Here is a 230686-nt window from a genome sequence, read left to right on the forward strand (position 1 = left end):
CCTTATCCACAGGATTGGCAATCCGATGGTGACATTCAAGCCCTTGAAACTATTTCGATAAATCGAATTTTCCAGAATTAGTGCGAAAAAGCGTTCTGTTTGATCCACATCGGATGGGGTGATGGGCGAGCTGCGGCATATCAGCTTAAGAGTTTTTAATCCTTGCTACTCACCGACTCTAAGAAATAGAAAATCTTTTAAATCTCTTTGTTTTTATTTTTAGAAAGTTGGGCGAGATGATCGACCGCAGTGTCATGAGGGTTTTGAACGGCGAGACGTTGAACCCTCCTCCGATTTGGCTTATGAGACAGGCTGGTCGATACCTCCCGGAGTACAGAGAAACGCGCAAGGTCGCAGGAAGTTTCTTGGATCTTTGTTACAATCCGGATCTTGCAACGGAAGTCACGCTTCAGCCAATCCGTCGTTTCGGTCTGGATGCCGCAATCCTCTTTTCCGATATTCTGGTGATCCCGGATGCTTTGAAACGGAATGTCTTCTTCTCCGAAGGCAAGGGACCGCAGATGGAGCCGATCAATGCTTCCGAGATTGACGCGCTTGATCCGTCGAATGTCATCGCTCATCTCGATCCTGTGTTCCAAACCGTGAGCAAGCTTCGCGCCGAATTGCCGCAACAGACGACGCTTCTCGGTTTCTGTGGAGCGCCATGGACGGTTGCAACCTACATGATTGCTGGCCACGGCACCCCGGACCAGGCACCTGCGCGCCTCTTCGGTTACCAACATCCGCAGGCGATGGAAAAGCTCTTGTCGTTCTTGGCGGAGGTCTCTGCGGATTATCTCGTCGCGCAGTTGGATGCCGGCGCGAACGCTGTGCAGATCTTCGATTCCTGGGCTGGGGTTCTAGGCGAGAAAGAGTTCGAAGAATACGCGGTGAAGCCGGTGGCTCGGATCATCCAGTCAGTGCGTGCGCGCCGTCCCGATGCCCGCATCATCGCGTTTGCCAAGGGCGCCGGCATTTTGCTGAAGGATTACCGCCAGAAGACCGGCGCCGATGCGATCGGTCTTGACTGGAGCGTGCCGCTCTCCTTTGCCCGCGATTTGCAGAAGGAAGGCCCGGTCCAAGGTAATCTCGACCCGATGCTGATGATTGCCGGCGGCAAACCCCTGGAAGACGGCATCGATGCGATCCTGCAGGCGCTCGGGAACGGCCCTTTGATTTTCAATCTCGGCCACGGCATCACGCCACAGGCCGATCCTGAGAATGTCACGCGGCTGGTGGCACATGTGCGCTCCCATGGAGCTGCAAGATGAGCGAAGAGAGGCAGACGTCAACCACAGCCGGCCGCAAGACCTATCTTCGCGCAGGCGTGGCGCTCGCCGTCTTCGTCGGCTTCATCGCGCTGGTCCTGCATGTCGATCCTGCGGATGCCTATCTCTGGATCAAGGCGCTGCACATCATCGCGGTCATTTCCTGGATGGCGGGTCTGCTCTATCTGCCTCGGCTGTTCATCTACCACACGGATGCGCCGGTCGGCTCCGTACAGTCGGAAACCTTCAAGGTCATGGAGCAGCGGCTCATACGCTTGATCATGAACCCGGCAATGATGATCACCTGGGTGCTTGGGCTTTATCTTGCCTGGTCCGTTTACGGTTTCAGTGGCGGCTGGCTGCATGCCAAGATCGCGCTGGTTATTGCGCTGACTGTGACGCATGTCTATTTCAGCCGCAGCGCAAAAGCCTTCGGTCGCGACGAGAACAGGCGCCCTGCCCGTCACTGGCGGTTGATGAACGAGGTGCCCACGGTATTGATGATCGTAATAGTCATACTTGTGGTTGTGAAACCGTTCGGATAACTTATGATCACGATAAATTTCCCGGAATTGGTGCTTTGCTCTTGCGGCGGCGGGCATGAAACGCTATTTTCAGCCCACTCATCTCTCGGCATGTGAATTATTCAGATGGCTGCGGTTGCACCTCAGAAGCTGATTCGCGAACACGCCACTCCCCCACATATTTTTAAAGACGGTCTTTCTCTTCATGGCTGAAATGAAGCTACAGGAACTCAAAAGCAAATCTCCGACCGATTTGCTGACGTTTGCCGAATCCCTGGAAGTTGAAAATGCGAGCACCATGCGTAAGCAGGAGCTCATGTTCGCGATTCTCAAGATGCTGGCAAGCCAGGATGTCGAGATCATCGGGGAAGGCGTTGTCGAAGTTCTTCAGGATGGCTTCGGTTTCCTGCGCTCTGCAAACGCAAACTACCTACCAGGCCCGGATGATATCTACATCTCGCCCTCCCAGATCCGCCGGTTCTCGCTGAAGACCGGGGACACGGTTGAAGGGCCCATTCGTGGACCGAAGGAAGGCGAGCGCTACTTTGCTCTGCTGAAGGTCAACACGATCAATTTCGACGATCCGGAAAAGATTCGTCACAAGGTTCACTTCGATAACCTGACGCCGCTTTATCCGAATGAGCGTTTCAAGATGGAACTTGATGTTCCAACATCGAAGGACCTCTCCGCGCGCGTCATCGATCTCGTCGCTCCGCTCGGCAAGGGCCAGCGCGGATTGATCGTTGCGCCGCCGAGAACCGGTAAGACGGTCCTTCTGCAGAACATTGCTCATTCGATCACGGCCAACCATCCGGAATGCTACCTCATCGTTCTTCTGATCGATGAGCGCCCGGAAGAAGTGACCGACATGCAGCGCTCGGTGAAGGGCGAAGTCGTATCCTCGACCTTTGACGAGCCCGCGGTTCGTCACGTTCAGGTGGCCGAAATGGTCATCGAGAAGGCCAAACGCCTTGTCGAGCATGGTCGTGACGTCGTCATTCTGCTCGATTCGATTACGCGCCTCGGCCGCGCGTACAACACGGTCGTCCCCTCCTCCGGTAAGGTTTTGACCGGTGGTGTCGACGCCAACGCTTTGCAGCGCCCGAAGCGCTTCTTCGGCGCCGCTCGTAACATCGAAGAAGGTGGTTCGCTGACGATCATCGCAACGGCTCTGATCGATACCGGCAGCCGCATGGATGAAGTCATCTTCGAAGAGTTCAAGGGCACCGGTAACTCTGAAATTGTGCTGGACCGCAAGGTCGCCGATAAGCGCATCTTCCCTGCCATGGATATCCTTAAATCCGGTACGCGTAAGGAAGACTTGCTGGTTCCGCGTCAGGATCTCCAGAAGATTTTCGTGCTGCGACGCATCCTGGCACCGATGGGAACCACCGATGCCATCGAGTTCCTCATCGACAAGCTCAAGCAGACGAAGACCAATGGCGACTTCTTCGAGTCGATGAATACGTAATCCGTTTAGCCGGATTCCGACTTGAAGCGTTTTGCAAGGTTTCCAATCCGCTCATACGCTTCAGGTTCTTGCGTTATCGCAAAACCTCTGCACAGCTTTGTGCGGACCATGCTTAGACCTCGGCTGCGCTCCTTAAACAGAGCGCGGCCATTTTCATTAAAGCGAGTTCGATCACCTCGATTGCCGCCTCGCTTCAGGCCTTCGTTTGTAGCGTGCGCCCTTAAACCGCTAAACAGGTCGCATGACGAGCTTTGGAAGAGTTTCATGCCGCAGTCCAGCGATACGATCTATGCCCTCTCCAGTGGCTCTCTACCGGCCGGCGTCTCCGTCATCCGGATCAGCGGACCCAACGCGATTGAGGCGCTGCGAGGTCTCATAGGCGATCACGTTCCAGCACCCCGTCACTCATCCCTCAAAACGATTCGTGACCGAAACAGCGACGTTATTGATCAGGCCCTCGTGCTTTTATTTCCAGCGCCGAACTCTTTCACGGGCGAAGATTGCGTCGAGCTCCAGGTCCATGGAAGTCGAGCGGTGGTGTCGGCGATCTTCAATCTCCTTGACCAACGGCAGGGTGTGCGTCCGGCAGAAGCAGGAGAGTTCTCCCGCCGGGCATTCGACAATGGCAAGATGGATCTCGTGGAAGTCGAAGGCCTTGCGGACCTCTTGCAGTCTGAAACAGAAATGCAGCGGCGCTTGGCCGTGGAGCAGAGCAGCGGTCATCTTTCCGGCCTCTATGACGGCTGGGCCTCGCAGCTGACCCGCTGCCGGGCATTGATCGAAGCGGAACTGGACTTCGCCGATGAGGACGATGTGCCGGATTCCGTGGCAGCCCAGGTGTGGGCGAAGGTTGGCGAACTCGAGAAAGACCTCTCAAGCCACTTGGCACATGGATCAGGCTCCGAAATCATCCGCGATGGTTTTAAAGTTGCCTTGGTGGGTGCGCCGAATGTTGGCAAATCCAGTCTGATGAATGCGCTGAGCGGGCGTGATGTGGCGATTGTCACCGATGTCGCGGGTACCACACGAGACGTTCTGAGCGTCGATCTCGATCTCAATGGGTATCTTGTGACGCTCTTTGACACCGCGGGTCTGCGTGATGCGACGGATGTGGTCGAGAGGGAAGGAATTCGACGGGCACAGATGACGGCGCAGTCCGCTGATTTGGTTCTTCACCTCCGCGATATCGATTCGTCCCCGCAACAATTGGATATTCAGAATAATTTCGAGGCGATTTCGCTTGTCACCAAGGCCGACCTTCTTCCGCAATCGGCCAACATAGAAGACGGTATTCTCATCTCTGCGAAGACGGGCTACGGGCTGGAGTTGCTGAAGGCCGCCATCTGCGACCGTATCAAGCAGCGAGTTGGAGCCGCTACCACCCTCATGCCCGCACGCTCGCGACACAAAAAACGACTTGAAGAGACGCTGGAGTATGTTAGGGAAGCGCTGAAATCAGAAGGTATGGAATTGGCGATCCGTTCCGAATATCTTCGTCTTGCCGCTACGTCGCTAGGACGGATCACCGGTAGGGTTGACGTTGAAGATTTGCTCGGCGTCATATTTTCCGAATTTTGCATCGGTAAATGATTCACGTGAAACAATGGGTGTGACACACCCGGTTCAAGGCTGGAAGTTCGATGGTTTATGATGTCGTCGTCATCGGTGGTGGCCATGCAGGCAGCGAGGCAGCTGCGTCAGCTGCGCGTTACGGCGCACGCACTGCGCTCCTTACTCATAAGCGTGAGACGATCGGCGTTATGTCCTGTAATCCTGCAATCGGCGGATTGGGCAAAGGCCATCTTGTCCGAGAGATCGACGCACTTGATGGTTTGATGGGCCGCGTGGCCGACGCTGGCGGCATCCAGTTCCGCATGCTGAACCGCAAGAAAGGGCCTGCTGTCCGCGGGCCAAGAACGCAAGCCGATCGCCGTCTCTACCGCGAGGCGATGCAGAGAGAAATTTCCAGGATTGTAAACCTCGACATTGTAGAAGGCGATGCCTTCGATATCGACATCACAAATGGCGAGATCACAGCGGTTGTTCTGGCGGACGGTCGTCGTGTCGCTTGCCGTGCTGTCGTGCTTACCACCGGTACATTCCTCCGCGGTCTCATTCATATCGGTTCCGAAAAGATTCCTGCAGGTCGTGTTGGCGAAAACCCCTCGATGGGACTTTCCGAAACTCTCTTACGCGCGGGTCTTACGCTCGGAAGGCTGAAGACTGGTACCCCTGCTCGCCTCGACGGTCGAACGATCGATTGGGCTGGTTTGGACAAGCAAGGACCGGATGAAGATCCCGTCCCCTTTTCGTTCATGACGGATCGGATCACCAATCCTCAGATCGATTGTGGCGTAACGCGCACGACGCCTGAGAGCCATAAGATCATTCAGGATAATATTCATCTCTCGGCCATGTACTCAGGTCAGATCGAGGGCGTGGGTCCGCGGTATTGTCCGTCCATTGAAGATAAGATCGTTCGCTTCGGAGAGCGCGACGGACATCAAATCTTCTTGGAGCCGGAAGGTCTTGACGATCACACCGTCTACCCGAATGGCATATCCACCTCGCTGCCAGCGCATGTGCAGGACGCTTTCATTCATTCCATTCCGGGGCTTGAGACCGTAAATATTCTCCAGCCTGGTTACGCGATAGAATATGATTATGTCGACCCAAGAGAACTCAAGCCCTCTCTCGAGTGCCGGAAGATCCCTGGCCTCTTTCTAGCCGGTCAGATCAATGGAACGACAGGCTATGAGGAAGCTGGCGCTCAGGGACTTGTTGCAGGTCTCAACGCAGCGCGGCTTACTGGTGATGTCGATGCGCACATTTTCAGTCGGACCGACTCCTATATCGGGGTTATGATCGATGACCTGACGTCCAAGGGCGTGACCGAGCCTTATCGCATGTTCACCTCGCGCGCTGAGTATCGACTCTCGCTGCGTGTCGATAATGCCGATCTTAGATTGACGCCTCTTGGTCTGAAGACTGGGATTGTCGGATCGGAGCGTGGGAAAAAGTTCTCGGAGTATCTCGATGCACTCGATCAGGGCAGGTCGTTGCTTAAAGACTTGGCGATCACCCCAACTCAAGCTGCTAAGCAGGGCCTCAAGCTCAATCAGGATGGCCAGCGTCGCAGTGCTTACGAGTTGCTTGCCTATCCCGACATGTCGCTTGAGGCGTTAAAACCAATCTGGCCGGTTCTGGGTGAACTTGCTCCGCGCGTTGCCGACGTTCTGGAAATTGAGGCGAGTTACGCGGTTTATATGCAGCGCCAAAGCGCCGATATTATTGACATCAAGCGTGACGAAGACCGACAGATACCAGAAGATTTCGATTTCGGCAGCTTGTCCGGCCTTTCAAACGAACTGAAGCAGAAGCTGCTTGCAGCGAAGCCAATCAACATCGCCCAGGCGGGACGAGTCGAAGGAATGACGCCTGCGGCGATCTCGCTGATCCTTGCTTTGGTGAAAAAAAGGGACTTATACGCGAACAGAGAAAACCCGCATACATCCCTGACGAGTCCCATTATGACGTTAAACGGCCAAAGTGTTTCACGTGAAACACAGGAGCGGCTCGAACATTTCGTTGAGCTTTTCAAAAAATGGAACGCAACGACGAATCTCGTTGCTCCTTCAACGTTGAAAGACCTGTGGTCCCGGCACGTTGCTGATAGTGCCCAAATTTTCCAACTGGCGCCCAAGCCTCAAACCTGGGTCGATCTTGGCAGCGGCGGCGGATTTCCAGGTGTGATCACCGCAATTTTTCTTGCGGAGCATCAAGATGGCTGGGTGCATCTTGTCGAAAGCAATCACAAGAAGGCTGCCTTTCTGCGTGTCGCTTTGTCTGAAACGGGTGCTCGCGGGACAGTTCACCCCCTCCGGATTGAATCAGCACCGGAGGCCATTGGTCGATGTGATGCCGTATCGGCACGCGCTTTGGCAGACTTGGACCATCTCCTTTCCTATATCCATCCTTGGGCTCAGAAAAACGATCTTCTCAAAGCCTATCTCAATAAAGGCCGGGATTATGAGGCGGAGGTGACGAAAGCCCGTGGTCGATGGTCATTTGATCTGCTAAAACATCGAAGTGCAGTCGATGAAGACTCGGTCGTTCTCGAGATTCACAACTTGTCGACAAAGCGCTGATTTTTGAAAGCCAGGTGCTTCACCATGTCTGATAAGAACCGGATCATTACGATAGCAAACCAGAAAGGTGGTGTGGGTAAGACCACCACCGCGATCAATCTGGCAACCGCACTGGCCGCCATTGGCGAGCGTGTTCTGGTGGTGGATCTTGATCCGCAGGGCAATGCCAGCACAGGCCTTGGTATTGACCGCAGAGAGAGAAAGCTATCCTCCTACGACCTGCTGATCGGCGCAAACAGCGTCGCTGAAGTGGCGGTACCCACAGCCGTTCCAAACCTTGATATTATTCCGTCAACGATGGATCTTCTTGGCTTCGAAATGGAAGTCGCGAATGCGGCGAACCGCGTTTTCTTGCTTCGTAATGCGTTGCGTAGCCCGGAAGCGGTGGCCTATTCCTACATTTTGCTGGACTGCCCGCCGTCTTTCAATCTGCTGACCATGAACGCCATGGCGACCGCCCATTCGGTGCTTGTGCCGCTGCAATGCGAGTTTTTTGCACTCGAAGGCCTTAGCCAGCTGCTTGATACGGTCAATCAGATCCGCGGTACTGTGAACCCTGGTCTCGATATACAGGGTATCGTGTTGACGATGTTCGATGCGCGCAACAATCTTGCGCAGCAGGTCGTCAACGATGTTCGCACCCATCTTGGTGACAAGGTTTACCATACGCTCATTCCGCGAAATGTACGTGTGTCGGAAGCGCCATCCTATGGTAAGCCAGCCATTCTGTATGATTTGAAGTGCGCCGGCAGCCAAGCCTATTTGCAGCTCGCCTCAGAGGTTATCCAGAGAGAACGGCTGCGCAGGGCTGCCTGAGGCGCTGCTGAACTGCAAGATTGATATGGAGTATAGTATGAGTGATGATCTCTCCAAGCGCCGCCTTGGTCGCGGTCTTGCAGCCTTGATCGGCGAGATGGATCAGCCCTTGCCGGTGGGCGAGCCTCAGAGGGCAATCAGTGCCGACCGAACGGTGCCGATCGAGTTTATCGCTCGCAGTCCACGCAATCCGCGTCGTCATTTTGATGAAAGCGAATTGCAGGATCTCGCAGCCTCCATTCGGCAGCACGGGATCGTGCAGCCTGTCGTGGTGCGCACGGTCGAGCAGAACCGCTTTGAAATTATTGCCGGGGAGCGTCGCTGGCGCGCAGCGCAGCTCGCCGGCTTTACCGAAGTTCCGGTTATCGTCCGCGATGTCGATGATCGTACGGCGCTTGAACTCGCGATTGTCGAGAACGTTCAGCGGTCCGATCTTAATCCACTCGAAGAAGCGCTGGGCTACGAGCAGCTGATTGCCGAGCATGGCTACACGCAAAACGATCTTGGCGAGATCATCGGCAAAAGCCGTAGCCATGTAGCCAACAGCCTGCGCCTGTTAAAGCTGCCTGATCCCGTCCGCGACATGCTGTCGGAAGGTTCTCTTTCAGCCGGCCACGCAAGGGCTCTTGTCTCCACGTCTGATCCGACCACGCTGGCAAAGACGATCGTGTCAAAAGGCCTTTCGGTGCGCGATGCCGAGCGCATTGCGCAGAACGATATCCGATCCCAGCTCGATCCTGTACATGCGCGCAAGCCGGAGAAAGATTCTGACACGGTCGCGCTGGAGCGGACGCTGTCGGACGCCCTTGGCCTCGACGTAGCGATCAGCCACAAGGGTAATGGTGGACAGGTGCGGATCAACTACAAGACGCTCGAGCAGCTCGAAGCCGTTTGCCGTCTTCTGGAGCAGCGCGGTTAACGACGCGGCGCGACTTCCTAAGCTATTGATATTTATTATTTTTTTCATAGGTCGCCTTCATTGGGCGACTACTTATACGCCAATGAGGGGTGGCTGAGGGTATCAGCACGCCAGATCCAACCTCTAGGCCAGCGATCAGCGTCAATTCCAATCGTCCCCGGTGCTATTGAGCCGATACGAGGTGGCTTGGATGCCCTGGCAGAAGACACCGCCTCCCAAGCAATATGCGTCGGACTTCTCTTTCGCGTTTCAAAGGAGGGGATCCAGGGGACCGGATGCTTATGAGGAGGAGTGACGCTTCAGCCTGAAATAGGTCGCTCAGAGCTGCGTCTTGAGATTGCACAGCCGCATCACTCAACGATTGCGAGGCCGCGCCTCCCGTTACGGCGGTATCTGACGAAAGGCGGCTCTCGCGAGAAGAACGTCTCAAAAGTCGATCGCGCGGCCGTTGATCTCGTAATCGCCAAAGCGGACCGGTTCGGCGCCACCGCGGCCACCAGTCTCGGGTGGAAGCTTCAGCTGCTCTGCGTTGCGGCGCCGTTCTTCCGCTTCCTTCAATGCGCGTTCGGCTGCAGGCGAGAGGACTTTGCTGTCCGCGTTCGCATTATCGTTATCGGCGTTCTGCATGGGCTTCACCCTCGTCACGGCATATTGAAAAGCAATTCCTCATAACCAGATTATAGAAAACTGTCCGCTTTGATAAGTCTTTGCGGGTCTTTTCATCGCTTTTGACGGAGATGCTGGATGAATCTGATGCGCACGGCCATGCTATTGGCCTTCATGACGGCCCTGTTCATGGGTGTCGGATTTTTGATCGGCGGCAAGGGCGGCATGATGATCGCCCTGGTGATTGCGGCGGGTATGAACCTGTTCTCCTACTGGAACTCCGACAAGATGGTCCTCTCCGCCTATCGCGCTCAGGAAGTGGATGAGCGCAACGCGCCGGAACTTTTTCACATGATCCGGGATCTGTCCCAAAATGCCGGACTTCCAATGCCGAGGGTCTATGTCTATGACAACCCCCAGCCGAATGCATTTGCGACGGGTCGCAACCCGGAGAATGCAGCGGTGGCAGCGTCCACCGGACTTATGGAAATGCTGACGCCGCAGGAAGTCGCAGGCGTCATGGCACATGAGCTGGCGCATATCCAGAACCGCGACACATTGACGATGACGATCACCGCAACGCTTGCTGGTGCCATCTCCATGCTTGGCAACTTTGCCTTCTTCTTCGGCGGCAATCGGGAGAACAACCATCCTCTCGGCTTCATCGGCGTTCTGCTTGCGATGATCGTTGCGCCTCTCGCCGCCATGCTGGTGCAAATGGCCATCAGCCGCACACGAGAATACTCTGCCGACCGTCGTGGCGCGGAGATCTGCGGCAATCCGCTGTGGCTTGCCTCCGCACTGCAGAAGATTGCCGGGGCTGCTCAGCACATTCATAACAATGATGCAGAGCGCAATCCGGCGACGGCGCACATGTTCATCATCAACCCCTTGTCTGGGGAGCGGATGGACAATCTGTTCTCCACGCATCCGAATACGGAAAACCGTATCGCGGCGCTCCATGAGATGTCGCAAGGCTTCGGCCAAGCATCGACGTATCAGCCAACAAGTGCTAAGGCCGTGCGCAAATCACGCTCTGTCCCGACGACTGGTCCCGGGCGTGGCACTGACACGTCTCGCAAAGGTCCCTGGTCTTGACATCACCCAACGCCCCTGCCCGGCCAAAATTCAAAAAGACAAAGCCAGCATCTTCGGACGCTGGAGGGCCAGATGGGGACTGGAAACCGGGCCTTTCCGCCCGCATGGCGGCGGCCAAGATCATCTCCGCCGTTATCGACAAGAAGACGTCTCTCGATGGAATGATGGATGCCGAGCACGGAAACCCGGCCTATCGTTCTCTCAATCTTGCTGATCGGGCGCTGGTGCGGGCCATCGTCAACAGTGCGCTCCGCCACCTGCCAAGGATTGAAACCGCCATCTCGATGATGTTGGACGGACCGCTGCCACAAGGCGCGAGATCCCTGCATCATGTTCTGGTCGTTGCGGTCGCGCAGATGCTCTATCTTGACGTCCCTGATCACTCCGCTGTCGATCTGGCCGTGGAACAGGCGCACCGCGATCCGCGCAACAAGCGCTTCGTCAAGCTGGTGAATGCTGTCTTGCGCCGGCTCGGCCGCGAGAAGGATGCGGTTATGGCGGCTATCGACGCCGTGCCGGTTCTTCCAAACTGGTTCTACAACAGGCTGGTGAAGTCCTATGGTGAGGAGGCGGCGTCACGCATTGCCGCCTCGCAGCTTCTTCCCTCTTCGATCGACGTGACGGTGAAGTCTGATCCGGACCATTGGGCCAAGGAACTGAATGGAACCGTGTTGCCCAATGGAAGTGTGCGTCTGGGTTCTTTCGAGGGACAAGTTTCAGGGCTTCCCGGTTTCGCCGAAGGGGAATGGTGGGTTCAGGACTTTTCGGCCAGCATGCCCGTGCGCCTTATGGGAGACTTGAAGGGCAAGCGCGTTGCCGATCTCTGCGCGGCACCCGGCGGCAAGACTGCCCAGCTTATTTTAGCTGGCGCAAAGGTGACGGCGCTCGATCAGTCCGGCAACCGCCTGAAGCGGCTGCGCTCAAACCTCGATCGCCTTGGATTCGAGGCCGAAACGATCGAAGCCAACATGCTCAAGTATCAGCCGGACGAGCTGTTTGATACCGTCCTTCTGGATGCGCCCTGTTCCTCCACCGGCACCATGCGCAAGCATCCCGATGTCAGCTGGACGAAGGACGAGAAGGACATCGCCAAACTGGCCACTCTCCAGGAGCAGATGCTGCGTCAGGCGGTGACCCTGGTCAAAGATGGCGGGATGATCGTCTTCTCCAACTGCTCCCTCGATCCTTCAGAGGGAGAGGAGATGGTGGCGCGTGTCCTGGCATCCGATAGCAACCTCGAACGTGTTACCGTCGAAGCGAAAGATCTGCCGGGTATGGAGATTGCCATCAACGCCGACGGCGATATGCGCACGACGCCGGACATGTTCGGCGGTGTGGATGGCTTCTACGCGACGGTTCTGCGTAAACGTTCGCCCGCTTGAGGCACTAACGCATGTCGCGCAAAGTGCGCTGCGGTCTTGCTATAACGACAGGCGACAAGGCCTTAAAGCCCAAGTGCGCATCTGAAAGATCGCGACGGGCTTTCGAAGCGCATCATCAGCCCCCTCTGATGTTTTTTCAGCCTCCTGATGAAGGAATGGGCATGCGATCTACGCTTCGGGCTCCATTCGTTCACAAAATATGAAGTTTTTTGTGAAACTTTATCGCTCTTCTTCAATAACGCTTTATATGCGTCGTCCCTAAAGCTAACTCCGCGAGGCAGGATTACAGACGTTTGGCGAGCTCCCTGAACAATCGCGTCAGCCTTGCGGGTTACTTCTTCCGCACGGTCAAGCGCCACGTCATGATTGCGGTCGCACCCTTGCGCCTGCAATTGTGGCGGCTCTCCAGCAGAGCTCCAAGCGCGCTTGTGGCAGCGCCAACGGATCTGCGCGCGGTCGATCCTTATGTCGCGCAGGAGCTTGTGCAGGGGCGGCTGTTCCTGGCGGGAAAGATTTTGGAAACCGGGGGCGTTTCCCCCTTTTTGCTGGACCCACCCTCTTCTGCATTTGAAGAGCGGCTGCACGCTTTCGGCTGGCTGCGCCATGTCCGCGCTAGCAGATCGGAAGAGGCTGGAAACCGCGCCCGCTTGCATGTTGCCGAGTGGATGAGCCTGCATGGGCGGACGATCCGTGGCACAGCATGGTCGCCTGAACTTTCAGCACAGAGATTGACCTCCTGGCTGTCCCACTCGCCGGTCATCCTGCAGAAGGCGGATGCCAATTTCTACCGGCGTTTTTTAAGATGTATCGGCCTGCATGTCGGCTATCTCAGTCTCATTGCCAAATATGTGCCGGATGGTGAGGTTCGTCTGAAAGTACGCATCGCGCTTGCCATGGCGTCCATCTCCATGCCGAACAGCGCGCCACAGATCGCCCGGCAGGGGAGAAAGCTCGACCAGGAGATGGAGCGGCAAATCCTGCCCGATGGTGGGCATGTCTCGCGCAATCCGCGCGTCATGCTGGAGCTGTTGCTGGATCTCCTGCCGCTTCGTCAAAGTTACATCAATCTCGGTCATGACGTGCCGGCGGGGCTTGTGCCTGCCATCGACCGCATGTTCCCTGCGATCCGCTTCTTTCGTCACCAGGATGGCGATCTGGCCTTGTTCAACGGCACCACGGCAACGCTTGCCAACGAGCTTGCATCCGTTCTGCGCTATGATGAGACGTCCGGACGTCCGTCGCGATCGCTTCCCGATATTTCCTATCACCGGCTTTCGGTCGGCGATACGATCGTCATCGTCGATACGGGCAAGCCTGCCTCCATAGAATTGTCGCGCAGCGCCCATTGTGGCTGCTTATCCTTTGAGCTCTCTTCGGGCCGTTACCGCTTCATCGTCAATTCCGGCTTCCCGCAATATGCCTCAGCCGCCTTCAAGCGGGTGAGCCGCACCACTGCCGCCCATTCCACGGTCACCATTGCCGATCGCTCATCGGCCCGGATTTCGCATTCCCGTTTCCTCGGCCCCGTTATCGTCTCCGGCATCAGCGAGACAGAGGTAGACCGCCGGATTGATGAGAAGCGCGCGGATATCCTGACCGCCTCTCACGATGGTTATGGAAGCCTCGGTTACGTGCACCAGCGCGAATTGGAGTTGAATGAGGCGGGTACCAAGATCAGAGGGCGTGACTGGATCAGGATCGATGAGAAGCGTCAACCAGAGCCAGCCGAGGCCGTTTGCCGTTTTCATGTTCATCCCTTGATCGAGCTGTCGCAGGAAGACGAGGAAACGGTGCTGATGCAGGCACCGGATGGCACCGCCTGGGCCTTTTCAGCGCCCGCGCGCCAGGTCACGATTGCCGAAGACGTGTTCATGGCAGATGTATCCGGCATCCGGCCTTCGCTGCAGATCGAAGTCGCGTTTGAGCTTCCGGCGACCACGGAAATCCGCTGGCTTCTCGAACAGAGAAGCTGATCGCTCTTTGAAGGTTGTGCTGCCGATAAAGCGGCACGCTCTGTTTATTAATCTGCCAAGCTGTGCTAACGCGGCGGCAACCGCCGGGGTGCGCTTTCTCCGGCTCATCCTCCACCGTTTACGGAGTTGCCACGATGGCCGTCGTTTCCAAGAAAATCCCCGCACCCGACAAAGTTCGTATCCGCACCGCGCTTCTGTCCGTCTCCGACAAGACTGACATTATCGAGCTTGCGGGCGCGCTGGTGAAGCTCGGCGTAAAGCTTCTGTCGACCGGCGGCACATCCAAGGCGATTGCCGACGCGGGACTTCCGGTGACGGACGTCTCCGACATCACCAAGTTTCCGGAAATCATGGATGGCCGGGTAAAAACCCTGCACCCCAATGTTCACGGTGGGCTTCTTGCCATTCGTGACGATGCCGAACACCAGGAGGCGATGCGCGCTCACGGCATCGAAGCCATCGATCTTTCGGTCATCAATCTTTACCCGTTCGAAGAGGTTCGCGCCAAGGGCGGTGACTATCCGACGACGGTCGAGAACATCGATATTGGCGGTCCGGCGATGATCCGCGCTTCGGCCAAGAACCATGCCTATGTCACCGCGGTCACCGATCCGACCGACTATCCGGAACTGCTGGAAGCGTTGCAGGCCGATGACGGACAGACATCCTATGCTCTGCGCCAGCGCTTTGCCGCCAAGGCCTATGCACGTACCGCCGCTTACGATGCCGTCATCTCCAATTGGTTCGCAGAAGCTCTCGCAATCGAGACGCCGCATTACCGCGCCATCGGCGGCACGCTAAAGGAAAAGATGCGCTATGGCGAAAACCCGCACCAGAGCGCCGGCTTCTATCTGACAGGCGAGAAGCGCCCCGGCGTTGCGACGGCAACGCTGCTGCAGGGCAAGCAGCTTTCCTACAACAACATCAACGACACGGATGCGGCCTATGAACTGGTCGCCGAGTTCCTGCCTGAGAATGCACCGGCCGTTGCCATCATCAAGCATGCCAACCCATGCGGTGTAGCAACGGGTTCCACATTGCTGGAGGCTTACAAGCGCGCCCTTGCCTGCGATCCCGTCTCGGCCTTTGGCGGCGTCATCGCCTTGAACCAGACGTTGGATGCCGAAACGGCGGAAGAGATCATCCAGCTTTTCACCGAAGTCATCATCGCGCCGGACGTGACCGAAGAGGCAAAGGCGATTGTTGCGCGCAAGCCCAATCTCCGTCTTCTCTCCGCCGGTGGTCTTCCAGACCCACGCGCGGCTGGCATCACTGCCAAGACTGTATCGGGTGGCCTACTGGTCCAGAGCCGTGACAACGGCATGGTGGAAGACCTCGATCTGAAAGTCGTCACCAAGCGTGCACCGACGGCGCAGGAACTGGAAGACATGAAGTTTGCCTTCAAGATCGCCAAGCACGTCAAGTCGAATGCCGTGATCTATGCCAAGGACGGACAGACAGCCGGTATCGGCGCTGGTCAGATGAGCCGTGTGGACTCGGCCCGCATTGCTGCGCAGAAGGCGGAAGATGCTGCCAAGGCCATGGGCCTTGTCGAGCCACTGACCAAGGGTTCGGCGGTTGCTTCGGAAGCCTTCTATCCTTTCGCGGACGGCCTTCTGGCCGCGATCGCCGCTGGTGCTACGGCTGTCATCCAGCCGGGTGGCTCGATGCGCGACCAAGAGGTGATCGACGCAGCCGACGCCCATAATGTGACGATGGTCTTCACCGGTATGCGCCACTTCCGCCACTGATATCCAAGTCCTAGAAAATCGGAAGGCCCGGAGAGCGATCCCCGGGCCTATTTTCATGTCTGATGTTTCATGTGAAACGTCAGGTCACGGCACCGACCTGCCATGGCACGAATTCGTTGTCGCCGTAGTCGTAGATTTCACTGACGGTCTGCTCGCCGGAGGCGACGGCAAGGATGTGGTCGAAGATGCGCTGTCCCGCCTCCTCGATGGTCTCTTTGCCGGTGACGATGTCGCCACAGTTGATATCCATGTCCTCCTTCATGTGTTCGTACATTTCGGAGTTGGTTGCGATCTTGATGCAGGGTGCTGGCTTGAAGCCCGACACCGAGCCGCGTCCGGTGGTAAAACAGATGACGTTGCAGCCTCCCGCCACCTGGCCCGTGACCGCGACCGGGTCATAGCCGGGTGTGTCCATGAAGACGAAGCCGGGTTCGGTTACCGTTTCGGCAAATTCATAGACGGCCTTCAGCGGCATGGAGCCGCCCTTGGCAACGGCGCCGAGTGATTTTTCCAGAATGGTGGTCAGGCCACCCAGCTTGTTGCCGTGGGACGGGTTGTTGTTTAGCTCGTCGCCATTGCGGGCGGTGTAGTCGCGCCACCAATCTATCCGCTGCAGCAGCTTCTCTGCCACGGCCGGCGTGACGGCACGGCGGGTCAGGAGGTGTTCTGCACCATAGATTTCCGGTGTTTCAGCCAGAACCGTGGTGCCGCCATTGCGAACGATGAGGTCCGAAGCGTAGCCAAGTGCCGGATTTGCCGAAATCCCCGAATAGCCATCCGAACCACCGCATTCGAGCGCCAGCTTCAGTTTCGACAGCGGCTGTTCGGTGCGCTTTGCCGCATTGACGATGGGCAGCATCTCTTTAATGTTGGCGATGGCCGCTTCGATCGTCTTGCGCGTGCCGCCATGCTGCTGGATCGTCATGGTCCGCAGCCTGTCGCCCTCTTCCATCTTGTAGTGTTCGAGGATCGGCGCGATCTGGTTCGTCTCACAGCCAAGGCCGATCAGCAGGATGCCGCCGAAATTCGGATGGCGGGCATAGCCCTGGATGGTGCGGATCAGCAGGCGGTAGCCTTCGGACTTGGTGTTGAGCGCGCAGCCCGTTCCATGGGTCAGCGCCACGACGCCATCGACATTGTCGAAACCGGCAAGGCCGCCTTCCTTGTTGAAGTAGTCGGCTATGTAACGCGACACGGTCGCCGAACAGTTCACCGAGGCAATGACGCCGATATAGTTGCGCGTGCCAGCACCGCCCGTGCCACGATCGTACCCCATGAAGGTCCGGCGTTCAGCCTCCGGCAGCATGCCCTTTTCTTCAATGTCGACGCTGAACTGGTGTGCGTGCTCGGATGGCACCATGGCAAGATTGTGCAGGTGGACGTGGCTTCCTGCCTCGATGTCCTGCGTGGCAACGCCAATCACCTGACCATATTTGATCACTTCTTCGCCGGACTTGATCGGCTTCAGGGCCACCTTGTGCCCGCGCCCGATCAGATCGAGTGCCCTCAGGTCTCCGCGCCCGATATCGGTGTCTTTGGGAATGGGCCGACGGGCAACTGCAACATTGTCTTTGGTGTTCAGCAGAATGGTAGCTTCGGTATTCTCAGTCACTCTTTTCCTCCTCCCGACAGATTGTCTGCCGAGGCATGTCTTGAATTAGGTATCGATCCAGCGCCGTCGTGAGCTTTCCAGGTGAATGCGCATGGCAGCCTGTGCCAGCAGCGGATCGCGGCTTTCCAGTGCAGCCAGAATGGCCTCGTGTTCCTGCAGCGCAAAGGTCCACGTGCCGCGGTCCTCGAACCTCACCCGCAACTGGGTCGAGATCGGGCTGTGCCTGTCATCGAAAAGATCTCCGACCAAGCGCGCGAGGACCGTGTTTCCTGATTGTTCGGCGATGGTCGCGTGAAACTTTCTGTCCTGATCGAGAGGTTTGCGACCTGCTTCGATCTCCTTCCTCATTTCATCGAGCGTTCCTCGCAGCGTCACGAGAGCGGCTTCGTCGATGCGGCTCGCCGCCAGAACGATGGTCGCACCTTCCAGTGTCGAGCGCGCCTGCATGAGTTCCGAAGGGCTATCGCCAAGAGACCGTGTGCTTGCCTGTCGGGCCGCTGTCTCCGTAGACACATAAACGCCGGAGCCCATGCGGATTTCGACGCTTCCGTCGATTTCGAGCGCGATCAGCGCTTCACGCAGGGACGGGCGGGAGACACCGAGCTTCTGGGCCAGATCCCGCTCGGAAGGCAGTCGTGTTCCAGGCTGAAACTCTCCACCGTCGATCAGGTCGCGGATCTGATCGGCGACTTGCTGGTAAAGGCGTCTCGGCTCCAGGATTTTGGCCTGACCATTCATCTGCGGTCCACGGGTGTTCTGAGAAAGGTTGAGATTTGGCCTTACCGTATCCCTTACGGGAGGCATTGGCAAAGATATAATTTATCTCATTGAAAATATTGAATATTATTTGAATCTAGCAGTTTCCGTTTCTCCGAGGTTGCTATACCTGCGAACAAAAAATCACAAATTGGCTTGACCACCAAAAAAATGCGGCCTAACCATTGCCGCCATTGAAGCGCTCTGCGGGAGAACGGAGCGGCTATTGGGAGGTAGCGGATGTCGCAAGGCGCATCGTCCATTTCGAGCCATGATGACACACGGCATGACGCACTTCAGGCGTCCGGTGCGCTTTTGCGCCTCGAGGACATCTGCAAGGAGTTCCCCGGCGTCAAGGCTCTGAGCGATGTGCGTTTCGACTTGCGCTCCGGCGAAGTTCACGCCGTCTGCGGCGAGAACGGTGCCGGTAAGTCCACGCTGATGAAGATCATCAGCGGCGTCTATCAGCCGACCAGCGGCACGATCCTGCATAAGGGTCAGAAGGTCCAGTACGCCTCTCCGCTCGAATCGGAAGCCGCTGGCATCGCCATCATCCACCAGGAACTGAATCTCGTTCCGCATTTGAGCGTTGCCGAAAACATCTATCTTGCGCGCGAACCGAGAAAAGGCTTCCTGGTCGACCGCAAGAAGCTGCGTGCCGATGCCAAACGCTGTCTCGATCGCCTCGGTGTCGATATCCATCCGGATACGCTGGTGCGCGGCCTTTCCGTGGCGCAGTGCCAGATGGTGGAAATCGCCAAGGCGCTTTCGCTCGATGCCGAAGTGCTGATCATGGATGAGCCGACCTCGTCGCTGACCGAGCAGGAAACGAGGCTGCTGTTCAAGGTCATCCGAGACCTGAAGGCATCCGGTGTCGGTATCGTTTATATTTCCCACCGTCTGGATGAGATGGCCGAGATCGTCGACCGCGTCACCGTGCTTCGCGATGGACGCTATATCTCGACCGACGATTTCAAGTCGATCACGGTGGATGACATCGTCACCCGCATGGTGGGCCGCTCGCTGGAGGAAAAGTTCCCCGAGCGCACGTCGAAGCCGACGGATGAGGTCATCTTCTCCGTCAAGGGGTTGACGCGGACCGGCGTCTTCCACGACGTCAATTTCGAATTGCGGCGCGGCGAAATCCTCGGATTTGCCGGCCTGATGGGCGCCGGCCGGACTGAAGTGGCCCGCGCGATTTTCGGTGCGGATGCCTTTGATGCGGGTACCATCACCTTCGGAGGCCGCGAGCTGACGATCAAGTCGCCGCAGGATGCCATCGAGCAGGGGCTTGCCTACCTTTCCGAAGACCGAAAGAGCGACGGCCTGGCGATCAAGATGTCGGTTGCTGCCAACACCTCGCTTGCCAATATGGACGAGGTCTCCAACCGCTTCGGTCTGATCGACTTCAAGAAGCACGACGAGGTCGCAAAGCATTATGTCGATCTCTTGAATGTTCGCACGCCCTCGATCAAGCAGACGGTTCGCCTTCTGTCCGGCGGCAACCAGCAGAAGATCATCATCGGCAAGTGGCTGTTTCGCCAGTCGCGCATCCTGTTCTTCGATGAGCCCACCCGCGGCATCGATGTCGGTGCGAAATTCGCCATCTACAAGATCATGGATGAGCTTGCTGCCCGCGGCATCGGCGTCATCCTCATCAGCTCGGAACTGCCCGAAGTGTTGGGGCTGACGGATCGTATCGCGGTGTTCCACGAGGGAACCATCACCGGCGTGCTGGAAACGGCCAAGACCAATCAAGAAGAAATCATGCGCTATGCCTCCGGCTATAGCCGCAAGGCGCAATGAGGTAAGACATGTCGAAATCACCAGAACCCGTTAAGACCCCCTCGCTCAGCGACAGACAGAAGGACATCATCCAGAAGTTTGCCGCACTCGGCAGCCTCGTGGTGCTGGCCATTGTGTTTTCGGCCACCAGCAGCGCCTTCTTCAGCGTTAACAACGCCATGACGATCGCACTGCAGGTCACGTCGATCGCGCTTTTGGGTATTGGTGCAACCTGCGTCATCATCACCGGCGGCATCGACTTGTCCGTTGGTTCGGTTCTGGCTCTTGCCGGCGTTGTCGCAGCACTGGCGGTGAAGGAACTCGGCATGCCGGTTCCGGTCGGCATGTTCCTCGGCATCCTCACGGGTTCGCTTTGCGGTCTGATCAATGGTTTCTTGGTCACGCGCTTCAAGCTGCCGCCTTTCATCGCAACGCTTGGCATGATGTTGATTGCCCGTGGCGTGGCGCTGCAGATCACCGGTGCTCGTGCCGTCTCGGGTCTGGGTGAATCCTTTGGCGAACTTGGCAACGGCGCGCTCTTCCGCATCGTCAATATCGGAGACGATGGGTTCCCGAATGTGGTCTTCCCGGGCATTCCCTACCCCGTCATCCTGATGGTCGTCATTGCTCTTGCCGTGGCCTTCATGCTGAACCGCTCGGTTCTCGGACGCCACATCTATGCGGTCGGCTCCAATGCCGAAGCGGCTCGCCTCTCCGGCGTCAATGTCGCCCGCGTCACCAATTTCACCTACGTTCTTTCCGGCACGCTTGCTGGTCTGACGGGCTGCGTATTGATGTCGCGCCTTGTCACCGCACAGCCGAACGAAGGTGTCATGTACGAGCTTGATGCCATCGCCAGCGCCGTCATCGGCGGTACCTCACTCATCGGCGGCGTCGGAACGATTTCAGGGACAGCAATCGGTGCGTTCGTCATCGGTATCTTGCGCAACGGTCTCAATATGAACGGGGTCTCTGCCTTTACACAGCAGATCATCATCGGCCTCGTCATCTTGATGACAGTCTGGATCGACCAGTTGCGCAATCGCCGCTGATTTGCACTGCTAAGCGTCTGAAAAGGGTGCGGACCCTATCCGCGGGACAGCCGGTGTCGAGAAGAGGAGCTCTCCCTTCGCCGGTACAATGGAGGAAGACATGAAGAAACTGACCACTGTTCTTTTGACATCCGTGATCGCGCTTTGGAGCGTCTCCGCGGTTCAGGCCGGCGAAATCGCCGTCATCGTCAAGACCGTCAACTCGACATTCTGGCAGAACGTCCAGAAGGGCGCCGACGCTGCGATGAAGAACGCCAAGGGCGAAACGATGACCTTCCAGGGTCCCGCGTCCGAATCCGCCATTGCCGACCAGGTGAACATGGTGGAAAACGCCGTCAACCGTAAGGTCGACGGCATCGTGCTCGCACCGTCCGATCCGGACGCTCTTCTGCCAGCCGTCAAGAAGGCATGGGAAGCGCGCATTCCGGTCGTTCTGATCGACTCGCAGCTGGCCAAGGGTGGCGAGCAGTACTACCAGTCGTTCCTTGCGACCGACAACAAGAAGGCCGGTGAGCTTGCCGCCGAAGAAATGATCAAGAAGGTCGGCAAGGAAGGCAAGATTGCCGTCATGTCGTACGTTGCCGGTGCCGGTTCTGAAATCGGTCGCGTCGGTGGCTTCGTCGACTACATCAAGGCCAATTCCAAGCTTCAGATCGTTGGGCCTTACTACTCTCAGTCCCAGATGGCGACCGCTCTGAACCAGACCACCGACGTTCTGGCCGCCAACCCTGATCTGAAGGGCATCTTTGGCGCCAACGAGCCGACCGCAATCGGTGTTGGCCGCGCGCTTGCTCAGTCCGGCAAGGCTGGCAAGGTCGTTGCCATCGGCTTCGACGGTAACGAAGATCTCCAGAACTTCGTCAAGGACGGCACGCTGTCTGCGATCGTCGTTCAAGGATCCTACCAGATGGGCGAAAAGGGCGTTGAAACCGTCGAAAAGCTCATCAAGAAGGAAAAAGTCGAGAAGTTCGTCGATACCGGTGTCGTCGTGGTCACCAAGGAAAACATCGACAAGCCGGAAGCCAAGAACGTTCTGTACTAAGAACGTCTTCTGCCGCGCCTGAGCTGGTCTCGGGCGTGACAGGAACGCCCTTTGAGAAGACAAAAGCAGATGGTCGCATCGTGTGCGGCCATCTCCACCAAACGACAAATGTGAAAGTGCCCGCCATGAAGGTCTCCGATAAACGCAAACTGCCCCATAGAGATGTCGAAGTGACCATCATGGGCCTCGGCTGTGCGCAGATGGGCAACCTCTATCGCCTCACGCCTTATGAGGAATCCAAGGGCGCTTTCGACAAGGCCTGGGACAGCGGCATGCGTTATTTCGATACCGCGCCCTTCTACGGCTATACCCGCTCCGAGCGTCGTCTTGGCACGATGGTAACCGAGCATGACCGCAGTGAATATACGCTCAGCACCAAGGTCGGCCGCGTCATGGTGCCGGATGAAACCGTCGGACCGGAAGAAGATACCTATGTCGCACCGCTCCCCTTCCGGCCGGTCTACGACTATTCCTACGACGCCATCATGCGCTCCTTCGAGGCAAGCCAACAGCGTCTCGGCGTCCTCAAGCCCGACATTCTCTATATCCACGACATCGGCCCTTACACCCACGGCGATAAGCACCAGCACTATTGGGATCAGCTGACGACGGGTGATGGCTTCAAGGCGCTCGGCAAGCTGCGCGACGAAGGCTCGACGAAAGCCGTCGGTCTTGGCGTCAACGAGTGGGAAGTGGTTCGTGATGCCATGGAGGTGTTCGACATCGATGCCGCCATGCTCGCCGGTCGTTACACGCTGCTGGAACAGCAGAGCCTGAGCTTCATGAATGCCTGCGCCGAAAAGGGTGTCGGCATTGTCGTTGCTGGTGCCTTCAACTCCGGCATTCTGGCCGGTAATCGCAAGTTCAATTACAAGGATGCACCGGCCGAGCTTCTGGCACGGGTAGATGCACTGCATGATGTCTGCGAGGAGATGGGTGTCTCGCTTCAGGCGGCCGCACTGCAGTTCCCGCTTGCCCATCCTGCCTCGGTGACAGTCGTCTCCGGCGCGCGCAATGCTGAGCAGCTGACCTCCAACATCGCCTGGTTCGAGCAGGACATTCCGGATGCGTTCTGGACCGAGTTGCACCGCCGCGGTCTGATCGCCGAAGGCTCACCCGTTCCAGGAGCAAAGGGCTGACGCCATGCTCATCGATGCACATCAGCATTTCTGGCTGCTGAAAGACCGGCAGGGCCAGTGGCCGCCAGCGTCGCTTGAGGCGATCTATCGGGACTTCCTGCCCACTGATCTCCAGCCCTTGCTGGAAAAGGCGGGTGTGTCCGGCACGGTGCTGGTGCAGACGATGGAAAGCGCTGCCGACACGGATTTCATGCTGGCGCTTGCTGACGACAACAGCTTCATCAAGGGTGTTGTCGGTTGGGTGGATATGAAGGCGGCGGATGCGCCGCAGGACATCGCCCGACTTGCCTTTCATCCTGCGCTGAAGGGCGTGCGGCCGATGTTGCAGGATATTGCCGACGTTCAGTGGATCGACGATGCGGCACTTGACCCCGCTGTCGAAGCGCTGATCGAGAATGGCCTCGTTTTCGATGCTCTGGTCCTGCCGCCGCATCTGCCCTGTCTGCTACGTTTTGCCAGCCGTCACCCGGCATTGAAAATCGTCATCGATCACGGCGCAAAGCCCAAGATTGCGACAGGTCATTATGTCGAATGGCGCAAGGACATGGCCGCTCTTGCCGCCCTACCCAACGTTCACTGCAAGCTCTCCGGTCTTCTGGTGGAGCGCGGCGATCAGAAGCCAGAAGCGGTTCGGCCCTATGCTGAAACGATCCTGGAACTGTTCGGTCCGGAGCGGGTGATTTTTGGCAGCGACTGGCCGGTGATCCGACTGGCTGGCGATTATCAGGGATGGCTGGATTTTTGCCGCGATGTGGTTCCGCAAGAGCACCACGCCAGGGTTTTCGGCGGAAACGCCATCGATTTTTATTCTCTTTCGGACAGGTGATTCATGCTGGCGATCTTTTGCGACAAACCCGGTCTCCTCGTTTCCAAGGAACTGCCGAAGCCGCCGCGCGCGGAGAACGAAGTTCTGGTCCGCGTTCGTCGTATCGGCGTGTGCGGCACGGATTTGCACATCTTCACCGGCAACCAGCCCTACCTCTCCTATCCGCGTATCATGGGACACGAACTCTCCGGTACGGTCGAGGAAGCGCCGCAGGGCAGCAGCCTCTCGGCTGGCGATATCGTCACCATCATACCCTATATGTCCTGCGGCCATTGCAGTGCCTGCCTGAAGGGCAAAAGCAATTGCTGCCGTAACATCGGCGTGCTCGGCGTGCATCGCGATGGCGGTATGGTGGAGTATCTGAGCGTGCCGCAGCAATTCGTGCTGAAGGCGGAAGGTCTCTCCCTCGATCAGGCTGCCATGACGGAGTTTCTGGCAATCGGCGCGCATGCGGTGCGTCGCGGTGCGGTTGAACGGGACCAGCATGTGCTGATCGTCGGTGCCGGTCCGATCGGTATGGCCGTTGCCGTCTTTGCAGTGATGAATGGTGCGACGGTAACGATGATAGACAGCCGCGAAGACCGGCTGTCCTTCTGCCGTGATCATCTCGGCGTCGCTAATATCGTGCAGCTCGGCGAAGGCGACAAGGATCGTCTGAGCGAGATTACCGAAGGCAACTTCTTCGATGTCGTCTTCGATGCCACGGGCAATCCGAAGGCCATGGAGCGCGGCTTCTCCTTCGTTGGCCATGGCGGGGCCTATGTTCTCGTCTCCATCGTTGCCAGCGATATCAGCTTCAATGACCCGGAATTCCACAAGCGCGAGACGACATTGCTCGGCAGCCGTAACGCCACGCCGGAAGATTTCGAGCGGGTGCTGCAAGCCCTGCGTGCCGGTCGCGTGCCGGACGCTCTCATCACCCACCGCATGACGCTCGCCGAAGTGCCAGCCAACTTCGCCGGCTTGACCGACCCGCGCGCCGGCGTCATCAAAGGCATGGTGGAAGTGGCCTGAACGACCGACGAGCCTCTCATATTCAATGACCCCTGACCGCGAGTAAACGGCCATGACCAAGATTACCGACCTGCGCGTTTTCGATCTGCGCTTCCCCACCTCACAGAGCCTTGACGGCTCGGATGCGATGAATCCGGATCCGGATTACTCCGCGGCTTACGTCATTCTCGATACGGACGAGCCTTCGCTGAAGGGGCACGGACTGACTTTCACCATCGGCCGCGGTAATGACATCTGCTGCATGGCGATCAAGGCGATGCGTCATCTGGTTGTTGGAACCGATCTCGCCACCGTCATCGAGAACCCCGGCAAATATTGGCGCCACCTGACGAGCGACAGCCAGCTGCGCTGGATCGGTCCGGACAAGGGTGCGATGCACCTGGCAACCGGTGCCGTCGTCAACGCCGTCTGGGATCTGCTCGCCAAGCAGGCTGGCAAGCCGGTGTGGCAGTTCGTTGCCGATATGAGCGCCGAAGAGATCGCCGATATCGTCGACTATCGCTATCTGACCGATGTTCTGACGCGCGAGGATGCGCTCGCCATCCTGAAGAAGGCGGAAGCTGGCAAGAAGGAGCGTGTCGATATCCTGAAAGCCGAGGGTTACGCCTGCTACACGACTTCGGCCGGTTGGCTCGGTTACAGCGATGAGAAGCTTCGCCGCCTCTGCCATGAGGCGATCGATGCCGGCTTCAACCACGTGAAGATGAAGGTCGGCCGTGATCTGGAGGACGATATTCGTCGCCTCACCATTGCACGTGAGGTCATCGGTCCCGATCGTTATCTGATGATCGATGCCAACCAGGTCTGGGAAGTCGATCAGGCCATCGAGTGGGTCAACAAGCTCGCCTTCTGCAAGCCCTTCTTCATCGAAGAGCCGACAAGCCCGGACGATGTTGCCGGTCACCGCAAGATCCGCCAGGCCATCGGCTCGGTGAAGGTCGCGACCGGCGAAATGTGCCAGAACCGCATCATGTTCAAGCAGTTCATCGCCGAAGGTGCGATCGACGTCGTGCAGATCGACAGCTGCCGCATGGGCGGTCTGAACGAAGTTCTGGCCGTTCTGCTGATCGCCGCGAAATACAATCTGCCCGTTTGGCCGCACGCCGGTGGTGTGGGTCTGTGCGAATATGTGCAGCATCTGTCGATGATCGATTATCTGGTCGTGTCGGGCACCAAGGAAGGCCGCGTGATCGAGTATGTCGATCACCTGCACGAGCACTTCTTCGAGCCATGCGATATCCAAAACGCCGCTTACATGCCGCCGAAGATGGCTGGCTTCTCCATCGAAATGAAGCCGGAATCGATCGATGCTTATACCTTCAAAGGCTGAGGTTCCGATTTCTCCTCCTGGACACTTTTATGCTCGGGCTTGTCCCGAGCATTTTTTTGTAAGCCGATACAGGAACGATCTAAAGCTCTGAAAGAGCAGCTTCAAGCCTGCCCCATTCCGCTTCCGTGCCGGGAAGACCGAAGCGCATATCGTTCGGACGCTCATCGAAGATGCGAACAAGAATGCCGCGATTGGCAAGCTGGGCGAATAGTGCGGCTGCCCGTGCATCATGCACGAGACGAAAAAGACTGGTACCACCCACGACGGTGAGACCTGCGCTCGTCAACATTGCGTCGAGACGCGCAACGTCTGTCCTTAGCCGGAGTCGCATGGCGTCACGCCAGCCATTGTCCGCCAGCGCTTCAGTTGCCACATGCAGCGCCGGGCCTGAGACGGCCCACGGCCCCAGGCGCTGCTCCAGCCTTGTGGCGATCTCCGGATGCGCAACGGCAAAGCCGAGGCGCAACCCCGCCATTCCGTAGAATTTTCCAAAGGATCGCAGGACGATCAGCCCATCGATCTCAGTGGCATCGGCCAAGCTCTCACCATAGCCGGTTTCGATAAAGGCCTCGTCGATCACCAGCAGGCCGACTTTGCGGCTCATCTTGGCTGCGAGAAACATAAGCTCATCCCGCGTCATCACCCGACCATCCGGGTTGTTCGGATTGATCACGACGGCATAGTCGAAGTCGGAGAGGTCCGAGAACGTCGACACCTCCGCAACGTCTACGCCAGCCATTCGAGCCGTTCTGGCATGTTCCGCATAAGCGGGTGTAAGGACCGCCGCTCGTTTTGCACCTCGTTGCAGGGCGAGTTCTGCCAGCAACGGCATCAGCATTTGCGTTCCAGGTGCAGCGACAATATGCGCCGCAGAGCGCGCGCCGAAGGCTGCGGCTGCAATCTCCTTCAAGCGGTTCAAGGCAGAAGGCTCGGGCAGGCGGGCAAAGGCGCTGGCAGGAATGGGAGAATGCGGATAGGAATGCGGATTGATCCCCGTGGAAAGATCGATCCAGGGTTCTGGTGCCAGCGGAAAAGACGCCCGCGCCCGCCCCAGATCGCCACCATGACGGATCGCAGCCTGCATAGTCACCGGTCCCGTATCGCCCATGTTCTTTGCTCTCGCTTTCCTGTCGCTTCTGATCGAACGCCTTGTCGGCTATCCCGACTGGCTGTTTCGCCGCATCGGTCATCCGGTCACATGGATCGGTTCGCTTATCGCGCTGCTCGACAGAAAATGGAACCGGGAACAGGGATCATTTTCCAATCGTGAAGCCAAAGGCGTGTTGGCGCTTGTGGTGTTTCTCGCCGTCACCGTCTCCATCGCGCTCGCCTTGCAGAATGTCCTTCTGGTTCTTCCGCTGGGATTGTTGCTGGTCGCGGTCGTCGGTGCTTCGCTTCCAGCACAAAAAAGCCTGGAGCAACATGTCGAGGCGGTGGCCGCCGCGCTGGAAAGCGAAGGCCTCGAGGGCGGCAGAAGAGCGGTGTCGATGATCGTTGGCCGCGACCCTGATCAGCTGGATGAGGCGGCGGTGTGCCGGGCGGCCATCGAAAGCCTGGCGGAGAATTTTTCCGATGGCATTGTGGCACCCTCCTTCTGGCTCGGTCTGCTCGGGCTACCGGGTGGTGCCGGCTACAAGGCGATTAACACGGCTGACAGCATGATCGGTCACCGCACGCCGCGCTATGAGGCTTTTGGTTGGGCATCGGCTCGAGTAGACGATCTGGTAAATCTCCCTGCCTCGCGCCTGACGGCTTGTTTGTTCATCGTCGCTGCTGTCTTCGTCAAGGGGGCTTCGCCGCAAGGTGCCCTGCGTGCGGTCACGCGCGATGCGAAGCACCATCGTTCGCCCAATGCCGGCTGGCCGGAATCGGCGCTGGCGGGTGCGCTTGGCTTTGCGCTTGCCGGGCCACGTTCCTATGGCGGACAGATGATCCAGGCGCGCTTCATGGGCGAAGGGGGACGACGGAATTTGACCGCTGCCGATATTCGCCAGGCGCTGAAACTTGCGCGGGTCGCCGATGCGCTGTTGATCGGGCTCTTCGGCTTTTTGGCCTTGGTTACCGTGCTATAGACAGCAGCGCGTCGAGATCGAGGTGGCGCTCCATATGGTCCGCCAACCGATCCAGAACGGCATCCACCTGCGCTTCGTAATTCAGGGCAGACGATTGCCCGCCAAGCCTTTGCAGCCAGGCGCTGCGCTGTCCGTCATCAGCAAACAACCCATGGACATAGGTGCCGAAGATGCGACCGTCCGCTGAGATTGCACCATCGACGTGATTGCCGATCATGGCGAAAGGACGATTGCAGTCATCACCCTTCGTCACGCCCACATGCATCTCGTAGCCGGAAAAGGCCTGACCATCGAAGCTGCGCCCTTCGACCGAGACCAGCCTCTTGTCTCCCGTCAGCACCGTCTCGACATTCAATAAGCCAAGCCCATCAACGGTAGAAGGCGGACCTTCCATGCCGTCCGGGTCCGATAAGAGACGTCCAAGCATCTGATAGCCGCCGCAGAGACCAAGCACAAAGCCACCGCGGCGAAGATGCGCCTTGATGTCGATATCGAAACCGGCCTGCTTCAGGACAGAGAGATCGGCGATGGTCGATTTCGATCCGCACAGCAGGATGAGGGCGCAATCGCCGGGAATGGCTGTCCCGGGACGCACGCGAACCAGTTCGACATCCGGCTCCATATCGAGCGGATCAAGGTCGTCGAAGTTGGAGATATGTGGGAGGATCGGCACGGCGATGCGGATTTTCGCACTGGGCTTCGATTGGCCGTTGCCGGTTAAACCCAGTGCATCTTCGGCAGGCAGACGGGCCGCCTCGGCAAAATGCGGCAGGAGGCCGATGGAGCTCCAGCCAGTATGCTCGGCAATCATGCGCATGCCTTCATCGAACAGCGAAGGATCGCCGCGAAAACGGTTGACGATGAAGCCCTCGATCATCGAGGCGTCGTCCACGTCCACCACTGTCTTTGTGCCGACGAGGCTGGCAATGACCCCTCCCCGGTCGATATCGCCGATCAGGATCACGGGAACATCGGCTGCCCGGGCAAAGCCCATATTGGCAATGTCGTTGGCGCGAAGATTGACTTCCGACGCGCTGCCGGCGCCTTCGACGAGCACCAGATCAGCGCGGGTCTTCAGGTGCTCGAAGCTCTCCAGCACCCGGGACATCAACCCGGCCTTCATCTGTTGATAGTCGGCTGCTTTCGCATTGCCGAGAATTTTTCCCTGAACCACGACCTGCGCACCTGTTTCGCTCTGAGGCTTCAACAGAACCGGGTTCATGTGCACTGACAGCGGCACGCCAGCCGCGCGCGCCTGTAGAGCTTGCGCCCTGCCGATCTCGCCGCCATCGGCTGTGACTGCCGCGTTGTTGGACATGTTCTGCGGCTTGAAGGGCAACACCGAAAGTCCGCGCCGGGTAAAGGCGCGCGCCAGACCGGCCACCATCAGCGACTTGCCGACATCCGAGCCGGTTCCCTGGAACATGATGGATCGGGCGGCCATGGATCAGTACTCGATGCCGGATTGCGCTTTGACGCCCGCCTTGAAGTGATGCTTGACCAGCGTCATCTCCGTCACCATGTCGGCCGCTTCGATCAAGGGCGGCTTGGCATTACGGCCGGTGACGATGATGTGGAGATCGGGACGGCGGCTCTGCAAGGTGGCGACGACCTCCGTCAGATCGAGATAGTCATAGCGCAGCGCAATGTTCAGCTCGTCCAGCACCAGAAGACCAATCGTTTCGTCGGCCATCAGCATTTTGGCTTCATCCCAGGCTTTCGTGGCTGCCGCGAGGTCGCGCTTCAGATCCTGCGTGTCCCACGTGAAACCTTCGCCCATGGTGCGCCATTCAACCCGGTCGCCGAAAATCGTCAGCGCCTGCTGCTCGCCGGTCGACCACGCACCCTTGATGAACTGAACGATGCCAACCCGTCTGCCCGTGCCGAGCATCCGAAGCGCAAGGCCGAAAGCGGCCGTCGACTTGCCCTTGCCGGGACCGGTATTGACCATCAGCAGACCCTTCTCGATGGTCTTTTCGGCCACTTCGGCATCCTGCACGCTCTTGCGGTTCACCATCTTTTCGCGGTGGCGGGCGGCCTCGCTGTCGCTGATCTCGCGTGTCATGATGTCCCATGTCCTTCCGAGCCGTTTTTAGAAGCGGCGACTATAGTCAAAACGCCCTCCTCCGCAATGGAGCCTATGAGAGGCGTGCCAACGCCTGCATTGACCAAGCCGCGGCTTGCCCGTAAAGGTAGGGCACTGACGGTCTTTTTCCGGCAACGGGAAAAGCTAAGAGGGAACACGGTTCCGCCCACTTCTCGGGTCAATCCGTGGCTGCCCCCGCAACTGTAAGCGGCGAGCCCACACCGTAAAGCCACTGGATTTCGATCCGGGAAGGCGGTGCAAGGGCGCTCGTTCAAGCCGCAAGCCAGGAGACCTGCCGTTTCAGAACAAAACGTCTGCCGGGCGGGGTGCTCCGGTCAGTCGGTCTCGCCGAATTTCGGTTTGCGCTGTCTCGCATTCCGTCTTCGGCATCCGCACCCCTTGCATGTTTGAATGGCGGAAGCGGATACGTTTTGGATATCACCTCAACATCGTCACGGACTGAAGGATCAACCGACACTCGCGAAGCGTCTGGCCTGGTCGTTTATGTCTGTCGCAGCTGCCGCGACGAGGCGGAGCCGAATGCGGAGCCCCGTCCTGGTGCGCTTCTGGCAAAAGCGGCGATCGCACTTGGCACTGACGCAAATGTCGAGGTGCGCAGCGTCAATTGCCTTGCTAATTGCAAGCGTGGCGCCAGCGCCGCAATGCGCACAGCCGACGGCTGGTCCTATGTGTTTGGCGGTCTGACGCCTGAAAACGCCGAGGATCTGATCACCGGTGCGCGCCTGCTTTCCACGTCCACCGATGGCCTGATGCCCTGGCGCGGCCGTCCCGATAGTTTGAAGCGCGGCATGGTCGCGCGTATTCCCCCTTTGAATTTCGTCGAGGAGACATCATGACCACGCTAGAGCGCGTTCCCTGCACCATCGTCACCGGCTTTCTGGGCGCCGGCAAAACCACGCTGCTGCGCGGCCTTCTGGAAAAGCTCGATGGCAAGCGACTGGCGATCATCGTCAACGAGTTCGGCGATGTCGGCATCGATGGCGAAATCCTCAAAGGCTGCGGCATCGAAAGCTGCCCGGAAGAAAATATCGTCGAGCTTGCCAATGGCTGCATCTGCTGCACGGTCGCCGATGATTTTCAGCCGGCCATCGAACAGATCCTGAGCCGCCAGCCCAGGGTCGAACATATCCTGATCGAAACCTCCGGCCTCGCACTGCCCAAGCCGCTCGTCCAGGCCTTCCAGTGGCCGGCGATCAAAAGCCGCGTCACTGTCGATGCCGTCATCGCCGTGGCCGATGGCGCAGCGCTTTCGGAAGGCATGGTGTCGCATGACATGGATGCGCTCGCCGCCCAGCGCGCGAATGACGAAGCGCTGGATCACGACGATCCTGTCGAGGAAGTCTTCGAAGACCAGATCGCCTGCGCCGACCTGATCGTGCTGACCAAGGGCGATCTTCTCGATGCGGATGGCCTGGAGCGCGCCAAGGCACACATCGCGGAGCACCTCCCGAAGGCCGCGAAGATCGTTGTCGCATCGCATGGCCAGATCGATCCTGCGGTTCTGATCGGTCTTGGGCTTGCGGTGGAGAACGATATCGAAAACCGCCATACCCACCATGACGACGAAGAAGACCACGATCACGACGAGTTCGACAGCTTCGTTGTCGAGCTTGGCGCGGTTTCCGATCCTGAGGCGCTGGCTCAGCGTATCGCCCAGACGGCGGCCTCCGAGAACGTCCTGCGCATCAAGGGCTTCGTAGAGATCTCCTCCAAGCCGATGCGTTTGCAGGTTCAGGCCGTCGGCTCGCGCGTCAACCATTATTTTGATCGCCCCTGGGCTGCGGGCGAAGTGCGCCGTTCGGCGCTTGTGGTGATTGGCGAAAAGGGCCTCAACCGCGAGAAGATCGAACAGATGCTGGCTGCCTGACGCATCATGCATATTCTCGCCACCACATCCTCGTCGCTGGACGACCTGATCGAGCCGGTTGATCTCAACCAGCCCCAGGCGGATGTGGTGGTGCTGTCTTTCTCGTCCAGCGACCTTGCAGGTCTGCAGCGCGCCTGGCCAGAAGACTCAGGCGTTTCGCTCAGCGTCGCCAATCTTTCCGAACTGCGCCATCCCATGTCCGTCGACCTCTGGATGGAGAAGACGGCGGAGCATGCCAAGCTGATCCTTATCCGGATCCTCGGTGGGGCGGATCGCTGGCGCTACGGCGTCGATCAGTTGGCGATGATGGCGCGCAGGCGCGGCATCAAGCTCCTGCTTCTGCCCGGTGAGTGTAGCGAGCGGGACCAAAAGCTCGAGGCGCAATCCACAATCGACCAGACGTGGCTCGCTTCGATCCTCTCCTTCTTCCGCGAAGGCGGCCCGCAGAATATGCGCTGCCTTTCGGAAGGTCTTGCCGCTTTTGCTAAAACCGATGTCTGGCCTGGCTTCACGCCGGAACCGCTGCCGAAATCCGGCTTCTATCTCCCGCGTCTTGGCGCCGTCCACGTGGATGAGGCGCTCGCGGCTTTTGTCCCCGAAGCTCCAAGACTTCCCATCCTTTTCTATCGCTCCATGCTTCTGGCTGCCGATGGTGCGCCGATTGATGCGCTCGTCGAAGCGCTGAAATCCCTTGGTTTCGCGCCTCTGCCGATCTTCGTCAGCGGCCTGAAGGATGGCGAAGCGATCCGATTTCTCGAAGATGCGCTCGTACCGCTGAAACCCGCCGCCATCATTGCAGCCACCGCCTTTGCCAGCCAGACGGATCAGGACGGCAAAAGCCTGTTCGACCGGCTGGGCGTGCCGGTGTTCCAGGTGATCATGGCCACGACACGGCTTGATGGCTGGGCCGAAAACATGCGGGGCCTCAATCCATCCGACCTCGCCATGCATGTGGTCTTGCCGGAACTCGATGGACGTATTCTGGCAGGTGCGATCTCCTTCAAACAGGCCGATCCTGCCGGGCGCCAGGGGATGATCAATGCTCCCGAGCCAAACCGGGTCGAGCAGGTCGCTCGTCGTATTGCCGCCTTCCTTCGGTTGACGCAGACTGCGACCGAGGAAAGACGTCTTGTCATCCTGATGCCGGATTATCCCGGTGCCGCACCCGGTCGCACGGGCTATGCCGTGGGTCTCGATGTACCGCAAAGTGTGCTGGAAATGCTGCGCGATCTGCAGGATTCGGGTTATGCGGTCGGCGATATTCCGGCCACCGCACGCGAGCTTCTGGATCGGATCGAGACTGAGAACGCCGCTCTTCCTCTCACCCGATACCGAACCTATTTCGACGCGCTTCCAGAACAGGCGCGCGCTGGGATGGCTTCGGCTTGGGGCGATGCCGCTGACGACGAAGCTGTCGTCGATCAGGCCTTCCACTTCCGCGCCGCCCGCTTCGGTTCCGTCGTCGTCGCGCTTGCTCCGGACCGGGGGCGCCAGGCCGACAGGCGGGTGGACTATCACGATCCAGCCTTGCCGCCGCGCCATGCGCTTGCGGCTTTCGGTGCGTGGATACAGCAGGTTGTCGATGCGCATGCGATTATTCATGTCGGCGCTCACGGCACCCTGGAGTGGCTGCCGGGAAAGACGGTCGCGCTGTCGGAAACCTGTTTCCCGGAAATCGTCACCGGATCGCTGCCGGTCATCTACCCCTTCATCGTATCCAATCCGGGTGAGGCTGCTGTCGCCAAACGACGGATCGCTGCCGTGACGATCGGGCACATTCCGCCCGTACTCGTTGCCGCCGGTCTATCGACGGAGCAGGCGGCGCTCGAACAGCTGGTCGATGAATATGCCCAGGCCGATGGGCTTGATCGCCGTCGCCGCGACCGTCTGGCAAAGCTGATTGTCGAGAAGGCCTTCGAGACGGGGCTCGCCGCCGATGCCGGTATCGGCGCGGAAGAGGACGCGGATTCGGCACTCACCCGGATCGATGCCTTTCTTTGCGACCTGAAGGATTTTGCCATCAAGGACGGCCAGCACGTCTTCGGACGCTGCTCAGATGATGAGCCGGATTCCTTGAGGCGTGAAAGTGCTGCTCAAGAAAGGGCGGCGCTGCTGGCGGCGCTGGACGGTCATCATATCGTGCCAGGCCCCTCGGGTGCACCGGCGCGCGGACGACTGGATGTGCTGCCGACCGGGCGCAATCTTTATGCCGCCGATCCGCGCACCATGCCGACACCGACGGCCTTCGAGCTTGGGAAAGCAGCGGGCGAAGAGGTGCTGCGTCATCATCTGCAAAGCCATGGTGACTGGCCGCAACATCTGGTTTTCGATCTCTGGGGCTCCGCATCGCTGCGCAATGGCGGCGAAGATGTCGGTCAGGCACTGCATCTGATGGGTGCGCGTCCGATTTACGATCAGGCGACCGGTCGGGTCAACGGCATCGAAGTTTTGCCACCAGCCACGCTCGGACGCCCGCGGGTGGACGTGACCTTCCGCATTTCCGGGATGTTCCGCGACATGTTCCCGCCGCTGATTGCCCTTCTCGATGCGGCGGCAAGAACGATTGCGTCGCGCGAAGAATCCCCCGGTGACAATCCACTGGCGGAGGAAGCGGCCTCTCTCGGTCATGTCCCGGCACGCATTTTCGGCTCTGCTCCCGGTACCTATGGCGCTGGCATCGAAGAGGCCCTGGCAAGCGGCGATTGGGACGAGCGGGAAGAACTCGGCCAAGCCTATCTGGATGCGGCCAGCCACGCCTTTGGCGGGGCAGATGGCCTGTCTATCCTTTCCGATTCTGGCTTTGCTGCCCAAGTCGAACGTGCCGAACTTCTGGTTCATACCGGCGACGATCCGGGCCGCGATCTTCTGGACGGTTCGTCCGACGTCGCCTTCATCGGTGGCTTTGCCGCCGCCAAGGCAAAGCTTGGACAGGCCGCGGACGTGGTGGCGCTGGATACGACGGATCCCGCACGGCCACGAGCCCGCTCCATCGCCCAGGCGCTCACCCGCGTAGTGCGTGCGCGTGCCGTCAATCCGCGCTTCATCGCCGGACAGATGCGCCATGGCCCGCGCGGTGCTGCGGAATTTGCAGAGACTGTCGACCGGCTGATCGGCTTTGCCGAAACTACGCAAGCTGTGTCCTCGTCGTTGATCGAAGCGCTCTATGATGCCTATTTCGGCAATGAAGAGGTGCGCGACTTCATTTTGCGGGAAAGCCCCAAGGCTGCGGAATTGATGGCGCAACGCTTCCTCTCTGCACGCCGCCGCAACCTTTGGCACAGCCGTCGCAACGCCGTGGATGCGGAACTGGAAATGCTGATCGCTCCGCGGTCCTCCGAGGCCTCGTCCGAGAGGGTCTCTGCATGAACCCGCTCTCCCAGGTTCAACCCTTTTCTCGCAGAGGCGTTTGCCCTGCCCTCTCCGCCCCCATGCAGACGGGCGATGGACTGTTGTCGCGCGTGGCCTTTACCGCTTCACTTTCGCCAGGCGATCTCGACCGTCTCGGCGATCTCGCCCGCCGCCACGGCAACGGGCTTCTGGATGTGACCGCTCGCGGCAGCCTTCAATTTCGCGGATTGACGGCCGACAGCGCTGTTGAACTGGAGCATGATGTGCTGGCGCTGCAGCTGCCATTGCGGCAGGGGCTTGCTGTGGAGGGCTCACCGCTTGCAGGGATAGACGACAGCGAAGTCGCCAATCCTGCACCGATTCTTGAACTGATCAGCCACAAGGCCACGGCGCTCGGTCTCGATACGAAGCTCGCCGCGAAGATGTCGGTCATCGTCGATGGCGGCGGTCTGGCTCCGATGGGTGGGCTGCTTGCCGATATCAGGCTCAAAGCGGTCCAACGGGACGGAGACGTCCTCTGGCTGTTGATGCTGGGTGGCACGGAAGAGAAGGCCCTGCTCGCAGGCGCCCTGCGAACGGAAGATGCCGCGGATTGCGTCATCGATCTCCTCAGTCATCTGGCGGAGCGAGGACCGGATGCGCGTGGGCGCGATCTGGATCTTGCGGCTGCGCGTGGTGTCTGCGGCGATCATCTCATGCCGATCGCATCAGGCATCCGCGCGCCAACGCGTGACGTCGGGGTGCCGAAGCGAACCGATCAGCGCAGACTGTGGGCGCTCAATGATCGCCTCTGCGTCTCCGTTATCGCCCCGGCTTTCGGGCAGATAAGTTCGGAAGCGCTGTCTGCGCTGTGCAAGATTGCAGTCGGTCTCGGCGTTCACTCCATCCGGCCGGGTCCGTCGCACGGTCTTTACGCGCTTGGGCGTCACCACGCGTGCGCGGCCCTTATGGATTACGCCGAGACGGCGGGTCTCATTATCAGCGACAATGACCCTCGGACCGCAATAGCAGTTTGCGCCGGCGCGCCATCCTGCGCATCGGCTTATGCTCCCGTTCGAGCGCTCGCCGAATTTGCAGCCAAAGAGTGCGGCACGATGCTCGACGGCTCCTTTACCTTACATCTTTCCGGTTGCGGTAAGGGCTGTGCCCATCCCGCGCCTGCGCTCCTTGCCTTTTCCGGCACGTCGGAAGGTTTTTCCTTCGGCTATCAGGCCAAGGCTTCAGCCCTTCCCGATGCGCAGCTCACCATCGATCAGCAGAAGGCCGGGCTTTCCAGGCTTGCCCGTCTTTATGAAAAAGAACATAAGCCCGGAGAAAATAGCCGCAGCTTGCTTGTCCGATTGGGCAGGGACAGGATTGTCGCGGCGCTCCGACAGGACGAGACATGACGACTTACGACTATATCCGCAGTGGCGATGCGATCTATGAGCGCTCCTTTGCCATCATCCGTGAGGAAGCGGATCTTACCGCCTTCACGCCCGAACAGGCGGATATTGCCATTCGCATGATCCATGCCTGCGGCCAGGTGGAGGCAGCGCGGCACTTTCGCTTTTCCGACGATTTCGTCTCCGCTGCGCGTGGCGCGCTCGCAGCGGGAAAGCCGATTTTGTGTGATGCGGAAATGGTGGCGCATGGCGTCACGCGGGCGCGTCTGGCGTCTGGCAATGCCGTGATCTGCACGCTGCGCGATCCGCGTACGCCGGAGCTGGCGAAATCCATCGGCAACACCCGGTCCGCGGCTGCCCTCGATCTCTGGGCCGATCATCTCGATGGCGCTTTGGTTGCCATCGGCAATGCGCCGACGGCGCTGTTCTATCTTTTGGAAATGCTGGAAAGAGGCGCACCGCGACCGGCTGCCATCATCGGCATGCCGGTCGGTTTTGTCGGCGCGATGGAATCGAAGGACGCGCTGGAAGAAAGCACGCTCGGCATTCCCTACGCCATCGTCAAAGGCCGCATGGGCGGCTCTGCGATGACGGCGGCTGCCGTCAACGCCGTTGCGAGGGCCGGTCTATGAGCGCTGCCCTTTACGATCCGGCACCTGAAAAGGCATTGAAGGGCAAGGTGATCGGCGTCGGCACCGGCCCCGGCGATCCCGATCTTCTGACGCTGAAGGCCGTGCGCGCCATCGAAACGGCAGACGTGCTTGCCTTTTTCTGCAAGCGCGGCAGCAAGGGCAATGGCCGCGGCATTGTCGAAAGCTTCATCCGGCCCGGCACGCTGGAAATGCCCCTCGTCTACCCGGTCACGGTGGAAAGCGACAAGAACGGCGACGACTATCGCGGCGCGATCGCCGCCTTCTTCGACCAGTCGGCACGCGACATCGCCGTCCACCTGGATGCGGGTCGCACGGTTGCGGTTCTGTCGGAAGGCGATCCGCTCTTTTACGGTTCCTATATGCATCTGCATCTGCGGCTTGCGCCCAACTATCCGGCGGAAGTCGTTGCGGGCATTACCGCCATGTCCGGCTGCTGGTCGATGACCGGACTGCCGCTCGTGCAGGGTGACGACATCCTGAGCGTCCTTCCCGGTACGCTTGGCGAGGATGCGCTTTTCGAGCGGCTTTCCGGCACGGATGGCGCTGTCATCATGAAGGTCGGTCGCAACCTGCCGAAGATTCGCCGGGCGCTCGAAAAGGCTGGCAAGCTCGAAGGGGCGCTCTACGTCGAACGTGGCACCATGGCCAATGGCCACGCTATTCGATTGATCGAGCGCGATGAATCGCCTGCCCCCTATTTCTCCCTGGTTCTGGTGCCTGGCTGGAAGGATCGCCCGGCGGGAGAGATTGCGTGAGCCCGTCCTCCACCGGACGTCTGACGGTCGTCGGCCTCGGGCCCGGGAATCTGGCGCAGATCACGCCGGAGGCTCTGGCAGCTGTAAACGCGGCAGAGGATTTCTTTGGCTATATTCCCTATCTCGACAGACTGTCTCTGCGTCCAGACCAACGGCGTCACGCGTCTGATAATCGCGAGGAAATTTCACGCGCGGAGGCAGCGCTGACATTGGCCGCTTCTGGCGGAAAGGTCTGCGTCGTCTCAGGCGGCGATCCAGGCGTCTTCGCCATGGCGGCTGCGGTCTGCGAGGCGATTGAGAACGGTCCTGCCGAATGGCGCGACATCGATTTTTCGGTCGTGCCCGGCGTCACCGCCATGCTGGCTGTCGCGGCAAGGGCAGGCGCACCCCTCGGTCACGATTTCTGTGCCATTTCGCTTTCCGACAATCTGAAACCATGGTCGGTGATCGAGAAGCGGTTGGTGGCCGCGGCTGAAGCCGGGTTCGTCATGGCCTTCTACAATCCCGTCAGCAAGGCAAGACCGCATCAATTGGCGACGGCCTTCGATGTGCTGCGGGCGCACCTGCCGGGCTCCGTGCCCGTCATCTTCGGTCGCGCGGCCGGTCGTGCGGATGAGCGCATGCGGGTCGTGCCTTTGGCCGAAGCGCAGAGCGATATGGCCGACATGTCGACCTGTATCATCGTTGGATCGGTCGAAACGCGCATCATCCAGCGCGAAGACCAGCCGTCGCTGGTCTACTCGCCGCGCTTTTCCAAGAGGGAAAGCTGATGGCGGATTGCGGACAGCGCAGTCTCGATATCCGGTGCCACGACGCTCACCGCATTAGCCTCTTCGCGAGCGGGGCGGTCGATCATGATCACAGGAATGCCAAGCGCGCGGGCAGCTTGGATCTTCGCATAGGCCGCCGTACCGCCGGAGTTTTTCGAGACGATCACCTCTATCCCGTTGCCCTTCAACATGTCGATTTCATCGGCAAGCGCAAAGGGTCCACGCGCCGTGATGTAGCGCGCATTCGGTACGGCGAGTGGCGGTTCTACCGGATCGACGCTGCGGATCAGATAGCGGTGCTGCGGCGCGGTTTCAAAGGGCAGGAGTTCCTGGCGGCCAAGCGCCAGAAAAGCGTTTTTGCTGACGGCACCCAGGGTGGTGACCGCTTCCTCGACGCTTCCAACGTTCAGCCAATGGTCGCCCTCCCGCGCAACCCAGGCCGGGCGCGACAGTCTGACCAGGGCGATGCCTGCCATGCCAGCAGCCCTCACGGCATTGGCAGAAATGCGCGCCGCATAAGGGTGCGTCGCATCGACAAGCAGATCGAAACCTTCCTCGGCAATATAGCTCGCCAAGCCCTCAGCGCCGCCGAAGCCGCCGACGCGCATCGGGACGGGCTGCTTGACCGGGTCCTTCGTGCGGCCCGCCATGGACAGCAGAATTCGGTAGCCGGATTCATCGGCAAGCTTTCCGGCCAGAATGCGGGCATCCGCCGTGCCGCCGAGAATGAGGATGGAGCGTGTCATGGTTCGTGAATATGCCGGAACACCCGCCACTGCCAGCAAAAAACCTACGCCATGGCTCTCAATCGTCGGTATCGGGGAGGATGGTCTTGCCGGGCTGGCTGAAAATGCTCGTCGCGCGATCGCGTCGGCCGAGGTCGTCTTCGGCGGCAAGCGCCATCTCGAGCTTGCCTGCGATGCCATTACCGGCGAAGCGCGGCCCTGGCCCGTGCCCTTCGATGTCGGCATGGCTGAGGTCGTCGCCCTCTCTGGCCGGAAGGTCTGCGTCCTGGCGTCCGGTGATCCTTTCTTACATGGTGTCGGCGTCACCCTGTTGCGGCTCGTCGATCCGATAGAGGTGATCACCTACCCTGCTCCCTCCTCTATCTCGCTTGCCGCATCGCGTCTGGGCTGGGCCTTGCAGGATACCGCCTGCATCTCCCTGCATGGACGTTCCAACGACCTCATCCGGCCGCATCTTCATGCCGGTGCGAAGATCATCGCGCTGACATCCGATGCCAGCGCACCGGCGCTGATTGCCAGCCTTCTCAAGGAGGCAGGTTTTGGCAGGTCGATCTTCCATCTGCTCGAAGCACTTGGCGGCACCCGCGAAAACACTCGGACGACGACAGCCCGGGACTTTGCCTTTACGGATGTCGATCCGCTCAATGTGGTCGCAATCGAAGTCGTGGCGGAGGAAGCGGCACGAATCCTTCCCTTCGCCAGCGGGCTGGACGACGCGCTATTCGAACATGACGGGCAGATGACCAAGCGTGAAATCCGGGCCGTCACGCTGTCGTCGCTTACTCCTCGCCATGGTGAGCTTCTGTGGGATATCGGCGCTGGATCGGGCTCGATCGGCATCGAATGGATGCTGTCGCACCCGTCACTGCGGGCCATCGGAATCGAGCAAAATACGGAGCGGGCAGAGCGCGCCATGCGCAATGCCGAAGCCTTTGGTGTGCCTGGTCTGGATGTGGTGATTGGCACGGCACCTGACGCTTTCGAAGGCCTGCCAACCCCCGACGCCATCTTCATCGGCGGCGGCGGCAGCGAGGCCGGAGTTTTAGAGGGCGCAATCAACGCCTTGAAGCCAGGCGGGCGGCTGGTTGCCAACGCCGTGACGCTGGAAATGGAGGCCATGCTGCTCTCCGCTCAGGCGCGATTAGGCGGGTCTCTGATCCGGCTTGAGGTGGCGCGTGCATCGCCTGTCGGGCAGATGCAGGGCTGGCGTGCGGCAATGCCCGTCACACAGTGGGCCTGGGTCAAACCGAAGGATGTGCCGTGATCGTCGCTGGCGTCGGGTGCCGCAAGGGTGTGAGCCCCGAGGCGGTGATGGCTGCGCTTGCGCAGGCATCCGCCGAGCACCAGGTATCATTTGCCTTCATGGCCACAGCACCCATCAAGGCCGATGAACCAGCCTTGCTGGAGGCGGCGACACGGCTTGGCATGGCTTTCATCGTGGTGGCGCAGGCCGATTTCGACGCCGCCGCCGCTCGGACGCTGACCCGATCCGCATTGAGTTCGAAACATGCCGGCTCACCCAGCGTCAGCGAGGCATCGGCGCTGGCCGCGCTTGGTGAAGCGTCGAGACTGATCGCGCCGCGTATGGTGGTCGGCGATATTACCGTGGCCTTCGCCACGTCAGGAGACAAGACATGACGGTTCACTTCATTGGCGCTGGCCCCGGTGCCGCAGATCTCATCACCGTGCGCGGACGCGATCTGATCGCTGCTTCACCCATCTGTCTCTATGCCGGTTCGCTGGTGCCAAAAGCGCTGCTCGACTACTGCCCGGACGGTGCGCGCATTGTCGATACGGCGGCTTTGTCGCTGGACGAAATCGAGGCGGAGTTCGTTGCCGCCGCGCGAGACGGCAAAGACGTGGCGCGGTTGCATTCCGGCGATCTTTCCGTCTGGAGTGCCATGGGCGAACAGATCCGCCGACTGGAACGGCAGGGGCTCGACTACACCGTTACGCCTGGCGTGCCATCCTTCGCCGCCGCGGCCGCCACCTTGAAGAGAGAGTTGACGGTGCCGGAAGTGACGCAAAGCCTGGTGCTAACGCGCATTTCCGGTCGGGCGTCGAAAATGCCGGAGAGCGAAAACCTCAAGGCCTTCGGCGCAACGGGTGCGACGCTTGCCATTCATCTCGCCATCCACGCCATCGGTCAGGTGGTCGAGGAATTGACGCCGCTCTACGGTGCCGATTGCCCGGTCGCCATCGTCGTGCGCGCCTCCTGGCCGGAAGAGCGCGTCATCTCCGGGACGCTGTCCGATATCGAAGCTCGCCTCGCGGAAGAGCCGGTCGAGCGCACTGCGATGATCTTTGTCGGCAAGGGCCTTACCTCATCCGATTTTCGCGAAAGCGCGCTCTACAGCACCGACTATGTTCGACGGTTTAGAACACCCACGGCCGAGTAGTCTCAGCGCGCCTTCAGAAAATCTTCTGCAAGCTCGACCCAGAAGGCGGTGCCGATCGGGATGATGTCGTCGTTGAAGTCGAATTTCGGGTGGTGCAGCGGCGGGTCGTTGTCGGTGCGCTTGGTGCCAAGGAAGAAATAGGAGCCAGGGCGCTTCTCGAGCATATAGGCGAAGTCTTCTGCCCCCATGGTCGGGCGCTCCATTTCCAGAACCTTGTCGGCACCGGCAAAGCGCGTTGCGAGCGCTCGAACGTAATCGGTTTCCGTCTTGTGGTTGACTGTCGGGCTGTAGCCGCGCTCATACTCCAGTGTCACTCTCATGCCGTAGCTGGAAACCTGCCCTTCGGCGATCATGCGAATGCGCTTTTCCAATTCGTCGCGGGCTTCCGGATCGAAGGAACGGATGGTGAGCAGCATTTCCGCCGTCTCGGGGATGACATTGCTCGCCTTGCCGCCGTGAAAGGCACCGACGGTGACCACCGCCGGCATCAGCGGATGCACGTTGCGCGACACAACCGTTTGCAACGCCATGATGATGCTGGCGCCGGCAACGATCGGGTCCGAGGCGCTTTGCGGCTCCGCCCCATGGCCGCCATAGCCATTGACGGTGATCTTGCACTCATCCACTGCCGCCATGACGGGGCCGTCGCGCAGGACGAAATGGCCGAAGGGCTGGCTCGGATCGTTGTGCAAGGCAAAGACCGCATCACAGGGGAAGCGGTCGAAGAGGCCATCCTCGATCATGATACGCGCCCCGCCAAAATTCTCTTCCGCCGGCTGGAAGATCAGATGGATCGTGCCGTCGAAGTTGCGGCGCTCGGCGATGATCTTTGCGGCACCCAGCAGCATCGCCGTGTGGCCGTCATGGCCGCAGGCATGCATCATGCCGGGGGTTTCGCTTGCGTAGTCCGCGCCGGTTTCCTCGTCAATCGGTAGGGCATCGATATCGGCGCGAATGCCAACGCTGCGGTTGCTTGTGCCGTTGCGCAAGGTCGCGACGACACCAGTGCCGGCCAAGCCCCGTATTACCTCATAACCCATCTCCGCCAGGCGTCCTGCAACGAAGTCGGATGTCTTGAATTCAGACAGGCCGATCTCCGGATTGCGATGCAGATAGCGGCGGATTTCAACCACCTCTTCCATGACGTTCGACGAAGAGGACAAGGTGACGGGGTGTAGGGTCATGCTGTGCTGTTCCGTAGCTTTGTCGCAGCAGACGAGCTGCCGGAGACGTTCTTCAAGCAGCATGGATAGCAATATCGCGCGCTCTTGATAAGGCCACGTCGTCGTCCGTCAGGATTTGTCGTCTTGCGCAGCGATGAAACAGATGGCATGGAACTGAAAATGCCTTGAAACATTCAAAACCTTCTGGTCACATCAGTTCAGGAAGACGAATGCCAAGCAGGTATGGGGAGATTTCAGGGAAGGCAGGGACGATTTCGCGCGGAGGAGTTTGCGAAATGTCCGGCACCGGCGCGAGGCGCCCTCGCGTGACGATCCATTCTCGAGAAACTATTGATATTATATACTGAAATACGCACCCCCCGATTTCACCATGTCGGGCGGTAAGATTTGTCCTCGCTACCGTGTGCTGGTTCGCGGTGGTTCAGCAAAGGTTCAGGATCAGCGCGAAATAAAGCTTGCCACATTGTTTCACTCTCGATGAGAACTCTGAAACAGTTAAGGGTTAAAGACTAGCCTAAAGCACTTCACTCAGGGTCCAGAATACGAGCCGATGTCATTTCATATAACGCCGCCCGCCGCCGCCCGTGATTCCGAAACCAAGCAGATCGATCACAACGACTCGATCCGGTCCGTCTATTTCAATATAGACGAGCTGAAGGCTTGCGGATCGGACCTGTCTCAATCGGGCTCCCCTGCCCTCCCAGGCTTTATGGAATTCGACTTCTTCGCGCGCCACCGCGAAAACGAGAAGGAGATTCTGCGCGTCTATCGCACCACAGCGGTGGATTCGGAAAATGGCCTGACGATTACGCCGGCTGCGGAATGGCTGCTCGACAACCATTATGTGATTGAAGAGGCGATCCAGGAAGTCCGCCGCGACTTTCCGAAGAAATTCTATCGCCAGCTACCGACGATGCGGGTCGGCAATGCCGAGGTCCCGCGCGCGCTGGCGCTGGCCTGGCTCTACGTCGCCCATACGCACAGCACGGTGTCGCGCGAAAGCCTGACTGCGCTTGTCGAAGGTTTCCAGACCCACAAGACATTGCAGATCGGTGAAATCTGGGCGCTGCCGTCCTTCCTGCGCTTCGTGCTGATCGAGAACCTGCGCCGCATCTCCATTCGTGTAGAGCGCTCGCGTCGCATGCGTCACAAGGCCAATGAGGTGGTGGACGAGATTATCCGCCTCAACGATGCCGAGCCATCGGCGGAATTCCTCAAGCAGATCGACCCTCTGGTGGACGATCCGACATTCGCGACCCAATTCCTCTATCGCCTGAAGAACGGTTCGCAGACCTCGAACTTCGCCCTGAACTGGCTCGAGGAACGCCTCCACAGCGTCGGCACCGACGCCGAAAACGTGATGATGGCGGAGCATAATCGCCTGGCATCCGGCAATGTGACGATGGGCAACATCGTCAGGAGCCTGCGCGAGATCGACGATACCGAATGGTCCGTCTGGTTCGAAGATGTCAGCCATATCGACAAGGTTCTGCGTGAGCAGACCGACTACGAAACGCTCGATTTCGGCTCGCGCAATACCTACCGCAACAATGTCGAACTCCTGGCGCGCCGCTCTCCGAAAACCGAAGTCGAGGTGGCCCAGCTTGCCGTCGACATGGTGGCGGAAGCTGCCAATTCCAAGGATGCCTATCCGCATCAGCCGAATGTCGGCGCCTTCCTCGTCGGTCAGCGCCGCAAGGAGCTGGAGCAGCGCATCGGCTATAACCCGTTGTTTGCCCAGCGTGTGGTGCGCACCATGCGCCGTTTCAACTGGCTTGCTGTCGCCGTCCCGGTTCTGGTCCTGACGGCGATTGCCATGCTGGCGGTCGGCTGGTTCCTGGCTGAGGCTGGCATGCCCTGGTATGTGGTCAGCGCATTCCTGCTGATGTTCGCGCTTCCGGCGTCCGAAGGTGCCACGGGCCTCTTCAATACGCTTGTGACCTTCTTCGTCAAACCGTTCCGCCTTGTCGGTTACGAATTCAAGAACGGCATTCCCGAAGATGCCCGCACGCTGGTTGCCGTGCCCTGCATGATCACCAGCCGCGATGCGGTTGACGAAATGATCCGCAATCTCGAAGTCCACTATCTCGCCAACCCGCACGGCGAAATTTACTTCTCGCTGATCAGCGACTGGCGCGACGCGCAGCAGGAGCAGACCACCGAGGATGTCGAGCTTCTGGAATACGCCAAGCGCGAAGTGGCGACGCTGTCTGCGCGCTACGCCTTCGACGGCAAGACCCGCTTCTTCCTGCTTCACCGCCGCCGCATCTACAATCCGTCCGAAGGTTGCTGGATGGGCTGGGAGCGCAAGCGCGGCAAGCTGCACGAGCTGAACCTGCTGCTTCGCGGCGACAAGGACACGACCTTCCTCAATGGCGCCAATACGGTGCCGAAGGACGTCAAATACGTCATGACGCTCGATGCCGATACGCGCCTGATGCGCGACGCGGTCACCAAGCTCGTCGGCAAGATGCATCACCCGATCAACCGTCCGGTCCACGATCCGGAAACCGGTCGCGTGATCCACGGATATGGCCTGTTGCAGCCGCGCGTAACCCCGTCGCTGACGACCGGCAAGGACGCGTCGGTGTTCCAGCGCGTCTTTTCGATCAGCCGTGGTATCGATCCTTACGTCTTCACCGTGTCGGATGTCTATCAGGACCTGACCGCAGAAGGTTCGTTCACCGGTAAGGGCCTTTACGACGTCGACGCTTTCGAAAAGGCTCTCAAGGGGCGGATCGATGAAAATGCCGTTCTGTCGCACGACCTTCTCGAAGGTTCGTTCGCGCGTTGCGCCCTGGTGACCGACGTCGAACTCGTCGAAGACTTCCCGACCCGTTACGAGGTGGAAGTCTCGCGTCAGCATCGCTGGGCGCGTGGCGACTGGCAGCTGCTTCCCTACATTCTCGATCCGGCGCGCGGCGTTACCGCGCTTGGTCGCTGGAAGATGATCGACAACCTGCGTCGCTCGTTGACGCCGATTGCATGGTTCGTTGCCTCCGTTCTCGGCTGGTACTTCATGGACCCGTTCGGCGCGTTGATCTGGCAGATCCTGCTGATCTTCTCGCTCTTCGTTGCGCCAACGATCTCGCTGCTCTCCGGCCTCGTTCCGCGTTCGACCGATATCGTGCCACAGGCGCATTTCCATACGATCTGGTCGGAAATCCGCGCCACCAATGCGCAGGTCGCGCTTCGCATCGTCTTCATTGCCGATGGCGCCTGCATGATGGCGGATGCCATCGCACGTTCGCTCTACCGCCTCTTCGTCAGCCGCAAGCTGATGCTGGAATGGCGCACGGCTGCCAGCATTCAGTCCAGCGCGCAGGGCAGCGTCTTCGATTATTACAAGCAGATGTGGCATGCTCCTGTCGTAGCCCTGCTTGGCCTGCTCTTTGCAGCGCTTCCCGGCGATAACGCCTTCCTCGTCGGCATTCCGTTCGCGCTTCTGTGGGTCTTCTCGCCTGTGGTTGCCTGGTATGTCAGCCAGTCGGCGGAAACCGAAGACCGGATGTTCGTCTCCGAGCATGTGTCGAGCGAGTTCAGAAAGATCGCGCGTCGCACGTGGCGTTACTACGAGATGTTCGTCAACAAGGACGAAAACTATCTGCCGCCGGACAATTTCCAGGAAACACCGACGCCGGTCGTTGCCAGCCGTACGTCGCCGACCAATATCGGCGTCTATCTGCTGTCGACGATTTCTGCCCGACAGTTCGGCTGGATCAGCTTCTCCGACACCATCGAGCGTCTGGAAAAGACCATCGAGACGGTCGAGAAGATGGAGAAGTATCGCGGTCACCTTTACAACTGGTACCACACCGATACGCTTCAGACGCTTGGCCCCCGCTACGTCTCTGCGGTGGATAGCGGTAACCTTGCCGGTCATCTGATCGCGATTTCGTCTGCCTGCCGCCAATGGGCGGAGGCACCGTCTGCACATCTTCAGGGCAATCTCGACGGTATCGGCGATGTCGCCGGCATCGTCCGCGAAAGCCTGAAGGAGCTGCCGGACGATCGCAAGAACCTGCGTCCGCTGCATCGTCGTCTGGAAGAGCGCATCATCGGCTTCTCCAACGCGCTCGCCTCCGTCAAGCGCGAGCATGAGTTTGCCTCTATCCGCGTCATCAATCTTGCCGTGTTGGCGCGCGACATTCAGAAGCTTGCCGCCAATCTCGATCTGGAAGTGAAGTCCGAGCAGAGCGCGGAAATGACGCGCTGGGCTCAGATGCTGGTGGATTGCTGCGAGGCGCATATTTCCGATAGCGCCTTCGATCACTCGACCATCGATTCGCTTCGCGAACGGCTGGCTTCGCTTCGTGATCGCAGCCGCGATCTTGCCTTCTCCATGGATTTCGGCTTCCTCTACCGCAAGGACCGCCGCCTGCTTTCCATCGGCTACCGCGTGGAAAGCCAGGAACTGGACGAAGCCTGCTACGACTTGCTGGCTTCCGAATGCCGTCTGACCTCGCTCTTTGCCATTGCCAAGGGCGATCTGCCGACGGAGCACTGGTATCGTCTCGGCCGTCAGGTCGTGCCGATCGGCGCACAGGGCGCGCTGGTCTCCTGGTCCGGCTCGATGTTCGAATATCTGATGCCGCCGCTCGTCATGCAGGAGCGTCAGGGCGGGATTCTCAACCAGACCAACAATCTGATCGTTCGCGAACAGATCAATCACGGTCGTCGCCTTGGCACACCGTGGGGTATCTCGGAAGCGGCCTTCAATGCCCGCGACCATAATATGAACTACCAGTACACCAACTTCGGTGTGCCGACGCTTGGCCTCAAGCGTGGTCTTGGTCAGAACGCGGTCATTGCGCCCTACGCCTCGATTTTGGCGGCGCAGTACGACCCGGATGCAGCCCTCGAAAACCTGGAAAAGCTGCGCAAACTCGGCGCGCTTGGTCGCTACGGCTTCCATGATGCTGTCGACTTCACGCCAACCCGCGTGCCGGATGGCAAGGTCTGCGCTGTCGTCTATAACTACTATGCTCACCACCATGGCATGTCGATTGCGGCTGTCGCCAACGTCGCCTTCGACGGTTTCCTGCGTGAACTCTTCCACGCAGATCCGGTGATCGAAGCGGCCGAACTTCTGCTGCAGGAAAAGGCACCGCGCGAAGTGCCGGTGATGAGCGCCAAGTACGAGCCGGAAACACCCGGCAAGGAACAGGCCGATCTGCTGCGGGCTGAAATCCGCACCGTCACCGATCCCGCCATCCGCGACCGCGACGTGGTGTTCCTGTCGAATGGTCACTACTCGACGATGCTGACGGCAACCGGTGCCGGTTATTCCAAGTGGAACGGCCAGGCGGTGTCCCGCTGGAAGGCCGATCCGACGGAAGACCGTTGGGGCACGTTCCTGTTCCTGCGCGATACCACGACCGGACAATGGTGGAGTGCGACAGCCGAACCCCGTGTCGCCGAAGGCGAGACGACCAAGACTGTCTTCATGGACGACCGCGCGGAATTCCACAAAACCGTGGGCGATCTGCAGAGCGTCGTTGAGTGCATTGTCGCCACCGAGCATGATGCCGAAGGCCGTCGCATCACGCTTCTGAACGTTGGTACGGAAGATCGCTTCATCGAAGTGACCTCCTATCTCGAGCCGGTCATCGGCAAGGAAGATGACGACAACGCCCATCCGCTCTTCTCGCGCATGTTCGTGCAGACGGAGATCGGCAAGCGTGGTGACGTCATCCGCGCATGGCGCAACAAGCGCTCGCCAAGCGAACCCGGCACCATCATCGCCCATCTGGCGGCAGACAATGCCGGCTCGTCGCGTGCGACCGAATACGAGACCGATCGTGCCAAGTTCATCGGTCGCGGCCGCACCCTTGCTGAAGCGGCAGCCTTCGATCAGGGTGCCTCGCTCTCCAATTCGGATGGCTTTACGCTTGATCCAATTCTGTCGCTGCGCCGGGTCGTTCGCGTGCCGGCCGGCAAGAAGGTCAGCGTGATCTTCTGGACGATCGCGGCCCCTGGCCGTGAGGATGTCGACAAGGCGATCGATCGTTACCGCCATCCGGATGCCTTTGCCCATGAACTCGTTCATGCGTGGACGCGCACCCAGGTGCAGATGCGCCATGTGGGCGTCACCTCTCAGCAGGCAGCAGCCTTCCAGCATCTCGGTCGCTATCTCGTCTATCCGGACATGCATCTGCGTGCCGATGCCGAGACGCTCAAGACCGGGCTTGCCTCGCAGCGTTCGCTCTGGTCGCTGGCCATCTCCGGCGACTTCCCGATCTTTGCGCTGCGCATCAATGACGACATGGACATGGATATCGTCCGTGAGGCGTTGAGCGCGCATGAATATCTGCGCTCGCGTGGCGTGATCTTCGATCTTGTCATCGTCAATGAACGCGCAGCCTCCTATGCGCAGGACATGCAGCATGCTCTAGATCATATTTCCGAAGCGCAGCGCCGCATCAACCCGGCAGATGGCGGTCGCCCGCACGTCTTCTCGGTGCGCCGCGACCTGATGGATGAGGAAACCTGGGCAGCCCTTCTTGCCGCCTCGCGCGTCGTGCTGCACGTCCGCAACGGCAAGATCGTCGACCAGGTCAATCGGGCCGTGTCGCTGTTTGCCGCCAATCGCGGACCGGACAGCGCCAATACGGCTCTTGCTCGCGTGCCCGCGCCGGCCTATCCGGTTGCCGATCCCGTCGAGGACACCAACGATCTCGATTTCTGGAACGGCTTTGGTGGCTTCACCAAGGATGGCCGCGAATATGTCGTCCGGCTCAATCGTGGCCAGGCGACGCCGCATCCGTGGATCAATGTCATCTCCAACGAGAAATTCGGCTTCCATATCTCGGCAGAAGGCGCCGGCTTTACCTGGAGCCGTAATTCGCGCGACTACCAGTTGACGCCATGGACGAATGACCCGGTCACCAACCGCCCAGGCGAAGCGATCTATGTCGCCGATGCCGAAAGCGGAAAGATCCATTCGCCATTCGCTGCCATCGGTCGCAATTCGGAAGCCGTCTTTGAAGCCCGCCACGGCCTTGGGTACTCCACCTTCCGCAGCGTGGATGATGGTCTCGACATCGAGGTGACGCAGACGGTGGACCGTGAGAAGCCGGTGAAGCTCTCGCGCCTGACGATTCGCAACGTCGGTACGCAGAACCGCCGCCTGAAGACCTATGGATATGTCGAATGGGTGCTGGGCAACAATGCCCAGAAGTCTGCGCCGTTCATTCTCAGCAGTCTTGATGAGGAGACGGGCGCGCTCTTTGCCTCCAATCCGTATAGCATCGACTATAATGAGAGAACGTCGTTCCTGTCGCTTGATGGGCCATCGACCAGCTTCACCACCAGCAAACGGGAATTCATCGGCCGCTTCGGCACGATCCATGCCCCGCAGGCGGTGGTCACGGGCGCTGCTCTTTCCGGCGGCACGGAACTCGATGGCGCGCCATGTGCGGCATTGATGCAGGAAGTTCATCTGAAGCCCGGTGAAGAACGCCATGTGCTCTTCTATCTCGGCGACGCCGATACGGTGGATGAAGCGCGCGCACTGGTGAAGGATATCCGCAGCGCGGATTTCGACACGGTGCTTCAGGCCAACAAGGATTTCTGGAAGGGCTTTACCGGCCAGTTGCAGGTATCGACGCCGGATGCCGGCTTCAACCACCTCGTCAACACCTGGCTGCCTTACCAAGCCTTCTCCTGCCGCATCCTGGCGCGTACGGCTTTCTACCAGTCGAGCGGTGCCTTCGGTTTCCGCGACCAGTTGCAGGATACGCTTGCCTTCCTGCTCTACCAGCCGGATCTTGCCCGAGCGCAGATCATTCGCGCTGCTGGTCGTCAGTTCGTCGAAGGCGACGTCCAGCATTGGTGGTTGCCGCTGACCGGTGCCGGTGTTCGCACCACGATCTCAGACGACGTGGTATGGCTTGCCTATGCCACCTATCAGTACCTCGTCACCACCGGCGACAAGGCGATCCTCGAGGAGGATATTCCGTTCCTCAAGGGTGCGGCCCTGATGCCGGGCCAGCATGACGCCTTCTTCCAACCGGAAACGAGCGAGAAGACGGGAAGCCTCTACGAGCATGTGGCGCTGGCGCTTGATCTTGCCATCCATCGCACCGGCGAAAACGGTCTTCCGTTGATGCTCGGCGGTGACTGGAACGACGGCATGAACCTCGTCGGTATCGGCGGTAAGGGCACCAGCGTATGGCTTGGCTGGTTCCTGGCCGGTACGCTGCGCGACTTCATCGCCATCGCCGAGGAACGCCGCGATCTCGACCGCGTCGAAAGGTGGAAGTCGCACCGCGACAAGCTGCGTGCGGCACTCGAAACAGCGGGCTGGGACGGCGACTATTACCGTCGTGGCTATTTCGACGACGGTACGCCGCTCGGCTCCTCCTCTAGCGAGGAGTGCCAGATCGATTCGCTCGGCCAGAGCTGGAGCGTGCTTTCCGGCGAAGGCGAGGCCGATCGTTCGCAGCAGGCCATGAATGCGGTGATGAGCAAGCTGGTGGACGAGGATCTCGGCATCATCCGTCTCTTCACCCCGGCTTTCAGCCGCACGCCGCACAATCCCGGCTACATCAAAGGATATCCGCCGGGCGTTCGTGAAAATGGCGGTCAGTATACCCATGCCGCAACTTGGGTGGTGCTGGCGCTTGCCAAGCTCGGACGCAGCGAGGATGCATGGAAGTGCTTCTCGATGCTGAGCCCTGTCAATCATGCGCTCAATCGTGAGGCATCCGAGACCTACCGTGTCGAGCCCTATGTGGTTACGGCGGATGTCTATGGCGAAAACGCCTATGCCGGCCGCGGCGGCTGGAGCTGGTACACGGGCTCCGCCGGCCTGCTTTACCGTGCCGCAGTCGAAGGCATTCTCGGTATCACCCGTCACGGCGGCAAGCTCCATATCGCGCCTTCGCTCCCGGAAGCCTGGGATGGTTTCTCCGTCCAGGTAACGATCGACGGAACTGCCCGTGATGTTTCGGTCAAGCGCACCGCGGGCTCTTCGGACATCGCCGTTACGATCGACGGCAAACCGGTGAAAAGCACAGATCGCGCCATCCCGTTCGACTGAACGGGATAAGGCTCGAAGGGCTCTTCAAATAAAAAGCCACGGCGCTGCAAACGCCGTGGCTTTCTCGTTCTTGGAGAGCGTTGTCGGTGTCAGCGTGTGCCAAACAGAGCCGAGCCGACGCGCACGCTGGTGGCACCGAATTCGATTGCCGTCTCGAAATCGCCGGACATGCCCATGGAGAGCTTTTCCACGTCGCATTCCCTGGCGAGCTTTGCCAGCAGCGCGAAATGCGGACCGGGATTTTCGTCTGCTGGCGGAATGCACATCAGGCCTTCAACGGTGAGCTTCAGCTCATCGCGGCAGAGCTTGACGAAGGCTGCGGTCTCGCGCGGATCGAGCCCTGCCTTTTGCGGCTCCAGCCCGGTATTGACCTGCACGTAAAAGCGAAGCGCCTTGCCCTGCTTGCCGCATTCGTCTGCAAGCACGCGAGCGATCTTCTCGCGATCGACGCTTTCGATCACGTCGAACAGCGCCACGGCGTCGGCTGCCTTGTTGGATTGCAGCGGGCCGATGAGATGAAGCTCGATATCCGGCGTCTTCCCCTTCAGCGCCGGCCATTTGCCCTGCGCTTCCTGGACGCGGTTTTCGCCGAAGACGCGCTGGCCGCAATCGATGACCGGCTGAATGGCGTCACCATCGAAGGTTTTCGAGACGGCAACCAGAGTGACATCGGCGGCCTTTCGGCCTGCCTTTTCGGCTGTGGTGGCAATCCGCTCCTTGATGTCGGCAAGACGGGCTTCGATGTCCATGGGAGGCCTCTGTTCTATCTCAAACGATGATCTGCTCGTCCTACAGCATCGGCCCGAAAATCGGAATCGATTTTCGGAAAGCACGATGCGTAGATAAAAGAAGATAGAGCGTCCTTTGTGCGTCCAATAGGACGCACGGCGCTCTAAAGCGGGTGGCGCTTGATGCCAAGCATGATTGTCACCATTTAAGCGCTGTATTCCAAGTTTGCGCCCCCTAACGCCCTGCAAAACTTGACGCATCGGTCGTTTCATGGTGAAGGTCACCGCGCATTACCCCCTCGATACCCGGATTTCAGAAGTATGGCCATCGAACGTTATAATCCTCGCGACGCCGAGCCGCGCTGGCAGCAGCAATGGAACGAAGACAAGGTCTTCGTCACAGATAATAGCGACAGCCGCGAGAAATATTACGTCCTTGAGATGTTCCCGTACCCATCCGGTCGCATCCATATGGGCCATGTGCGCAACTATGCGATGGGCGATGTGGTCGCCCGCTACAAGCGCGCGCGCGGCTATAACGTGCTGCATCCCATGGGTTGGGATGCCTTCGGCATGCCGGCGGAAAACGCCGCCATGCAGAACAAGGTTCATCCAAAGGACTGGACCTACCAGAACATTGCCACCATGCGTGGCCAGTTGAAGTCCATGGGACTGTCGCTGGACTGGAGCCGCGAATTTGCGACCTGCGACGTGGATTATTACCACCGTCAGCAGTCGCTGTTCATCGACTTCATGCAGAAGGGCCTGGTCTATCGCAAGCAGTCCAAGGTCAACTGGGACCCGGTCGATCATACGGTTCTGGCCAATGAGCAGGTGATCGACGGTCGCGGCTGGCGCTCCGGCGCGCTGGTCGAGCAGCGCGAGCTGACGCAATGGTTCTTCCGGATCACCGATTTCAGCCAGGATCTGCTGGACTCTCTGGACGAGTTGGATCAGTGGCCGGAAAAGGTCCGGCTGATGCAGAAGAACTGGATCGGCAAATCGGAAGGCCTGTCGCTGCGCTGGCAGACAGTGGCCGCAACGGCGCCGGAAGGTTTCGACGACATCACCGTTTACACGACGCGTCCGGACACGCTGTTTGGCGCTTCCTTCCTGGCGATTGCCGCCGATCATCCGCTGGCGAAAGCTTTGGCTGAAAAGAATGCCGAGATTGCCGAGTTCTGCGACGAGTGCCGTCGTCAGGGCACGTCTCTGGCTGCGCTGGAAACGGCTGAGAAGCGCGGCATGGATACCGGCGTCAAGGTCGTCCACCCGCTGGATCCCTCCTGGGAGCTGCCAGTCTACATCGCCAACTTCGTGCTGATGGATTATGGCACCGGCGCGATCTTCGGTTGCCCTTCGGGCGACCAGCGCGACCTGGATTTTGCCCACAAATACGGCCTGCCGGTTGTTCCCGTCGTCATGCCTGAAGATGGCGATGCGGCAAGCTTCACGGTTGGCGATACGGCCTATGTCGATGACGGGGTGATGATCAATTCCCGCTTCCTCGACGGCATGAAGACCACGGACGCTTTCGAGGCCGTCGTAACGAAGCTGTCGCAGCAGGTTCTGGGCAATGCCCCGCAGGCGGAGCGCAAGGTGAATTTCCGCCTGCGTGACTGGGGCATTTCGCGCCAGCGCTATTGGGGCTGCCCGATCCCGGTCATCCATTGCGAAGTCTGCGGCGTCGTGCCCGTTCCGAAGAAGGACCTGCCGGTCAAGCTGCCCGATGACGTCACTTTCGATGTGCCTGGCAACCCGCTCGATCGTCATCCGACATGGCGTCATGTCGCCTGCCCGCAATGCGGTCACGATGCGCGGCGCGAAACAGACACGATGGATACGTTCGTCGATTCCAGCTGGTACTTCACCCGCTTTACCGCACCCTGGGAAGATCAGCCGACCGATCCAAAGGTCGCCAATCGTTGGCTGCCGGTCGATCAGTATATTGGCGGCATCGAGCACGCGATCCTGCATCTTCTCTATTCGCGCTTCTTCACCCGCGCGATGAAGGAAACCGGCCATGTGGACGTGAAGGAGCCCTTCAAGGGATTGTTCACCCAGGGCATGGTGGTGCATGAGACCTATCGCCTGGGCGAAGGTCAGAACGGCCAGTGGATCGTGCCATCAGATATCCGCATCGAGGAAGTGGACGGCAAGCGCCGCGCCTACATGCTGGAAAGCGGCGAAGAGGTTGCCATCGGCTCCATCGAGAAGATGTCGAAGTCGAAGAAGAACGTGGTCGATCCCGACGATATCATCGCCTCTTATGGCGCCGATACCGCGCGTTTCTTCGTGCTGTCCGATAGTCCACCGGACCGCGATGTGATCTGGTCGGAAGCCGGTGTCGAAGGCGCGCATCGGTTCGTCCAGCGCGTCTGGCGCATCGTCGGCGAAGCCGCCGAGGAACTGAGGGCTATCAATGCAGCACCGGCGACGGCAGGCGAGGGCCTGGCGATGTCCAAGGCCGCTCACAAGACGCTGAAGGCTGTCCAGGACGATCTGGACAAGCTTGCCTTCAACAAGGCAATTGCCCGTATCTACGAACTGGTCAACACGCTGGCCGGCCCCCTGTCTGAGGTTGCCAACGGCAACAAGGACAATCAGGTAAAGGCTGCGGCGCGCGATGCGGTGGAAATCCTCATCCGCATGATTGCGCCGATGACGCCGCATCTGGCGGAGGAATGCTGGAAGGTGCTTGGCAATTCCGGACTGGTTGCGCAGGCGGCATGGCCGGTTTTCGTGCCGATGCTGGTCGAAGAGAACGAGGTCGTTCTGCCGATCCAGATCAACGGCAAGAAGCGTGGCGAATTGACAATCGCCCGCGATGCGGATCAAGATACCGTCCGCGCCGCCGTGCTGGAACTGGATGCCGTCAAAGCGGCACTCGCCGGTTCAGAGCCGAAGAAGATCATCGTGGTTCCACAAAGGATCGTGAACATTGTTGTTTGATGCCTATTCCAGATGGGGCCGCATAGCAGCCGCAGTGTCTGTCGTCGTTTTGTCCGGTGCGCTTGCAGGCTGCCAGGTTCGCCCGCTCTACAGCGTGGAATCCGGGACGCGTGAGAAGCTCGCCTCCGTCAGCTTTTCGTCCGCCGGCGACCGTATCACGCAAGAGGTCCGCAACCACCTGATCTTCCTCGCCTATGGTGGTGAAGGGGCGCCCGTGAAGACCGATTACCAGGTCAAGCTGGTGGTCACGTCCAGTGCAAGCTCCACCGAGGTGACGAACGATACGAGCCTGTCGGTCGGCAAAAGCAACTATGACGGTCCTTATCCGGGCCGCGTGACGATGACCGGACAATATGTGCTGACGCGCATGTCCGATGGTCAGGTGTTGCGGTCGGCCAAGCGCACCGTCACCGCCATGCTCGACCTACCGCAGCAGGAATTCGCCAAGATCCGTGCGGTCCGGGATGGTGAAAACCGCGCGGCGCGTGAATTGGCAGAGATCATCCGCACGGACATTGCCGCCACGCTCAGCCGATAAGCTGCGATCATGACGGAAATCAAGTCCCATGAATTCGAGCGCTTCGCCGACAATCCGGCGGAGCGTTTTCGCATTTTCGTTCTCTACGGACCGGATCGCGGACTGGTGTCGGAACGTGCAGCGGTGATTGCCGCAAAGACCGGTATCGATCCCAATGATGCCTTTGCTTCCCTGAAACTTGCCGTTACCGACCTTCAGGGCGACCCTGGACGGCTTCTGGACGAGGTGAATGCCATCGGTCTCTTCGGTGGCGAAAAGCTCGTCTGGGTCAAGGGTGCGGCCAATGAGAAGCCGCTGGTCGATGCGCTTCAGGTGCTGGCCGACAATCCGCCGGAAACGAGCTTTCTCATCATCGAGGCAGGGGATCTCAAAAAGGGCACAGGCCTGCGCAAGATCGCCGAGCCATCGCGCTCTATCGCCGCCATCCCCTGCTATGCGGATGATGCGAGATCGCTAAACACGCTGATCGACCATGAGCTTGCCGATGAAAACTTGAGAATCACGCCGGCGGCACGTCAGCGTCTGATCGAATCGCTTGGTGGCGATCGTATTGCCTCGCGCAACGAGGTGAAGAAGCTGGCACTCTATTGCCGCGGCCGGGATGTGATCGAGGAAGACGATGTCGCCGCGATTATCGGTGATGCCAGTGCCGTGTCTGCCGACGACGCCGTCGATGCGATCCTGAAGGGCGACCGCAACGGCTTCTTCCATGCCACGCAGAAGATCATCTCATCCAAGACGCCGATCTTCCTGGTACTGCAAGGGTGCCTCCGCCAGTTCCAAATGCTCGACCAGATGCGGGCCGAAATGGATGAGAAGAAGCTGCAGGCCGGCCAGGTGATGCAGACGCTTGGGCGCGGCATCCATTTTCGTCGTAAGCCGGTGATTGAGCGCGCGCTGCGCACATGGCAGCCAGCGGCGATTGCCAGAGAGATGAACCGCTTGCAGTCTGCCATCCTGCAGAGCCGCCAGCGCCAAAGCCTGGAGGAAAGCGTGGCGCTTCTGACACTGCTTGCCACCACACTCCAGGCGGGCAGGGGCAGCTGAGTCATTCCATCGATCGATAGGCATGAAAAAGCCTCCGCGGCGGATGCCGGGAGGCTTTTTAAAATCTCGAAGCGGCGAGCTGTTCAGTCGCCCTTGCCGGGTTCGGCGGAGAAATAGAGGTCGAGCTTGCCTTCGACGCCGTCCATCTCCTTGGCTTCCGGAAGCGGATCGCGCTTGACGGTGATGTTCGGCCAGATGGCAGCGTATTCAGCATTGATCTTCAGCCACTTGTCGAGGCCCGGCTCGGTATCCGGCTTGATCGCCTCGGCGGGACATTCCGGCTCGCATACGCCGCAATCGATGCATTCGTCGGGATTGATGGCGAGGAAGTTTTCGCCTTCGTAGAAGCAATCCACGGGGCAGACTTCGACACAGTCGGTGTATTTGCAGCGAATGCAATTGTCGGTCACGACATACGTCATGAAGAACTCCAGAATATGCAGGCCGGGTTGGTGGCTTTCAAACACAAGCCTTCGCCCGGAATTCAGACAGGGCATTTTCGCAAGTGAGGTAATGCCTTTATGACAAGATGGCAAGGACAAAGGATGCTGAAAAAAGGTAGCGACGTAGTCGTTTATTCTAATCCTCTGGGTTCTCGGCATCGGAGATGAACCTGTCCAGCGCCCGGCGTTCCTTCTTGGTCGGGCGGCCGCTGCCTGGCAGGCGCACCGCCTGCTCAAGCAAGGTCATGCGATCCTTGGGTTCGCGGGGCGGGGTCTGATCGTCATAGAGGAGCTTGGCCTCTTCGTAAGGCCCGCGGCGCTCGCCGGGTGCCTTGACGATGAGAACACGGTCCATTCGCTCGATTGCGATGTCCAGCCTGTCACCGGTTTTCACCATGTGGCTGGATTGGCGCACGGGCGCGCCGTTGACCTTGATATTGCCCGACTGGATGTAGCTCTGGGCTATCGAGCGGGACTTTGCCATACGGGCGAAGAACAGCCACTTGTCGAGGCGCTGACGCCCGGCTTCCAGTGGCTGTTCCTTAGCACCCATAGGCTTACTTCTTCAGCTGCTCCTTGAGAGCAGCGAGCTTGGCGAAAGGCGAATCCGGATCCATCGGCTTTTCCTTGCGCGGTGGCTTGGCCTCGAAACGCTGCTGACCCTGCGGCTTGCCGCCGCGATCATTGCGCTCCGGACGGTCCTTGCGCTCGCCACGATCGGGACGATCGCCACGGTTATTGTTGCCGCGTGCCTTGTTGTCAGGACGTCCGCCTTCTCGCTTGCGATCACCCTCACGGTTGCCGTCGCGATTGGCGTTCTGGCGATTGCCGGGACGACCTTCACCGCCTTCGCGACGCTCGCCTTCACCACGGTTGCCAGCATTGCGATTGCCCGGACGACGGTTGTCGCTGCGCTGGTTGTCGTTGCGGCCACCGGGGCGCCACAAGAGAACCGGCTTCGGCTCGGCATTTTCAGCCGCTGCCTCTTCAGGCTTTGCTTCTTGAGCCGTAGCTTCCTCGGACTTCGGCTCTTCAGCCTTCACCTCTGCTGGCGTTTCGGTCGCAGCTTCGGCAGACGCTTCCTGTTCGGATGCATCGGAAGCGTCGGCATCGTCACTTGTAGCCTCTTCGGCTGGTGCCGCTTCCGTCGCGCCTGCCTTCGCAGCATCACCGCTCTGGGCGGCGAGGAAGGTTGCTGCCTCCTCCGCGGAGACCTGGTCGGCGCGGTAGCCGAGACCCTTGAGGATCTCTTCCATGTCATCCAGCGTAGCACCCAGGATCGACAGCATCGCCGTCGTGGTGGTGAAGCGACGACCGTCATAGGCGCCCTCAGGGCGCGGCTGCTGGCCTGGCTTCCACTGCAGCAGCGGACGGATGAGGTCGGCCAGACGCTCGAGAATATCGATGCGCACAGCGCGTTTGCCAAGGAAACGGAAGCCGGCAAGCTTGTAGAACATGCGCTCGAAACCGGGATCGGTGACGACCGAGGTACGGCCGGCAGCCAGAACCGGGATGAGATCGCCATAGCCCGGCTTGCCGAGACCGTCATTCTTCAACGCCCAGAGCAGCGTCACGAGCTCGGCAGGCGCCGGCTTGAGAAGCGCTGGGAGAAAGACGTGGTAGGCGCCAAAGCGGATGCCGTAACGACGCATGGAGGCGCGCGCGTCCTGATCCAGCGTCTTGACCTCATCGGCCACATCGCGGCGGAACAGGATACCGAGATTTTCAACCAGCTGGAAGGCCAGACCCTTGGCGAGACCCTGCAGATCTTCGGCGCGAGAAATATCGTCGAGCGGCTTCAGAACCGTTGCGATCTGGTGATTGACGAAGCGCTCGATGCGGGCGAGCGCGTGGTCACGCGCATTGCCGCTCAATTGCTCGTCGGCCAGAAGGATGACACGCGGCTTCATGATGTTGTCACCGGCTGCCAGACGCGCCACGGGCTCACCGAGCCAGCGGACGAGACCGTCCGAGCTCATCGCCAAGTCGCCATTACCACTGGCATGGAGACGGGCGGCGCGCGCCTCATACTCCAATGCGAGCGCCTTTTGCGCTGCCGCCTGGACGGCCTTGGCATCTGGACCTTCGGTTCCCGAAACCGGGGTAAACCGGAATCCCGCCAATTGACCGATATGATGTCCTTCTACGAAGACATCACCATTCACACTGATTTCAGCTTCAAGCATCGCATTCTCTCTTAGGCGCCTCATGAGCACAGATGTCCTGCGATCAACAAAGCGTTTCGTCAACCTTTCATGTAGAGCATCGGACAATCGATCTTCGATTTCCCGTGTCTTTTCTTGCCAGTGTGTCGGATCGGCAAGCCATCCTGGGCGGTTGGATACATACGTCCATGTTCTGATCTGCGCAATCCTGGCGGAGAGCGTGTCGATTTCACCATCCGTCCGGTCGGCTCGGCGTACCTGTTCGGCCATGAAATTCTCGTTGACCGTACCGCGTTTGACGAGATCGAAATAGAGAGTAGAGATCAGATCGGCATGTTGTGCAGGCGCGATGCGGCGATAATCCGGCAAAGCGCAGGCTTCCCACAATCTTTCGACGCGCTCCGCAGTGGTCGTGACGTCGATGATCTCCGGGTAGCGCCCGAGATATTCGAGTGCCTGCTGATCGATGGCAGGCAAGGCGCGCGACAGACCCTGCACCGTGGGTGCCGCATCGAGGCTTGCCTGGAGATTTCTGATGGACGAGAAATCGAAGTTCTTAGTGCGCCATTGCAGCACTTTGACCGGATCGAACTCGTGTGATTCGATCCTTTCCACCAACTCGTCGTCCAGCGGATCGACGCGGCCTGTCACGCCAAAGGTACCATCACGCAGATGCCGTCCGGCACGACCGGCGATCTGGCCCATTTCAGCCGGATTGAGATTGCGGAACTGATAGCCGTCGAACTTGCGATCCTGGGCGAATGCCACATGGTCGACATCGAGGTTCAGACCCATTCCGATGGCATCGGTCGCCACCAGATATTCCACGTCGCCGTTCTGGTAGAGGCCAACCTGCGCGTTGCGGGTACGGGGCGACAGCGCACCGAGAACCACCGCAGCGCCACCACGCTGACGGCGTACCAGTTCGGCAATCGCGTAGACCTCATCGGCCGAGAAGGCGACGATCGCCGTGCGCTGGGGCAGGCGGGTGATCTTCTTCGATCCGGCATAGAAGAGTTGCGACAGGCGAGGGCGCTCCACCATGACGATGCCGGGCAGCAGCTTTTCGAGGATCGGCCGCATCGTGCCGGCACCCAGAAGCAGCGTTTCTTCCTTGCCGCGCAGATTCAGAATGCGGTCGGTGAAGATATGGCCGCGTTCCAGATCGCCCGCGAGCTGGACTTCGTCGATGGCGACAAAGGCGGCATTGGTTTCGCGCGGCATCGCCTCCACGGTGCAGACGGAATATTTGGCACGCGGTGGGGAAATCTTCTCTTCGCCGGTGATCAGCGCAACATTGTTGGCGCCCACCTTTTCCACCAGCCGCGTATAGACCTCGCGTGCCAGAAGGCGCAGCGGCAGGCCGATGACGCCACTTCCATGCGCCACCATTCTCTCGATGGCATAATGGGTCTTGCCGGTATTTGTCGGTCCAAGAACGGCCGTTACACCGCGGCCGCTCAAGATCATGGGGCGAAAATTCAACGTACTATCCGCGAAAACGACGATGCTGCTACTCTTCGGACACGGCGTGAGGGCGCCCGCATTTCAGTCTTCCCACACATGGCAATCGGCAAGGCCAAACGCAAGGACGAAAGCAGTTATCATCGGCGTCGCCCTTGAATTGACCGCTAATTTGGCACGCCAAAACCGCTTTTTGCTAAGAAACGCCAAAGGCGCAAGATTCGGAACAGGTTGAGAACGAATCAGAGACGAATCGCTGACTCTGCCAGATTCAGTCTTTGTTCACGGCAAGATGTGGCTTCCGCTTTACCGAAAGCCACCAGATGCTGAATCAGATGATGCTAAAAGACGATGCCGGCTACAAAGGTTGTCCCGCCAGCAATCTCGGTCCATTGCGGTCCGCCGTTCCGGCGGCCTGGCCGATGAAGTAGGACTTTAATGCGGGAATCCGATCAACGAGGCCCAGCCCGAAATCGCGCGCAACGCGGATCGGCCCGACATCATTGGAGAAAAGACGGTTCAACACGTCAGTGGTGACACCCATGCGCACCGTGTCGAAGCGGCGCCAGGACTGGTAGCGCTCCAGCACGTTGAGTGAGCCGATATCAAGCCCGATGCGATCGGCCTCGACAACGGTCTCGGCCAGTGCCGCAACATCCTTGAAGCCAAGATTGAGGCCCTGTCCCGAGATGGGGTGAATGCCGTGGGCGGCGTCGCCGGCAAGGGCGATGCGTGGCGCGACAAAAGCGCGGGCAAGCGTGAGGCCAAGCGGGAAGGCTCGGCGCGGACCGACGGGGCGAATGGGCCCGAGTTTGTGACCGAAGCGACGCTCGAGCTCTTCTTCGAAGATAAGATCGTCGGACGCGACGAGGCTGTCGGCATCTGCCGTGCGCTCCGTCCACACGAGTGACGAGCGGTTGCCCTTGAGTGGCAGGATGGCAAAGGGACCGGAAGGCAGAAAATGTTCTTCCGCGCAGCCATTGTGCGGCCGCTCGTGCTCCACAGTCGTGACGATGCCCGACTGATCGTAAGCCCAATGAACAGTCTTGATGCCGGCCATGTCGCGCAGCGCCGATTTCACGCCATCGCAGGCGACCAGCAGACGCGTTTCCAGCGAGGAGCCGTCGGAGAGCGAAATCTGATTGCTTTGCGGACCGGCGGAAAAACCGGTGACGCTGAGCCCATGGCGGATCTCGATGCCGAGCCGCTCGCACACTCCCCGCAAAGCACCGACCATGGCGACATTCGGGACCATATGCGCAAAGGGCTGGCCTTCCGCCACGTCGCCGTCGAAGGTGAGGAAGACCGGGCGAACAGGATCGGCCGTGCGCGAATCCGTCACGATCATCTTGTTGATCGGCTGGGCTTCCGGCTCCAGCTCCTGCCAGATGCCGAAGACATCCAGCATGCGGCTTGCGGCGGCGATGATCGCGGAGGCTCGGACGTCCTTCTTCCAGACGTCTTCCGGTGCGGCTTCGATGACCTGCACGCCAAGATGCGGCGCTGCCTGCTTGATGGCGACGGCAACGCTTAAGCCCACATATCCGCCCCCGGCAATCACGACATCAAGCATTGCGTCTTCTCCTGCGCCTTGCGTTCTTGTGCATATTCTTCTGCCATTATAGACCATCCCATCACGTCTTCATACAGCCGGAGCATGCCGAAATGTCGCATCCTTCTCATTCATCAAGCCCGATGGAAAATCTTCTCGCCACGCTTGATCTTGAAAAGCTTGAAGAAAATCTCTTCCGCGGCACCAGCCCACAGGTTGGATGGCAGCGCGTCTTCGGTGGTCAGGTCATCGCGCAGGCACTGATGGCGGCACAGCGAACGGTGGATGCGGACCGTTTTATCCACTCGCTCCACGCCTATTTCATGCGGCCGGGCGATCCCCTCGTGCCGATCATCTATCAGGTCGATCGCATTCGCGACGGTGCAAGCTTCGCCACCCGGCGCATTGTTGCCATCCAGCACGGTCATGCGATCTTTGCCATGTCGGCATCGTTCCAGATCGAGGAGGGCGGCTTTGATCACCAGAGCCCGATCCCGAACGTGCCGCAGCCGGAAAGCCTGATGAGCGAGGCGCAGTTGCAGGAGGCGTTTCTTGCCAATGCGCCACCTGCGATCCGCAAATACTGGGAGAACAAGCGGCCGATCGAAATCCGCCCCGTCTCGCTCACGCATTATATCTCGCGCGAAAAGCTGGAACCGAAGCAGGATATCTGGGTGCGCGCCGTCGGTGCCGTGCCGGATGACAGGCACTATCAGGCAGCGGTTCTCGCCTATCTTTCCGACATGACGCTGCTCGATACATCACTCTATGCCCACGGAACGACCATCTTCGATCCGACCATCCAGGTGGCGAGCCTCGATCACGCCATGTGGTTTCATCGCCCGTGCAAGTTGGAAGACTGGCTGCTCTACACGCAGGACAGCCCCAGTGCGTCCGGTGCCCGCGGATTGACCAGAGGCAACCTCTTTACCCGCGATGGCGTGCTTATCGCCTCGATGGCGCAAGAGGGCCTGATTCGCAAACGGGCAAATGACTAAAAAACGATCATTTTTTAAAAATCGCCTATAAATTGCTCGCCTAAAGCGCGAACAATTGCCCGTTTTGCCGCCTTATCTTTTATAGTCGTTACTTTTCAATAACTTATTCCTTGCCTGCCGAAACTGGCACGCCCTTTGAATATAGAGTGTCAGTCGCTGTTACTGATCTGCCAGCGGCAAGGAGAGTCGGCTCCATGCCGAGCACAAACAAAGGATGGGAAACCAGATGAAAATTGTGATGGCCATTATCAAGCCGTTCAAGCTGGATGAGGTGCGCGAGGCTCTCACCGCGCTCGGCATTCAGGGCCTGACCGTAACCGAAGTGAAGGGTTACGGACGTCAGAAAGGACATACCGAGATTTATCGCGGTACCGAATATGCGGTCAGCTTTCTTCCGAAGCTGAAGATCGAGATCGCGGTGGCGTCCGACGTGGTAGAAAAGGCAGTCGATGCAATCGCATCCGCGGCCAAGACGGGGCAGATCGGCGACGGCAAGATTTTCGTCTACTCGATTGAACAGGCAGTGCGCATCCGCACCGGCGAAACGAACACAGAAGCGCTTTGAGCTCGGCTGACAGGGGAGTCCTCAGATTATGAACTTCAAGAAAATTTCCACACTCAGCGCCTTGGGCGCCGGTGCGGCAGCCCTCCTGGCGCCGGTCATATCCTTTGCGCAGGACGCTGCTGCCCCCGCAGCAGCAGCAGCCGTTGCCGCCGTTCCGGACAAGGGCGACACCGCCTTCATGTTCCTGTCCACCATCCTGGTCCTCTTCATGGCCGTTCCGGGTCTTGGCCTGTTCTACGGCGGTCTCGTTCGCGCCAAGAACATGCTGTCGGTTCTGATGCAGTGCACGGTCATTGCCGCCACCGTCATGATTGCCTGGGTCGTCTACGGTTACTCCTTCGCCTTCGGTGGTTCTGAAAGCCCGTTCTTCGGCGGTTTCGCCAAGCTCTTCCTCGCGGGTGTGACCAAGGACACGACCGCTGCGACCTTCTCGCAGGGCGTCGTCATTCCGGAATATATCTTCGTGATGTTCCAGATGACCTTCGCGGCCATCACGCCGGCACTGATCATCGGCGCCTTCGCGGAACGCATCAAGTTCTCGGCTTCGGTTCTCTTCTGCCTGCTTTGGGTTACCTTCGTCTACTTCCCGATTGCCCACATGGTCTGGGATGCCAAGGGTTACCTCTTCGGTCTCGGCGCCCTTGACTTCGCTGGCGGCACGGTCGTTCACATCAATGCCGGTGTCGCCGGTCTTATTGGTGCGATCATGGTCGGCAAGCGTACGGGCTACGGCAAGGACATGATGGCTCCGCACTCCATGACGCTGACCTATGTCGGCGCTGCCATGCTGTGGGTCGGCTGGTTCGGCTTCAACGCCGGTTCCAACCTGGAAGCCTCCGGTGGTGCAATGCTTGCAACCGTCAACACCTTCATCGCCACCGCTGCCGCCATTCTCTCCTGGTGCGTGGTTGAAAGCTTCACGCGTGGCAAGGCTTCCATGCTGGGTGCTGCTTCGGGCATGATCGCTGGTCTCGTTGCCATCACGCCTGCTGCTGGTATCGTCGGCCCGATGGGCGCGATCGTCATGGGTGTGATCGTTTCGCCGCTCTGCTACTTCTTCGTCTCCGTGGTGAAGAACAAGTTCGGTTACGACGACACCGCGGACGTCTTCGGCGTTCACGGCATTGGCGGCATGTTCGGCGCTCTGGCGACCGGCATCTTCGCAAGCGCCTCGCTTGGCGGCGTCGGCTATGCCGGCGAGCAGACCATGGGTGGTCAGTTGATGGTTCAGATTCAGGCCGTCGTCATCACCATCCTGTGGACGGGTATCGGCTCTGCGATCCTCTACAAGATCGTCGACATCATCGTCGGTCTGCGTGTGCCGGTCGAAGCCGAACGCGAAGGTCTCGACCTCGCATCTCACGGCGAAGCTGCCTACCACAACTAAGATCGGTCGGTGCCGTTTACGCACTCGAACCTCATCATCGAAGCCCGGCGATCGTCTCGCCGGGCTTCTTTGTTTTCGGTGGGCCAGGCTTGGTAAACGAGTTTTTCCGTGGTTAATGCCACATTAACCACCATGTCGCTATTTTGCCCTGTCATCCCTGCTTCGGTCACGAAGCTCCGGAAAAACTAAGGACGACAGGTTCAACATATGGGCAGAGTGAATTCTCCGACATTCGAGGGCCGCGACAATCGCTTCGTGCTGACGGCATTCGTCGTGCGACAGATCATGGCGCTGTGTGGTTTTGCCGTTCTGGCAGCGTTGGCGCTGGGCGTGACCGCACTGGCGACCTGGAACGTGGCCGATCCAAGTCTCTCCTACGCGACCTCCAACGAGCCTACCAATCTGCTCGGGCATAGCGGCGCGATCTTCGCCGATATCATGATGCAGTTTCTCGGGCTGTCGTCGCTGATTGCCATGTTGCCCATCCTGTCCTGGGCCTTCGTCTTGATTTCCGGCCGCAAACTAACCCGCATGCCGACCCGCCTGATGGCCTGGATTGGTGGCGCCTTCATTGCCTCTGCCTCGCTTGGATGTTTCCCGGCACCGCAGACTTGGCCGCTGCCCAACGGCATTGGCGGCGTGATCGGCGACATGATCCTGCGCTTTCCCGCGCTCTTCCTCGGCGCCTATCCGACCGGGACTGCTGCGACCGTTCTGGGCGCAATCCTGGCTGTGCCTGCGGCCTGGCTGATGCTGGTCGCTTCAGGTCTTCTCGGCGCATTCGACCAGGATGCGGAGGAGCCCTTCGCGCCACAGGCTGCCGTCAACAGCAAGGCCCGCAAGGTTCAGGAGATCGAAGAGGATGATGAGGATGACGGCGAGGGATTCCTTGCCAACTTCCTCGCTTTCGGCGCGCTGACCCATTACTGGTACACGACCCAGGCCCGGCTTCGGCGTATCTTCGGTTTGAAGCCCAAGTCGCTCGCCAATGAGTTCGAGCAGCCCTACGACTTCAACGATTACGAATTTGGCACACTGAACGAGCCGTCACGACTGAAGACTGCGATCAACCGTCTGGAAAGGGCAGAGCCTTCCTTCGAGGAACGGGCAGAAGCGCGTGCACGCAGGCAGGCACCTTCCGTCAACGACGATCTCGACGAGCCGCCATTCGATGACGAGGACAGCTTGCCCGATGGTGTTCTCTCCGGCGACGCCCCCTTTGCTCCACGCCCGGCACCAGGAAGCCCGACGCGTATTACCGCACCACCGTCGCGGCCGAAGCCGAGCGAGCGGGTTGCACGCGAAGCGCAAACCTCGTTCATTTCGCCAGATGGTTTCCAGGTCCCGTCGATCCATCTGCTGGCCGAGCCCAAGAATGTCGTCAAGGACAACACGCTGAACGCGGACGTTCTGGAGCAGAATGCCCGGCGGCTTGAGGGCGTGCTGGAAGACTTCGGCGTCAAGGGCGAGATCATCCATGTGCGTCCTGGCCCCGTCGTGACGCTTTATGAACTTGAACCGGCGCCCGGCATCAAGTCGTCGCGCGTTATCGGTCTGGCGGACGATATCGCCCGCTCGATGAGCGCGATTGCCGCGCGCGTCGCCGTCGTTCCTGGCCGCAATGCCATCGGTATCGAGCTTCCCAACCGCACGCGCGAAACGGTGTTCCTGCGCGAGCTCGTCGGATCTCGTGATTTTGAAAGCAGCAAGGCCAAGCTCCCGATGGCACTCGGCAAGACAATCGGTGGTGAAGCCGTCATCGCCGATCTTGCCAAGATGCCGCATCTTCTCGTGGCCGGTACCACCGGCTCTGGTAAGTCGGTCGCGATCAACACCATGATCCTGTCGCTCGTCTATCGCATGACGCCAGAACAGTGCCGTCTGATCATGATCGATCCGAAGATGCTCGAACTGTCGATCTATGACGGCATTCCGCATCTGCTCTCGCCTGTCGTCACCGATCCCAAGAAGGCCGTCGTCGCGCTGAAATGGACCGTGCGGGAGATGGAAGAGCGCTACAAGAAGATGTCGAAGATCGGTGTTCGTAACATCGATGGCTTCAACACCCGCGTTCAGCAGGCGCTCGACAAGGGCGAAGTCCTGACGAGAACCGTGCAGACCGGCTTTGACCGCCAGACCGGCGAAGCCATGTATGAGACGGAAGAATTCGATCTGAAGCCGCTGCCCTATATCGTCGTCATCATCGACGAAATGGCCGACCTGATGATGGTCGCCGGCAAGGATATCGAAGGCGCGGTGCAGCGTCTGGCGCAGATGGCACGTGCCGCCGGCATTCATGTCATCATGGCCACCCAGCGCCCGTCCGTCGACGTCATCACCGGCACGATCAAGGCAAACTTCCCGACGCGCATTTCCTTTCAGGTCACCTCCAAGATCGACAGCCGCACCATCCTTGGCGAGCAGGGCGCAGAGCAGCTGCTCGGCATGGGCGACATGCTCTATATGGCAGGTGGCGGGCGCATCCAGCGCGTCCACGGTCCCTTCGTTTCGGACAATGAAGTGGAAGAGATCGTCTCCTACCTCAAGACCCAAGGTTCGCCCGATTATCTCGAAGCGGTCACCGAAGAGGATGAGGACGAGGATGGCGGCGGCCCTGCCGGCACCGGCAACATGGCAGAGTCCGACGACCCTTATGACCAGGCCGTCGCCGTCGTTCTGCGCGATGGCAAGGCCTCGACCTCCTACGTTCAGCGCAGGCTCGGCATCGGTTACAACCGCGCTGCGTCGCTGATCGAACGGATGGAACAGGAAGGCATTATCGGCCCTGCAAACCATGCCGGAAAGCGCGAAATTCTCGTGCCGACGGAGAATGATTAAGCCACAATCGTCTAACGCTCGACCGCCAGTTGGTCTTTGATACCAATTGCTTGCGTGCAGGTTCGATAGCCGCAACCAGGCGTGTGCTTTCAGCGTTATAGCCGTCGCTCCATGTCATGAAGCCGCCGTGTTTTTTCGGCACATGGGATGCGATGAAGGAGAACAGAATGAAGAATACCCGCTCGGTCGTTTCCGCTCAGCATCCCGGCCTTGAGAGCAGCATGACGCGGCGAGGCGTGATGACGCTGTTTTCGGCAGCGGCCGCATCTGTAGCGCTCTCGCCCATTGCCGCTTTCGCGCAAGGGGCAGGAGACGGCGTGACGGCGCAGAAGATCGCCAACCACTTCTCGTCGGTCAAGACGATGATGGGCGAGTTCGTTCAGTTCGGTCCGCGCGGTGAACAGACAGGCGGCAAGTTCTATATTTCGCGTCCGGGCAAGCTTCGCTTCAACTATGAAGACCCGTCGCCCATGCGTGTGATCGCGGATGGCCGCAACGTCGTCATCGGCAACATGAAGCTGAAGACCTGGGACATCTATCCGCTGTCCAAGACACCACTCAGCCTGCTTCTTGCCGACAAGATCGACCTCAGCAATCAGAAGGTTCGCAGCGTCAAGGAAGAGTCCGACCTGATCACCATCGTTCTCGGTGACAAGAGCATCTTCGGCGATTCGACAATCACACTGATGTTCGATCCGAAAACCTTCGATCTTCGCCAGTGGACGACGACGGATGCGCAGAACAAGGACACGACCGTGATGATCTTCAACGTCCAGACGGGCGTGAACCTCGACGACAAGGTCTTCAACATCAACTACGAAGAGGTCCGCAAGCGCGGTTGACCGCGAGACAGCAGAAAGCGTTTCCAGTTTTCTGCCCTCTTGTTATAAGCCTGCTCCTACAGCATCGGCCCGGAACTCGGAATCGATTTTCGGGCCGATGCATAGTTCAAGGTAAAGTGCCCTTTGTGCGTCCCATAGGACGCACGGCGCTTTAGCTGCATAAGACGGAGCGTGAGGCATGACTTTCTCGATAACCACCTGGAACATCAACTCGGTGCGGCTGCGCATGCCGATCGTCGAGCAGTTTCTGGTGCGTTACAAGCCAGACGTTCTCTGCCTGCAGGAGACCAAGTGCCCGAATGGCGAGTTTCCTCTGAAGCCCCTGCGGGCGCTCGGCTATGAGCACATCATCATTCATGGACAGAAGGGCTATCACGGCGTTGCCATCGCCTCGAAGCTGCCGCTGACTGAAGATCACCGTCAGGATTACTGCAAGGTCGGGGACGCCCGCCATATCTCCGCTCTGGTTCAGGTCGGTAGCCGCCGCATCCGCCTTCATAACTTCTACGTGCCGGCAGGTGGCGACGAGCCGGACCGGTCGATCAATCCGAAATTCGGCCACAAGCTCGATTTCGTCGAGGAGATGAAGGTGCTGAGCGCCGACGCGACACCTGGAGCATCGTCGATCCTGGTTGGCGACCTCAACATAGCGCCGCTCGAAAACGACGTCTGGTCGCACAAGCAACTGTTGAAGATCGTCAGCCATACGCCTGTCGAGACAGAAGGTCTGCTGGAGGTGATGAAGCGCGGCAACTGGCTCGACCTGATGCGGCTCAACGTGCCGGAAACGGAAAAGATCTACACCTGGTGGAGCTACCGCGCCAAGGATTGGGAAGCTGCCAATCGCGGCCGCCGTCTGGACCATATCTGGTCATCGCAGGATCTCGGTCCCTCGCTCGATCGGATCGAAATCCTGAAGGAAGCGCGCGGTTGGAACAGGCCGTCCGATCACGTTCCGGTGACGGCCCACTTCAAGTTCTAAGCATGTCGCGCAAAAGTGTGGAGCGGTTTTGCGATAACGACATGCGACAAAACAAGGACTTAAAGCGTAGGGAGCGAATCTGAAAGATCGCGACACGCTTTGATAGCAAAGCGGTTACAGAAACCGGTTCTGCATCGCAGCCGCACTTGTGGCAAGTGCGGCGATGTTGCCACGGATGCGCTCGGACACGACCGCGGCAACATCCGGGAATTCCTCGATCATGCGATGGAAGAGGATACGGGTGATGCGGATGACTTCGGAATCCTCGCGCGCGACCGCGGTGAACTTGCGTTCGCAGAGCGTGAAAAGCGCCAGTTCCGAGAGAAGACAGCCGCTACCGACGGTGGCCTTGACCTCTCTTTTGCCGTCACGCTCTTCGGTCCAGAGATCGAAGCGTCCATTGCATATGACAAAGGCGCATTCGGCGGGAGAGTACTGGCGAAACAGCATATGCCCCGCGGCAATGCGCCGCCGCTCGGCACCGAAGGCGATCAGGCGAAGCTGGTCTTCGCTGAAGCCCTGGAACAGCGGCACCTGCGCGAAAAGCTTGATATCGTCGTTCAACGCCATGGGCTGATCCACCTGGGAAATGCAAGTCGGATGCCGCGCCGCTCAGATTTGAGGTAGCGCGGTTCAACCCGTTTTCGACCAATGCGGACTCCAAGACAAGAGCGGATCAAGAAAATCGCCCGTTAAGCGCCTCGCGTCCAATAGGACGTAGCAAACAGCGCCCTTATGGGACGATCTTGTAGCCGCCGTTTTCGGTCACGAGAATTTCGGCATTGGAGGGGTCGCGCTCGATTTTCTGGCGAAGACGATAGACGTGGGTTTCCAGCGTGTGGGTGGTCACGCCGGAATTGTAGCCCCAGACCTCCTCCAGCAGCACGTCACGGGTGACGACGGCGCTGCCGGCGCGGTAAAGGTAACGGATGATGGCCGCTTCCTTTTCCGTCAGACGGATCTTCTTTCCATCTTCTGTCGTCAACAGCTTCTGGCTCGGCTTGAACTGGTAGGGACCGACGGTAAAGACCGCGTCTTCGCTCTGCTCATATTGGCGCAGTTGCGCGCGGACGCGGGCAAGCAGCACGGCAAAGCGAAAGGGTTTCGTCACATAGTCGTTCGCGCCGGCCTCAAGACCAAGGATCGTGTCGGAATCCGTGTCGTGACCGGTGAGCATGATGATGGGAGACTTGAAGCCGTTCTTGCGCATCAGCTTCACCGCTTCGCGCCCGTCCATGTCCGGCAGACCCACATCCATGATCAAGAGATCGACCTGAGTGGATTTGACCGTCTGGATAGCAGCATTGGCGTTCGCCCCCGTCAGAAGCGAAAACTCTTCATAGGGGGAAAGTTGTTCGGCAAGGGTGTCGCGCAGATCGTCGTCGTCATCAACAAGAAGCAATGTACGGGCCGTCATAGAGTACCTTCGCCTTTCTCTTTTAATTTTCAAACCAATTCAGCGGTTTGCGCGCTTCGCGTCAACCCTTGTGCAGCAATAACGGCGTGCTATGACGTTCGGGTGAAGCATCTTCAAAGCAAAATCTCGTGAAAAAGAGTGATGACCAGAAAGATTGAATTCCGAACGTTACCACCCAAGCTTCTCGTCCGCCCGTCACCATTGAACCCAAGTCGAGCGATCGTTCAGCTTGGTCATTTAACGTTTCAGGCTGCGATTGGTCGCAATGGACGTTCCGTTTTCAAGCGAGAAGGTGACGGCAAAACGCCGATCGCTCAGATGCCGCTGCTGTATGGCTTCATCCGTGGTGAACGCATACGCGCCGTGCAGACGCGTCTCTCGTTGCGCCGCGCGGTGAAGTCGATGTTGTGGTGCGATGCGCCAGGTGACCCAAACTACAATCGGCTGGTCAGAGCGCCATTCAAGCCAAGCCACGAAGAGATCTGCCGGGAAGACCGGCTCTATAATGTCTGTCTGGTGCTCGACTGGAATGTCAGATCCAGGCAGCGCAATCGCGGCTCGGCCATCTTCATGCACATGATCCGCCCGGGCTACGAGCCGACCGCCGGCTGCGTTGCGCTGCACCCCAGAGACATGCGCCGTCTTCTGCCCCATCTTCGTCCGGGACAGATTATCCAGGTTCTATAAGCACTTGCGTGAAGAATGATTTGTCGAGAGGCCCTCAACACAGAATGGCCATCTTTGCGAAAGAAACAAAAAACCCGCCACGAGGCGGGCGGGTTTTTTGACATTCTGTAGGTGAAAAGCCTTATGCGGCTTCTTCTTCCGGCGCATCGTCTTCTTCGACGGCCTTGCCGCGCTTGGGGCCCTTGTTGAGATTGACTTCAACGAGGCGAACAGCTTCGGTTTCGGACATCTTGTTCACGGCTGCGATTTCGCGAGCCATGCGATCGAGAGCTGCTTCGTAAAGCTGACGCTCGGAGTAAGACTGCTCAGGCTGGTTCTCTGCGCGATAGAGATCGCGAACCACTTCTGCGATGGCGATCAGATCGCCGGAATTGATCTTTGCGTCATATTCCTGCGCGCGACGCGACCACATGGTCCGCTTGACGCGCGCCTTGCCCTGAACAACCTTCAGCGCACGCTCGACGAAATCCCCTTCGGACAGCTTGCGCATGCCGATGCTGACAGCCTTGGCGACAGGCACCTTGAGGCGCATCTTGTCTTTCTCGAAATCGATGACGAAAAGTTCGAGCTTCATGCCCGCGACTTCCTGTTCTTCGATTGCCGAAATGGTACCGACACCGTGAGCGGGATAAACGATCGCTTCTCCGGTTTTAAAACCGTGGCGCGCTGGAGATTTCTTTTGCTGGGTCGTCATTCGTTTTTTAAACTCCCTGTTACATACACCCGGGGGTTTCCGGGGTCGGGTCGGTCAGGCCCGGATGAGACGGGGGCAAGCCGTCAGGTGACTCCGCACTGGTCCAGCCGAGCACGCAAAAAGAAACCATCTTGCAATCCGGGGATCGACAACACAAAAGTAGGATATGTCACGGAAACCGCGTGCAATTGATGACTTGCTTTCGAGGTGTTTTAGGGCACGATAGTGCCGCGCTGTGGATCAGTTTTTCCTGTCTACCACAAAAATAGGTGGAAATCAATAATTTGCTTGCACCGTGGCGACGGAGTCACAACCTGCTTTACCGAGGCGTTAACAGAATCACCCCGGTAAACGCCTGATTACCAGCGCTGATCCATCCCGAATCGATTAAATTCTTCGCGCCCCGCCAATTTGTCGATTGCCACTTAAACTATTCATAATTCCGCGCCAATATCCGATTCGAATTTGGGAAAAATCACGATTTTTCTCCCTTTTATCGCCGAAACGCGGATATTTTTGGAAGAAAGAAGGCAAAATGGGCTACCGGAACAACCCAAAACGCGACAAACAGCTCGAAAAAGCCAAAAAACTGGCAGAGGCCACCGGCAAGCCATTCCTCGATCCCAATACACTTTTTAGTCGTGCCAGCACGGACGACGTGGAGCACTATTCGCCTGAGATGTTGGCGCTGGCTGCAAGACATGCTTTGAGCGAACTTTCCCATTGGAAAGCTGATCGCCCCTATATCGGCATCGCCCAGGTTGATGGGGTCGCGCCGCGTAACGTGCCGGTCTCCATCCTGACGATCGTCGGGCGCAACATGCCCTTCCTCTACGACTCCGTCATGGGCGAGGTGACCAGCAGCTATCGCAGCCTCTACCTTGCGGTTCACCCCATCATGGTGGCGGATGCCAAGGCGACCGGCGGCTACAGGCTGGCCGATCCGGAAACAGACGCGCCGCAAGACAATATCAGCCTGATACAGCTGCACATCGCGCCTGTCGCGCCGCAAGCAGCCGAGGCTCTGAAGGAGCGGCTTCGCTTCGTTCTCGCTCAGGTCCAGTCCGCCTATAGCGACTGGAAGCCGATGCTTGCCAAGCTTGATGAGGCGCTGAACGAATTGAAAGAGCGCGGATCGTCGCGCCGCAAGGCCGACCGCACCGAGGCCGCCGAGTTTCTCGAATGGCTGCGCAAGGACAATTTCACCTTCCTCGGCATGCGCGACTACAGCTATTCCGGCAAGGGAAGCTCCGCCAAGATCGAGCGCGGCGATGGCGTCGGTCTGGGCATCTTGAGCGATCCGGATGTGCGCGTGTTGCGGCTCGGCAAGGATGCGGTGATGACGACGCCGGAAATTCTGGCGTTTCTGGATGGTCCGGACTTCCTCATCGTCACCAAGGCCAACGTCAAATCGCTTGTCCATCGCCGCGCCTATATGGATTATATCGGCATCAAGCGCTTCGATGCAGATGGTAACGTGATCGGCGAGTTGCGCATCGTCGGTCTCTTCACCGCCACGGCCTATACCCGCTCGGTCCATGAAATCCCGCTTCTGCGCGCCAAGGCCTTGGAGGTCGAAGAGCATTTCGGCTTTGACCCCAACAGCCACTCGGGACGCATTCTGCACAATACGCTCGAAGCCTATCCGCGCGACGATCTCTTCCAGATCGAAACCGATCTTCTGGTCCGCTACACCGAACAGATCATGGAGCTTGCCGACCGCCCGCGGGTGAGGGTGCTTGCCCGTATCGATCGTTTCGACCGCTTCGTCTCCGTCATCATCTATGTGCCGCGCGAGGAGTATAATTCCTATGTGCGCGAGAAGATCGGCGACTATCTCGCCCGCGTCTATGACGGCCACATCTCGGCCTATTACCCCGCCTTCCCGGAAGGCGCTCTTGCCCGCGTCCACTTCATCGTCGGGCGCAGCAACGGCAAGACGCCGCGCATCGCGCAGGACCGGCTGGAAGATGCCGTCAGCGATATCGCTGCGCGCTGGATCGATCATTTCACCGCGCTTTCAGAGCCCGGCGCTCCGCTTCTCGATGTCGACCAGGCTTATCAGGAGGCCTTTACGCCGGAAGAGGCGATCGGCGACATGCCCGATATCGTCGCGACCGCCAAGGGCGAGCCGGTCCGCATCGAGTTTTACCGGACAGCTGAGCAGGCGGAGAATATTCTCTCGTTGAAGATCTTCCACCGCGACGGCCATCTGCCGCTGTCGCGCCGCGTGCCGCTTCTGGAAAATCTCGGCTTCAGCGTCATCAGCGAACGGACGTTCGACATCGGTGTTGTCTCCGGTGAAAACACCGATCTCATTGTCCTTCACGACATGGAGCTTCGGGTCCAACCAGGCGTCACGCTCGATCTCGCCATCATTGGGCCAAGGCTTGAAGAGGCGTTTCTCTCCGCCTTCAATGGCACCGTCGACAATGACAATTTCAACCGCCTGATCGTTGCCGCCGGACTGACGGTGCGCGAGGTTTCCGTGCTTCGCGCCTATGCGCGCTATCTGCGCCAGACGGGCATCGTCTACTCGCAAGAGCATATTTCCGAAACACTGTTCAAATATCCGGTCATTGCACGCAGAATTTTCGATCTTTTCGCCCATGGCTTCGATCCGAAGCTTGGCGAAAAACCGCGCCTGCGCAAGCTCTCCGATCTGCACAAGGCGATCGAGGCCGATCTTTCCGGCGTACCCAATCTCGATGAGGACCGTACACTTCGCCGTTACGTCAACGCCGTCGATTCCACGCTGCGCACCAACTATTTCCAGCGCAACGAGGACGGTTCGCCAAAGGCGATGCTGGCCTTCAAGTTCGATCCCAAGCTTCTTGATGGCCTTCCCGATCCGCGTCCCTTCCGCGAAATATTCGTCTACGGAACGGAAGTGGAAGGCGTCCATCTGCGCTTCGGAAAGGTGGCGCGCGGCGGGCTTCGCTGGTCGGATCGCGGCCAGGATTATCGCACCGAAGTGCTCGGCCTCGTCAAAGCTCAGCAGGTGAAGAACGCCGTCATCGTACCGGTCGGTGCCAAGGGTGGCTTCTATCCGAAGATGCTGCCCGTCGGTGGCAACCGCGATGAGATCTTCAATGCCGGCAAGGAGGCTTACAAGACCTATATCCGCACGCTGCTCTCCATCACCGACAATATCGTTGGCGATGATCTTATTGCGCCCGCGGATACCATGCGTCTCGATGGCGACGATCCCTATTTCGTCGTCGCGGCCGATAAGGGAACGGCAACCTTCTCCGATACCGCCAACGGACTTGCGCGTGAGGCGGGCTTCTGGCTCGACGATGCTTTTGCCTCTGGTGGCTCTGCCGGTTACGACCACAAGAAAATGGGCATTACCGCCCGAGGCGCCTGGGAAACCGTCAAGCGCCACTTCCGGGAAATGGATACCGATATACAGACGACGCCATTCAAGGTCGTCGGTGTGGGCGATATGTCCGGCGACGTCTTCGGCAATGGCATGCTGCTCTCGGAAAAGATCGAACTGATCGCAGCCTTCGATCACCGCGATATCTTCATCGATCCGACGCCGGACACCACCCTTTCTTTCGCGGAGAGAAAGCGGCTCTTTGAACTGCCGCGTTCCAGCTGGCAGGATTACGACCGCTCGACCCTCTCCAAGGGCGCGATGATCATTTCGCGTGCGGAGAAATCCGTGACCCTGACGGCGGAAGCTGTTGCCGCAATCGGCATCGACAAGACGGTGGCAACGCCCTTCGAGATCATGACGGCGATCCTCAAAGCCCCCGCCGATCTCCTGTGGTTCGGCGGGATCGGCACCTATGTGAAGGCTGCGGTGGAAACCAATGCCGAGGTGGGGGACCGTGCCAACGATCCGATCCGGATCAATGCAACGGAAGTGCGCGCCAAGGTTATCGGCGAGGGGGCCAATCTCGGCATCACCCAGAAGGGCCGTATTGCCTATGCGCTGTCCGGTGGGCGCTGCAACTCGGATGCCATCGACAATTCCGCCGGCGTCAATTCCTCAGACGTCGAGGTCAATATCAAGATTGCGCTGGCATCCGCTGTGAATGACGGCCGTCTGACATTGCCGAAGCGCAATCAGTTGCTCGCCTCGATGACGTGGGAAGTGGCGCAACTGGTGCTGCGCAACAACTACCTCCAGTCTTTGGCCATCTCGCTTGTCGAGCGCAAGGGGACCGGCAACCGCGAAGAGTTGGGCCGCCTGATGGCAGCACTGGAATCCTCCGGCCAGTTGAACCGCAAGGTAGAGACCCTGCCGAACGATGCGGAGTTCAACGAACGCTATGCCGCCGGCAAGGCGCTGACCCGGCCTGAAATTGGCGTCCTGTTGTCCTATGCGAAGCTGACGCTGTTCGACACGCTGGTGGCCAGCACCCTGCCGGATGAGCCTTATCTGCAGCATCTGCTGACGGATTACTTCCCGAGCAAGATGCAGAAGACCTATGCGGGGGATATTGCAAGCCACCGCCTGCACCGCGAAATCGTCGCCACGGCGCTGGCCAACCAGGTCGTCAATCGTGGCGGTCCGGGCTTCGTGCAGAAGCTGGTGGATGCAAGCGGCCTGCTTGCTCCAGCCGTCGTCAAGGCAGCGATGATCGTCGAGGATGGTTTCGGCCTGAAGCGGCTTTGGAGCGAGATCGATGCGCTCGACGGGCAGATTTCGGGCGAGGTGCAGAACGATCTCTATGCCAGGGTCATGCAGATCTTCGGCGATGCGACGCGGCTCTATCTTCAGACGGCCGGTACCATCACCGGCGCCATGCAGGATGAGATCGAGCGCTTGAAAAGCGCAATCAAGACGCTTTCTCCGGCAGCGGCGAAGTATCAGGAGGAGATCGGTCTTCCCGAGACCGACGGCGTTTCTCACGCGCTGATCAAGGAACTGGAGACGTTGCGCCTGCTCGTCTACGTGCCGGAAATCATGCTGATTGCCGATCAGGCCGGCACGACATTGGCGCGTGCGGCGGAAAGCTACGCGGCCGTCTCCACCACCTTCCGCGTCGCACGGCTTCTCGATGCCAGCCAGCGGGTCAGCCCGGCTGATCATTATGAGAGCCTCGCTCTGCTGCGCAGCCAGGACCAGATCGCCTCGTCCCGCCGCCGCATCGTGGTTTCGGCGCTGACGGATTACGCGAAAGAGAAGAACCCGGTGCAGGCCTGGTATGCAGCCGATCGTGTGCGCGTCAATCGCATCGTCTCCGAACTTGCCGCACTCAGCGATAGTGGCGAGACAAATCTGGCGCGCCTCACCGTTGCCGCCGGTCTGCTTTCGGATATAGTCCAGACCAGAAGCGTCTAAGGTTCAACAGCGAAATGACCCGGCTGTAAAAGCCGGGTCGCCTGCATGCGGAAAGGCAATCCATTGAGTTCTTCTTTCCGTGCGACAGAATCGGTCGAGCCCACGGCCGATGCGCCAAAAACGGACGCCAAGGGCATCTGGGGTTGGATGCTGTTCGATTGGGCAGCGCAACCCTTCTTCACCGTCGTCACCACCTTCATCTTCGGGCCTTACTTCGTCGCCCGGCTGACGGATGATCCGGTCTCGGCGCAAACGCTCTGGAGCAATGTCGCGACCATCTCGTCCGTTGTCATCGCGATCTTCTCGCCGATCCTTGGATCGATTGCCGATCAGTCCGGGTCGCGAAAACCCTGGATCGCGTTTTTTGCCGTCATCAAGATCGCCTGTCTTGCGATGTTATGGTTTGCCGCGCCCGGATCACCGGTGCTATGGCCGGCCCTCTTCATGATCTTCGCCTCGATTGCGGCCGAGTTCTCCATCGTCTTCAACGATTCCATGATGCCGCGTCTGACGACACCTGAAAATGTCGGGCGGATTTCCAACACCGCCTGGGGGCTGGGCTATCTTGGCGGCATGATCGTGCTGATCTTCATCGTGCTGTTCATGGCGGCCAGCCCACAGACGGGCCTTACCATCATCGGTCTGCCACCGCTTTTCGGTCTGGATCCGGCAACGGGAGAGGACGCCCGCGTCACCGGACCGATCGCCGCGATCTGGTACTTCATCTTTATCCTGCCGATGTTCTTCTTCACGCCGGATGTGAAGAAGGGGCTGCCGCTTGCGCGGGCCGTGCGCTCGGGCCTGTCGGAGTTGAAATCGACGCTCAGGGAGTTGCGCCACCGCCCGCTCATCACGCGTTTCCTGATCGCGCGCATGCTCTATCAGGATGGCGTCAACGGGCTGCTCATCCTGGGCGGAGCCTTCGCCGCCGGCATGTTCGGCTGGGCGACGATGGAGATCGGCATTTACGGCATCATTCTCAACATCGTTGCCATTGGCGGCTGCTTTGCTGCCGGCCGGCTCGATCAGCGGCTCGGCTCGCGCACGATGATCATCATCAGTCTCGTGTTTTTGCTTCTCGCGACGCTCGGCATCATCTCGACGGAAAAGACATCGACGCTCTTCGGGTTGCTGCAATTCTCGACCGAGGAAACCCACGGTCTCTTCAGCAGCGGGGCGGAAAAGGCCTATATCGTCTACGGCGTGCTGATCGGTCTTGCCTTCGGCCCGGTGCAGGCCTCGTCACGCTCCTATCTGGCGCGCAACGTCACGATTGCCGAAGCGGGCCGCTATTTCGGCATCTATGCCCTCTCCGGTCGCGCCACCAGCTTCATGGCAACGCTGATGTTCTCCATCGCGACCTATGCGACCGGCTCCGCCCATATCGGTATGGCGACACTGATCCTCTTTCTGGGAGCCGGATTGGTCCTGCTGCTCCGAGTCCCGAAGACCCTATAGCTGATCGAGCTTTGTCTGAAGGTTGCGCAGCTGCGCCTTCAGCTCGTCGATCTCCGAGGCGTCGGGCTTGCGCTGCTCCTTCGGCGTCGATGCGGGTGCGGCAAAGGGCGTGAACATCTGCATCGTCTGCTTGAAGAGTTCGGTGTTGCGCTTGATCTGCTCTTCCATCAGCTGGAAGGGAGCCGAGAAGTTCTTGGTCAGCGACGGGTCGCCGAAGGACTTGCTCATATGTTCCTGCATATGGCTCTGCTGCTCGGAGAAGGTCTTCATCGAGTGCTCGAGAAAGGTCGGCACGACCATCTGCATTTGATCGCCATAATAGGAGATCAACTGTCGAAGGAAGGCGGTCGGCAGAAGCGTATTGCCGGTCTTGGCTTCCTGCTCGACGATGATCTGCGTCAGAACGGCATGGGTGATATCTTCCGATGTCTTGGCGTCCTGAACCTTGAATTCTTCGCCGCGCTTGACCATCTTCGCCAGGTCTTCCAGCGTCACATAGGTGCTGGTCCCGGTGTTATAAAGCCGCCTGTTGGCGTATTTCTTGATAATGGTCTCGCCGCCATGTCTTCCCATCCTCGCCTCCTCGCGATGCCGGTCTTTCTTGTTTTCTTGGTGTTTTTGCTCTTCCCATTCAAAAGAGTATGCTGAAACAAAGGCGTCTGACAAATGGTTTGTGCGATGCAGCAGTCACTTTCTTGCGCAGCAATCTTGCAGCATGCGGGTGCTGCGGTGCAGGGCTCTTTCAAATCCTTTTGGCCAAATTGACTTGCGCCCCAAGCTTTGACAGTCTCGCGCCAAAATTCGGGAGAAACATCCATGCCTTCATCCTCCATCGTGATCGCGAGCGGTGCACGCACGCCGGTCGGTTCGTTCAACGGTAGCTTTGCCAATACGCCGGCGCACGAACTTGGCGCATCCGTCATCACTGCGGTTCTGGAACGGGCAGGCGTTGCTGCCGCCGATGTCGATGAGGCGATCCTGGGACAAGTGCTGACTGCTGGCGAGGGGCAGAACCCGGCGCGTCAGGCCGCAATGAAGGCCGGCGTTCCGCAGGAAGCAACCGCCTTCGGCATCAACCAGCTTTGCGGTTCCGGCCTGCGCGCTGTTGCACTCGGCGCGCAGCAGATCGCGCTTGGCGATGCATCCATCATCGTGGCCGGCGGGCAGGAATCCATGTCGATGGCTCCCCACGCGGCGCATTTGCGCGGCGGTGTAAAGATGGGGGATTTCAAGATGGTCGATACCATGTTGAAGGACGGCTTGATCGATGCCTTCCATGGCTATCACATGGGCATCACCGCAGAGAATATCGCCCGCCAGTGGCAGTTGTCCCGTGAAGAGCAGGACGAATATGCGGTGCGTTCGCAAAATCGCGCCGAAGCGGCACAGGCGGCCGGGCGCTTTGAGGATGAGATCGCGCCCTTCGTCATCAAGGGCCGCAAGGGCGATGTGACGATCGCCGCCGACGAATATATCCGGGCAGGCGCCTCGCTGGAGGCGCTGACCAAGCTTCGCCCCGCCTTCGACAAGGAGGGCAGCGTCACGGCCGGCAACGCCTCCGGCCTCAACGACGGTGCCGCCGCCGTGTTGCTGATGACGGAAGAAGAGGCCGCCAGGCGCAATATCCAGCCTCTGGCGCGCATCGCCTCCTGGGCGACGGCCGGTGTCGATCCACAGATCATGGGAACCGGTCCGATCCCTGCCTCGCGCAAGGCGCTGGCAAAGGCCGGCTGGTCGGTCGGCGATCTCGATCTGGTCGAGGCCAATGAGGCCTTTGCCGCTCAATCCTGCGCCGTGGTTCGCGATCTCGGTCTCGATCCGGACATCGTCAACGTCAATGGCGGTGCGATTGCGATCGGCCACCCGATCGGCGCATCCGGTGCACGTGTGCTGAACACGCTGGTTTTCGAGATGAGACGGCGACAGGCCCGCAAGGGTCTGGTGACGCTTTGCATCGGCGGCGGCATGGGCATTGCCATGTGCCTCGAAGGGGTGTGATCGGCCCAAATCATTGAAATGCCACGTTGGCCCCTCTAAAGGGCTAAGCTTTGAAACTGAGGGCCTTGAAGATGAGCCGGGTGGCATTGGTAACAGGTGGGACAAGCGGCATCGGCGCTGCGATCGCAAAAGCGTTTCATGCAGCCGGTTATAAGGTCGCGGTCAACTACGTCTTCACAGAGGACCGCGCCGAGGCTTTTCGGCAGACAACTGGGATACCCGCCTATCAATGGGATGTACGGGATTACGATGCCTGCGTGGCCGGTGTCGCCGAGGTGGAACGAACGCTCGGACCGATCGACATCCTCGTCAACAATGCCGGCATTACCCGTGATGCCATGTTCCACAAGATGACGCCGCAGCAGTGGCGTGATGTGGTCGATACCAATCTCAACGGCGTCTTCAATATGACGCATCCGGTCTGGCCCGGCATGCGTGAGCGGGGCTTCGGTCGCATCATCACCATCTCGTCGATCAACGGCCAGAAGGGCCAGGCGGGTCAGGCTAATTATTCTGCGTCCAAGGCCGGCGATATCGGCCTGACGAAGGCGCTGGCGCAGGAGGGTGCCTCGCGCAACATCACCGTCAACGCCATATGCCCCGGCTATATCGGCACGGAGATGGTCCGCGCCATCCCCGAAACCGTTTTAAATGAGCGCATCCTGCCGCATATTCCAGTTGGTCGATTGGGTGAGCCGGAAGAGATTGCCCGATGCGCATTGTTTCTGGCGTCGGATGAGGCAGGCTTCATTACCGGCTCGACGCTGACGGCCAATGGCGGGCAATATTTCGCCTGATCGCATCGCCTTTACCATTACGAATCCGTGATCGACGGCGTGGTGACGCGCTCTGTCTAAAGACGCTCATCCGCGATGCTCTGTTAAAGATTCTGCTAAATCAATGAAAATACGAAGCTTTTCGTCCAGTTTAGAAGCTATCTAAACATATCACATGTCAAAAGCAGGCGGTTGTTTTTCTTGACATCGAATGTCCTGTTTTGGTTTAACAGAAAAAACAACGTGTTGCGTCACGCAGGCAATGGATCATGCTGGTTTGTAGCTGCAATTACATCACCGACAACGACATTCGCGATGTCATCAACGAGCTTCTTGATGAAGACTGTTGGCAGCTCATCGTCCCAGCGAAAGTCTATCACGCCATGCAGAAGCGTGGCCGTTGCTGTGGCTGTTTCCCGACTGTCGTCGACCTGATCATCAAAACGACGGAAGAATATCATGCACGTCGGCACTCGACTGAGGCCGAAGTTTTTGATTTTATGTCCCGCCTAAAACAATTACATGAAGACCACAGGAGAGCGGACATTGAAAGGCGACAAAAGAGTCATCGAGCAGCTTAACGAGGCACTGTTCCTCGAACTCGGTGCAGTGAACCAGTACTGGCTTCACTACCGGCTGTTGAACGACTGGGGCTACACAAAGCTCGCCAAGAAAGAGCGCGCCGAATCGATCGAAGAGATGCAGCACGCTGACAAGATCATCGATCGCATCATTTTCCTCGAAGGCCATCCGAACCTCCAGACCGTTGCACCTTTGCGCATCGGCCAGAACGTCAAGGAAGTGCTGGAAGCCGATCTCGCCGGCGAATACGACGCCCGCACGGCCTACAAGAAGTCGCGCGACATCTGTCACGATGCTGGCGATTACGTTTCGATGAAGCTGTTCGAACAGCTTCTCATCGACGAAGAAGGCCATATCGACTTCCTCGAAACGCAGCTCGATCTTCTCAACAAGATCGGCGAAGCCAAGTACGGTCAACTCAATGCCGACTCGGCCGATTCTGCGGAATCCGAGTGATACTTTTGGCAATGAATTGAAAAAGGCGGCAGAGATGCCGCCTTTTTTGTTCTTACGGTTTCATTGCTCTTATGGGACCAGATGGCGGAATTGCTCGACCACCTGTTCGTAGACCGATCGTTTGAAGGGTACGATCAGCTCGGGGAGGCTTTCCATCGGCTTCCAGTCCCAGGCGTCGAACTCCGCCTCGTTGCTGCCGGGCGGCGGATTGATCTGGATTTCGCTCTCATCGCCATCGAAGCGGAAGGCAAACCATTTCTGCGCCTGACCGCGATATTTGCCGCGTAGTCCGATGCCGATCAGCTGCGGCGGCAGATCGTAATGGATCCAGTCGCGTGCTTCGGCCAGCAGCGTGACCGTCTTCATGCCCGTTTCTTCATAAAGCTCGCGAATGGCGGCAGCGAGCGGCGCCTCGCCGTCATCAATACCACCTTGCGGCATTTGCCAGAGCTGTGGTGAGCCATCGAACTCCGAATTGCCTTGAGAGATACGGCGCCCGGCCCAGACGAGGCCCTTATCGTTCAGAACCATGATACCGGCGCAGGGGCGGTAGGGCAGATCGTCTGCTTTGATCGACATTCTTGAACCTGGATGTTGATTGTTGGTGGAGCAGACTTACTGTTTGCCGTGTTGCGAGACAAGCGCGGAAACGCCGACGATCTCGATGCCGCGCGCTGCCGCTTCGACCGACCATTTGGAGATGGCGGCAACGCTCTCATCGAAGGCAGAGGCAACACCGATGGCGGAACCGTTGCGCCGCGCAATCCGCTCCAGATCGTCCAGCTTGCGCAGGATGGCGGCGTCGTTGACCTGATCGTCCAGTTGCAGATCGGCAAAGCCTATCGGCGTGGACACGGCCTTGGCGATGATGCCGGTGCGTGATTGCGCGGACGATCCGTCATCCAGAAACAGCAGGCCACGCTGGCCGACATCGCGCAGCACCGGCTCAAGTGCCTTGTCATCGGCCATGAAGCGCGCGCCGAGATAGTTCATCACGCCGGTATAGTTGGTGATCTTGGCCATGGAGCGGTGAAGCCGTTCCAGATTGATCTTGGCTGGATCGGAGACCAGAAGCGTGTCGGGACCTGGATCGGTGCCGGGATAGCCGAAGGGCTCGAAGGGGATCTGCAGCAGGACCTCATGGCCCTCACGACGGCCCTCCTGCATCCAGCGCTGCAAGCTGTTGCCAGTCGCGGCAAAGCCAAGGGTCACTTCAGCCGGAAGCTCTTTGATCGCCTTCTGCGTGCCCGTCTGGCTAAGCCCCAGCCCGCCGACCACGATGGCGATGCGGGTGCCGCGTGCCCCGGACCAGGGCCTTGCATATTGATCCATCGGCTTCAGCCCGTCGGCGCTGATAATGGGAAGCCTGCCGAAAGGGCTGTCCTCGAGCAGTTCGTCATTCGGTCGCATCGCGACGCGCGGATCTTGGCCAACCGTCTGGCCGGTCATCAGCACGGGTGCATTGTCAGTGCGGTCTTTCGGCGAAAAGACGGAGACGACATTGCCGTCCGACATGGTGTTGCGCTGGACATTGGCGCCGGAACGTCCGCTTTGGAGGTCGACGGCACTATCCCCGTTTGGCGATGCTGCCTGATCCGGCGGTGCTCCCGCCGGTCCCAACGCCACGTCCGGTGCGGTGGAGTTTTTCGCCAGATTGCCTGGAGAGAGGGCCGTATAGAGGGATAGCCCGGCCACACTGCCGCCTGCGAGAATTGCAAGCAGCGTCAACACAGAAAAGCGCCGGACGAACCCGACGCTCTGTTTACGCTTCCGACCCATGAGCGGTTTACGCAGGTCTGATGACAATGGTGTTTCCGTGGCTGATGCGTGATTGACGTCTGACCGGACAGGAAAAGGCACCGGCCTTGGACCGGTGCCTTTGATATCTTACTGCTTGTTGACGACTGCCTTTTCCGGGTTTGGGGGGAAGGACGCGTCGGTCTTGGTGCCATGCAGCAGGTCAAGCGCATAGTTCAGCTGGATATCGTCCTTGGCTTCCGGCGGAACGTAAGCCGCAGAGCCCGAACCTTCTTCGGTTTCGCTCTGGCCCTGGATGTGACCGCGCAGGCTGGATTCGCCTTCGGCGCGAACACGACCCTGAAGCTCCGGCGGAAGAGGCTGTTCCACCTTGATATCCGGCGTAATGCCGGTGCCCTGGATGGATTTGCCGGACGGCGTGTAATAGAGCGCCGTTGTCAGGCGCAGAGCGCCGGTTTCGCCAAGCGGAATGATCGTCTGAACTGAGCCCTTGCCGAAGGAACGCGTGCCGACAACCGTCGCACGACGCAGATCCTGCAAGGCGCCTGCGACAATCTCGGACGCCGAGGCGGAGCCACCGTTGATCAGAACGATGACGGGCTTGCCGTCGGTCAGATCGCCAGCTGTGGCGTTGAATCTCCGGGTTTCATCCGGATTACGGCCACGGGTGGAGACCACTTCGCCGCGCTCGAGGAAGGCGTCTGACACGTTGATCGCCTGGTCGAGCAGACCGCCCGGGTTCAAGCGCAGATCGAGCACATAGCCCTTGAGCTTGTCGGCCGGAACGTCCTGCTTGATCTTCTTGATCGCCTTTTCGAGATCGTCATAGGTCTTCTCGGTAAAGGAGATGACGCGCAGATAGCCGACATCGCCACCTTCGACACGCGACTTGACGGCGCGGACCGCGATGATGTCACGCATGACGGTGATGTCGAGCGGCTTGTCGGCGCCCTGGCGGATGATGGTGAGCTTGATCGGCGTCTTGACGGCGCCGCGCATCTTCTCGACCGCGTCTTCCAGCTTCAGGCCGCGCACCGGCTGGCCGTCGATTTCGGAAATGAAGTCGCCTGCAAGAATGCCAGCCTTGGCAGCGGGCGTATCGTCCATCGGCGAGATGACCTTGACCAGCTCGTTTTCCATGGTCACTTCGATGCCGAGGCCGCCGAACTCGCCCTTGGTCTGGGTGCGCATGTCGTTGGCATCTTCGGCATTCATGAAGCTCGAATGCGGATCGAGCGAGCTCAGCATACCGTTGATGGCGTTTTCAACCAGCTTCTTGTCATCCGGTGGCGTTACATATTGCGCACGCACCCGCTCGAAGACATCGCCGAAAATCGAGAGCTCCTTATAGGTGGAAGGGCCTGCTGCCTGCGCCGGCAGGCTGGCAGAATAGATAACGCTCATCGCTGTGGCGCCCATGAGCCCACCGATGAGAAGAAGCGAAGCCTTACGAATCATTACGCGCCCTTCCGGTATTTTTTGCGGACCACCAGGGTTGAGAATCAACCGGCACTCCGTCTTTTCTGAATTCAATGTAAAGCGTTGGCTTGTCAGTTTCCAGCGCCAAAGCCGCCGCACTCGCCACTCTTTTTACGCCCATGGAGGCAATCGGTTCACCGGAGAAAACGAACATGCCCTGCCGCGTTCTCACATTGTCCATGCCCGTCAGTACCAAATGATAACCGTCGCCAGCGTTGAGGATGATCATGCGGCCGTAGCTGCGAAATTCTCCAGCAAAAACCACAAAGCCATCGGCTGGCGCTGTTACCAGTGCTTCCGGGCCGGTCGCCACGACGATTCCTTTGGAGAAATGGCCTGTTCCGTCGGCATCGCCGAAGCGTCTCAGCACCTCTCCGGAAACCGGCATTGCCAGCTTACCCTTCAAGCTCGAAAACGGATATGCTGGCGCAATGCGGTTTTTATCGGGCACCCCGGCCTCGGTTTGCGCCTCCAATTTGTCCCGCTCGGCAGGCGGAAGACGGGCGATCCGCTCCTCTTCCAGACGTGCCTTTTCCTTGGCGTCGCGTACCGAGGAAATTTCGTTTTCGAGCGATGAGACAAGGCCCTCCAGGCTGGTCGCCTTGCTTGCAAGTTCTTCTGATCGCTTGCGTTCTGCCTCAAGATCGGCGGTCGTCTGGCTGCTCTTCTTGTCGTTTTCGGCACGCAGCAGATCGAGCCGCTTTTCCTCTTCCAGGCTGGCCGTCATCATGCCGGTCAACTGCTCGCGCTCTGCAGCAATCGCCTGCCGCAGGTCAGTCAATTCTTTGAGAGCGGAGACAAGCTTGTCGGTCTCGGCGCGAATACCGGGAACGACGGCGCCGAGCAGGATCGCACTTCTAACGGAGGCGAGCGCATCTTCGGGAGAGACGAGAAGGGCAGGTGGCGGATTGCGGCCCATGCGCTGCAGCGCTGCCAACACTTCCGCCAGGACACCGCGGCGCTCGCGAAGCGAGGCTTTCACATCGTCCTCGCGCACGCTCAGTTTCGCCAGACGATCTTCGCCATCGCTGATCTTGGCTTCCAGATCCTTGCGGCGCTGTGCCGAGGCGATCAGTTCTTCCTTGATCCGGGCCGTGTCCTGGTTCAGCGCTGCAATGCTCTCTTCAAGCTGCCTCGCCTTGTCTTCCGACAGTCCAATGCTGTCCACCAGTTCCTGCAGATCCTGGCGGTTCTGGTCACGGCGTGTTTCCAGTTCCTGCAATTCGCTCGGTGATTCTGCCGGTGGAGTGGCAGTGGCAGTGGTCGCGGTCGGTGCGGCATCCTGAGCTGAGGCGCGCGACATGGTCAAACACGCCAGTCCGATGGAAAGCGCGACGCTTACCTTCAGCGCAAGCCGACCCGCTGGGGACACAAGCCGGAATGTGTCGCGTGCTGGACCCATGATGTTGTCTTTTACCTGCTCGATAAGATTGGCGACCATACGCTGCTTCGCCGCTTTGCGCCAATAGGTCTTGATGAAGGTGCGAGATAGACCTGCATTTGCGACGAAAGCGTGTCGGGTTCAGACCCGGTGGTAGGGGTGGCCGGACAGGATGGTGACGGCGCGGTAAAGCTGTTCGGAAATCAGGAAGCGGACGATCTGGTGCGGCCAGGTCAGCTTGCCGAGGCAGAGTGTGGCGGTTGCCTTCTCGCTCAGCGAAGGGTCGAGCCCGTCCGCGCCGCCGATCGCAATCACCACATCACGCTTGCCGTTGTCACGCATGGTGGCGAAAAGCTCGGCGAAAGCGGGACTGTCCAGCGCCTTGCCGCGCTCGTCCAGAAGGATCAGTGCAGCGCCGTCGGCGAGATGCTTTTCCAGCATCGCCGCTTCTTCGCGTTTGCGCGTCTCGGGGTTGGAGGCACGGCTTTCCTGCACCTCGATCATTTTGGCAAATTCCAGCCCAATCGCCGGGCCGGCCTTGGCGAAGCGATCCAGATAGCGAGACGCAAGTTCTTTCTCAGGGCCGGATTTCAGCCGTCCCACCGCAAAAATTGAAATCCGCATTCACATGTCAGCCTGTTCGCAACCCTGTTGGGCTGCGCTTGTAGCAGGATTGGCTGCGGACTTCCATGCGACCGAAAAAGTCTTCGGCCTAAAGCGTGTCGCGATCTCTCAGATTCGCGCTTACGCTTTATTCCCTTGCTTCATCGCATGGCGTTATCGCAAAACCGCTGCACACGTTGGCGCGGCATGCTTCAACCCGCGATCAATGCAGTGTTTCTTCCTCGATGTCCGGGGTCGCCCACATCTTTTCGATGTTATAGAACGCCCGCACTTCAGGACGGAACACGTGGATGATGACATCGCCTGCGTCGATCAGCACCCAGTCGCCGGCCTCAAGGCCTTCGACACGCGCGCCGCCGAAACCCTCATCCTTCATATCGGTGATGAGATGTTCGCAGATCGCCGTCACATGCCTGTTCGACCGCCCGGACACGACCACCATGTAGTCTGCCAGCGCCGACTTTCCGGCAATGTTCAGGGAAACGATATCTTCTGCTTTGGAGTCCTCGACACTCGCAAGGACGGTTTCCAGGGCACGACGGGCGGCATCGACGCCACTCTCCTGGCCCTTTGGGATAGCGCTGTAAGCTCTTCCCTTAGCGTGTACTGTTGTCAGAGGTTTTCCTTTCCGAAATGACAAAACAGATACTGCGCGCCGCGATTCTCGACGACGCATCATAAAAGTGGCACCATTGGATTCACTTTTCAAGATGTGGGAAGTGACGCCAGCGCTCACACTTCATTTATGGTGCGGGCTGTTGCCGTTGCGCAAAGCCGTCGAGCTCAGCGTCGAGCGCGGTCCATGGATGAAGACCCAGGCAGGTGCCTGCTTCTTCCACAAGACACCGGCATCGTCCTCATCAATGCGGGCATGGCTGAAGGCCTGCGCCATGGTGGAGGAAAGATAGGCAAGCGTTGCACCTGGGCGATCAATGACGGCAATCGGAAAGGTCTCGGCGATCAGCCGCCATTTTTGCCAGTGATGAAAGGTTCTGAGATTATCCGCCCCCATGACCCAGATGAAATGGGCATGTGGGTTGCGCGCCTTTACCTTTGCCAGCGTATTGGCCGTATAGCTGACACCGAGTGTCTGCTCAAAGGCGGTGATCTTGATGCGTGGGTCGGTGACGAGACTCTCGCAGGCGGCGATACGTTCGGCAAGCGGGGCGAGTTCTGTTCGGTTCTTCAACGGATTGCCAGGCGTCACCATCCACCAGAGTTGATCGAGCCCGAGTCGCCGCATGGCAATTTCCGCCACCAGCGCATGGCCGTCATGGGGCGGATTGAAGGACCCGCCGAACAGACCGATCACCATGCCGCGCTCGGTGTGCGGCATGGTCAGGTAACGTTGGTCAAGTGCCCGATCAGCCGCCAATATCAGATCCGCGTCTGGCCGGTGCCATGCACGCGGTATTTGAAGGACGTCAGCTGTTCGACGCCGACAGGCCCACGCGCATGCATCTTGCCGGTGGCAATGCCGATTTCCGCGCCCATGCCGAACTCGCCACCATCGGCAAATTGTGTGGAGGCATTGTGCAGCAGAATGGCGCTGTCGATCTCGTTGAAGAAGCGGGCAACGACCTCCGGATCTTCGGCGATCACCGCTTCTGTGTGGTTTGAGGAATAGGTACCGATATGCTGTATCGCGCCGTCGATCCCATCCACCAGGGCCACCGAGATGATGGCGTCGAGATATTCCGTGCGCCAGTCCTCCTCATTCGCCAGCGTCACGCCTGCAACGGCGTTTTGCACCTCATCCGAACCGCGTACTTCGCAGCCCGCCTCCAGCAGGATTTTCACCAGGGGTTCCAGATGGGTCGCAGCAACTGCGCGATCGACCAGCAAGGTTTCGGCAGAGCCGCAAATACCAGTGCGGCGCATCTTGGCGTTCAGAACGATCTTCTTTGCCATCTCAAGGTCGGCGGATTTGTCGACATAGACGTGGCAGATGCCTTCCAGGTGCGCAAAGACGGGCACACGGGCTTCTGTCTGCACACGCCCGACCAGGCTTTTTCCGCCACGCGGCACGATGACATCGACGGTGCCACCCAAGCCGCCAAGCAGCAGGCCGACGGCGGCGCGATCGGTCACCGGCACGAGTTGGATCGCATGCTCTGGAAGCCCCGCGATCTTTAGCCCTTCCACTAGGCAGGCATGGATAGCGCGCGATGAATATTGCGAATCCGATCCGCCCCGCAGGATCACGGCGTTACCGGCCTTGAGGCACAGCGCACCGGCATCTGCCGTCACATTCGGGCGGCTCTCATAGATGACGCCGATGACGCCGAGAGGTGTGCGAACACGCTCGATCTTCAAGCCGTTCGGACGATCCCAGGCGGCGATCACCTCACCGACAGGATCGGCAAGATTGGCAATCGCCCGAATGCCTTCGGAAATGCCGGCGATGCGCGAGGGGTCGAGTTTCAGTCGATCGATGAAGGAGCCGGCCACGCCCGCCTGTTCCGCTGCCGCGACATCCTGTCTGTTGGCATCGAGAATGCGGTCTACGGATGCATCGATGGCCGATGCCATGGCGAGAAGCGCGCGGTTCTTTTTTGCGGTTGAAGCGATGGACAACGGTCGTGAAGCAGCTTTCGCCTGAGCGCCGATATTCATCATCAGCGCATCGACAGATTGGCTTTGCTTCACGGCCTGGTCAGGCATCGACTTCATCCTTCTTTGCTTTTTTGATTTTCACGGCAGCGCCGGTCATCACCAGATCGTCGCGGTGGATCATGGCGGAGCGTCCGACATAACCGAGGATCGCTTCGATCTCGTTGGACTTGTGACCGTTGATGCGGCGTGCCTCGTCGGCATCGTAGCCGGCAAGCCCGCGCGCGATCTCGCGGCCTTGCGCGCCGATAATGGCAACGGCATCGCCGCGGCCGAAATTGCCCTTTACCAGTTTGACACCGGCAGGCAGCAGGCTCTTGCCCTGATGAAGCGCCTTTTCGGCACCCTCATCCACATGCATTTCGCCGGCCGGCTGAAGCTGACCTGCGATCCAGGTCTTGCGGGCTGTCACGGGCGTGCCCGAAGGCGCAAACCAGGAGGAGCGCGCGCCATTCTCGATGGCTTTCAGCGGATTCAGCGTCTTGCCCGACGCAATGATCATGGCGCAACCGGCAGCAGTGGCGATCTTGCCCGCATCGATCTTGGTGCGCATGCCGCCACGCGACAGTTCCGACGCGGCACCTCCGGCCATGGCCTCAATCTCGGGCGTGATGTCCGCGATGGTTTCAAGAAACCTGGCATCCGGGTCGAGATGCGGAGGGGCTGTGTAGAGGCCGTCAATGTCGGAGAGCAGAACGAGCAGATCCGCACCGGTCATGGTCGCAACTCGAGCGGCCAGCCGATCATTGTCGCCGTAGCGGATTTCGGTCGTCGCCACCGTGTCGTTTTCATTGATGATCGGCGTTGCACCGATCTTCAGCAACTGGTTGATCGTCGCACGCGCATTGAGATAACGGCGGCGTTCTTCCGTGTCGGAAAGCGTCAGCAGGATCTGTCCCGCGACGATGTCATGCTTGGAAAGGCTTTCCGACCACGCGCGTGCCAGTGCGATCTGCCCGACGGCTGCTGCCGCCTGGCTTTCCTCCAGCTTCAGCGCGCCGGCTGGAAACTTAAGAACCGTTCGGCCAAGCGCGATCGCCCCGGAAGAAACGACCTGCACATCGGCGCCGTTCTTCTTCAACGCCGCGATATCATCGCAGATCGCATCAAGCCAATCCTTCTTCAGCCCCGTCTTGCGGTCCACCAGAAGCGCGGAGCCGATCTTGATGACGATGCGATGATGGCTGCCAAGCGGTTTTCTGGCAGATGTCATAGACGGTCGTCTCCGTCCTCTAGCTCTTCGATCGGCATGGAGCGGTCGGGAAGGGCGGTCTCGCCGCCTTCGCTGGCATCGACGATCACATCGCGCAGCGCGCGCAGCGCCTCCGTCATGCCGATATGGGCGGCGGCCGAAAGAAGGAGCGGAGGACGGCCACAGGCCTTTTCCAGTTCCTTGGCCTTCTTCTTCAGTTCCTTCTCGTCCAGCACGTCGATCTGCGACAGGGCGACGATCTCGCGCTTGTCGGTCAGACCGCCGCCATAGGCGTTCAGTTCCGCCTTGACGGTCTTGTAGGCTTGGCCAACCTTTTCTTCCTGCGCCGAGACCAGATGAAGCAGAACGCGGGTGCGCTCCACATGGCCGAGGAAGCGGTCGCCGATACCCACGCCTTCATGCGCGCCTTCGATCAAGCCCGGAATATCGGCCAGAATGAATTCGCGGCCGTCAATCGTGGCAACGCCGAGATTGGGGTGGAGCGTGGTGAAGGGATAGTTGGCGATCTTAGGGCGCGCGCGCGTCACCGTTGCCAGGAAGGTGGACTTGCCGGCATTGGGCAGACCGACGAGACCGGCATCGGCAATCAGCTTCAGGCGAAGCCAGATGGTCTTTTCTTCACCTGCAAGGCCCGGATTGGCATGCGTCGGCGCCTGATTGGTGGAGGATTTGAAATAGGCATTGCCAAAGCCGCCGTTGCCGCCGGCGGCCAGACGAAAGCGCTGGCCTTCCTTGGTCAGGTCGATGATCAGCGTCTCGTTGTCTTCTTCGAAGATCTGGGTTCCGACGGGTACTTTCAGCACCACATCCGATCCCTTGGCGCCAGTGCGGGTCTTGCCCATGCCGTGCTGGCCGATCGAGGCCTTGAAATGCTGCTGGAAACGGAAGTCGATCAGCGTGTTGAGGCCATTGACGACCTCCACCCACACGTCACCGCCGCGTCCGCCATCGCCACCATCCGGGCCGCCGAACTCGATGAACTTTTCACGCCGGAAGGAGACGGCGCCTGCGCCGCCATCGCCGGACTTGATATAGACTTTTGCTTCATCGAGAAATTTCATCGGACTGCCGTTCTGTCAGCTTGCATGCGGTCATGGCCTTGCCATCCGCATCAAAAAGGTTCTGTCGCCTGGAATATAGCCGCTTGCCCTGAAGGTCAAAGATTATCATGGGCAAGCGCTTATGGAACAAGGCCGGTTTGCGACAAAACCGGCCTTGTCCATCGCGTTGTGCGTTACGGTCGGACGAAGCCTTCCGCCGTCAGCTCGGTGTCGATATGCGCCACCATGGTGGCACGCGCGACCGCATAGACCTCACTGCATCCGGTAATGCGGAAGCCGAGCTTCTCCTGCACGTTGAGCGACGCCGGGTTATCGGCAAAGACGCCCGAATGCAGAACCTCGTTCGGCATACGCCGGAAGAAGCGCTCGACGACGGCGCCAACGGCCTCCGTCATGTAGCCCTTGCCCCAGTAGAAGCGGTTCAGCCAGTAGCCGAGGTGCCATTGACCGTGACGCCGCTCTACCGATACCACGCCGATCAGGGTGTCATCACCGGTGGTGATGGCGAAATCCCAATCGGGCAGGGTGCCCGAGGTTCGCAGGATCAGCCATTCCAGTGCATCCTGCTTGTAGTAGGGCGCTGGAACACGGGCCAACATGCGGGTGACCTGGAAGTCGGCAAGCGTATCCGCAATCGAGCCCGCATCGGTGAGCCGCTGGGGCCGGAGCACCAGCCGTTCGGTTTCGATCGTCGGGCAAGGGCCGGGCGGTGGGGTCGTTTCGACGCTGCGGGGACGCATCAGCTGAGCCGTACTCATCGCATGTCTCCCCAGCTTCTCAATGATACCCATGTCTTGCGATCCAGCCTGTACCATTCAACCGGGACCATGGCGCCCAGCGCCAGCGATCCGACCATGCCGGAACCCTGCAGCTGAAACCCGCACTTTTGTATGACACGGCGAGAGCCGATATTGGTCACCCGGCACCGCGCATCGATCTGGTCGATCTCGCGGGTACGGAAGGCCATGTCGATCAGCGCGTGGGCCGCTTCGGTGGTATAACCCCTGTTCCAATAGGGCTCGCCCAGCCAGTAGCCCATTTCAAGGGTCTTTTCGTCTTCCTGCGGCTCCAGTCCGCAGCACCCCATGAACTCGCCATTGTCCATGCGCGTAATCGCATAGACGCACTTGCCAATCTCGCCATTTGCTGCACGGCGCACAAAATCCGCGGCGTCTTTCGCCGTGTAAGGGTGCGGCATGCGCGACACCATGGTCGCGATGTTGGCGTTGTTGGCAAGATGGGCAAGGGCGTCGATGTCTTCTTCGTGGGGTTTGCGCAAGACAAGTCTTTGCGACAACAAGACGGGGCAATCGCTCCTTGACCGTTCAGGTCTTATCCGTTCTTCGGGTGACCGTGATTGGTCGACCCTCAACAATTCAGCTTGCATGGTTCAGTCCTCCGTGGAGTTAAAGAAAAAAGGGGAGTTGGGTGGTGCCCCAACTCCCCTTTTTTGTGACTGAACCTGTTACGTCTCAGCCGGGTCATTGGGACACCGGCTGCATATGACGCTTACCGGCTTATTCTGCGGCTTCCGCTTTCGGCGCTACGGACACGAATACGCGACCATTGGCCTTCGTGCGGAAGTTAACGTTGCCTGCCGTGAGTGCAAAAAGCGTATGATCTTTGCCCATGCCGACATTGGCGTCGGGATGCCACTGCGTGCCACGCTGACGAACGATAATGTTGCCTGGAATGACGGCTTCGCCGCCGAACTTCTTCACGCCAAGGCGCTTGGAGTTGGAATCGCGACCGTTACGCGAAGAACCGCCAGCTTTTTTGTGTGCCATTGGATTGCTCCTTTAAACTTAGTTTCCCGTGTCGCGCCGATTAGGCAGCAACGATGTCCGTGATACGGACGACAGTGTGATGCTGACGATGGCCGCGCGTACGCTTCGAGTTCTGACGACGACGCTTCTTGAAGGCGATGACCTTCTTGCCGCGGTTGTGCTCGACAACTTCAGCCTTGACCGTTGCGCCTGCAACGAAAGGTGCGCCGAACTTTGCATCAGCGCCAACGCCGACAACGAGAACTTCAGTGAATTCTACAGTTGCGCCTGCGTCTGCTTCCAGCTTTTCGATGGTCAGCACGTCGTTGGCGCTTACGCGGTACTGCTTACCGCCGGTCTTGATGACTGCGAACATTTTTTATCCTTTCATGTTCGTTCCGGCTCTGCGCTTTTGGCGCTGGCCGTCTTTTTATCAGTCGGAGTAGCGGAAATTCGTCGAGGCAAATGCCCTTGGAAACTCTGCCGGTGGACCGCTTTTTTCAAAGCGGAGTAAACGGAAGGCGCAATACGCCATCAATTTGGCTGCGAATTACGCGAGCGAGGCCTTTATGTCAAGGTTCAAAACGGCCTAAAAACGACGGCTGCGCCTAGAAAATCAGGCCTTTTGCGCCGTTGTTGCAAACAGGTCTCGAATTTTATGTCGCAAGGGTTTATATCAGCCCCACAGCAAGGAGCAGAAATGGCCCGCATAGACAGTACCGACGATTGGCGGGATCGCCACGCGCCGACAATATCAGCGTTTGAATCGCTTGCCATTGAGGCATATGGCCACCTGCCGGAAGAATTTCGTGCGCTGACGAAAGATCTGATCATCGAGATCTCGGAGTTCCCGACCGACGATGTGTTCGAGGACATGGCGCTCGAAACGCCGTTCGACCTGCTCGGCCTTTTCGAAGGCCGCGGCATTTCGGAGCGTTTCACCATGGAAACCGGCGAGATGGTTAACCGCATCACGCTCTATCGCCGCCCGATCCTGGATTACTGGGCCGAGAACGAAGAGACGCTTGGCGACATCATCACACACGTCCTCATCCACGAAATCGGCCATCACTTCGGCCTGTCGGACGACGACATGGAGCGGATCGAGGAAAGCGCGGACGACGCGGCTGCAGATCGCGGGTGAGTGACTTAGCTTGCGTGCGCGTGTGCGACAAAGCCGCAACGCCCGCTTTTAGTCGTCCTCGCCCTTCAGGCGAGGATCCATAAGCCATTGACGCTATTGGTAAAGGTGGATCCTCAGGTCAAGCCCGAGGATGACGGTAGAGGAGACCTCGACCGTCACAACCGCTCTTACTGCTCACCCAGCTTCATATCGGGATGATAGTCCTTGCCCTCGACGGTCTTCGTCACCGCCTGGCCGCAATGCATGATGCCGGCTGCGGCGTTGAAGGCGTAGCTTGGTGAGCCTGCAAGTTCCCAGCCCTTGTTGAGAGCGTCGGTGACGCGGTGACAGAATTTCGCGTCGTCCGGGCCCGTGATGAAACGATAGACCTTCATGTGTTTCCTGCCTTTCTTGCGGCGATGATCTCGGCGATGGCGACGAGGCGTTCTGCGCCGGTCACATGCAGCCGTTCGATCATCCGTCCGTTGATGTTGATGACGTTCAATCCCACAGATTCGGGTCTTGCGAAAGCCGCGATCGTCTCGCGCGCCTCTACAAGTGCAGCCTCATCGGGAGTGAAGGCGGTGTTTGCCGCCTCGATCTGCGCCGGGTGGATCAGCATCTTGCCATCAAAGCCCATGTCGCGACCCTGCTCGCATTCCATGGCGAAGGCATCCAGATCGCGGAAATCGTTGGAAACGCTGTCGATCACATCGAGGCCATAAGCCCGGGCCGCAAGCACCACCTGCATCAGCCAGGGGACGAGATAGGTGCGCCCCGGTCTTGCCGGAACGCGGGTATCCTTGCGCAGATCGTTCAGTCCCACCACGAAGGCGCTAAGTCTCGCGGCTTTGGTGTGCGCGGCTTCGGCAATCGCTGCGGCATTCAGGACGCCGCGCGGTGTCTCGATCATCGCCCAGATCTGCATCTCTTCCGGAGCGTCGGCTTCGTCCAGAAGGTCGGCAAGTTCGTGAATGTCGGAGGGCTGCTCGACCTTTGGCAAGAGTACGGCTTGGGGGCCGCAGGTCAGCGCAGCCTCCACATCCTTGAGCCCGGCCTGCGTGGACAGCGGATTGATGCGGATGATCGCTTCGCGGTTTGCCAGCGGCGTCTCGCGGAAGAAGGACAGGAGGTTGCTGCGCGCCTCATCCTTCATGTCGGGAGCAACCGAATCTTCCAGGTCAAAGATCGCGCCATCGCAGTCAAGAGAGCTTAGCTTTTGGAGGGCGCGCAGGTTGATTGCAGGCACAGACAGCAGCGAACGGCGCGGGCGTGCAGTATTATCGACAAAAAATTCGGCCATGCCCCACTTGTGTCAATCTTTTGTTACATCTGCAAGGTCGATGACGGTGTGAAACCTCTTGCAAGCGTCAAGAAGAAGGCCCACATTCGTCTGGACAGAAAGGTTTGGACCATGCAGGGCATTCGTACATTCTTCATCGCAGCCTCCAGCGTCGCAGTTCTGGCTCTCGCCGCGCTCTTCACCGCATCTCTGACGATCGCATTCGTCGGAACGCTTGCGGTTCTCAGCATCGCCAAGATGTTCTCCTCCCGCCTCAAGCCTGAGCCCATCCGCGTGAAGACGCAGGATCGCCGCCAGCAGAACATGCGCGTGTGGAATGATGGCCGCGGCACGATTATCGATCTCTGATCGGTTCAACTGACGCTTTGGCATTGTAATTCAATTATTGGCGGCGTACCGCAATGGCGTGCTTTGATCTTCAAAAGCGCGCCTTTTTGCTTTAATGGCCTTGGTTGAACGGCTGAGTGCCGGCCAGAATTTCGGAGTGAGAGATGGATAAGTTCACCAAGCTGACGGGTGTTGCCGCCCCCATGCCCGTCGTCAATGTCGACACGGACATGATCATTCCCAAGGACTACCTGAAGACCATCAAGCGCACCGGTCTTGGCAAGGGCCTGTTTGCCGAATCGCGCTACCTCGAAGACGGCTCGCCAAACCCGGATTTCGTGCTGAACAAGCCTGCCTATCAGAATGCGCAAATCCTGGTGGCTGGCGACAACTTCGGTTGCGGCTCGTCGCGCGAGCATGCACCCTGGGCGCTTCTCGATTTCGGCATTCGCTGCGTCATTTCCACCAGCTTCGCCGACATCTTCTACAGCAACTGTTTCAAGAACGGCATTCTGCCCATCGTCGTCAGCCCTGAAAACCTCGAAAAGCTCCTCGACGATGCTTCGCGCGGCTCCAACGCCGTGTTGACGATCGACCTGGAAAACCAGGAAATCAGCGGCCCTGATGGCGGGCGGATCACCTTCGAGATCGATGCCTTCAAGCGTCACTGCCTGCTGAACGGTCTGGATGATATCGGCCTGACGCTGGAACATGCCGGCGCGATCGATAGCTTCGAAAAGACCAACGCCTCCGTCCGGCCCTGGGCCTGACAACGATCACATAATTGCAGCCGGCCAACGACAATTCTTGAACAGACTGTGAAACGAAACGACGACGTCTCGAAAGCCGGTTTGGTGCGTCACCCGTACCGAATCGGCTTTTGCTTTGCTTGAAATGCTTCAGGTCGAGCGTTAAGAAGCCCGCATCTTGCAGCCTTTCGGCGTTGCAACCCATGTTTTGACGTGCGCTTTCTTTCCAAGCGCCCAAGGAGGATTTCATGACTGTGCGCTCGCTCTTCCTGTTGCCTGGCGACGGTATCGGCCCGGAGGCGATGACCGAGGTCCGCAAGCTGATCGATTACATGAACAGCGAGAAGAATGCCGGCTTCACGGTCGAGGAAGGCCTTGTTGGCGGTTGCGCTTACGATGCGCATGGCGCGGCAATTTCCGATGCCGATATGGAAAAGGCGTTGGCAGCTGACGCCATTCTGTTCGGCGCGGTCGGCGGACCGAAGTGGGATGGCGTGCCTTATGAAGTTCGCCCGGAAGCGGGCCTGCTGCGCCTGCGCAAAGATCTTGAGCTTTTCGCCAATCTCCGCCCAGCCATCTGCTACCCGGCGCTGGCCTCTGCCTCGTCGCTGAAGCCGGAGCTGGTGGAAGGCCTCGACATTCTCATCGTTCGCGAGTTGACGGGTGGCGTCTATTTCGGCGAGCCGAAGCAGATCATCGATCTCGGTAACGGCCAGAAGCGCGGGATCGACACGCAGATCTACGACACTTTCGAAATCGAGCGTATCGCCAGCGTCGCCTTTGAACTGGCGCGCACGCGCGGCAACCGCGTCTGCTCCATGGAAAAGCGTAACGTCATGAAGTCCGGCGTCCTGTGGAACCAGGTCGTTACCGAAACCCATGCGGCGAAGTACAAGGATGTGCAGCTGGAGCATATGCTGGCCGATGCCGGTGGCATGCAGCTGGTGCGCAAGCCCAAGCAGTTCGACGTCATTGTCACCGACAATCTCTTCGGCGACATGCTCTCCGACGTCGCCGCCATGTTGACGGGCTCGCTCGGCATGCTGCCATCTGCGTCTCTCGGTGCGCCGGATGCCAAGACCGGCAAGCGCAAGGCCATGTATGAGCCGGTTCACGGTTCTGCTCCCGATATCGCCGGCCAGGGTATTGCCAACCCGATCGCAATGATCGCCTCCTTCGCCATGTGCCTGCGCTACTCCTTCAACATGGTCGATGACGCTACCAAGCTGGAAACGGCGATCGCCAATGTGCTGGAAAAGGGCATCCGCACCGCCGACATCATGGCCGCCGGCGCACGACAGGTCAGCACGTCGGAAATGGGCGATGCGGTTCTGGCGGAATTCAAGGCTCTATAAGAGCGTCCTTATGGTTCTGTCGCGCCCGAGCTTTGCTTGGGCGCCACGACAGCATCGGCCCGAAATCGATATCGATTTTCGGACAAGCACGATGCGTCTATTCAAAAAGGTAAAGCGTCCTTTGTGCGTCCACTCGGTCGCACGGCGCTTTATTGCAAGCACGGGCGAACCTTGCGCTAACCGATCCGGTACGCGCATCGTCTCGCACCCTGTAGCAGGTGCTCGGTCCTTTCCACCGGTGCGCCCAGCACGGCTCTGAAAATATCGATCTCCGAACGGCAAAAGCCACGGCAGGCGGTTGCGGCGGCGCATATCGGACAGTGGTTTTCGACGAGGATGAAGTGTCCATCCTCTTCCTGCCACCAGCTTGCCATATAGCCCTCGGCCACCCGCAAGGCTGAGAGCCGCGCGACACGCTCGTCCAGCGTAAAGGCGCCGAGAAGTGCCGCGCCGTACATCGCCGCTGTCTTGCGCTCCCGGGCTGTAATGATCATTTCCAGCGCATCCGCGCCAAGCTCGCTGCCGATCGCTTCTATGAGTGACACCGCGATGTCCGCATGACCATCTGGAAATTCGCGATGGCCGGCGCTGGTCAGGCGCCAGCTTTGACGCGGCCGCCCCCGCCCGATTGCGGGCTCCGCAATGCTTTCCACCAAACCTTCATCGGCGAGTTTGGCAAGCTGCTGGCGTGCTGCTTCGCCCGTCAGGCCAAGAACTTCGCTGAGCGCTGACGTGGCTTTGGGGCCTTCGGTCTTCAACAGATAGAGGAGCCTGTCACGGGGAGAAGGGCGCATTTTGTCTGTCCTGCCGCTTGCTTAATTTGTCTGCGGGTGTAATTTCCAAGATATAACTTGGATAATTCTAAGCCGTTGACTTTGCAACGGCCTTTTATCGGAAATTCGATCATGTCTTATTCCGACGCCCCTTCGTCAACCAGCCTTTGGACCCTGTTTTCCGCCCGGCATCTGGGAGCAAGCCTGATGCTCTCAGGTGGCATCGCGCTCTATGCGATCGAGACCTACGTGACGGCCACGATCATGCCGTCTGTCGTGCGTGATATTGGTGGCCTGCCCCTCTTCGCCTGGGTGACGACGCTCTACGTCACGGCCTCTGTGATGGGCTCGGTATTTATCGCCATTCGTCCACGTGGCCTTAGCCTCAATCGGACCTATAGTGTCGGTGCAGTCCTCTTTCTCCTTGGTTCGGCGATCTGCGCTGTGGCGCCCACCATGGAGATCGTCCTTGCCGGGCGCGCCGTGCAAGGCTTCGGGGCAGGGACCTTGGCAACTCTGGGCTATGCTTTCATCCGCTATGTCTATCCGGAGTCTCTATGGAACAAGGCGACGACGCTTTATGCCGCGATCTGGGGCATCTCGACCTTCATCGGACCGACGCTCGGTGGCTTCTTCGCCGATGGCAGCGCATGGCGACATGCTTTCACGATCATCGTCCCCTTCGCACTCGTCATGGGACTTCTGGCGCCGTGGCTGCTGCCGGCGGGCGTGGATGACCGGACCGAGACCAAGGCACCGCTAAAGCAGATGATCCTGCTGTCCGCTTCGCTTCTGCTTGTCAGCTTTGCGAGCACCGCCGAAGAGATTGGCGCTCGCACCTGGCTTGTGGTTTGCGCCCTCACCGCCATTGCAGCACTTCTGCTTGTCGAACGGCGGGCGACATTGCGCATTCTGCCGCGTGGCGGCACGCTTCTCTCGATGCCGATCGCACGTGTTTATGCTGCGATGTTCATGCTGCTGGCGGCCCTGACCTGCGACATTTACATCCCGTATTTCCTCCAGAACCTGCACAATGTGCCGCCATTGATCTCGGGCTATATCGTCGCCCTTGTGGCACTCGGCTGGACGGCAGCCGCCTTCATATGCAGCGATTTCACCGGCAAGGCGATGCGCCGCTCCATCCTTGTCGGCGCCATTCTGGAAGCTGTCTGCATCGGCATGCTGGCAGTGACGCTGGCACGGCTCAATCCCAGTGGGGACGTGCTTCTGGTCAGCGCAGCCGCTTTTCTGATCTTCGGCATGGGCTTCGGCGTTGGGCTCGGTTGGGCGCATCTCGTGACCCATATTCTGCATCTCGCCGAGCCTGATGAGAAAGACAAGGCATCGGCTGGCATTACCACCGTACAGTCTCTTGGCAGCGCTTTTGGTGCGGCTCTTTCCGGTGTGATCGTCAACAGCACCGGGCTTGTGAGCCCCGGCGGCGTCGAGGGGGCAGCATCTGCCGCGACGTGGCTCTTCATGCTCTTTGCCCTGCCAGCGGTTCTGGCGGCGTTCGTGGCCTTCTCATTGCCAGAGCCACGTTACGGAGCGCATGTGGGTGACAATGATTGATCGATGCCGGGCCTAAGTCCTCGAAGTGATTGAGGCGGCTTAATTTTTCGCGGCTTCTCCGGGCTTCGCGGAGATTGCATGGACGGTCGGATCTTCCGGGCGTCCGATATTCTCGCCCTTGGCAAGCAGCGGTTCGTAGCGCTTGTCGGTCAGCGTCTTGAGGAAGGCGACGATGGCATCGACGCGCTTGTCGTCGAGTGCCGGGGCGGACGTCAGTTCTTCCATGGCGATGTTGTCCGGAACCTCCGGCGCATCCCATTTCTCGCCGGTTTCCGGGTTGATCTGGCGGCTTGGCTTCTTGCTCTTGTACTTCACATAGAACAGCACGACGGTGCGCAGGTCCTTGAACACGCCGTTGTGCATGTAAGGGCCGGTGACCGCGATATTGCGGAGCGACGGCACCTTGAACTTGCCGCGCTGTGCCGGATCGTCGCCGACGGCTGGATTTTGCGCCAGGCCGAGATCGACAGCATCCGGCTTCGACCCATTGGCTGCGCGGGCTAGTCTGTTGGCCGGGACGCCGATGTTGAAGTATTTGTGGTTGGTGAAAACGCCGTCCGAGAGGCCATGCTCACCCTTGATCGTGTGGCAGGTGTTGCAGTTGGTGAACTGCGTGGACGACATCAGCACGCGGCCAAGTTCTTCCTGATCCGTCAGCTTTTCCTCGCCGCGCAGGAAGCGATCATATTTCGAATCGAAGGTGGAAAGCGCATCGGAGCGCTCATAAGCCGCCAGCGCCTTGCCCATGGCGGCGAAGGCTTGCTCATCGTTCTCGAATACGTTTGGTCCGAAGTGGCTTGCAAAGGCGGTGACGTAATCGGGGTTTTCCTTCAGCCGCTTCACGACGCTCGACTTGTCGGCCATCCCCATTTCGATTGGGTTCAGCGGCGGGCCGCCGGCCTGATCTTCTAGGGTGGCGGCGCGTCCATCCCAGAACTGGCCGCCAATATAGTTTCCTTCGGCGTCCTTGCCGAAGGGCGGGGAGAATTTGGCGTAAGTTGCCGTCGGCGCGTTGCGATCTCCCAGCGACTTGCCATCATCGCCAAGCGAGACCGCATGGCCTGCCTTTTCCGTATCGCGAATGTCGGTGAAGCCATTGGCAGAGGTGTGGCAGGTGGAACAGGACATCGTCCGGTTCATCGACAGATTGACTTCGTGAAACAGCGCCTCGCCGAGTTTTTCGACGGTTGGGTAGTCGGTGCCGCCATGGGCAGTTCCGCCAAGACCCATCGCCACGGGAAGGAGGATGAGTGCCGAAGCGGCAAGAAAATGAGAGAATTGCCTGACCATGTCAGAGCCGCCGAAAATGATGAAACCGGTGGCTCTATACCATCTTCTTGACGCCGCGCACAGAAACTTTCTTCAAGGTCTCCACTTTGACGCAGGCGCCTGTTTGGGCCTCAGACGTCGAAGTAATCCTCGAAGGATTCCGGGAAGCTCTGGCGCGCCACGCGCTCGTCGATCACGAGCATCGCCTCATAGGAAAGCGGATCGAAATTCTTCTCGGCGGGGAGAACTTCACGCCCGAAGAGCAGGCTGAGGCGGGCGGCATCGAGATTGCCGCGCTCGAAGGGTTCAGCGCCGAAATGGTGCCAAAGCGCATGCAGGAAGGCCGCATCGATACGATGTTCCGGCGTGCCGGGACGCGCCTTGCGCGGCAGTTGCTTGATGGGGGTGACGCCGCGCGGATTGGCGCGGCGTATGGTAAACTGGACGCCTGTGCCCGGCATGCCGGATGGAAAACCACGGTGTTTGGTCATGTCGGGCAGGTTCGCCATTTCGTCTATCCTTCAGCTCTTGCCGATCTTGTCCTGCGTCTTGGTGTCGAAATCGGACGCATCGTGACGTTCATGTAGCTGTTCTGAGGGATCACCGGAAGCCTTGTTGACCATGCGACCGCGTTTGACGGCAGGACGCTCGGCAATTTCATCGGCCCAGCGCTTCACATTCTTGTAGCTTGCTGCTTCCAGGAACACTTCCGCCTTCGGATAGGATTGTCCGCGCGCCAGGTTGCCATACCAGGGCCAGATGGCGATATCGGCAATCGAATATTCATCGCCTGCCATGTAACGGTTTTCGGCGAGATGACGATCGAGCACGTCCATCTGGCGCTTTGCCTCCATGGCAAAACGGTCGATAGCGTATTTGATGTGGATTGGCGCATAGGCGTAGAAGTGGCCGAAGCCGCCGCCGAGGAAGGGGGCAGAACCCATCTGCCAGAACAGCCAGTTCAGCGCCTCGGTGCGGGCCTTGTGCTCCTTCGGCAGGAAGGCGCCGAATTTTTCCGCGAGATAAAGCAGGATCGAGCCGCTTTCGAAAACGCGCGTCGGCTCCGGTGTGGAATGATCGACCATGACCGGGATCTTCGAATTCGGATTGGCGGCAACGAAGCCGGAACCGAACTGGTCGCCATCGCCGATCTTGATCAGCCAAGCATCATATTCCGCGCCGGAATGGCCGGCGGCCAGAAGCTCTTCCAGAAGAATGCCGACCTTTTGACCATTCGGTGTCGCCAGCGAGTAGAGTTGCAGTGGATGCTTTCCGACCGGAAGTTCCTTCTCATGGGTCGGGCCGGCAATCGGTCGGTTGATATTGGCAAACGCGCCGCCATTGCCCTTTTCCCACTGCCAGACCTCTGGCGGCTGATAGCCTGCGGGAAAGTTGTTTTCGGGAGACTTTTCGGTCATGAAGATCCGTCCTTATTCCAGATGTGGTTCCAGGTGGGGGATGCTGTGTTTCAGCAATATAGGAAATGCAAAGCCGTTCCTCCACTCCCGCCACAGACGGAACACCAGCCTCACGAAAAAGAACCTGCTAAGCCTTTGCGATCGCGTGGAAAAATGTTCCGCTGACAAGGCGGCGCCTGCCGCCGGATGGCCCAAGCGGCTTGCCGAGACCATCGGCAATTTCGGCGAAGGGCTGATCGGTGCCGACGTCGATGACGCTGGCATAATGGAACTCGTGTCCGCGTAGAACATCGCCGGCCTGGCCGAACGGGCCGGTCTCGGCAATCTTGGCCTGACGGTAACCGAGGTTCATCTTCCGCTTGGCGAAGCTGGTTACGTGGGAGAGTAGCCCGGTCATGGCGTGCGTCACCCCGTTCGCGTCTTCCAGCGCTTCCCCCAGTACCATGTAGCCTCCGCATTCCCCGTGCACTGGCTTCGTCTGCGAAAATTGGGCAAGCGACGCCTTGAAGCGCGATGCGACGGCCAACTGTCCGGCGAAAAGCTCTGGATAACCACCGGGCAACCAGCAGATATCGCAGGACGCGTCCGGAGCTTCATCGGCAAGCGGCGAGAAGGGCAGGATCTCGGCGCCGGCCTCCCGCCATTGCCGTTTTAGATGCGGGTATAGGAAGGTGAAGGCGGCGTCTTCGGCCAAGGCAATGCGCTGGCCGGGCGGGGCAATTCCCGCGTCGAGAGAACCTTCGGCCAAATCGATGGGCGTTGCCAGAGCCAGCAGCGCATCGAGATCGATGGCGCGCTCCATCGTATCGGCCAGTCTTTCGATATGGGCGTCGATTTCCGGGTGTTCGCTCGCCTGCACCAGGCCGAGATGCCGTTCGGGCAGGGTCAGCGATGGATCGCGCATGACGCAGCCCGCTACAGGAAGGCCGATCTTTTCGATCGCGTCGGTGCAAAGCGTGCGATGGCGTTCGCTGCCCGCGCGGTTCAAAACGACGGCGGCCATCTTCACCGCCGGATCGTAATGGGCAAAGCCATGGGCCATGGCTGCCGCCGTTTGCGACTGGCCCGAGACATCGAGGACCAGGAGGACGGGGATGTGAAAGAGCCGCGCCAGATCAGCGGCCGAGCCGGTGCGGTTGTCGGAGACGGCAATGCCATCGAAGAGGCCCATGGCGCTTTCGATCAGCAGAAGATCCGCACCGTCTGCCTGTTGGGTCAGAAGATGATGCAGCAGATCCGGCTGCATCGCCCAGCTGTCAAGGTTGAGACCGGGCGTACCGGTTGCGACCGCATGAAAGCCGGGATCGATGTAATCTGGTCCGGTCTTGATGCCGCGCACCTTGATGCCGCGGCGGGCAAAGGCGCGCAGCAGCCCGATGGTGACGCTGGTCTTGCCGGAGCCGGAGCGGGGCGCGCCGATAATGATGGCTTTTGCGGTCATGGCAGAATTCTAAACTCCGGGCGCGCTTTTGATCGTGCAGTTGGTCTGTTGTTTACCGATGACGGCTCACGCTGCAAGGTCTATAGGACATTCATGGAAACGGATGGCAAAAACCTTCGGCGTGGCTGGACCACCGGCACATGCGCTGCCGCAGCGACGAAGGCCGCCTGTCAGGCGCTTTTGACCGGGTCCTTCCCCGATCTTGTCGATGTCGAACTTCCAAACGGGTCTCGACCAGCCTTCGTTCTCGCAACGGAGGAGAAGGGCGACGGGTTCGCCCGCGCGGGCATCGTCAAGGATGCCGGCGACGATCCGGATGTAACCCATGGCGCGCTGATCGAGAGCACGCTGCGCAGAACGGAGACGGGAAGCGGCATCAGCTTCAAGGCGGGCAAGGGCGTGGGGATTGTCACCCGCCCCGGTCTGCCGCTTTCGGTGGGGGAGCCCGCGATCAACCCCGTCCCGCGTCAGATGATCCTTGCTGCGATCCATGAGGTGGCGGGGACCGAGTCCGATTTCGAGGTGGAAATCTCCGTGCGCGACGGGGAGACGCTGGCGGAAAAGACCTTGAATGGCCGTCTCGGCATTGTTGGCGGTCTCTCCATCCTCGGCACGACCGGGATCGTCATTCCCTTTTCCTGTTCGGCCTGGATCCACTCGATCTGGCGCGGAATCGATGTGGCACGGGCAGAGGGGCTTCCCCATCTCCTGGGCGCTACTGGGAATGCGTCGGAAAAGGCGGGGCAGGCGTTTTACGGACTGCCCGAGACTGCGCTGATCGACATGGGCGACTTCATTGGCGGCATGCTCAAATATCTGAAGACCCATCCGGTCCCACGAGTGACGGTCGCGGGCGGGGTCGCCAAGATGACCAAGCTGGCGCAGGGCATGCTGGACGTGCACTCCAAGCGCGGGCTGGCGGATTTGGAAGCGTTGGCAAAACTTGCCGAAGAAGCGGGCGCGACAAGCGAACTTCTCACCGCCATCCGCAATGCAAATATGGTGGCACATGCCTTTCAGCTGGCTGAGGCGGCCGGGATCGATTTTGGGAATATTGTGGCGCAGAAGGCCTGGGTCACGGCTGCGGCGGCGCTTGGCCGGGACGATATCGCGCTCGATATCCTGGTCTTCGATCGCGATGGCAATCTCAAAGGGCGCACAGCGCCGACGCCATCAAATCGAGCGGCCCCCATTTCCGAGGGGCCGATCGGCTAAGTCTCGTTAAGGAACGAGACCGAAGATGACCGCTGCGACGAAGGCAAAGCAGATGCCGACGAGCGCTGTATGGATCGATGCCTGCCAGCCGCGATGCGGCGCGGTTGACGGCGTGAAATCTCTTGCTTTTCCTGCTTTGGAATAAGACATCGCACCCTCCTGTTCGTCCAAAAATCGGTACCGCCGATCTGCGGGATAGTGACACTCAGAATATCGCTATTCTCTAGTGTTCCAGTAGAGATAAATTTCCATAAGATTGGGCTTGCGGGGAAAATACTGGTCGTGACTTGCCTCCCAACAAGGTCCGATCTACCGCATTCACGATTCCTTAACGTCCGAGCGGTGTTTCGGTTCAATGGGTAAAAGGTTGGAAAGACGCGTGGCGGATATCGATGCGATCATCATAGGGGCGGGTGTCATCGGCCTTGCGGTCGGGAGGGCGCTCGCGCTTCAAGGCCAGTCCGTTATCGTACTGGAAAAGGAAGCCGAATTCGGCAGTGCGACCTCCTCTCGTAATAGCGAGGTCATTCATGCCGGGCTCTATTATCCGCAAGGCAGCCTGAAGGCGCGGCTTTGCGTGGAGGGGCGCCAGCGGCTCTATGACTATTGCGAAAGTCATGGCGTCGCGCATCGCCGCTGCGGCAAGCTGATCGTGGCGACCACCGAAAGCGAAATTCCTCTTATCGAAGACCTGCAGCGGCGAGGCCGCTACAATGGTTGCGAGGCGCTGGATCTGATCAGCGCGTCCGAGGCCCGGCGTCTGGAACCGGCGCTCTCCTGCAAGGCGGCGTTGTCGTCACCCATGACCGGCATTATCGATAGCCATGGCTACATGCTGGCGCTACTCGGCGATATGGAAGATGCGGGCGGCAGCCTGGCCTACAGGGCGCCGTTCCTGCGCGCGGTCGTGGAGGAGGAAGGCTTCCGGGTCTTCGTCGGCGGGAGCGAGCCGGTCGAATTGACCTGCCGAACGCTCATCAATGCGGGAGGGCTGGTTGCGCCGCAGATTGCCAGCGCCATCGAAGGACTGCCTTCGGCACATATTCCTGGAGCCTATTATGCCAAGGGCTCCTATTTCTCGCTGAAAGGCAGAGCGCCTTTTTCGCGGCTGATCTATCCGGCACCTCATGCCCATGGGCTTGGCGTCCATCTGACGCTCGACATTGCCGGACAGGCGCGCTTCGGTCCGGATATTGAGTGGATCGACCGCATCGATTACGCCGTCGATCCGAAACGGTCGGCGGGCTTTGACGAGGCGATCCGTCGCTACTGGCCGGGCTTGCCGGATGACGCACTCCAGCCAGCCTATTCCGGCATCAGGCCCAAGATTTCCGGACCTTCAGAGCCTGCGATGGATTTCAGGATCGACGGACCGGAGCGGCATGGCGTTGCGGGTCTCGTCAATCTTTTCGGTATCGAGAGCCCGGGGCTGACGGCATCGCTGGCAATTGCGGATGAGGTGTTTTCGAGACTGGCCGAATAGCGCGTCTCAAACCGCCACGTCAGAGCGTCGTGGGTCCGTTCGGCCGACGCTTTAGTCGCCCGTGTACTGAGCGTCGGTCACTTGCTCCATCCAGTCCACGACCTTGCCGTCCTTCACTTCCTGGATGGCGATATGGGTCATGGCGGTTTGTGGCGATGCGCCGTGCCAGTGCTTTTCACCGGGTGAGAACCAGACGACATCGCCCGGTGCGATCTTTTCGACCGGGCCACCTTCGCGCTGGACCAGGCCCGATCCGGATGTGACGATCAGTGTCTGACCAAGCGGATGGGTATGCCAAGCTGTGCGGGCACCGGGCTCAAAAGTTACCTGCGCGCCCTGCACGCGCTCTGCATCATGCGGATTGAACAGTGGATCGATGCGGACCGTTCCGGTGAAATAGTCGGCAGGGCCTTTGCCCGATGGTCTCGTGCCAGCGCGGGTGATTTCCATGATCATGTTCCTCGTCTCGTTGAACGCTTGAAGATCAGGCGTATTTCGACAGCGCGTCCGCCATGATGGCGCTATCGACGTTGCCGCCGGATGCCACGGCGATCACGGAATCGGTTTCAAGCTCATTGCCGTGGAAAAGGGCGGCTGCCAGTGCCACGGCACCGCCCGGTTCCACCACGATTTTCAGGCGCTGGAAGGCGAGCACCATGGCCCGCAGCGCCTCTTCTTCGGTCACGGCTATACCAGCACCACAAAGGCGCTTGAGGATCGGAAAGGTAATGTTGCCTGGCTGCGGCGTGATGATCGCGTCGCAGATGGAGCCGCTGAGGGCTGCGTTTCTCTCGATCTTCCCTGAGGCGAGCGAACGCGCCACGTCGTCAAAATGTTCGGGTTCTGCGGTACGAACCTTCAGGCCCGGGGCCTTGGCTTCCAAGGCAAGCGCGACACCCGATGTCAGCCCGCCGCCACCACAGCAAACCAGCACCTCTGCTTTCTCGATGCCAGCCTCCTGCGCCTGTTCGGCAATCTCCAGTCCCACCGTTCCCTGGCCTGCGATTACCAGCGGTTCGTCATAGGGGCGGATCAAGGTCAGGCCGCGTTCCTCGGACAGCGTCGCGCCGATCGCGTCACGGTCTTCATTGGCGCGATCGTAGAGCACGACCTCCGCGCCATAGGCTCTGGTGTTTTCGATTTTGATCTTCGGTGCATCGCGCGGCATGATGATGACGGCGGGCACGCCGTGCAAGCTTGCCGCCAGTGCGACGCCCTGGGCGTGATTGCCGGAGGAAAAGGCGATGACGCCGCGCTTTCGCACCTCTGGTTCCAATGCCGAGACCGCCGACCAGCCCCCACGAAACTTGAAGGAGCCGGTCCGCTGCAGGCATTCCGGCTTGATCAGGACCTTGCGGCCGGCAATCTCGTCAAGAAAGGGAGAAGACATCAAGGGGGTGCGGATTGCCTCGCCGTTCATACGCTGGCGGGCGGCTTCGATCATCGCAATATCGGTCATCATCGTCTCACGTCATTCCAGATGGTGCCTACCATAGGGCCAAATGCAGCGACGTGAAGCCAAAAAAATCCCCGGTCGAAGCCGGGGATTTCGTCTCTGCCTGTTGATTTAGGCCAGCGTGTAGGCCGTCTTCACCGTGGTGAAGAATTCGTTGGCATACTTGCCCTGCTCACGCGGGCCGAAGGAGGATGCCTTGCGGCCACCAAATGGCACGTGGAAGTCGACGCCAGCGGTCGGCAGATTGACCATGACCATGCCGGCTTCGGCGTTGCGCTTGAAGTGCGTTGCGTGCTTCAGGCTGGTGGTGGCGATGCCGGAGGACAGGCCGAAGGGCGTGTCGTTGGCAACGGCCAAAGCCTCGTCGTAATCCTTGACCCGGATGACGGAGGCAACCGGTCCGAAGATTTCCTCGCGCGAGATGCGCATGTCATTGGTGGCTTCGGTAAACAGCGTCGGCTGCAGGAAGAAGCCGGGGGTTTCGCGCTTCAGCACTTCGCCACCGAAGGCGAGCTTGGCGCCTTCCTTCTTTCCGATTTCGATATAGTCGCAATCCTGCTTCAACTGCTTTTCATCGACCACCGGTCCGACATGGGTGTCTTTCGACATCGCATTGCCGACATTGATCTTGGCCAGACGCTCGGAAAGCGCTGCCACGAACTTGTCGTGGATGCCTTCGGTGACGATGATGCGCGAAGAGGCGGTGCAACGCTGTCCGGTGGAGTAGAAGCCGGAATTTGCGGCCGCTTCGACGGCAACGCCAAGGTCTGCGTCATCGAGAACGACGAACGGGTTCTTGCCGCCCATTTCCAGCTGGAACTTGCGGTTGAATGGCAGCGAGGAAGCGGCAACGCGCTGGCCGGTGCCGGTGGAGCCGGTAAACGTGATGCCAGCGAGATCCGGGCTGTCGAGCATTGCCTGACCGACGACGGAACCGCGACCCATGACGAGGTTCAGGACGCCCTTCGGCAGGCCTGCGCGATGCAGGATATCGACGATCGCCCAGGCGCAACCGGGAACGAGGTCTGCCGGCTTGAAGACGATGGTGTTGCCGTAGCAAAGCGCTGGTGCAATCTTCCAGGCCGGAATGGCAATTGGGAAGTTCCAGGGCGTGATGATGCCGATGACGCCAAGCGGTTCGCGGGTGACTTCAACGCCGATGTTCGGGCGAGCCGACGGAATGACTTCGCCTGCCAGGCGCAGTGCTTCGCCGGCAAAGAAATCGAAAATCTGGGCGGCGCGGATGGTCTCGCCGATGCCTTCGGCCAGAACCTTGCCTTCTTCGCGGGCGAGAAGCGCGCCAAGCTCTTCCTTGCGGGCGAGGATTTCATCGGCGGTCTTCTTCAGGATAGCGTGACGCTCGAGAATGCCGGAGCGCGACCAGGCCGGGAAAGCGGCCTTCGCAGCGGCAATCGCCTGCTTGGCGTCTTCGGCGGAAGCCTGTGCGTATAGGCCGACGACTTCGTTGGTGTCAGAAGGATTGATGTTCTTCGACGTTTCGGATCCGATCCATTCGCCGCCGATAAGGTTTTGGTGAATTGTCATTGGTGCACTCCCTGTAATCGCTTTAATTTTCAGTGCTCGGGCAGCGTGGGCGCACAGCCTTGCTCCTTCGCGTTGTCCGCCGCGGCAGAGCGCGCGACGAGGTCGGCGGTGACCCTATGTCATGTCATGCCATCGCGAAAGACATTCGGGCGTCTAATTGTATGATTTTTTAAGTCAGTCTTGGTGCTCGCGTTTGTTCAGTCTTTCCAGATGCAGCAACAGGCCGCTATGGTCGATATCGGCGCCGCCATTGCCGACGAAGGCGTCGAAAGCGCGGGTCACTTCTTCCGTCAGCGGCAGCGCCAGATCAAGATCCTTGGCGGTGGCAAGAACGCCGTTCAGATCCTTCAACTGGAATTTGGAGGGACCGCCGGGCACGAAGTTGCGCTTGACCATGCGCTCGCCATGCAACTCGAGAATACGGCTTTCGGCAAAGCCGCCACGGATGGCGTTGCGGAACCCTTCGCGTGACGCGCCACCGGCTTCGACCAGCATCATGGCTTCCGCCACCGCGCCGATGGTGATGGCGACAATCTGCTGGTTGGCGAGCTTGCACAGCTGACCCGCACCGGATGGTCCCACATAGGTCAGGCGACCCATGGCGGAAAAGACATCGCCGAGACTTGTCACCGTTGCCTCATCGCCACCGGCCATGATTGCCAGCGTCCCGGCGGTTGCGCCCGGCACGCCGCCTGAGACCGGTGCGTCCACATGGGCAATGCCGAGCACTTTCAGCTTTTGCGAATGGTCGCGGGCGATCGGCGGGGCAATGGAGCTGCTATCGATGACGATGGCGCCTTTTTCCAGCGCTTCGGCAACACCCATGTCAAACAGCACATTGCCAACGGCATTGCCATCGCTCAGCATGGTGATGACGACATCGGCACCTTTCGCCGCGTCAGCAGGGGAGCCGGCGAGGATCGCCCCATGCTCCATCAGCGCCTGCGCTTTCTCCACACTGCGGTTCCAGACGCGCACCGTGAAGCCGGCTTTCAACAGGTTGCGGGCCATGGGCCCGCCCATCAGGCCGGTGCCGATAAAGGCGATGGTGCGCGCTTGTTTGCCCGACTCCATCATTTCAGCAAACCTCCCAGCTCGTCTTCGATATGGACCTTGATGATCTCTTCAAAATTCGTCTCGGCTGTAAAGCCCAATTCGCGGGCGCGGGTGGCCTCGAAGCCGGGTGCCCAGCCTTCGCACATGCGCATGATCATCTCATTCGGCTCGCGGCGGATGAGGCTGACGGCCTTTTCGCCCGCGATCTTGCGCAGCGCCTCGATCTGCTCGCCCACCGTGGCGCTGAGGCCTGGCATGGAAAGATTGCGGCGTGGACCGACTTTGTTCGTATCGATCGTTGCGCCATGCAGCAGGAAGCCGACAGCCGAACGGGGCGAAGCATGCCAGTGGCGGATGGTCTCCGGCACCGGCAACACGGCTTCCAGTCCAACCAGAGGTTCACGCAAAATGTTGGAGAAGAAGCCGGAGGCGGCGGCATTCGGCTTTCCGGGGCGGATGCAGATCGTCGGCAGGCGAATGCCGATGCCTTCGAAGAAACCACGTCTCGTATAATCGGACAGCAGCAGCTCCGAGATTGCCTTCTGCGTGCCGTAGCTGGTCAGCGGTGTGGTGTGGAAATCATCCGGGATCGGGTAAGGAAGCGGTGCGCCGAAGACGGCGATGGACGAGGTGAATACCACCCGCGGCTTGTAGCCATCCTGACCATTGGCGATGCGGATCGCATCGAAGAGATAACGCGTGCCGTCCAGATTGATGCGATAGCCCTTGTCGAAATCGAGCTCTGCTTCGCCGGAAACGATGGCCGCGAGATGGAAGATCACGTCCGGTCTTGTGGAGACCAGCTTTTCGGCCTCGCCGGGGCCGGAAAGATCGGCGGCGCGTGCATCGACCTTACCTTTGAAGCCGGCTGGCGATTCGGGCTGGAATACATCGATCAGGGTGAATGTCTCGATGTCCTTGCCGTTCAGCCTTCCTTCGCGAACGAGCCTTTCGGTCAGCTTGCGTCCTACCATTCCGGCTGCGCCGATAATCGCTACATGCATCTGGTTTCTCCTCCACCGCATCACAAAATTTGACTTGTAAGGTTGTCTGATAACCTTATATGACTGGCTTGAAAACAGTATTTTGAAAAACCGAAAAATTTAAGAGCGGAGACGCCAAAGAAGCGTCACCGCCTGGGTGGAGGCGAGGGGGCATATGCTCAAGGTTCATGCGCAATCACGCGAGGAGCTGCAGGCTTCTTTGAAGGCCGGTCTTGGCGAGGGGCTGGTTCTGACGGACGCGGCAGAAATGGTCCGCTACTGCCGCGACTGGCATGGCGATGTCTCAAGCAGTGCCGTTGCCGTCATTCGCCCACGCAATGTGGAAGACGTTGCCGCGACCGTGCGGCTCTGCGCAGAGCTTGGCCTCGCCATTGTCCCCCAGGGCGGCAATACCGGTCTCGTTCTTGGTGGCGTGCCCGATGCGCCGGATCACCAGATCGTTCTCAGCCTTGAGCGCATGAATGCGATCCGCGCCATCGATACGGATGATTTTTCCGCCGTGGTGGAGGCTGGCTGCATCCTGTCGGAATTCAAGGATGCGGTGCAGGAAAAGGGCATGTTCTTTCCGCTGTCTCTCGGCGCGCAAGGATCCTGCCGCATCGGCGGCAACGTTTCGACCAATGCGGGCGGCATCAATGTGCTGCGCTATGGCATGACGCGCGAATTGGTGCTCGGTCTCGAAGTTGTTCTTGCGGATGGGACGATCTGGAACGGGCTGTCGACGCTTCGCAAGGACAATCGCGGCATCGATCTCAAGCAGCTTTTCATCGGCGCGGAAGGAACGCTTGGCATCATCACCGCCGTCTCGGTCAAGCTCTATCCCAACCCCGAGCATGTCGAAACCGCGCTTCTCGGATTGAACTCGCTCGATGATGCGATCAAGCTCTATCGCCGCGCGCGGCGTGAGTGCTGCGATCTGATGTCGGCTTTCGAATTCATGCCGCCGGTCGCCTTCACGCTTGCCATGGAAGCCATTCCGGATCTGAAAATGCCGATCGCCGGCGATTATGCCGCCTATGTGCTGATGGAAATTTCAGGCTCCGGTCTGGTCGATACAAGCGATCTGATGAGCCGCTTTCTCGAAGGCGTGATGGAAGACGGGCTGGTGCTCGATGGCGTGATTGCCTCTTCGCGTGCGCAGGCGCAATCACTCTGGATGTTCCGCGAGGGCATGAATGAGGGCCAGGCGCTGCGCGGCGCCCATATGCGCACCGACATTTCCGTGCCGCTGTCGCGTCTTGCGGAATTCGTTGCAGAAGCGGAGGCGGAACTGGCCAAGGATCTGCCGGAATGCCTCGCGGTATCCTACGGTCATGTGGGAGATGGCAATGTGCATCTCAACGTGCTTCCGCCCAACGGCAGCACGCGTGAGGAGCGGGATCACTACATTTACAAGGCGAAGGTCATCGTCAATGCGGTCCTGGACCGTTACGCCGGCAGCATCAGTGCCGAGCACGGGATCGGCCGCTTGAAGCGCGGGGATTTCGAAAGCCGTCTCGGCCCCGTCCAGCGGGAGATGATCGAGCGGCTGAAAGCCGCCTTCGATCCGGAGCTTCGCATGAATCCCGGTTGCCAGCTTGCCCTACAAGCGGCTAGCTAGAAGAATGAAAGTGCGCCGTCCTCCGGCGTTCATGTCCACCAGGAGCCATCATGACGCTGGAGTTCAGCCAGATTCACCGCACCGATCATCTTCCTGGCCGGATCGCCGCGGAGATCGCGCGTGAGATCAATGATGGAAAGCTGAAAGCCGGCGACAAGTTGCCGACCGAGCATGCGCTGTCCAAGACGTTCGGCGTCAGCCGTTCGGTCGTGCGAGAGGCCATCGCCCAGCTTCGCAATGAGGGCGCGGTCGAAACACGTCAGGGCGTCGGGGCCTTCGTCAGCGATCCGCGTCATCGCGTATCGATCCGTATCGAGCGCTCCAAGCTGACCGATCCCGACAAATTCCGCGATCTCTTCCAGTTGCGTCTGCCGTTGGAAATCGAGGCCGCCGGTCTTGCCGCCGTCAACCGCACGCCGGAGCAGTTGAGCCGGCTGGAAGCGGCGCTCAACAATATGCGCAATGCGCCGGATTGGGACAAGGACGGTATTCCTGCCGATCTCGATTTTCATCGCACCTTGGCAGAGGCGACGCAGAACGATTATTTCTCGATGTTTCTCGGCTTCATTGCCGAGCGGATCAGCTCGGCGATAAAGGTCGCCTTTTCACGCGCGGTCTTCGGCGAAATCCTGGAAACCACCATCCAGGAGCATGTGCCAATCTATGAGGCCATTGCTGCGTCCGATGCGGCAGCCGCGCGCGCCGCCATGCGCGCCCATCTGGTGGGTGCCGCAAAACGCTTGAATCTCGAGATGGAAATCTACGAATAGGCCTTTCGCGTCGACGCGATTGGCCCTGCCCGCCACGGGCAGTAAATTTCCTCGAAAATTCGGCGTCTGGCAGGCTGGACTAAGGACTTTTCTCATACTAAGAAGATTGACGTATTCAGGTTGTCAGACATCCAGACAATATAATTGCTGTGGAGGCAGTGGTCGGATGGGCTGAAAGTGGGAGGGATCAAGCTTGGTCGAAATCAGGACTGTCGATGCTGCTGCAATTTTGCCGGAAGATCATCGGGATGCGATCCTGATCGGTCGCGTCTGGTCCAAGAGCGAAGACGGCCCATGTCCGGTCCTGTTGAAGGATGGCGTTCTCTACGATCTCTCCAGGCTTGCGCCGACCGTCTCTGAACTGCTCGAAAAGCACGATCTCGTCGATCGTCTTTCCGACACGCTGCAGTTTGCAGCGCTCGGTGCCTTTGAAGCCTTTCTTGATGGTTCCGCCGGACAGTTGCTTTCGCCAAACGATATTCAGGCGGTGAAGGCGGCCGGCGTCACCTTCGCCGACAGCATGCTGGAGCGCGTCATCGAAGAACAGGCCAAGGGCGATCCGCAGCGCGCGCAGGACATCCGCGGCCGTCTGGCTCCGGTGCTTGGCGATAGCCTCAAGGGTGTTGAGGCGGGCTCCGAAAAGGCTGCGGAGGTCAAGCGCCTGCTGCAGGAAATGGGCCTCTGGTCGCAATATCTGGAAGTCGGCATCGGCCCGGATGCGGAGATTTTCTCCAAGGCGCAACCCATGTCGTCCGTCGGCTGCGGCTCGCTGATCGGCGTTCATCCCAAGTCGCAGTGGAACAATCCCGAGCCGGAAGTGGTGCTGGCCGTCACCTCCGATGGTCGCATCGTCGGCGCGGCCCTTGGCAACGACGTCAACCTGCGCGATTTCGAAGGGCGCTCCGCCCTGCTGCTGAGCAAGGCGAAGGATAACAATGCGTCCTGCTCCATCGGCCCGTTCATCCGTCTGTTCGACGGCAATTTTACACTGGACGACGTGAAGCAGGCACAGATTTCGCTGCTCGTCGAAGGCGAAGACGGGTTCTCCATGACGGGTGTCAGCCCGATGCAGGCAATCAGCCGCACGCCGGAAAATCTGGTGTCGCAGCTTTTGAACCGCGATCACCAGTATCCGGATGGTGCGGTCTTCTTCCTCGGCACCATGTTCGCTCCGGTCAAGGATCGTCATGGTCCAGGTCTCGGCTTCACCCATGCCAAGGGTGACCGCGTCGAGATATCAAGCCCGCGATTGGGCAAGCTGATCAACTGGGTGGCCAGCACATCCGATTGTCCGGAATGGACCTTCGGCACGACGGCATTGATGCGCAATCTCGCAAAGCGCGGGCTTCTATAACGTCCGTTGCGAGGCGAGCGATCTCGCTTGACGCGACACGCATATCCACAGGCTTAAAACGTTGCGCGCGCGCCTCTATCCGTGTTCGCGCCGCTTCGTATCATTCTCGGGAGGGGAAGATGCAGAAAGTCATCAATCTTTTTTACCGCATCCTCGAGACCATTCTCGTCGCGCTTCTTGCAGGCATGGCAATCATGGTCTTCATCAATGTGGTCATGCGCTACACCATGAATTCGGGCATCAATGTCTCGGAAGAACTGGCGCGCTATTTCTTCGTCTGGATCACCTTCATCGGTGCGGTCGTGACCTTCCGCGAAAACAGCCATATGGGCATCGAAACGCTGGTGATGTTCCTGTCGCGGCGCATGCGCATTGTCTGCATGATCCTGTCCAACATCATCATCCTTCTCTGCTCGGCGATCTTCTTCTGGGGAACGTGGAAGCAGTCCGCCATCAATGCCAGCATGCATGCGCCCGTAACCGGCCTGTCGATGATCTGGGTCTATGGCGTTGGCATGTTCACCGGCGGAATCATGTTCATCATCGCGCTCGAACGCCTGTACCGCTTTCTGACCGGCAAGGTCCGCGAAGACGAGATTGCCGCCTTTGCCGGTGAAAATCTCACCATCGAACAGCTTTCGGAGCGCTGACACATGACACTTCTGGTTTTTGTCGGCTCGCTTCTCGGCGCCATGGCAATCGGCGTCCCCGTTGCCTTTTCGCTGATGTTCTGCGGCGTCGTGCTGATGTGGTACATGGGCATGTTCAATACGGCGATCATCGCCCAGAACATGATCTCCGGCGCCGATACCTTCACGCTGCTCGCCATTCCCTTCTTCATCCTGGCCGGTGAATTGATGAATTCCGGCGGTCTGTCGCGCCGCATCATCGACTTTGCGATTGCGCTGGTCGGCCATATTCGCGGCGGTCTCGGCATCGTTGCCATCGTTGCCGCCATCATCATGGCGTCGATCTCCGGTTCGGCGGCGGCAGATACCGCCGCACTCGCGGCGATCCTCATCCCGATGATGGCGAAGGCCGGCTACAATATTCCGCGTTCCGGCGGTCTGATCGCTGCCGGCGGCATCATCGCCCCCGTCATTCCGCCATCGATGGCCTTCATCGTCTTCGGTGTTGCGGCAAACGTGTCGATCACCCAACTCTTCCTCGCCGGTATCGTGCCCGGCATCCTGATGGGCGCATCCTTGATCATTGCCTGGCTGATTGTCGTGCGCAAGGATAACGTCCAGCCGCTGCCGAAGACGACGGCAAAGGAACGCCTGGTCGCAACGGGCCGTGCGGGATGGGCGCTCGGCATGCCGGTCATCATTCTCGGCGGCATCAAGGCCGGTATCATGACGCCGACGGAAGCCGCCGTCATTGCTGCGGCTTACGCACTCTTCGTCGGCATGGTCATCTACCGCGAGTTGAAGCCTGCCGATCTGTGGCATGTGCTGCTTCGGGCTGCCAAGAGCACATCGATCATCATGTTCCTGGTTGCCGCAGCACTTGTTTCTGCCTGGCTGATCACCGCTGCCAATATTCCGGCGGAGGTTGCAGGCTTCATCGAACCGCTGATCGACCGTCCGATGCTCTTGATGGCCGTGATCATGGTGCTGGTCTTCATCGTCGGCACTGCGCTCGACCTGACACCCACCATCCTGATCCTGACGCCTGTCCTGATGCCGATCGTCAAGCAGGCGGGTATCGATCCGGTCTATTTCGGCGTGCTCTTCATCATCAACAATGCCATCGGCCTCATCACGCCGCCGGTCGGTGTTGTCCTCAATGTGGTTTCGGGTGTCGGGCGCATTCCGCTCGGCAAGGTCACGGTCGGCGTCTGGCCGTTCCTCGTCGCCGAAACCATCGTGCTGGCCCTTCTGGTGATCTTTCCGCAGATCGTCATGGTGCCGCTGCAATATCTGCGGTGAGGGTTACCCCTTCACCCAATCACTTTTGCGGTCGTAAAGCCGCATACATCTTGACTGGAAATGCTCAATTCCAAGGGAGGAAACCATGAGAAAGCTACTTCTACTCACGACAGCCATCGCCTTCACCGCCGGTGCTTCCGCACCCGCTTTTGCTGAATACAACAGCCGGATGATCCGCGTGTCGAACGGCATCAACCAGGATCACCCGGTCGGCAACGGCATCAAGGCCATGCAGGCCTGCCTCGACGAGAAGACCGGCGGCAAGCTGAAGATGACCGCATTCTGGGGCGGCGCTCTCGGCGGCGACTTGCAGGCAACCCAGGCATTGCGTTCCGGTGTTCAGGAAGCCGTTGTCACCTCGTCCTCGCCACTCGTCGGCCTGATTCCGGCACTCGGCGTGTTCGATCTGCCCTTCCTGTTTTCAAACACGAAGGAAGTCGATGCCGTTCTGGATGGCGAGTTCGGCGACATGATGAACAAGAAGCTGGAAGAGCAGGGCCTCGTAAACCTCGCCTACTGGGAAAACGGCTTCCGCAATCTCTCCAACTCCAAGCGCGCGGTCGACAAGTGGGAAGACTTCTCGGGCCTCAAGGTCCGGGTGATGCAGAACAACATCTTCCTCGACACCTTCCAGAACCTCGGCGCCAATGCCACGCCGATGGCGTTTGGCGAAGTGTTCTCCGCACTTGAGACCAATGCGATCGACGCACAGGAAAACCCCTATGTGACGATCGACACTTCGAAGTTCTACGAAGTGCAGAAATTCGTCACCGAGACGAACCACGCTTACACGCCGTTCCTCTTCCTCTTCTCCAAGCCGATCTTCGACAGCTACACGCCCGAAGAGCAGACCGCCCTTCGTGAATGCGCGATTGTCGGTCGCGATGAAGAGCGCAAGGTCATCCGCGCGCTGAACCAGAAGTCGCTCGACAAGATCAAGGAAGCTGGTCTCAAGGTGAACGTTCTGTCTGCCGAAGAGCAGGCGCGTATCCGCGAAAAGTCCGCGGTCGTCTACGAAAAGCATAAGGCTGAAATTGGTGCGGATGTCGTTGACGGCATTCAGGCTAAGCTCAAGGAAGTTCGCGCTCAGTAACAGTCTATCCCATAATCGCCGTTGGCCGACTGCAAATGGCAATTTCTGCGCTTCCGGTGCTCACGTACTTTAGTACGCTGCGCTCCGGTTCTCGAAATAACCATTTTCGGCAGGCCAACGGCAATTCTTGAACAGACTGTGAGACGCGCAGCCTCATATGAAAACGCCCGGTGACAGATCGTCGCCGGGCGTTTTTGTTTCTCAGGACATGTGAGGCGCCCATAAAGGCCTCAAGCCGCCGCAGGCTTGTTCTGGCGGTTTTCGATCAGATCATCGACGACCGCGGGATCGGCGAGCGTCGAGGTGTCACCCAGCGCGCCGAAATCGTCTTCAGCAATCTTTCGCAGGATTCGACGCATGATCTTGCCGGAGCGGGTTTTCGGCAGGCCGGGAGCGAACTGGATCTTGTCCGGCGTTGCCACCGGGCCGATCTCATCGCGCACATGCTTGACGAGTTCGGCGCGCAGCGCTTCGTCGCCGGTCTTGCCCGCCATCAGTGTGACATAGCAATAGATGCCCTGTCCCTTGATATGGTGCGGATAGCCGACCACGGCCGCCTCCGAAACGGCGCTGTGCGAGACGAGCGCCGATTCCACCTCTGCGGTTCCAAGACGGTGGCCGGAGACGTTCAGCACGTCATCGACGCGGCCGGTGATCCAGTAATAGCCATCTTCGTCGCGCCGGCAGCCATCGCCAGTGAAGTACTTTCCCTTATAGGTGGAGAAGTAGGTCTCGATGAAGCGCTGGTGATCGCCATAGACGGTGCGCGCCTGGCCTGGCCAGCTGTCGGTGATGCAAAGATTGCCGTCGGCCGGACCTTCCAGCACCTTGCCCTCGGCATCGACCAGTTCCGGCTTGACGCCGAAGAAGGGGCGGGTGGCCGAACCGGGCTTCAGGTCAGTGGCACCGGGCAGCGGTGAAATCAGAATGCCGCCGGTTTCCGTCTGCCACCATGTGTCGACGATCGGGCTCTTGTCTTCGCCGACGACGTGATAATACCATTCCCAGGCTTCCGGGTTGATCGGCTCGCCGACCGTGCCGAGAAGGCGGATGCTGGAGCGCTGCGAGCGTTTGACGAACTCGTCGCCGGCGCCCATCAACGACCGAAGCGCGGTGGGTGCGGTATAGAAGATATTGACCTTGTGCTTGTCGATGACTTCCCAGAAACGTCCCTGGTCGGGGAAGTTCGGCACGCCTTCGAACATCAGCGTCGTGGCGCAGTTGGCAAGCGGTCCGTAGACGATATAGGAGTGGCCCGTTACCCAGCCGACATCGGCCGTACACCAGTAGATGTCGCCATCCTTGTAGTCGAAGACATATTCATGCGTCATCGACACATAGACGAGATAGCCGCCGGTCGTGTGCAGTACACCCTTCGGCTTGCCGGTGGAGCCCGATGTATAGAGAATGAAGAGCGGGTCTTCCGCCTTCATCTTCACCGGCTCGCAATGGGGTTTTACGTTTGCGGTTTCCTGGTGGTACCAGAGGTCGCGACCGGGCGCCCAGTTGGTCTTGCCGCCCGTGCGGCGCACGACCAGGACCTTGTTGACGATGACGTGCTGGCGCGCGGCGATGTGGATCGCCTTGTCGGTGTTCTCCTTGAGCGGAATGGGCTTGCCGCCACGAACGCCTTCATCGCAGGTGATGACGAAGGTGGACTGGCAGTCGACGATGCGGCCGGCCAGCGCTTCGGGAGAGAAGCCGCCGAAGACGACGGAATGGATGGCACCGATGCGGGCGCAGGCGAGCATCGCATAGGCCGCTTCCGGGATCATCGGCATATAGATGGTGACGCGGTCGCCCTTCTTGACGCCGTGCTTTTTCAGCACATTGGCGAGGCGGCAGACGGCATCATACAGCTGGTTGTAGGTGATCTTCTTGTCGATATAGGGATTGTCACCTTCCCAGATGATCGCGGTGCGTTCGCCATGCGTCTTCAGATGGCGGTCGATACAGTTGTAGGAGACGTTGGTGAGGCCGTCCTCGAACCATTTGATTGGCACCTTGCCCTTGAAGGAGGTGTTCTTGACCTTGGTGTATGGCTTGAACCAGTCGATCCGCTTGCCGTGCTTGCCCCAGAATTTCTCCGGGTCTTCCACGCTGTCCTGATACCATTTCAGATAGCGGTCATTGTCGATCAGAGTGCCGGTTTTGGCCGATTTGAGAACCGGGTAGATCTTCGCAGACATGAACTCCTCCTCATGCAGATTGTCTTTTTAAGTCTGGAGACTCCTGTCCTCCAGTCATGTGTCCAATTCATAACAGGTTGGTGACATCCGGCAATTAGACAAAGGTCATTTGTTTCTCGAACAATTGCAATTCTGATGCAATCCGGTTATAGAGCGGTCATATTCCCGGAAATCAGTGGTTTCATTCCACGCCCGCGACACCGGCGCGGACGCTCAGAAGGATTGTATCTATGGCTCAAACACTGCTCATGCCGAAAGCGACGGCCGTCTGGCTGGTCGACAACACGGCGCTGTCGTTCGATCAGATTGCCACGTTCTGCAAGCTTCATCCGCTTGAGGTCAAGGCAATCGCCGATGGTGAAGCAGCGCAGGGCATCAAAGGTCTCGATCCGATCGCAACAGGTCAGCTTTCCCGCGACGAAATCCAACGCGCCGAAGGCAACCCGAACCACAAGCTGAAGCTTTCCGAGCCGAAGGTTCGCGTTCCAGAATCCAAGCGCCGTGGCCCGCGTTACACGCCGGTCTCCAAGCGTCAGGACCGTCCGAATGCCATTCTCTGGCTGGTGCGCAACCATCCGGAGCTGAAGGACGCGCAGATTTCGCGTCTCGTCGGCACCACCAAGTCGACCATCGAGCAGATCCGTGACCGCACCCACTGGAACGCCGCCAACCTGACTCCGATGGACCCGGTCACGCTTGGCCTCTGCAGCCAGATCGATCTCGACCTCGAAGTCGAACGTGCATCGCGTGGTCGCCCGCTTCCCACCCAGGAAGAACTGGATGCGACCTTGCAGCCTGCAAGCACCACCGAAAAGCTCGGCTTCAACTATGAGCGCGAAGAAGAAAAAGAAATCGACGCCAACGCCGTTTTCGCCAAGCTCTCCTCGCTCAAGTCTACCCGCAAGGATGAAGACGAGGACGACAACTACTAACAGTCTATCCAATAATCGCCGTTGGCCGCCTGCAAATGGCAATTTCTGTGCTTCCGGTGCTCACGTACTTTAAGTACGCTGCGCTCCGGTTCTCGAAATCACCATTTTCGTCAGACCAACAGCAATTATTGAACAGACTGTAAGGCGTTTGGTCGGCCCTGATACTGCTCGCATCCAGAATGCACCTGTTGAAGCCCCGGTTCGCGCCGGGGCTTTTTGCTTTCTGCCGTTTCAGCAAACTGCACAAAGAAAAACCTCCGCAGCGCAGGGCTGCGGAGGTCAATCTGAAATCATCACGTCTTTTTTGTCTTATGCGTGGTTCATCTGTCGCTGCGGCATGTTGATAGATGGCACACCGGTCTTTTCGTCATCGTTGACAAGGCCGCTTGCTCTGAGCAGCGAAGTGAAGCGGCCACCGCGAAGGCTGAGTTCATCGAAGGTCCCCTTCTCGATGATCCGGCCATTGTCCATGAACAGCACCAGATCGGCGTCGCGAACCGTCGATAGACGGTGCGCGATGATGAAGGTGGTGCGATCCTTGCGCAGCGCATCGACGGCGTCCTTCACACGCGCTTCGGTTTCCACGTCGAGCGCACTCGTCGCTTCGTCCAGAACCAGGATCGGCGCATTCTTCAAAACCGCACGGGCAATGGCGATACGCTGGCGCTCACCACCGGAGAGACGGTTGCCGCGCTCACCCACCTGCGTCATGTAGCCATTCAGTCTGCTGTCGATGAAGTCGGTCGCAGCCGCCGCAGTTGCGGCTTGGACGATTTCATCGTCGGTTGCCGAATCGCGACCCAGACGGATGTTGTCGCGGATCGAGCGGTTCAGAAGACCGGCATCCTGGAACACGGTTGCGATCGAGCTTCTGAGCGACTGGCGCGTCACCGTCGAGATGTCGATGCCGTCCACAAGGATCTGGCCGGAGCTTGGGTCATAAACACGCTGCAACAGATTGATGAGCGTGGTCTTGCCGGCACCGGTCGGACCGACGATGGCGACCGTCTCGCCGGCATTGGCGACGAAGGAGACGTCGTGCACGCCCTGCTTGGTGTTGGCAAAGCCGAAATTGACGTTGCGGAATTCGACCGTGCCTTCGACGTGACCGAGTTCGCGAGCCGAATTCGGTTCTTCACGCTCCTGCACGGAATCTTCCAGCTTGAAGAAGTCCTCGAGCTTGGCGCGGGCTTCGAAAATCTGGCTGACGAAGGCGCGCATCTGGTCGAGGCGGCCGATCAGCAGGTTGGCGAAGCCGATAAAGGCAATGACGTCACCAACGCGAAGCTCGCCATTCTTCACCAGGATCGTACCGATAACGAGGATGATCATCATCGACAGCGTCGAGGCCGTGCGGTTCAGCGCGCTGGCGAAAGCCCACCAGTCGAGAACCGGGTACTGGGCGCTCAGCAGGCGCTCGGTGAAGGACTTCAGAGCCTTGGTTTCCGCTTCGATGCGGTTGTAGCTGTGCAGCACCGAGACGTTGCTGATCGAGTCGCTCACATGGGCAAAAACGGTGTGATAGTGCTCCTCGACGGAGGCCTGGCCTTCCTTCGTGCGGTTCATCACCCACTTGCCGATGAACCAGTAGAAAATACCAAGGCCCACCAGCACGAAGCTCAGGCGAACATCCATCGAGAAGGCAGTCGGGATCAAGAGCGCGACGGCAACGAAGGTTGCCAGATGCGTGCGCATGAATTCGAGCCAGAGGCCGAATAGCGTCTCGCTGGCGCGCAACAGCGTATGCAGCGCGTTGGAGGTGCCGCGCTGATGATGCCACGACAGCGGCATGGAAATGATGCGGCCGAAGGCTTCGGTCAGAAGCGAGGCGCGGCGCCCATGGGCAAGCCGGTCCGCCTCACGCGCCACGGCAACGTAAGCCACTGTATTGAAGAGGCCGAACGCACCCCAAAGGATGAGGATGTTGGTTGGAACGGACCCTGTCGACAGCGCATCGATGATCTTGCCGAACAAAACCGGCTCAGCGATGGTGATTGCCGCAAGAATGACGTTTGCAACAACGACGATCGTGACCCGCCATTTGTTGGTTGCAAGGTAGCGCAGGGCGCGCGTGTAAACTTGAAACAGTGTCAATTTCCAAATCCCGTCTTCATGTCAGTCCTGCCCTTTGGGGCGAAACCCTTACCTTCAGCGACAAGGGCGATTGCGGGCTATGCAAGCAGTTGTTTTATCGCTCTTTCTACATGAATGGGCGCTTAACGCCGGGGCTTTTGAAGCGAGACTCAAAAAAAATCGCGTTCTGCACCATCTGAATATTTTGGATTGTCAAATCGATCCATTTCGCGGAAAAGTTTCAATGCATGACACGTTTCTTTATTAGATATTTGCCGCGTTTGAACCTGGCTGCTAAGGGGTGCGAAAGACATACCCCCTGCAAGGTTCGTGGTCTTTTTTATTGCCAGGATCTATTTTGAGATGCAGACCCTATTTACGTTCCTGGACACCCATGCAGAGCCAATGGGTCTGGATGAATTTCTCTCTTCTTTCCAGCAGGTTATAAGCCAATACGGGTTTGACTATTATCGTATTTTCCGACGCGCCGTCCGGCGGGCTGCGGTCAAGGATGTGGTGCTGGCACAACAGCAGCCCGAGGGCTGGCCCGCGATTTACGACGCTAAGAAGTATAGCGAGGTCGATCCCATCGAGCGATCGCTCTGTCTGTTGCAAAAACCGGTGCGGTGGCGGGATGCGGTGTGCCTTCTTCCGCAGGCGACGCATCGCAAGCGTGCGGCGAAACTTTTTCAGGATGCGGCTCGACATGGACTGCGGGAAGGCTATGCCTTTCCAATTCACGGGCGCAACGGCATGCTGGGTGGCGTTGTCATCAGCGGCCTTGGCTGCCATCTGACAGAGCGTGAACTGGCAATCTTCGATGCGGTCATGCGTGTCACGTTCTGGCGTGTTGCGGATTTGACCGGACACTCGGAAGATCTGCTTTCCTCTCCGGATCTTTCGGTGGCGCAGCTGACGCGCCGGGAGCGCGATGTGCTGACGCTACTAGCGCTCGGCAACACATCGCCGGAGATCGGCAAGGCCCTTTCGATCACCAGTCATACGGTGGATTGGTACCTCGGCAGTATCCAGCGCAAGCTCGGTGCGCGAAACCGCCAGCATGTCGTGGCGCTTGCGTTTCGCTGCGGCTTGATTGGTTGACGCATTCAGACGCGCGGACCAGAACCGGGATGATGAAAATCGTCCTTTCCAACATGCGGTTTTGCTGCTTAATTCCGCGGTGCAGCATGTTGGAGTGCTCATAAGGTTCTTGGGAGGCCGTTTTGAAGATATCGAAAATTCTCGTTGCCAATCGTTCGGAGATCGCAATCCGCGTATTTCGCGCCGCCAACGAGCTCGGTATAAAAACGGTCGCCATCTGGGCGGAAGAGGACAAGTTGTCCCTCCACCGCTTCAAGGCGGATGAAAGCTACCAGGTCGGACGCGGTCCGCATCTTGCCAAGGATATGGGTCCGATCGAGAGCTATCTGTCGATCGAGGAAGTGATCCGCGTCGCCAAGCTCTCGGGCGCTGACGCCATCCATCCAGGTTACGGCCTCCTGTCGGAAAGCCCCGAATTCGTCGACGCCTGCGATGCCGCCGGCATCACCTTCATCGGCCCGCGCCCGGCAACCATGCGTCAGCTCGGCAACAAGGTGGCCGCCCGCGATCTGGCGATTTCGGTGGGCGTGCCGGTTGTTCCGGCGACCGAGCCTCTGCCAGATGATCTTGCGCAAGTGGAACGCATGGCCGAGGAGATCGGCTACCCGGTGATGCTGAAAGCGTCTTGGGGCGGCGGCGGTCGCGGCATGCGCGCCATTCGCAAAAAGGAAGATCTGGCGCGCGAAGTCACCGAAGCCAAGCGCGAAGCCAAGGCGGCCTTCGGCAAGGACGAAGTCTATCTGGAAAAGCTGCTGGAACGCGCCCGCCACGTGGAAAGCCAGATCCTTGGCGACACGCATGGCAATGTCGTCCATCTCTTCGAGCGTGACTGCTCCATCCAGCGGCGTAACCAGAAGGTGGTTGAGCGCGCGCCAGCGCCCTACCTGTCGGAATCGCAGCGCCAGGAGCTTGCCAATTATTCGCTGAAGATCGCAGCCGCGACGAATTACATCGGCGCCGGCACGGTCGAGTATCTGATGGACGCCGATACCGGCAAGTTCTACTTCATCGAGGTCAATCCGCGCATCCAGGTGGAGCACACGGTAACCGAAGTCGTCACCGGCATCGATATCGTCAAGGCGCAGATCCACATTCTCGAGGGTGCTGCCATCGGCACGCCCGAATCCGGCGTGCCTGAGCAGAAGGATATCCGTCTCAACGGCCACGCGCTTCAGTGCCGCATCACCACGGAAGATCCCGAGCACAACTTCATTCCCGATTACGGTCGCATCACGGCCTATCGTTCGGCCTCAGGCTTCGGCATTCGCCTGGATGGCGGCACGTCCTATAGCGGCGCCGTCATCACCCGCTATTACGATCCGCTGCTCGTCAAGGTCACCGCATGGGCGCCAAAACCGGATGAGGCGATCAGCCGTATGGACCGCGCGCTGCGCGAATTCCGTATCCGCGGCGTGGCGACCAATCTCACCTTCCTGGAAGCAATCATCGGTCACGAGAGCTTCCGCAACAACACCTACACGACTCGCTTCATCGACTCGACGCCTGAGCTTTTCGCCCAGGTGAAGCGTCAGGACCGCGCCACCAAGCTTCTGACCTATCTGGCCGACGTCACCGTCAACGGTCACCCGGAAACCAAGGGTCGCGCCACGCCGTCCGACAAGGCCGTCAAGCCTGTCGTGCCCTACATCGAAGCGCCGACGCCGGACGGTACGAAGCAGTTGCTGGACAGTTTGGGGCCGAAAGGCTTTGCCGACTGGATGCGCAACGAAAAGCGCGTCCTCGTCACCGACACCACCATGCGCGATGGTCACCAGTCGCTTCTGGCAACGCGCGTTCGCACCCATGACATTGCCCGCGTGGCGAGCGTCTATGCCAAAGCACTTCCGCAGCTTCTGTCGCTGGAGTGCTGGGGCGGTGCGACCTTCGATGTCTCCATGCGCTTCCTGACCGAAGACCCATGGGAGCGTCTGGCGCTGATCCGCGAAGGCGCGCCGAACCTGCTTCTGCAGATGCTTCTGCGCGGCGCCAATGGCGTCGGCTACAAGAACTACCCCGACAATGTCGTGAAATATTTCGTCCGTCAGGCGGCAAAGGGTGGGGTCGATCTCTTCCGCGTCTTCGACTGCCTGAACTGGGTCGAAAACATGCGCGTCTCGATGGATGCGATCGCCGAGGAGAACAAGCTCTGCGAGGCGACCATCTGCTACACGGGCGATCTTTTGAATTCGGCGCGGCCGAAATACGATCTCAAATATTACACCAATCTTGCGGCTGAGCTTGAAAAAGCCGGTGCGCATATCATCGCCGTCAAGGATATGGCGGGTCTTCTGAAGCCTGCCGCCGCGAAGGTTCTGTTCAAGGCCCTGCGTGAAGCAACCGGCCTGCCGATCCATTTCCACACGCATGATACGTCTGGCATTGCTGCCGCCACAGTGCTCGCCGCAGTCGATGCGGGCGTGGATGCCGTGGATGCGGCGATGGATGCCTTCTCCGGCACCACCTCGCAGCCCTGCCTCGGTTCCATCGTCGAGGCGTTGTCCGGTTCGGAACGCGACACGGGTCTCGATGCAGAGTGGATCCGCCGCATCTCCTTTTACTGGGAAGCGGTGCGCAACCAGTATGTGGCCTTCGAAAGCGATCTCAAGGGACCGGCATCGGAAGTCTATCTGCATGAAATGCCCGGCGGCCAGTTCACCAACCTGAAGGAACAGGCGCGGTCGCTCGGTCTTGAAAGCCGTTGGCACGAGGTGGCGCAGGCCTATGCCGATGCCAACAAGATGTTCGGCGATATCGTCAAGGTCACGCCATCCTCCAAGGTCGTCGGCGACATGGCACTGATGATGGTCAGCCAGGATCTGACGGTGGCCGATGTAGAAAATCCGGAAAGGGAAGTTTCCTTCCCGGACTCGGTCGTCTCCATGCTCAAGGGCGATCTCGGCCAATCGCCGGGCGGCTGGCCTGAAGCGCTGCAGAAGAAGGCCCTGAAGGGTGAGAAGCCTTACACCGTTCGTCCCGGCTCGCTTCTGGAAGATGCCGACCTCGATGCGGAGCGCAAGGCGATCGAAACCAAGCTGGAGCGTCCGGTCGATGATTTCGAGTTTGCCTCCTATCTGATGTATCCGAAGGTCTTTACCGATTTCGCGCTCGCTTCGGAAACCTACGGTCCTGTCTCGGTACTGCCGACCCATGCTTACTTCTACGGCATGGAAGACGGCGAGGAGCTGTTTGCCGATATCGAACGCGGCAAGACCCTCGTCATTGTCAACCAGGCGTCTTCGGGTGTCGACGACAAGGGCATGGTCACCATCTTCTTCGAGATCAACGGCCAGCCGCGCCGCATCAAGGTGCCGAACCGTGCCCATGGTGCCAGTGGCTCGGCTGCCCGCCGCAAGGCAGAGCCGGGGAACGCCGCCCATGTCGGCGCGCCGATGCCGGGCGTTATCTCCCGCGTCTTCGCCAATGCCGGCCAGGATGTGAAGGCGGGCGACGTTCTGGTTTCTATCGAAGCGATGAAGATGGAAACGGCTCTGCATGCCGAGCGGGACGGCAAAATCGCCGAAGTCCTCGTACGGCCAAGTGACCAGATCGACGCCAAGGATCTGCTGGTCGTCTACGCCGAGTAACGAAGCGACATCAAGAGTGACGAGAATGCCCGCCACCGTGCGGGCATTTCCGCTTGTGGATAAGCCTTCCTGCATGTATGCGTGTTTGTGCACGATTCCCCATGTTGGTGCCGAATGTCCAAAATCGACCACTTCGTCAGCGAGCGTCAGACGCTGATCTTCGCCGAGCTGCAGAGCAAGGGCCGCGTTCTTGCGCAGGATCTCGCCCAGGCTTTCGATGTTTCGGAAGACACGATCCGGCGCGATCTTCGCGATATGGCAGCGCGTGGACTTTGCGAGCGCGTCTATGGCGGGGCGCTGATATCCGGTGGCAAGACGGTGCCGCTCAGCCACCGTGTCACGGATATGCAGGACCGCAAGGATGCGCTCGGCCAAGCCGCGGCGGCGTGCATCGCACCGAAAATGACGATCTTTCTCGACGCCGGCTCCACCAATCTTGCCGTTGCCCGTCACTTGCCGAAGGGCGCGGGGCTGACCGTCATCACCAATACGCCAGTGATTGCGGCAGAACTGTCCGGCCGCGCCGATCTGGAGCTGATCGTGGTCGGCGGGCGAATTGATCCCGCCGTCGGTGCCGCCATCGATACAATGGCGATCTCTCAGCTGGAGGATATGCGACCCGACCTCTGCATCCTCGGCGTCTGCGGCATGACGGCTGATGGCGGGCTCTCCGCCGACATCTATCAGGACGCGACCTTCAAGCGGCTGGCCTGCAAGGCGAGTGCCAGAACCTTGGCGGCGCTCACCACCGAGAAGCTTGGTATGGGCGCGGCCTTCCATGTGGCGGCGCTCACCCCCGATCTCACCCTTGTTCTGGAGAGCGATGCGGATGAGGCTTTCGTTCGCGATCTCAGGAGACAAAATCTCGACATTCATCTTGCCGGGCGTGACGCCCGTGCCTCATCCCATCCGCATTCACCGAAGGACCAGCCCGCATGACCGGCTCCCCCATGTCCGTCTCCACCGCCCGCACCCCCTATATGACGAAAAACCGCTTTGGCGTCTCTTTGCTGTTCCTGATGAACGGTTTCATGATGGGCTCCTGGGCGCCGATGATTCCCGAATTTGCCAAGCGCCTTTCGCTGAGCGAAGCTGAGCTCGGGCTCGTCATTCTCGTCTTCGGTCTCGGCTCGCTGTCCTGCATGCCGGTTGCCGGTTCGCAGATCGCCCGTATCGGGTCGCGCTCGGTGACGCTCTTCTGCGCCGCCATCTTTGTGCCGACACTACTTCTCATCACGCTCTCCAATACCGTCTGGGCGGGCGTCATCACCGTCTTTCTCTTCGGCGGTCTGACGGGCGCCATGGATGTGGCGATGAATGCCAATGCCGTTGCGGTGGAGCGCGGTATGCGGCGCGCCATCATGTCGTCATGCCACGCCTTCTGGAGCCTTGGCGGCCTGATCGGTGCGGGCCTTGGCGGTCTGCTGATCACCAAGATCGGCATTTATGGTCATGCCGTTGCGCTCACTATCATCGCTGCAGCCCTTCTTGCGGTTGCCTGGCCGCGCGTCATGGTGGATCGTCCGCACCCTGAAGAAGAACGGCCGAAGGGTGGCTTGCCGCTTACACCGCTGCCCTGGATCATCGGTCTCATGGCGCTGTTTTCCATGGTGCCGGAGGGTGCGGTCCTCGATTGGGGTGCGCTCTATCTGCGCAACGAGCTTGGCGCATCGGTTGCGGTTTCCGGCTTTGCCTTCGCCGCCTTCTCGCTGACCATGGCCGTCATGCGCTTCGCGGGCGATCTGGTGCGCGAGCGTCTCGGCGCCGTGCGCACGTTGCAAGTCTGCTCGGCCCTGTCGATCGTCGGTCTTCTGATTGCAGGTGCTGCCGGAAACGCCTTCATTGCCATTATCGGCTTTGCCATTGCCGGTATCGGCATCTCCAACATGGTGCCGATCGCTTTTTCCGCTGCCGGCAACATGCCGGGGCTGGCGCCTGGCATCGGTCTGTCTGTCGTCACCACCATGGGCTATTCCGGCATTCTGGTCGCGCCCTCGGCCATTGGCTTCATTGCCGAACATACCGGGCTTGCGACCGTGTTCCTGTTCATTCCGCTTCTGCACGTGGTCGTGCTGCTGCTCTCCAGGCTCGCTCGTCATGCCGACGGGGCTAGCGGTCACTGAGCCACGCCAATCGTTCCGTGCGTCTGGAGCGCTTCCAATCTCTAAGGAAGCGCTCTCGTTTTGGGTCGGGCGTAAGACGGGCTCGAATTTTGCCATGATTGCGGTAAAATAAAGCACGGCGCGCAAAAGTGTGAAGCGGTTTTGCGATAACGCCATGCGAACAAGAAGACCGTACAGTGTGAGAGCGAAGCGACACGCTTTAACAGTTGACTGCTTCGATGTTGACAAGGCGCCCGCCTTGATCCACCTGAATGAAGACCCTCACCGCAGTTGCAGAGACCATGATGAACGCACACGCCGATTACGATCCGAAGCCACGCCGCGCCTCCGTTGCCGTCGATGTCGGTGGTGTGATCGTCGGTGGCGGTGCACCGGTCGTGGTGCAATCCATGACCAACACGGACACGGCCGATATCGATGCGACGGTCCAGCAGGTTGCGGCCCTTCATCGCGCGGGCTCGGAGATCGTCCGCATTACCGTGGACCGGGATGAGAGCGCTGCCGCCGTTCCGAAAATCCGCGACCGTCTGCTGCGGCTTGGCATGGATGTGCCGCTTGTCGGTGACTTTCACTATATCGGCCACAAGCTGCTCGCCGATCATCCCGCCTGTGCCGAGGCTCTGGCGAAATACCGCATCAATCCCGGCAATGTCGGCTTCAAGGACAAGAAGGACAAGCAGTTCGGCGACATCATCGAGATGGCGATCCGTTACGACAAGCCGGTGCGCATCGGCGTCAACTGGGGTTCGCTCGATCAGGAATTGCTGACGAGCCTCATGGACAAGAACAAGGACGCCGGCTTTCCGCTGTCCGCCCGTCAGGTCACGCGCGAAGCCATCGTCCAGTCGGCGCTGATATCCGCCGAGCTTGCCGAAGAGATCGGCCTGCCGCGCAACCGCATCATTCTTTCCGCCAAGGTCAGCCAGGTTCAGGATCTGATCGCGGTCTATTCCATGCTGTCGGAGCGCTCCGACCACGCGCTGCATCTCGGCCTCACCGAAGCCGGCATGGGTTCCAAGGGCATCGTCGCCTCTTCGGCTGCCATGGGTTATGTGCTGCAGCAGGGCATCGGCGATACGATCCGCGTGTCGCTGACACCGGAGCCAAATGGCGATCGCACCCGCGAAGTGCAGGTGGCGCAGGAACTGTTGCAGGTCATGGGCTTTCGCCAGTTCATTCCCGTGGTTGCCGCCTGTCCGGGATGCGGGCGCACGACGTCGACCGTTTTCCAGGAACTGGCGCAGAACATCCAGAACGATATTCGCAAGAACATGCCGGTCTGGCGTGAGAAATATCCAGGCGTCGAAGCGCTGAACGTCGCCGTCATGGGCTGCATCGTCAATGGTCCGGGCGAAAGCAAGCATGCCGATATCGGCATTTCGCTGCCGGGAACCGGCGAGAGCCCTTCCGCACCCGTCTTTATCGATGGCGAAAAGGCGTTGACCTTGCGCGGTCCGAACATCGCCTCGGACTTCGAGGCGCTGGTCATCGACTATATCGAAAAACGTTTTGGCCAAAAGGACGCGGCGGAGTGAGTCTCGATCGTGAAAATGCCCGAATCGCTGTGTCTTACCTCCCGAAACTCACGGAGCAATGATTTCCAATGATCAAGAAGTTTGCTGTTCTTGCGCTTGCCGCAACTTACCTTTCCGCCTGCACCACGACCGATCCCTACACGGGTGAGCAGAAGGTCTCCAACATGGCGGGCGGTGCGGGGCTTGGCGCGCTGGCCGGTGCGGTTGGCGGTCTGGCGATCGGCGGCGGCAACAAGGGCCGTAACGCGCTGATCGGTGCCGGTATCGGCGCGCTCGCCGGCGGCGCAATCGGCGGCTATATGGACAATCAGGAGGCCGAGCTTCGCCAGCAGTTGCAGGGTACCGGCGTCTCCGTCACGCGTCGTGGCGACAGCATCGTTCTCAACATGCCGTCCAACATCACCTTCGCGACGGACCAGGATCAGGTGATCCCGCCTTTCTACCCGACGCTGAATTCGGTCGCGATCGTTCTCAACAAGTTCAACAAGACCTATATCGACGTCAACGGCTTCACCGACTCCACCGGCAGCCTGAACCACAACCAGCTGCTGTCACAGCGCCGCGCCGCCTCGGTTGCCAATTATCTCGCAAGCCAGGGTGTCGATCAGCGCCGCATGTCCACTATGGGCTTCGGCCCGTCGCAGCCGGTGGCATCCAACGCCACGCCGGATGGCCGCGCCCAGAACCGTCGCGTGGAAGTGTTGATCTCGCCGCTGACGCAGAACGGCTAAGATGCAATAGCGCCTATCGGATTTTAGAAAAGGGCTGCTTTGGCGGCCCTTTTTGTTGTGGGTGTGAAGATGTTGGGAAGGCGGGAGAGATGCTTACGCCTTCAGCTCTTTCGCTCAGCAATAAAGCGTGCCGCTTCTACGAGGATCTCTGCCTTGTCGCCATAGGGCGCAAGCAGGTTTGCGGCATCGCGCACCTGCTCCTGCAGCTTGGCGCGTGCCCAGTCTTCGCCACGCAGTGCCACCAGCGTGCCTTTGCCGCGGGCGGCGTCCTTGCCGGTTGCCTTGCCCATTGTGGCGGCGTCGGAGGTGAGATCGAGGAGATCGTCGGCAAGCTGGAAGGCGAGGCCGATCTTTTCGCCGAAGCGGCGCAGCGTCTGGCGATGGGACGCATCGTTTCCGGCAATGATGGCGCCGGCCTCACAGGCAAAGCGCAGCAACGCACCGGTCTTCATCGCCTGCAATGTCACGATGCCCTGTTCGTCCGGTGCCTGTTTTTCCGCTGCCAGATCGAGTGCCTGACCGCCTGCCATGCCGCCAATGCCTGCGGCGCGTGCCAGTGCCAGCACAAGGGCCGTTTTCTGATCGCCTGTCAGCGGCGTTTCGGGGCTTGCGATGATGTCGAAGGCAAGGGTGAGCAGGCTATCGCCCGCGAGGATCGCAGTCGCCTCGTCGAACTTCCTGTGCACCGTCGGCAGGCCGCGACGCAGGTCGTCGTCATCCATGGCGGGAAGATCATCATGCACCAGCGAATAGCAGTGGAGGCATTCCAGTGCAGCGCCCACACGCTGGGCCGCAGCCTCATTGCCGCCGAGCAGCCGTGCCGTCTCAATGACGAGGAAGGGCCGCAGGCGCTTGCCGCCATTCAGCACGCCGTGGCGCATGGCGTCCAGCAGGTTTGCGGGCCGTGCGATCTCGTCGTCGCCGACTGCGCCTGTCAGAAGCTCTGCCAGCAGTTTTTCCGTGCTCGCCGCGTTGTCTCGCAGCCGTGTCTCGAATGTCATGGCGCCGCTTCCTTCCATCTCGCGGCTGTTTGGCATGGGGGAAAAGGGCTGGCAAATGTTTTGTTGAAGGGGTGCGGAACTTCACCATCGTGAGTAGCCTTGATGGTGCGAGCAGAATATGAAAGGCTTGATCTGAACGAGCGGGGACGGGATGTGAGCAGTACGCCGGAAAGCGAAAGGGAGTACGAAGCGCTTCCCGACGAGGAGAGCAGGCCGAAGTTGGATATCAGGAGCCTCGCCAAACGCGTCGGCATGTTCGTGCTGGCGCTGTTGATCCTGCCCTATCTGTTGATTCCTCTCTATGCGCTTCCCTTCATTCGTCCCGTCTCGACGCTGATGCTTGCCGATCTGGTGACCTTCCGGGGCTACGACCGGCAATGGGTGCCGCTTGAAGATATTTCTCCCCGTCTCATCCAGTCGGTGATGATGTCGGAAGACGGCCAGTTCTGTTTCCACCATGGCGTGGACTGGAACCAGATGCAGGATGTCGTCAACGACGCGCTGGAAGGCGAGGCGACACGTGGCGCCAGCACCATTCCGATGCAGACGGCCAAGAACCTGTTTCTGTGGAACGGGCGATCGCTCATCCGCAAGGGTCTGGAGCTTCCGCTTGCGCTCGTTTCCGACTTCGTCTGGTCGAAAAAGCGGATGATGGAGATCTATCTCAATATCGCCGAATGGGGCCCGGGCATCTACGGTATCGAGGCCGCAGCGCAATACCATTTCAAGGTGCCGGCCTCCAAGCTCACCTCTCGCCAGGCTGCACTTCTGGCCGTATCCTTGCCAAACCCGATTGATCGAAATGCCAGCAAGCCCGGCCGCGGCATGCAGCGTCTTGCGGGGTTGATCGAGCGCCGGGCCCGAGGCTCCGGCGCTTATGTGGGCTGCGTGCTGGACTGACCTGCTTCAGCCTTTCTTAAAGATGTAATCCGTTTCCTGCCGCAGCGTTTCGCCGGGGCGAAGGATCGCCTTGGGGAAGCCCTCGTGATTGACGGCGTCCGGCCAGATCTGGGTTTCCAGGCAGAAGCCGGCAAAGGGGCCGTAATGGCGGCCATCGTGGCCCGGAACGGCGGTGTTCAGCTTGAAGCCGGAATAGAACTGCACGCCGGGTTCTGTGGTGTGGACTTCCAGCGACACGCCGGAGGCCGGAGCGCGGACATGTGCCACCTTGCGCTTGGCCACGCGCTCTGCGGACAGGCAGAAATTGTGGTCGTAGAGCACCTGTTCGCCCTTGTCGTCCTTCAGGCTCATCGGCGTCGGCTGGCGCAGATCGAACACCGTTCCCGAGACAGGGCGAATGTCGCCGGTCGGGATCTGGCGCTCATCGGTCGGCAGATAGTGATCGGCAGAGATTTCGATCTCGTGGTCGAGTGCGGTTTCAGCACCGTCGAGATTGAAGTAGGAGTGCTGGCAGACGTTGGCGATGGTCGGAAGATCGGTCGTCGTTTCATACAATACCGAAAGAACGCCGCCTTCGCGGATGGTGTAGGTTGCGGTCATCGTGCAGTTGCCGGGATAGCCGGCGCGACCATTCGGATCGATGATCTGCAGAATGACATGGCTCGGTCCGTGTTCCATGATCAGCCAGTTGCGCTTGCCCGTGCCGTCGCTGCCGCCATGAAGATGGCTGACGCCCTTTTCGTTGAGCTCCAGCTGATAGTCCTTGCCGTCGATGGAGAATGTGCCGCCACCGATGCGGTTGGCGTTTCGGCCGGGCGTCGCGCCAAAGTAGGAGGAGTATTTCGGGTAGTCGTCGAAGGCGTCGAAGCCGAGCACCAGCGGCGGCTGATGACCCCCAAGGCGCAGGTCCTGGATGACCGCACCCCAGGTCATCACCTTGGCGGTCAGACCGCCGGCGGAAATCGTCACCCGCTCGACCTTCTCGCCGGTGGCCGTAATGCCGAAATTCTCCCGTGCGCCTGCTTCGCTCATCCCGAATTCTCCCTGTCGCTTGCGATTTGCGCCGGACGTTGCGTCATTTTGGCGTCCGGCGCAACGCCGGAATGTCAAATTCTTGGAGGCTCCTGATCAGCGGGTTGTCGTGCCGATCGCGGCCAGTTCGTAAGGCGTGGTCTGGTAGATCTCGTTGATCCAGTTGCCGAAGAACAGATGGGCATGGCTGCGCCAGCGGTTGAGCGGGGTCAGCGCCGGGTCGTTATGCGGGAAGTAGTCATGCGGCAGCTTGATCGGCACGCCGGAATTCACGTCGCGGAAATATTCGTCTCCCAGCGAGGTGGAGTCATACTCCACGTGGTTGAACATGTAGAGCCGCTTGCCGCGCTTCTCATGCACCAGGCACACGCCCATCTCCTCGGACTCCATCAGGATTTCGAGGTCCGGATGCTTCTCGATATCGGCGCGGCGGACTTCCGTCCAGCGGGACACCGGCACCTGGAAGTCGTCAGAAAAACCATTGAGGTAGATGGAGGCCGGGCACAGATTGCGATGGCGATAAACGCCGAAGGCCTTCTCCTTCAATTCATGCTTCGGCACGCCGTGGAAGTGATAGATCGCCGCCATTGCACCCCAGCAGACATTCAGCGTCGAATGGACATTGGTCTCCGTCCAGTCGAAGATTTTCCGCATCTCGTCCCAGTAGGTCACGTCTTCGAAGGCCAGCGTTTCCACCGGTGCGCCGGTGATGATGAAGCCGTCGAACTTGCGGTGACGCACCTCTTCCCACGTCTCGTAGAAGGACAGCAGATGTTCTTCCGGCGTGTTCTTGGCGCGGTGTCCGCCGATGCGCACCAGCGACAGTTCCACCTGCAGCGGCGAGGCGCCGACAAGGCGGGCCATCTGGATTTCGGTCTTGATCTTGTTCGGCATGAGATTGAGAAGCCCGATCTGGAGCGGGCGGATATCCTGACGGATCGCCATGGTCTCGGTCATCACCCGCACGCCCTCATTCACGAGGGTTTCGAAGGCGGGCAGCGTATCGGGAATCTTGATGGGCATCGCGAACTCTCACGTCCAAAAACAAAAAAACCGGCAGCGAAATCGCAACCGGTCCTCGGAAATTGCCTGTTTCCTCGACCCTTTAGCGACTTCTTTAAAGTGGCTGCAAGCCGGTCGGCAAATCACCACTGGGGGCTGTCATAATCCCGTCCGGCCGAAAAATCAATATCGCCGCCCTCTGCAGCGTTTCCGCCTTTCCTTGAGACAAGGTTTCGCGATAAGGCAGGGCATGAAATCGGATCACTTCACCATTCTGCTGGGCGGCGATATCGCGGTTACGGATCGCCTGCAAAAGGCGGTTGCCGGATCGCGCGTGATTGCCGCCGATAGCGGTATGAAACATGCTGGGCCGCTCGGGCTCACCCCTGAGCTCTGGGTAGGCGATTTCGATTCCGCCGATGCGGCGCTTGTCGACGAATGGCCGGATGTGCCGCAACAGCCTTTTCCCGCCGCCAAGGGGGAGACGGATGGCGAGATTGCCGTTTCCGAGGCTTTGGCGCGAGGCGCGAAGCGTCTGACACTTGTCGGTGCATTGGCGGGCGAGCGATCCGACCATGCGCAGTTTCATCTGCTCTATGCTGTGGCTCTGGCCGAACGCAGCCTTGAGGTGGTGCTGACGTCTGGTGAGGAAGAAGCTTTTCCGCTACTTGCTGGCGCGTTGGCGCTCGATTTGCCGCGCGGCTCGCTGTTTTCCGTCGCCGGTTTTACTGCCCTTTCGGGCCTCGATATCGAGAATGCCCGTTATCCCCTCAATGATTTTGCGCTTGCCTTCGGCTCGTCGCGCACTATGTCCAACGTGGCTGAGGGCGAAATTCGCCTTCGCCTCAAAAGCGGCAAGGCGATCGTGCTTGCCCGTCCCTACGATCTGACCGGAGCCTGATGCCTTGGCACCCCCCATTCTGAAACTCGACGATATCAAGCTGACCTTTGGCGTGACACCACTTCTGGATGGCGCCAACCTGCAGGTGGAGCCGGGCGATCGCATCTGCCTCGTCGGTCGAAACGGGTCGGGCAAGTCGACGCTGATGAAGATCGCCGCCGGTCTTGTCGAAGCGCAGTCGGGCGAGGTTTTTCGTCATCCGTCCGCGACGATCCGCTACCTGGAGCAGGCGCCGGATTTCGGCGCCTACGACACCGTGCAGGCCTATGCCGAATCCGGTCTTGGACCGGGCGACGATCCTTACCGGGTCAGCTATCTGCTGGAACATCTGGGTCTGACCGGCCAGGAAAATCCATCGAGCCTTTCCGGTGGCGAAGCGCGTCGTGCGGCACTTGCCCGTGTCATGGCGCCGGAGCCCGACATCCTGATGCTTGACGAACCGACCAACCATCTGGATCTTCCGACCATCGAATGGCTGGAAAGCGAATTGCAGCAGACGCGAAGCGCGCTTGTCCTTATCTCGCACGACCGTCGCTTCCTGGAGAAGGTTTCGACCGCCACCGTCTGGCTTGATCGCGGCCAGTCGCGTCGTCTCAGCCGCGGCTTTGGCTATTTCGAGGAATGGCGCGACAAGGTTCTGGAAGAGGAAGAGCTGGAGCAGCACAAGCTCGGCAAGGCGATCGAGCGCGAAGAGCACTGGATGCGCTACGGCGTGACGGCACGCCGCAAGCGCAACATGCGCCGCGTAGGAGAACTGCGTGACATGCGTGCGGCCTATCGCGGCCACAAGGGTCCGCAAGGCTCCGTGCAGGCAACGGCGGTAGAAGCGCGCGAATCCGGCAAGCTGGTGATCGAGGCCGAGGCCATCACCAAGTCCTACGGCGATCGCACCATCATCGCGCCCTTTTCCCTGCGTGTGCATCGCGGCGATTGCATCGGTCTCGTCGGGCCGAATGGTGCAGGCAAGACCACGCTTCTTAAGATGCTGACCGGTGAGTTGGCGCCTGACAGCGGCACGGTGAAACTCGGCACCAATCTGGAAATCGCGACACTCGATCAGAAGCGTGAGGACCTCAATCCCAACGATACGCTGGCGCATTACCTGACCGATGGTCGCGGCGAAAGCCTGCTGGTCAATGGCGAGCAGAAGCATGTGACCGGATATATGAAGGACTTTCTGTTCCAGCCGGAACAGGCCCGCACGCCGATCCGCAATCTGTCTGGTGGTGAGCGCGCGCGTCTCATTCTGGCGCGGATCCTGGCAAGGCCAACCAACCTTCTGATCCTTGATGAGCCGACGAACGATCTCGATATCGAGACCCTCGATCTGCTTCAGGAAATCGTCGCTGGCTTTTCCGGCACCGTCATTCTCGTCAGCCACGACCGTGACTTTCTCGACCGCACCGTGACGTCCACCATCGCGCCCGCCAACCCGGATGCGCCGGATGGCCGCTGGATTGAATATGCTGGCGGCTATTCCGACATGATGGCGCAGCGCAAGGGCGCGGCCGAAGACAAGAAGCGTTCCGAAAAGCAGGAAAAGGCGAAGGCTTCTGCAAGTACAGCGACCAGTGCCGAGCCTTCCAAGGCCAAGGGCAAACTCTCCTTCAAGCAGAAGTTTGCGCTGGAAAACCTGCCGAAAGAAATGGAAAAGCTTCAGGGCGAGATCGCCAAGCGCGAAGAGCGCATGGCCGATCCGCAGCTCTTCGCCAAGGACCCGGCTGCTTTCAACAAGCTGGCAGACGAGATGGCGAAGCTTCGCGAAAAGCTGGAGGCCATGGAGGAAGAATGGCTTGAGCTTGAGATGCTGCGCGAAGAGATGGAAGGCTAGTCCAGCACCATCTTTGACAGCTCATCAAATATGCGGTTCTCTATCCAAAACGGAGGAGCCCCACCATGCGCATGATCTTCGTCAATCTGCCGGTGAAGAATATCGAGACATCGAAAGCCTTCTTCACCGCGCTCGGCTTCAGCTTCAATCCGGAATATTCCGATGAGCGAACGCTGTGCATGATCGTCGAGAAGAACATCTTCGTCATGCTGCTTCAGGAAGAACGCTTCCGCGATTTCATAAATGGCGAAATCGCCGATGCCAATCGCGGCACGGAGGTGCTGACCTGCCTTTCGGCGTCCAGTCGCGAGGAGATCGACAGCATGCTGAAAACAGCGCTGTCTTCCGGTGGGCGAGAGTGGAAACCGGTGCAGGATCACGGCTTCATGTATGCCGCAAGCTTTCAGGATCCCGATGGCCATGTCTGGGAACTGGTTTACATGACGGAGCAGGCATAGGCGCGCGGCATCACGTCTTGCCAATAAGCGATTGTGTCACTACATCTTTTCTCGCTCTAACGGGGTGCTTTGTCGAAAAGACAAGGCTGAGAGGCGTTCGCCAACCCGAAGAACCTGATCCGGTTAACACCGGCGGAGGGATTAGACGGCTTCCATCCAGACGCCTATTCCCGTAACCCATTCGAGAAGGTGTCTGATGTATCGTCGTTTTCTGCTGTCCGGCCTCGTCGCCGCATCCTTCCTCCTGCCGAGCCTTGGCATCGCGCAGGATAAAAAGGTTCTTACCGTCTACACCTATGAAAGCTTCGTCTCCGAATGGGGTCCCGGTCCCAAGGTAAAGGCGGCGTTCGAGAAGACATGCGATTGCACCGTCAATTTCGTCGGCGTCGCCGATGGTGTGGCGCTGCTCAATCGCCTGAAGCTGGAAGGTGCCAGCTCCAAGGCGGATGTCGTGGTCGGCCTCGACACCAACCTCATTGCCGAAGCCAAGGACACCGGGCTCTTCGAAGCATCGGGTATCGACGCCTCCGCTGCAAAGGTGCCGGGCGGCTTCAAGGATGATGTTTTCGTTCCCTATGATTACGGCCACTTTGCCGTCGTCTACGACACCCAGACGCTAAAGAACCCGCCAAAAAGCCTGAAGGAACTGGTCGAGGGCGACCCGTCGCAGAAGATCGCCATTCAGGATCCACGGACGTCGACGCCGGGTCTTGGCCTGCTGCTCTGGGTCAAGTCGGTCTATGGGGACAAGGCACCGGAAGCCTGGGCAAAGCTCAAGGATCGCGTGCTGACGGTGACGCCGGGCTGGTCGGAGTCCTACGGCCTCTTCACCAAGGGCGAAGTACCGATGGTGCTCTCCTATACCACATCGCCCGCCTATCACATGGTGGCCGAGCACAGCGAGCGCTATCAGGCCGCAAGCTTCCAGGAAGGCCATTACATTCAGATCGAAGTCGCCGGTCTGTTGAAGAACGCGCCGGAGAAGGATCTCGGCAAGACGTTCCTTTCCTTCATCCTGACCCCTGGCTTCCAGGATGCCATTCCGGAAAACAACTGGATGATGCCGGTCACCGCCACGTCGCAGCCGCTGCCGGATGCCTTCAACAAGCTGGTCCAGCCGACCAAGACCTTCCTGATGTCGCCGGAAGAGGTGGCGAAGAACCGCAAGGCCTGGATCGATGAGTGGCTGACCGCGATGAGCGTGAAGTAATCTCACGCGGACCCCGCCCGTGATTGCGCGCAGCGACAGAAGACGGTTCCTGATCAGTGGCATGGCGGCTTTCTCCGCCGTGTTGCTCTTCATCGGACTTGCGGTCGCAGCGCTGCTTTCCTTCGATACACAGGCGGCGTCGAACGCCCTCTTCGATACCTACACGCTGCGCATTCTCCGCTTCACGCTTTGGCAGGCGACACTCTCCACCGTTCTTTCGGTGGCGCTCGGTCTACCGGTCGCACTGGCGCTCGCACGCCAAAGGGATTTTCCCGGCCGTATCTGGATCATCCGGCTGATGGCGGTGCCGATGGGTCTGCCGGTGATCGTCGGCGCGCTCGGGCTGATCGCCATCTGGGGCAGGCAGGGGCTTCTCAACACGGCGCTACTCTCTGCGGGCGTGGAACAGCCTTTCAGCATCTACGGCCTTTCCGGCATTCTTATTGCCCATGTCTTCTTCAACCTGCCGCTTGCCGTGCGCTTCTTCCTGGCGGGGCTGGAAAGAATGCCCGGCGAATATTGGCGCATGAGTGCCGTGCTCGGCATGAATTCCCTCTCCACATTCCGCTTCATCGAATGGCCGGTGATGCGGCGGCTCGTGCCGGGTGTAGCGGGCCTGATCTTCATGCTCTGCGCCACGAGCTTCACGCTTGTCCTGCTGCTGGGCGGCGGTCCGGCTGCGACGACCATCGAGGTGGCGATCTATCAGGCGCTGCGCTTCGATTTCGATCCGCCACGTGCCATTGCCCTGTCGCTGATGCAGATCGCGATGACCGGCCTGCTTCTTTTGCTGCTCTCGTTTCTGCCGGGTGCGGAAGCGGAGGGGCAGACGCAGGGCCAGACGGTTCGTCGTTTCGATGCCGCTCGCCCGTTGCCGCGTCTTTGGGATGGCCTTGTCATTGTTCTTGCGATGCTCCTGGTCGGCTCGCCGCTCGTCGCCGTCGCGGCCTCCGGATTGACTGCGGATCTATGGCGTCTTTTGAGCGCCGAGATATTTCGGCGCGCAGCCATCACCAGCCTGTCGATCGCGCTTGTTTCGGCAACGCTCTCGGTTCTCGTTTCCGTGGCGCTCATCCGGGCGCGCCAGGTGGTTGCGGACAACGATGCACCGGCGTGGGGCGCAAGACTCCTTGCGGCGACTTTTGGTGGCGGCGCTTCGATGGTGCTTCTGGTGCCACCCGTCGTGCTGGGCAGTGGCTGGTTTCTGCTGCTGCGGCCCTTTGGCGATGTGTCCCTCTTCGCGCCATTCCTCGTGGCGCTCATCAACATGCTGATGGCCTTGCCCTTTGCCATGCGCGTTCTTGAGCCCGCCTTCACGACCCATCAGGCAAGAACCGGCAGATTGGTTGCCAGCCTCGGTGTCACCGGCTTTTCCCGTTTTCGCCTTGTCGATCTTCCCGTCCTGTGGCGAGCCTTCGCCATGGCCTTTTCCTTTGCCATGGCACTGTCGCTTGGCGATCTCGGAGCCGTTGCTCTCTTCGGCTCGGAACGCTTCGTCACCTTGCCGTGGCTCGTCTACAGCAATATGGGCAGCTACCGCACCAATGATGCGGCGGGCTATGCCTTCATTCTTGGTGTTATCTGCCTCATCCTCGCAGCAGGCGGCGTATCTCGCCAATCCGAGAGAGCGAAAGCAGCAACATGAAAAGCGATCAGGCAAAGGTTAGGCTGGAACAGGTATCGCTGCAGCTTGGACGGCAGCACTTCTTCTTCGACGCGTCCTTCGAGGAAGCGAAGGTGACCGCGGTCGTCGGTCCTTCCGGTTCGGGCAAGTCGACGCTTCTCAATCTCGTCGCGGGTTTTGAAACGCCGACAGGCGGTCGCGTGCTCATCGGGGCTGACGACATGGGTGGACGCGATCCGGCAGAAAGGCCGATTTCGCTGATCTTCCAGGAAAACAACCTCTTCGCCCATCTCGATATCGTCACCAATGTCGGCCTCGGGATCAGCCCGTCGCTTCGCCTGACACAGGAAGACAAGGCAAGGATTGCGTCAGCTCTTGAACGGGTCGGGCTTGCGGGTTTCGAAAAGCGGCTGCCCTCCAGCATGTCAGGTGGCGAACGCCAGCGTGCAGCACTTGCGCGTGCACTGGTTCGTCAGCGCGCGGTCATGCTGCTGGACGAACCCTTTGCAGCGCTCGATCCGGGCTTGCGCGCCGGAATGGCGGGGCTGTTGAAAGAGCTGCAATCGGAAAACGACAACACGGTTCTTCTTGTCACCCATCACCCGGACGATATCCGCCGTCTTGCTGACGCGGTGGTTTTTCTGTCGGACGGCAAGATCCTGTTTCAGGGTGCGACGGAGGCCTTCTTTTCCGCCACAGACATTCCCGAGGTCGGAGCCTTCCTCCAGAAGTAGTGCGGGGACGTGCCACAATTTGGACGCGGCGCAATGTCAATCCTGCAAATAGACAGTGAAGGTGCGTATTTTTTGCACTTGCCAATCAGGCTCAACTATTTGAGACATATATAGAGAACGTCTTTTGTCAGGGTCTTTCCGCAGCATAGATCGTTTTTGGGATCGTTTTGGATGTTCAGGCATTCTGGTGCCTGTGGGGTTTAAGCTGATATTCTGGTCTGCATATAACGGATGATCAGGAACGTTTGGAGCGGACTGGCAGGATGATGACGCGTGTGAAGGCCGTAAATGGCCGCTCCGGTCACGACATGGAAAAGCGGTCGATATCGCGGCGAGGCATCATAAGCCTCGGGGCTGCGGCATTGATGCTGTCCTCATGCCAGTCGCTGTTCAGCCCTGCCTATCAGTCCTCGCTGAAGCCTTCCGACAATCCGCAGACGGTCGAAGAGGTGCAGAAGAACGATCCGCGCGCACAGATGGGCGCGCGTGAGCATCCGCGCATCGTCGCGAGCTATGGCGGCGAATATCACGACGAGAAAACCGAGCGTCTGGTCGCCCGCATCACCGGCGCGCTGACGGCGGTATCGGAAAATCCGCAGCAGTCCTATCGTATCACCATATTGAATTCGCCGGCCATCAACGCTTTCGCGCTGCCGGGCGGCTATCTCTACGTCACGCGCGGTCTTCTGGCGCTTGCCAATGACGCCTCGGAAGTGGCGGCGGTGCTGTCGCACGAAATGGGCCACGTCACAGCCAATCACGGCATCGAGCGTCAACGCCGCGAAGAAGCGGAAGTGATTGCCAGCCGCGTGGTGGCGGAGGTTCTGTCCAGCGATCTTGCCGGCAAGCAGGCGCTTGCACGAGGCAAGCTTCGTCTTGCGGCCTTCTCGCGCCAGCAGGAATTGCAGGCGGACGTGATCGGCGTGCGAATGCTGGGTGAGGCGGGCTACGACCCTTACGCCTCACCACGCTTCCTCGATTCCATGGCGGCCTATGCGCGCTTTACCTCGGCCGATCCCGATAGCGATCAGAGCCTCGACTTTCTATCGAGCCACCCGAATACGCCGCAGCGTATCGAACTGGCCAAGCGCCATGCGCGTGCCTTCGGCCAGGAAGGCCAGGTCGGCGACAAGGGCCGCGACTGGTTCCTCACCGGCATCGATGGGCTGCTTTATGGCGACAGCCCGCAGGAGGGTTATGTCCGTGGCAACACCTTCCTGCATGGCAATCTCGGCATTCGTTTCGATGTGCCGGAAGGCTTCCAGATCGACAACAAGGTCGAGGCGGTTCTGGCAACCGGCCCCGGTGACATGGCAATCCGCTTCGATGGCGTTGCCGACCCGAAGCAGACAAGCCTCCCCAATTACCTGACGAGCGGCTGGGTGGCTGGCCTGTTGCCGGATACGGTGCGGGAAATACAGGTGAACGGGCTGCCTGCTGCAACCGCGCGCGCCAGTGCCGACAAGTGGGATTTCGATGTCACCGTCATTCGTGTCGGCGATCAGATTTTCCGTTTCCTCACCGCCGTGCCGAAGGGCAGCGCGCAGTTGGAGACGGTCGCGAACCTCCTGCGCTCCAGCTTCCGCAAGATGACGCCTGCGGAAATCTCCGCGCTGAAGCCGCTTCGCGTGCGCGTCGTTACCGTCAAGCCGGGCGAAACGGTCGCCTCGCTCGCCGCACGCATGATGGGCACGGATCGCAAGCTGGAACTCTTCCGCGTCTTAAATGCGCTCAGCACCACCGCCGCGATCGAGCCGGGGCAGCGGGTCAAGATCATTTCGGAATAAGCAGGGCGCTGTCCGACAACGCCCTCGTTTACCCACTTCCGTTCAGACCATCGGAACGTCGAACACTTCGCCTGGGCGCATCGGGCGGAAGTTTTCACGCGCGACGTTTTGATCCTTCAGTGCCGCTTCAAGCGCGATGATCGGTGCGTCGATCGCCTCATCGGTCAGTTGTACTGTGCCCCAATGGTGGCCGCAGGCATAAGCGGCGTTGCAGATCTTCATGCCCTCCACCGCTTCGGGCGGATTTTGATGCTGGCCCTTCATGAACCAGCGCGGCTCATAGGCGCCGAAGGGCAGGTTCGCGAGACGGAAGCTGCCATGTTTCTTGGCGGCAGCGTGGTAGTTCAGCCCGCTGTGAAAGCCGGTGTCGCCGATATGGTAGATCTTGCCGCCGGGCGTCTCGATGACGAAGGCGGCCCAGAGCGCCATGCGCCTGTCGTTCAACCCGCGCGCGGACCAGTGATGGCAGGGTTCGAAATGGATTTTGACATCGGGGCTGACGGCAATCGCATCGCCCCAGTCTCCCACCGAAATCTTCGCAGCCTGCACCTTGGTGCGAATGATCGCGTCATTGCCAAGCGGCGTGACGAAAAGCGGCTTGTGCTCGACATGCAGTCGATGCAGCGTTTCGAGATCGAGATGGTCGTAGTGATTATGGGTGACGAGAACGAGATCGATCGGCGGCAGGTCCTCAAAGCGGATGCCGGGCGGATTGACGCGCTTTGGTCCCACAAAGCTGAACGGACTTGTGCGCTCCGACCAGACCGGATCGACCAGAATATTCAGCCCCGCCGTCTGAATAAGGAACGAAGCGTGGCCAACAAAGGTGACGCGCAGATCTTTTCCTTCGACGCGGGCGTCTGGTTTCGCGGTCGGATAGGGGCTTGGATAGTTCTCCGGCCACTGAGCTCTCTGGCCGTTGAAGCGCCATTTCATCAGGTCGCTAAAACCATTCGGCTGCTCCCCATTGGGATTGAAGAACCGCGTGCCGTCAAAATGATCGGAGGCAGGGCCCTTATAATAAGCGCTGGCATAGGAACGGCTGGCAAAAATGCCGCCGCTTGCAAGCAGCAGGCCACCAATGGCGGAGAGGCGAAAGAAGTTTCGACGGTTCATAATATTAGCTATAGGAAGTGCACCGGTAAACAACAAGCGTCTGACCCGTAGAAGAAGCGCCTCGAAGTCGACAAATTGACGGCGCTTCGGCCAAAACTGCGGACTTGCCTTGACTTTGGCGCGCATTTCCTGTTTATCCCGCCGCATCAGCTGGCAGTTTCAAGACTCCAAGCCACCGACCGGGACCCGTCAAGGTATAAAGAGATCCCGGAGGTCAACACCCGACAGCGCGACGCGCCCTCGGGTGCTTTTTGGCTTTGCCCATTTCCGGGCGTCTTGTTTTTGCCGGCAAAAGCACCGACGTTTCGGGAAACCGAAACGAAGAAGGATGAAACGATGTTTGAAAACCTCCAGGACCGCCTTGGCTCCATTTTGAATGGACTGACCGGCCGTGGCTCGCTTTCGGAAGCCGATGTTTCCGCAGCGCTGCGTGAGGTTCGCCGTGCGCTTCTGGAAGCGGACGTGGCGCTGGAAGTCGTTCGTAGCTTCACCGAAAAGGTGCGCGAAAAGGCGGTTGGCGCTTCTGTCCTGAAATCCATCAAGCCCGGCCAGATGGTCGTCAAGATCGTCCATGACGAGCTTGTCGAAATGCTGGGTTCGGAAGGTGTTTCGGTCGATCTTCATGCGCCGGCACCCGTCGTCATCATGATGGTGGGTCTGCAGGGTTCGGGTAAGACCACCACCACCGGCAAGATTGCCAAGCGTCTGACGGATCGCGAGAAGAAGAAGGTGCTGATGGCATCTCTCGACACGCGCCGCCCTGCTGCCCAGGAACAGCTGCGCCAGCTCGGCGTGCAGACCGGCATCGACACGCTGCCGATCGTTGCCGGCCAGTCGCCGACCGATATCGCCTCGCGCGCGGTCCAGGCGGCCAAGCTTGGCGGCCATGATGTCGTGATCCTCGATACCGCCGGCCGTACCCACATCGACGAGCCGTTGATGCTGGAAATGGCCGATATCAAGAAAAAGGCCAATCCGCACGAAATCCTGCTGGTTGCCGACAGCCTGACCGGTCAGGACGCCGTCAATCTGGCGCGCAATTTCGATGAACGTGTCGGCATTACCGGCCTTGTGCTGACCCGTATGGATGGCGATGGCCGCGGCGGTGCAGCGCTTTCCATGCGTGCTGTTACCGGCAAGCCGATCAAGCTCATCGGTACCGGCGAGCGGATGAACGAACTGGATGAGTTTCATCCACGCCGTATCGCAGACCGCATTCTCGGCATGGGCGATATCGTCTCGCTGGTCGAAAAGGCTGCAGAGAATATCGATGCGGAAAAAGCCCGCGCCATGGCCGAGAAGATGGCCAAGGGCAAGTTCGACCTCAACGATCTGGCCGATCAGCTGCGCCAGATGCAGAAGATGGGCGGCATGGGCGGTATCATGGGTCTGATGCCCGGCATGGCTGGCATGAAGGACAAGATGGCGTCTGCCGGTTTGAACGACAAGATGTTCGACCGTCAGCTGGCGATCATCTCCTCGATGACCAAGGCCGAGCGCGCCAATCCGGATATTCTCAAACACAGCCGCAAGAAGCGCATCGCTGCCGGTTCCGGCACGGATGCTGCCGAAATCAACAAGCTCTTGAAGATGCACCGCGGCATGGCCGACATGATGAAAGCCATGGGCGGCAAGGGCAAGGGCGGCATCATGAAGCAGATGATGGGCGGTCTGGCTGGCAAGATGGGTCTCGGCGGCATGGGCGGCATGCCTGATCTCGCCAATATGGACCCCAAGCAGCTCGAAGCACTGCAGAAGCAGGCGGAAGCCGCAGGTCTTGGCAAGCCGGGCGCTCTGCCTCCGAGTCTTGGCGGTCTTCCAGGCGGATTGCCTGGTCTCGGCGGCAGCAAGCTGCCGGGTCTCGGCGGTCTTCCGGGTCTTGCCGGTTTTGGCAAGAAGAAGTGAGGCCATCGGTGACTACGACAGACGTCAAAGAAAAACTCGCTGAATACCGCCAGTCCATCGACAATGTCGATGCCGCACTGGTGCACATGCTGGCCGAACGCTTCCGCTGTACCAAGGCGGTGGGCGTGTTGAAGGCCACCTACGATTTGCCGCCGGCAGACCCGGCGCGCGAAGAATACCAGATCGAACGCCTGCGCCGCCTGGCCAAGGATGCCAATCTGGATCCGGATTTCGCCGAGAAGTTCTTGAACTTCATCATCAAGGAAGTCATCCGGCATCATGAAGCAATTGCCGCTGAACACAACGGCACAGAAAAGACCGCCTGACCGGCGGGCAAGCCATTATAAGGAGAACTCACATGGCACTGAAAATTCGTCTCGCACGCGGTGGTTCCAAGAAGCGCCCGTACTACCAGATCGTTGTCGCTGACGCCCGCAGCCCGCGCGACGGCCGCTTCCTCGAGAAGGTCGGTTCCTGGAACCCGATGCTTCCGAAGGACAACGCCGACCGCATCCAGATCAATGGCGACCTCGTCAAGGAATGGATCGCAAAGGGTGCACAGCCGACCGACCGCGTTCTGCGCTTCCTCGCTGAAGCCGGCATTGCGACGCGCGACGCGCGCAGCAACCCTGAAAAGGCAAAGCCAGGCAAGAAGGCTCTCGAGCGCGTTGCCGAGAAGAAGCAGAAGGCTGAAGACGCCGCTGCTGCTGCCGCTGAAGCTGCTGCTGCAGAATAAGTTCGGTTTATGCCGATTGACGACGGGTGGTGCGGTTTCCGCGCCGCCCGTTTTCATGTTTAATCCCCACGGGCTTGGCGAGAGATCAGCCAGGCACTAAAGATACGCGCAAAACGCGATAACGGACGGTTCAATGGCAAAGCTGGAAAACCCCATTCTCATGGCCAAGATTGGCGCAGCTCAAGGCTTGCGCGGCGAGGTGCGGGTCAGCTCCTATACCGACGATCCCATGGCGCTTGGCGATTACGGCAATCTCGTTGCCGCCGATGGGCGCGTGTTTGAAATTCTCGAAGTGCGCCAAGGCAAGAATGTTGTCATCGTGCGCTTCCGTGGCATCAATGACCGCAATGCCGCTGAAGCGCTGAACGGGCTTGAGCTGTTTGTCGATCGCGACAATTTGCCTGACGAGGATCTGGACGAGGACGAGTTCTTCTACACCGACCTCGAAGGTCTCGACGTGGTCGATGCCGAAGGCAAGAGCTATGGTTCGGTCAGTGCCGTCTATGATTTCGGCGCAGGCGATCTGCTTGAGTTGAAGGGTGCGGGACGTCGCCCGGCGCTTATCCCCTTTACCGAGGCTGCCGTTCTCGAAATCGATCTGGAAGGTGGAAAGATCCTGATCGATCCCTTTGCCGCCGGATTGATCGACAATCCGGAAGACGGCAAGGACGATCCCGAGCATCCGATTTTCGGCAAGGGCAAGAAGTAAGTCGATGAGCTTCAAGGCGACCGTGCTGACGCTCTATCCGGAAATGTTTCCGGGGCATTTGTCCTATTCTTTGGCTGGCAAGGCGCTGGAGCGCGGCCAGTGGCAGATGGAGCCGGTGCAGATCCGCGACTTTGCCACCGACAAGCATCGCAGTGTCGATGACACCCCGGCAGGTGGCGGTGCCGGCATGGTGCTGAAACCCGATGTACTGGCAGCGGCCATCGATGCGGTGTCGGAGGGTGACGCCCGTCCGCGGCTGCTGATGAGCCCGCGCGGCAAACCGCTGACGCAGGAGCGTGTCCGCGAATTGGCCGCCGGAGAGGGTGTCATCATCGTATGCGGTCGCTTTGAAGGCGTGGACCAGCGGGTGATCGATGCGCGTGGCCTCGAGGAGGTTTGCATCGGCGACTATATTCTTTCGGGCGGCGAACCCGCCGCACTGACGCTTCTCGATGCGGTGGTGCGCATTCTCCCCGGCGTGATGGGCAACGATCTGTCCGGCGTGCATGAAAGTTTCGAAGGCGGGCTTTTGGAGCATCCGCATTATACAAGGCCACAGGTCTGGGAAGGGCGCGATATCCCCGCGGTCCTTACCTCCGGCAATCACAAGCTGATCGACAAGTGGCGGCACGAGCAGGCGCTTTCCCTGACGAAGGAGCGCCGACCCGACCTTCTTGCCGGCACTCAGGCCGTCAAGAAGTAATAGCCCGTCAGCAAGAGCCCGACCGTGATCACTAATGCCCGGATGATCCACTGCGGAACGCGGCGGGCAAGGTAGACGCCGCAGTAGCCGCCAAGCGCAGACGCCGGAATCATGATCAGCGCCGCGTGCCAGGCAACGACGCCACCGCCGACGAAGACGATAATGGCGATGGCGGCGATGACGACAGCCAGCAGGTTCTTTAGCGCGTTCAGATGATGATAGGTGCCGCCTGCCGTCAGCCCCAGTACCGCCAGCATCATGATGCCCATGCCGGCACCGAAGAACCCGCCATAGATCGAGGTGAAGAACTGGCCGATCAGGCTCGCGACATTGCTTTTAGGATGCTCTTCACTCGAGCGCGGACGAAGCCAGGGACCGGCGGCAAAGAGCGCCGTTGCGGCAAGCAGCAGCCACGGCACCAGTTGGCGGAAGGACGGGTTGTCGAGCGACAGCAACAGCAGTGCGCCGCCGGTTGAACCGAGGATGGAGAGGACCGCGAGCAGGACGGCACCCTTCCAGTGGGCACGGATTTCCGGCCAGTAGGCGATCACCGAGGTGACGTAGCCCGGAAACTGAACGATGGAGGAGGTGGCATTGGCCGAGATCGGTGCGATACCCGCTACCGTCATGGCGCCGAAGGTCAGGAAGGTGCCGCCGCCAGCAATGGCATTGACGGCGCCGGACAGAAAGCCGCTGGCGAACAAGAGTAGAATGATTGCAATGGACATGGCCCCTCCCGGCGTTCCATCTCCCATATAAGCAGATGTGCTTTCCGACAATCAGGTGGCGGCCGACAAAATATTGTCATGTAAGGGATGACAAACCGGTGATCTTCCTGTATTGGCCCGCGTGGAACTGGGCTTATGCCCATTAACCGCAAGCAAAGAATGGCGAACCCGCTCCTGCCGCAAGGCATAATTCCAAGGACAGGATCCAAGGAATGATCTCGTTGAGCGCTCTGGCTGTTTCAGAAGAACTCAGAGGTTAACATGACCAACATTATCGCACAGCTGGAAGCCGAACAGGCCGCCAAGATCGAAGCAAAGCGCAAGCTTCCTGAATTTTCTCCTGGTGACACCGTTCGCGTCAACGTGCGCGTTACGGAAGGTAACCGTACCCGCGTACAGGCTTACGAAGGCGTCGTTATCGCTCGCTCCGGCGGCGGTCTCAACGAGAACTTCACTGTTCGCAAGATCTCCTACGGCGAAGGCGTAGAGCGCGTATTCCCGGTTTACTCTCCGCTGGTTGAAGGCGTTGAGATCGTTCGCCGTGGTAAGGTTCGCCGCGCGAAGCTCTACTACCTGCGCGACCGTCGCGGCAAGTCCGCTCGTATCGTTGAAGACACCGGCGTTCGCGCTCGCAAGCTCAACGACGCCGAGCGTCAGGCTGCTGCCGAGGAAAAGGCACGTATCGAAGCTGAAAAGGTTGCAGCAGCACAGGCTCTGGCCGCCGAAAAGGCAGCAGCAGAAGCCGCTGAAGCCAAGGCAGCTGAAGAGGCTGCAGCAGCAAAGGCTGCTGAAGGTGCAGCTGAATAAGCTTTCCCTTTTGGGATTTTTGAAAAGGCGGTCTTTGGGCCGCCTTTTTTGTTATCTGGCTTTGCTGTGTGCCGCGCCACGGGCGTTCCATTGCGAAGCTGGGTTGAAAGACGGGTGGCATTCTAACCGCCACCGCTTTCTTGAAACGCATATCTCTTGCGTGGCGGGTTTAAAGCGTGTCAATTTCCGCCATTGTTTTCAGGAGACCGCCATTGTTCAGACGCTCGTTTTTCATCGCCATCGCCGCCACACTGCTATCGCCGGTTCTCGCATCGGCCGCTGATCTGCCGGATCTGAAGGGTCGCGAAATCGTCGTGGTGACGGAGAATGCCTATCCGCCGCTGCAATTCGTCGATCCGAAGACGGGCAAGCCGATCGGTTGGGAATATGATGCGATGAACGAGATCGCCAAACGGCTGAATGCCAAGGTCGAGTATCAGAATGCATCCTGGGACGCGATGATCCCGGCTGTCTCCGCCGGGCAGTACGACATCGGCATGACCGGCATCAGCATCAAGGAAGAGCGCAAGGAAAAGGTGGATTTCTCCGATCCCTATATGCGCTCTGAAATGTTCATGCTGGTGCGGGCAGACGAGACCCGCTTCACCGATCCCAAGAGCTTTGCGGCCTTCGAGAAGGGACTGATCGGCGCGCAGGCTGGCACAACGCCCTTCTATACGGCCGTCTACGATAATCTCGATGGCAATGAGCAGAACCCGCGCGTCAAGCTGATGGAAACCTTCGGTGCCACCGTGCAGGCGCTGCGCACCGGCGATGTCGATCTGGTGCTGACAGATGGCGTTGCCGGCAAGGGCTATGTCGATTCGTCGAACGGTACGCTGAAGCTGATCGGTGGACCGCTCGGCGGCGACGATTTCGGCTTCATCTTCAAGAAGGGCTCCGATCTGGTGGTACCCGTCAATGCCGCGATCGCTGCCTTGAAGGCCGATGGCACCTTTGCCGCGCTCGATAAGAAGTGGTTCCTGGACTACAAGCTTGGCGAATAAGCGAATGTGCAGGCCATCGCCTTGGAGCGTTCCGGCGTGAACCGTCCGCATTCAAAACAGGCGGCGGATGACTTTCCCTGGTGGCTGGTGTCGCTCATCGGTATCGGCGCCATTCTCGCCGGGGTGATTGCCGTTAACGGCGTCTATGCCCAGGTCTTCACCACCGTCATCAATGGCATCGGCATGACGATCTTCGTCACGCTGGTGGCCTTCTTTCTCGCCTGCCTCTGGGGTCTGTTGATCGCCCTTCTCGGCATGGCCGATCATATGGTCCTGCGGCAGATCGCGCGTTTCTACATCGAAACGATGCGCGGCATTCCGATCCTGGTGGTGCTGTTCTATATCGCCTTTGCCGGCGCGCCGCTGCTGGTGGATTTTGTCAATTGGCTGATGACGCCTCTGATTGCTGCAGGCTGGATCGAGGCCGTCATCGTGCGCGACTTTTCGCTGATGTGGCGCGCGATCCTGGCGCTGACGCTCTGCTACGGAGCGTTCCTCGCGGAAATCTTCCGGGCGGGCATCGAGGCTGTCGATCAAGGACAGATCGAGGCTGCCAAGGCGTTGGGGCTCAGCCGCTACCAACGCTTTCGCCTGGTCGTCTTTCCGCAGGCGGTGCGCACGATCTTTCCGCCGCTCTCCAATGATTTCGTTTCGATGGTGAAGGATAGCTCGCTGGTCTCGGTGCTGGGTGTTGCGGATATCACGCAGCTCGGCAAGGTCTATGCGGCAGGCTCTTTCCGCTTCTTCGAGACCTATTCCATCGTGGCTTACGTCTATCTGATCCTGACGCTCGGACTGTCGCTGATTCTGCGGCGCATCGAAAAAGGGATGCGCCGCAAGCAGGGGCGTTGAAAGACTCAGGCCTTTAAGTTCGGCTGCGAGGAGATCTGCTTGGCGATCATCCGGCCGGCGACGATCACGAGCACACCGGCAATCGCGAGGCAGGCCGAGAGGAAGAACATCGGGGCGATGGTGCTTCCCGTCTCATCGCGGATCCAGGGAACGACGTTCTGAGCGACGAAACCGCCGAGATTGCCGACCGAGTTGATCGCCGCAAGACCGGCAGCAGCGCCCGCACCCTTCAGGAATCGACCGGGAAGGCTCCAGAACACCGGCTGTCCGGCAAAGATGCCAGCGGCTGCGATGCAGAGGAAGGCGAACTGCGCGACAGGCGATGTCATCAGAGCAGACATCAGCAGGCAGAAGGCGCCAACGAAGGCAGGCACGACGATATAGGTGATCTTCTTTTCGGAGCGATCGGCAGCTGATGGCACCAGATAGAGGGCAACGGCAACGATCAGCCACGGGATGATGTTGATGAAGCCGTTTGCCGTATTCGACACGCCGAAGCTTTTGACGATGGTCGGCAGCCAGTAGCTCAGACCATAGGCGGCCAGCGGAAAGCCGACATAGCAGAGCGACATGAAAAGGACGCGCGGATTGATCAGGGCGCGGAAACCGTCCTCTGCATGTTCGTCCATGCCGGAGTTCTCCGAAGCGATGCGCTTGTTCAGCCAGTCCTTCTCGTCCTGCGACAGGAATGCGGCCGTTTCCGGCTTGTCGTCGAGATAGAAGATGGTGACGATACCCGCAATCACGGCCGGAATGCCGGTGGCAAGGAAGACCCACTCCCAGCCTGCATAGCCCCAGAGGCCGTCCAGATCGAGCAACATGCCGCCAAGCGGTGCGCCAACGGCATTGGCAAGTGCGGAGAAGATCATGAACAGACCGACCATGCGGCCGCGATAATCGCGCGGGAACCAGAGGGTCAGCAGATAGAGGACGCCGGGGAAGAAGCCAGCCTCGCAGACGCCGAGAAGGAAGCGCAGGATATAGAACATCGTGGGGCTGCTCGTATAGGCGAGCGCAATGGTCACAAGGCCCCAGGAAATGATGATGCGGGCAAACCAGAGCCTGGCGCCGAAGCGATTGAGCAGCAGATTGCTCGGCACTTCGAAGATGAAATAGCCGATGAAGAACAGCGACGCGCCAAGGCCATAGGCATATTCGCTGAGACCCAGATCGCCGACCATCTGTAGTTTGGCGAAGCTGACATTCTGACGGTCGATATAGGCGATGAGATAGAGAAGCCCGAGAAACGGCATCAGTCGCCATGTGATTTTTGAGATAAGTGCTTTTTCAGATACCAACATGTACCCCTCCCTGTCGGCAGCACGCCGAGGTGCCGCCCGATTTGACGAGACCGGCTCTCACGGCATCGTGAGAAAGCGGTTTCGGTGCCGTCCTAAAACGCGTCGCGATCCTTCGGATTCGCTCGTCACGCTTTAGGTCCTTCTCTGCCGCATGTCGTTATCGCAAAACCGGTGACCACTTTTGCGCGACGTCCTCTAACGTTTCACACGAGACTTTTATCCCGCCCACAACGCCCGGCATTTTTTTGCGTTGCACAAGAGAGATTCCTTAAATACGGGCCGGGCGGTTTTCAATCGCAAAGCGCCATGTTGCTGTTGAAAAGCCGATCTGCTATGAGAGACGCATGGGATCGAAATTCGGATGTCTCGCGCCAAACATTTTCGTGCTGCAGGATCACAAGCGTCTGCCGGCACGATTTTTCGCGCGTGTTTCCGGCGCGTTCAACGGCCGACTTACGTTCGCCTGATGGCCTGAAAAGGCTGTCGGCCTTTACTCCACATCCCCCAATTTCCTTTTTGACATTCGAATGGATAAAGCCATGAGCGCACCGCGTACTCTGTATGATAAAATCTGGGATGATCACGTCGTCAACCGCGATCCCGATGGAACCTGTCTTCTCTATATCGACCGTCACTTGGTCCATGAAGTGACATCGCCGCAGGCTTTCGAAGGCCTGCGCATGGCCGGTCGTCCGGTTCATTCGCCTACACGCACGCTCGCCGTCGTCGACCATAACGTTCCCACGACCGCAGACCGTCTGGAAGGCATCAAGAACGAAGAGAGCCGCATTCAGGTGGAAGCGCTGGCGCAGAACGCCAAGGAGTTCGGCCTCGAATATTATTCCGAGCGCGACAAGCGTCAGGGCATCGTTCATATCGTCGGACCGGAGCAGGGCTTCACCCTGCCGGGCATGACGATCGTTTGCGGGGATAGCCACACCTCCACCCATGGCGCTTTCGGCGCGCTGGCCCATGGTATCGGCACGTCCGAAGTCGAGCACGTTCTGGCAACCCAGACGCTCATCCAGAAGAAGGCCAAGAACATGCTGGTGCGTGTGGATGGCAAGATTCCGGACGGTGTCACGGCAAAGGACATCATTCTCGCCATCATCGGTGAGATCGGCACGGCTGGCGGCACGGGCCACGTCATCGAATTTGCCGGTGAGGCGATCCGTTCGCTGTCGATGGAAGGTCGCATGACCGTCTGCAACATGACGATCGAAGGCGGCGCGCGCGCCGGTCTGATCGCGCCCGATGAAACGACATTCGAGTATATCAAGGACAAGCCGCGTGCGCCGCAGGGCGAGACGCTGGAACAGGCCATTGCCTATTGGAAGACGTTGAAGTCGGATGAGGGTGCCCATTACGACAAGGTCGTTATTCTGGATGCCGCCAACCTGCCGCCGATCGTTTCCTGGGGCTCGTCTCCGGAAGACGTGGTTTCGGTGCAGGGCATCGTGCCGAACCCTGACGATATTGCCGACGAGAACAAGCGCAATTCCAAGTGGCGTGCGCTCGACTATATGGGCCTGAAGCCCGGCACCAAGATGACCGATATCGCCATCGATCGCGTCTTCATCGGCTCCTGCACCAATGGCCGCATCGAGGATCTGCGCGCTGCCGCCAAGATCGTCGAAGGCCGCAAGGTCGCACCGACCGTTTCGGCCATGATCGTTCCAGGCTCGGGTCTCGTCAAGGAACAGGCGGAGAAGGAAGGCCTGGACAAGATCTTCCTCGAGGCTGGTTTTGAATGGCGCGAGCCAGGCTGCTCCATGTGCCTGGCGATGAATGACGACCGTCTGGCACCCGGTGAGCGTTGCGCCTCTACCTCCAACCGCAACTTCGAAGGCCGTCAGGGCTACAAGAGCCGCACACATCTGGTCTCTCCCGCCATGGCGGCGGCGGCAGCCGTTGCTGGCCATTTCGTCGATGTGCGTGAGTGGCAGTAAGCACTGCTTGATGCTTAGGCTCCCAAGGTCTTTGGGAGCTGACACAGCTCCGCACTCTCCTTCGTCATCCTCGCCCTTGAGGCGAGGATAGATGGCACATGTGAGGAGCGAAATCGTGGATCCTCGGCTCAAGGCCGAGGATGACGGCAGAGGGTGGGGTGGCTCGTGGTCACCAACTGACATCTGGTCATGCCTTGGACGACTGGTATCACGCCCAATCCCACTTGGTTTTCCCGCACCCAGACTGGTAATTCCCCCGCAATTCCGCCATATAGAGGCGAATTAGGCGCCGCTTGCGCGCCCATCTCGGACAAGGTCAGGCACATGACACAGACGGTCGAATTCGCGAAGATGAACGGGCTTGGCAACAAGATCCTGGTTGTCGATATGCGCGGCCGCAAAGACATGGTCTCGCCGCAGGCGGCGATCGCGCTGAACGCCGATGCTGAAACGGCCTTCGACCAGATCATGGCGATCCACGATCCGCGCCTTGCCGGAACCGACGCTTATATCGACATTCTCAATTGCGATGGCACCAAGGCGCAGGCCTGCGGCAATGGTACACGCTGCGTGGTGCAGGCGCTGGCGTCAGAAACCGGCAAGAAGGCCTTCACCTTTCAGACCGTCGCCGGCATCCTCAATGCCAGCGAGCATGAGGACGGGATGATTTCCGTCGATATGGGTCTGCCGCGTTTCCGCTGGAGCGATATTCCGCTTTCGGAAGAGTTTCACGATACGAGCCGCATCGAACTGCAGATCGGGCCCATCGACGATCCGGTGCTGCATTCGCCATCTGTCATGTCCATGGGCAACCCGCATGCCATCTTCTGGGTGGATCGCGATCCGATGGAATTCGATCTCGAGCGGATCGGGCCGCTGCTGGAAAACCATCCGATGTTTCCGGAAAAGGCCAATATTACGCTCGCGCAGGTCATCTCCGACAGCCGGCTTCGCACCCGCACCTTCGAGCGCGGTGCAGGTCTGACGCTTGCCTGCGGATCGGCCGCTTGCGCTGCCGCCGTCTCAGGCGCACGGACTGGCCGCACCGGTCGCCGCGTGGAGATCGATGTCGCGTCCAGCCCCGTTCGCATTCCGCTGAACATCGAATGGCGGGAGGATAACCACGTCATCATGACCGGTCCTGCCGAATGGGAGTGGGCCGGGCATGTCGATCCCGTCACCGGCGCATGGACGCGCGACTTGGGGACGCGAGAGGCGGGCGAGAAGCAGGGCGTCTTATGAGCGGTGTCGAGGTCATAACCTTCGGCTGCCGCCTCAATACCTATGAATCGGAAGTGATGCGGACTGAAGCCGAAAAGGCGGGGCTCAACAATTCGGTGTTGGTCAATACCTGTGCTGTGACCGGTGAAGCCGTTCGCCAGGCACGTCAGGCCATCCGCCGGGCGCGTCGCGACAATCCGCATGCGCGCATCATCGTCACCGGTTGCGCTGCCCAGACGGAAAAGCAGACCTTTGCCGCCATGCCGGAGGTCGATGCCGTGCTCGGCAATGAGGAGAAGCTGAAAAGCACATCCTATCGCGCACTGCCGGATTTCGGCGTCTCGGCGGAAGAGAAGCTGCGCGTCAATGACATCATGAGCGTCAAGGCCACCGCGCCGCAGATGGTCAAGCACATCGATGGGCATGTGCGCGCTTTCATTCAGGTGCAGAATGGCTGCGATCACCGTTGCACCTTCTGCATCATCCCCTATGGCCGCGGTAACTCCCGTTCAGTGCCGATGGGTGCAGTGGTGGATCAGGCGCGCAAGCTGACCGAAAGTGGTTACCGCGAAATCGTCCTGACCGGCGTGGATGCCACGAGCTATGGCGCCGATCTGCCGGGCGAGCCGTCGCTCGGATACTTGGCGAAAACGCTGCTGAAGCAGGTGCCGGATATTTTGAGGCTCAGGCTTTCCTCCATCGACAGCATCGAGGCGGACCGTCACCTGATGGACCTGATTGCCGACGAGCCACGCTTCATGCCGCATCTGCATCTGTCGTTGCAGCATGGCGATGATATGATCCTGAAGCGGATGAAGCGTCGGCATCTGCGCGACGACGCCATTCGGTTCTGTCGCGAGGTGCGCGCTTTGCGTCCGGAGATCGCTTTCGGTGCGGATATGATCGCCGGCTTTCCGACCGAGACCGACGAGATGGCGGAGAATGCCGCGACACTTGCGGAAGCGTGCGGCATTTCCAGCCTGCATGTCTTCCCCTATAGCCCGCGCCCCGGCACGCCTGCCGCAAGAATGCCGCAGCTCGACCGAGCGCTGGTGAAGGAACGGGCGGCAAAACTGCGGGCGCGTGGAGAGGCGCTTCGCCTTGCGCATCTCGACGCCATGGTTGGACGCGAGCAGACGATTCTCGTCGAGAACAATGGTTTTGCCCATACCGATAACTTTACCCTGGTGGCGGCACCTGATCTTGCGCCCCGCACTCTTGCGCGGGTTGCCATTACGGGTCACAACGGTAAGCACTTGAATATGCAATATCTGGCGGCGCAGGCGGCCTAAAAACAAGAGACGGAATAGTCATGGCCCTCGGCTTTATCAAAAAAGTCTTTTCGTTTGGCAAGGACAAGGCCGAGACGGATAAGCCCGAAGGCGAAGAGGCCGTTTTGCATGAGCAGGACCGCAGCGCCTTTGAAGAAGCGTTGAACGAGGCGGAAGCACATACGCTGCCTGCCGAAGATCCTGTTGCCGATGTGGAAATGGAAACCGCCGCAGGGCCTGTTTCCGATGATGTCGAGCCGGTCGCCGACATCGCCGACGATGTCGAAGATGAGGATGATGAGGACGCGCCGCTTTTGCCTGGGCCTGAACTGGTCGGCGATATCGGCATGGTGCCGCTCTCCCTGCTGGAAGCCGAAGCGGCTGCCGACGAGGCTGTCGATGGTGTTTCGCTGGATACTGTTTCCGCTGATGCGCCTCTCAACGCTCACACGCTGGATGATATTCTGGACGAGGCGGAAGCCGCCAGCGGCATTCCGCCCGCTGCATTGTCTCCTGCCGTTCCGGCTAGCCTTCCAAAAGGCTTCGCCTCCGCTGCGGATCGCGTCGAGCCGGTCGAGGCCGCACCTGAACCGAAGCTCACCTGGTTCCAGCGCCTGCGCGCCGGTCTTGCACGCACCTCCTCGCAACTGACGAACCAGATTTCGGCCCTCTTCACCAAGCGTAAGCTCGATGAAGACACGCTGGATGAGCTGGAAGATCTGCTGATCCAGTCCGACCTCGGTGTCGAGACCGCCATGCGCATCACCGGCGCGCTGTCTTCCGAGCGCTACGGCAAGGATGTGAGCGGGGAGGATGTCGCCAAGATCATGGCAAGCGAGATCACCAAGGTTCTCCTGCCCGTCGCCAAGCCGCTGGAACTCGATCTGTCGCACAAGCCGCATGTCATTCTGGTGGTCGGCGTCAACGGTACTGGCAAGACCACCACCATCGGCAAGCTTGCGGCAAAACTCTCCGGCTCCGGCCTGAAGGTGATGTTGGCTGCGGGCGATACGTTCCGTGCGGCTGCCATCGAGCAGTTGAAGATCTGGGCGGATCGCACCGGATCGGACTTCCTCGGCACCAAGCTTGGCGCCGATGCCGCAGGGCTTGCCTATGATGCCTATGAACAGGCGCGGGCCAAAAAGAGCGACGTGCTGATCATCGATACGGCGGGCCGCCTGCAGAACAAGACCGAGCTTATGGCCGAGCTGGAAAAGATCGTGCGCGTGCTGGCCAAACTCGATCCGGAGGCGCCGCACACCGTTCTTCAGACGCTGGATGCGACGACGGGTCAGAACGCCATGAACCAGGTTGAGATTTTCCGCAACGTTGCGGGTGTCTCGGGCCTTATTATGACAAAGTTGGATGGCACGGCGCGCGGCGGTATCCTCGTTGCGATCGCTGCCAAGCATAAGTTGCCGGTCTATTTCATCGGCGTGGGCGAAGGCGTGGACGATCTGGAGCCGTTCGAAGCAGAAGATTTCGCCAAGGCGATTGCGGGAGTTTGAGTATGGATGTGGAAAGCAATCAGCGCGAAAGCGAAAAAATGGTGCGGGAAATCAGCCCGCTCCTGAAGTTCGTTTTAGAACTCGGACCGCTCGTCGTTTTCTTCTTCGCCAACTCCAAGGGCGACTGGCTGGCGGAAAAGCTGCCCGTTCTGCACGAATTCGGCGGTCCGATCTTCATCGCTACAGGCCTCTTCATGATCGCCACCGCACTCGCGCTCACCGTCTCCTGGATCCTGACCAGAACCCTGCCGATGATGCCGCTGATTTCCGGCCTCGTGGTTCTCGTCTTCGGTGCGCTGACGCTCTATTTGCAGAACGATACCTTCATCAAGATGAAGCCGACCATCGTCAACACGCTGTTCGGCGTCATTCTGCTGGGCGGGCTGTTCTTCGGCCAGTCCTTGCTCGGCTACGTCTTCAACTCCGCCTTCAAGCTGACGGATGAGGGCTGGCGCAAGCTGACGCTGCGCTGGGGGCTCTTCTTCCTGTTCCTGGCGGTGCTGAATGAAGTCGTCTGGCGCAATTTCTCGACTGACACATGGGTTGCCTTCAAGGTGTGGGGCACCATGCCGATCACCATCATCTTCACCATGGCGCAAATGCCGCTCGTCATGCGCCACTCCGTCGAACCGCTGAACAAGGACCACAAATGACCACGACGGCTGTGCCGGCCTCCCGCTCGTCTTCAATCAAATGGTATTGGGTGGCCGTCGGGCTGCTGCTCGCGCAGATCGTCATTCTCTATATGATGGGCCGGGTTCCGATTTGCGAATGCGGCTATGTAAAGCTGTTCGAGCCGGGGGTGAACACGCCCGGTAACTCACAGCACATCGCCGACTGGTACACGCCTTCCCACATCATCCATGGCTTCCTGTTCTACGGATTTGCCTGGCTTCTCTTTCGCAGCAAGCCCTTGTCGTTTCGGCTGTCTCTTGCCGTTCTGGTGGAGGCGGCCTGGGAACTCCTGGAAAACTCGCCGATCATCATCGACCGCTACCGCACTGCCACCATGGCGCTCGGCTATAGCGGCGACAGCATTTTGAATTCCGCGATGGACACGGTGTTCATGATCGTCGGCTTCTTCTTTGCCGCCCGTGTGCCGGTGTGGCTGACGATCCTGATTGCGATATTCTTCGAGATCTTCACCGGCTGGCTGATCCGTGACAATCTGACCCTGAATGTGCTGATGCTGGTCTGGCCGGTGGATGCCGTCAAGGAATGGCAAAACGCGCTTCCTGGTGCCTGATCGGCCAAGATTCTGCGTGAAGGCGGGGGCTTTATTAAGAAAGCTCCACTAGAGCTAAAGGCCTCTCTCTTCCCATGCGCGAAGGCCGACGTCTTGCAGGATAATTTTGCCTATCTGCTGCCTTTCATCATGTTCACTTTCGGCGTGGTCTTCCTCGGCTTGCAGGCCATAGGCTTTCGCCCCGGGCGCTATTGGGGGCTTGGTTACATCCTGGGTGCTGCCGGTTTTGCCTTGCCGATGGTTCTGCCGGAGGGGTTTGATCTTTTCGGGGCGCTGCTGGCCGATTTCCTCTTCCTTGCCGCCTTTGTCCTTTATGGCCACGCTCTTCTCGTCCAGTTTGGAGCGCCAACCTATGTGAGGGTGCGGCTCGGTGCTGCCATAGCGGCCTATCTTGTCGTCTGCTTCTTCATCCTGGTTCAGCCAAACCTCAGAAATGAGCTTGCGACATCCGATATGGGGCTCGCTCTCCTTCTGGCTCCATCCATTTTCCTCGTTCGCCGCAAGATACGAAACCTGATGGACAAGGTTCTGCTGGCCGCTGCCTCGCTGGTGGTCGCAGAGACGCTGATGAGGGTTGGCATATTCCTGTGGTTTACGACAGGCTCCTCGCCGGAAAGCGTGGGTGCCTATTTTACCTCGGATTATTCCTATCTGGCGCAGTTCACCGCCAGCATCTGCGGCTTCCTCATGGCGCTTTCGGTGCTCGGCAGTGCGATAGCCGATGTTATCGAACAGCACCGGCTGGAAGCGGACCACGATCCGCTGACCGGGCTTCTCAATCGGCGGGGTTTCGATCTTTCCGCTCCGGACTTCAGGTTGACGCCACTGCCTTCAGGCGCAGTTCTGATTTGCGATATCGATCACTTCAAGTCGGTCAATGACCGCTTCGGTCATGCGACCGGCGATCGGGTGATCATCGCGCTTGCATCGCTTCTGAAAGAAACTCTGCCTGCCAGTGCCAAGGTTGCGCGTTTTGGCGGGGAGGAATTCGTGGCCTATGTTCCAGACATGCCGGCCGCACAGCTTGCGATACTGGCCAATATGGTGCGCAGTGCCTTTGCCGCCCGCAACTGGTCCGAAGGCCCGTTTCCGGTCCATATCACCAGCAGCTTCGGTATATCCGCCATCGCGCTTGGCGACCACTCCATCCATGATGCGATTTCGCGCGCCGATGGCTTCCTCTACAGGGCGAAGGAAGCGGGCCGAAATCAGGTGGTCCAGGAAGGACTTGCGCTTCTGGGTGTCACGCCTGCGGCCAGCCTCAAAGTGGTTGCGAGCTGACTTTTATCACCGCTGCCATCAATCTCCGGCAGCAGCACTTTCGATGGCCGGGATCAATTCACGCTCATAGGTCGTCACGTCGATCGGGCCGACCTTCTTGTAGAGGATCGTGCCATCCGGGCCGACGAGATAGGTCTCCGGAATACCATAGACGCCCCAGTCGATCGCCGCCCTGCCATTCGGATCGATGCCGATGGCGGCATAGGGATTGCCGAGTTCGCCAAGAAAGCGCACGGCATTATCGGCCTTGTCCTTGTAGTTAATGCCGACAATGTTGAGCCGCTTATCCTTCGACAACTCCTTCAGCATCGGGTGCTCCTGCCTGCAGGGCACGCACCAGGAGGCAAAGACGTTGACCAGCGTCAGCTTGCCGGTAATGGCCGCATCGGTGAGCGCCGGTACATTGGAGCCCTCCAGTGGCGGCAGCGCCAGCGCAGGCGCCTTCGTGCCGATCAGCGCCGAGGGAATGGCGCTGACATCGAGGCCATTGACGTCCTGCTCATAGAGCATCTTGGCCGCGATCGCCGCGAAGCCACCAAAGACCAGCAGCGGCAGGAGTGCGAGCACGTAGCGCGAGCGCCCGCGCGATGTGGAAGGAGGTGGCGATTTCGTGTCGCTCATGTCGAGGATGCCTCGGTTTTGGCCGGACGGGAGCGGCGGCGGATGCCGAGCGCTTCCAGCTCCTTCATTTCGCGCTTGCGGGCGAGTCCGTCGAGCCAGACCCAGGCGATCAATCCAAAGACGATGAGGCCGGTTAGCGCGTAGGACATGCCGATGTAGAAGGCGTGGGTCATGGTGTCACGCTCCCCTTCCGGCAGCACGCGCGGCAAGGCGTCGTTGCGCGGCGATGCGCCTGCGCATGATCTCGTTGCGCATGGCGGCAAGATGAAGCGTGAAGAACAGCAGGGTGAAGCCGACAGCCATGGTCAGCAGCGGCCAGAGGAATTCCGGATCGATGGCCGGGCCGTCCATGCGCATCACGCTTGCCGGCTGGTGCAGCGTATTCCACCATTCGACGGAAAACTTGATGATCGGAATATTGACGAAGCCGACGAGGATCAGCACCGCGCTGACACGCGCCGCCTTTGATGGATCGTCCATCGCCTTGTTGAAGGCAATCAGGCCGAGATACATCAGGAACAGAATGAAGACGGAGGTCAGGCGCGCATCCCACACCCACCATGTGCCCCACATGGGCTTGCCCCACAACGAGCCGGTGATCAGCGCGATCAACGTGAAGGCGGCACCGATCGGCGCTGCGGATTTATGGCTGACATCGGCGAGCGGATGGCGCCAGACCAGCGTGCCGATGGCCGACAGCGCCATGACGGTATAGCACATCATGGAGAGCCAGGCGGCGGGCACATGCACATACATGATCCGCACCGTATTGCCCTGCTGATAATCGCCGTCCGTCGAGAAGGCGAGATAGAGGCCAATCAACAGACAAAGGGCGGATAGCCCCGCCAGCCATGGCAACAGGCGCGACGACAGCGCCAGAAACCGGGTGGGATTGGCGAGATCGCTGAATTTGGTGATGGCTAGGCTCGTATTGGTCATGGCATCTTTCTGGCCCCGGGCGAAGCCCTTTTACAATGCCGACGAAGCCGCGGCAATTGATCCTTGTCAATCGGCGGAATTGCGCAATGCCAAAGCGGCGAAGAAGGGTCCAACCACCGATGAAAAGAGCGTGATGGCGATCAGGATCAGGAATGGCGGCATGAAGGGGGCCGGATCTTCCACCGCAGCGTAAGACGCGCTGACGCCGAAGATCAGCACAGGAATGGCCAGCGGCAGAACGAGGATCGACACCAGCAAACCGCCGCGCGGCAAGGCCACGGCGACGGCCGCGCCGACTGCGCCGATGAAGGTGAGGGCGGGTGTGCCGACGAGCAGCGTCAGCATGACGGCGCCGATGGCGACTTCGCCCATATTCATGAAGAGGCCGAGAAGAGGCGAAGCGATGACGAGCGGCAGGCCGGTTGCTGTCCAATGCGCCAGGCACTTGACCAGAACTGTCAGGACCAGCGGGTTTTCATGCATCAGGATCAGATCGAGAGAGCCGTCATCTCTTTCTGCCTGGAACAGACGGTCGAGACCGAGGAGGGCTGCGAGCAGCGCGCCGATCCAGACGATGGCTGGACCGATGCGGGAGAGGAGATTGAGGTCCGGCCCGACGCCGAAGGGGATGACGGCGACCACAGTCATGAAGAAGAGGACGCCGATCAGCGCGCCACCACCGGCGCGGATGGAGAGTTTGAGGTCTCGCAGGAAGAGGGCGGTCATCGTGGCGTGCTCCCGCGTGCGGGATTTACGCCCGAGAGGTTCGGTTGCGGACCCCCCTCTGCCCTGCCGGGTATCTCCCCCTCAAGGGGGGAGATCGACTGGCGGTGACGTCTTGCCCATCGCAGCACTATAGAATGTCGTGAGGAGCGCGCCTCAAGACGATCTCCCCCCTTGAGGGGGAGATGCCCGGCAGGGCAGAGGGGGGTAAGCGCGGCACGCTTGAGGACGCTCATCAATAAACCTCCTCCACCCCAGCAAACCCCGTCATGCGCAACGCCTGCGCCTCCTCCAGCCCCAGCGGCTGATGGGTCGCGGCAATCACCATCCCGCCCTTGGCAAGATGCGTCTTTACCAATCCGGTAAACATCCGGTCCGCTTCCGCATCCAGCGCCGCCGTCGGCTCGTCCAGGATCCAGATGGGTTTCCACGCCACAAGCAGCTTCGCCATGGCGAATCGCCGCTGCTGACCGGCGGAAAGATAGCCGAAGGGCAAATGGGTGATTCCGGCAAGGCCGACGATCTCGGCTGCGTCTTCGATCGAGGCAGAGGACGTTCCGTTGAAGTCACCGAGAAAACGCTTCCAGAAGGACAGGTTCTCGTAAACCGTCAGTTCCTGCTTCATGGCGTTGCGGTGGCCGAGATAGTGGCTGACTTCAGCTGGACGGGTGCCCTTTTCTATTCCTTCGCCGGCTATCTTTATGGTGCCTGTCTCGGCAGGCAGGAGCCCTGCAAGGACGCGCAGAAGCGTGGATTTGCCCGATCCGTTGGGGCCAGTGAGAACGAGAGCGTCACCATCCGTTAACTGGAGATAAACGTTCATGAATATGAAATCTTCGCCTCGTCTGACGCCAAGATTTTCCGCTGTCAGATGCACTGCTCCGCCTCGTTTAAGATTTTAATCATCTCGATCAAAAAAAATCGAAATTAGCCGTTCGTTGGTCTGGCACGTTTTGGTGAAATTATCTATATGGGTCTCAACCACGCCAGCGGCCGGCGTGAACATCACCTAGCGCCGGACCTGAACGTTGCGAAAGCAATTTTCTCGTGCGGACAGCGGAAATGGTCGTACCCGCATCCTGATGTGCATGATAGTGCATAGGTGTCCGCACGCGCGTGTTGGCTATCAGAATGAGCGGGGTTTAATAACCGTGGCCAAATCTCTCGACAGTTTCAATTGTCGTTCCGTTCTTACCGTCGACGGTAAGGATTATGTCTATTACAGCCTGCCGAAAGCGGAAGCGAACGGCCTCAAAGGCGTTGCCAATCTCCCCTATTCGATGAAGGTTCTGCTCGAGAACCTGCTGCGCAACGAAGACGGCCGTTCGGTCCGCAAGTCCGATATCGAGGCTGTTGCCGAGTGGCTGAGCAACAAGGGCCTGAAGGAAGCGGAAATCGCTTACCGTCCCGCCCGCGTTCTGATGCAGGACTTCACCGGCGTTCCCGCTGTTGTCGACCTTGCAGCCATGCGTGACGGCATCAAGGCGCTTGGCGGCGATCCTGAGAAGATCAACCCGCTCGTGCCTGTCGACCTCGTCATCGACCACTCGGTCATCGTGGACGAATTCGGCAACCCGAATGCCTTTGCCCGCAACGTTGAGCTGGAATATGAGCGCAACGGCGAGCGCTACCGCTTCCTCAAATGGGGCCAGCAGGCGTTCAAGAACTTCCGCGTCGTTCCTCCGGGCACCGGCATCTGTCACCAGGTGAATTTCGAATATCTCGGCCAGACCGTCTGGACGAAGGAAGAGGACGGCGAGACGATCGCTTATCCGGATACCTGCGTCGGTACCGACAGCCACACGACCATGATCAACGGTCTTGGCGTTCTGGGCTGGGGCGTTGGCGGTATCGAAGCCGAAGCGGCCATGCTTGGGCAGCCGGTTTCCATGCTTCTGCCGGAAGTCATCGGCTTCAAGCTGACGGGCACGCTGAGAGAAGGCGTCACCGCAACCGACCTCGTTCTGACCGTCGTGCAGATGCTGCGCAAGAAGGGCGTCGTTTCCAAGTTCGTCGAGTTCTTCGGACCTGGCCTCGATAAGCTGCCGGTGGCAGACCGTGCGACCATCGGCAACATGGGCCCGGAATATGGCGCGACCTGCGGTTTCTTCCCGGTCGATACCGCAACCGTCGGCTACCTCGACATGTCCGGCCGTGCGAAGGATCGTATCGCCCTCGTCGAAGCCTACTCCAAGGCGCAAGGCATGTGGCGCGACAATGACGGTTCGCAGCTGGTCTTCACCGACACGCTGGAACTCGACCTCGGCGACGTCGTGCCGTCCATGGCCGGCCCGAAGCGTCCGGAAGGCCGCCTGCCGCTCGAAACCATTGCACCCAACTTCGCAACGGCTCTCGAAAACGACTACAAGAAGCCCGGTCAGCTCCACACCCGTTACGCGGTTGAAGGCGAAAGCTACGATCTCGGCCATGGCGATGTGGCCATTGCCGCCATCACGTCGTGCACCAACACCTCCAACCCGTCGGTGCTGATCGCTGCCGGCCTTCTGGCCCGCAATGCCGTTGCCAAGGGCCTGAAGTCCAAGCCTTGGGTCAAGACGTCGCTTGCGCCTGGAAGCCAGGTCGTGGCGGAATATCTCGAAAAGGCTGGCCTGCAGAAGGAGCTCGACGCGCTCGGCTTCAACCTCGTCGGCTTCGGCTGCACGACCTGCATCGGCAACTCCGGTCCGCTGCCTGCACCGATCTCCAAGACCATCAACGACAAGGGTCTGATCACCGCTGGCGTTCTTTCCGGTAACCGTAACTTCGAAGGCCGTATCTCGCCCGACGTTCAGGCGAATTACCTCGCTTCCCCACCGCTCGTCGTCGCCTATGCGCTCGCCGGCACGGTGCAGAAGGACCTGACGACCGAGCCGCTTGGCGAAGACCAGAACGGCAATCCGGTCTATCTGAAGGATATCTGGCCGACCTCTGCGGAAGTGCAGGAATTCATCCAGAAATACGTCACCCGCGAACTGTTCGAAACCAAGTATGCTGACGTGTTCAAGGGCGACGAAAACTGGCAGTCGGTACAGGTTCCCGATGGCCAGACCTATGCCTGGGACGACAACTCGACCTACGTCCAGAACCCGCCTTACTTCGTCGGCATGGGCAAGAAGGGCACCGGTCTCAAGGATATCAAGGGCGCTCGCGTTCTCGGTCTCTTCGGCGACAAGATCACCACCGACCACATTTCTCCGGCCGGTTCGATCAAGGCAGCATCGCCTGCCGGTGCATACCTCACCGAAAACGGTGTGGCGGTTGCCGATTTCAACCAGTACGGCACGCGCCGTGGCAACCACGAAGTGATGATGCGTGGCACGTTCGCCAACATCCGCATTCGTAACCACATGCTTGGGCCGAACGGTAAGGAAGGTGGCTACACCATCCACTATCCGTCCAAGGAAGAGATGTCGATTTACGATGCTGCGATGAAGTACAAGGATGAGGGCGTTCCGCTCGTTATCTTTGCTGGCGTCGAATACGGCAACGGTTCTTCGCGTGACTGGGCGGCAAAGGGCACCAACCTGCTCGGCGTCAAGGCCGTCATCGCGCAGTCCTTCGAGCGTATTCACCGCTCCAACCTGGTCGGCATGGGCGTCGTTCCCTTCACCTTCCAGGAGGGCACGACCTGGGCAAGCCTGGGTCTGAAGGGCGACGAAACCGTCACCATCGAAGGCCTGGAAGGCGAGATCAAGCCGCGTGAAACCAAGATCGCCAAGATCACCTACTCGGACGGCACAGTGAAGGAAATTCCGCTGCTTTGCCGCATCGATACGCTGGACGAAGTGACCTACATGGACAATGGTGGCATTCTGCAGACCGTTCTTCGCGATCTGGCAGCCTGATCCATCTGTCAAAGAGTTCGAAACGCCGGGAGCGATCCCGGCGTTTTTTTGTGGCCTGCGGGGCGGCATCTTCCGAGGGTCTGATCGGCCCGAAGGAACGGGTCTTAGCCCCTGCCTTTTCGTACTCATGCGAAGGCTGCGAAGCTCACCCCATCGTGACTTCCTCTTGAACGGAGTTCGAGGCTATTTTCCGCCTTGCCACCATACCCGAATTGATTGCATCAATGGTTCGGACCGGCCTTCAGACAAGGGTTCACGCTATGCCGAATACAATTGGCCCGCAGCGAAGCGGCATTTTCAGAAACGGGCTTCGCAGCGTTGGCGTTTCCCTATGCCTGTTCGGCGGGCTTTCTGCGGGTGCGGCCTATGCTCAGGATCAGCTGAAAGGCGTGGTCGAGCTCTTCACCTCGCAGGGCTGCGCCTCCTGCCCGCCGGCAGATGCCAATCTGCGCAAGCTTATCCAGAATGGCGATGTGATCGGCCTGTCCTATCATGTGGACTACTGGAATTATCTCGGCTGGACGGATTCGCTGGCGTCGAAGGAAAATACCGAACGGCAATATGGCTATGCGCGCGCGCTTGGGCGCAACAACGTCTATACGCCGCAGGCGGTGGTGAATGGGCGTGACCATGTGAAGGGCGCGGATATCCAGACGATCTACCGCCGCCTGGACGATTTCAACAAGGCCGGCGAGGGCTTGAACGTGCCGATTAGCACCGAGCGGGTCGGCGATGAGATCGAGATCGATATCGGTGCCGGTCAAGGCAAGGCGGAGGTCGTGGTTGCCTATTTCAACCGCGAGCAGGTCGTCGACGTGCAGAAGGGTGAGAACCAGGGCAAGACCATCTCCTACTGGCACAGCGTCTATGATGTGCAGACGGTCGGCATGTGGGATGGCAAGGCGATGACCGTGAAGCTACCGGCAAGCGTCATGAGCAAGGCGAAGTCCGGCGGCTGTGCCGTGCTGCTGCAAAAGATGGATGCGGTTGGCAATCCATCGGCCATTGTCGGTGCGAATGTGCTGATGCAGTCAGAGGGATAAAACGAGATTTTCGGGGATCCCCGCTGGGGGGAGATCCGGCCCGGGCATTGGGGGCTGGGGGTAAAGGGTCAATGCACCGGACCGGGTCATCTTGGTGCCTAGGCATCAATTGACAATCGCAATATTCCATTGAATTCGGGCCATGATTTGTTCGAAATTGGGCATTTGCGCCCGCTTGTTCTGCCTCATTGGTTACCGGAAAAGCTGCTCCTTGCCGGACGACTTTGCGGGCTTGCAATTTCGCCAAGGCGGGGACAGACTGTCGCAGAGATGTCATAAGCAGTCGAGCGAGGTGCCGGATGGCCGATCAGCCGGATTTGCAATACGCGACTTCCCAGACCCGGGAAGGCTCTACCGTCGTTGATCTTCGGGAATACAAGCGAGCCAAGGACCCCTTGCCCGTGACCTTCCACCGCCGGGAATTGGACGCCATTCTGCGCGTCTACGGCCGCATGGTGGGCGAAGGCGAATGGCGCGACTACGCCATCGACCACATGAAGGAAAAAGCGGTCTTCTCCGTCTTCAAGCGCTCCGGCGAAATGCCGCTCTTCAGGATTGAGAAGAACCCGAAGCTTGCTGCCAAGCAGGGCGCCTACACCGTCATCAATACCGATGGCCGCATTCTCAAGCGCGGCCATGAACTGCCTCAGGTGCTGAAGGTGTTCGACAAGGCTTTGAAGCTGATCGACTAAAGCGCTGTGCGTCCTGTTGGACGGGGAAAGGACGCTTTACCTTTTTGAATCGACGCATGGTGCTTTCCGGACATCGAGTCCGATCTTCGGGCCGATGCTGTCAGGCGGCAGGGGAGCGACGCTTCCTCGGCCTCATAGGCGGGCATGAAAAAGGCGGCCAGTGGCCGCCTCAGACTGCTGACAAACCCCTGGCGTGAGCTAGGGGTTTATGATTCATTGGGACATGTTGAAGAAACCTGCTCCTGAACAGACTGCTCTTGAGATGGTGACGCTCGATAGCCTGGTCCCTAAAGATCATCTGCTTCGTAAGATCGACGCGGTGATCGACTTCTCATTCATCCATGATCGTGTTGCAGGCCTCTACTGCGCCGACAATGGTCGTCCACCACTCGACCCGACCTTGATGTTCAAGGCTTTGTTCATCGGCTACCTGTTCGGTGTGCGCTCGGAACGGCAGTTGGTGCGTGAGATTGAAGTGAACGTCGCCTATCGCTGGTTTCTGCGCATGAAGCTGACGGACCCTGTCTTCGATGCCTCGACGCTTTCTCAGAACCGCCGCCGTCGCTTTAACGACACATCCGTTGCCCAAGATATCTTCGATGCGATCGTGGAGCAGGCGATCCGGCACGGTCTGGTGGATGGGACTGTCCTCTATACGGATTCCACCCACCTGAAGGCGAACGCCAACAAGGGCAAATACGATCTGGCCCTGCTTCAGAAATCGCGGGCCGATTATTGGGCCGATCTAGATCGGGCAATCGAGGCGGAACGTGCGGCGCATGGTCAGAAGCCGTTGAAGGAGAAAGAGCGCGAGCCAGAGGTGAAGGAAACGAAGGTCAGTCGTACCGATCCCGATAGCGGTTATATGGTGCGCGACGGCAAGCCCAAAGGCTTCTTCTATCTCGATCACCGCACGGTTGACGGGCGCTCTGCGATCATCACCGACACGCATGTGACGCCGGCCAATGTGCACGACAGTATCGTCTATCTGGAACGGCTCGATCGACAGCGCCAACGCTTCGACTTCAACGTCGGCGCGGTTGGGCTAGACGCGGGCTATGCCACGGCAGGCATTGCCAAGGGGCTGGAGGACAGAGATATCCTAGGCGTGACCGGCTATCGCAACCCGACCCCGCCCAAAGACGGCATGATGCGCAAGTCGAAGTTCGTCTACGAACCAGAGGCTGATGGCTATCGCTGCCCTGAAGGGCAACTGCTGCCCTATGCCACCACCGATCGAAGCGGTTACAAGCACTATCGCTCAGACCCGTCCATCTGCCGTGACTGCCCGCTTCTGGCGTCATGCACAACAAACGCAAAGGCAGAACGCACCATCACCCGCCATGTCTGGCAAGATGCACGTGAGCGAACCGACGCCCACCGGAAGACGGCACGGGGCAAAGCGATCTACAAGCGGCGCAAGGAAACGGTGGAGCGATCCTTTGCCGATGCCAAACAGCTTCACGGGCACCGCTATGCCCGCTTCCGCGGCCTGATCAAGGTCAGATGGCAGTGCCTCATCGCCGCAGCTGCACAAAACATAAAGAAGATCGCATTGGCGGTGACCAAAACACCTAAACCTGCCTGGGGATGAGGCGATCAGCCTCAACTTGTCTCCCATTCAGCATCGCACACGCAGATCACCAAACAGCATCATCCTAAAACAGAAAAACCCGCCAAAAAAATCGACGGGTTTGTCAACGGTCTGACGGCGGGATTTTCCCGCCGTTTTCATTTGTAGCGACACCTCCACCGGGTGTGGCGCTCGATATGATGTGATCGACAGACTGCCGTTAAGGTCACGCTTTTGCCGCAGATATCGACGATCTGGTTGTGACGGACGATTGCGGTGGTAATCATTCCAGTGATATACACGGGCGCGTTCATATTTAGGATCGCGGAAGAAGGCGAAGCATCACCGTGAGGTGAGCGTACAAGCTTCATGCCGCGAGAGTTTCAAAAGCAATGCCGTGGAACCGGTCCACTGGCTTGCCGAGAGGGAGAGACCAGGATGAACTTCGGAAAGAAGGCGATGCGCAGCGTCGCGTTTGCCTTTGCGATCTTCGCAGTTCCCATGATTGTCGCGCCGCAGGCGAATGTCGCTTTTGCCGACAGCGCGGTGAAGATCGTCGTCAACAAGACACCGATCACCTCTGACGATATTGCACGCCGCGTGGCTTTCTTGAAGCTGCAGCGCCAGTCTGGCAATCTCAACGAGAAGGCCCGCGAACAGCTGATCGAGGAGGCTTTGAAGCGCGAGGAAATCGCCCGCGTCAAGGCTTCGGTCAGCACCGCAGATGTCGATGCCGCCTTCGGCCGCTTTGCTGCCAGCAACAAGTTGACGAAAGACCAACTGACCAAGGTGCTGACACAGGCTGGCGTGGGTGCCGACCACTTCAAATCCTTCATCGCCGTGCAGATGAGCTGGCCACGCCTGGTCAATGCGCGCTATGGCGGCAAGAACCGCATGTCGACACAGGACTTCATCACGCGCCTCAAGGAGCGCGGCCAGAAGCCTGTGACGTCGGAATACTTCCTGCAGCAGATTATTTTCGTCGTACCGGAATCGAAGAAGTCCATCATCGGCAAACGCAAGAGCGAGGCGGAAGCGTCTCGCAAGCGCTATCCCGGCTGCGAGCAGGCAAAGACCTTCGCAGCCACCATGCTGGATGTTTCGATCAAGGACCTTGGCCGGATTCTCGAACCGGAACTCCCCACGGAGTGGAAGGACCTGGTTACCAAGACGCCTGAGGGCGGCACCACAGCCACGCGCGTGACCGAGAAGGGCGTCGAGTACCTGGCTGTCTGCAAGAAGCAGCAGGTTTCCGATGACTATGCGGCGGAAGTTGTCTTTCGTGCCGAAGACCTGAGCAAGGCGGAAAAGGGTGAGAACCCGAACGAGAAGAAGTATCTGGACGAGCTTCGCAGCAAGGCACAGATCACTCAAACCTGATCCTGGTGCGGCACCCTGATGCGGTGCCGCTATGGTTTCCAAGATATCAAAATGCCGCTGATCGGCAGGGTCGCACCTTTCGAGACCAGCGCAACAGGTGAAAGATCCGAACGTCGTGACGTCGCTTGAACTGCCTCTCGCTTTGACACAGGGCGATCCCGCCGGCATCGGTCCCGATATCGCGCTTGCAGCCTGGGCAAGACGTGATGAACTCAATGTTTCGCCATTTCTCTTCGTCGGTGATCCAGACGTGCTGACGAGCCGGGCAAATATTCTTGGCATTCCGGTCAACATCGTCACCTGCGAGGCTGAAGAAGCGGTTTCTGCATTCACCACCGGCCTACCCGTTTTGCCTGTTCCCGTCGGTTTTGACGTACAGGCAGGCCAACCTCATGTCGGCACAGCCATCTCTACCATCAAAGCCATCGAGACCGCTGTCTCGTTGACGATGGCGCGAAAAGCGGCTGCCGTCGTTACCAATCCGATTGCCAAGGCCGTGCTGTACGAAGCCGGCTTCGGCTTTCCCGGCCACACAGAATTCCTTGCGGATCTCGCGCTCAAGCACACAGGCCAGGCAGCGCGACCGGTAATGATGATCGCCGGACCGAAGCTGCGTGTCGTGCCTGTGACGATCCACATTCCCATCAAGGATGTGGCATCTGCTCTGACGGAGGAGCTCATCATCGATACATGCCGGATCGTTGCCAACGACCTGAAGAGCAAGTTCGGCATGGATGCGCCAAGACTGGCGGTCGCTGGGCTAAACCCACATGCGGGCGAAGACGGCACGATCGGTACCGAAGATCGCGATATCATCCATCCGGCGACCATGCAGTTGCGCAAGGATGGCATCGACGCATTCGGGCCTCTGCCAGCCGATACCATGTTCCATGATGCCGCACGCAAGCGTTATGACGTTGCGATCTGCATGTATCACGATCAGGGCCTGATTCCGGCGAAGGCACTCGGCTTCGATGACTCGGTCAATGTGACGCTTGGCCTGCCCTTCATCCGCACGTCGCCCGATCATGGCACCGCCTTCGGTATTGCCGGACAGGGCATCGCCAACTGCTCAAGCCTTGTGGCGGCGTTGAAGATGGCGGCCGAGATCGCTGCGCGGCAGGCTTCGTGATGGCAGCAATCGATGGTCTTCCGCCGCTGCGCGACGTCATCCAGCGCCACGGCCTTGATGCGAAGAAGTCGCTCGGTCAGAACTTCCTTTTCGACCTTAATCTGACGCAGAAGATTGCGCGTACCGCCGGTCCTTTGGACGGTGTTACGGTCTTCGAGGTCGGACCTGGTCCAGGTGGCTTGACCCGCGCCATTCTATCGCTTGGCGCAAAGAAGGTGATTGCCGTAGAGCGAGACAGCCGCTGTCTTCCAGCACTGGCGGAAATTGCCGATCATTATCCCGGACGCCTGGACGTGATCGAAGGCGACGCGCTCAAGACCGATTTCGAAGCTCTCGTTCCCAAGGGCGAACCGGTGCGTATCATCGCCAACCTCCCCTATAATGTTGGCACCCAGCTTCTGGTCAACTGGCTTCTGCCGAAGGAGTGGCCACCATTCTGGCTCTCCATGACGCTGATGTTCCAGAAGGAAGTCGGACAGCGCATTGTTGCCGAAGAAGGCGATAACCACTATGGCCGCCTGGGTGTGCTCACGGGCTGGCGCACCGTGCCGGAAATGGCTTTCGATGTTCCGCCACAAGCCTTCAGCCCACCCCCGAAGGTCACCTCGACCGTCGTGCATCTCCTGCCCAAGGAAAAGCCGCTGGCCTGCGATGTGGCGAAGCTTGAGAAGGTCACGGAAGCCGCTTTCGGCCAACGCCGCAAGATGCTACGCCAGAGCGTGAAAAACATCGGCGGAGAAGCCCTGCTTGAAAAGGCGGGCATCGACCCGACGAGACGCGCCGAGACGCTGTCGGTCGAAGAGTTCGTGCGGCTGGCGAACAGTTTGTAATCCTGCCACGGGCATCACCAAGCCGACATTGATCTTGTTTTAGACCCTGCCGAGAGGGCCGCCATGAACGATGCCGGTTTCCAATATGAGCTTGCTCTCCCATCAGGAACCGCAGACTGCGTCGTGGTCCTTCTCCATGGATCAGGACGGGATAAGAACGACCTTCTGGCATTCGGCCGGGCGGTGTTTCCCAATGCCGTTCTTTATGCCCTGCGCGGCGCTGTGCCCTGGGAAAATGGTTATGCATTTTTCCGCAGAAAGCCCGACCGGCAAATCGACGTGGACGATCTGAAAGCGCAGGCGACCAGGCTCTGCATGTTCATGGATTTTGTCATCCGTCAGACAGGCCAGACGCCGTTTCTCGTCGGCTATTCAAATGGTGCAATCATGGCGGCTGAGGTGCTGTGCCAGAATGGCAGCATGGCGCGGGGGGCCATCCTCTTGCGGCCGCTCTCACCTAGAAGACATGAGGAACTCCCTAGCCTCTCCGGCTTTCCCGTCCTGCTGCTTGCAGCGAGGCAAGATGAAAGGCGGGCGGAGAACGACGCGCGTGATCTGCCCGACCAGTTCACTAGTGCTGGCGCGGATGTTCGTCTCGAAATGCTGGATAGCGGTCACGGCTGGGCAGAAGACGCAGCCGATGAGAAGCTGTCGCGTCAGTGGCTGGCAACCAGAGAACCGGGCTAATTAAAGCTGCGGCTCTTCCTCCAACAATCCCCTGACGAAATCGAACATACCGTGGCGACGGTTACGGCGGACACGTTCGGCCTTGACGATGGCTTCGACAGCCGAAAAGGCGGCCTGGAGATCGTCATTGAGGATCACATAGTCATAGTCGCGCCAATGCTCGATCTCGGCGCGGGAATTGGCAAGGCGTGTGCGGATCACCTCTTCGGTGTCTTCGGCGCGGCGATGCAGGCGCGACTGCAGTTCGGTCATGGTCGGCGGCAAAATGAAGATCGACACCACATCTGCCTGCATCTTGTCCTGAAGCTGTTCTGCGCCCTGCCAATCGATATCGAAGAGCATGTCGCGACCTTCAGACATGGCCTGCTCAACCGGCGCGCGCGGCGTTCCGTAGAAATTGCCGTGCACCTCCGCCCATTCCAGCAGTTGATCGCTGTCTCGCAACACCTCGAATTCACGCTTGGTGATGAAGTGGTAATGAATGCCTTCGATCTCGCTCTGCCGGCGCTGGCGCGTCGTGACACTCACCGACAGGCTGATATTCTTGTCCCGATCCAGCAAGTTTCTGGCGATGGTGGACTTGCCCGCACCCGATGGCGAGGACATGACCAGCATCAACCCTCTGCGGGCGATATGAACGGGAGAGCTATCTGCTGGTACCATGGAGCCTACTCCAGATTTTGAACCTGTTCGCGGAATTGGTCGATCACGACTTTCAATTCGATACCAGCAGCGGTTACAGCACTGGCATTGGATTTGGAACAGATCGTATTCGACTCCCGGTTAAATTCCTGTGCAAGAAAATCGAGCTTGCGCCCGACAGGACCGCCGGCGGCCAGAAGTTCCCGCGCGGCTGACACATGCGAGGTCAGCCGGTCAATCTCCTCGCGCAGATCCGCCTTGGTGGCCAGCAGTGCGGCTTCCGCATAAAGGCGCTCACGATCAAGACCTCCATTGCCATCGCCAATCAAGGCGATCTGCGCCTCCAGCCGCGCCCGGATGTGCTCCGCCTGACGGGAGGGATCGGCTTCGATCACAGACGTCAGTTGCTCGATCCGATCGATATGGGTGGAAAGCAGCGTGTAGAGCGATGCACCTTCCCTTTCGCGCATGGCTTTCAACGAAGCGACGGCCGCGGAGAATCCGTCGACGATATCGGCGTTTCGGGCAGCTTGCGCAGCTTCCGTTTCCTCCGGCTCGCGAAACTCAACGAGACCGCGCACGGACAGTAACGTATCGAAGCTGAGCGGCGCGTCGCTGACCGCATTTCCCAGTTCCTGCTTCAAGGCAAGGACCGCATCCAGTGCGTCACGGTTGACGACGGCCTCAAGCTTGGTCTCTGATGCAGAGACCGAGAGCCCGGCCTGAATGTTACCGCGCGACAGGCTTTTCGATGCGATGTCACGTAGCGCCGTCTCCAGTGCCTCCATGCCCGATGGCAGGCGCAGCCTTAGATCCAGCCCCTTGCCATTGACGGAGCGCAACTCCCAGGCCCAACGGTACCGTCCGGAAGAGCCTTCGCTGCGCGCGAAGCCCGTCATGGATTGCAATGTCATTCGAATGTCCCCCAGACGCTTGCGTGCGGCCACGCAGCCACAGCCAGCCCTCTATTAATTCGCCGGTTTCTCTGCCTGATTGCCGCCTGGCTGACCGTCGACAACGGTTTCGGAGTTTCCGCCGCTAGCAGCCTTTTCGGCTTCGATCTTTCTCCAGCGACGGACATTGGCGTTGTGCTCGTCCAGCGTCTTGGCAAAGACATGGCCGCCGGTGCCATCGGCTACAAAGTAGAGATCGTCTGTCCGCCAGGGATTGGCCGTTGCCTCAAGCGCTGCCCGACCGGGATTGGCGATCGGGTGCGGCGGCAGGCCGCGGATGATATAGGTGTTGAACGGCGTCTCTTTTTGCAGATCCGACTGATAGATCGGCCGGTCGGATGGTTTGCCCTCACCACCGAACAGACCGTAGATGATCGTCGGGTCGGATTGCAGACGCATGTTCTTCTTCATCCGGTTATAGAAGACGGAAGCAACATGGCCGCGCTCATCATCCTTGCCGGTTTCCTTTTCAACGATGGAAGCGAGTGTGACGAATTCCTCAACGGTCTTCAGCGGCAGGTCCGGGTCGCGCCGCTGCCACAGCATGTCGACGAGCTTTGTCTGCGCCGCGCGCATCTGGCGCACAATTTCTTCCCGCTTGGTGCCGCGGGTAAAGGGATAGGTGTCCGGCCGCAGGCTGCCTTCCGGTGGCAATTCGGTCGGAAGATCACCTTCGAGCACAGGGTCGGATTCAAGGCGCGCGAACATCTGTTTGACCGTCAGGCCTTCCGGGAAAGCAACTGTGTAGAGGATCGACTTCCCCGATTCCAGCAAGGACAGAATATCCTTCATCGATGCATGGGCCTTGATTTCATATTCGCCCGGCTTCGGCGTCTGACCGGCCTCCATGTAACGATCTGCCATCAGGCGGAAGATGCGCCCGTTGGAAATGGCGTCGCTTCGCTCCAGCGTGTTGGCGATTTCCGCCAGACCGGCGCCATTGCGCACCGTGATGGTCGTGTTGGTCGGGAGTGGGCCCGGCTCGTGAAACGAGTGGATCATGTAGTAGAAGCCAGCGATACCTACCACGGTGACGGCCACGATCAGCGTCATCAAAAAATTCAGGAAGATCACTGTCTGGCTGTGGGCCTTGCGCGAGCGCTTCGGCGGCTCAGGCACTTTTTCAGGTCTCAGAGCCTCGGTCGGCGATTTGGGAATGATCGGTCCACCCTTGCTCTCATAGGAGCTGTCGCGGTCGTAGGGCGGCTGATTGTTCTCTCTGTTATCGCTCACCGGCGGTCCTTTTCAGTTCGGCATTACAACGGCTTATTTGAGCAGGCAATGCGGCAAAAACAGGTTCGGCAGGCTATTCTGCACTCTCAACCGGTGGAGGGATCAAACACATCTTCGTTGACGAAGCGAGGTTCCTCCACCGTTCCAGTTCATCGAAAACGGACGCGCTCGCATCCTTGGTTTCGAAGAGCTGGCAGATCAGGCAATCCCGGCATCTCGCCGGGAAAGCTGAAAAACGTTCTGATCGATTCTTGGAAGGGCGGCAAGTGGCCGTCCCATGCTGACAGACTTAGAGCGTCAGTCCAGACACTCAGCCTTCGTAGCGGCGCAGGACCAGAGATGCATTCGTGCCGCCAAAGCCGAAGGAGTTCGAAAGCGCCACATTGACGTCGCGCTTGCGCGCCTTGTGCGGCACGAGATCGATCGCGGTCTCGACATCGGGATTATCGAGATTGAGCGTCGGCGGGACGATGTTGTCGCGGATGGCGAGCGTCGCGAAGATCGCTTCGATCGCGCCTGCTGCACCGAGAAGATGGCCTATCGCCGACTTGGTGGACGACATGGAAATCTTTGAGGCGGCGTCACCCACCAGACGCTCGACCGCGCCAAGCTCGATCGTGTCGGCCATGGTGGAGGTGCCGTGAGCATTGATGTAGTCGATGTCGGCTGGTGTCAGGCCGGCACGCTTGAGCGCCATGGCCATGCAGCGATAGGCACCTTCGCCATCCTCGGAGGGAGCGGTGATGTGGTATGCATCGCCGGAGAGACCATAGCCGACGACTTCGGCATAGATTTTGGCGCCACGTGCCTTGGCATGTTCCAGTTCTTCGAGAACAACAATGCCGGCGCCCTCGCCCATGACGAAACCGTCACGGTCACGGTCATAGGGGCGCGATGCCTTCTGCGGATCGTCATTGTGCTGGGTGGACAGCGCCTTGCAGGCGGCAAAGCCAGCGAGCGAAATACGGCAAACGGGCGATTCAGCACCACCTGCAACCATCACATCGGCGTCGCCAAGCGCGATCAGACGGGAAGCATCGCCAATCGCGTGCGCACCGGTGGAGCATGCCGTCACGACCGAATGGTTAGGGCCGCGCAGCTTGTGCCTGATGGACACCTGGCCGGAAACGAGATTGATCAGACGACCGGGAATGAAAAAGGGTGATACGCGGCGCGGGCCTTTATCGCGAAGCGTGTATCCTGCTTCCACGATGCCTTCGAGGCCACCGATGCCGGAGCCGATCAGCACACCGGTCATGATCTGGTCTTCGTCAGTTGCAGGATGCCAGTTGGCGTCGTTCAGCGCCATCTCGGCGGCGGCCATGCCATAGATGATGAAGGGGTCGACCTTGCGCTGTTCCTTCGGCTCCATCCAGTCATCGGCATTGAAGGTGCCATCGGTGCCGTCACCGACAGGAATGCGGCAGGCAATTTTCGCGGGCAGATCTTCGACTTCGAATTCCGTGACGAGACGGGCGCCATTCTGACCGGCCAAAAGCCGCTCCCAGGTCACTTCCGTTCCACAGCCAAGGGGAGATACCATGCCGGTACCCGTGATAACGACACGTCTCAAAGTCAATTGTGCGCCCTCATAGTCCAATCATAGGTGTTTGGTATATGTCATCTTGCGTGCGACAGGCTTCATCCAGCCCAAAGAGACCGCATGATAAAATATTGGCCCGGACAGGCCGGGCCACATCGGGAAGGCTTTTAGGCCTTCCCTTGATCCATTCAAAGATTAGGCCTGAGCCTTTTCGATGAACTTGACAGCGTCGCCAACAGTCAGGATCGAGTCAGCTGCGTCGTCTGGAATTTCAACGCCGAATTCTTCTTCGAACGCCATAACCAGTTCAACGGTGTCGAGCGAGTCAGCGCCCAGGTCGTCGATGAAGCTTGCGCCTTCAACGACTTTGTCGGCGTCAACGCCAAGATGATCAACTACAATTTTCTTTACGCGTTCTGCGATATCGCTCATGTCGGTTTCCTCGACCTTTACTTTGAAAGGAATGCCCCTTCAGGCACCCTGCCCTGTTAAAACCCCCAAGCGCCCCTTTAAGGCAGGCACCGTGGGCAAACCCGTTCAACCCGGTCAAGCTAACATCGTCGCAAGAAATCGCAACGGTCGCCTGTCACTCCGGGACGACTGTTCACAGTCTTCGCCCGCTTAACATGCTTTCCTGCGGGAAAAAAGCCTTAAAATAGCGCTAACACACGCGCTCTACAGGCAATTTTCTTTTCGATACATGTCAGAAGTCGAAGTGTGCAAGCGCCACCACAGCAAGATGCAAGGCGCTTTCACCTGTTGGATCGTCCAATCACCCCTCACGAAAATCACAGCGGATTTTCATGCAGGATGGATCAGATCATGGCCATGCCGCCATTTACATGCAGCGTCTGACCGGTCATGTAACCGGCCTCGTTGGAGGCAAGATAAAGCACGGCAGAAGCGATTTCAGCGCCCGTACCCATGCGCTTCATCGGGATCGCTCCCATGATGCCTTCCTTCTGCTTGTCGTTCAGCTTGCCGGTCATCGCGCTTTCGATGAAGCCCGGTGCCACGCAGTTGACGGTCACGTTGCGCACAGCGATTTCCTGCGCGAGCGACTTGGAAAAGCCGATCATGCCGGCCTTGGAGGCACAGTAATTCGTCTGGCCCGCATTGCCGGTGACGCCGACGATGGAGGTGATGTTGATGATGCGGCCGAAACGGCGGCGCATCATTGGGTGGGTCAGCTCACGTGTCAGGCGGAACATGGACGTCAGATTGACCTCTAGAACATTGTCCCAGTCTTCATCGCTCATGCGAACGAAAAGGCCATCCTTGGTGATGCCCGCATTGTTGACGAGGATGTCGACGCCTTCGAGTTCGGCTTCGGCCTTCTCGCCAAGCGCCTTTACCTCTGCGCGGTCAGCCAGGTTGGCCGGGAAAATCTTGACGCGCTCGCCGAGCTCTGAGCCCAATGCCTCCAGCTTTTCTACGCGGGTGCCGTGAAGGCCAACGGTTGCGCCCTGCGCGTGGAGCATACGGGCGATTTCTTCGCCGATGCCGCCGGTTGCGCCGGTAATGAGAGCCTTGCGGCCAGTCAGATCAAACATGCTGTTCGTCCTTTTATTTTTTCTCTTGAACTCAGCCGAGAAGCGTCTGAAGTGCGGCTTCGATATCCGCAGGGGAATTGACGGCAACGCCGTTGACGGTCTTGTCGATGCGGCGAGCGAGACCCGTCAGAACCTTGCCGGAGCCGATCTCGTAAAGTGTCGTCACATCATTTGCGGCAAACCACTCGACCGTTTCGCGCCAGCGAACCTGGCCTGTCACCTGATCGACCAGCAGGGCGGCAATCTCATCGGCATCCGACACGGGTGCTGCGCGCACATTGGCAACAACCGGAACGACCGGATCGTTCTTCTGGACAGAAGCCAGCGCCTCGCGCATCGCCTCTGCAGCAGGTGCCATCAGGGCCGAATGGAAGGGCGCGGAAACCGGCAGCATGATGGCGCGCTTGGCGCCCTTTTCAGACGCAAGGGCTGCTGCCTTTTCGACCGGTGCCTTCGCGCCGGAAATGACCAACTGACCGCCGCCATTGTCGTTGGCAATCTGGCAGACGCCCCCGGCGGCGGCTTCACGGCAAATATCCTCCACATCGCCATGCTCGAGGCCGATGATCGCCGCCATGGCGCCCTCACCTACGGGAACGGCAGCCTGCATGGCATTGCCGCGGATGCGCAGAAGACGGGCGGTATCGGCCAGCGAGAAGGTACCGGCTGCACAAAGCGCCGAATATTCGCCAAGCGAATGGCCCGCAACGTAGGATACTTTTTCAGCGAGCTTGAGGCCACGTGCTTCCAGGACGCGCATCACGGCGACAGAAACCGCCATCAGCGCCGGCTGTGCATTGGCGGTCAGCGTCAGCGTCTCTTCCGGACCATTCCACATGATGTCGGACAGTTTCTGGCCCAGCGCTTCATCGACTTCCTCGAAAACGGCGCGGGCTTCTGCAAAATTCTCCGCCAGATCCTTGCCCATGCCGACAGCCTGGCTGCCCTGGCCGGGAAATGTGAATGCGATAGCCATGGAATGCGGTCCTTCTTTTTGGGCCTGTTCTCGGGCCTTCCCTTCCATTGTGGGGCTTTCCATTCACATTCCGGCCCGCAAAGTCAAGGCTTTGCGCCGCTTGCGACGCCTTTGCCACCTGTTTCGCCGTCCTCTTCCACAGAGATTGAGACGGAATGTTTTTTCTTGCGCTGCGGCAATTCCGCATTACTTTCTGCCCACCTTCCAAGCAAAACGAGACATTTCCATGAAACAGAACACGTTGGGACGCACGGGCATTTCCGTGTCGGAAATCTGCCTTGGCACGATGACATGGGGCACGCAGAACACCGAGGCCGAGGCCCATGAGCAGATGGACTACGCGCTCGAGAACGGCGTGAATTTCTTCGACACAGCCGAGCTCTACCCGACGACACCAGTCTCTGCCGAAACGCAAGGGCGCACGGAAGACTATATCGGGACATGGTTCGAGAAGACCGGCAAGCGCAGCGACGTGGTTCTCGCCACCAAGGTTGCCGGCTCCGGCCGCGATTACATTCGCGGTGGGCGCGATATCGATGCGAGAGCCATTCGCGAAGCAGTCGACACCAGCCTCAATCGCCTGAAGACCGATTACATCGACCTCTACCAGATCCACTGGCCGAACCGCGGTACCTATCATTTCCGCGGGGCCTGGAGCTTCGACGCGTCCAAGCAGAACAAGGAAAAGACGCTCGAAGAATTCAACGAGAAGCTCGAAACACTCGGCGAGCTGGTAAAGGCCGGAAAGATCCGCGCCATCGGCGTTTCCAATGAAAGCGCCTGGGGCACGCAGAAATATATCGATATTGCCGAAGCAAAGGGGCTCCCGCGCGTCGCCTCCATTCAAAACGAGTACAATCTACTCTATCGCAGCTTCGACCTCGATTTGGCCGAAGTGGCCCACCACGAAGATGTCGGCCTGCTTGCCTATTCGCCGCTTGCAGGTGGCATCCTGACTGGCAAGTATCAGAACGGTGCACGCCCGGAAGGTTCGCGCGGCTCGATCAATCACGACATCGGCGGACGGCTTCAGCCTCTGCAGGAAGCGCCGGTGAAGGCCTATCTGGAACTGGCCTATGAGGCTGGTATCGATCCTGCCCAACTCGCGATTGCCTTTTGTCTGACGCGCCCCTTCATGGCGTCCGTCATTATCGGTGCAACGACGATGGAGCAGTTGAAGACGGATATCGCCGCGGCCGATGTCACGCTCTCCGACGAGGTGCTGAAGGGCATAGCCGATATCCATCGTCAGTACCCGATGGCAATCTGATCGAGGCCCTTAAGCCAGGCTTTTTCGGGCAGCGCGCTTGCATTCGCAGCAAAATTCAGTATAAGCGCGCTGTTCACAACACCCGGTCTTATGGCTGGTGGCTGAACGGAGGGCTGGTTTCGGTCTCGAAACAGCAGGAACCATAAGGTTTTTCCGGCCTCCCGTGTCTCCGCTCTCGACCGTCTCGAACAACGCTTTTCTTGCCTCCGGTTTTCCGATCAAGAGCAGTCGTTGAGGCTTAGCGCCGTTGCCGGGTGATGAATGAAACGCAAGAAAGGCAAAGCTTAAATGGCTCTTTACGAACACATCTTCCTTGCTCGGCAGGATATCACTGCCCAGCAGGTCGACGCACTTGTCGAACAGTACAAGGGCGTTATCGAATCGTTCGGCGGTAAAGTCGGACGCATCGAGAACTGGGGTCTGAAGTCCCTCACCTATCGCATCAAGAAGAACCGCAAGGCTCACTACGCTCTGATGGACATCGACGCTCCGGCGGCTGCTATCCACGAAATCGAGCGCCAGATGCGCATCAACGAAGACGTTCTTCGTTACATGACCATCGCTGTGGAAGCTCACGAAGAAGGCCCATCTGCCATGTTGCAGAAGCGCGACCGTGACGACCGCCCGCGCCGCGACGGCGACCGTCCTGACCGTGGCGACCGTGGTCCACGTGATGGCGCACCGCGCGAAGACCGTCCGCGCCGTCCGCGCGAAGACCGTGCATAAGGAGAAACAATAATGGCTGACGCATCCTCTTCCCAGGCACGCCGCCCCTTCCACCGCCGTCGCAAGACGTGCCCCTTCTCCGGCGCAAACGCTCCGAAGATCGACTACAAGGACGTTCGTCTCCTGCAGCGCTACATTTCCGAGCGCGGCAAGATCGTTCCTTCGCGCATCACCGCCGTTTCCCAGAAGAAGCAGCGCGAACTCGCTCAGGCGATCAAGCGTGCACGCTTCCTCGGCCTGCTGCCTTACGTCGTAGCGTAATTCAAGTTTCGAGGTCGCGGTTTCACGCGACCTCGTTCTCCCTCTCGAAGCAGCCGACTCTCAGTCAGCTTCTTCAAGAGCTCCAATTCCTTCCGCGTTGGGCGCGGATCGACTGACACCAAACCCCATGTTGGGGACGACGTTCAAACGAACGGTCCTCTAACTGCTAAGACAAGCAGGACAGCGACGTTGAGACAATTGAACCAGACAGTGCTGATCGCCGGCATTCTTGCCGGCATATGCGCCGCGTTTCTAACGCTTGGCGCAACGGCACAGTCGTCGATGTCCTTCCTCCTCTATGCGGCTTCCGCCATGCCGGTTCTCGTTGCCGGTCTCGGCTGGGGCAATGCCGCGGCCATCGTTGCCGTTCTCTCCGCAGGCTTCCTCGGCGCCCTTGCCGTCTCCCCGCTTTTTGCCGTGACAATCGCGATCTTTACGCTGATCCCGGCTGGCTGGCTGTCTCACCTCGCAAACCTCGCGCGGCCTGCCGCTGAAATCGGCGGCCCGGAAGACCTGATGGCCTGGTACCCGTTGTCCGGCATCGTTCTGCATCTGTGCGGCCTGATCACGGTCTCGGTCATCATTCTCGGCACGATGATCGGCTATGGTCCTGAACTCGTTTCGCAGATGGTCGACCTGATGATGGCGTCGGTCCAGGCAAGCGAATCGACCTTCAAGCCAGATCCGGCAGCCCTTTCGCAAACAAAGTCGCTTCTGGTTCTGATGCTGCCGATGATCCAGGGCGGCCTCTGGGTTATGCTTTTGTTTGCGGCTTACTATTTCGCAAGTCGCATGGTGCGCTCTTTCGGCAAGGGTCTTCGCCCACGCGAAGATATCGCAGCCGCACTTCGCATGCATCGCAACGCGATCTTCATTTTCCTTGGAGGCATCGTCCTGACCTTCTTTGGTGGTGTTCCCGCCATGGTCGGCGCGGTTCTCTGCGGCACATTCGGCGCGGGATTCATCATGGCGGGTTACGCCTCGCTGCATCACCGTTCCAAGGGCAAGGACTGGCGGCTGCCGGTTCTCATCCTCGCATACCTTTCAGCGATCTTCATGTTTCCGCTGTTCCTCATCCTCCTCCTGGGTCTCAGCGACGTGCGCAGCACGATCTCTCTGACACCTGCGCGGAGCTCCGATAAATCGAACGAAACCAACTCCAAATAAGAAAGGATCAAGAAGATGGAAGTCATTCTTCTCGAGCGTATCGCAAAGCTTGGCCAGATGGGCGAAACCGTAAAGGTTCGCGACGGCTACGCACGTAATTTCCTGCTGCCACAGGGCAAGGCACTGCGCGCCAACGCTGCCAACAAGACCCGTTTTGAAACCGAGCGCGCAACGCTCGAAGCCCGTAACCTCGAGCGCAAGTCCGAAGCCCAGAAGGTTGCCGACGCACTCGAAGGCAAGAGCTTCATCGTTGTTCGTTCCGCTGGCGAAACCGGTCAGCTCTACGGTTCTGTTGCTGCCCGTGACGTCGTTGAAATTCTCGGCGCTGAAGGCTTCAACGTTGGCCGTAACCAGGTCGAACTCAACACGCCGATCAAGACCATCGGTCTGCACAACGTCACGCTTCACCTGCACTCGGAAGTCGAGCTTCAGGTTGAACTGAACGTTGCCCGTTCGGCTGAAGAAGCTGAGCGTCAGGCCAAGGGTGAAAACCTCACCTCCGCTGACGCCATCTACGGCGTTGACGAAGATGCACTTCGTCCGGAAGACTTCTTCGATCCGGAAGCTGACCGCGACGGCGACGACGACTAATCTTAAGGCCTTTTGGCTCAAGGACAAAACCCCGGATGGCGACATCCGGGGTTTTTATTTGGGCGTTGCGAAATTTATTCGCCCGTGGCTTTCGCCGCTGTCGTCACTCTGGTCGGCATCCGTGACGGCAACGTCATGGCGATGACGCCAGCCAGAATACACACGAGCCCGATCATCGTGCTTACCTGCAGTTGCTCACCAAGGAAAACCACGCCGATCGCCACGCCTACGGGCACGCGCACATAGGCCTGCGCCGTCGTTCCGAGAGATCCAAGCGTGCGGACGAGGCGAAAATAGATGGTGAAAGCGAGCGCAGTGGAGAATATCGAGAGCCCGATCAGGGCCGCAATCGAACGCGTTGAGGGTGCAAGCTCCCATGGACGGTCTACCACCAAGCTCACCGGAATGAGAATGATTGCCCCGCAGATCAGCGAGGCAGCGGCGGGGATCATCGAATCGATACCTTTGAAATTCTTCCCGAAAATTGCCGCGCCTGCATAGAATGCAGTGGCAAGAATGACCGCCATTTGCGCCAGCACCACATCGCCGAGACCATTCAGCGCCTGAACGCCGATCATGACCACGGTTCCGATAAGACCGATCATGACGCCGAAGAGCTTCCGGCCATTCACCACCTCATGCCGGGTGATCATCGCCGTCAGCAGAAAGGTGAAGACCGGCGTCAGCGAGTTGAGAATGACGGCAAGCCCGGCATCGATGTAATGCTCTGCCCAGGCGATCAGCGTGAATGGAAGGACGCTGTTCAGCACCGCCTGGATGGCAAACATCTTCCACAGTGTTGGATCCTTTGGTAGCCGCAAGCCTCGCCAGAGAATGATGACGGTGAGGATGCTGCCGGCTATCGCGGTGCGAGCCGCAATCAGCGTCAGCGGCGGGATCGTCTCGATGCCGATCTTGATGAAAGTGTAGGAGCTGCCCCACAGGCACCCCAGCAACACAAGTAGGGCAAGTTCGGGCAGCAGCTTTTTGTCGGTCATTCTGTCAGTCTCTCTGTCGAAGCGATCCCTGTTTATAGAGTTGTGCTGCGATGGGAAGCTTCGGTATCGGCCGAACAATGGCCCCCTGACGAAGGCATACTCGGATGATAGTGTTTCTCCCATGACCGGTATCGCCTCCCCCAACACCATTGCCGCCATCGCCAACCTGATTGGCGATACCACGCGCGCAAACATGCTCTGCGCGCTTATGGGTGGGCAAGCGCTGACAGCGGGTGAGTTGTCCCGGGGTGCGGGTGTAACGCCGCAGACGGGCAGCGAACATCTGGCGAAAATGGTGGACGCCAATCTGCTGACGACGGTGAAACAGGGCCGCCATCGCTACTACCGGCTTGCGTCTGCGCAGGTTGCCCATGGTATCGATGCGCTGATGTCGATTGCCGCAGCCGGGCCGAAACGGCATCATCCCATCGGCCCGAAGGAAAAGGACATGCGGCTTGCCCGCAGTTGCTACGACCACATCGCAGGCCGGCTTGCGGTGGCAATGGCCGACAGTCTCAGCGGCAGGGGACACATTCTGCTTTCCGACGAAGGTGCGCTGGTAACGGAACAGGGCAAGGCCTTCCTGGTGGATTTCGGCATCGATCTCAACGATGGCACCCGGTCGAAGCGACCGCTTTGCCGCACGTGCCTGGACTGGAGCGAGAGACGGCACCACGTTGCGGGACACGTCGGTACTGCTCTTTTTCAGCGCACGCTCGATCTTGGCTGGGTAACGCGCCGGACCGATAGCCGCGCATTGAGGATCACGCCTGCTGGCGACAAAGGATTTCGAGACATCTTCTGCCTGCCCGCTGAGTGGCGGGAAGGCTGAGCGGACGCGACCAGATAACCAAGATAAAGCCCTCCAACTCTCGATTTGAGATGAAAGGCTTGAACGTGAAAGGCTTGCCTAAGACTACTTGGCCGCCGCTTGTTCAGCCACGGGCGCCTTGCTCGTATCGACGCGCACCACCACCGACAGTCCGGGAGACAGTTCCGTCGCGGCCGGCTGATTCGGATCGATCGACACGCGCACGCCGATTCTCTGCGCGATCTTGACGAAATTGCCCGTGGCATTGTCCGGCTTGATCACCGCAAATTCTGAACCCGCGGCGGGCGAGAAACGCTCGACCCTGCCCTTCAATTTGCGATGATGCAGCGCATCGACAGAAATCGAGACAGGCTGCCCGACTTCCATACCCGCAAGCTGGGTTTCCTTGAAGTTTGCAACGACCCAGACCTCGTGCGGCACGACCGCCATCAATTGGCTGCCAGCGGCGACATATTGGCCGACACGCGCGCCAACCTCGCCCAGTTCGCCATCACGTGGGGCCCTGATCTCGGTATTTTGCAGATCGATCCGGGCGAGTTCGACCGCGGCTTGGGCATTGGCGACGGCGGCCTGAAGCGAGCTTCGGTTGACGATGATGGTCTGTAAATCCTGACGCGCGACTTCGAGTGCTGCTTTGGCCTGCGACAGCCCGGCACGGGACTTTTCGAGATTGGCTTGCGCTTCTTCCTGAAGACTTGAAGTGCCGACACCGCTGCGGATCAGGTTGTCCTGACGGTCGGCAGCAAGCTGCGCCTGTTTCAAGGACGCTTCGGCACTATCCACCGCGGCCTGGCTGGACGCGATATTGGCGCGGGCAGCGTTTTCCTGCTGGCGGGAATTATCCGATGCTGCCGTCTGGCCGGCGAGTGTGGCCTCGGCCTGAGCGAGTCTTTGGCGGAAGATGCGGTCATCGATCTTGACCAGCAGGTCACCCTGCTTGACCTCCTGATAATCCTTGACCGGCACGTCCACGACGTAGCCGCTGACCTGTGGGCTCATCGTGGTGACGTAACCGCGCACATAGGCATTGTCGGTCATTTCGACATGGCTCGAAAAAGGTGGCAGGCGCCAGGCATAGAGAACCAGCGCGACCCCGGCGATGCCGCCGAGAAGAACGATAAGAGTAACGGGTGTGAAAATCTTTTTTAGCATTTTGGGGTCTCTGAAGGATCAGGATTGGGAAACGGCGGCGGCGCTCTCGCCGCCCGTCATCAATGGTTTGATACGCAGCCACGCCAGGTGAAGGAGCAGCATCACGAGAGCGGCGGCGGCGCAGACGGCGATCAGCAGGAATGTGTCGTTGTAAGCCAGGATATAGGCCTCTCTCGACACCTGCTGGGCAAGAAGGGTCACGCCCTCCGCTCGCAGAAGCGTCGGATCGGTCAGCACATGGCTGTAGGCGCCGGAAAGCTGGCTGATGCGCTGCGCGACCAGCGGATTTTGCAGAAGGATGCTTTCCACCAGGATGTTGGAGTGGAATTTTTCCCTCAGCGTCACGAAGGAGCCGAGTAGGCCTGTCGTCAGCATCGATCCGGTAATCTGGGTGAACAGGAAGATGGTGATGAAATTGACCAGATAGGGCGGGCCTTTCGCCAGTGCGGCACCAAAGCCCTTCGCCATCACCGGCGGCAGGAACATGGCAGCACCGAAGGCGATCATCGCCTGGCTCAGATACATTTGTTCGGGACGCGTCAGGTTCGTCGATGTGCTGTCCATGAAGGCGCCAACCGCTATACAGGACAGCGCGATAACGTGCGCAGTCTCGACATATTTCGTCAGCATCAGCAAAGCACAGGTGGCGCCGCCAAGGACAGTTGCCAGAATGATGAGACCGTAAAGGCCCGTGGTCTGGTCATTGAGGATGCCAAGCTGCTGATAGAGGCCGACAGCTGTTGAGGATTGTTCCGACGAGACGGCGCGATAGACCAGCAGGACTGCGATAAGATGCAGATTGGTGCGCGAGAAGATCCAGCGCAGATCGAGCATCGGGTTCTTGCGCGGCAATTCGATCATCGTCATCACGGTCAACAGGGTGATCGAAGTTGCGAGAAGCACACCGAGCCACCAGGTCTCGAACCACCAGTAAAAACGGCCAAGCGTCAAGAACACGGCAAGGCAGCCAAGCCCACCGGCAAACAGCAGGTAGCTCAAGATATCCAGGCGCTCTATGACCTTGACCCGGGGTGGTGCTGTCAATGGGAGAAGATAGATGATGGGCAGAACCGCAAGCGCTAAACCCACTTCCATGCTGTAGAGCGCGTGCCAGCCGTCAATCTCCAAGAGAGGTGGCGAGACGATACGGGCAAGGGGTGCTGCCAGAAGCGTTCCGGTCAGCGCGATGCTGAGGCCTAGAGTGAGCTTGCGCTGCACGGGGAAGGCTTCGAGAATGTAGAGAAAGCCGAGAGATGACAAAGGTGCGGCTGCCATGCCGCTGACGAAGCGGACGACGATGGCGGAGTGCAAATCCGTGACGAAGAGGTTGAGACAGGAGGCCAGGACGAAAGCGATGATGCTGATTTCCGCGAAGGGCCGCAGGCCATATTGCTGGCGCACCTTGAAGAGCGCAATCGAGAAGGTGGCATAAGGCGCCATATAGGCGGCCGACAGCCCTGCGACCTCTGCTACGGTGCCAGAAAACTCGCCCTGCAGCTGATACAGATTGGCCATGACGATGTTCATGCCCATGCCTTGGGTGATGAAGAAGGCAAGACCAGCGGCGATGTACATAAGCTTTTCGCGAAGCGGCTTTTCGGAAGGTTGAGCCGGCGGCACCGGTGCAGCCTCCTCCGGCGCAGGCGCTGTCGCTGCGGGCGAAGCGGCTTGCTCGCCTGCTTCAGCCAAAGGCGCGTCGCGCGTGCTCGTTATGGCAGTGCTCACGGCGTCACCTCTTCTTCCGAGAGTTTCTGTAGATTGCCCGTCAGGCGTCTCACCACGTTGAGCGCGACGCGGATCTCATCGGTCGAGATATCCAGCGCGATCTCGGCTCGCATGGCTTTTGCCTGTGCATCCACATCTTCGAATGTCTGCAGTCCGGCGGGTGTCATGTGAATTCGTTTCGCCCTCCGGTCGATCTCATCAGAACGCCGTTCGATGAGCTTTTGTTTCTCCATGGCATCCAATAGCCGCACGAGCGTCGGCGTTTCGATTTCCAACTCCTCAGCAAGCTCCTTTTGCGTCAACGAACCCCTCCTCGACAGCGCAAACAATGTCCGCGCGCGTGCCAGCGTCAAGCCTTTCTCAGCAACGCGGGCGTCGAAGAACGAGCGGAGCTTGCGATTGAAGGCCGCCATCTCATCGAAAAGCTGTTCTTTCTCAGTAATGCGGGACAACGTAATTAGACCTTATAATTAGGTAGCTACTTATTTTGGTCCTATCTATTTTGATCCTTGCTAAATTTCAAGTGTCTTTGGTGGATTGGAGACATGCTTTAAAATCATGGCGGAGGATGCGTGATTCGCTCGGCGCTTAAGACGTCAGCCGAATCATCCTGTGGATTAATGGGGACAACCCGTTATGTTGGGTCCCCCGCCTCTCTTTAGGTAAGGTGAGGTGCGAGTGTTGCCTTCAGGTCATTGACGGCCACGCCTCCAGGCTTCAAACCGGCAGGCTTGCAGAAGAGAAGATAAGGCTAAAGGGAGATCACGAGACCATGAATGACGCCGTGAGAAAGATCACCCCAGCGCCCGCCTCCGAACCGCTTTACCGCGAGGCGCCCAACAACATTGAGGCCGAGCAGGCGCTGCTGGGCGCCATCCTCGTCAACAACGACGCCTATTATCGCGTGTCGGACTTTTTGAAGCCGGTGCATCTTTATGAGCCCCTGCACCGCAAGATTTTCGAAGTGGCGGGCGATATCATCCGCATGGGAAAGACGGCCAACCCCGTCACCATCAAAACCTTCCTTCCAGCAGACGATAAGGTCGGCGACCTCACCGTTGCCCAATATCTTGCGCGTCTTGCTGCCGAAGCGGTTTCGATCATCAATGCCGAGGATTACGGCCGGGCGATCTATGACCTGGCGCTTCGCCGCGCGCTGATTCAAATCGGTGAGGATGTCGTCAACATCGCCTATGACGCGCCGCTCGACATGCCGCCGCAGGCGCAAATCGAAGACACCGAGCGCCGCCTTTTCGAACTTGCCGAAACCGGGCGCTATGATGGCGGCTTCCAGTCCTTCAACGATGCGGTGGCGCTCGCGATCGACATGGCCGGCGCTGCCTTCGAGCGCGACGGCAATCTGTCCGGTATTTCCACCGGCATCCATTCGCTCGATGCCCGCATGGGCGGCCTGCAGCGTTCGGACTTGATCGTGCTTGCCGGACGTCCAGGCATGGGCAAGACCTCGCTTGCCACCAACATCGCCTATAACATTGCAGCCGCCTACGAGCAGGAAGTGCAGCCGGACGGCACCTACAAGGCCAAGAATGGCGGCGTCGTCGGCTTCTACTCGCTCGAAATGTCGTCCGAACAGCTCGCAACCCGTATCATTTCGGAGCAGACGGAGGTCTCATCCTCGAAAATCCGCCGTGGTGACATCACCGAAGCCGATTTCGAAAAGCTCGTCGCCTGCAGCCAGATGATGCAAAAGGTACCGCTTTATATCGACCAGACCGGTGGTATCTCGATTGCGCAGCTTGCCGCGCGCGCGCGCCGCCTGAAGCGTCAGCGCGGTCTTGATGTTTTGGTGGTCGACTACGTTCAGCTGATGACCGGCTCTGGCAAGGGCGGCGAAAACCGCGTGCAGGAAATCACCCAGATCACCACCGGGCTGAAAGCGCTCGGCAAGGAACTTAACGTTCCGATCATCGCGCTCTCACAGCTCTCCCGTGCGGTGGAAAGCCGCGAAGACAAGCGCCCCCAGCTCTCCGACCTTCGTGAATCGGGCTCCATCGAGCAGGACGCCGACGTGGTGCTCTTCGTGTTCCGTGAGGAATACTATGTGAAGAACATGGAGCCGCGCGATCCCGCAGACCCGAAATATGCCGAGTGGGAATCGCTGTTCGACAAGGTCAAGGGCACGGCCGACGTCATCATCGCCAAGCAGCGTCACGGACCGACCGGTACGGTGAAGCTCGCCTTCCAGGCGGAATTCACCCGCTTTGCGGATCTCGCCGATCCATCCTTCAGCCAGTATGAAGAGCACTGATATCCCCCCGCCTTATGTGTCAGCAAAGATGAGGCGGAGTCTTTTCAAGAGGATAGCGGCGGCGGTTCAGAAACTGATTCCCCCGCCTCAACCGCTTTCAAGGCAATGATCTGATCCTGCGGCCGAATGGAGCTTTGGCGGTGGGTGATGGCAATAATCGTCAGATCCCCGTCCAGTTTGCGGAGCTGATCCATGATCTCACGCTCGGTTTCTTCATCGAGGGCCGAGCTCGCTTCGTCGAGAAGCAGGATTGACGGCGCGCCGTAGAGCGCGCGTGCAATCGCAATGCGCTGGCGCTCACCACCGGATAGTTTCAGTCCCCTCTCCCCGACAATCGTGTCGAAGCCATTCGCCATTCCTTCAATGCGCTTCAAGATGGCAGCTTGGTCCGCGACCTTGCGCAAGCGCTCTTCATCATGCGGGCGACCAAGAACGATATTGGTGCGAAGGCTGTCATTGAGGAGTTGAACCTCCTGCGGCACAATGCCGACCACCGCGTACCAACTGCTTTTGCCGACATCGCCTAGCTCCACACCATCAACGAGGATGCGCCCCTCCTGCGGCGTCATCGTCTTTTGCAGGAGCTTGAACAGGGTAGACTTACCGGAACCAGTTTCACCGGTAATGAAGGTCAGACGTTCCCGTGAGGCGGTGAAAGAAACGTTATTGACGCCACGGCCATTGTCGTAACGGAAGCCGACATTTTGAAGTTCGACGTTCTGTACGAGCGCAGGTGCAGGCTTGGCTCCTAGCTCCTCCCGCTCCTCCGGCGCCATCCACATACGGGCGCAGGGCATGAAGCGGGCAAGCGACCGCATGGCTTCGCTGACCGATTGCCCGATCATCTCAAAAGGCGTGTTGAGTTGAAGAAGTAACGTGTTGAACAGAACGATATCGCCGACGGAAATGAGGCCTTGCTGATAGCGCGGAAGGAGCAGCCAGAAGCTGAGGATAAGTTGAACGCAGAGCGCCAAAGCGATCGTTGAAACGAAAGCGATCCGTCGGAGCGAATAAAGCCGCCAGTTCTGGTAGATCGCTGTCGCATTGTCGCCGAAGCGTTGCTGCATCCATGCTGTGCTGCCAGTGTGCCGAAGAGGTTCGATCATATTCAACGCGTTGCCGACGAATGCAGCATTGTGCTGCCCGGCATCTATTGCCTGCTCCAGATAGCGATTGGTGAAGCGGTTGGAGGCAAGTGTCAGGCCGATGAAGAAGACGCCGTAACAAAGAACGATCAGAACCAGCTCCAGGCTGATCGCCGCGCCTAGCACGATGGTGCTGAACAGAAAATTGGCCAGTCCGGGCACGAAATAGATCAGGCCGATCTGCATCAAAATCGACGCAGCGGATGCGCCCTGCATCTGCGCCTGTTGGATTTCCGCCGGATTATGGTCGGTGAAAAAGACTGCTTGCTTGCGCGTGATTCTTTCGAAAAAGCGCGTCGTCGCCACCAGTTCCAGCCGTTCCGAATGGATCACAGCGAGATATTGCGTGCAGCGCTGAATACCGGTCGCAAGGGCTGTCAGGATCGCATAGAGGGAAAATGCCACGATCCACGGACCGGCCTCTTTGGGCACGTCATCGATGATGCGCGAAAACACATAGGGGCCGGATACTGACAACAACGCGCCTGTGAATATCGTAACGATCAGAACGACGATCGAACGCCAGGAAGTCCTCAGATCGTCTTGATATATCCGCAGCAAAGGCCGGAAGGCGATCTTGTAGTCTTTGAACAAAACGGTCCTCCCGCTTTTCACAAACTAGAAAGTCGTCGTTCCGGACATAGCGCCGTTGTTAGGCCTGCACAACCCTGGGGTCGCTGGACTACAGCCCAAGCGCGCGTAAAACCGCCACGGTTACCACACCCGCAGCTGCGGCAGGTAGAAGCGAAAGGCGGGTCGCAGCGAGCGCGGTGACAGCGCAGCCGATGGTTTCGGCAAGGCCGCTCGTCAATGCTGTTGGGGTGACGACGGCCATCAGGACTGCGGGCGGCACAGCGTTGAGCGCACGTTTGGCTCGATCCGTCATCTGGACATGGCGGATGAGAAGGAGACCGCCGAAGCGTGTTGCGAGTGTCGCGACGGCCATGGCGAGAATGGTCAGCAGCGTGTTGGCGTCGATGCTCATTGGGGCATCTCCTCCTCACCCTTGGCCAAGGCGGCAACGGCAAGTCCTGCGAGAGCACCGGCAGCGATATACCATGCGCCGGGTACGTATCTATGGGTGACGAAGGCGGCGGTCGCACTCGCCAGAAGAACGAAACCCGTTTGCCTGCCTTTCCAAAACCCCATCAGAAGCACGATGAAGACCGCCGGGAATGCAAAATCGAGGCCGATGACGGTCGTGTCGCCCATGACGGAGCCCAGCAGAGCGCCTGCCAGCGTTGACAGGTTCCAGACGACATAGATCGAGAGAGCAGCGGCGGCGAAAAATGCCGGACGGAGCGTGCTCGTCATGCTGCGAAATTCCGCCAACGCCCAGGATTCATCCGTCAGGACAGGCATGGCGAGCCAGCGCTGCCAGGGCTTGAAGCCCTCCATCTTCACGCCGATCGAAGCGCTCATCAATATGTGTCTGAGATTGACGAGGAGTGCCGCAAAACCGAGCGCTCCCCAGCTTGCCGGGTGGGTCCACAAGTCCATGGCGACGAATTGCGAACCGCCGGCGAAGACGAGGAGTGACATCAGGCAGGCTTCCAGCGGCGACAGACCTTTGCTGACGGCGATCGCGCCGAAGACAACGCCAATCGGCACCATGGCGATCAGCAGCGGGGACGCAGCTTTGAGGCCGGCGATCAATTCCTGGCGTCTCTCAGGTTTGGCTTTGCTTACCATGTCATTCTCCTTTTTCAGGAGATGCATCTAGGGAACAACGGGTCGGCCCGTATTGAACGAAAATGATCTGCCGGTCATGCCGCGCGGAATTGACCCGGCGTTACGCCCGTGCGGGCCTTGAAGTGGCGCGTAAAATGCGCCTGATCGGCAAAACCGCATTCGAGCGCAACCGAAGCCGGGCTTTCTCCCTGACGCAACAGGTGCCTTGCTCGGCGGATGCGGATATCGGTGAGATAGGCGTGCGGCGTGATGTGGAATTCGCGGCGAAAGGCGCGGATCAAATGCGCACGGCTGAGCCCCGCCATACCCGCCAATTCCTCAAGCCCGACATCCGTATCGAAGTTGTCGTTGAGATATTCACGCGCCTGATAGACCGCGGTTTTCTCGCGTGTCTGGACGGGCAAGATGATGGCGCTGCCGTGCCGGGAAAACAGTTCTGCCAGAACCGAGAACATGCCCTCATCTGCCTCCAGTGCCCCTGCCCCGTTTTCCAATCTGCGGTGGGCAATCTGAAAGGCCTGCGCCATCTTCGGGTCACGCGGCAGGAAACTTGGAAAGGATGGCGTGCCGTGAAAGGCGCGGCCCGTCATGTCTTCGATGACCTCAGACAAAAGCGCGATATCTGGATAGATCATGCGGTATCGATAACCGTCACCGCCGGGGGCACCGTCATGTATCTGGCCGGGATCGATCAGGTAGAGATGACCGGGGCCGGTGCGCTCCGTCGTTCCCTTGATGGTCGAAATCTGCGAACCGTTTTCGATGGCGCCGATGGAAAATGTATCATGCGCATGCGGCGAAAACTCATGCGTCAGAAACGTCGCCGTCATGCACTCCATGCCTTTGAAACGCTTGTCCCGCCAGAACCTGGTGGTTTCTGCGCGTGAAAGCGGCATGTGGTCGGTGGCCTGTTCCTGCGAAACATTGTGCATAGCTCGGGTTTAACCCAATCCGTCATGACCGTCTTGAACAAAAGTGATAGACCACGGCGACATTCAAAAGGTGCAGACCATGACAGACGACCTCGATGACAGCTTCTCCGAGATGGATGCGGATACATTCGAAAGCGCGCCACTTCGGCTGACCATAGACCTCGCCGCACTTGCAGATAACTTTCGCGACATGCAGCGCCGTTCCGGCAAGGCACGCGCCGCCGCCGTGGTCAAGGCGGATGCCTATGGCATGGGGATCGAGGATTGTGGCGCAACGCTCTATTACGCCGGCGCCCGGGATTTCTTCGTCGCCAGTGTGTCGGAGGGCGTGACGCTTCGTCCTCACGCGCCGGAAGCGCGCATTTTCGTTCTTTCCGGCATCTGGCCGGGCCAGGAGCGCGATGTCTTCGCCCATGATCTCGTGCCAGTCATTGCCTCTGAAGAGCAGCTCTCTTTCTGGACGAGCGCTCTGGCGGAGCGCGGTGATCATCCTTTTGCGCTGCATGTCGATACGGGTTTCAACCGGCTTGGGCTTCCACTCGAAGACGCGCTTTATCTCGCCGATGACCCGACACGTCCGGCAAGCTTCGACCCCGTGTTGGTCATGTCCCACCTTGCCAGCGCCGATACCCCCTCTTCGCCAATGAACAAGGCGCAGCTTGAATCATTCCGCAGAGTTAGCGCGGCTTTCGAAGGTATCGAATCAAGCCTTTCGGCCTCTGCAGGAATCTTCCTTGGCGCGGACTACCACTTCGATCTGACGCGTCCGGGTATCTCGCTTTACGGCGGCGAAGCCGTCAACGACATGAAGAACCCCATGCGCGCCGTCGCCAGGGCGGAGGCGCGGATCATCCAGATTCGTGAGGCCGGTAAAGGGCAGACGGTGAGTTATGGCGGCACCTATCAGTTGAAGCGTGCGAGCCGTTTGGCGATCGCGGCCGTAGGTTATGCCGATGGCTATTCGCGATCGCTCTCCGGCTCCGGCATTCCGCTGCGCGAGATGGGCCGCGGCGGCGCGGAAGGATTCATCAATGGCTATCGCGTTCCGGTTGCCGGTCGCATCACCATGGATCTCACCATTTTCGACGTCACCGACGTGCCGGAACGTGCCATTCGCGCAGGCGACTACATCGAGCTCTTCGGGCCGAATGTTCCAGTCGATGAAGTGGCGCGGGCTGCGGGCACGATCGGCTACGAGATGCTGACAAGCCTCGGGCTTCGGTACGAGCGGCAATATCTGATCGGCGACGAGTAAGATTTCCACCTCTTGGAAATCTCGAACGATCCGTGCTAGACGAGAACAAAACGGGATCGAAATTCTTCGCGACCCCGTTCGTTACTCTCTAGAGAAAAAGACTGACATTCATGGCCAAAGCCAAGACACAATTCGTCTGCCAGAACTGCGGCACGGTGCACACCCGTTGGGCGGGAAAATGCGAGGGCTGCGGCGAGTGGAACACCATCGTCGAAGAAGACCCGATGGGCGGAATTGGCAGCGGCCCCGGCAAGACGCCGAAGAAGGGCCGTCCCGTCACCCTCACCTCGCTTTCCGGTGAAATCGAGGAGGCACCGCGCATTCCGACCGGTATGAGCGAATTGGATCGTGCGACCGGCGGAGGCTTCGTGCGCGGATCGGCAGTTCTGATCGGTGGCGATCCGGGTATTGGTAAATCCACCCTTCTGATGCAGGCTGCGGCGGCACTCTCCCGGCAGGGTCATCGCGTTATCTATGTTTCTGGCGAAGAGGCCGTGGCGCAGGTGCGGCTGCGGGCGCAGCGCTTGGGAGCAGCCGAGACCGACGTCCTTCTAGCGGCGGAAACCAATGTCGAGGATATTCTGGCGACGATTTCCGAGGGAAAGCGGCCCGATCTCGTCATCATCGATTCCATTCAGACGCTGTGGAGCGACACCGCCGATTCCGCTCCTGGCACAGTGACGCAGGTGCGCACCGGCGTTCAGGCGATGATCCGCTTTGCCAAGCAGACGGGCGCCACCATGGTGCTGGTCGGCCATGTGACGAAGGAAGGCCAGATCGCAGGTCCGCGTGTGGTGGAGCACATGGTGGATGCCGTGCTCTATTTCGAGGGCGATCGTGGGCATCATTACCGCATCCTTCGTACCGTCAAGAACCGTTTCGGCCCGACCGATGAAATCGGCGTCTTCGAAATGTCGGATCGGGGTCTACGCGAGGTCTCCAATCCGTCGGAGCTTTTCCTTGGAGAGCGCAACGAAAAATCCCCGGGTGCAGCTGTTTTCGCCGGTATGGAAGGCACGCGGCCAGTGTTGGTGGAGGTTCAGGCCCTGGTGGCGGCCACCTCGCTCGGCACACCGCGACGTGCTGTGGTGGGGTGGGACTCCTCACGCCTTGCCATGATTCTTGCCGTGCTCGAGGCCCATTGCGGCGTGAAGCTTGGCCAGCACGATGTCTATCTCAACATCGCCGGTGGCTACCGGATTTCGGAGCCCGCAGCAGACATGGCGATTGCTTCTGCACTGGTTTCCTCGCTTGCCGGTCTTGCCCTGCCTGCCGATTGCGTCTATTTCGGCGAAATCAGCCTGTCGGGCGCAGTGCGGCCGGTTTCCCAAACGGCGCAGCGGTTGAAGGAAGCCGAGAAACTTGGATTTTCCACCGCATTTCTGCCTTCCGCGTCGGCAGAACTCCCGAAGGGCTCAAGGGGGCGCTGGACGGAGATTGAAAGCCTCCCCGATCTCGTGGCGCGCATTGCCGGCTCGGGCAACCGCTTCAGACAGGCTGAGGAAGACGAATAATGATCCTTTCGCTGGTTACCCGGCTAGTGTAAGAGGATCGCAAATTGGCACAGCGGCTCCCTGTTTGGGTGCTGCGACCTCCGGAGTTGGTAAATGCCCATTACGATTTTCGACGGTATCGTTCTTGCCGTTGTGCTTTTCTCCGCCGTTCTCGCCATGGTGCGCGGGTTCTCGCGTGAAATTCTGTCCATCGCAAGTTGGGTTGGCTCCGTTGCAGCTGCTTACTATCTCTACCCGCTGCTGCTTCCCTATGCGCGCAACTATACCGATGACGACAAGATCGCGATTGCCGGTTCGGCCGGTCTGGTCTTTCTCGTTGCGCTGATCATCATTTCCTTCATTACCTCGCGTGTCGCCGACTTCATCATCGACAGCCGCATTGGTGCGCTGGATCGCACACTCGGTTTTCTCTTCGGTGCAGCGCGCGGCCTGCTTCTGCTCGTCGTCGCGGTCGCCTTCTGGAACTGGCTGGTCGACGTCAGAACCCAGCCCGAATGGGTGACGCAGGCTAAGTCCAAGCCGTTCCTGGATGGCTTGGTCGGAAAGCTGGAGGCGGTTCTGCCGGATGATATCGAGCCGCAAATCCGCGCTCGCATTCTCGGCAAAAAGACAGAAACGACACCTGAGCAGGCGCCCGCGGAAGACTCACCGGCGACCACGGCACCGGTACCAGCGAATTGACGCGATAGCGCGCCTTGCAATAGATGCAAGGCGCGCTATTTGTGCTAGATACTTCGACATAGGCAGCAGACAGGCCAAACCGGCAAAGCAATTCGTCGGGGCGGTTTTTGTTTTTGGCAGTAAGCAAAGGCAAGCCAGATGAATGAGCCGCTTTCGCATTCCACCTTCAATGACATTATCGATGGCGATACGCTGCATGAGGAATGCGGTGTGTTCGGCATTCTCGGTCACGCGGATGCGGCGGCCCTGACGGCGCTCGGCCTGCATGCTCTCCAGCATCGCGGCCAGGAAGCGGCCGGTATCGTTTCCTTCGATGGCAAGCGCTTCCATCAGGAACGGCATATGGGTCTGGTGGGCGATCACTACACCAACCCAATGACACTTGCCCGCCTGCCCGGCTCGATCTCTATTGGTCACACCCGCTACTCCACCACCGGTGAAGTGGCGATGCGCAACGTGCAGCCGCTGTTCGCCGAATTGGAAGAAGGCGGTATCGCCATTGCCCATAACGGCAACTTCACCAACGGCCTGACGCTTCGCCGCCAGATCATCGCAACGGGTGCGATCTGCCAGTCCACCTCCGATACCGAAGTCGTGCTGCATCTCATTGCGCGCTCGCGCCACTCCTCCACCGCCGACCGTTTCATCGACGCGATCCGCCAGATGGAAGGCGGCTATTCGATGCTGGCGATGACCCGCACCAAGCTGATTGCCGCGCGCGATCCCACGGGCATTCGCCCACTCGTCATGGGCGACCTCGACGGCAAGCCGATCTTCTGTTCTGAGACCTGTGCGCTCGACATTATCGGCGCGAAATTCGTGCGCGACGTGGAAAACGGCGAAGTCATCATCTGCGAGATCCAGCCGGATGGATCGATCAGCATCGATGCGCGCAAGCCGAACAAGCCGCAACCTGAGCGCCTCTGCCTGTTCGAATATGTCTATTTCGCGCGTCCCGACTCGGTCGTCGGCGGTCGTAACGTCTACACGACGCGCAAGAACATGGGCATGAACCTCGCCAAGGAAGCGCCGCTTGAGGCCGACGTCGTCGTGCCGGTGCCGGATGGCGGCACGCCTGCAGCGCTTGGTTTTGCCCAGGAAAGCGGCATTCCGTTTGAATACGGGATCATCCGCAACCACTATGTCGGTCGTACCTTCATCGAGCCGACGCAGCAGATCCGCGCTTTTGGCGTGAAGCTTAAGCATTCGGCCAACCGGGCGATGATCGAGGGCAAGCGTGTCGTTCTGGTGGATGATTCCATCGTTCGCGGCACGACATCGGTCAAGATCGTGCAGATGATCCGCGAAGCGGGCGCCAAGGAAGTCCACATCCGCGTCGCCAGCCCGATGATATTTCATCCCGATTTCTACGGTATCGACACGCCGGATGCCGACAAGCTTCTCGCCAACCAGTGTGCTGACGTGGATGCGATGGCGAAATATATCGGTGCGGACTCGCTCGCCTTCCTATCGATCAACGGACTTTATCGTGCTGTTGGCGGCGAAGACCGTAACCCTGCCCGTCCGCAGTTCACCGACCATTACTTCACCGGTGAATATCCGACCCGACTACTGGACAAGAACGGCGAGTCGATGGGCAGCAAGATTTCCATGCTCGCCAGCAACGGCTGATCGCTTCAAGCCCGCATCGAAACTGCGGGCTTTTCTTTGCGGCCACCTGCGACCTTGAAGTCGCTTGCCGGACATGTCCTGCCTCAGTAAGAGAGGGCGGACGACCGAACGACATTCAGGGGGGACCATGACCATCGACCTTAAAGGCCGGATCGCACTCGTGACCGGCGCTTCACGCGGAATCGGCTATTTCACCGCGGTCGAGCTTGCAAAAGCCGGCGCCCATGTCATTGCCTGTGCGCGCACCGTCGGTGGCCTCGAAGATCTGGACGATGCCATCAAGGCGGTCGGTGGAACGGCAACGCTCGTTCCCTTCGATCTCGGCGACATGAAGGCGATCGACGCGCTCGGCGCCTCTATCCACGAACGTTGGGGCAAGCTGGATATTCTGGTTGCCAATGCCGGGATGCTTGGCGTCATTTCACCTGTCGGCCATATCGAGGCCAAGGTGTTTGAAAAGGTGATGAACATTAACGTCACAGCGACGTGGCGCCTGATCCGCTCGGTCGAGCCGCTTCTGTTGAAATCCGATGCCGGGCGGGCGCTGATCCTGTCGTCGGGCGCTGCCCATTCCTGTCGGCCGTTCTGGGGTGTCTATTCCACTTCAAAGGCCGCCGTCGAAGCGCTGGCACGCACATGGGCTGCCGAAACCGAGCAGACGCATCTGCGCATCAACAGCATCAATCCGGGCGCGACGCGAACGGCGATGCGGGCTCAGGCAATGCCCGGCGAAGATCCCGACACCCTGCCCCATCCTTCGGAAGTGGCCAAAGCCATCGTTCCGCTTGCCTCTCCGGAGCTTACCGAGACCGGCAAGATCTATGTGGTTCGCGACCAGAAATTCGTCAGCTATCGCGCGCCGGAATGACTTGCGAAGCGGCGTGAATCTGAAAGCGATGCTCTTGACCGACAACGGGCATCGCTTCATAAAGCAAGCCATGAAAATAACGATCTGCCGCTGCTGCTGAGTTGAATTTTGCTGGCTTAACCCCCGGCCAGATCGTTTTCGTCTCCTGAAAGGTCAAAGCAGACAAACGCTCCGGTGGGGTCAATCTCCGACACCCGAAGGAAATACGCATGTCCTTGCGCTTGAAGCTCTACAACACGCTGACCCGCGAAAAAGCCGAATTCCAGCCGATAGATACGAAGAATGTGCGCATGTATGTCTGCGGCCCGACAGTCTATGACTACGCCCATATTGGTAACGCGCGCCCTGTCATCGTCTTCGACGTGCTTTATCGCCTGTTGCGCCATGTCTATGGCGAGAACGGCGTCACCTATGCCCGTAACATCACCGACGTGGACGACAAGATCAATGCGCGGGCGCTTCGCGATTACCCGGACCTGCCGCTGAACGACGCGATCCACGCGGTGACGGAAAAGACCGCCAACCAGTTTCATCAGGATGTCGCAGCGCTTGGCTGCCTTGAGCCGACGGTGGAGCCGCGCGCGACAGATAACATTGCCCAGATGATCGACATCATCGAGAAGCTGATTGCGCGTGGTCACGCCTATGTCGCAGCGGGCGAAGTGCTGTTCGATACCAAATCCATGAGCGACTACGGTCAGCTTTCCAAGCGCCCCTTGGATGAGCAGCAGGCCGGCGCACGCATCGCGGTCGATGCGCACAAGAAGAACCCCGGCGACTTCGTGCTGTGGAAGCTTTCAAGCCATAACGAACCCGGCTGGGAAAGCCCGTGGGGTCGCGGCCGGCCCGGCTGGCATATCGAATGCTCGGCCATGTCGGGACGCTATCTTGGCGAGGTCTTCGACATTCACGGCGGCGGCCTCGACCTGATCTTTCCACATCATGAAAACGAAATTGCCCAATCGCGCTGCGCCCATGGCACGCATGTGATGGCCAACGTCTGGATGCATAACGGCTTCGTACAGGTCGAAGGCCGCAAGATGTCGAAGTCCGACGGCAATTTCGTTACCATTTATGATCTCCTGCACACCGAAGCCTTTGGCGGGCGCAAGTGGCCCGGCGAGGTTCTGCGGCTGGCAATGCTGATGACGCATTACCGCGAGCCAATCGACTTCTCGGTGAAGCGTCTGGAGGAAGCCGAGCGGCTGCTGGCGAAGTGGCCGGCGGCGGAAGCGGGCGACGCCGAGGTCGACCAGAGCGTGCTCGACGCGCTAGCCGACGATCTCAATACCGTCGCCGCCGTCCAGGCACTGCATGCTCTGGCCCAGGCCGCCAACGCCAATCCGGAAAGACTTCCCATGTTTGCGGCGAGTGCCGCACTTCTTGGCGTGCTGCCGAAGAAGACGGAAGTGGATGAGGCAATTGCTGCTGCTGTGGATTCGCTCGTTGCCATGCGGCTGGAGATGCTGAAGGCGAAGAATTTCGCCGAGGCGGATCGGATCAGGGATGAGTTGTCGGCCAAGGGCATTCAGTTGAAGGACGGCAAGGACAAGGAGACGGGGGAGCGGGTGACGTCTTGGGAGTTGAAGCGGTAGGGTTTCAAACTGCCGGTCTTACTTTTCATTCGCAGCTTACCCCCTCTGCCCTGTCGGGCAGGTCGCTACGACCGGCAAAGAACCGAAACTCTCCAGCAAAACGGCTGGACCGTCATACGCTCCTAGAACGATGACGTCTTCCACCAGATAGACGATGTGTGCCTCAACATCCTGCGATCGATACCAAAGGAGCCATCATGACCACTCATACCGGCGGATGCCAATGCGGCGCGATACGATTTCGAGCAGAAGGCGTTTTGAAGGATAGCTCGATCTGCCATTGTCGGATGTGCCAGAAAGCGTTTGGGGCCTATTATGCGCCGCTCGTTTCTGTGCGTGGTGTGGAGTTTCATTGGACACGCGGTCAGCCGAAGCAGTTCCAATCCTCCAACCATGTGAAACGTGGCTTCTGCGGTGACTGCGGTACGCCGCTGACCTATGAGGCGCCGGATGGTATGGCGATTGCGGCGGGTGCCTTCGATGATCCAGCGGCGCTACCGCCCGTCATCCAATGGGGCGTCGAGAACAAGATCGGTTTTGTCGATCATCTGCACACGCTTCCGGAAGAAGAAACCGAGGCGGATTTGACGTCTGCAAGTTTCATCGCCGGCCTTGTATCCTATCAGCATCCGGACCACGATACGGTGGAGTGGCCAGAGGAGAAGGGTTGATGAGCGAGGCAGGATATTCCGGTGGGTGCCAGTGCGGGGCAGTCCGCTTTCATGCGGGCAAGCTTGGCCGGCCGTCGATTTGCCATTGCCGCATGTGCCAGAAGCAATTCGGCAATTTTTTCGGCGCGCTCGTCACGGCTGATCAGGCGCACCTCACATGGACCCGCGGCCAGCCCAGCCTTTTTCGCTCCTCCACCAAGATCCATCGCGGCTTCTGCAACAAATGCGGCACGCCGCTGACCTATCACTATCCGGGGGGCGTCGAGATCGCCATTGGCGCCTTCGATCACCCCGATCAGATCGAGCCACAGGTGCAGGTCAACGCGCATATGCAGATGCCTTGGATCAAGGCGCTGTTCGACAAGCCGGAGATCAAGCAGAGCGTCGACGAAAGCACGATCATATCCTATCAGCATCCGGACCACGACACCGTGGTCTGGCCGCCCGAAGACGAAGCAAACAAGGCATAGCATCAAGGACTGAATTCCATGACCGAAATACTGCGTGGCCTCTATCCGGAGATCGAACCCTATGAGACCGGCTTTCTCGATGTCGGCGATGGCCACACGATTTACTGGGAGCGCGTCGGCACCAAAGGCGGCAAGCCTGCGGTCTTCCTGCATGGTGGCCCAGGCGGTGGCGTCAACCCGACGCAGCGCCGCGTCTTCGATCCCGCTCTCTATGACGTGGTGTTGTTCGACCAGCGCGGCTGCGGACGCTCGACGCCGCATGCGAGCCTCGAAGCCAACACAACCTGGCACCTGGTCGCGGACATTGAAAAGCTGCGCCAGAAATTTGGCTATGATAAATGGCAGGTCTTCGGTGGCTCCTGGGGCTCGACGCTGGCCCTCGCCTATGCCGAGACCCATCCTGAGCATGTCAGCGAGCTGATCGTGCGCGGCATCTATCTGCTGACCAAGCGGGAACTGGACTGGTACTACCAGTTTGGCGTCTCGGAGATGTATCCCGAGCGTTGGGAAACCTTCATCGCGCCTATCCCCGAGGCGGATCGCGGGCAGATGATGGCGAGCTATTATCGCTATCTCACTGGTACGGACGAAAAGAAGAAGCTGGAATGTGCCAAGGCCTGGAGCCAATGGGAAGGTGCGACGATCGCGCTCGTGACTGATCCGGCACGCGTGGATCAATTCGGTGAAGATCACTACGCCATCGCCTTTGCCCGCATCGAAACCCACTTCTTCGTCAATGCTGGCTGGCTCGACGACGGACAGTTGCTGCGCGATGCCCACAAGCTGAAAGACATTCCGGGCGTCATCGTGCACGGTCGCTATGATATGCCCTGCCCGGCTAAGACGGCGTGGGACTTGTCCAAGGCCTGGCCGAAGGCCGACCTCCACATCATCGAAGCCGCAGGTCACGCGATGACCGAGCCCGGCATTCTCGATCAACTGATCCGGGCAACGGATCGCTTCGCTGGGAAGTGAGACCAGCCCTGCCGTCGCTTGATGTTCAGCCTTGAGCGTCACGCGACGGCGATAAAATTGAGCAAAATCCGGAGGTGTTTCAGCTTCTTACGGCCATCACCTGTCAGACTGATTCATCTCGCATAAGGCTTGCTGTTTGAGCATTTGCAGCTTTTCTAACCAAAGCTTCACGGAAATGAATTGGTACATCACGCCAAAGGGGAATACTGCGAAGAGACCCCGATCATATTGGCAGTATTCCCATGGCAATGAACCCCACCATTCAGGCTCCCCAGGCGGGCGATAGCGTCCGTGGCTTCGTCTACGCACTGACGGCCTATCTTCTTTGGGGATTCCTGCCCTTTTACATGAAGGCCGTAGCGCATATCTCGCCGCTCGAGGTCATCGTTCATCGCGTCGTCTGGTCAGTACCGATTGCAGCCATTGTGCTGATCGTGCTCGGTCGAACCGCCGAAATCCGCCAGGCGCTGACCACGCCTCGCATGCTTGCCATGGCCTGCCTCACCGCATCGCTGATCAGCGTCAACTGGGGCATCTACATCTGGGCTATCGGCTCGGGTCACGCGCTGGATGCTGCACTCGGCTACTTCATCAATCCGCTGTTCAGCATCCTTCTCGGCGCCTTGATCCTGAAGGAAAAGCTCAGTCGCATGCAGATCGCTGCCATTTCGCTGGTTGCGATTGCCGTGGCGCTTTTGACATGGAATGCCGGTGGCCTGCCTTGGGTGGCGCTCGCGCTGACAGTATCCTGGGGCTTTTACGCCTTCTTCCGCAAGACGCTGCCGATCGGGCCGACGCAGGGCTTCCTGTTGGAGGTGCTGCTGCTGACTCCGCCCGCCCTTGCCTTCATCGTTTATCTGGCCTTCACCGGGCAAGGACATTTTTTCGCGGGCACGGCCCAGGATAGCTGGCTTCTGGCGGCAAGCGGACTCATCACCGCCGTTCCTCTGATCTTCTATGGCAATGGTGCCAAGCTCTTGAAGCTCTCCACCATCGGCATCATGCAGTATATCGCACCATCGATGATCTTCGTCATTGCGGTTTTCGTCTTCAAGGAACCCTTCGACATGGTGCGCATGATTGCCTTCGCGATGATCTGGGCGGCACTGGCGGTCTATACCCTGCCGAGCCTGATGAAAGGCAGAGCTGCCGGATGACCGGCAGCGTTAAGCTTTAAAGCTTCGCAATCACCGAAGGATCGCCTTCCGGATTTTGCTGTGACACGGCACGCTCGATGATGGCCGGTACGATATCGTCGATCCGGTCGATCACCAGCGGGTTCAGCAAATGAGCGCGGTGGATGAAGCCCTGGTCGCGCATATGGCGGATCAGCTCCAGCATAGGGTCCCAGAAACCGTTGATATTGGCGAAGACCATGGGCTTGGCGTGACGACCAAGCTGCGCCCAGGTCATGATCTCGACGATCTCTTCCACGGTGCCGATACCGCCGGGCAAAGTGACGAAGGCATCCGCGCGCTCGAACATCATGTGCTTGCGCTCATGCATGTCCTTGGTGATCACAAGTTCGTTCAATTGGCCAAGAGAATGGCGTGTCGCTTCCATATCCACGAGAAACTCGGGTATGATGCCCGTTACTTCGCCGCCGTTTGATAGAACGCCGCTTGCGACCGCACCCATGATGCCCTTGGTGCCGCCACCATAGACGAGGCGAATGCCGTTTTCGGCCAGGGATTTCCCAAGGTTGCGGCCTGCTTCCATATAGGCGGGATCGCGCCCGGGCTGAGAGCCGCAATAGACGCAGATGGATCGAATCGAATGGTTTTCATGTGTCATGGCCGGCACCGAACTACGCAGGGTCAATTCCGTCAAGAAATTTTGGGGGAAGATACGACAAACGCAGCGCTTTGGCGGAGGTGACGCTTGTATGAAAAGCGCTAAAACGCTAGCAATCCACGATAATATTGCGAAGAATGATCTGGAGACACATAATGAAAAATAAAAGAGCTGGATTGTTGGCGCTTGTCGTGCTCGGCATTGCCACGCTGCTCATGGTCTTCTTCGTTCTTCCTCGCATGTCCGGTGATGACAAGCCGATCGGTGACGCCATCAACGAAGCCAGCAATGCCGTCAAGAACAGCGTTGAGATGGGCAGTGAAAAGGCGGGCGATCTTCTGTCGGATGCCGCCAAGGACACGACCAATATTGCCGAAAAGGTTGGCCGCCTGGCGGAATCCGCCAACAAGTCCATCAAGGACATGAGCAACCTCTTTGCCGACAGCAAGGTGCCCTCCAATGAAGAGTTTGCTGCTGCCCGCAAGCAGGTCGAAGACTCGCTTCGCGAGTTGGAAAACATCGACATTCCGGAATCGCTCGATGAGACCACCTCGCGTCTGATCACCACTGCGCGTACGGCAGCCGAGCGGACCACGGCCTATCTTCGCAGCTTGCCGACAGATGCCGCAGCGGCCGCAGCTCAAGTCCGCCGTCTTGCTGGCGTGTTCGCCGGGACGGATGATGGCGCACCTCGGACAGAGGTGCCTGCCGCCGCCCCTCAGCCGACCCAGACGCCTGCACAGCCCGCAACACCATCGGCACCGACAACCACGGGCGATGCGGCCCAGCTTCCGACATTCGACGTTTTGCGCGTCGAGCCGGATGGTTCGGCGGTGATTGCCGGCAAGGCGCAACCGGGTTCGCAGCTTGAAATCGTCAACAAGGGCGAGGTTATCGCCAAGACACCGGTTGAGGGCAGCGGCGATTTCGCAGCCGTTCTCGACAATCCACTCCCCCCCGGCAACCATGAACTGGTGCTGCGCGCAACCGGCAAGGACGGCAAAGTCTCCGAGTCCAGTGAAGTGGCGACCGTGTCGGTCCCCGCCCAGAAGAACGGCGACCTGCTTGCCATGGTTACGACACCTGGCAAGGCCAGCCGCGTTCTGACCATGCCGGAAGCCGCTCCGCCTGCCCTGCAAGCGCAGGCCACACAACGGGCTGCAGACGGCACACAAACGCCTGCGAACGCCGCGCAGAGCGGCAATGCCGCGCCGGCCAACGCCGCACCTGAAACTGCGTCCGTGCGCGTCACCGCCGTCGAGTTCGATGGCTCAAAAATTTACATCGCCGGCTCCGCACCCGCGGGCACCACGATCCGCGCTCTGGTGGACGATACCCGTGTTGGCGAAAGCAAGGCAGAAGCTTCCGGCAGCTTTGTTGTAGAAGGCGACATCCAGCTTTCGGTCGGCAGCCACATCATCACGGCGGAAGCGCTCGATGCGTCTGGCAAGGTGACCGTGCGTGTGCGCGTGCCGTTCTCCCGCCCGGAGACGGATCAGGCCACGGTTGCCATGCAGCCATCCGGCGCACCTGCCACCCAGCAGAACGCGACCGCATCCGGCAAGGCTCCGGCCGCGGTCACCGATCAGGCTGCGTTCGAAGCGCTGCGCACGGAAGTGTCGAAGGCCTTTGGTATCCTGTCCGGTCTCTTTAAGGACGGCAAGACACCGACGCTGGACGAGGTTGCGGCAGCAAAGTCTGCAACGGTTATCGCGCTTCGTTCGCTTTCGGAGTTCCGCACCGCGGCGTCTGCCGACCCGGCCTTTACCGCATTCGTTGCAGGCATCTCTCACAAGGCGCGTTCCCTGCTCTCGCTCGTGGAAGCACTGCCAAGCGATGTCGTGGCTGTCGGTAAGGCCATTTCAGGCCTGACAGCTCGTTTCGAGGAGCTGAATGCAGCAGCCCCCACAATATCTGCGCCGGCGAATGCTGGCACTCCGGCTACCGACGCGTCCGGCACAAAGACCTTCGAACAGGCGCCGCTTGCGCATAGCGACAGCGCGGTGATCATTCGTCGCGGCGATACGCTGTGGCAGATTTCGCGCCGCGTCTATGGTCAGGGCGTGCGTTACACCACCATCTACCTTGCCAATCAGCAGCAAATCCAGAACCCGGACCTGATCGAGCCAGGCCAGATTTTCGACGTACCGGAAAAGGCGCTACCAAATGCCGAAGAGATCCACCGCAACCGGTTGAAGACGCGGTAAGAATAGGACCCAAGGCATTGCAAATGCCCTGTGAGGACACTATCTAATTTAGACAACGGCGGCTCATCAGGGCCGCCGTCTTGCTGTCTGCATCCCGGCAGACGCCGGAGCAGAGCATGGCCGACAAGAAGAAGACGATTTCAGCGGATTCCAGCAATCCGATGCAGACCATTGTCAACCTATGGCCCTATATGTGGCCCGAGGGCAGACCCGATCTGAAGATGCGAGTGGTCTGGGCAACCTTCTTCCTGCTCGTTGCCAAACTGGTGCTGATCTCCGTTCCCTATTTCTTCAAATGGGCGACCGATGCACTGAATGGCAAGGTCGATATGGCGGGGCTGCTGCCCGTCTTCCTGCTGGGTGCGGTTGCGCTGGTCATCGCCTATAACATTACCCGCATTATCCAGATCGGCTTCAACCAGCTTCGGGATTCGCTCTTTGCCAGCGTTGGTCAGCACGCGGTGCGCCAGCTTGCCTACAAGACCTTCGTGCATATGCACCAGCTATCGCTGCGCTTTCATCTCGAGCGCAAGACGGGCGGTCTTTCACGCATCATCGAGCGCGGCACGAAGGGCATCGAAACCATCGTGCGTTTTACCATTCTCAACACCGCCCCGACATTCATCGAATTCCTGCTGACGGCGGCGATCTTCTGGGTGTCCTACGGCTTCTGGTATGTCTTCGTCACCGTCGTGACCGTCTGGGCCTATATCTGGTTTACGGTCAAAGCCAGCAACTGGCGCATTTCCATTCGCCGGTCGATGAATGACAGCGATACCGACGCCAACACCAAGGCGATCGACTCGCTTCTCAACTTCGAAACGGTGAAATATTTCGGCAATGAAGACATGGAAGCCCAGCGCTTCGATGCCTCCATGGCGCGCTATGAGAAATCCGCCGTCGCCATTTGGACGTCGCTCGGCTGGCTCAACTTCGGCCAAGGCGTCATCTTCGGTCTTGGTTCGCTCGTGATGATGGTGATGTCGGCGCTCGCGGTTCAGCGTGGCGAACAGACCATTGGCGACTTCGTCTTCATCAACGCGCTGCTTCTCCAGCTTTCCGTGCCGCTCAACTTCATCGGCTTCGTCTATCGCGAAATCCGCCAGGGTCTGACGGATATCGAGCAGATGTTCGATCTTCTAGAAGTCGAGGCGGAGGTTGTGGATGCACCGGATGCCAAGCCGCTCCAAATCGGTGCGGGCGCTGTCAGCTTTAAGGACGTGCAGTTTTCCTACGATCCCGAGCGTCCGATCCTCAAGGGCATCTCCTTCGATGTGCCGGCGGGTAAGACGATCGCGATTGTCGGACCGTCCGGAGCGGGCAAATCGACGATCTCCCGCCTGCTCTATCGCTTCTACGATATCCAGAGCGGTTCGATCACCATTGACGGCCAGGACATTCGCGACGTGACGCAGAAGAGCCTGCGCGCGGTGGTCGGCATGGTCCCGCAGGATACGGTGCTGTTCAACGACACTCTGGCCTATAACATTCGCTATGGACGTCCCGACGCACCTGACGCCGATGTCACGGCTGCCGCCAATGCCGCGCAGATCAGCGGCTTTATCAGCAAGTTGCCCGACGGGTTTCAGACCATGGTCGGCGAGCGCGGCCTGAAGCTTTCCGGCGGCGAGAAGCAGCGTGTTGCGATTGCTCGCACCATATTGAAGGCCCCACCGATCCTTATCCTCGACGAGGCGACATCGGCGCTCGATACCCATACGGAACAGGAAATTCAAAGCGCCTTGGATGTGGTCTCGCAAAACCGTACCACGTTGGTGATCGCTCACCGCCTCTCCACCGTGATTGGTGCGGACGAGATCATCGTGCTGAAGGATGGAAACATCGCCGAGCGGGGCACCCATTCGTCGTTGATGCTGGCCGGTGGCCTCTACGCCTCGATGTGGAGCCGTCAGCGCGAAGCGATCCAGGCCGAGGAAAGGCTTCGGGAAGTTCGCGAGAAGGACGACCTTGGCGTCGTGGATCGCGGCGAACCCGCGCATTGACCTCGGTATAAACCGGCCCAGCCGCTGCGCACCATTGCTCGTGACGCGGTTTGCCTGTAGTCACCTATGCGTGTTTTGTCGCCTTGAGACGTGAATATTGTCGAGAAACGACTATATGGTGCATGTCTTGCAGGAACGAGCCAAGTTTTCGCCCTCGGGCGTGCAGGCAAATCGAGGTCCCAGTGGGAGCGCCCTTCGTCGCGCATATCGCAAAGGCCGATAAAGAAATTTCGGAGAAGAAAGACCAATGAACCTGTTCGATACCATTCGTAACACCCTCGTTCCGATCCACAAGGAAGGCTACATTTTTGTCGCCGCCTTCTTCGTGGCATCGCTGGTGCTCGGCTGGATCGCCGAACCTCTTTTCTGGATCGGCATGGTTCTGACCGCCTGGTGCGCCTACTTCTTCCGCGATCCTGAGCGCGTCACGCCTCAGGATGACGAGCTGATCATTAGCCCGGCCGATGGTACTGTATCGGCGATCCAGACTGTGGTTCCACCACTGGAACTGGAACTCGGCAAAGAGCCGATGGTACGCGTTTCAGTGTTCATGAACGTGTTCAACTGCCACGTAAACCGCTCGCCGGTGCGTGGACGCATCGTCAATGTCGCCTATCGCCCGGGCCTCTTCCTCAATGCCGATCTCGACAAGGCATCCGAAGATAATGAGCGCAACGGTCTCGTGATCGAAACCGCACATGGCCGCGTCGGCGTCGTGCAGATTGCCGGTATGGTCGCGCGTCGCATCGTCTGCTGGGTCAAGCCGAACGAACCGGTCGATGCCGGCGAGCGCTTCGGTCTCATCCGCTTCGGTTCCCGCCTCGATATTTTCCTGCCGGAAGGTTTCTCTCCGCGGGTATCCGTCGGTCAGACGGCGATTGCCGGTGAAACCGTTCTCGCCGAATTCGGCTCTGCCAAGGGAGCCGTCATCAGCCGCCGCGGCTGATGACACATCAGGGAGAGCGTTCGATGGACGAGCCAGCGCCGCAGCCAGGCATCAACGGTAAGCACGAGGTCAGTCAGGATAGTGGACGAGGCCCGAGGCTTCGCGAAATTCCGCTTCGTCTCGTCATCCCAAACCTTGTCACCGTGCTGGCGATCTGCGCGGGCCTCAGCGGCGTTCGTCTTGCCTTTGAAGGCCGCTTCGAGCTTGCAGTTGCCATGGTGCTGCTCGCCGCCTTCCTCGACGGCATCGACGGACGCCTGGCGCGCATGATGAAGGCGACGTCCAAGTTCGGCGCGCAGATGGATTCGCTGGCCGACATTGTCAATTTCGGCGTTGCCCCTGCCCTCGTCGTCTACGCCTATCTCCTTGATCAGGCCCGCTCGCTTGGCTGGATTGCGGCCCTCATCTACGTGATTGCTGCCGGACTGCGCCTGGCGCGCTTCAATGTGATGATCGAGCGTGAGGTCAAGGCGCCCTGGCAAAACGAGTTCTTCGTCGGTGTCCCCGCACCCATGGGTGCGATGCTGGTGCTGCTTCCCGTCTATATCGGTTTTATCGGCGTTGAGCCGAGCAGGACATTCGCTCACATCGCTGCCGCCTACACGGTGTTGATCGGTTATCTGCTGATCAGCCGCCTCCCCGTCTGGTCGGGTAAATCGGAAAGCCGTATCCGCCGCGATCTCGTGCTTCCAGCGATTCTGATCGTGGTGCTCTATGTAGCGCTCTTGATGAGCTTCACCTGGGAAATCCTGATCCTCACCGTGCTCGCCTATCTGACCTTCCTGCCCTTCAGTGCTCGTATCTGGCACAAGCGCTATGGAACGTTGACGATCGAAGAGCATGACCATGGTGACAGCGGCGACGGTCTCGACCGCGGCATCTGATTTTTGACGAGACCGGATCATTCTTGCCGTGACAACGGATGGTTTAACGTCCGTCTTTTTTCAGGCGATCCCGAACACGAAATGTCGCAGTCTGCAATTTTCAATTGATTGAATCCGCCTCGAATTCGTCACGATTGACCCCGAGAGAGCTTGTCAGAAAGGCCGACGAATCATGGGCCTAGCAAGCGATCTGCGGAGGGTGGAATGACTGAAACGAAGAAAATCGAGATGCCGGCAAAGCCGGATTTGAAGGCGCATTATCAGCCGCTCGGCCTGAAGGCTGTGGCAGCTGCCGCCATGATGGTGGCGCGCAAACCCAAGCAGGCAAAGACTGCCTGATCTCTTTCATATTTAGCAGGCAATGTGGGGCCTGCCGACTTTGCAAGTGGCGCTTTTGGGCGCCATTTTCATTTTTGACGTCAGGGCGCGACCTGCAAGAAGCGTATCCGTTGTTTAAAACAACGACAGTTGCCCGCTCTTTTCCTTGACCGGAGCAAGAGGTGCTGCCCCCTCTACCGGTGCGATCAGATCAGGACCGACATTGGCGACCTTGTTCACTTTATCCGACACCGGGATCATTTCGAAAAAGTCCTCATCTGCTGCCCGCATCAGGCTCGAAACCTCGCGTGGCTCCTGCGTCTTGCAATCCAGCCAGCGGCTGAAATCCTCCGGCGCAATCACCACCGGCATCCGGTCATGGACACGCGACATGGAGGTATTGGCTGCAGTGGTGAGGATCGCGCCCGTATCGACTTCCGATCCATCAGCAGAGGACCACGTTTCCATCAATCCGGCGAAGGCGACGATGCCGCCGCGCTTTGGTCTGATATAATAGGCCTGCGGCTTCCCGCCATCTTCTTTGGCCGGTCGCTTCCATTCGTAAAATCCGCTTGCCGGGATCAGGATGCGGCGGTGGCGCATGGCAGCGCGGAATGAGGCCTTGCCGATGGCTGTTTCGGAGCGGGCATTAATCAGAAGCGGGAAGGTCTTGGGGTCTTTCACCCAACCCGGCATAAAGCCCCAGCGCACGAGCATGGCCTGACGGTTGGGCAGATTGCTTCCCAACTCCTGCCGTTCACCTTCGACGATGATGAGGATCGGCTGCGTCGGTGCGATGTTGAAACGCGGTGGAAAATCCTCCAGCCCTATCAGATCGAGATAGTCGGCAATCTCTTCCGGCGTGGCCTTCAAAACGAAGCGACCGCACATAAGCCTATCCTCTCGGCGCAAACAGAATAAGCGAGGCGCCCGCCAGGCAAACCACGCCGCCCGCCAGGTCCCAACGATCCGGCGCATGACGTTCCACGATCCAAAGCCATAGCAAGGACGCCACGATATAAATCCCGCCATAGGCAGCATAGGCCCTGCCGGCGGCATCGGTCGGCACAAGTGTCAAAAGCCAGGCGAAAGCCGCAAGCGACACCATCCCAGGTATCAACCACGCCACCGATTTGCCCATGCGCAGCCACGCCCAAAAGGCAAAACAGCCGGCAATTTCAGCAAGCGCTGCCATTACGTAGACGAGAGTGAGTTTCATGCCTGTTTCCTGCACCTGCTTCCGGCAGCATCACGGTGGACTGTTCGAATCCGTCGGCGCATCATAGCGAAAACCACGACCTTCGTGCATTCTCCTTAGGCCTACCGAGCATCCAGCCACAGTTTCCTTCACCTCAAGGAGAGGTTACATGACCCTGAAGCTCTACATGCATCCCCTCTCGTCCTTCTGTCACAAGGTGCTTGTGGCGCTTTATGAAAACGGCACATCTTTTGAGTCGGTTATCGTCGATTTCTCCAATTCTGATTCAAGAGCGGCGTTCTTCGAGAAATCGCCGATGGGGAAGATGCCCGTGTTGCAGGATGTGGAATCCAACGTAATCCTGCCGGAAAGCAGCATCATCATCGAGTACATCAACATCCATCATCCGGTTCATTGCGGCCTCCTGCCGCAAGATGCGGGCGAACAGCTCCAAGTGCGGCTCTGGGACCGGTTTTTCGACCTCTACATCCACCAGCCTATGCAACGTATTGTTGGGGAACGTCTGCGTCCCGAAGGTTCTCTTGACCCGCATGGCGTGTCAGAGGCGCATGCGACCATCGACAAGGCCTACGGCGTTCTCGAGCAACACCTTGCAGACCGTCAATGGGTTGCAAGCCCAACGTTTTCGATGGCGGATTGCGCGGCCGTTCCGGCGCTCTTTTATGGGTCGATCGTTCATCCGTTCAATGATGACCTTAGAAACACCCGCGACTACTTCGAGCGGCTGGTTTCACGGCACTCCGTCAAGCGGGTCATTGATGAGGCGCGCCCGTATTTTCAGTATTTTCCCTACAGGGAGACGATGCCGCCACGTTTCCTGCAAGGTTGACTGCATAATAAGGAGCAGATTCTTGAAGGAAACCGCATGCTTCTTCCCCAGCCCGCATCTTCCGCCATCATCAAGCGTGGCGACCGATTGTTGCTGGTGCGTCGTATCAACCCGCCATCGCAGGATATGTTCGCCTTCCCGGGCGGCCGCGGCGAGCCTGGCGAGACGCCGGCGGATACTGCTCTTCGCGAGTTGCAGGAGGAGACCGGGATCGTCGCCCGTCATCCACAGCTTTTCGCCACCTATGATCTGCCGTCGCGCGACAGCGCGGGGCAACTGACCAGCCACTTCCTGCTGTCGGTATTCCTGGTGGAAGCGGATGAGCAGGCCGCGGCCCTTGCTGCGGACGATGCGGCCGATGCCGGGTGGTTTACGCTTGAGGAAATACGCCGCCTTCCCGCACCCGAAAGTGTCGTCGAATGCGCAGAGCGCCTTTTAGGCCAGTTGCATGAACAGTAGAATCACAGCTATCTGGGCGAGGTGTGTCACGAGTCGATGTTGGGTTGCGCGTAAAGTCATGGGTCGACGGATTTGTTTTTTGTCAGCACTGTTGGTGAGCGTGGCCATGCCCGTTTCCTCCTATGCTGCCAGCCAAAAACCACCGCAGCCTCCTGCACCGCCACCTCAGGAAAGCAAGCCAGCCCCCTATGACGACAAGCTGGCGCGACTGTCGGAAATTCTGGGTGCGGTGCAATATCTGCGCACGCTCTGCCCCTCCACGGGACCGCAGGAATGGCGCAAGGCGATGGGCGATATTCTGGCGGCGGATACGGCAAACGAACCGCAGCGCAAGCAGCGAATGACCGCCGCATTCAACCGCGGATATCGCACCTTTGCCGCCGTCCATACCAGTTGCACACCTGCCGCACTCTCGGCAGAAGAGAAATACCGTAACGAAGGCGCAACACTCGCACAAGAAATCACGTCCCGGTTCGGAAATTAGAGGATTGTTAACCTCTTTTCGCCGTGGGGCGTGCCGTTTTGATAAAAGACTGTTAGAGTTGTTAACAGGGTGGTAACGACTTGAACGCCCTGTCGAGGATGAAATATGCAAACGAGCCGTAACGAAATCCACGATATGATCGCGCATGAAAAGATGCAGGTCGCTCTGGAACATCAAAACGAAGCCTGGGCCGATGGTATGGCCGATGGCATCGAGCCGGAGATCATCGCAGATGCCGCTATTGCCTTGGCCATGCGCGAAACCATTCGCATGCATGGCGAAGCCGGCGCAGAGGCCATGCTCGAATCACTACGCCAGCGCATGCTCGCCGGCGAATTTTCCCCGCAGCGGATCATCCAGTAAGCGGGAGTTTATCGATGCTGTTTTTCCGTCATGACACCGCGCGGTCTTCCGCCGCGTTTGCTGCTGTTTTTTCTGCCGTGGTTTCCGCCACAGCCCTGCCGCACTCGGCCTTTGCTCTCTCTGAGTTGAAGCCCGGCCCAGGCGGCCAGACCGAACAGGCCCAGGCATCCGACGCGCCCAAGGCGTCGGAACCGGCGCAGGTCGATGAGGGCCCCGATGGCATTCCGATGCCGGATCCGTTGGTGAACCGCCAGGGCGGACAACAGCAGGCCGCACCAGAGCAAAACGATGCGCCGCAAATTTCCGCACAGATCGAGCATGATATCAGCAAGGCGCCAGAGCCGGTGCGTCGTCTGCGTCAGTTGATTATTGACGCGGCTTCCACCGGTGACATCGAAAAGCTGCGACCGCTGATCAATGCCGGTCCGAACCAGACACGCGTTGACGGCGAAGGAAACGATCCTATTGCTGCGCTGAAGAGCTTCTCCGGTGATCCGGAAGGGCTGGAAGTGCTGGCGATCATCCTCGACCTGCTCTCTACCGGCTACGCCCGTGTGGATGCCGGCACGCCGGATGAGATGTATGTCTTCCCCTACTTCGCTGGCAAGTCGCTCACCACGCTGACCAAGCCGGAAAAGGTGGACCTGCTGCGCATCATCACCGCCGGGGATCTGGCCGACATGCAGGAATACGGCAATTACAGCTTCTATCGCATCGGCATTTCACCCGACGGGCAATGGAAGTTTTTCGGCGCCGGCGACTGATCGGGCGTCCAACCGGACTCAGGTGCTTGCCCTTGCGCAGCAAAAATCCTAACTCTAGAGCGTCCCCTTTTCGTGCTTTCGGGTCAACAAGGGACGCTCTCAGTTTTTGAAGCCACGCAGCGTGCTTTTGCGAAGATCGGTCCCGATTTCAAGCCGATGCTGTGGGTGAACCCAGCCGAACGGTAGTGCCATGTCCTCCGCCTTTTTAGCCACCCGTCGTTTTATCCGCATCGGCGGCGAAGCCGCGTCCGACTTCCTGCAAAATCTCATCACGACAGATCTGGAATTGCTTGGACCGACAGAAGCGCGCGCAGGCGCCCTGTTGACCCCACAGGGGAAGATCCTGTTCGACTTTCTGGTTTCGCGCGACGGGACGGATTATCGCCTGGAAACGAGTGCGGACCAACAGGAAGCACTGCTGCGCCGTCTCACCATGTACAAGCTGCGCGCTGCCGTCGATCTCAAAGGCGAAGACATCGAAGGTGTCAGTGTCTACTGGGACGAAGAGGCACCGAAGCACGGTGTCACCGACGGTCGCTTTGCCAAGGCTGGCGTAACGCTCTATCGCGTGCCTGGACAATCCGCCGATGGCGACGTTTCTGGTTATGATGCCCTGCGCATCGCCAACGGAATTGCCGAGTCAGGGTGCGACTACGCGCTTCAGGATGCCTTTCCGCATGATGTGCTGATGGATGTGAATGACGGTGTGTCCTTCAGAAAAGGCTGCTTTGTCGGACAGGAAGTCGTCTCGCGCATGAAACATCGCGGCACGGCGCGCCGTCGCGTCGTGCTTGTCTCTGCGGCGAGCGCCCTTCCGCCTTCCGGCACCGAGATCATGGCAGGCGGCAAACCGATGGGGGCCCTCGGCACCGTCATCGGCAACCAGGGCCTTGCCATCATCCGTATCGACCGGGCTGCGGACGTTATGGCATCAGGCAGTGTGATGGCCGCTGGAGACACGACCGTCACCGTCGCTTTGCCGGCCTGGACCGGCCTGAGCTTTCCTTCCGTCGATCCGCTTGTCGGCGCCGAGGATTAAGCGGTGGCACCTTCCAAGGCTCCGCGTGCATGGCAACGCATGCTGTCCGGCAGGCGTCTCGACCTTCTCGATCCCTCTCCTCTCGATGTCGAACTTGCCGATATCGCTCATGGTCTGGCGCGCGTGGCGCGTTGGAACGGTCAGACGCGTGGCGACCATGCATTCTCCGTGGCGCAGCATAGCCTCATCGTCGAAGCGATTTTCTATCATCTGAACGCCTCCGCTTCGCCGGACGACATCCTGATGGCGCTGCTGCACGATGCGCCGGAATATGTGATCGGCGACATGATCTCTCCTTTCAAATCCGTCGTCGGCGGCGGCTACAAGAGTGTGGAAGCCCGGCTGGAAGCCGCCATCCACCTGCGCTTTTCGCTGCCGCCTCACCCCACACGAGAGCTGAAAGACCGCATCAAGAAGGCGGATACGGTCGCGGCCTTCTTCGAGGCGACGGAGCTTGCGGGCTTTTCGCTCGCGGAAGCCCAGAAATTCTTCGGCCTGCCGCGCGGCATCAGCCGTGACATGATCGCTATCGATCCAGTTCCGGCACTTGAGGCGCAACGCCGTTTCATCGAACGCTTCGAGGCCATCGAAGCACTGCGTAAGGCTTCACCATGACTGCAATCGTCGTCTCGCCTCTGTCCCGCATCGGAGAAATGGCCGTTCGCCACAAGGCGCGTGAAATGATCACTCTGATTGCGAAGGAGCAGGCCTTTCATCGCCCAGCCGTGATAGCTGCCGAGCGGCATCTGACGCTGGAGATGAACGACATCGCCTTCAAGGGGAACGATACGCTGATCGCGCCGGATGACGCCCATGTTCTGCGGCTGATCGAATTTGCCCGGGAATGGGATCAGTCAGTACCGCTTCTGATCCATTGCTGGATGGGCGTGTCCCGCTCGCCTGCAGCGGCCGTTGTTGCCGCACTTGCGCTCTATCCGGATCAGGATGAAACGGCGCTGGCACGGCGGCTTCGAACCGTGTCGCCTTATGCCACGCCCAATGCCCGCATCATCGAAATCGGCGACAGGCTGCTTGACCGAAAAGGTCGATTGGTGAGCGCAATCAAGGCGATCGGCCGTGGTGCCGATACCGATGGGAACGTCCCATTCGTCCTGCCGCTGACCGACATGGACCCGATTTAACGGGAACCCGAGCCGGGACCCATCGTTACCAATCCTGAAACCGCAAGATCATCAAGGGACGATCCATGGAACAACAGGCAACGGATATCATCGTGGCATCGCAGGCCGCGCTTAGGCAGGCGAGCGCCCTGGCGGTGCAATATTCCTTCTCCGTCATCGGCGCACTTATTCTTCTCATCATTGGCTGGCTGGCCGCGGCATTTCTTCAGCGCTGGGCGTTTCAGGGTCTTTCCCGCATTCGCGGCTTCGACGCAACACTTGCCGGCTTCTTCGCAGGCGCCATCCGCTATGTGGTGCTCATTCTGGTCATGGTCATGGTGCTTGGCCAGTTCGGAGTTCAGACGGCTTCCATCCTCGCAGCACTCGGTGCCGCAGGTCTTGCCATCGGTCTGGCACTGCAGGGCACGTTGCAGAATATCGCAGCTGGCATCATGCTGCTTGTTCTTCGTCCGTTTCGCGTCGGCGAGTATATCGAAACGAGTGCTGTCTCCGGCACCATCATCGAAATCGGCCTCTTTGCTACTGAGCTGAAGACCCGCGACGGCCTCTATCGCCTTGCGCCGAATTCGACACTGTGGAACGTGCCAATCACCAATCACAGCCGTTTCCCAACCCGTCGCCACGAATTGAGCGTGACGGTACCAAAGGGTGAGAGCATTGCCGAGACGCAGGACATGCTGCTGCAAATTGCTCGGGGTGACAGCCGCGTGCTGCTAGACCCGGCACCCGCTACCTTCGTCGATACAGCCAGTGCCGATAGCGCGACCGTTAAATTGCGTTATTGGGCGCAGAGTTCAAACTGGTTTGCGACAACACGCGATATGACGAAGGCATTGAAGCTCGCTTTCGATGAGCGCGCTGCAAAGGTCAAGGCGGAAGAGACATCTACCCCAACGCCCTGATCCTTGACATTTCCCAGACAATCGGAATACCGTTGCATATTGCAACTAATTCCGGTTTTCTACCATGGCGTTATCCGAACAGATTGTCGATGAAATCCGTATCCACTCCCGCAAAATGGTGCGGGAGCTTGGTTTTACCGGTCGGGGATTTGCAGGTACCGACCTGTCACCGTCGTCCGTTCACGCCCTTCTGGAGATCGAAAAAGGTGACGTGGCAGCACGTGACATCGGCGACGCTCTGCATATGGATAAATCCAGTGTCAGCAGAATGCTCCGCAAGCTGATCGATGCGGGCTGGGTGTATGAAGATTCCGGCGAGAAAGACCATCGGGTCAAACGTCTCTCACTGACCTCCGCTGGAAAAACTCAGGTTGGCCAGATCAATCATTTTGCCCGGCAACAGGTGCAAACTGCAATCGAGCGACTGACACCGGAGCAGCGACACATCGTCTCGAACGGCTTGCGTCTTTACGGCGAAGCGTTGGCCCAGACACACACGCCTGCCGCCATCTCCATCCAGTCGGGCTATAGGCCCGGGGTCATGGCGCGCATCACGGAATTACACGCGCTTTTCTACGCCAGAACAGCGGGCTTTGGACAGGCATTCGAGTCGGTGGTCGCCGGCGGTCTGGCCGAGTTCGGATATCGTCTCGGCAATCCAAAAAACGCTATCTGGACGGCCATTCAAGACGGCCAGATCATCGGTTCCATCGCGATCGATGGTGAAGATATGGGGTCGGGAAAAGCGCATTTGCGCTGGTTCATCGTCAATGTTTCAGCGCGAGGGAGCGGCGTTGGAAAACAGCTTCTCGACACCGCTCTCGCCTTTGTGGACGCTCAGAGCTTTACAGAGACGCATCTTTGGACCTTTTCCGGCCTGGAGGCTGCCCGCCATCTCTATGAGAGCCGCAGCTTCAGTCTTGCCGAGGAGCGCCCTGGATCGCAATGGGGCAGCAAGGTTTTGGAGCAGAGGTTCGTCAGACCAGCAAAACCTGAGGGACGGTGAACCAACACCGCCTCACGTGCCCGCTCTCCCTGCTTCACTGCCCCATGGTGGAGCGGTGCGCCCAGCCGGTCATGCGTTTTTCCACCCAAGCCATGATGGCATACATGACGATGCCTTCGACCGCGAGCATGAGCAGGCCAGCGAACACCAGTGGTACGTTGAACTGGCTCTGGGCCGAACTCATCATGTTGCCAAGGCCGTAGTTGGACGCCACAGTCTCCGACACAACAGAGCCGACGAAGGCAAGCGTGATGGCGATTTTCAGTGAGCCGAAGAAATAGGGCATGCAGCGCGGAATGCCGACTTTCAACATGATGTCCATCTTCTTGGCACCGAGGGCGCGCAGCACATCCTCGGTTTCCGGCTCGATGGTGGCAAGACCGGTCGCGACATTGACGACGATGGGGAAGAAGGAAATCAGGAAGGCCGTCAGCACGGCTGGCACCGTTCCGATGCCGAACCAGATGACAAGAACGGGAACCAGCGCCACTTTGGGGATGGCATTGAAGCCGATCATCAACGGATAGAGGCCTGCATAGATGGTTTTCGACCAACCGATGAAGAGGCCGATGCCAAGGCCCGCGACCACCGCGATGGCAAAGCCGAGCGTCGTCGTATAGAGCGTCTGCAGCGAGTTTTTCCAGATCGGCGACCAATATTGCACGACCGCCTGCCCCACCCGTGTCGGCGACGGCAGCACAGTCTGCGGCATCGTCAGCGCATAGACCAGCAGCTCCCAAGCGACGAAGAGCGCCAGCGTATACAGCCATGGCGCTGCCTTGACCCAATTGACGCGGGCGATCAATGGCTTTGGTGGCGTTGCCACGACCTGACCTTCGACAACCGCACTCATGCCGCTACCCTCGCCTGAGCGATTTCGCCGTGCAGTTCCTGAACCATGTCGTTGAAGCCTTTTTCATACATGAGGGACAGTTGGCGCGGCCGCTCGAATGGTACGCGGTGTTCCGCCAGCACCCTGCCCGGCCTTGCGCTCATCACGAAAATCTTGTCCGCCAGGAAAACTGCCTCGCGCAGATCATGGGTAACGAGAATGATCGTCACGCGCTGGACGGCATGAAGATCGCGGATGACGCACCACAGCTCCTCGCGGGTGAAGGCATCGAGAGCGCCGAACGGCTCGTCCAGCATCAAAAGTTCCGGCTCATGGATGAGCGCGCGGCAAAGATTGGCGCGCTGCTGCATACCGCCGGAAAGCTGCCATGGGTACTTCGATCCGAAGCCTTTGAGCCCGACGATCTCCAGCAGCCGTTCGGCTTTGGCGACATACTCCGCCTTATGGGCGCGCAGCCTGCGGCGGTGCTTCTCGACGATCTCAAGCGGCAGAAGGATGTTTTCGAGCGTGGTGCGCCACGGCAGCATGGTGGGGTTCTGGAAGGCCATGCCGACGATGGAGACCGGTTCGGTCACCTGCTTGCCGCCGACGATCACATTGCCACGCTGGGGAATGTGCAGCCCGGTCACGAGTTTCATCAGCGTCGATTTTCCGCAGCCCGATGGGCCGACCACGGCTGCGAATTCTCCGCGATCCACCGTCAGCGTCAGGTTCGAAACGGCAAGCGTTCCCGAAGCGCCGCCATAGCGCATGTCGACGCCGTCGATTTCCACCAGATGAGCCATATGTCCAAGTTCCTGTTATATTCCAAAATGCGTGATAGCCGCCCATGCGAGGGACGAACTCCATGGAGCGATCGGCCCCATGGATGGATGCTCCGGGTCGCGCCCGAGCATGACGAACGTTAAGTCGTCTTATTCTAAAGCGCGCCGCGATCTTTAAGAGTTGCTGCTCGCGCTTTAGGTCCTTGTTTATCGCGGTCGTCATCGCAAAACCGCTCCACAGTTTTGCGTAGACCATGCATCAGGCCGCCATTATGGCAGCATGCGCTCCTCCTTCGGCGGCAGGTAGCTTGCGTCGAAAACCTGTTCAGCCTTGACGTTGCCCTTGAGGCCGATGGAAACCTTCAGCGTCTCCATGGATGCCGCAAGGCGTGCCG

At 59.3% G+C, this 230686-nt stretch carries 208 protein-coding genes, 1 pseudogene and 3 riboswitches (1 of these 212 only partly in view); of the genes and pseudogenes, 130 read left to right on the plus strand and 79 right to left on the minus strand.

The window, feature by feature from the left end:
* Positions 1 to 236 precede the first annotated feature (236 nt).
* From hemE to EYC79_RS14640, 8 genes and pseudogenes are all read left to right on the plus strand, one after another.
* Positions 237 to 1271, plus strand: coding sequence for a uroporphyrinogen decarboxylase (gene hemE / locus EYC79_RS14610; protein ID WP_130978448.1), 1035 nt, complete (start codon positions 237 to 239; stop codon positions 1269 to 1271).
* Positions 1268 to 1813 (plus strand): protoporphyrinogen oxidase HemJ, encoded by a 546-nt coding sequence (gene hemJ, locus EYC79_RS14615; protein ID WP_113227054.1) that lies wholly within the window; start codon positions 1268 to 1270, stop codon positions 1811 to 1813. The genes hemE and hemJ overlap by 4 nt, the downstream gene beginning before the upstream one ends.
* Positions 1814 to 1997: 184 nt before the next feature.
* The gene (gene rho / locus EYC79_RS14620) at positions 1998 to 3263 is read left to right on the plus strand and encodes a transcription termination factor Rho (RefSeq protein WP_111848702.1); all 1266 of its coding nucleotides are present in this window, start codon (positions 1998 to 2000) and stop codon (positions 3261 to 3263) included.
* Between the two features lie 264 nt (positions 3264 to 3527).
* Positions 3528 to 4853: a tRNA uridine-5-carboxymethylaminomethyl(34) synthesis GTPase MnmE gene (mnmE, locus tag EYC79_RS14625; RefSeq protein WP_130978604.1), complete on the plus strand. Its 1326-nt coding sequence runs from the start codon at positions 3528 to 3530 to the stop codon at positions 4851 to 4853.
* A gap of 50 nt (positions 4854 to 4903) precedes the next feature.
* Positions 4904 to 6739, plus strand: a pseudogene (gene mnmG / locus EYC79_RS14630) (tRNA uridine-5-carboxymethylaminomethyl(34) synthesis enzyme MnmG); the annotation flags it as partial.
* A gap of 54 nt (positions 6740 to 6793) precedes the next feature.
* Positions 6794 to 7411, plus strand: coding sequence for a 16S rRNA (guanine(527)-N(7))-methyltransferase RsmG (gene rsmG, locus EYC79_RS23830; RefSeq protein ID WP_245495301.1), 618 nt, complete (start codon positions 6794 to 6796; stop codon positions 7409 to 7411).
* A gap of 24 nt (positions 7412 to 7435) precedes the next feature.
* On the plus strand, positions 7436 to 8227 hold the full coding sequence (locus EYC79_RS14635; protein WP_113273160.1) for a ParA family protein: 792 nt from the start codon (positions 7436 to 7438) through the stop codon (positions 8225 to 8227).
* A gap of 37 nt (positions 8228 to 8264) precedes the next feature.
* Entirely contained in the window at positions 8265 to 9146 is an 882-nt protein-coding gene (locus tag EYC79_RS14640; RefSeq protein ID WP_062424700.1) for a ParB/RepB/Spo0J family partition protein, read from the plus strand.
* A gap of 426 nt (positions 9147 to 9572) precedes the next feature.
* Here EYC79_RS14640 and EYC79_RS14645 read toward each other — a convergent pair whose 3' ends face one another.
* A complete protein-coding gene (locus tag EYC79_RS14645) occupies positions 9573 to 9773 on the minus strand; it encodes a DUF1674 domain-containing protein (protein WP_130978449.1) in 201 nt (66 codons plus the stop codon).
* Positions 9774 to 9890: 117 nt separating this feature from the next.
* On the opposite strand from EYC79_RS14645, the gene htpX reads away from it, so the two are divergent.
* From htpX to purH, 4 genes are all read left to right on the plus strand, one after another.
* Positions 9891 to 10850 carry a zinc metalloprotease HtpX gene (htpX, locus tag EYC79_RS14650; RefSeq protein ID WP_130978450.1) on the plus strand — a complete coding sequence of 320 codons (960 nt, stop codon included), beginning with the start codon at positions 9891 to 9893 and terminating at the stop codon, positions 10848 to 10850.
* On the plus strand, positions 10847 to 12232 hold the full coding sequence (locus tag EYC79_RS14655) for an RsmB/NOP family class I SAM-dependent RNA methyltransferase (RefSeq protein ID WP_165457043.1): 1386 nt from the start codon (positions 10847 to 10849) through the stop codon (positions 12230 to 12232). Before htpX ends, EYC79_RS14655 begins: the two co-directional genes overlap by 4 nt.
* Before the next feature lie 293 nt (positions 12233 to 12525).
* On the plus strand, positions 12526 to 14205 hold the full coding sequence (locus EYC79_RS14660) for a heparinase II/III family protein (RefSeq protein ID WP_418122864.1): 1680 nt from the start codon (positions 12526 to 12528) through the stop codon (positions 14203 to 14205).
* 134 nt (positions 14206 to 14339) lie between these two features.
* A complete protein-coding gene (gene purH, locus EYC79_RS14665) occupies positions 14340 to 15956 on the plus strand; it encodes a bifunctional phosphoribosylaminoimidazolecarboxamide formyltransferase/IMP cyclohydrolase (protein ID WP_130978451.1) in 1617 nt (538 codons plus the stop codon).
* A gap of 79 nt (positions 15957 to 16035) precedes the next feature.
* Here the strand turns inward: purH and EYC79_RS14670 are convergent, their stop codons facing one another.
* Together EYC79_RS14670 and EYC79_RS14675 are read right to left on the minus strand one after the other, a co-directional pair.
* Positions 16036 to 17568: a UxaA family hydrolase gene (locus EYC79_RS14670; RefSeq protein WP_130978452.1), complete on the minus strand. Its 1533-nt coding sequence runs from the start codon at positions 17566 to 17568 to the stop codon at positions 16036 to 16038.
* A gap of 45 nt (positions 17569 to 17613) precedes the next feature.
* Positions 17614 to 18306, minus strand: a complete 693-nt coding sequence (locus EYC79_RS14675; protein WP_062444564.1) for a FadR/GntR family transcriptional regulator — start codon at positions 18304 to 18306, stop codon at positions 17614 to 17616.
* Positions 18307 to 18564: 258 nt separating this feature from the next.
* Here EYC79_RS14675 and EYC79_RS14680 point away from each other — a divergent pair, with 258 nt between their 5' ends.
* From EYC79_RS14680 to EYC79_RS14710, 7 genes are all read left to right on the plus strand, one after another.
* On the plus strand, positions 18565 to 20130 hold the full coding sequence (locus EYC79_RS14680) for a sugar ABC transporter ATP-binding protein (RefSeq protein WP_245495291.1): 1566 nt from the start codon (positions 18565 to 18567) through the stop codon (positions 20128 to 20130).
* Positions 20131 to 20138: 8 nt separating this feature from the next.
* Complete coding sequence (locus tag EYC79_RS14685) at positions 20139 to 21161, plus strand: ABC transporter permease (RefSeq protein ID WP_062424708.1); 1023 nt, start codon at positions 20139 to 20141, stop codon at positions 21159 to 21161.
* Positions 21162 to 21261: 100 nt separating this feature from the next.
* The gene (locus EYC79_RS14690; protein WP_062424800.1) at positions 21262 to 22203 is read left to right on the plus strand and encodes an ABC transporter substrate-binding protein; all 942 of its coding nucleotides are present in this window, start codon (positions 21262 to 21264) and stop codon (positions 22201 to 22203) included.
* Positions 22204 to 22328: 125 nt separating this feature from the next.
* On the plus strand, positions 22329 to 23342 hold the full coding sequence (locus tag EYC79_RS14695; RefSeq protein ID WP_130978453.1) for an aldo/keto reductase: 1014 nt from the start codon (positions 22329 to 22331) through the stop codon (positions 23340 to 23342).
* 4 nt (positions 23343 to 23346) lie between these two features.
* Positions 23347 to 24168, plus strand: a complete 822-nt coding sequence (locus EYC79_RS14700) for an amidohydrolase family protein (RefSeq protein ID WP_130978454.1) — start codon at positions 23347 to 23349, stop codon at positions 24166 to 24168.
* Between the two features lie 3 nt (positions 24169 to 24171).
* Positions 24172 to 25182: a zinc-binding alcohol dehydrogenase family protein gene (locus EYC79_RS14705; protein WP_130978455.1), complete on the plus strand. Its 1011-nt coding sequence runs from the start codon at positions 24172 to 24174 to the stop codon at positions 25180 to 25182.
* A gap of 52 nt (positions 25183 to 25234) precedes the next feature.
* The gene (locus EYC79_RS14710; RefSeq protein ID WP_130978456.1) at positions 25235 to 26512 is read left to right on the plus strand and encodes an L-fuconate dehydratase; all 1278 of its coding nucleotides are present in this window, start codon (positions 25235 to 25237) and stop codon (positions 26510 to 26512) included.
* A 79-nt stretch (positions 26513 to 26591) separates the two neighbouring features.
* Here the strand turns inward: EYC79_RS14710 and cobD are convergent, their stop codons facing one another.
* On the minus strand, positions 26592 to 27620 hold the full coding sequence (gene cobD, locus EYC79_RS14715) for a threonine-phosphate decarboxylase CobD (protein ID WP_130978457.1): 1029 nt from the start codon (positions 27618 to 27620) through the stop codon (positions 26592 to 26594).
* Here cobD and cbiB point away from each other — a divergent pair.
* Positions 27619 to 28584, plus strand: coding sequence for an adenosylcobinamide-phosphate synthase CbiB (cbiB, locus tag EYC79_RS14720; RefSeq protein WP_130978458.1), 966 nt, complete (start codon positions 27619 to 27621; stop codon positions 28582 to 28584). The genes cobD and cbiB overlap by 2 nt on opposite strands.
* On the opposite strand, the gene EYC79_RS14725 is transcribed toward cbiB, so the two are convergent.
* Positions 28571 to 30028: a cobyric acid synthase gene (locus EYC79_RS14725; protein ID WP_130978459.1), complete on the minus strand. Its 1458-nt coding sequence runs from the start codon at positions 30026 to 30028 to the stop codon at positions 28571 to 28573. The two genes, cbiB and EYC79_RS14725, sit on opposite strands and share 14 nt — an antisense overlap.
* A 3-nt stretch (positions 30029 to 30031) precedes the next feature.
* Positions 30032 to 30649 (minus strand): cob(I)yrinic acid a,c-diamide adenosyltransferase, encoded by a 618-nt coding sequence (gene cobO, locus EYC79_RS14730; RefSeq protein WP_130978460.1) that lies wholly within the window; start codon positions 30647 to 30649, stop codon positions 30032 to 30034.
* Positions 30650 to 30771: 122 nt separating this feature from the next.
* A riboswitch (cobalamin riboswitch) is annotated at positions 30772 to 30984 on the plus strand.
* Positions 30985 to 31101: 117 nt separating this feature from the next.
* Here cobO and EYC79_RS14735 point away from each other — a divergent pair.
* Genes EYC79_RS14735 through EYC79_RS14765 form a run of 7 tightly spaced genes read left to right on the plus strand, consistent with a single transcriptional unit; the run spans position 31102 to position 39469 of the window.
* A complete protein-coding gene (locus EYC79_RS14735; RefSeq protein ID WP_130978461.1) occupies positions 31102 to 31527 on the plus strand; it encodes a DUF1636 family protein in 426 nt (141 codons plus the stop codon).
* Complete coding sequence (cobW, locus tag EYC79_RS14740) at positions 31521 to 32558, plus strand: cobalamin biosynthesis protein CobW (RefSeq protein ID WP_130978462.1); 1038 nt, start codon at positions 31521 to 31523, stop codon at positions 32556 to 32558. Before EYC79_RS14735 ends, cobW begins: the two co-directional genes overlap by 7 nt.
* Before the next feature lie 6 nt (positions 32559 to 32564).
* Positions 32565 to 35924, plus strand: coding sequence for a cobaltochelatase subunit CobN (cobN, locus tag EYC79_RS14745; protein WP_130978463.1), 3360 nt, complete (start codon positions 32565 to 32567; stop codon positions 35922 to 35924).
* Positions 35921 to 37294, plus strand: a complete 1374-nt coding sequence (cobG, locus tag EYC79_RS14750; RefSeq protein WP_130978464.1) for a precorrin-3B synthase — start codon at positions 35921 to 35923, stop codon at positions 37292 to 37294. The genes cobN and cobG overlap by 4 nt, the downstream gene beginning before the upstream one ends.
* On the plus strand, positions 37291 to 37923 hold the full coding sequence (locus EYC79_RS14755; protein WP_130978465.1) for a precorrin-8X methylmutase: 633 nt from the start codon (positions 37291 to 37293) through the stop codon (positions 37921 to 37923). Before cobG ends, EYC79_RS14755 begins: the two co-directional genes overlap by 4 nt.
* Positions 37920 to 38699 (plus strand): precorrin-2 C(20)-methyltransferase, encoded by a 780-nt coding sequence (locus EYC79_RS14760; protein ID WP_062444537.1) that lies wholly within the window; start codon positions 37920 to 37922, stop codon positions 38697 to 38699. Before EYC79_RS14755 ends, EYC79_RS14760 begins: the two co-directional genes overlap by 4 nt.
* Positions 38696 to 39469: a precorrin-3B C(17)-methyltransferase gene (locus EYC79_RS14765; RefSeq protein ID WP_130978466.1), complete on the plus strand. Its 774-nt coding sequence runs from the start codon at positions 38696 to 38698 to the stop codon at positions 39467 to 39469. Before EYC79_RS14760 ends, EYC79_RS14765 begins: the two co-directional genes overlap by 4 nt.
* Here the strand turns inward: EYC79_RS14765 and EYC79_RS14770 are convergent.
* Positions 39436 to 40215 (minus strand): cobalt-precorrin-6A reductase, encoded by a 780-nt coding sequence (locus tag EYC79_RS14770; protein ID WP_130978467.1) that lies wholly within the window; start codon positions 40213 to 40215, stop codon positions 39436 to 39438. The two genes, EYC79_RS14765 and EYC79_RS14770, sit on opposite strands and share 34 nt — an antisense overlap.
* Here EYC79_RS14770 and cbiE point away from each other — a divergent pair.
* Genes cbiE through cobM form a run of 3 tightly spaced genes read left to right on the plus strand, consistent with a single transcriptional unit; the run spans position 40214 to position 42614 of the window.
* A complete protein-coding gene (gene cbiE / locus EYC79_RS14775; protein ID WP_130978468.1) occupies positions 40214 to 41479 on the plus strand; it encodes a precorrin-6y C5,15-methyltransferase (decarboxylating) subunit CbiE in 1266 nt (421 codons plus the stop codon). The genes EYC79_RS14770 and cbiE overlap by 2 nt on opposite strands.
* A complete protein-coding gene (locus EYC79_RS14780) occupies positions 41476 to 41853 on the plus strand; it encodes a cobalamin biosynthesis protein (RefSeq protein ID WP_280956480.1) in 378 nt (125 codons plus the stop codon). The genes cbiE and EYC79_RS14780 overlap by 4 nt, the downstream gene beginning before the upstream one ends.
* Positions 41850 to 42614, plus strand: coding sequence for a precorrin-4 C(11)-methyltransferase (gene cobM, locus EYC79_RS14785; RefSeq protein WP_130978469.1), 765 nt, complete (start codon positions 41850 to 41852; stop codon positions 42612 to 42614). Before EYC79_RS14780 ends, cobM begins: the two co-directional genes overlap by 4 nt.
* A 2-nt stretch (positions 42615 to 42616) precedes the next feature.
* Here the strand turns inward: cobM and EYC79_RS14790 are convergent, their stop codons facing one another.
* A complete protein-coding gene (locus EYC79_RS14790) occupies positions 42617 to 43756 on the minus strand; it encodes a M20 aminoacylase family protein (protein ID WP_130978609.1) in 1140 nt (379 codons plus the stop codon).
* Positions 43757 to 44348: 592 nt separating this feature from the next.
* On the opposite strand from EYC79_RS14790, the gene EYC79_RS14795 reads away from it, so the two are divergent.
* Complete coding sequence (locus tag EYC79_RS14795) at positions 44349 to 52841, plus strand: glycoside hydrolase family 94 protein (protein ID WP_130978470.1); 8493 nt, start codon at positions 44349 to 44351, stop codon at positions 52839 to 52841.
* A gap of 89 nt (positions 52842 to 52930) precedes the next feature.
* Here the strand turns inward: EYC79_RS14795 and EYC79_RS14800 are convergent, their stop codons facing one another.
* The gene (locus EYC79_RS14800; RefSeq protein ID WP_130978471.1) at positions 52931 to 53590 is read right to left on the minus strand and encodes a YggS family pyridoxal phosphate-dependent enzyme; all 660 of its coding nucleotides are present in this window, start codon (positions 53588 to 53590) and stop codon (positions 52931 to 52933) included.
* Positions 53591 to 53890: 300 nt separating this feature from the next.
* On the opposite strand from EYC79_RS14800, the gene leuS reads away from it, so the two are divergent.
* Genes leuS through holA form a run of 3 tightly spaced genes read left to right on the plus strand, consistent with a single transcriptional unit; the run spans position 53891 to position 58106 of the window.
* Positions 53891 to 56521 (plus strand): leucine--tRNA ligase, encoded by a 2631-nt coding sequence (gene leuS / locus EYC79_RS14805; protein ID WP_130978472.1) that lies wholly within the window; start codon positions 53891 to 53893, stop codon positions 56519 to 56521.
* Entirely contained in the window at positions 56514 to 57059 is a 546-nt protein-coding gene (locus EYC79_RS14810; RefSeq protein WP_162744383.1) for an LPS assembly lipoprotein LptE, read from the plus strand. Before leuS ends, EYC79_RS14810 begins: the two co-directional genes overlap by 8 nt.
* A 9-nt stretch (positions 57060 to 57068) precedes the next feature.
* The gene (holA, locus tag EYC79_RS14815) at positions 57069 to 58106 is read left to right on the plus strand and encodes a DNA polymerase III subunit delta (protein ID WP_113225106.1); all 1038 of its coding nucleotides are present in this window, start codon (positions 57069 to 57071) and stop codon (positions 58104 to 58106) included.
* Positions 58107 to 58189: 83 nt separating this feature from the next.
* On the opposite strand, the gene fdxA is transcribed toward holA, so the two are convergent.
* The 4 genes from fdxA to EYC79_RS14835 form a co-directional block, all read right to left on the minus strand.
* The gene (gene fdxA / locus EYC79_RS14820) at positions 58190 to 58528 is read right to left on the minus strand and encodes a ferredoxin FdxA (RefSeq protein ID WP_062444698.1); all 339 of its coding nucleotides are present in this window, start codon (positions 58526 to 58528) and stop codon (positions 58190 to 58192) included.
* A 157-nt stretch (positions 58529 to 58685) separates the two neighbouring features.
* Entirely contained in the window at positions 58686 to 59102 is a 417-nt protein-coding gene (locus EYC79_RS14825; RefSeq protein WP_130978473.1) for an RNA-binding S4 domain-containing protein, read from the minus strand.
* A 4-nt stretch (positions 59103 to 59106) separates the two neighbouring features.
* The gene (locus EYC79_RS14830; RefSeq protein WP_130978610.1) at positions 59107 to 62184 is read right to left on the minus strand and encodes a helicase-related protein; all 3078 of its coding nucleotides are present in this window, start codon (positions 62182 to 62184) and stop codon (positions 59107 to 59109) included.
* Positions 62185 to 62536: 352 nt separating this feature from the next.
* Positions 62537 to 63751 (minus strand): ubiquinone biosynthesis hydroxylase, encoded by a 1215-nt coding sequence (locus tag EYC79_RS14835; protein ID WP_112359173.1) that lies wholly within the window; start codon positions 63749 to 63751, stop codon positions 62537 to 62539.
* Between the two features lie 92 nt (positions 63752 to 63843).
* Between EYC79_RS14835 and tesB the strand changes: the two genes are divergently transcribed.
* From tesB to EYC79_RS14865, 6 genes are all read left to right on the plus strand, one after another.
* Positions 63844 to 64728 (plus strand): acyl-CoA thioesterase II, encoded by an 885-nt coding sequence (gene tesB / locus EYC79_RS14840; RefSeq protein WP_062424735.1) that lies wholly within the window; start codon positions 63844 to 63846, stop codon positions 64726 to 64728.
* Between the two features lie 214 nt (positions 64729 to 64942).
* On the plus strand, positions 64943 to 65293 hold the full coding sequence (locus tag EYC79_RS14845; protein ID WP_062424736.1) for a P-II family nitrogen regulator: 351 nt from the start codon (positions 64943 to 64945) through the stop codon (positions 65291 to 65293).
* Positions 65294 to 65321: 28 nt separating this feature from the next.
* The gene (locus tag EYC79_RS14850) at positions 65322 to 66680 is read left to right on the plus strand and encodes an ammonium transporter (protein ID WP_130978474.1); all 1359 of its coding nucleotides are present in this window, start codon (positions 65322 to 65324) and stop codon (positions 66678 to 66680) included.
* Positions 66681 to 66887: 207 nt separating this feature from the next.
* A complete protein-coding gene (locus EYC79_RS14855; protein WP_130978475.1) occupies positions 66888 to 69518 on the plus strand; it encodes a DNA translocase FtsK in 2631 nt (876 codons plus the stop codon).
* Between the two features lie 116 nt (positions 69519 to 69634).
* Positions 69635 to 70360: an outer membrane lipoprotein carrier protein LolA gene (locus EYC79_RS14860; RefSeq protein ID WP_162739587.1), complete on the plus strand. Its 726-nt coding sequence runs from the start codon at positions 69635 to 69637 to the stop codon at positions 70358 to 70360.
* Between the two features lie 178 nt (positions 70361 to 70538).
* Positions 70539 to 71342, plus strand: coding sequence for an exodeoxyribonuclease III (locus tag EYC79_RS14865; RefSeq protein ID WP_062444503.1), 804 nt, complete (start codon positions 70539 to 70541; stop codon positions 71340 to 71342).
* A gap of 114 nt (positions 71343 to 71456) precedes the next feature.
* Here EYC79_RS14865 and EYC79_RS14870 read toward each other — a convergent pair whose 3' ends face one another.
* Both EYC79_RS14870 and EYC79_RS14875 read right to left on the minus strand, forming a co-directional pair.
* Entirely contained in the window at positions 71457 to 71912 is a 456-nt protein-coding gene (locus EYC79_RS14870) for a cyclic nucleotide-binding domain-containing protein (protein WP_062444501.1), read from the minus strand.
* A gap of 163 nt (positions 71913 to 72075) precedes the next feature.
* Positions 72076 to 72759: a response regulator transcription factor gene (locus EYC79_RS14875; RefSeq protein ID WP_062424741.1), complete on the minus strand. Its 684-nt coding sequence runs from the start codon at positions 72757 to 72759 to the stop codon at positions 72076 to 72078.
* A gap of 141 nt (positions 72760 to 72900) precedes the next feature.
* Between EYC79_RS14875 and EYC79_RS14880 the strand changes: the two genes are divergently transcribed.
* Entirely contained in the window at positions 72901 to 73446 is a 546-nt protein-coding gene (locus EYC79_RS14880; protein ID WP_130978476.1) for a L,D-transpeptidase family protein, read from the plus strand.
* Between the two features lie 121 nt (positions 73447 to 73567).
* Here EYC79_RS14880 and EYC79_RS14885 read toward each other — a convergent pair whose 3' ends face one another.
* Positions 73568 to 74140, minus strand: a complete 573-nt coding sequence (locus tag EYC79_RS14885) for a CarD family transcriptional regulator (RefSeq protein ID WP_027673546.1) — start codon at positions 74138 to 74140, stop codon at positions 73568 to 73570.
* A gap of 535 nt (positions 74141 to 74675) precedes the next feature.
* Here EYC79_RS14885 and EYC79_RS14890 point away from each other — a divergent pair.
* Complete coding sequence (locus EYC79_RS14890; protein WP_130978477.1) at positions 74676 to 79439, plus strand: NAD-glutamate dehydrogenase; 4764 nt, start codon at positions 74676 to 74678, stop codon at positions 79437 to 79439.
* A gap of 147 nt (positions 79440 to 79586) precedes the next feature.
* Positions 79587 to 80897, plus strand: a complete 1311-nt coding sequence (locus EYC79_RS14895) for an MFS transporter (protein ID WP_245495302.1) — start codon at positions 79587 to 79589, stop codon at positions 80895 to 80897.
* Here the strand turns inward: EYC79_RS14895 and phaR are convergent.
* Positions 80892 to 81470, minus strand: coding sequence for a polyhydroxyalkanoate synthesis repressor PhaR (phaR, locus tag EYC79_RS14900; RefSeq protein WP_130978479.1), 579 nt, complete (start codon positions 81468 to 81470; stop codon positions 80892 to 80894). The two genes, EYC79_RS14895 and phaR, sit on opposite strands and share 6 nt — an antisense overlap.
* Positions 81471 to 81713: 243 nt before the next feature.
* On the opposite strand from phaR, the gene EYC79_RS14905 reads away from it, so the two are divergent.
* The 4 genes from EYC79_RS14905 to bfr all read left to right on the plus strand — a co-directional run bounded on the left by EYC79_RS14905 (position 81714) and on the right by bfr (position 84709).
* The gene (locus EYC79_RS14905) at positions 81714 to 82895 is read left to right on the plus strand and encodes an acetyl-CoA C-acetyltransferase (RefSeq protein ID WP_130978480.1); all 1182 of its coding nucleotides are present in this window, start codon (positions 81714 to 81716) and stop codon (positions 82893 to 82895) included.
* 71 nt (positions 82896 to 82966) lie between these two features.
* Complete coding sequence (gene phbB, locus EYC79_RS14910) at positions 82967 to 83692, plus strand: acetoacetyl-CoA reductase (protein ID WP_130978611.1); 726 nt, start codon at positions 82967 to 82969, stop codon at positions 83690 to 83692.
* 248 nt (positions 83693 to 83940) lie between these two features.
* Complete coding sequence (locus tag EYC79_RS14915) at positions 83941 to 84252, plus strand: (2Fe-2S)-binding protein (RefSeq protein WP_082447437.1); 312 nt, start codon at positions 83941 to 83943, stop codon at positions 84250 to 84252.
* The gene (bfr, locus tag EYC79_RS14920; RefSeq protein ID WP_027673553.1) at positions 84218 to 84709 is read left to right on the plus strand and encodes a bacterioferritin; all 492 of its coding nucleotides are present in this window, start codon (positions 84218 to 84220) and stop codon (positions 84707 to 84709) included. Before EYC79_RS14915 ends, bfr begins: the two co-directional genes overlap by 35 nt.
* Positions 84710 to 84778: 69 nt before the next feature.
* Here bfr and EYC79_RS14925 read toward each other — a convergent pair whose 3' ends face one another.
* The 14 genes from EYC79_RS14925 to rplU all read right to left on the minus strand — a co-directional run bounded on the left by EYC79_RS14925 (position 84779) and on the right by rplU (position 96980).
* The gene (locus EYC79_RS14925) at positions 84779 to 85288 is read right to left on the minus strand and encodes an RNA pyrophosphohydrolase (RefSeq protein WP_062597434.1); all 510 of its coding nucleotides are present in this window, start codon (positions 85286 to 85288) and stop codon (positions 84779 to 84781) included.
* A gap of 36 nt (positions 85289 to 85324) precedes the next feature.
* Positions 85325 to 86515: a divergent polysaccharide deacetylase family protein gene (locus EYC79_RS14930; protein WP_130978481.1), complete on the minus strand. Its 1191-nt coding sequence runs from the start codon at positions 86513 to 86515 to the stop codon at positions 85325 to 85327.
* Between the two features lie 81 nt (positions 86516 to 86596).
* Complete coding sequence (locus tag EYC79_RS14935; protein WP_062424753.1) at positions 86597 to 87925, minus strand: S41 family peptidase; 1329 nt, start codon at positions 87923 to 87925, stop codon at positions 86597 to 86599.
* Positions 87915 to 89249 (minus strand): murein hydrolase activator EnvC family protein, encoded by a 1335-nt coding sequence (locus EYC79_RS14940; protein ID WP_130978612.1) that lies wholly within the window; start codon positions 89247 to 89249, stop codon positions 87915 to 87917. Before EYC79_RS14940 ends, EYC79_RS14935 begins: the two co-directional genes overlap by 11 nt.
* Positions 89250 to 89468: 219 nt before the next feature.
* Positions 89469 to 89951 (minus strand): 23S rRNA (pseudouridine(1915)-N(3))-methyltransferase RlmH, encoded by a 483-nt coding sequence (gene rlmH, locus EYC79_RS14945; protein ID WP_112359182.1) that lies wholly within the window; start codon positions 89949 to 89951, stop codon positions 89469 to 89471.
* 202 nt (positions 89952 to 90153) lie between these two features.
* Complete coding sequence (gene rsfS, locus EYC79_RS14950; RefSeq protein ID WP_062444487.1) at positions 90154 to 90627, minus strand: ribosome silencing factor; 474 nt, start codon at positions 90625 to 90627, stop codon at positions 90154 to 90156.
* 63 nt (positions 90628 to 90690) lie between these two features.
* A complete protein-coding gene (locus EYC79_RS14955) occupies positions 90691 to 91287 on the minus strand; it encodes a nicotinate-nucleotide adenylyltransferase (RefSeq protein ID WP_130978613.1) in 597 nt (198 codons plus the stop codon).
* Between the two features lie 41 nt (positions 91288 to 91328).
* Complete coding sequence (locus EYC79_RS14960; RefSeq protein WP_162739589.1) at positions 91329 to 92615, minus strand: glutamate-5-semialdehyde dehydrogenase; 1287 nt, start codon at positions 92613 to 92615, stop codon at positions 91329 to 91331.
* Positions 92608 to 93777, minus strand: coding sequence for a glutamate 5-kinase (gene proB / locus EYC79_RS14965; protein WP_111848606.1), 1170 nt, complete (start codon positions 93775 to 93777; stop codon positions 92608 to 92610). The genes EYC79_RS14960 and proB overlap by 8 nt, the downstream gene beginning before the upstream one ends.
* Positions 93774 to 94838 (minus strand): GTPase ObgE, encoded by a 1065-nt coding sequence (gene obgE / locus EYC79_RS14970; RefSeq protein ID WP_062424758.1) that lies wholly within the window; start codon positions 94836 to 94838, stop codon positions 93774 to 93776. The genes proB and obgE overlap by 4 nt, the downstream gene beginning before the upstream one ends.
* A 173-nt stretch (positions 94839 to 95011) precedes the next feature.
* Positions 95012 to 95596, minus strand: coding sequence for a GNAT family N-acetyltransferase (locus EYC79_RS14975; RefSeq protein WP_062444481.1), 585 nt, complete (start codon positions 95594 to 95596; stop codon positions 95012 to 95014).
* Positions 95593 to 96225 (minus strand): GNAT family N-acetyltransferase, encoded by a 633-nt coding sequence (locus EYC79_RS14980; RefSeq protein ID WP_062424760.1) that lies wholly within the window; start codon positions 96223 to 96225, stop codon positions 95593 to 95595. Before EYC79_RS14980 ends, EYC79_RS14975 begins: the two co-directional genes overlap by 4 nt.
* A gap of 130 nt (positions 96226 to 96355) precedes the next feature.
* Complete coding sequence (gene rpmA, locus EYC79_RS14985) at positions 96356 to 96625, minus strand: 50S ribosomal protein L27 (RefSeq protein WP_062424761.1); 270 nt, start codon at positions 96623 to 96625, stop codon at positions 96356 to 96358.
* A gap of 40 nt (positions 96626 to 96665) precedes the next feature.
* Positions 96666 to 96980: a 50S ribosomal protein L21 gene (gene rplU / locus EYC79_RS14990; RefSeq protein WP_062424762.1), complete on the minus strand. Its 315-nt coding sequence runs from the start codon at positions 96978 to 96980 to the stop codon at positions 96666 to 96668.
* A 324-nt stretch (positions 96981 to 97304) separates the two neighbouring features.
* Between rplU and EYC79_RS14995 the strand changes: the two genes are divergently transcribed.
* Positions 97305 to 97748: a metallopeptidase family protein gene (locus EYC79_RS14995; protein ID WP_062424763.1), complete on the plus strand. Its 444-nt coding sequence runs from the start codon at positions 97305 to 97307 to the stop codon at positions 97746 to 97748.
* Between the two features lie 167 nt (positions 97749 to 97915).
* On the opposite strand, the gene EYC79_RS15000 is transcribed toward EYC79_RS14995, so the two are convergent.
* Together EYC79_RS15000 and EYC79_RS15005 are read right to left on the minus strand one after the other, a co-directional pair.
* Positions 97916 to 98122, minus strand: a complete 207-nt coding sequence (locus tag EYC79_RS15000; RefSeq protein ID WP_062424764.1) for a DUF1737 domain-containing protein — start codon at positions 98120 to 98122, stop codon at positions 97916 to 97918.
* The gene (locus EYC79_RS15005) at positions 98119 to 99030 is read right to left on the minus strand and encodes an HpcH/HpaI aldolase/citrate lyase family protein (protein ID WP_130978482.1); all 912 of its coding nucleotides are present in this window, start codon (positions 99028 to 99030) and stop codon (positions 98119 to 98121) included. Before EYC79_RS15005 ends, EYC79_RS15000 begins: the two co-directional genes overlap by 4 nt.
* A gap of 111 nt (positions 99031 to 99141) precedes the next feature.
* Between EYC79_RS15005 and EYC79_RS15010 the strand changes: the two genes are divergently transcribed.
* From EYC79_RS15010 to leuB, 3 genes are all read left to right on the plus strand, one after another.
* Positions 99142 to 99378, plus strand: coding sequence for a hypothetical protein (locus EYC79_RS15010; protein WP_130978483.1), 237 nt, complete (start codon positions 99142 to 99144; stop codon positions 99376 to 99378).
* A gap of 143 nt (positions 99379 to 99521) precedes the next feature.
* On the plus strand, positions 99522 to 100127 hold the full coding sequence (gene leuD, locus EYC79_RS15015; RefSeq protein ID WP_062597426.1) for a 3-isopropylmalate dehydratase small subunit: 606 nt from the start codon (positions 99522 to 99524) through the stop codon (positions 100125 to 100127).
* A 227-nt stretch (positions 100128 to 100354) separates the two neighbouring features.
* Complete coding sequence (gene leuB, locus EYC79_RS15020; protein ID WP_111848595.1) at positions 100355 to 101461, plus strand: 3-isopropylmalate dehydrogenase; 1107 nt, start codon at positions 100355 to 100357, stop codon at positions 101459 to 101461.
* A gap of 176 nt (positions 101462 to 101637) precedes the next feature.
* On the opposite strand, the gene EYC79_RS15025 is transcribed toward leuB, so the two are convergent.
* Positions 101638 to 102255, minus strand: a complete 618-nt coding sequence (locus EYC79_RS15025) for a helix-turn-helix transcriptional regulator (protein WP_130978484.1) — start codon at positions 102253 to 102255, stop codon at positions 101638 to 101640.
* Between the two features lie 111 nt (positions 102256 to 102366).
* On the opposite strand from EYC79_RS15025, the gene EYC79_RS15030 reads away from it, so the two are divergent.
* The gene (locus tag EYC79_RS15030) at positions 102367 to 103806 is read left to right on the plus strand and encodes an MFS transporter (RefSeq protein ID WP_130978485.1); all 1440 of its coding nucleotides are present in this window, start codon (positions 102367 to 102369) and stop codon (positions 103804 to 103806) included.
* Positions 103807 to 103845: 39 nt separating this feature from the next.
* Here the strand turns inward: EYC79_RS15030 and EYC79_RS15035 are convergent, their stop codons facing one another.
* From EYC79_RS15035 to EYC79_RS15050, 4 genes are all read right to left on the minus strand, one after another.
* Positions 103846 to 105096, minus strand: coding sequence for a cytochrome-c peroxidase (locus EYC79_RS15035; protein ID WP_130978486.1), 1251 nt, complete (start codon positions 105094 to 105096; stop codon positions 103846 to 103848).
* Positions 105097 to 105206: 110 nt separating this feature from the next.
* A complete protein-coding gene (locus tag EYC79_RS15040; protein ID WP_062444471.1) occupies positions 105207 to 105584 on the minus strand; it encodes a hypothetical protein in 378 nt (125 codons plus the stop codon).
* 12 nt (positions 105585 to 105596) lie between these two features.
* Entirely contained in the window at positions 105597 to 106493 is an 897-nt protein-coding gene (gene yghU, locus EYC79_RS15045; RefSeq protein WP_062444469.1) for a glutathione-dependent disulfide-bond oxidoreductase, read from the minus strand.
* 127 nt (positions 106494 to 106620) lie between these two features.
* On the minus strand, positions 106621 to 107934 hold the full coding sequence (locus EYC79_RS15050) for a cobyrinate a,c-diamide synthase (protein ID WP_111848590.1): 1314 nt from the start codon (positions 107932 to 107934) through the stop codon (positions 106621 to 106623).
* A gap of 93 nt (positions 107935 to 108027) precedes the next feature.
* Here EYC79_RS15050 and EYC79_RS15055 point away from each other — a divergent pair, with 93 nt between their 5' ends.
* Entirely contained in the window at positions 108028 to 109149 is a 1122-nt protein-coding gene (locus EYC79_RS15055) for a cobalt-precorrin-5B (C(1))-methyltransferase (protein ID WP_130978487.1), read from the plus strand.
* 6 nt (positions 109150 to 109155) lie between these two features.
* Here the strand turns inward: EYC79_RS15055 and EYC79_RS23480 are convergent, their stop codons facing one another.
* Positions 109156 to 109299: a hypothetical protein gene (locus EYC79_RS23480; protein ID WP_165457044.1), complete on the minus strand. Its 144-nt coding sequence runs from the start codon at positions 109297 to 109299 to the stop codon at positions 109156 to 109158.
* A gap of 229 nt (positions 109300 to 109528) precedes the next feature.
* Here EYC79_RS23480 and EYC79_RS15060 point away from each other — a divergent pair, with 229 nt between their 5' ends.
* Positions 109529 to 110632: an NAD(P)/FAD-dependent oxidoreductase gene (locus EYC79_RS15060; protein WP_130978488.1), complete on the plus strand. Its 1104-nt coding sequence runs from the start codon at positions 109529 to 109531 to the stop codon at positions 110630 to 110632.
* 51 nt (positions 110633 to 110683) lie between these two features.
* On the opposite strand, the gene EYC79_RS15065 is transcribed toward EYC79_RS15060, so the two are convergent.
* The 5 genes from EYC79_RS15065 to denD form a co-directional block, all read right to left on the minus strand.
* Positions 110684 to 111082 (minus strand): (R)-mandelonitrile lyase, encoded by a 399-nt coding sequence (locus EYC79_RS15065; protein WP_130978489.1) that lies wholly within the window; start codon positions 111080 to 111082, stop codon positions 110684 to 110686.
* Positions 111083 to 111116: 34 nt separating this feature from the next.
* Positions 111117 to 112091, minus strand: a complete 975-nt coding sequence (locus EYC79_RS15070) for a threonine ammonia-lyase (RefSeq protein WP_130978490.1) — start codon at positions 112089 to 112091, stop codon at positions 111117 to 111119.
* 108 nt (positions 112092 to 112199) lie between these two features.
* Positions 112200 to 113633 carry an aldehyde dehydrogenase family protein gene (locus EYC79_RS15075; RefSeq protein WP_062424776.1) on the minus strand — a complete coding sequence of 478 codons (1434 nt, stop codon included), beginning with the start codon at positions 113631 to 113633 and terminating at the stop codon, positions 112200 to 112202.
* Positions 113634 to 113807: 174 nt separating this feature from the next.
* Entirely contained in the window at positions 113808 to 114710 is a 903-nt protein-coding gene (locus EYC79_RS15080) for an NAD(P)-dependent oxidoreductase (protein ID WP_130978491.1), read from the minus strand.
* Entirely contained in the window at positions 114707 to 115693 is a 987-nt protein-coding gene (gene denD / locus EYC79_RS15085; RefSeq protein ID WP_130978492.1) for a D-erythronate dehydrogenase, read from the minus strand. Before denD ends, EYC79_RS15080 begins: the two co-directional genes overlap by 4 nt.
* Before the next feature lie 154 nt (positions 115694 to 115847).
* Here denD and EYC79_RS15090 point away from each other — a divergent pair, with 154 nt between their 5' ends.
* The 6 genes from EYC79_RS15090 (at position 115848) to EYC79_RS15115 (ending at position 122441) form a co-directional block, all read left to right on the plus strand.
* Entirely contained in the window at positions 115848 to 117293 is a 1446-nt protein-coding gene (locus EYC79_RS15090; RefSeq protein WP_130978493.1) for an FAD-binding oxidoreductase, read from the plus strand.
* A 50-nt stretch (positions 117294 to 117343) separates the two neighbouring features.
* The gene (locus tag EYC79_RS15095) at positions 117344 to 118063 is read left to right on the plus strand and encodes a FadR/GntR family transcriptional regulator (protein WP_062424780.1); all 720 of its coding nucleotides are present in this window, start codon (positions 117344 to 117346) and stop codon (positions 118061 to 118063) included.
* Between the two features lie 193 nt (positions 118064 to 118256).
* The gene (locus EYC79_RS15100; protein ID WP_130978494.1) at positions 118257 to 119417 is read left to right on the plus strand and encodes a fumarylacetoacetate hydrolase family protein; all 1161 of its coding nucleotides are present in this window, start codon (positions 118257 to 118259) and stop codon (positions 119415 to 119417) included.
* Between the two features lie 119 nt (positions 119418 to 119536).
* On the plus strand, positions 119537 to 120067 hold the full coding sequence (locus EYC79_RS15105) for a TRAP transporter small permease (protein ID WP_130978495.1): 531 nt from the start codon (positions 119537 to 119539) through the stop codon (positions 120065 to 120067).
* Between the two features lie 3 nt (positions 120068 to 120070).
* Positions 120071 to 121348: a TRAP transporter large permease gene (locus EYC79_RS15110; RefSeq protein WP_062424783.1), complete on the plus strand. Its 1278-nt coding sequence runs from the start codon at positions 120071 to 120073 to the stop codon at positions 121346 to 121348.
* Between the two features lie 85 nt (positions 121349 to 121433).
* Positions 121434 to 122441, plus strand: a complete 1008-nt coding sequence (locus EYC79_RS15115) for a TRAP transporter substrate-binding protein (protein WP_062597412.1) — start codon at positions 121434 to 121436, stop codon at positions 122439 to 122441.
* 230 nt (positions 122442 to 122671) lie between these two features.
* Here EYC79_RS15115 and acs read toward each other — a convergent pair whose 3' ends face one another.
* Positions 122672 to 124630 (minus strand): acetate--CoA ligase, encoded by a 1959-nt coding sequence (acs, locus tag EYC79_RS15120; RefSeq protein WP_113273107.1) that lies wholly within the window; start codon positions 124628 to 124630, stop codon positions 122672 to 122674.
* A gap of 230 nt (positions 124631 to 124860) precedes the next feature.
* Between acs and EYC79_RS15125 the strand changes: the two genes are divergently transcribed.
* Positions 124861 to 125562 carry a DUF1013 domain-containing protein gene (locus EYC79_RS15125; protein ID WP_062424786.1) on the plus strand — a complete coding sequence of 234 codons (702 nt, stop codon included), beginning with the start codon at positions 124861 to 124863 and terminating at the stop codon, positions 125560 to 125562.
* Positions 125563 to 125871: 309 nt separating this feature from the next.
* Here the strand turns inward: EYC79_RS15125 and EYC79_RS15130 are convergent, their stop codons facing one another.
* Complete coding sequence (locus EYC79_RS15130) at positions 125872 to 127656, minus strand: glucan ABC transporter ATP-binding protein/ permease (protein WP_062424787.1); 1785 nt, start codon at positions 127654 to 127656, stop codon at positions 125872 to 125874.
* Positions 127657 to 127965: 309 nt separating this feature from the next.
* Here EYC79_RS15130 and EYC79_RS15135 point away from each other — a divergent pair, with 309 nt between their 5' ends.
* The 6 genes from EYC79_RS15135 (at position 127966) to EYC79_RS15160 (ending at position 136709) form a co-directional block, all read left to right on the plus strand.
* The gene (locus EYC79_RS15135) at positions 127966 to 128736 is read left to right on the plus strand and encodes a LuxR family transcriptional regulator (protein WP_205654402.1); all 771 of its coding nucleotides are present in this window, start codon (positions 127966 to 127968) and stop codon (positions 128734 to 128736) included.
* A 122-nt stretch (positions 128737 to 128858) separates the two neighbouring features.
* Positions 128859 to 132320: a pyruvate carboxylase gene (pyc, locus tag EYC79_RS15140; protein ID WP_130978497.1), complete on the plus strand. Its 3462-nt coding sequence runs from the start codon at positions 128859 to 128861 to the stop codon at positions 132318 to 132320.
* A 114-nt stretch (positions 132321 to 132434) separates the two neighbouring features.
* A complete protein-coding gene (locus tag EYC79_RS15145; protein ID WP_113227588.1) occupies positions 132435 to 133259 on the plus strand; it encodes a DeoR/GlpR family DNA-binding transcription regulator in 825 nt (274 codons plus the stop codon).
* The gene (locus tag EYC79_RS15150) at positions 133256 to 134443 is read left to right on the plus strand and encodes an MFS transporter (RefSeq protein WP_130978498.1); all 1188 of its coding nucleotides are present in this window, start codon (positions 133256 to 133258) and stop codon (positions 134441 to 134443) included. Before EYC79_RS15145 ends, EYC79_RS15150 begins: the two co-directional genes overlap by 4 nt.
* A gap of 284 nt (positions 134444 to 134727) precedes the next feature.
* Positions 134728 to 135978, plus strand: a complete 1251-nt coding sequence (gene ispG, locus EYC79_RS15155; RefSeq protein WP_062424814.1) for a flavodoxin-dependent (E)-4-hydroxy-3-methylbut-2-enyl-diphosphate synthase — start codon at positions 134728 to 134730, stop codon at positions 135976 to 135978.
* A 68-nt stretch (positions 135979 to 136046) separates the two neighbouring features.
* Positions 136047 to 136709, plus strand: a complete 663-nt coding sequence (locus EYC79_RS15160) for a YiaD family glycine zipper/OmpA-like lipoprotein (RefSeq protein WP_062424792.1) — start codon at positions 136047 to 136049, stop codon at positions 136707 to 136709.
* A 101-nt stretch (positions 136710 to 136810) separates the two neighbouring features.
* Here EYC79_RS15160 and EYC79_RS15165 read toward each other — a convergent pair whose 3' ends face one another.
* The gene (locus EYC79_RS15165) at positions 136811 to 137710 is read right to left on the minus strand and encodes a polyprenyl synthetase family protein (RefSeq protein WP_245495293.1); all 900 of its coding nucleotides are present in this window, start codon (positions 137708 to 137710) and stop codon (positions 136811 to 136813) included.
* A gap of 252 nt (positions 137711 to 137962) precedes the next feature.
* On the opposite strand from EYC79_RS15165, the gene mtgA reads away from it, so the two are divergent.
* The gene (gene mtgA / locus EYC79_RS15170; protein WP_245495303.1) at positions 137963 to 138610 is read left to right on the plus strand and encodes a monofunctional biosynthetic peptidoglycan transglycosylase; all 648 of its coding nucleotides are present in this window, start codon (positions 137963 to 137965) and stop codon (positions 138608 to 138610) included.
* A gap of 6 nt (positions 138611 to 138616) precedes the next feature.
* Here mtgA and EYC79_RS15175 read toward each other — a convergent pair whose 3' ends face one another.
* Complete coding sequence (locus tag EYC79_RS15175) at positions 138617 to 139642, minus strand: aldose epimerase family protein (protein ID WP_130978501.1); 1026 nt, start codon at positions 139640 to 139642, stop codon at positions 138617 to 138619.
* A gap of 96 nt (positions 139643 to 139738) precedes the next feature.
* Positions 139739 to 140665: a homoserine O-acetyltransferase MetA gene (gene metA / locus EYC79_RS15180; protein ID WP_130978502.1), complete on the minus strand. Its 927-nt coding sequence runs from the start codon at positions 140663 to 140665 to the stop codon at positions 139739 to 139741.
* A gap of 62 nt (positions 140666 to 140727) precedes the next feature.
* A riboswitch (SAM riboswitch) is annotated at positions 140728 to 140804 on the minus strand.
* Positions 140805 to 140894: 90 nt separating this feature from the next.
* Here metA and EYC79_RS15185 point away from each other — a divergent pair.
* From EYC79_RS15185 to EYC79_RS15215, 7 genes are all read left to right on the plus strand, one after another.
* Complete coding sequence (locus EYC79_RS15185) at positions 140895 to 141545, plus strand: thiamine diphosphokinase (RefSeq protein ID WP_130978503.1); 651 nt, start codon at positions 140895 to 140897, stop codon at positions 141543 to 141545.
* A gap of 4 nt (positions 141546 to 141549) precedes the next feature.
* Positions 141550 to 143376 carry an ABC-F family ATP-binding cassette domain-containing protein gene (locus tag EYC79_RS15190; RefSeq protein ID WP_113227026.1) on the plus strand — a complete coding sequence of 609 codons (1827 nt, stop codon included), beginning with the start codon at positions 141550 to 141552 and terminating at the stop codon, positions 143374 to 143376.
* Between the two features lie 65 nt (positions 143377 to 143441).
* The gene (locus EYC79_RS15195; RefSeq protein WP_062424950.1) at positions 143442 to 143834 is read left to right on the plus strand and encodes a VOC family protein; all 393 of its coding nucleotides are present in this window, start codon (positions 143442 to 143444) and stop codon (positions 143832 to 143834) included.
* Positions 143835 to 143884: 50 nt separating this feature from the next.
* A riboswitch (TPP riboswitch) is annotated at positions 143885 to 143992 on the plus strand.
* A gap of 38 nt (positions 143993 to 144030) precedes the next feature.
* Positions 144031 to 145044 (plus strand): thiamine ABC transporter substrate binding subunit, encoded by a 1014-nt coding sequence (thiB, locus tag EYC79_RS15200; RefSeq protein WP_130978504.1) that lies wholly within the window; start codon positions 144031 to 144033, stop codon positions 145042 to 145044.
* A 19-nt stretch (positions 145045 to 145063) separates the two neighbouring features.
* Positions 145064 to 146689 carry a thiamine/thiamine pyrophosphate ABC transporter permease ThiP gene (thiP, locus tag EYC79_RS15205; protein WP_130978505.1) on the plus strand — a complete coding sequence of 542 codons (1626 nt, stop codon included), beginning with the start codon at positions 145064 to 145066 and terminating at the stop codon, positions 146687 to 146689.
* Complete coding sequence (locus EYC79_RS15210) at positions 146686 to 147402, plus strand: thiamine ABC transporter ATP-binding protein (RefSeq protein WP_130978506.1); 717 nt, start codon at positions 146686 to 146688, stop codon at positions 147400 to 147402. The genes thiP and EYC79_RS15210 overlap by 4 nt, the downstream gene beginning before the upstream one ends.
* A 308-nt stretch (positions 147403 to 147710) precedes the next feature.
* On the plus strand, positions 147711 to 149189 hold the full coding sequence (locus EYC79_RS15215) for a M48 family metalloprotease (protein WP_062424969.1): 1479 nt from the start codon (positions 147711 to 147713) through the stop codon (positions 149187 to 149189).
* Between the two features lie 42 nt (positions 149190 to 149231).
* Here the strand turns inward: EYC79_RS15215 and EYC79_RS15220 are convergent, their stop codons facing one another.
* Positions 149232 to 150305, minus strand: coding sequence for an MBL fold metallo-hydrolase (locus EYC79_RS15220; protein ID WP_130978614.1), 1074 nt, complete (start codon positions 150303 to 150305; stop codon positions 149232 to 149234).
* A 336-nt stretch (positions 150306 to 150641) separates the two neighbouring features.
* On the opposite strand from EYC79_RS15220, the gene ffh reads away from it, so the two are divergent.
* The 5 genes from ffh to trmD all read left to right on the plus strand — a co-directional run bounded on the left by ffh (position 150642) and on the right by trmD (position 154358).
* Positions 150642 to 152210: a signal recognition particle protein gene (gene ffh / locus EYC79_RS15225; RefSeq protein WP_130978507.1), complete on the plus strand. Its 1569-nt coding sequence runs from the start codon at positions 150642 to 150644 to the stop codon at positions 152208 to 152210.
* An 8-nt stretch (positions 152211 to 152218) separates the two neighbouring features.
* A complete protein-coding gene (locus tag EYC79_RS15230) occupies positions 152219 to 152536 on the plus strand; it encodes a chorismate mutase (protein WP_062444677.1) in 318 nt (105 codons plus the stop codon).
* Between the two features lie 32 nt (positions 152537 to 152568).
* On the plus strand, positions 152569 to 152946 hold the full coding sequence (rpsP, locus tag EYC79_RS15235) for a 30S ribosomal protein S16 (RefSeq protein WP_062424945.1): 378 nt from the start codon (positions 152569 to 152571) through the stop codon (positions 152944 to 152946).
* 133 nt (positions 152947 to 153079) lie between these two features.
* On the plus strand, positions 153080 to 153655 hold the full coding sequence (rimM, locus tag EYC79_RS15240; RefSeq protein ID WP_062424944.1) for a ribosome maturation factor RimM: 576 nt from the start codon (positions 153080 to 153082) through the stop codon (positions 153653 to 153655).
* A gap of 4 nt (positions 153656 to 153659) precedes the next feature.
* Positions 153660 to 154358: a tRNA (guanosine(37)-N1)-methyltransferase TrmD gene (trmD, locus tag EYC79_RS15245; RefSeq protein ID WP_130978508.1), complete on the plus strand. Its 699-nt coding sequence runs from the start codon at positions 153660 to 153662 to the stop codon at positions 154356 to 154358.
* On the opposite strand, the gene EYC79_RS15250 is transcribed toward trmD, so the two are convergent.
* Positions 154340 to 155086 carry a sulfite exporter TauE/SafE family protein gene (locus tag EYC79_RS15250; protein ID WP_130978509.1) on the minus strand — a complete coding sequence of 249 codons (747 nt, stop codon included), beginning with the start codon at positions 155084 to 155086 and terminating at the stop codon, positions 154340 to 154342. The genes trmD and EYC79_RS15250 overlap by 19 nt on opposite strands.
* A gap of 261 nt (positions 155087 to 155347) precedes the next feature.
* On the opposite strand from EYC79_RS15250, the gene rplS reads away from it, so the two are divergent.
* From rplS to EYC79_RS15265, 3 genes are all read left to right on the plus strand, one after another.
* A complete protein-coding gene (gene rplS / locus EYC79_RS15255) occupies positions 155348 to 155893 on the plus strand; it encodes a 50S ribosomal protein L19 (RefSeq protein ID WP_027673599.1) in 546 nt (181 codons plus the stop codon).
* Positions 155894 to 156105: 212 nt separating this feature from the next.
* Positions 156106 to 156900: a transporter substrate-binding domain-containing protein gene (locus tag EYC79_RS15260; protein ID WP_130978510.1), complete on the plus strand. Its 795-nt coding sequence runs from the start codon at positions 156106 to 156108 to the stop codon at positions 156898 to 156900.
* A 36-nt stretch (positions 156901 to 156936) separates the two neighbouring features.
* Positions 156937 to 157752 (plus strand): amino acid ABC transporter permease, encoded by an 816-nt coding sequence (locus tag EYC79_RS15265; protein WP_130978511.1) that lies wholly within the window; start codon positions 156937 to 156939, stop codon positions 157750 to 157752.
* 5 nt (positions 157753 to 157757) lie between these two features.
* Here EYC79_RS15265 and EYC79_RS15270 read toward each other — a convergent pair whose 3' ends face one another.
* Positions 157758 to 159050: an MFS transporter gene (locus tag EYC79_RS15270; protein ID WP_130978615.1), complete on the minus strand. Its 1293-nt coding sequence runs from the start codon at positions 159048 to 159050 to the stop codon at positions 157758 to 157760.
* A 542-nt stretch (positions 159051 to 159592) separates the two neighbouring features.
* Between EYC79_RS15270 and leuC the strand changes: the two genes are divergently transcribed.
* From leuC to EYC79_RS15310, 7 genes are all read left to right on the plus strand, one after another.
* Positions 159593 to 161002: a 3-isopropylmalate dehydratase large subunit gene (gene leuC / locus EYC79_RS15280; RefSeq protein WP_130978513.1), complete on the plus strand. Its 1410-nt coding sequence runs from the start codon at positions 159593 to 159595 to the stop codon at positions 161000 to 161002.
* 324 nt (positions 161003 to 161326) lie between these two features.
* A complete protein-coding gene (dapF, locus tag EYC79_RS15285) occupies positions 161327 to 162244 on the plus strand; it encodes a diaminopimelate epimerase (RefSeq protein WP_130978514.1) in 918 nt (305 codons plus the stop codon).
* Positions 162241 to 163515 (plus strand): tRNA (N(6)-L-threonylcarbamoyladenosine(37)-C(2))-methylthiotransferase MtaB, encoded by a 1275-nt coding sequence (mtaB, locus tag EYC79_RS15290; RefSeq protein WP_130978515.1) that lies wholly within the window; start codon positions 162241 to 162243, stop codon positions 163513 to 163515. The genes dapF and mtaB overlap by 4 nt, the downstream gene beginning before the upstream one ends.
* Before the next feature lie 20 nt (positions 163516 to 163535).
* Positions 163536 to 165002 carry a signal recognition particle-docking protein FtsY gene (ftsY, locus tag EYC79_RS15295; RefSeq protein ID WP_130978516.1) on the plus strand — a complete coding sequence of 489 codons (1467 nt, stop codon included), beginning with the start codon at positions 163536 to 163538 and terminating at the stop codon, positions 165000 to 165002.
* Between the two features lie 2 nt (positions 165003 to 165004).
* Positions 165005 to 165655: a septation protein A gene (locus EYC79_RS15300; RefSeq protein WP_130978517.1), complete on the plus strand. Its 651-nt coding sequence runs from the start codon at positions 165005 to 165007 to the stop codon at positions 165653 to 165655.
* Positions 165652 to 166248, plus strand: coding sequence for a DUF2585 domain-containing protein (locus EYC79_RS15305; RefSeq protein ID WP_130978518.1), 597 nt, complete (start codon positions 165652 to 165654; stop codon positions 166246 to 166248). The genes EYC79_RS15300 and EYC79_RS15305 overlap by 4 nt, the downstream gene beginning before the upstream one ends.
* Before the next feature lie 93 nt (positions 166249 to 166341).
* The gene (locus EYC79_RS15310) at positions 166342 to 167529 is read left to right on the plus strand and encodes a GGDEF domain-containing protein (RefSeq protein WP_130978519.1); all 1188 of its coding nucleotides are present in this window, start codon (positions 166342 to 166344) and stop codon (positions 167527 to 167529) included.
* An 18-nt stretch (positions 167530 to 167547) separates the two neighbouring features.
* On the opposite strand, the gene EYC79_RS15315 is transcribed toward EYC79_RS15310, so the two are convergent.
* The 5 genes from EYC79_RS15315 to ccmA all read right to left on the minus strand — a co-directional run bounded on the left by EYC79_RS15315 (position 167548) and on the right by ccmA (position 170689).
* The gene (locus tag EYC79_RS15315; RefSeq protein ID WP_130978520.1) at positions 167548 to 168150 is read right to left on the minus strand and encodes a DsbE family thiol:disulfide interchange protein; all 603 of its coding nucleotides are present in this window, start codon (positions 168148 to 168150) and stop codon (positions 167548 to 167550) included.
* Positions 168147 to 168323: a heme exporter protein CcmD gene (gene ccmD / locus EYC79_RS15320; RefSeq protein WP_130978521.1), complete on the minus strand. Its 177-nt coding sequence runs from the start codon at positions 168321 to 168323 to the stop codon at positions 168147 to 168149. Before ccmD ends, EYC79_RS15315 begins: the two co-directional genes overlap by 4 nt.
* Positions 168324 to 168327: 4 nt before the next feature.
* Positions 168328 to 169089: a heme ABC transporter permease gene (locus tag EYC79_RS15325; RefSeq protein WP_130978522.1), complete on the minus strand. Its 762-nt coding sequence runs from the start codon at positions 169087 to 169089 to the stop codon at positions 168328 to 168330.
* Positions 169090 to 169155: 66 nt separating this feature from the next.
* Entirely contained in the window at positions 169156 to 169815 is a 660-nt protein-coding gene (gene ccmB, locus EYC79_RS15330) for a heme exporter protein CcmB (protein ID WP_130978523.1), read from the minus strand.
* A gap of 232 nt (positions 169816 to 170047) precedes the next feature.
* Positions 170048 to 170689, minus strand: coding sequence for a heme ABC exporter ATP-binding protein CcmA (gene ccmA, locus EYC79_RS15340; protein ID WP_130978525.1), 642 nt, complete (start codon positions 170687 to 170689; stop codon positions 170048 to 170050).
* 274 nt (positions 170690 to 170963) lie between these two features.
* On the opposite strand from ccmA, the gene acnA reads away from it, so the two are divergent.
* The 8 genes from acnA to EYC79_RS15380 all read left to right on the plus strand — a co-directional run bounded on the left by acnA (position 170964) and on the right by EYC79_RS15380 (position 180994).
* Positions 170964 to 173657: an aconitate hydratase AcnA gene (acnA, locus tag EYC79_RS15345; protein WP_130978526.1), complete on the plus strand. Its 2694-nt coding sequence runs from the start codon at positions 170964 to 170966 to the stop codon at positions 173655 to 173657.
* A 260-nt stretch (positions 173658 to 173917) separates the two neighbouring features.
* Complete coding sequence (locus tag EYC79_RS15350) at positions 173918 to 174700, plus strand: DUF1223 domain-containing protein (RefSeq protein ID WP_130978527.1); 783 nt, start codon at positions 173918 to 173920, stop codon at positions 174698 to 174700.
* Positions 174701 to 174999: 299 nt separating this feature from the next.
* The gene (locus EYC79_RS15355; protein ID WP_130978528.1) at positions 175000 to 175392 is read left to right on the plus strand and encodes a DUF2794 domain-containing protein; all 393 of its coding nucleotides are present in this window, start codon (positions 175000 to 175002) and stop codon (positions 175390 to 175392) included.
* 223 nt (positions 175393 to 175615) lie between these two features.
* Positions 175616 to 176986: an IS1182 family transposase gene (locus tag EYC79_RS15360; RefSeq protein WP_130978529.1), complete on the plus strand. Its 1371-nt coding sequence runs from the start codon at positions 175616 to 175618 to the stop codon at positions 176984 to 176986.
* A 417-nt stretch (positions 176987 to 177403) separates the two neighbouring features.
* Complete coding sequence (locus EYC79_RS15365; protein ID WP_062598224.1) at positions 177404 to 178345, plus strand: SurA N-terminal domain-containing protein; 942 nt, start codon at positions 177404 to 177406, stop codon at positions 178343 to 178345.
* A 115-nt stretch (positions 178346 to 178460) separates the two neighbouring features.
* Positions 178461 to 179477 (plus strand): 4-hydroxythreonine-4-phosphate dehydrogenase PdxA, encoded by a 1017-nt coding sequence (gene pdxA / locus EYC79_RS15370; protein ID WP_130978616.1) that lies wholly within the window; start codon positions 178461 to 178463, stop codon positions 179475 to 179477.
* Positions 179477 to 180307 (plus strand): 16S rRNA (adenine(1518)-N(6)/adenine(1519)-N(6))-dimethyltransferase RsmA, encoded by an 831-nt coding sequence (rsmA, locus tag EYC79_RS15375; protein ID WP_130978530.1) that lies wholly within the window; start codon positions 179477 to 179479, stop codon positions 180305 to 180307. Before pdxA ends, rsmA begins: the two co-directional genes overlap by 1 nt.
* 63 nt (positions 180308 to 180370) lie before the next feature.
* Positions 180371 to 180994: an alpha/beta hydrolase gene (locus EYC79_RS15380; RefSeq protein ID WP_130978531.1), complete on the plus strand. Its 624-nt coding sequence runs from the start codon at positions 180371 to 180373 to the stop codon at positions 180992 to 180994.
* On the opposite strand, the gene gmk is transcribed toward EYC79_RS15380, so the two are convergent.
* The 7 genes from gmk to fabD form a co-directional block, all read right to left on the minus strand.
* Positions 180995 to 181657 (minus strand): guanylate kinase, encoded by a 663-nt coding sequence (gene gmk, locus EYC79_RS15385; RefSeq protein ID WP_062425619.1) that lies wholly within the window; start codon positions 181655 to 181657, stop codon positions 180995 to 180997. It abuts the gene before it with no gap.
* A 5-nt stretch (positions 181658 to 181662) separates the two neighbouring features.
* Complete coding sequence (locus EYC79_RS15390) at positions 181663 to 182550, minus strand: YicC/YloC family endoribonuclease (RefSeq protein ID WP_130978532.1); 888 nt, start codon at positions 182548 to 182550, stop codon at positions 181663 to 181665.
* Between the two features lie 54 nt (positions 182551 to 182604).
* Positions 182605 to 183822 (minus strand): endolytic transglycosylase MltG, encoded by a 1218-nt coding sequence (gene mltG / locus EYC79_RS15395; RefSeq protein ID WP_062425621.1) that lies wholly within the window; start codon positions 183820 to 183822, stop codon positions 182605 to 182607.
* 310 nt (positions 183823 to 184132) lie between these two features.
* Entirely contained in the window at positions 184133 to 185395 is a 1263-nt protein-coding gene (gene fabF, locus EYC79_RS15400; protein WP_130978617.1) for a beta-ketoacyl-ACP synthase II, read from the minus strand.
* Positions 185396 to 185560: 165 nt separating this feature from the next.
* Positions 185561 to 185797 (minus strand): acyl carrier protein, encoded by a 237-nt coding sequence (locus EYC79_RS15405; protein ID WP_027675866.1) that lies wholly within the window; start codon positions 185795 to 185797, stop codon positions 185561 to 185563.
* Between the two features lie 383 nt (positions 185798 to 186180).
* Complete coding sequence (gene fabG / locus EYC79_RS15410) at positions 186181 to 186918, minus strand: 3-oxoacyl-[acyl-carrier-protein] reductase (RefSeq protein ID WP_130978533.1); 738 nt, start codon at positions 186916 to 186918, stop codon at positions 186181 to 186183.
* A 31-nt stretch (positions 186919 to 186949) separates the two neighbouring features.
* Entirely contained in the window at positions 186950 to 187894 is a 945-nt protein-coding gene (fabD, locus tag EYC79_RS15415; RefSeq protein ID WP_130978534.1) for an ACP S-malonyltransferase, read from the minus strand.
* A 226-nt stretch (positions 187895 to 188120) separates the two neighbouring features.
* On the opposite strand from fabD, the gene EYC79_RS15420 reads away from it, so the two are divergent.
* The 5 genes from EYC79_RS15420 to rplI all read left to right on the plus strand — a co-directional run bounded on the left by EYC79_RS15420 (position 188121) and on the right by rplI (position 191909).
* On the plus strand, positions 188121 to 189164 hold the full coding sequence (locus tag EYC79_RS15420; RefSeq protein WP_130978535.1) for an aldo/keto reductase: 1044 nt from the start codon (positions 188121 to 188123) through the stop codon (positions 189162 to 189164).
* Between the two features lie 288 nt (positions 189165 to 189452).
* A complete protein-coding gene (gene rpsF, locus EYC79_RS15430; protein ID WP_062425625.1) occupies positions 189453 to 189890 on the plus strand; it encodes a 30S ribosomal protein S6 in 438 nt (145 codons plus the stop codon).
* 12 nt (positions 189891 to 189902) lie between these two features.
* A complete protein-coding gene (gene rpsR / locus EYC79_RS15435) occupies positions 189903 to 190151 on the plus strand; it encodes a 30S ribosomal protein S18 (protein WP_003502063.1) in 249 nt (82 codons plus the stop codon).
* A gap of 189 nt (positions 190152 to 190340) precedes the next feature.
* Positions 190341 to 191318, plus strand: coding sequence for a DUF2232 domain-containing protein (locus EYC79_RS15440; protein WP_113265971.1), 978 nt, complete (start codon positions 190341 to 190343; stop codon positions 191316 to 191318).
* 15 nt (positions 191319 to 191333) lie between these two features.
* Positions 191334 to 191909, plus strand: a complete 576-nt coding sequence (gene rplI, locus EYC79_RS15445; RefSeq protein WP_062425627.1) for a 50S ribosomal protein L9 — start codon at positions 191334 to 191336, stop codon at positions 191907 to 191909.
* A gap of 74 nt (positions 191910 to 191983) precedes the next feature.
* Here rplI and EYC79_RS15450 read toward each other — a convergent pair whose 3' ends face one another.
* The gene (locus tag EYC79_RS15450; protein WP_130978536.1) at positions 191984 to 192907 is read right to left on the minus strand and encodes a DMT family transporter; all 924 of its coding nucleotides are present in this window, start codon (positions 192905 to 192907) and stop codon (positions 191984 to 191986) included.
* A gap of 121 nt (positions 192908 to 193028) precedes the next feature.
* Here EYC79_RS15450 and EYC79_RS15455 point away from each other — a divergent pair, with 121 nt between their 5' ends.
* Positions 193029 to 193739 carry an ArsR/SmtB family transcription factor gene (locus EYC79_RS15455; protein WP_130978537.1) on the plus strand — a complete coding sequence of 237 codons (711 nt, stop codon included), beginning with the start codon at positions 193029 to 193031 and terminating at the stop codon, positions 193737 to 193739.
* A gap of 84 nt (positions 193740 to 193823) precedes the next feature.
* Here the strand turns inward: EYC79_RS15455 and EYC79_RS15460 are convergent, their stop codons facing one another.
* Genes EYC79_RS15460 through EYC79_RS15470 form a run of 3 tightly spaced genes read right to left on the minus strand, consistent with a single transcriptional unit; the run spans position 193824 to position 197068 of the window.
* Positions 193824 to 194891: an HlyD family secretion protein gene (locus tag EYC79_RS15460; RefSeq protein WP_113179444.1), complete on the minus strand. Its 1068-nt coding sequence runs from the start codon at positions 194889 to 194891 to the stop codon at positions 193824 to 193826.
* Positions 194892 to 194909: 18 nt separating this feature from the next.
* Positions 194910 to 196616 carry an MFS transporter gene (locus tag EYC79_RS15465; RefSeq protein WP_418122958.1) on the minus strand — a complete coding sequence of 569 codons (1707 nt, stop codon included), beginning with the start codon at positions 196614 to 196616 and terminating at the stop codon, positions 194910 to 194912.
* The gene (locus EYC79_RS15470; protein WP_062437939.1) at positions 196613 to 197068 is read right to left on the minus strand and encodes a MarR family winged helix-turn-helix transcriptional regulator; all 456 of its coding nucleotides are present in this window, start codon (positions 197066 to 197068) and stop codon (positions 196613 to 196615) included. The genes EYC79_RS15465 and EYC79_RS15470 overlap by 4 nt, the downstream gene beginning before the upstream one ends.
* A 320-nt stretch (positions 197069 to 197388) precedes the next feature.
* Between EYC79_RS15470 and EYC79_RS15475 the strand changes: the two genes are divergently transcribed.
* On the plus strand, positions 197389 to 198885 hold the full coding sequence (locus tag EYC79_RS15475; protein WP_130978538.1) for a replicative DNA helicase: 1497 nt from the start codon (positions 197389 to 197391) through the stop codon (positions 198883 to 198885).
* 44 nt (positions 198886 to 198929) lie between these two features.
* On the opposite strand, the gene EYC79_RS15480 is transcribed toward EYC79_RS15475, so the two are convergent.
* The 4 genes from EYC79_RS15480 to EYC79_RS15495 all read right to left on the minus strand — a co-directional run bounded on the left by EYC79_RS15480 (position 198930) and on the right by EYC79_RS15495 (position 202654).
* Entirely contained in the window at positions 198930 to 200624 is a 1695-nt protein-coding gene (locus EYC79_RS15480; RefSeq protein ID WP_130978539.1) for an ABC transporter ATP-binding protein, read from the minus strand.
* Between the two features lie 88 nt (positions 200625 to 200712).
* The gene (locus EYC79_RS15485) at positions 200713 to 201015 is read right to left on the minus strand and encodes an AzlD family protein (protein WP_062598238.1); all 303 of its coding nucleotides are present in this window, start codon (positions 201013 to 201015) and stop codon (positions 200713 to 200715) included.
* Complete coding sequence (locus EYC79_RS15490) at positions 201012 to 201722, minus strand: AzlC family ABC transporter permease (RefSeq protein ID WP_130978540.1); 711 nt, start codon at positions 201720 to 201722, stop codon at positions 201012 to 201014. The genes EYC79_RS15485 and EYC79_RS15490 overlap by 4 nt, the downstream gene beginning before the upstream one ends.
* 74 nt (positions 201723 to 201796) lie before the next feature.
* Positions 201797 to 202654, minus strand: coding sequence for an AraC family transcriptional regulator (locus tag EYC79_RS15495; protein WP_165457045.1), 858 nt, complete (start codon positions 202652 to 202654; stop codon positions 201797 to 201799).
* A 79-nt stretch (positions 202655 to 202733) separates the two neighbouring features.
* Here EYC79_RS15495 and alr point away from each other — a divergent pair, with 79 nt between their 5' ends.
* The 5 genes from alr to EYC79_RS15520 all read left to right on the plus strand — a co-directional run bounded on the left by alr (position 202734) and on the right by EYC79_RS15520 (position 208604).
* Positions 202734 to 203909 carry an alanine racemase gene (gene alr / locus EYC79_RS15500; protein WP_130978541.1) on the plus strand — a complete coding sequence of 392 codons (1176 nt, stop codon included), beginning with the start codon at positions 202734 to 202736 and terminating at the stop codon, positions 203907 to 203909.
* Between the two features lie 110 nt (positions 203910 to 204019).
* Complete coding sequence (gene radA / locus EYC79_RS15505; RefSeq protein ID WP_130978542.1) at positions 204020 to 205423, plus strand: DNA repair protein RadA; 1404 nt, start codon at positions 204020 to 204022, stop codon at positions 205421 to 205423.
* A gap of 93 nt (positions 205424 to 205516) precedes the next feature.
* A complete protein-coding gene (locus EYC79_RS15510; RefSeq protein WP_130978543.1) occupies positions 205517 to 206104 on the plus strand; it encodes a CvpA family protein in 588 nt (195 codons plus the stop codon).
* Between the two features lie 138 nt (positions 206105 to 206242).
* On the plus strand, positions 206243 to 207736 hold the full coding sequence (gene purF / locus EYC79_RS15515; protein WP_062425637.1) for an amidophosphoribosyltransferase: 1494 nt from the start codon (positions 206243 to 206245) through the stop codon (positions 207734 to 207736).
* Between the two features lie 127 nt (positions 207737 to 207863).
* Entirely contained in the window at positions 207864 to 208604 is a 741-nt protein-coding gene (locus tag EYC79_RS15520; protein WP_130978544.1) for an SDR family NAD(P)-dependent oxidoreductase, read from the plus strand.
* Here the strand turns inward: EYC79_RS15520 and EYC79_RS15525 are convergent.
* Positions 208582 to 208815: a hypothetical protein gene (locus tag EYC79_RS15525; protein WP_130978545.1), complete on the minus strand. Its 234-nt coding sequence runs from the start codon at positions 208813 to 208815 to the stop codon at positions 208582 to 208584. The genes EYC79_RS15520 and EYC79_RS15525 overlap by 23 nt on opposite strands.
* Here EYC79_RS15525 and cysS point away from each other — a divergent pair.
* The 5 genes from cysS to rarD all read left to right on the plus strand — a co-directional run bounded on the left by cysS (position 208814) and on the right by rarD (position 213472).
* Complete coding sequence (gene cysS / locus EYC79_RS15530; protein ID WP_130978546.1) at positions 208814 to 210199, plus strand: cysteine--tRNA ligase; 1386 nt, start codon at positions 208814 to 208816, stop codon at positions 210197 to 210199. The genes EYC79_RS15525 and cysS overlap by 2 nt on opposite strands.
* Positions 210200 to 210396: 197 nt before the next feature.
* Complete coding sequence (locus EYC79_RS15535; RefSeq protein WP_130978547.1) at positions 210397 to 210870, plus strand: GFA family protein; 474 nt, start codon at positions 210397 to 210399, stop codon at positions 210868 to 210870.
* Entirely contained in the window at positions 210870 to 211340 is a 471-nt protein-coding gene (locus tag EYC79_RS15540) for a GFA family protein (protein ID WP_130978548.1), read from the plus strand. Before EYC79_RS15535 ends, EYC79_RS15540 begins: the two co-directional genes overlap by 1 nt.
* Positions 211341 to 211358: 18 nt before the next feature.
* A complete protein-coding gene (pip, locus tag EYC79_RS15545) occupies positions 211359 to 212315 on the plus strand; it encodes a prolyl aminopeptidase (protein ID WP_062437965.1) in 957 nt (318 codons plus the stop codon).
* Between the two features lie 242 nt (positions 212316 to 212557).
* Positions 212558 to 213472 carry an EamA family transporter RarD gene (gene rarD, locus EYC79_RS15550; RefSeq protein ID WP_130978549.1) on the plus strand — a complete coding sequence of 305 codons (915 nt, stop codon included), beginning with the start codon at positions 212558 to 212560 and terminating at the stop codon, positions 213470 to 213472.
* Between the two features lie 16 nt (positions 213473 to 213488).
* Here the strand turns inward: rarD and EYC79_RS15555 are convergent, their stop codons facing one another.
* The gene (locus EYC79_RS15555) at positions 213489 to 214109 is read right to left on the minus strand and encodes an LOG family protein (RefSeq protein ID WP_111848008.1); all 621 of its coding nucleotides are present in this window, start codon (positions 214107 to 214109) and stop codon (positions 213489 to 213491) included.
* A gap of 155 nt (positions 214110 to 214264) precedes the next feature.
* On the opposite strand from EYC79_RS15555, the gene EYC79_RS15560 reads away from it, so the two are divergent.
* The 5 genes from EYC79_RS15560 (at position 214265) to EYC79_RS23930 (ending at position 220488) form a co-directional block, all read left to right on the plus strand.
* Positions 214265 to 216316 (plus strand): LysM peptidoglycan-binding domain-containing protein, encoded by a 2052-nt coding sequence (locus EYC79_RS15560; protein ID WP_130978550.1) that lies wholly within the window; start codon positions 214265 to 214267, stop codon positions 216314 to 216316.
* Positions 216317 to 216432: 116 nt separating this feature from the next.
* Complete coding sequence (locus EYC79_RS15565; protein WP_130978551.1) at positions 216433 to 218319, plus strand: ABCB family ABC transporter ATP-binding protein/permease; 1887 nt, start codon at positions 216433 to 216435, stop codon at positions 218317 to 218319.
* 247 nt (positions 218320 to 218566) lie between these two features.
* Positions 218567 to 219265, plus strand: coding sequence for a phosphatidylserine decarboxylase (locus tag EYC79_RS15570; protein WP_062437972.1), 699 nt, complete (start codon positions 218567 to 218569; stop codon positions 219263 to 219265).
* A gap of 23 nt (positions 219266 to 219288) precedes the next feature.
* Entirely contained in the window at positions 219289 to 220149 is an 861-nt protein-coding gene (gene pssA, locus EYC79_RS15575) for a CDP-diacylglycerol--serine O-phosphatidyltransferase (protein ID WP_062425647.1), read from the plus strand.
* 204 nt (positions 220150 to 220353) lie between these two features.
* A complete protein-coding gene (locus EYC79_RS23930; RefSeq protein ID WP_272865808.1) occupies positions 220354 to 220488 on the plus strand; it encodes a hypothetical protein in 135 nt (44 codons plus the stop codon).
* 114 nt (positions 220489 to 220602) lie between these two features.
* On the opposite strand, the gene EYC79_RS15580 is transcribed toward EYC79_RS23930, so the two are convergent.
* Positions 220603 to 221358: an SOS response-associated peptidase gene (locus EYC79_RS15580; RefSeq protein ID WP_130978552.1), complete on the minus strand. Its 756-nt coding sequence runs from the start codon at positions 221356 to 221358 to the stop codon at positions 220603 to 220605.
* A gap of 4 nt (positions 221359 to 221362) precedes the next feature.
* Complete coding sequence (locus EYC79_RS15585) at positions 221363 to 221686, minus strand: YnfA family protein (RefSeq protein WP_130978553.1); 324 nt, start codon at positions 221684 to 221686, stop codon at positions 221363 to 221365.
* Between the two features lie 148 nt (positions 221687 to 221834).
* Here EYC79_RS15585 and EYC79_RS15590 point away from each other — a divergent pair, with 148 nt between their 5' ends.
* The 10 genes from EYC79_RS15590 (at position 221835) to EYC79_RS15635 (ending at position 228674) form a co-directional block, all read left to right on the plus strand.
* Entirely contained in the window at positions 221835 to 222515 is a 681-nt protein-coding gene (locus EYC79_RS15590; protein ID WP_130978554.1) for a glutathione S-transferase family protein, read from the plus strand.
* 36 nt (positions 222516 to 222551) lie between these two features.
* Positions 222552 to 222974 carry an NUDIX hydrolase gene (locus EYC79_RS15595; RefSeq protein WP_130978555.1) on the plus strand — a complete coding sequence of 141 codons (423 nt, stop codon included), beginning with the start codon at positions 222552 to 222554 and terminating at the stop codon, positions 222972 to 222974.
* Between the two features lie 58 nt (positions 222975 to 223032).
* Entirely contained in the window at positions 223033 to 223458 is a 426-nt protein-coding gene (locus EYC79_RS15600; RefSeq protein ID WP_130978556.1) for a TIGR02301 family protein, read from the plus strand.
* A 105-nt stretch (positions 223459 to 223563) separates the two neighbouring features.
* The gene (locus EYC79_RS15605) at positions 223564 to 223821 is read left to right on the plus strand and encodes a hypothetical protein (protein ID WP_062425653.1); all 258 of its coding nucleotides are present in this window, start codon (positions 223564 to 223566) and stop codon (positions 223819 to 223821) included.
* Positions 223822 to 223835: 14 nt separating this feature from the next.
* Positions 223836 to 224585 carry a hypothetical protein gene (locus tag EYC79_RS15610; RefSeq protein ID WP_245495294.1) on the plus strand — a complete coding sequence of 250 codons (750 nt, stop codon included), beginning with the start codon at positions 223836 to 223838 and terminating at the stop codon, positions 224583 to 224585.
* A 190-nt stretch (positions 224586 to 224775) separates the two neighbouring features.
* Positions 224776 to 225624 (plus strand): CAF17-like 4Fe-4S cluster assembly/insertion protein YgfZ, encoded by an 849-nt coding sequence (gene ygfZ / locus EYC79_RS15615; protein WP_130978557.1) that lies wholly within the window; start codon positions 224776 to 224778, stop codon positions 225622 to 225624.
* A 3-nt stretch (positions 225625 to 225627) separates the two neighbouring features.
* The gene (locus tag EYC79_RS15620) at positions 225628 to 226239 is read left to right on the plus strand and encodes an HD domain-containing protein (protein WP_130978558.1); all 612 of its coding nucleotides are present in this window, start codon (positions 225628 to 225630) and stop codon (positions 226237 to 226239) included.
* Positions 226236 to 226766, plus strand: a complete 531-nt coding sequence (locus tag EYC79_RS15625; RefSeq protein ID WP_130978559.1) for a tyrosine phosphatase family protein — start codon at positions 226236 to 226238, stop codon at positions 226764 to 226766. The genes EYC79_RS15620 and EYC79_RS15625 overlap by 4 nt, the downstream gene beginning before the upstream one ends.
* A 65-nt stretch (positions 226767 to 226831) precedes the next feature.
* The gene (locus EYC79_RS15630; RefSeq protein ID WP_130978560.1) at positions 226832 to 227668 is read left to right on the plus strand and encodes a mechanosensitive ion channel family protein; all 837 of its coding nucleotides are present in this window, start codon (positions 226832 to 226834) and stop codon (positions 227666 to 227668) included.
* A 64-nt stretch (positions 227669 to 227732) separates the two neighbouring features.
* Complete coding sequence (locus EYC79_RS15635; protein WP_130978561.1) at positions 227733 to 228674, plus strand: bifunctional helix-turn-helix transcriptional regulator/GNAT family N-acetyltransferase; 942 nt, start codon at positions 227733 to 227735, stop codon at positions 228672 to 228674.
* 34 nt (positions 228675 to 228708) lie between these two features.
* Here EYC79_RS15635 and EYC79_RS15640 read toward each other — a convergent pair whose 3' ends face one another.
* The 3 genes from EYC79_RS15640 to EYC79_RS15650 form a co-directional block, all read right to left on the minus strand.
* The gene (locus tag EYC79_RS15640) at positions 228709 to 229527 is read right to left on the minus strand and encodes an ABC transporter permease (RefSeq protein ID WP_130978562.1); all 819 of its coding nucleotides are present in this window, start codon (positions 229525 to 229527) and stop codon (positions 228709 to 228711) included.
* The gene (locus EYC79_RS15645; protein WP_162692916.1) at positions 229524 to 230312 is read right to left on the minus strand and encodes an ABC transporter ATP-binding protein; all 789 of its coding nucleotides are present in this window, start codon (positions 230310 to 230312) and stop codon (positions 229524 to 229526) included. Before EYC79_RS15645 ends, EYC79_RS15640 begins: the two co-directional genes overlap by 4 nt.
* A gap of 249 nt (positions 230313 to 230561) precedes the next feature.
* A protein-coding gene (locus EYC79_RS15650; RefSeq protein ID WP_376782018.1) for an ABC transporter substrate-binding protein crosses the window boundary here: on the minus strand, positions 230562 to 230686 show its final stretch. The gene runs 865 nt beyond the window's last position; only the last 125 of its 990 coding nucleotides appear in the window; its start codon lies beyond the right edge, outside the window; it ends in the stop codon at positions 230562 to 230564.

It is taken from the genome of Agrobacterium cavarae (genome assembly GCF_004310285.1).
GTDB classification, from domain to species: domain Bacteria; phylum Pseudomonadota; class Alphaproteobacteria; order Rhizobiales; family Rhizobiaceae; genus Agrobacterium; species Agrobacterium cavarae.

Bases quoted from the DNA above. Each gene is read 5' to 3' on its own strand.
- mtgA (WP_245495303.1), top strand. From the start codon at position 137,963: ATGTTCGTGCTGGCGCTGTTGATCCTGCCCTATCTGTTGATTCCTCTC.
- EYC79_RS14855 (WP_130978475.1), top strand. From the start codon at position 66,888: ATGGGCAGAGTGAATTCTCCGACATTCGAGGGCCGCGACAATCGCTTC.
- EYC79_RS15580 (WP_130978552.1), bottom strand. From the start codon at position 221,358: ATGTGCGGTCGCTTCGTTTTGAAGGCCACGCCGGAAGAGATTGCCGAC.
- EYC79_RS15600 (WP_130978556.1), top strand. From the start codon at position 223,033: ATGGGTCGACGGATTTGTTTTTTGTCAGCACTGTTGGTGAGCGTGGCC.
- EYC79_RS15030 (WP_130978485.1), top strand. From the start codon at position 102,367: ATGTCTTATTCCGACGCCCCTTCGTCAACCAGCCTTTGGACCCTGTTT.
- phaR (WP_130978479.1), bottom strand. From the start codon at position 81,470: ATGGGAAGACATGGCGGCGAGACCATTATCAAGAAATACGCCAACAGG.
- EYC79_RS15005 (WP_130978482.1), bottom strand. From the start codon at position 99,030: ATGGCCGAATTTTTTGTCGATAATACTGCACGCCCGCGCCGTTCGCTG.
- purF (WP_062425637.1), top strand. From the start codon at position 206,243: ATGAATGAGCCGCTTTCGCATTCCACCTTCAATGACATTATCGATGGC.
- EYC79_RS15055 (WP_130978487.1), top strand. From the start codon at position 108,028: ATGGAAACGGATGGCAAAAACCTTCGGCGTGGCTGGACCACCGGCACA.
- EYC79_RS14955 (WP_130978613.1), bottom strand. From the start codon at position 91,287: ATGCCGCACACCGAGCGCGGCATGGTGATCGGTCTGTTCGGCGGGTCC.
- cbiE (WP_130978468.1), top strand. From the start codon at position 40,214: ATGGTTCGTGAATATGCCGGAACACCCGCCACTGCCAGCAAAAAACCT.
- EYC79_RS14875 (WP_062424741.1), bottom strand. From the start codon at position 72,759: ATGACGGCCCGTACATTGCTTCTTGTTGATGACGACGACGATCTGCGC.
- EYC79_RS15390 (WP_130978532.1), bottom strand. From the start codon at position 182,550: ATGACATTGCAATCCATGACGGGCTTCGCGCGCAGCGAAGGCTCTTCC.
- EYC79_RS15040 (WP_062444471.1), bottom strand. From the start codon at position 105,584: ATGGCGAACCTGCCCGACATGACCAAACACCGTGGTTTTCCATCCGGC.
- EYC79_RS15570 (WP_062437972.1), top strand. From the start codon at position 218,567: ATGAACCTGTTCGATACCATTCGTAACACCCTCGTTCCGATCCACAAG.
- cobO (WP_130978460.1), bottom strand. From the start codon at position 30,649: ATGACACGCGAGATCAGCGACAGCGAGGCCGCCCGCCACCGCGAAAAG.
- EYC79_RS14640 (WP_062424700.1), top strand. From the start codon at position 8,265: ATGAGTGATGATCTCTCCAAGCGCCGCCTTGGTCGCGGTCTTGCAGCC.
- obgE (WP_062424758.1), bottom strand. From the start codon at position 94,838: ATGAAATTTCTCGATGAAGCAAAAGTCTATATCAAGTCCGGCGATGGC.
- ccmD (WP_130978521.1), bottom strand. From the start codon at position 168,323: ATGACCCACGCCTTCTACATCGGCATGTCCTACGCGCTAACCGGCCTC.
- dapF (WP_130978514.1), top strand. From the start codon at position 161,327: ATGACACAGACGGTCGAATTCGCGAAGATGAACGGGCTTGGCAACAAG.
- ffh (WP_130978507.1), top strand. From the start codon at position 150,642: ATGTTTGAAAACCTCCAGGACCGCCTTGGCTCCATTTTGAATGGACTG.
- EYC79_RS15050 (WP_111848590.1), bottom strand. From the start codon at position 107,934: ATGACCGCAAAAGCCATCATTATCGGCGCGCCCCGCTCCGGCTCCGGC.
- EYC79_RS14850 (WP_130978474.1), top strand. From the start codon at position 65,322: ATGAACTTCAAGAAAATTTCCACACTCAGCGCCTTGGGCGCCGGTGCG.
- fabD (WP_130978534.1), bottom strand. From the start codon at position 187,894: ATGGCTATCGCATTCACATTTCCCGGCCAGGGCAGCCAGGCTGTCGGC.
- EYC79_RS15210 (WP_130978506.1), top strand. From the start codon at position 146,686: ATGAAAAGCGATCAGGCAAAGGTTAGGCTGGAACAGGTATCGCTGCAG.
- EYC79_RS14995 (WP_062424763.1), top strand. From the start codon at position 97,305: ATGGCCCGCATAGACAGTACCGACGATTGGCGGGATCGCCACGCGCCG.
- EYC79_RS14870 (WP_062444501.1), bottom strand. From the start codon at position 71,912: ATGGCGTTGAACGACGATATCAAGCTTTTCGCGCAGGTGCCGCTGTTC.
- EYC79_RS14795 (WP_130978470.1), top strand. From the start codon at position 44,349: ATGTCATTTCATATAACGCCGCCCGCCGCCGCCCGTGATTCCGAAACC.
- rsmG (WP_245495301.1), top strand. From the start codon at position 6,794: ATGACGTTAAACGGCCAAAGTGTTTCACGTGAAACACAGGAGCGGCTC.
- EYC79_RS15625 (WP_130978559.1), top strand. From the start codon at position 226,236: ATGACTGCAATCGTCGTCTCGCCTCTGTCCCGCATCGGAGAAATGGCC.
- EYC79_RS15630 (WP_130978560.1), top strand. From the start codon at position 226,832: ATGGAACAACAGGCAACGGATATCATCGTGGCATCGCAGGCCGCGCTT.
- EYC79_RS15490 (WP_130978540.1), bottom strand. From the start codon at position 201,722: ATGGTAAGCAAAGCCAAACCTGAGAGACGCCAGGAATTGATCGCCGGC.
- EYC79_RS15175 (WP_130978501.1), bottom strand. From the start codon at position 139,642: ATGAGCGAAGCAGGCGCACGGGAGAATTTCGGCATTACGGCCACCGGC.
- rplI (WP_062425627.1), top strand. From the start codon at position 191,334: ATGGAAGTCATTCTTCTCGAGCGTATCGCAAAGCTTGGCCAGATGGGC.
- fabG (WP_130978533.1), bottom strand. From the start codon at position 186,918: ATGTTTGATCTGACTGGCCGCAAGGCTCTCATTACCGGCGCAACCGGC.
- EYC79_RS15455 (WP_130978537.1), top strand. From the start codon at position 193,029: ATGACCGGTATCGCCTCCCCCAACACCATTGCCGCCATCGCCAACCTG.
- EYC79_RS15305 (WP_130978518.1), top strand. From the start codon at position 165,652: ATGACCACGACGGCTGTGCCGGCCTCCCGCTCGTCTTCAATCAAATGG.
- EYC79_RS15095 (WP_062424780.1), top strand. From the start codon at position 117,344: ATGACGCTGGAGTTCAGCCAGATTCACCGCACCGATCATCTTCCTGGC.
- leuC (WP_130978513.1), top strand. From the start codon at position 159,593: ATGAGCGCACCGCGTACTCTGTATGATAAAATCTGGGATGATCACGTC.
- rplS (WP_027673599.1), top strand. From the start codon at position 155,348: ATGACCAACATTATCGCACAGCTGGAAGCCGAACAGGCCGCCAAGATC.
- EYC79_RS15165 (WP_245495293.1), bottom strand. From the start codon at position 137,710: ATGACATTCGAGACACGGCTGCGAGACAACGCGGCGAGCACGGAAAAA.
- EYC79_RS15110 (WP_062424783.1), top strand. From the start codon at position 120,071: ATGACACTTCTGGTTTTTGTCGGCTCGCTTCTCGGCGCCATGGCAATC.
- alr (WP_130978541.1), top strand. From the start codon at position 202,734: ATGACAGACGACCTCGATGACAGCTTCTCCGAGATGGATGCGGATACA.
- rpsR (WP_003502063.1), top strand. From the start codon at position 189,903: ATGGCTGACGCATCCTCTTCCCAGGCACGCCGCCCCTTCCACCGCCGT.
- ftsY (WP_130978516.1), top strand. From the start codon at position 163,536: ATGGCCCTCGGCTTTATCAAAAAAGTCTTTTCGTTTGGCAAGGACAAG.
- hemJ (WP_113227054.1), top strand. From the start codon at position 1,268: ATGAGCGAAGAGAGGCAGACGTCAACCACAGCCGGCCGCAAGACCTAT.
- EYC79_RS15220 (WP_130978614.1), bottom strand. From the start codon at position 150,305: ATGAACCGTCGAAACTTCTTTCGCCTCTCCGCCATTGGTGGCCTGCTG.
- EYC79_RS15075 (WP_062424776.1), bottom strand. From the start codon at position 113,633: ATGACAATTCACCAAAACCTTATCGGCGGCGAATGGATCGGATCCGAA.
- EYC79_RS14975 (WP_062444481.1), bottom strand. From the start codon at position 95,596: ATGAGTACGGCTCAGCTGATGCGTCCCCGCAGCGTCGAAACGACCCCA.
- rimM (WP_062424944.1), top strand. From the start codon at position 153,080: ATGGCAAAGCTGGAAAACCCCATTCTCATGGCCAAGATTGGCGCAGCT.
- proB (WP_111848606.1), bottom strand. From the start codon at position 93,777: ATGACATCTGCCAGAAAACCGCTTGGCAGCCATCATCGCATCGTCATC.
- EYC79_RS15585 (WP_130978553.1), bottom strand. From the start codon at position 221,686: ATGAAACTCACTCTCGTCTACGTAATGGCAGCGCTTGCTGAAATTGCC.
- rpsF (WP_062425625.1), top strand. From the start codon at position 189,453: ATGGCTCTTTACGAACACATCTTCCTTGCTCGGCAGGATATCACTGCC.
- EYC79_RS14645 (WP_130978449.1), bottom strand. From the start codon at position 9,773: ATGCAGAACGCCGATAACGATAATGCGAACGCGGACAGCAAAGTCCTC.
- cbiB (WP_130978458.1), top strand. From the start codon at position 27,619: ATGTTCTTTGCTCTCGCTTTCCTGTCGCTTCTGATCGAACGCCTTGTC.
- rpsP (WP_062424945.1), top strand. From the start codon at position 152,569: ATGGCACTGAAAATTCGTCTCGCACGCGGTGGTTCCAAGAAGCGCCCG.
- trmD (WP_130978508.1), top strand. From the start codon at position 153,660: ATGAGCTTCAAGGCGACCGTGCTGACGCTCTATCCGGAAATGTTTCCG.
- acs (WP_113273107.1), bottom strand. From the start codon at position 124,630: ATGTCTGCGAAGATCTACCCGGTTCTCAAATCGGCCAAAACCGGCACT.
- radA (WP_130978542.1), top strand. From the start codon at position 204,020: ATGGCCAAAGCCAAGACACAATTCGTCTGCCAGAACTGCGGCACGGTG.
- EYC79_RS14790 (WP_130978609.1), bottom strand. From the start codon at position 43,756: ATGGAAGAGGTGGTTGAAATCCGCCGCTATCTGCATCGCAATCCGGAG.
- EYC79_RS14755 (WP_130978465.1), top strand. From the start codon at position 37,291: ATGACGACTTACGACTATATCCGCAGTGGCGATGCGATCTATGAGCGC.
- EYC79_RS15010 (WP_130978483.1), top strand. From the start codon at position 99,142: ATGCAGGGCATTCGTACATTCTTCATCGCAGCCTCCAGCGTCGCAGTT.
- rarD (WP_130978549.1), top strand. From the start codon at position 212,558: ATGGCAATGAACCCCACCATTCAGGCTCCCCAGGCGGGCGATAGCGTC.
- leuS (WP_130978472.1), top strand. From the start codon at position 53,891: ATGGCCATCGAACGTTATAATCCTCGCGACGCCGAGCCGCGCTGGCAG.
- EYC79_RS14770 (WP_130978467.1), bottom strand. From the start codon at position 40,215: ATGACACGCTCCATCCTCATTCTCGGCGGCACGGCGGATGCCCGCATT.
- EYC79_RS15495 (WP_165457045.1), bottom strand. From the start codon at position 202,654: ATGCACAATGTTTCGCAGGAACAGGCCACCGACCACATGCCGCTTTCA.
- EYC79_RS15475 (WP_130978538.1), top strand. From the start codon at position 197,389: ATGAATGACGCCGTGAGAAAGATCACCCCAGCGCCCGCCTCCGAACCG.
- EYC79_RS14890 (WP_130978477.1), top strand. From the start codon at position 74,676: ATGGGCTACCGGAACAACCCAAAACGCGACAAACAGCTCGAAAAAGCC.
- EYC79_RS15450 (WP_130978536.1), bottom strand. From the start codon at position 192,907: ATGACCGACAAAAAGCTGCTGCCCGAACTTGCCCTACTTGTGTTGCTG.
- rlmH (WP_112359182.1), bottom strand. From the start codon at position 89,951: ATGCGGATTTCAATTTTTGCGGTGGGACGGCTGAAATCCGGCCCTGAG.
- cobG (WP_130978464.1), top strand. From the start codon at position 35,921: ATGAACCCGCTCTCCCAGGTTCAACCCTTTTCTCGCAGAGGCGTTTGC.
- EYC79_RS15000 (WP_062424764.1), bottom strand. From the start codon at position 98,122: ATGAAGGTCTATCGTTTCATCACGGGCCCGGACGACGCGAAATTCTGT.
- EYC79_RS14800 (WP_130978471.1), bottom strand. From the start codon at position 53,590: ATGGACATCGAAGCCCGTCTTGCCGACATCAAGGAGCGGATTGCCACC.
- gmk (WP_062425619.1), bottom strand. From the start codon at position 181,657: ATGGTACCAGCAGATAGCTCTCCCGTTCATATCGCCCGCAGAGGGTTG.
- EYC79_RS14845 (WP_062424736.1), top strand. From the start codon at position 64,943: ATGGGAAACCAGATGAAAATTGTGATGGCCATTATCAAGCCGTTCAAG.
- rpmA (WP_062424761.1), bottom strand. From the start codon at position 96,625: ATGGCACACAAAAAAGCTGGCGGTTCTTCGCGTAACGGTCGCGATTCC.
- EYC79_RS14960 (WP_162739589.1), bottom strand. From the start codon at position 92,615: ATGCCTGACCAGGCCGTGAAGCAAAGCCAATCTGTCGATGCGCTGATG.
- EYC79_RS14860 (WP_162739587.1), top strand. From the start codon at position 69,635: ATGAAGCCGCCGTGTTTTTTCGGCACATGGGATGCGATGAAGGAGAAC.
- EYC79_RS15325 (WP_130978522.1), bottom strand. From the start codon at position 169,089: ATGACCAATACGAGCCTAGCCATCACCAAATTCAGCGATCTCGCCAAT.
- EYC79_RS15070 (WP_130978490.1), bottom strand. From the start codon at position 112,091: ATGACCGATATTGCGATGATCGAAGCCGCCCGCCAGCGTATGAACGGC.
- EYC79_RS15635 (WP_130978561.1), top strand. From the start codon at position 227,733: ATGGCGTTATCCGAACAGATTGTCGATGAAATCCGTATCCACTCCCGC.
- EYC79_RS15090 (WP_130978493.1), top strand. From the start codon at position 115,848: ATGCTCAAGGTTCATGCGCAATCACGCGAGGAGCTGCAGGCTTCTTTG.
- yghU (WP_062444469.1), bottom strand. From the start codon at position 106,493: ATGACCGAAAAGTCTCCCGAAAACAACTTTCCCGCAGGCTATCAGCCG.
- EYC79_RS15485 (WP_062598238.1), bottom strand. From the start codon at position 201,015: ATGAGCATCGACGCCAACACGCTGCTGACCATTCTCGCCATGGCCGTC.
- EYC79_RS15355 (WP_130978528.1), top strand. From the start codon at position 175,000: ATGGCCGATCAGCCGGATTTGCAATACGCGACTTCCCAGACCCGGGAA.
- EYC79_RS14895 (WP_245495302.1), top strand. From the start codon at position 79,587: ATGCTGTTCGATTGGGCAGCGCAACCCTTCTTCACCGTCGTCACCACC.
- EYC79_RS15380 (WP_130978531.1), top strand. From the start codon at position 180,371: ATGAACGATGCCGGTTTCCAATATGAGCTTGCTCTCCCATCAGGAACC.
- EYC79_RS15590 (WP_130978554.1), top strand. From the start codon at position 221,835: ATGACCCTGAAGCTCTACATGCATCCCCTCTCGTCCTTCTGTCACAAG.
- EYC79_RS14725 (WP_130978459.1), bottom strand. From the start codon at position 30,028: ATGGCCGCCCGATCCATCATGTTCCAGGGAACCGGCTCGGATGTCGGC.
- hemE (WP_130978448.1), top strand. From the start codon at position 237: ATGATCGACCGCAGTGTCATGAGGGTTTTGAACGGCGAGACGTTGAAC.
- EYC79_RS14675 (WP_062444564.1), bottom strand. From the start codon at position 18,306: ATGAATGGTCAGGCCAAAATCCTGGAGCCGAGACGCCTTTACCAGCAA.
- ccmB (WP_130978523.1), bottom strand. From the start codon at position 169,815: ATGACCGCCCTCTTCCTGCGAGACCTCAAACTCTCCATCCGCGCCGGT.
- EYC79_RS14700 (WP_130978454.1), top strand. From the start codon at position 23,347: ATGCTCATCGATGCACATCAGCATTTCTGGCTGCTGAAAGACCGGCAG.
- leuB (WP_111848595.1), top strand. From the start codon at position 100,355: ATGACTGTGCGCTCGCTCTTCCTGTTGCCTGGCGACGGTATCGGCCCG.
- purH (WP_130978451.1), top strand. From the start codon at position 14,340: ATGGCCGTCGTTTCCAAGAAAATCCCCGCACCCGACAAAGTTCGTATC.
- EYC79_RS14980 (WP_062424760.1), bottom strand. From the start codon at position 96,225: ATGCAAGCTGAATTGTTGAGGGTCGACCAATCACGGTCACCCGAAGAA.
- EYC79_RS15610 (WP_245495294.1), top strand. From the start codon at position 223,836: ATGCTGTTTTTCCGTCATGACACCGCGCGGTCTTCCGCCGCGTTTGCT.
- EYC79_RS14925 (WP_062597434.1), bottom strand. From the start codon at position 85,288: ATGTCGATCAAAGCAGACGATCTGCCCTACCGCCCCTGCGCCGGTATC.
- EYC79_RS15150 (WP_130978498.1), top strand. From the start codon at position 133,256: ATGACCGGCTCCCCCATGTCCGTCTCCACCGCCCGCACCCCCTATATG.
- thiB (WP_130978504.1), top strand. From the start codon at position 144,031: ATGTATCGTCGTTTTCTGCTGTCCGGCCTCGTCGCCGCATCCTTCCTC.
- EYC79_RS14705 (WP_130978455.1), top strand. From the start codon at position 24,172: ATGCTGGCGATCTTTTGCGACAAACCCGGTCTCCTCGTTTCCAAGGAA.
- pssA (WP_062425647.1), top strand. From the start codon at position 219,289: ATGGACGAGCCAGCGCCGCAGCCAGGCATCAACGGTAAGCACGAGGTC.
- EYC79_RS15105 (WP_130978495.1), top strand. From the start codon at position 119,537: ATGCAGAAAGTCATCAATCTTTTTTACCGCATCCTCGAGACCATTCTC.
- EYC79_RS15565 (WP_130978551.1), top strand. From the start codon at position 216,433: ATGGCCGACAAGAAGAAGACGATTTCAGCGGATTCCAGCAATCCGATG.
- EYC79_RS14685 (WP_062424708.1), top strand. From the start codon at position 20,139: ATGTCGAAATCACCAGAACCCGTTAAGACCCCCTCGCTCAGCGACAGA.
- EYC79_RS23930 (WP_272865808.1), top strand. From the start codon at position 220,354: ATGACTGAAACGAAGAAAATCGAGATGCCGGCAAAGCCGGATTTGAAG.
- EYC79_RS15420 (WP_130978535.1), top strand. From the start codon at position 188,121: ATGAAACAGAACACGTTGGGACGCACGGGCATTTCCGTGTCGGAAATC.
- EYC79_RS15365 (WP_062598224.1), top strand. From the start codon at position 177,404: ATGAACTTCGGAAAGAAGGCGATGCGCAGCGTCGCGTTTGCCTTTGCG.
- EYC79_RS14880 (WP_130978476.1), top strand. From the start codon at position 72,901: ATGACCAGAAAGATTGAATTCCGAACGTTACCACCCAAGCTTCTCGTC.
- ispG (WP_062424814.1), top strand. From the start codon at position 134,728: ATGAACGCACACGCCGATTACGATCCGAAGCCACGCCGCGCCTCCGTT.
- ygfZ (WP_130978557.1), top strand. From the start codon at position 224,776: ATGTCCTCCGCCTTTTTAGCCACCCGTCGTTTTATCCGCATCGGCGGC.
- EYC79_RS15315 (WP_130978520.1), bottom strand. From the start codon at position 168,150: ATGAGCGACACGAAATCGCCACCTCCTTCCACATCGCGCGGGCGCTCG.
- EYC79_RS15360 (WP_130978529.1), top strand. From the start codon at position 175,616: ATGTTGAAGAAACCTGCTCCTGAACAGACTGCTCTTGAGATGGTGACG.
- mtaB (WP_130978515.1), top strand. From the start codon at position 162,241: ATGAGCGGTGTCGAGGTCATAACCTTCGGCTGCCGCCTCAATACCTAT.
- EYC79_RS15215 (WP_062424969.1), top strand. From the start codon at position 147,711: ATGGAAAAGCGGTCGATATCGCGGCGAGGCATCATAAGCCTCGGGGCT.
- EYC79_RS15605 (WP_062425653.1), top strand. From the start codon at position 223,564: ATGCAAACGAGCCGTAACGAAATCCACGATATGATCGCGCATGAAAAG.
- holA (WP_113225106.1), top strand. From the start codon at position 57,069: ATGACGGAAATCAAGTCCCATGAATTCGAGCGCTTCGCCGACAATCCG.
- EYC79_RS15115 (WP_062597412.1), top strand. From the start codon at position 121,434: ATGAGAAAGCTACTTCTACTCACGACAGCCATCGCCTTCACCGCCGGT.
- EYC79_RS23480 (WP_165457044.1), bottom strand. From the start codon at position 109,299: ATGTCTTATTCCAAAGCAGGAAAAGCAAGAGATTTCACGCCGTCAACC.
- EYC79_RS14865 (WP_062444503.1), top strand. From the start codon at position 70,539: ATGACTTTCTCGATAACCACCTGGAACATCAACTCGGTGCGGCTGCGC.
- EYC79_RS15160 (WP_062424792.1), top strand. From the start codon at position 136,047: ATGATCAAGAAGTTTGCTGTTCTTGCGCTTGCCGCAACTTACCTTTCC.
- EYC79_RS15540 (WP_130978548.1), top strand. From the start codon at position 210,870: ATGAGCGAGGCAGGATATTCCGGTGGGTGCCAGTGCGGGGCAGTCCGC.
- EYC79_RS14940 (WP_130978612.1), bottom strand. From the start codon at position 89,249: ATGTCGCGCGCCTCAGCTCAGGATGCCGCACCGACCGCGACCACTGCC.
- EYC79_RS15195 (WP_062424950.1), top strand. From the start codon at position 143,442: ATGCGCATGATCTTCGTCAATCTGCCGGTGAAGAATATCGAGACATCG.
- EYC79_RS15025 (WP_130978484.1), bottom strand. From the start codon at position 102,255: ATGCGCCCTTCTCCCCGTGACAGGCTCCTCTATCTGTTGAAGACCGAA.
- EYC79_RS14830 (WP_130978610.1), bottom strand. From the start codon at position 62,184: ATGATCTTGAGCGGCCGCGGTGTAACGGCCGTTCTTGGACCGACAAAT.
- EYC79_RS15535 (WP_130978547.1), top strand. From the start codon at position 210,397: ATGACCACTCATACCGGCGGATGCCAATGCGGCGCGATACGATTTCGA.
- EYC79_RS15460 (WP_113179444.1), bottom strand. From the start codon at position 194,891: ATGCTAAAAAAGATTTTCACACCCGTTACTCTTATCGTTCTTCTCGGC.
- EYC79_RS14835 (WP_112359173.1), bottom strand. From the start codon at position 63,751: ATGCTTGATGTCGTGATTGCCGGGGGCGGATATGTGGGCTTAAGCGTT.
- htpX (WP_130978450.1), top strand. From the start codon at position 9,891: ATGAATCTGATGCGCACGGCCATGCTATTGGCCTTCATGACGGCCCTG.
- EYC79_RS14760 (WP_062444537.1), top strand. From the start codon at position 37,920: ATGAGCGCTGCCCTTTACGATCCGGCACCTGAAAAGGCATTGAAGGGC.
- EYC79_RS15350 (WP_130978527.1), top strand. From the start codon at position 173,918: ATGCCGAATACAATTGGCCCGCAGCGAAGCGGCATTTTCAGAAACGGG.
- phbB (WP_130978611.1), top strand. From the start codon at position 82,967: ATGAGCCGGGTGGCATTGGTAACAGGTGGGACAAGCGGCATCGGCGCT.
- pip (WP_062437965.1), top strand. From the start codon at position 211,359: ATGACCGAAATACTGCGTGGCCTCTATCCGGAGATCGAACCCTATGAG.
- EYC79_RS15250 (WP_130978509.1), bottom strand. From the start codon at position 155,086: ATGTCCATTGCAATCATTCTACTCTTGTTCGCCAGCGGCTTTCTGTCC.
- EYC79_RS14825 (WP_130978473.1), bottom strand. From the start codon at position 59,102: ATGGGTGCTAAGGAACAGCCACTGGAAGCCGGGCGTCAGCGCCTCGAC.
- leuD (WP_062597426.1), top strand. From the start codon at position 99,522: ATGGATAAGTTCACCAAGCTGACGGGTGTTGCCGCCCCCATGCCCGTC.
- EYC79_RS15065 (WP_130978489.1), bottom strand. From the start codon at position 111,082: ATGGAAATCACCCGCGCTGGCACGAGACCATCGGGCAAAGGCCCTGCC.
- fdxA (WP_062444698.1), bottom strand. From the start codon at position 58,528: ATGACGTATGTCGTGACCGACAATTGCATTCGCTGCAAATACACCGAC.
- EYC79_RS15520 (WP_130978544.1), top strand. From the start codon at position 207,864: ATGACCATCGACCTTAAAGGCCGGATCGCACTCGTGACCGGCGCTTCA.
- EYC79_RS15640 (WP_130978562.1), bottom strand. From the start codon at position 229,527: ATGAGTGCGGTTGTCGAAGGTCAGGTCGTGGCAACGCCACCAAAGCCA.
- EYC79_RS14915 (WP_082447437.1), top strand. From the start codon at position 83,941: ATGCTGGTTTGTAGCTGCAATTACATCACCGACAACGACATTCGCGAT.
- EYC79_RS14680 (WP_245495291.1), top strand. From the start codon at position 18,565: ATGTCGCAAGGCGCATCGTCCATTTCGAGCCATGATGACACACGGCAT.
- EYC79_RS15595 (WP_130978555.1), top strand. From the start codon at position 222,552: ATGCTTCTTCCCCAGCCCGCATCTTCCGCCATCATCAAGCGTGGCGAC.
- EYC79_RS15300 (WP_130978517.1), top strand. From the start codon at position 165,005: ATGGATGTGGAAAGCAATCAGCGCGAAAGCGAAAAAATGGTGCGGGAA.
- EYC79_RS15645 (WP_162692916.1), bottom strand. From the start codon at position 230,312: ATGGCTCATCTGGTGGAAATCGACGGCGTCGACATGCGCTATGGCGGC.
- mnmE (WP_130978604.1), top strand. From the start codon at position 3,528: ATGCCGCAGTCCAGCGATACGATCTATGCCCTCTCCAGTGGCTCTCTA.
- metA (WP_130978502.1), bottom strand. From the start codon at position 140,665: ATGCCCATCAAGATTCCCGATACGCTGCCCGCCTTCGAAACCCTCGTG.
- EYC79_RS15555 (WP_111848008.1), bottom strand. From the start codon at position 214,109: ATGACACATGAAAACCATTCGATTCGATCCATCTGCGTCTATTGCGGC.
- EYC79_RS15510 (WP_130978543.1), top strand. From the start codon at position 205,517: ATGCCCATTACGATTTTCGACGGTATCGTTCTTGCCGTTGTGCTTTTC.
- EYC79_RS14695 (WP_130978453.1), top strand. From the start codon at position 22,329: ATGAAGGTCTCCGATAAACGCAAACTGCCCCATAGAGATGTCGAAGTG.
- rho (WP_111848702.1), top strand. From the start codon at position 1,998: ATGGCTGAAATGAAGCTACAGGAACTCAAAAGCAAATCTCCGACCGAT.
- cysS (WP_130978546.1), top strand. From the start codon at position 208,814: ATGTCCTTGCGCTTGAAGCTCTACAACACGCTGACCCGCGAAAAAGCC.
- EYC79_RS14935 (WP_062424753.1), bottom strand. From the start codon at position 87,925: ATGATTCGTAAGGCTTCGCTTCTTCTCATCGGTGGGCTCATGGGCGCC.
- cobD (WP_130978457.1), bottom strand. From the start codon at position 27,620: ATGGGCGATACGGGACCGGTGACTATGCAGGCTGCGATCCGTCATGGT.
- EYC79_RS15145 (WP_113227588.1), top strand. From the start codon at position 132,435: ATGTCCAAAATCGACCACTTCGTCAGCGAGCGTCAGACGCTGATCTTC.
- EYC79_RS15125 (WP_062424786.1), top strand. From the start codon at position 124,861: ATGGCTCAAACACTGCTCATGCCGAAAGCGACGGCCGTCTGGCTGGTC.
- EYC79_RS14710 (WP_130978456.1), top strand. From the start codon at position 25,235: ATGACCAAGATTACCGACCTGCGCGTTTTCGATCTGCGCTTCCCCACC.
- EYC79_RS15525 (WP_130978545.1), bottom strand. From the start codon at position 208,815: ATGCGTATTTCCTTCGGGTGTCGGAGATTGACCCCACCGGAGCGTTTG.
- rsfS (WP_062444487.1), bottom strand. From the start codon at position 90,627: ATGCGTCGTCGAGAATCGCGGCGCGCAGTATCTGTTTTGTCATTTCGG.
- EYC79_RS14905 (WP_130978480.1), top strand. From the start codon at position 81,714: ATGCCTTCATCCTCCATCGTGATCGCGAGCGGTGCACGCACGCCGGTC.
- EYC79_RS15185 (WP_130978503.1), top strand. From the start codon at position 140,895: ATGAAATCGGATCACTTCACCATTCTGCTGGGCGGCGATATCGCGGTT.
- rplU (WP_062424762.1), bottom strand. From the start codon at position 96,980: ATGTTCGCAGTCATCAAGACCGGCGGTAAGCAGTACCGCGTAAGCGCC.
- EYC79_RS14690 (WP_062424800.1), top strand. From the start codon at position 21,262: ATGAAGAAACTGACCACTGTTCTTTTGACATCCGTGATCGCGCTTTGG.
- EYC79_RS14885 (WP_027673546.1), bottom strand. From the start codon at position 74,140: ATGACGACCCAGCAAAAGAAATCTCCAGCGCGCCACGGTTTTAAAACC.
- EYC79_RS14635 (WP_113273160.1), top strand. From the start codon at position 7,436: ATGTCTGATAAGAACCGGATCATTACGATAGCAAACCAGAAAGGTGGT.
- EYC79_RS15080 (WP_130978491.1), bottom strand. From the start codon at position 114,710: ATGATGGAGTCGGGCAAACAAGCGCGCACCATCGCCTTTATCGGCACC.
- cobN (WP_130978463.1), top strand. From the start codon at position 32,565: ATGCATATTCTCGCCACCACATCCTCGTCGCTGGACGACCTGATCGAG.
- EYC79_RS15560 (WP_130978550.1), top strand. From the start codon at position 214,265: ATGAAAAATAAAAGAGCTGGATTGTTGGCGCTTGTCGTGCTCGGCATT.
- EYC79_RS15035 (WP_130978486.1), bottom strand. From the start codon at position 105,096: ATGGTCAGGCAATTCTCTCATTTTCTTGCCGCTTCGGCACTCATCCTC.
- tesB (WP_062424735.1), top strand. From the start codon at position 63,844: ATGTCGCATCCTTCTCATTCATCAAGCCCGATGGAAAATCTTCTCGCC.
- rsmA (WP_130978530.1), top strand. From the start codon at position 179,477: ATGGCAGCAATCGATGGTCTTCCGCCGCTGCGCGACGTCATCCAGCGC.
- cobM (WP_130978469.1), top strand. From the start codon at position 41,850: ATGACGGTTCACTTCATTGGCGCTGGCCCCGGTGCCGCAGATCTCATC.
- EYC79_RS15405 (WP_027675866.1), bottom strand. From the start codon at position 185,797: ATGAGCGATATCGCAGAACGCGTAAAGAAAATTGTAGTTGATCATCTT.
- denD (WP_130978492.1), bottom strand. From the start codon at position 115,693: ATGCATGTAGCGATTATCGGCGCAGCCGGAATGGTAGGACGCAAGCTG.